Source organism: Paenibacillus sp. GCM10027629 (assembly GCF_042676425.1).
Classification (GTDB): Bacteria; Bacillota; Bacilli; order Paenibacillales; family Paenibacillaceae; genus Paenibacillus_K; species Paenibacillus_K terrigena.
This window is the reverse complement of sequence record NZ_JBHTGZ010000002.1, coordinates 1-165,705: the sequence shown is the minus strand read 5'-3', so window position 1 is coordinate 165,705 and position 165,705 is coordinate 1. Positions and strand designations below refer to the sequence as shown.

Genomic DNA, 165,705 nt, shown 5'->3' with positions numbered 1-165,705 from the left:
CGTTCATCAATGGAACGCAAGAAGCAATCTTCTACTACACAGCATCGGCGCAAAAAGTGACAGTGAAGTACCTTGAAAAAGGAACGGACAAAGAACTTGCGAAGCCTGAAGTTGAAGGAGGCGTAACAGGCAAAACGATTAAGCTAGATGCGAAAGAAGTTGCAGGCTACACGCCTGAAAAAGCAACAATCGACTACACGTTTACAAACGGAACGCAAGAAGCAATCTTCTACTACACAGCAGCAGTACAAAACGTAACGGTGAAGTACTTGCTTGAAGGCTCGAAAGAAGAAGTATCACCATCGACTACTGTACCAGGTGTAACCAACGGAACTGCGAAATTAGAAGCAGCAAAAGTTGAACTCTACACGGTTGTAGGCGAAAGCACGAAGGAATACAAATTCTCGGCTGAAGCGAACCAAGTATTTATTTTCTTCTACACCAAGGATGTTGTAGTGCCTACGCGGGCGCTAACACTTAATTACCTTGAAGAAGGAACGAACCACGTTGTAGCTGAGTCGAAAACGATCAATAATCCAGCAGATGGATCAGTATTTGAAGCCGTATATGCCCAAGGCTACACACCTGTAGTCGGAACCGACACATGGAAATACGAAGTCGTGAACGGCGATCAGCAAACGCACACGTTCTTCTACACCAAGAATAATGCACCGGCTGAGAAACGTACGGTTACCGTGAATTATGTGGATCGTGCAACAGAGCTTCCGTTACAAGAATCAACGCAGTATGAAGGTGAAGTAGGCAAGACACTTCATCTGGTGGCTGAACCGATTTCAGTATCTGATGCGGTATACACACCAGAGCTTTATAACTTCGACTATGAAGTTACCGCAGAAGAAAAACAAGAGCACACATTCTACTACAAATTAGGTGCTGTGGAAGATCTTCAGCAAGTTACCGTTCACCATGTGTACATGGATGGAGATAAGAAAGTCGAATTGGATGTTGAAGTTAAAAAAGGTAAAAATGGCGATAGCATCACCATCACACCAAAACAGATCGAGAAAGACGGGGTTGTATACAAACCTTCGCAGGAAGTATACACCTACACCTTCACAGACAAGGCAGAACAGACACTAGAAATCCTCTACGTCAAAGTCGAAACACCAGTAGAGAAAGAGTACAAAGTTACTGTGAAGTATCTCGAGCAAGGCACGAACAAGGAATTGGCAATTGCAGGAACCGCAAGTGGCAAGGCTGGAGTTACGACGAAGCTTACAGCTGCACCAGTTGCAGGATACACGCCGGTGAAGTCACAACAGGACTACACATTCAGTGATCAAGAGGGTCAATCGCTCACATTCTACTACACGAAGAACACGACGACACCTCCAGTAGATCCAGGTCCATCGACGCCAACGCCAACACCAACACCGTTGCCGCCTGTTCCATTGCCACCGGTACCACCATTGCCTCCAGTTCCACCGCAATTGGAAAAGGATAAGCATTTCAACTACATCAACGGCTATCCAGATGGCATGATCAAGCCTGAGAACCTGATCAGCCGTGAAGAAGTCGCAGCAATCTTCTACCGCTTGATGGATGATGCTACACGCAGCGATTACATGAAACAGATCAGCTCTTACAAAGATGTTGAGCAGAAGCGTTGGTCGAGCAAACATATCGCAACGATGGAGAATGCTGGTATCATCACAGGTTACAAGGATGGATCGTTCAAACCAGGTCAACAGATTACGAGAGCAGAATTCGCAGCCATCGCATCCCGTTTCGACAAATTGGATGAGAAGAAGAACGAAATGTTCACGGACATCAAAGGGCATTGGGCTGAGAAATACATTGTCTCTGCAGCGAACAAAGGCTGGATCAAAGGCTATGATGATAGCACATTCAAACCGAACCAGTACATTACTCGTGCAGAAGCCATGGCATTTATCAACAGCGTCTTGAACCGTAAAGTCAAGGTTAAAGACATCCATGAAGATGCGAAAATGTGGCCAGACAATTCGGTGAACAAATGGTATTACACCGATGTCATCGAAGCGACGAATCACCACGGTTACACAAGAAATGAGGATGACACCGAGACTTGGAATGAAATCAAGCCGAAACACGTGTATCCTGAATAAGTTCGTATTACAACACAAAAGCTCCTCTCTGATCGTCAGAGGGGAGCTTTTTCTATCTTATTGATTGAATAGCTTGTCCATAAAATCATAGGTTAGCGGAGCGTTCTTCTTCAACTCTTTACGCGTTGTATCATTGTAGAGATACAAGCTCGCGCTCTCTGCGAAATATTCTGCAGGATAAGCCGATACATAGCCATCGTGATAGTTGCTTGCTGCTTCTTTGGTGAAAATATCTTTGAAATCTTGCGAGTCGCTTGCGTTGTTAAACACAAAGCGGTCAACGGCATGCAATGTCTCATGGATTTCTAGGTTGTACGAGTTGTGGCCATGGCCTTTTTTGCTGTATCCGATGCGTACGACAACCACTTTCTCGCTAACACCCGGTACATCATCCCAAGTGAGTCCCGTTCCTTCCCACCCTCTTGGCGTTACCCCTTTAAGATAGTTCAATTCAGGTTCGTTGGTAATGATGTCGTTCGTTAATTTCACTTTAACGCCTTTGTCAGCAAGTGTTTTTAAGATTGGAGCTGGGATTTTCTCTAGGCGCTCCATCATCGCTTTTGCTTCTTTTACATTATAATCACCTGTTGGCAGTACGACCAATTGATCGGGTAGAGCGCCTTCAGCGTGTACGTTATTCGTAGGAAGTAGTGCAATAATCATCAGCATCATGAACGCAATAAGCACGAGTTTGGTTTGTTTCATCACGAACACTCCTTGGAAAGCCAACGTCACTCGTTCAAGTGCGTTAGACTTTGTAATGGTAACTGGCTGGCATGGCGAGTATTCCTCGCGGTAGCCCCTATAGCTTTGCGTCGCCATCTCTCGATGGGTTTGCCTTTGTCAATACGGAGTTGACATATGAAATTGTTGTACGTAAAAAACCCTTCTTACCGAAATAAGAAGGGTTAACAACGCGAATAACGTCGTACTTCTATGTCGGTAACTGGCTGGCATGGCGAATTTTCGCGTTAGCCCCTGTAGTTTTGCGTCACCATCTTTCGACGGCTTTGCCTTTATCATTTTTAATAGGAAATTAGTTCTATGAACCTATCACTATAGTAGTCTTGTTCTATCAATTAGTCAACAAAAAAATTCTCAGAATTTGGAGAAAACGGAGGTTTCGACATGTAATATGGAAGGGATTAGGAATGGAAAGTCGGATTTCGTGAAATGTCGCTATTATTTGCGGGAAATACGCTGTTTCTTTACTAGTCTAATAGAACTAGAGTAGAAAAGATTCATGCACGATTCCAGCCTACAATACGTACACTAACCTAGGGCGATGTCATCATAATGAGTTTGGAGGAGAAGCCGTGATACGTATTTCGGGGAGACCTTTACAAGAAGCCGGCAGTTTGCCGCTGACGCGGATGGAACAGAGCATTGTAAAGGCGAAGGAGAACAGCCCGGTAACCTACTACTATCCTTCGAAGGAAGCTTTGGTCTATGAAATGCAAATGAGGAGCAAAATCGTGAAGGCAGCCAATGACTTGAACGCAAGTTATGCCCGATTCGCGCCTTTCCGGGAATCGTTCAGTAATCCACGATATTGGATACGAACACCAAACGGTGGATTTCGATTAAGAGGAAATGTCCAACCCGCGGATGGGATTCGAGATATATTTGAACATGGGGAGTATTATGGGTTTGAATGTTCAACAGCGATCATGATTCTGTTCTATAAGGCCGTGCTGGATATGATCGGTGACGATGAATTTAACAAGTATTTTCAAAATCTTTATTTAAGAGACTGGCATGCCAGCAACTATCTTCCGCTAGTGATCACGGAAGACAAGAATGAAGCGTATCTTGGAGATGGGGTATATTTCGAAAACCCGGATTTTGATCCAAAAGGGCCGGAATGGCGGGGCGAGAATGCGATCGTGATGGGGCCGAACTTGTACTTTGGGCATGGCATTGGGCTCAAATCGGCAGAGGATATTCTGGCGGCTTTGAATGAGAAACGCAAGCCGAATAGCACGGTAGAGGCATTCCAAGCGGATTTGGTCGTACACCCGGACTTCGAATTCCTACGGAACTTATCTTCGGACGGTAACGCAGTTCAGGCGTTCTCACAGCAAGCGTGGAATCCGTTCGTTGCTCAGATCGGATCGCAGACGACGTATTACTATTAACACCATGCAGAATCATGAACGAATAAGAGAGGCCTCCAATCCTGAATTTCGGGTGATGGGGGTCTTTGGCACGGGTGGTAATGAACTTTGTTTAATTTGTCACGATGTTATCGGAATCGGAGTGAGATTAGGATTATCCAGTGCTTATGGTATAATGGGGCTTACTACAATAGCCATGCGGAGGCCGACGAAATATGCTAAGTTTTGAAGAAAAGCTCGCGATTGCCGATTCATTCCCTGAATTGGAGCGTAAAAATGTGTCGATGAAACGTGTCAATTACCACTACGAGGAAAGTATGTTCGATAAGAAAACGGTCGTCTATCACCTGCACCCGAACGGCAATGGGTTCGTCTATGCCGGATATCTGACCGGTTATGATGTTGACGATCGAGGTATGGTGAACATTCGCGATATGTCTGCGGAAGAAATTCGTACGATCATTGAAGCGTCCATCCGTTCCTTAACGTGGAAAGGGGTACGACGTGCAACTGGAAGTATAGAAGCATCAGATGCGACAACACCCGACACTGCACAGGAAGTGATCGAAGAACGCTGGACGAACGCGAAGAACCAGTCGTTGGAGCTCAAATTCGAAGACGAAGATCAGATGTGGTACATCTTCGCAGGCGAAGATCTCGATACGGTATTCGAATCGTATGAAGAAGCTGCAGAATATCTGACCGAAGAAGGATTCGTTCGCGCAGCGGATTAAGGAGCATGAATAACATGGAAGTGACACCTCAAACCGTCGCCCAATGGATGGTCGATGAGATTCAATTCAAAGGGACTTTGCACCAGAGCGATGCGATTGATTATGTACAGACACATTTCGGCGAGCAGTTCGTTTTTGTGAATGAGAATGGCAACGCTTCGCTTGAGAAAGAAGTGAAGAAAGCTTTCCGGAAGCTGCATAACGGCAGAGTCGCGTGGGATCGAGACGGATTCTTCTGGGCGTGGACATAGAAGCAATGATAAGGGGTTGTATCCTATATTGGTATAGGATACAACCCCTTTATTGTGCGAATTTATACGGTTGGACTGTCGGGATCGATCCCTTTTGTCTCTCGTCCCCAGAACAGGACGACGAATGCCCCGAGGAGAATGGCGACGAAGAAGACTGTGAAGATCGTTGTCATCGCCGTTTCGCGAGCGACGAGCATACCGACCAGATAAGGCCCAATCACCCCGCCGATCCGCCCGAAGGATGCGGCGAGTCCTACGCCCGTTGAGCGTACTTCCGTTGGGTATAGCTCTGGGGTATAGGCATACATACCGCCCCATGCGCCGAGATTGAAGAAGGAAAGGCAGATACCCGCAGCGATCAGCATGCCTTCGGACTCGGCCATTCCGAACCATATCGCACTGATCGCTGTTAGGACGAGATACGTCACGAGCACGAACTTCCGGCCAATCTTCTCAATGAAATACGCCGCTGTGAAATACCCGGGCAACTGTGCCAGTGTGATAATCAACACGTATTGGAAGCTTTTGACGAGACCATAACCTTTCATCACCATCACCGTTGGAAGCCAGAGGAACATGCCATAGTAAGAGAAGACAACCGTGAACCATAGAACCCATAGGGTGATGGTAGAACGGCGGTATTTCGACGACCAGACAGAAGCGACACGCTGACGAAAAGGCAAGGGTTTCTGTTGTACCGCCGCCATGTACCGAGGTGAATCTTGAATCGCCCGGCGAAGGTACAGGGCATAGAACGCGGGCAATGCGCTGATGACAAAGGCGATACGCCAGCCGTAATCCGGGATGACGAAATAGGCGATGAGCGCGGATAAGATCCAGCCGAAGGCCCAGAAGCTCTCTAGGAGCACGACGGCACGCCCTCGTTCCTTCTGTGGTACGGATTCGGAGACAAGTGTCGAAGCGACGGGCAGTTCTCCGCCCAGACCGAATCCCGCGATGAATCGCAAGATGCATAGTGCAACGAAGCTGGATACGAGTGCAGATAATCCGCTAGCTGCGGAGAAAATTAATAACGTCCAAATGAGGATGGACCTGCGGCCATAACGGTCTGCAAGAGATCCAGCCACGGCTGCGCCAGCAGCCATTCCAATGGAATTGATTGCGGCGACAAGGCCGATCTGTTGTGCGCCGAGATGCCAGTCGACGGCAATCGCGGCAATGATGAAGGAGACCATGCCGACATCCATGGCATCGAATAACCAGCTCAGGCCTGCGCTGAATAATAATTTACGCGTAGAGGGCTCGCGTAAGGCTGCTAATCTGTTCATGTACTGTGCTCCATTCCTAACTTTCTGCATTCTTTATACTTGAATATTACCAAAACAACCCACTACCATCCAAGCCCCCTCTGAAGAAAGATATTCGTTCGAGATCTCAAGCTGTCGTTGGGGTTAAACGCTTGGTCTGTCTTTCTAGATCCAACAGGCGCATCATTTGAGTCTGGATTTGCCGACTCTCTGGTGTTGCAAAGGTGGAGTAAGCTAAGTTGCGGATCTCTAAGGGATCCTCGGTCAAGTTATATAACTCGAACTCTTCGGGAGTGGGTGTTCCGCTGCTCGTTGCGTTCGGGTCAAAGTATCGGGAGTATTTCCATAGCCTCCTCCTCTTTGTCCCAACAGCATCTTCTGATTCAAACCACGTAATGATGGTCTCGATATGGTTGGGTTGGACAACAGAAGGATAAGGTCTGCCTAAGGCGCTGATCTGATGCTGCCCAAGCATGACATCATCATCGGTCATAAAGAATACCGAGTCTTCGGGTGGCACCGATTCCCCCAGCAGATAGGAGCTTAGATCGCGGCCCACGAAGGGGTGGACTTCCGTAAATTTAAGTTTAAGGCGTTCTTGGATCTCTGGTACATTGGCTTGCGCTAATCCTAGCATGGTTGGCAGCAGGTCGAGATGACTGGTCAATGCATCAAGTTGTTTTGGATTCGGGAAGAGCTTCTTGTTATAGATCACGAAAGGGACATGGAGAATCTCTTCATAGGCAGAATACCATTTCTGATGAAGATAACCGTGCGAGCCGAGCAAGTCTCCGTGATCGGATGTGAAGATAATAATCGTATTGTCGTAGAACGAGGAGTGCGTTAACGCTTCATACACTTTTTGCATTTGCTCATCGGCGTTTTTCTGCAATTGATAATAGAGTCTATAGTAGAAAGATGGATTTAGGATGGGCTGCAATGCTTGAGGATAGACAGTGCGATAGCTAGCTTGGCAGCGAGGCTTCGTGTGTAAAGATTCAAGGACGGTCGGTGGAGGCTCCACGTTAGGGACTGTTGGTTCCACATTGAAGCGAAACGCAGGGATATGCTCTGTTAGTGAACCGTATAGCACGATGTCATGCGGATTGACGAAGGAGGAGACGATGAGCCAAGGTGGACGTTCTTCTGCTGGATGGGTTTGTTGATCCAACGCTCGGATCAATTCGACAACTTCTGACGCATAGACGACATCTCGCCCACTGACACCATGAGCAGCTGAAGATCCGGAATTTCGTGGGTTTCGTCCATGCGGCTCCGGGCCGATCCAATCGGAAAACCCGTAGCTCTCCAGTCGGTCTGCCCGTCGATAGAGATCTTCTTTTTGACGATCAGGCACACCGTTGCTTGGATGATAGCTTGGAACATCTTGATGCGTCCCAGGGACCACGATGTCTTCGTAGGAGATATGCCATTTCCCTTTGTAATACGTCTGGTAGCCTGCTTCACGCATGTAATTCCCCATCGTGGGCACGGTATTGGAATTGAGCCAGAACATATCCGAATCGAAAGCGCTCTTAGCGATTCCATCCGTCTGAGTGACCCCATGCAGAGAAGGGTAATGGCCTGTAAACATAGTAGCTCGGCTAGGGCAGCATGCGGCGCTACCGATATAATGCCGATGCAGCTCCACGCCGTCGTTACGCAGTAGCTCCTGCGTAACGAGATTATTTTTGCGCCAGTTTCGTATGGCTTCACTCTCATAACGGGGAGGGTATCGCTGCTCATCAACGATAAAGACTAAGAAATTAGGCCGTTCACGCTTCATGGTCGGATTTTGCTGATGGTTCAACGCATTCAGCTCCTTCGTTATACGCTTATATCTTAAGCTATGCTCCTGCACGCTAAGATATGGAAAGTAATCGTTGCTATTATGTGCCAGAAGTGGTAAGATGGAAATGTATTGATATTTGACCTGAATTCACATATTGCAGAGGGTTATGATGGAAGGCGTGGATAACCTTGTACAATATGTGAATTTTTATTTATTAAAAACCAACGGTCAGGCCATATTAAAGAAGTGCTTCGAGAACTTACTTCCTGAGACCGATGGTTCAGGGCATTTATAAGCTTGATAATCCTGGATAGAAAGAGGGATGGACATGTATAATTCACGGAAAAAACCGATGGATGAGATTCCTGAGGAAGTAACAGCAGTTTGGTCATGCACCAATGAGAAATGCAAAGGTTGGATGCGAGATAATTTTGCATTTTCAACAGAGCCGACATGCCCCCAATGTCAATCCGTTATGGAGAAGGGCGAGAGAAAGCTAGCCGTATTGGTGAATACAAGCCCGCTGCAAACTAAATCATAAACCAATAACGTAAGAAATAAATGGAGCCGACCTGTAGGGTCGGCTTTTTTGTATAACAAAAGGGACAATATCGCACGTACGTCATCATTAGAACGGCGAGAGTTGTCCCTTTATCTTATATTTTATTTATAATTATTATAAATTAATATTGATTTTAATTATCATCTGTCATACAATGGTGTTATGATTCTTGAATGGTTGTGACTACTATCATATTACATAAAGGGAGGCGTTTTTATGACCAAATTAACAACGAATCAAGGTGTTCCGATTGGCAATAATCAGAGTTCCAGGACGGCGGGGCAGCATGGACCGACTTTATTGGAGGATTATCAGCTGCTCGAGAAGCTCGCTCATTTTGACCGTGAACGGGTGCCAGAGCGGGTCGTTCATGCACGTGGTGCAGGGGCGCATGGCGTTTTCAAATTGACGAACAGTATGAAACGCTACACCAAAGCGGCATTTTTGCAAAATGAAGGCCAAGAGACACCTGTATTCGTTCGTTTCTCGACGGTCATTCATGGACTGCACTCCCCTGAGACACTGCGTGACCCGCGTGGGTTCGCGATCAAATTCTATACCGAAGAAGGGAACTATGACTTCGTCGGGAATAACTTACCGATCTTCTTCATTCGCGATGCGATGAAGTTCCCGGATATGGTCCATTCCTTGAAGCCGGATCCTCGTAACAATCTACAGACACCGGACCGCTATTGGGATTTCATGTCGCTAAGTCCAGAATCGACGAATATGCTCGTGCATGTATTCACCGACGAAGGAATTCCGGCGAGTTACCGCCATATGCGCGGATCTAGCGTCCATGCCTATAAGTGGATCAACGCTTACGGCAATATGGTCTACACGAAGCTGCGCTGGGTGCCGAAGCAAGGGGTTAAGAACTTGTCTGCCGAGGAAGCTGCGGAGATTCAGAGCAAGGACTTCAATCATGCAAGTCGTGATCTCTATGAAGCGATTGAGCGTGGAGAGTTCCCGGAATGGGATTTATATGTGCAAGTGCTGGATCCTGCGGATCTGGATAACTTCGACTTCAATCCACTGGATCCGACGAAGGATTGGTTCGAGGAAGATATTCCATATCAGCTCGTGGGGACGATGACACTCAATAAGAACCCTGAGAATGTGTTCGCGGAGACTGAGCAAGTCGGATTCAACCCTGGTGTTGTTGTTCCAGGCATTGAGCCGTCGGAAGATAAGCTATTGCAAGGTCGATTGTTCTCCTATTCTGATACGCAGCGTTACCGGATTGGCACGAATTATTTGCAATTGCCGGTTAACTGTCCGTTCGCGCAGGTGAATAATAATCAGCGGGATGGAGCGATGGCGCACGGCCAGCAGAAGGATCATATTAACTATGAACCGAATCGCCACCAACATACGCCAAAAGAAGATCCAGCGTACAATGATGTTCCTTATCCGATCCAAGGCGAAGCGATGCGCAAAACAATTGAGAAGACGAATAACTTTGGTCAGGCCGGCCAAGTATGGAATCGGTTTTCGGCTGCGGAGCAGGATGCTCTCGTAAAGAACTTAACGGCTGACTTGTCTTCGGTTACGGACCAGACCAAGCTGCTCGCCATCTGTAACTTCTATCGTGCTGATGCAGAGCTTGGCAAGCGATTGGCTCAAGGGTTGAAGGTGGATCTGACACCGTATCTCCAGCATATGCAATCATAACGATAAAGACCTCCATTCGCGCCAATGATGGCGCGGGCGGAGGTCTTCTTATGTTTGTCTATGAAATTGGACACATTACGAAAATAAGTGTCTTAAATTTTAGACACTAGCGTGCCTATAGCCCGAACCGTTTCAATTTGTTATACAATGTAGCCCGCGAAATCCCGAGCAGCTTCGCCATTTCAAGCTTATTGCCGTTAACCTCCTCCAAGGCTTGCAGCAGGAGATTCCGTTCGAATGCATCCATGGTCTCCTGATAAGCGTGAACGCCGAGATGAACGTCCATGGCTTGGGAAGAGTCAATTGCAGAAGGTCGTGAGGCTTCTTGATATAGGGCACTCGGCAAATATTCCGATTTGATGATGCCATCCGTTGCGAAGATAACAAGCCGCTCGATCGTGTTTCGTAACTCGCGAATATTGCCAGGCCAGTCGTATTGCAGCAGACATTGAATGACCTCTGGCGGGAAATCTTGAATATGCCGCCCGTATACGAGGGAGAACTCATGCAGGAACGACTGGGTAAGTTCATAGATGTCTTCCTTGCGCTGCCGGAGCGGAGGAATCTCCATCGATAGGACGTTCAATCGATAATACAGATCCTCACGGAATTTCCCTTCCGCAATCATCTTCTTCAGATCTCGATTCGTCGCGGCAATGATCCGGCAATCAGCGCTGCGCATTTGCGTCCCGCCGATCGGAAAATACTTCTTCTCTTGCAGCACGCGCAGCAGCTTCACCTGCATTTCGAGCGGCATTTCCCCGATCTCATCTAGGAAGAGTGTTCCGCCGTTCGCGAGCGCGATTTGCCCCTTCTTGCCGCGTGGATCAGCGCCGGAGAAGGCGCCTTTCTCGTATCCGAATAGTTCACTCTCGAATAACGCCGGGGGGATCGCGCCACAGTTAATCGCGATGAAGGGGGCATTATGATCTTCACGGGAATCATGGATGGCCTTAGCGAATAGCTCTTTTCCTGTACCGCTCTCACCTTGTATGAGTACGGTCGCCTTCGTCTGGCTGACCTTCCGCATCGTGTCGATGCAGCTCTTGATCGTACGGCTTGTGCCTTTGATCGGCGAGAATGGATCGGACGATGGACTGAGCATCTCCATCTCACGCTGAAGATGATGCATCTTGCTCGACATATGGAGCAGCTCCTGATGAAGCCGGATTTGGGCGGTAATATCGGTCTCCGCAGCGACGGCACCGACAATCTCCCCGTCCAGCTTCACCGGATTTGCACTGATAAGCACGAACAAATCCTGGCGCGGTTGGTGCTGCATTTTATAGACAGACTCCCCGGTCTGAAGGGTCTTCAAGGATTGCAAGCGATCGACGGGAAAGAAGGCTGTCGCAGGCTTGCCGATAATATCTTGGCTCTGAATCGAGAAAATATGCTCTGCGCCTGCAGTCCACACAGCTACCTCTTGCGCCTCATTAATCAGCGTAATAGCCATGTCGGGATCAATCGTCGCAAGGGTCGTTCGATAATACGCGTCTAGAACACGATATGATTGCATGATGGCTTGCAATAAATCGACAGCCAACACATAACCGACAACCTTACCTTCCAATTCCACAAGGAGATATGCCGAGTGCGTAAATCGAGTCATGGCCTCTTCCAGTGGAGTATCTATCGGAAGCGCTTCCACGGGAATCCTAATAAAAGATTGTTCATATGAATCGTTGTTTAGCCCACGCTGTGCTTCAAGGTAGAAATATTGCGAGCCAACTTGGGTAAATACAGGTCCTTCGCCTTGGGTAGAGATATTTTCTATCGGCAGGGCCTCTATGCAATCTGTTGGCAGACATCTAAATTGGGTATTGATCAATTGTTCGAGACACGGCAGATGATGCTTCAAATCGGTTGACCTCCCATATATGAGAACAAAGATTCTAATATATGGATTATACCTGATCTTCCCTCGTTTAGTTGAACATATTTTTGAGAACCATCATCAGATTTGCGGGCTTCTCGGCCAGTCGGCGCGTATAATACGGATACCACATTACGCCATACGGAACATAGCAGCGTATTCGGTAACCCTCTTGGGCGAGCTTGGCTTGCTCACTCATGCGTAGACCGTATAGCATTTGGAACTCAAAAGACTCTTTGGAGATCCCATTTTGCTGCACATAGGTTTTGACCCAGTTGATCATGGTGTCGTCATGAGAGGCAACAGACGTATAGATGCCTTGATCGAGGTGCATTTGAATCATTTTCTTGAAGTTCGTAATGACATCCGAAGCGTTCTGGTAGGCAACGGTACTCGGCTCCTTGTAGGCCCCTTTAACGAGACGCAGGCGGATGCCCTCCTGAATCATCGCTTCGACATCATGCAGAGAACGATAGAGATACGCTTGAATGACGGTGCCGACATTCGTAAGCCCCTCGGCATGTAGGCGCCGAACGATATCAATCGTCGCTTGCGTGAACGGTGTATCTTCCATATCAATGCGGACAAAATTGTGATGCTTCGCAGCTTCTGCGACAACAGCGCGTATATTTGCGTAACAGGTCTCTGGGTCGAGCGCGAGCCCCATCTGCGTCGGCTTCAACGAGACATTGGAATCCACGCCGCGGTCTGCAATCCCCCGTACCAACCGCACATATTCTTCCCGATATCCCGCGGCTTCGTCCAAGTGACGAATGCCTTCTCCGAGGTGATCAAGGGTCGCCATAATCCCTTTTTGGTTCAGTGCCTCAATCTGCGTTAAGGCTTCAGCAAGCGTATCGCCTGCGATAAATTTACTCGCTAATTTCTTGCCGTATTTGAGCGACCAATGTTCAACGAGCCGATTGCCGGCAATCGTCAGTAGTGTTTTGCGATATAGTTCCGTACCGATGTCCATGGGTAGAATCCCCTCTCCAAATCATCATGTCATTGTAATGATGTAGCAATCATGAAAGAAGCAAGAAGGATGCCAAAACCGCATTTGATATAAAAATATTTCTTTTTTAAGCAAGTTGGCACGGTAATTGCTAATACATTGGGATACAGGACGGTATTTATATTTCTTGTTATTTTACTCAGGGAGGATGAAAAGGGTATGCGCGTAGAATTTAAAAATGAGGTATTTACAAATTTCAAAGATGAACAGAACAATCTGGCTTATGATAAGGCACTGCAACAAGTGGAGGGAGAGCTTGGGCGTTCCTATGACCTCGTTATTGGGGGCAACAAAGTAGCGACAGACCGCAAGTTGGCATCGGTTAATCCAGCTTCCACCGATCAAGTGATCGGGGTCGTATCGCAAGCGGATTGTGCGCTCGCGGAAGAAGCGATTCAGACGGCTGCCCGTGTATTCGAATCATGGAAGCATACCGATCCGAATGAGCGGGCGCGGTATCTCTACAAGGCCGCTGCGCTCATGCGCCGCCGCAAGCATGAATTCTCTGCATGGCTCACATTTGAGTCAGGCAAGACGCGTGCCGAAGCCGATGCGGATACCGCAGAGGCGATTGACTTTATGGAGTTCTATGCGCGTGAAATGCAGCGCCTCAGTGCGCCTCAGCCGCTTACCATTATTGAAGAAGAAGAGAATGAGCTCTATTATATTCCGCTCGGGGTCGGCATCGTCATTCCGCCGTGGAATTTCCCGCTTGCGATTATGGCGGGCATGACGACAGCAGCGCTCGTATCGGGAAATACCGTTGTATTGAAGCCGGCGAGTACGACACCTGTCATTGCAGCGAAATTCGTAGAGCTGCTCGAAGAGGTGGGCTTGCCTGCAGGTGTTGTGAACTATCTACCGGGACCAGGTGGCGAGGTGGGCGATTACTTGGTGGATCATCCGCTTACACGATTCATTAGCTTCACGGGTTCGCGTGACGTTGGACTTCGGATTAACGAACGCGCAGCGAAGACGGCACCAGGTCAGAAATGGATTAAACGCGTCATTGCGGAAATGGGCGGCAAAGATTCCATCGTGGTCGATAGCGATGCGGATCTGGATCTGGCTGCAGATGCCATTACAGCGTCTGCCTTTGGATTTTCCGGTCAGAAGTGTTCGGCGTGTTCTCGCGCAATTATTCATGCAGATGTATATGACGCGGTACTAGATAAAGTCGTTGAGCGTACGAAGCAGCTTGTGATGGGGAACCCAACTGACCGGATAACGAATGTCGGACCTGTCGTCGATGACAAGGCTTATCGCAAAATTCAAGAATATATCGAGATCGGCAAGCAAGAAGGGCGCCTTGTATGGGGTGGCAACACAGGGGATCCGCAAGGGTACTTCATCGAGCCGACGATTTTCGCGGATGTTGACACAACGGCACGAATCTCACAGGAGGAGATCTTCGGACCCGTGGTTGCGTTCACGAAGGCATCATCGTTTGATGAAGCGCTTCAATTCGCGAATAACACGGATTATGGATTAACGGGTGCGGTCATTTCGCGCAATCGGGCACATCTGGAGAAGGCACGCCGTGAGTTTTTCGTTGGGAATTTATATTTTAACCGCAAATGTACAGGGGCACTTGTAGGCACGCATCCATTCGGCGGCTTCAATATGTCGGGAACGGATTCGAAAGCTGGCGGACGGGATTATCTGCTCTTGTTCACGCAAGCGAAGATGGTATCAGAGAAGTTCTAAGAAGTTCATCAGCAAGAAATTCGATAGGGGGATGTTAAGGTGCTAGGCTATCAGTTGGTTCAAGATCAGCGTCTGAAATTAGCGATGACACCGGAGCTCCAGCAATCCATGCATATCCTTACCCTATCGGGTCAAGAGCTGATGCAGTATGTGCAGGAGCAAGTTATGCAGAATCCGGTGTTGGAACTGGAGGAACATAGGGGATCTGGGCATTCCCAGACCGTCAGGAGTACGCATGCCAGAAGGATGGCATACGATCCGTTATGGCATGCGCAGGCTGCTTCTGAATCCTTGGAGCAGTCTGTGCTTAGCCAATTACGGTTGCTCGAGCTAACGCCTGATGTTCGCCGAACGGCGGTCTACCTGACGGGCAACTTGAATGAAGATGGATATTTGGATATTGATTTAGCTGATGTGTGCTCTGTGTTGAATGTCTCGATCGGCCTCGCTGAGGAAGCACTACGGCAGGTGCAATCGGCAGAGCCTGCGGGGATAGGCGGGCGGGACCTTAGGGAATGCTTATTACTTCAGATTGATCGGGACTCGTCGTCTGCTCACGGTGCGAGGGAGATCGTGGCGCACTATCTCGAGGATTTAGCGCATGGCCAATGGGGGGCGATTGCATCAAGTCTTCGGATGTCGAAGGTACAGGTGAAGGCTGCTGCACAATATATTCAGCGTCTTCAGCCGCGTCCCGGCCAAACGATCGGGACGTCTATCGTGCCCTATGTGGTGCCGGATGCCATGGTGGAGCTGAAGACGGAAGGATATATGCTGCACATGCATCCTTTCAGTTCGCCTCGATTGGCCGTCAGTGAGCTCTATCGTGGATGGGCGGAGAACCAAGGATCAGCGGTAGTATCGGAAATATCCGATGCGTCTGCATTCTTGCAGGCTCGTATCAAATCGGCCGCGTGGGTCATCCGATGCGTGGCTCTGAGGCGGCAGACGCTGCAGCAAGTCATGCAAGCGATCTTGGAGGAGCAGATCGATTTCCTAACCGCAGGTGTGAAGGGGATTCGACCGATGACCCTAGCGGTCATTGCGAGCCGATTGGGCATTCACGAATCCACGGTCAGCCGTGCAGTGAACGGCAAACATCTACAGACACCGCACGGGGTGTATCCCTTGAAATATTTCTTCTCGTCAGGGCTGCCGACACAGGAGGGTATGGACACCTCTGCGCAGGCGGTTAAGGCTCGAATCAGAGCGATAATAGCCGAGGAGAACAAAGACCGCCCTCTTTCAGATCAACATATTGCGGATATACTCACGAAGGAGGGTATTCAGATCTCACGGCGTACCGTCGCGAAATATCGGGATGGGATGCAACTATTAGCTGCGGGATATCGGAAAACGAAAATGTAAGGTGGTTCTTTCTTGGTTGACGCGAGCCTCTCAGTCGCATAATAATGGGTGAAAGTACCAATGGATTGGGAGGATGTTGATGATGGATTTAGGACTTACCGGTAAATCCGTGTTCGTAGCAGCTGCGAGTAAAGGTCTCGGCCGAGCGAGCGCCTTGGAATTCGCCAGAGAAGGGGCGAACGTAACGATCGCAAGTCGCGATCTCGCGCAGCTCCAGCAGGCACATGATGAGATTCTCGCGCAGACAGGCAAACAGGTCTTAATGGTGCAGATGGATGTATTAAATGCAGAGGATGTAAGTCGTGCGATTCAGACAGCCGTGGACTCGCATGGCGGGTTAGATGTACTCGTTACCAATGCGGGAGGCCCGCCGGGAGGACGCTTCACAGACATGGATGATGCGAAATGGATGTACGGTTTCGAATTGAATCTCTTGAGCACCATTCGCATGATCCGCGAAGCACTCCCTCACTTGCAAGCTGCTGGCGGAGGGCGAATTGTGAATCTTGCTTCCACATCGGTGAAGCAGCCGATTGCAGGCCTCATCCTCTCGAATGTTTTCCGTGCCGGTGTACAAGCCTTAACGAAGACGCTGGCTTCCGAGTTCGCAAACGATAACATTCTGATTAATACCGTGGCGCCAGGACGTATTGCAACGGACCGGATCGCTGAGCTTGATGCGCTAATGGCAGCGAAGCTCGGATGTACGATGGAAGAAGTTCAGAACATGAACTTGAAAGATATTCCGCTGGGTCGTCTCGGTACGCCGGAGGAATTCGCGCGGATTGTAGCCTTCTATGGTTCTTTTGCGAATAGCTATGTGACAGGACAATCCCTGCTCGTCGACGGCGGCATGGTAAAGGCGATTTAGTATCCAGTCATGGGTACACAGAGAAATGGTTGAGTAGGATTAGCCTCCTGCTCAACCATTTTTCTCATTCTATGCCGTTAAATAATGAAAACGACCGCATCCCGGTTAAATACCGGGAAACGGTCGCAGCATTGCCTGTTTATCGTTGTTCTTTATGGATCTTTTCTCTATGATACGCCTCAACGCAGTCACGGCAGATACACGTCTTGCCTCGCAGCTCGGGTGTAATTCGCTCTCTTAACGCCATGGGCACCGATGTGTGGAAGCACCAGCAATCATCGGTTCCTGCTCGGTAGCCGCAGCGGTTGTCCTGCCCACAGAGCGGGCATAGATGGGGATCCACTTCGAATGCTTTATCATTCATAGGATGTTCCTCAGACTTATTTCGATTCTTGTTCATCAGCGTTCAGCGAAGATGCGTCAATCCACGTGGAGGACCAATGGACGATTTCATTGAAAATCGGTGCTAGGGCATGCCCCATCGTTGTTAATGAATATTCAATACGAACGGGTGTCTCCGGATAGACGGCACGATTTACGATTCCATCGATCTCTAACTCTTTGAGCCGCTCAGATAAGAGTCTTCCGCTAATATTCGGCAGGGATGCCTCGATTTCGCTAAATCGCTTCGGTCCCGACAGGAGTTGGAAGACAATGAAGGAAACCCATCGTTTACTTAATATTTCGACAGCCTTTTCGAATCGCGGGCACAATGTCGGTTGATTCATTCCTATATTCACCTCACGCCCTATATTATAACGTACTCTGCATAGGAACACATAATTAAATTAAGAAGTTAACTTATCGTAACTCAACTTTCGTAATGGGGAAAATCTGCACAAGGTTGAGTTGTCACTAATGTCATTTTCGATATTGCGTTGGAGAGATGCCGTAATACGCTGTAAAATGTCTCGTAAAATGATGGATTGTTGAATAGCCGAGCGTCTCTGCAATATGAGTAACGGATCGATTGCTCTCTAACAAGGCTGCGGCGGCGCGCTGCATTTTGATGCGATTGACATAGGCTTTGGGCGGCAAGCCCGTCATTTTGCGGAATAAATCATGGAACTGGCAGTAGTCTCGTGCTTGTGCCACTTCTTGTCATCGATTGACACACTTCTAACTAGTAACTATAATGGTTACAGGTAAGCAAATTATGTTAGAAGTACAGGAGGTTGGTTACGATGACCGTGAAAATCCAAGTATATTCGGACTTTGTCTGTCCGTTCTGTTATTTAGGGAAGAAACCGTTCGAGGAAGCCATTCAGGGTAAGGACGTGGAGGTGGAATGGATGCCGTTCGAGCTTCGTCCAAGTGGGTCGCAACCGATTGATCCATGGAATGAACCGAGCAAGCTGCAGGGCTGGAATTCTTTTATCTCGCCTATGGCGGAGAAATGGGGCGTAGATATGAAGCTGCCTCGCCTTTCGCCGCATCCCTATACGGGCCTGGCATTCGAAGGGTATCATTATGCGAAGGAACAGGGGAAAGGCAACGCCTATATGAACCGTGTATTCGCGGCATTCTATCAGGAAGAGTTAAATATCGGCGAGCTTGAGGTATTGACGGAGCTTGCGAGCAGTATCGGGCTTGATGCGGAAAACTTCCGCGCGGCACTTACAAGCGGGAAGTATAAGTCCGTTCAGGATGAGGCTCGTCGTCATGCCTATGAAGAGGCTGCGGTTACCGCGGTGCCGACATTTATTATCGGCGGCCAACGCATTCAAGGGGTTACGAACCGCGAGTCCTTCGAGCAAGTGTTGAACGAAGAGCTTGCGAAGGATCAAGGCGGACTCACGATCATTCCAGGACTGCAATGTGATGTCGATGGATCTTGTTATGATCCTTCTTAATCCATCTGAGGAAAAAGAACCTTCAATCTCACGTTTTGAACGTGGTTTGAAGGTTCTTTTGCATAGGATCGAATATTATTGGAGCATCTTCCGATGCACACTCTCTTGAATCATGTCATGAATTTCTTCGAGCTGGGCCTGATAAGCTTCTAAGGAAATACTCCCGTTTAAGAATCGTTGGTCGAGCTGTGACCTTAACTGAGCCACCTGAATATCAACGACTTGATCGACTTCCATTTTATTATCATTAGCGATATCTGCCAGTGATTGCCCGCTGTAGAGCGCATCGTAGATTTGCTCTTCTGATTCTACGCCTAGTGCTTGCAGAAGATCATCGGCGTCTGAGCTGCTCGTTAAACCGTCTGTTGCTAATTTGTATGTGCTAGCGCTTGCACTCGCTTCATTGCTCCAGATGCTGCTGCTGCACGCAATGACAAAGGCCATGAAGCTTATCATAATAATCTTTTTAGGGTCCATATTTGAATTCCTTTCTTATTCCAACCATTAGTAGGGGGTTTCGTTATTCTCTTGGTATGTTACGGCTAGGCTTTAGATAAGTTTCGTATTTGATACTTGTACTATAAATTAGTAACCTTAATGCCAGATGAAAAAGAGTTAAAAGTTCGATGAAGATATGTCAAAACAGCCGCTGCAGAACTTCACTGCGCGGCTATTTGGCGAGGATGCTTATTGCTTGCGATCCGCTCTTGCTTGCTTATCATCTCTGCTATCTGCCAGCTTATCGCCGAATTGATCCATTCGGGATGGAGATGCTGCTGGGCCGTTGTTCTTCGGTTTGCTGTTTCTGCCTGCCATGCTCATCACCTCCCTTGTGTTATCATCATCCATCAGGGATAGATTCATGCATTGTCTCAGAATACCCGAAGGCTCCGGTCGAAATATGTAGAAAAACTACCAAAAAGCTGAAAACAAAGCTATACAGCCAATGAAGAATTGTTTAGCTTAATAAATAATACAGTTAAATTTATCCATAGGGGGGATGATTGATGATGAAGAGGATTTCGACAAATGTTAAGCTGTTGATTATACTTGCTGTCGCAGTGACCGCGTTTGTCATACGACAGTATTTAGCAATTCCCGGCAATATTTTGCTATTGATCAGCTTTGCAGGACTAGCCTTCGTGGCTTGGGTTCCGAAGGGGACACATGATGATGCGGCCTACGCTGTTCAAGTGATCAAGACCAAGGATTTGAGGCAGAGTGAAGCGCTTCAGCAGTTCGGTGAACGCAGACCAGATCTATCCTATATCATTGAACAATTTCGGGGCGCTATTTCCGGTTTTCAAGCTTCTATCCACGAAATCACGAAGCTAACGACGGTTGTCATTGATACCGCGGGAGAGTCCGCTGAACAATCCAAGGCCATGACGGATGTGAATTTTGCGGTGTCCCAAGGGGCTCAGCAGCAAGCGGTGGATGCAGAGAGCGGTATGCATTCGACGACAGAGCTTGCAGCGCAGTTCGAGCAGGTATTACAGGCCATATCGATTATGGAAGATGGCGTGGATCGATTGCGTGAATTGAAGGATCATGGGAATGCGAATGTCCATAAGACCCTAGAATCCAGCAGTATGACGAGGGATGAATTAACGATTACGATTGAGCGTGTTGCGAAATTAATGGATCACGCGAAAGAAGTGCATCAGATCACAGATGCGATTACGGGCATCGCGTCTCAGACGAATTTGCTCTCGCTGAATGCTTCGATTGAGGCGGCGAGGGTCGGTACAGCGGGAAGTGGGTTCGCCGTGGTCGCAAGTGAAATACGGAAATTGTCGGATCAGAGCTTCGCATCCGCGGCGGAAATCGGCAGAATTATTCAGTCGATTACGACAGAGATTGCGTCGGTCGTCGAATCGATCCGCTCTGCATCCGACAAGTTCGAAATTCAGCAGCAGACTATCCAAGACGTTAGCGCGACATTTGATGAGATTACAACGAATGTGACCGATCTTGTCACATATCAGGATAAAATTATAGCGCACATGGCTGTATTGAATCATACGAAGAATCATATTGTCGATTCCATCACGAATATCGCCGCTGTGGCGCAGGAATCAGCAGCATCGACGGAGGAGGCTGCATCCCTGAGCATGCAGCAGAGTCAATCGAATGAAATTTTGTTCGACTTGGCGACATCTTTACAAAGCATTGTTGGTCGTATGGGGGAATCCGTTGAAGCGTATCAAGTGGACAATACGGAGCTTCGCTCGAAGCGGGTAGCCTTCGTCAGTAATCTGCCAGAGGGGCATCCATTTACGGTTCAGATGATCAATAATGCAAGGAAAACAGCAAGCAAATACGGATTGGATTTTGTCGTTCGTTACCAAGATGGCCATGGGGGCCGCACGCAAGAGGAAGTCATCCAAGATTTGGTTCAAGCAGGACTTGATTACTTAATTCTCATCCCAGCAGACCAATCTTCAATCTGGCCAGTAATCAATGCTTTACAGGAGCAGCAGATCCGAACGATCTGTGTCGATACCGACGTGCCTGACAGTCGGCGGACAAGCTTTATTGGTACGGATGATTATGAAGCAGGCTGTGAAATGGGGAGACTTATTGCCAAAGTCCTTCATGGGGAAGGGAACGTTGTGCTGAGTACCATTAACGATCGCCAAGAGAATTTGAAGCTTCGAATGCAAGGTATTCGCGATGAGCTTGCGAAATCACTGAATATTGCAATTGTAGGTGTCCAGAGCGGGTATCCTGTACATGACGAACGGCTTGCAGATTTCGAGCGTCTAGTGAAGAAGAGTGGCGGCTTCGATCTTGCAGCAGGTGTGGATGGAGATTTCGGAAAGATCATGGCTCTTTATACGCAGCGCCATCCTTCGGAGCATCAGAAATTCATTGGCTTCGATAATAATCCAGATAACATTGCTTATGTGAAGCAGGGGATTCTGGATGCGGTTATATCGCAGCGCCAGAACTTGTTTGGCGAGATGGCTGTTAAGAAATTCTACGATATGGATGCTGGTAAACATCCTGGAGAATCTGAGTTGATGGGCACCTATGTGATCAATAGAGCCAATGTAAATGTACTTAAGGGTTAGGCACTTATGCCGATTAATGCATTTCAAATACAATTGTTAACGTTCTGAGTCTATTTTGTGTCTAAACTTTGAAGGATTTTATTGCCATTGTGACAGAATTGTGATTAAATATAATTATCTCATTATTAAAACGCTTCCAATCTTCGGGCACAGCCTCTCGGCGATTGGCATGAGACGGTTGTGACAATCACGAGGAGGTTATTCACATGGCAAATAAATCCTTATCAGAGAAATCTATGGACATCTTGAAGGAGAAACGGAAGCGCTCGATGATCATCGCTATTTCGTTCTTTACCTTTGCCTTATTGGAAGGCTATATTGGAACGGTATTGACGGCAGCGAGCGGCGTGACAGCACAGATCTCGATGCTTGGTGTGATGGGCGTTATGTTAGCGCTTGGCCTTGTGTTTGAGTTTAGATCGATTATCATTCACAGAATCATTCAGCGTCGTGTAGGCCAAGAACAACAATAAGAAGATAATCAAGAGATGAACGATACGAGGACTTGAACTGGAAGGTGCACCGAATCATCGGCTGCCCCAGGGCAAGTCCTTTTTTGCTAGGAGCAGCAGCCTGCAGTCGACCCTAAGTCGATGCGGGTTGCTGCTCTATATTATTTTACGGGGATCTGGGATTTGACTCTGGAGAGAATGTCACTGATCTTTTGTTCATAGATAATGATTTTCTGTTGATGCGCGTTGATGTCGCGAATAATGGTGGTTAGCGAGGTTAGCGCATCGATCGATCGCTTCGCATCGGTAACCTTGACGGCATCGGTGAGGTTACGCGAAGCGGTAGGTATTTGTTTCTTGAGGGAGCTCAAAATACTCTTCTCCGCTCGGATTTGCACCTTGATCGGGTCCATATCCTTAAGCGTACTGCGGACTTTTTTCACCGTCTCAGCTGTCTTGCTCTTCCATGCCCGTAAGACCTCCTCTTTCGCTCGAATATCTGCGCGTGCCAGCTGAACAGCGGCCTTCATGCTATCCGCTTGAATACGGAGCAAGGCATTCAGCTCTTTGTTCTTCAGTGCTCTGGCGGCTTGAATCCGATCGTTCAAGGTAGTATACGATTGGAAGAGGGGCTGATATTTCGCTTTGGTCTGTGTGACGAGCTGTTCCAATCGACTTCGCTCGGATAAGCCGATCTGTTGAATTTGTTGGCGTAAGCTCGGCAACGTCTCTTCATTCTGGGTATGGAGCGATAGAATACGTTCGTTCCATTGATCCTCCGATTTCAGAAGCGCGGCTAAGTCGCCTTGTAAGCTGGATAGGCGTGCGGATTGCGTCTTGTCTGCAGCTTCATTCGTCTTGTTAAGTAGCGATTGGGTAGATACAGGTATGCTGTAGGAAGCGGCTTGGGCTGCAGCTGGGGCTATTGCAGCGGTTATTAAGGATAGTGTCGTGCATAAGGCGATCATTTTCTGTCTCATGGAAATGGATATCCTCCTTCATGGCAACCCGACAACAGACAACACAAAAAGCACCTGCGCGAGAACGGCTGCGTTGCAGCGATCTCACGAGGTGCTTCCTTCGTAAGTGTGGGTGTTATGATATTTTTCCAAATATACCCTAATTATGATAGAGAGTCAAGCTTATACCGGCATCATGAGCGTGGATATCGCGATTCGATTCCAGGCATTGATCGTAATAATCGCCATAATGATATCGGCAAGCTCCTTCTGACTGTAATGCTTCGCTGCTTCTTGATAGACATCATCCGGCACATGATTGTCGGTAATGACCGTAATGGCTTCGGTTAGTGCAAGTACACTACGCTCCTGCGGAGTGTAATAAGGTGCTTCGCGCCATGCGGAGAGCAGGTAAATGCGCTGTTCCGTCTCACCGATCTTGCGTGCGTCTTTGGTATGCATCTCGAGACAGAAAGCACAGCCGTTGATTTGGGAGGCGCGAATTTTAATAAGCTCTAATAATTTCTTATCGATCGTCGATGCGTGCAGGTATTGCTCCAATCCCAGCATCGCTTGGTAACCTTGCGGATTGACGACGTTCATTTGCATTCTTTGTTCCATGGGTGATCCCTCCATTTTGTATATGTTAAGCATGATTTGCTTCTCATAGATATAGACAAAATAGGATTCGCATTTGTGACATTAGAGAATATCGAAATGAGAAATTTTTTCTGGATTGCGAATGAGATAGATGGATTGTGCCTTCTGATTCGATGAATCTAGCTGGAAAGCAATAATGGAATAAATATTCTCGCCAATGTGAGTCAAGATACCATAATGGCCATTCACACGAATGAGGTGTTGCTGATAGGAAGCGTTTCTCTTGGTATGAATACCATGCAGAAAGGCGAATATTCGTTCTTGACCATAAATCGGGTTGATCGCAGCCCGGACACGTCCACCGCCATCGCTGAGCAGAATTGCATCTTCGGTTATCATTGTAACAAAGCTCTGAAAATCCCCGGTTCGTGATGCTTCGATAAAGCTCATTGCTAGACGTTCCGAGAGATCCGCCTTGGCTGCGGTATCGGTCAGTTCAGGCTGCAGCTTCTTCTGTGCCCGACTGAAAATCTGACGGCAATTGATCGCCGTCTTGTTTAGCAGCTCTCCGATCTCTTGATAGCTGTAATCGAGCGTCTCCCGCAGCATGAAGACCGCACGCTCCACAGGCGTAAGATGCTCCATCAGTACGAGTAGGGCATATGAGATATTTTCGCGCTGCATGAAGTTATCATCCGGGCGTTCCTCAATGCGCGACACCTGCGGCTCTGGCAGCCAAGGGCCGACATAGACTTCGCGCTGCTTGCGGGCGCTCCTCAGGAAGTTGATGCAACGATTGGTGACCATTTTGATGAGATAGGCTTTCTCATTCCGAATTTCGCTATCTGGAGATTGTGCATAGGCAATGAAGAGGTCTTGTACGATGTCCTCCGCTTCGGTAACCGATCCAAGCATCCGGTAGGCCATGGATTGAAGCAGGGGTTTATAAGTGGTGTACAACGTTTCAAGTTTCGGTTCCATACGATCTCCTTCGTACCTATTAGAATACCCCTATTGTAAATGATCTATGGTGGTCAGTTCCACAGCATGTAAATAAATCGTTCTTTTGCTTGGAAATGGTATATTTATGTTAAAATATTGGAATGCACGCCTAAACTATAATCGCCAGGAGATGAGAGAAGATATGACAGACTTATTCGCTGCCATTCAACATAGACGTAGTATCGGGAAAGTGAAACAGGATGCAGTGCCACAGGATCAAATCGAGCGATTGCTGGAAGCAGCTATCTGGGCACCAAACCATCGGCGTACTGAGCCATGGAAGTTCTTCGTCATGGAAGGAGAAGGTCGGCGCGTACTTGGACGAGCTTATGCAGATATAGCACTATCCCAAGTGAGTGGGCTGTCAGCGGAAGAAGAAGCCGAGCAGCGGAGTAACCATGAGAAGAAGGCCTTCCGTTCTCCAATCGTCATTGCCGTGGCGGTATCGCCTGCAGAGGATGCGAACGTAACGGAGATCGAAGAGTATGCAGCGGTACATGCGGCCGTACAGAATATGCTGCTCGCCGCACATGCCCTCGGACTTGGCGCGGTCTGGCGGACCGGAGACCCGATGTATCATCCGATTATGCAGGAAGCCTTCGGGCTAAGTGGGCGGGAACAGCTCGTAGGCATGATCTACTTGGGGTATCCTGATATGGAAGCGCCGCAGAGCAAGCGTATCCCAGCAGCAGAGAAGACCGTATGGCTTCGCTAAGCCATGATTTGTATAGCAAAGAGCACCTTATCATGTGATAGGGTGCTCTTTTGCTAGGTGTATGTGTAATAATGGTTACTTGGTCGTCTGAAGTCCTCTCAGAGCTTTAAGTATCAATTCATTGCATTTCTCGCGTTCATCGTAGAATAGGCCGTGCCCGCTCTTCTCGAAAGGCACGAGGACCGAGCCTGGAATGCCCTTGTGTGTCGCTAGTGCGAGCGTATAAGGGCAGATCTTGTCTTTGACGCCGTGCAGGAGCGTTGTCGGAACGAGGATCTTGTTAAGGTCTTGCCGTAAGTCTTCATCCCGTAGTGATTCTGCTACAGCTATGGTGCCGTGACTGGATGCTTGCAGTCCAAGTAGCTGGAACCAGCTGCGGAAACTCTCCGTGATCGGACTGAAGAAGAACTTCTGGCCGAAATCTTCGATCATCTGCGGGCGGTTAACCGTTGTCTGCTCGATCAGCGCATCGACATCATTGACCGTATTGCCATAAGGAAAGTCTGGCCGTTTCGTGAAGCTTGGCGAAGCGGCGCCGAGTAGAATAAGCTGTGCGACCTTGCGACCGGAATGACGTGCCATGTAGCGAATAGCGATTGCGCCGCCCACCGAGAAGCCGATGAGTCGAACGCGCTCCAGTTGGAGACCATCGATGACGGTACGCACATCATCGGATAGCCGGTCGTACGAATAACCGTACCAAGGTTTGTCGGATTGACCGAACCCGCGAATATCGATACTGATACAGCGATATCCATACTTCGGCAGCATGGATGTCTGATATTCGAACATCTGGTGGTTCACCGGCCACCCATGAATGAGAACGATGGGTTCGCCGGATCCGACATCTTCCACATATATTTTTACACGGGGCTCCACTTCGACAAAATAACCCAAATTCGATCCGCTCCTTCACACGAAGTGATTAAGGCAATTTCCAGTAACCTCATCTAAAATCGTATGAAATGGAGTAGCGTTCTTATGCCAATGTTTTGAGTTCAGCTCGTACACGGTCAATATGTTCTGCGTCCATGGTCTTGCCGACCGTGTTCAACATTAAGAAATACCGCAGGGTCTGTTCCCGCGTCATGTCTTTCACTTCAGCAAACACAATCGGGTAGTTCATGAAATGATTCTGCTCTCTGGAGGTAAGATCACTGTATTTCTTACCGTTCCATGCAAAACGGTCTTCATAGTAGGCCATCAGTGTCATCAAGCGCTGTTTGCCGTCTATAATTTCATAGCCCTGTCCCGATCGTACCCATGTCTTCGGATCCCGTTGAATCACGGAGAATTTGCCGATATCGACATTGCTGAATACGGAGTCAATTAGGCGAACCTTGTCCTCGAGCTCCCAGACATAATCCCGTTGGTAATCGGGGTCTAGATTCATGCCGAAATTGTATACGCGTTGGAGAAGTTCGGATAACATGCGGAATGTAAATCGAACATTCATGTCCGTATTGCGAATGATCGTGTCCGATGTCTCGGGGATCGGCTTCCGAACATCCAGCCAGCCATAATAGTTACGCGTATGCTCATGATGGACCGGATTTCCATAGTTCTTATCGATATACGTATAGTCGATGAGATAGATTTTGCCATCATGGAGCACCTCTGCAACAACAGCATCTTGCAGATTTCCGACGCGGACAGGGTCTCCTGGTCTGAATACATACGTGGGCTCCGAAGTATGCTTTAATTTCTCTTCGAGCTCTTCAAGCTTGCGTTGCAATTGCCCAGGCTTCATGATCATGTGTAAGCACCTCCAAAAGTTGGAATTTAATTGGCAGACTTATTTCAAATTGTAACAGTTATATGCGTGAAAAAGGGTAGGTAATTAATTACAAAACGAGAAAACCCTTGGTGCTATGCGGAATAAAGTGTGTTTTTAGATGGTCTAAAAACCATAAAATAGTGTCAATTTTGATAATAATTATCCAATAGAATCCAATTTTAGTTGAGTGTTTTTAGCGTAAAAAGGAGTCGATTTTCATTGTTATCGGGAACACAAAAAAGGCGCTTCTGAAGATCAATACATGTCTTCTGAAATCGCCTTTGGTACTGCCAGATAGATTTGAAAAATTATACCTTGTAACCCTCAAAATCGACTTGCTCGCCACCGATTCGTGCCTCATGGTGATTCGGGCCGTGGACAGTAAGCTGCAGCTCCTCGTTGTATCGTGTATGGTACTGGACTTGCAGGACCCCATCCGCTTCCGCTGCGAATACGGGTGCGTTCGCCTGCATCGCTTCGATAAAGAGCTCGAAGCTCTCCATCCCTAATTGCATGGCTTCCTCTACAGCTATCGCTTCAATGACGACGCCATTCCAGCGGCCTTCGCTTCTCACCGAAAGTCGGTCTTCCATTTCCTCATATTGATAAGGCTGCATGAGATGTACAGCGATATATACATTCTCTATAAGACCATAGAGCGCGGATGGCTCTGCCTGCCAGGTGCCCTTTGGTAGCACGCCGACAATGTAGTCGACAGGAGAGGTCTCTGGAATGGAATAGAGTGCCATGACCGTATTCCGATGGTAAAGGGTATGCGCATACTCGCTGTGATGTCTTGGATCTCTTGCATGATACCCGTCACCGGGATGGAAGAAATAAGCTTGATTGATACTATGTTCATTGACCAGTGGGATCGTAATATCCCAGCGCTGCTGCTCATTATCGAACTCGGTGTACCGCTCCCACATGCCACCAGCAGCATAGTGCTCCGTAATATAGGCATAGGAATGGAGATGGATAGGTCCCGTCGATTCCAATCGAGTGATGCGCTGCCTCACTTCCAACGGCTTAGACCGATCTAATGCGGTCTGGCGAGCATCGGCAGGCGCTTCGTAGAACAAGAAGCCGGCATATTCGGTGCGAGGCATGGCCTCAGAGAGTATGAAGTCACCGTATTGCACGTAATCGAGCAGCACGTTACCGTCGCGGGGGACGTCATGCCACCCGCCGCGGGCATGGGCGCCGACCCAGGTTCCCTTCAGGTAATATTGCGATCGTTGGCGCCACAGTGCATCAAGCAGATGGCTGATGTCTTGCCGGATGGAGTCGTTCTGCTCTAATGTGTAGGCGCAAGTATAGGCCTGAACCCAATGCCAGAACCACGGCAGGCTGCCGTACTCCCACATGCCAAGCGTGTGAATGCGGTCTAGCGTAAGCTTCAAGCTATCATGGCCGTCTTGAATGAGGGCTATATCTTGGAATTTATGACCGAATATGAGTTTGGCAGAAGTAAATTTGGCCTCATGATGGCCATACTGTTCCATCGGTTTGCGATAGAAGTTGCCCTGATAAATATGTAGAAATGCTGTAGCAAAAGCCGTGCGCAACAGATCGCTGAACGCAACTTGATATTGTGAATCGAAATAGACCATCAGGCTGCCCATAATCTCGACAGGTAAAGGGTGCGGTTTTGCTTCGCTTGGAACAGGGTCCAGGTTCAGCGGCCAGTGGCCGTAGGTAGGGCTGCTCGGATCCTGATCTTGCAGCTGAAGCACCTGCAGCAGAATGGATGTTGCAAGGGCTTTCATTTCATCCCGGTCAAAAGAGACAGGAATCGTTGAGTCGACCGCTGCAGCGAATAAATAGGAAGCATAGTAGAAATTATCGCGTATGTCGTGATGGAACCAGAGTCCGCTTGATAGAACCGGTTGCTGGCTTGCTAAGTTTGTAATGCGTGTGACGATCTCTCGTTGCCGGAAATGATAAGGAGTCATGAAGGATGCCTCTTCCTTTCAGGTTCGATAGTAGGATCTTCGTTATTCGGATTTCTCACGCTCTAAGCGACGCTCTTCGATGGTACGGTTGAAGCGTGCCAGACTTTCGCCGAATTGTCGGCATTCATCTTCGTTCCAGTCCTCGAGCAGCTTCGCGTAGAATTCCTCACGCGCCATCGCAAAGGCATGCAGCTCGCTACGCCCAAATTCGGTAATCTGCAGTAATTTGACACGTGCATCACTTGGGTCGGATAGGCGTTCTACGAATCCTTTCCCTTCGAGTGCAGCGGTCTGCCGGCTTGCGGTCGAGATGTCTAGATGTAGCGCATCTGCAAGCGATTTAATGGCAAGCGGGCCTTCATCCAGCAGTAGACGCAGCAATAAATACGAGGAGCGATCAATCTCTTTATGATTCAGATAAGCAATGCGGATCGCCTCTGCACGACGACCGAAAATAGCAATTTCACGTTCAATGATGCTGAATAGGTTTTCCATAAGCGTTGACTCCATTCAACTCGCAATTTTCATATAGTTTTAGCTTAATATTGAAAGATGCTATATGCAAGTTTTTTCAATTTAGAAAGGTTTATTTTCTCGGCAAAAAGCCCGTTAACCTCATTGACAGCCTACGTTGCTTCGCATATTCAAGACCGGTATCTCGGCTTCTATAAAAGCTTGCTGGAGAACCATCTGCCGCTGACTCCAGCTTTCGTCTTGTTGGATCGCGATGAGCGCGGACTTTTGATCGATGTCGAAATTCAGTAAAAAGGCTCTAATCCTATAAGCACGTCAGCAATTGGCTGGAGGGTTTTTTATTATCGCCTGATCGACTTATTTATACATTTGTAGGACCGGTGGTCAAATAATGCAAAATAATCCAACATCCCGAATTAGACGGCTTGTTCTTCGCATATTCAATTGACTTCATATTAAAAATGGTTGGTGATATTTTGTGTTCCTTGGTATAAAATGGGTCAATATAGATCGCATTTTATTCAATCGGGGGGTACGTGAGAATGAGGTTTAGCATAACTAGAAAAATAATCATCAGTTTTCTCATCGTAGCGATTTTGTTGGTGAGTTCAGGTGGATTTCTATTAATGAACTTGAGTCGCATGGACAAATCGTATACGACATTATTGCATCGAGACACCCAGATTTTGTCAAACGTTGAACGCATATCGAAATATACCGCACAGCATACGAGCAGCCTTCAACAGTTCCTGCTTACCAATGATGAACAGAATATTCAAGAAATGAAGCAAGCTAGCCAGGGTGAAATTCAACTTATCTACGGAACACTGCAGTTGATGGAGAAGGATGAGGATAAGCAGCTGATGAATCAATTGGTTGCTCTGAGTCGTGACTTCAATCTGAAGGCTGAGAACATCATTAATGAGGCAGCGACAGATCGGCAGGGAGCCGTAAAGAATGCGACGGTGAATTTGATTCCGGTAGGTCAGCAGATGGAGCGTATTACGAACCAGATTGCACAGAATCAAGATAAACTGTTGAAGCAGAGTATTGCGCAGAATTCATCGATGGTCGCTGATTTAAAGGTGTTAAGCTATGGTACGATCGGTCTTGCGCTTCTCCTCGCCATCATCATCGGATACATGTTGTCACGATTGATCAGCAGACCACTCGTGAAAATTTCGCAATCGGCGCAGAACATTGCAAATGGAGAGTTAACCGACCCCGATATTCAGGTTCGGAATCGCGACGAAATTGGCGACCTTGCACAATCCTTCAATCAGATGAGCCGTAATCTTCGTCATCTCCTTACCGAGATCTCTGAAGGTGCTGAGCATGTGGCTGCTTCTTCCCAGGAACTCGCGGCAGGCGCGGAGCAGACCAATTGTTCTACAGAGCAGATTGCAGTATCCATTACGCGTGTAGCGGAAGGTACGGATCACCAAGTACAGAATGTGGCTGTCTGTGTACAAGCCATGCAGGAATTGACGGTGGGTGCGCAGCAGATTTCCGACAATGCACAGCAAGTGGCTGATGCGGTCGTCGTGACGCGGGAGAAGTCGGAGGAAGGCAATCAGTCCATCCAAGCAGCGATTGCACAAATGCAATCGATTGAGCAGACGATTGATGGGTTATTCCAGATCATTGTTGAGCTCGGTGATCGTTCGAAACATATTAACAAGATGGTCGAGCTCATTACCAGTATCGCGAAGCAGACGAATTTGTTAGCTCTGAATGCAGCCATAGAGTCTGCGCGTGCAGGGGAACATGGCAAAGGGTTTGCTGTGGTTGCGCAAGAGATTCGGTTGCTCGCTGAGCAATCATCGCAATCGGCGATGCAGATTACGGAGCTGATCTCGAAGATTCAGAGTGATTCAGCATCGACGGTTCAATCGTGCCAAGTGGGACGTGAGGAGATTCAAGAGGGTATCCGAATTGTGAATCTCGCAGGGGAAGCCTTCGGCCATATTCAGACAGCGATTCTTCGGGTGTCCGATGAAATACAGCTTGCGTCGAGCAGTATTGAGCAGATGAATGTGAATACGGCCCAAGTTGTGAAGTCTATGGATGCCATTTCTGAGATGACAGAGCGTTCTGCATCGGAATCGCAGACGGTTACGGGGGCTGTGGAAGAGCAGCTGGCTTCAATGGAAGAGTTCGCCTCCTTCGTGGATTCGCTCTCGAAGAGAGCGGAGCAACTTCAGGCTCAGACGTCAAAGTTCACAATTTAGGACATTTGACCGATATATAATATGAGACAGACATGACGTTCGAACTGGCATGGAAAAGCTCGAATCGTTGTGTCTTTTTTTGTCGTTAATTGTAGAGATTTGTAAAACTTTAATGGATTATGCTGGAATGTTGTAGAAATTCCAGCTATAATTACTTGGAAAAATAGACCATAGACCATTGAACTGGAAGGAGAGAAAAGATGAGATTCAGCATTCGGAAGAAATTAATATGTAGTTTCCTGGCGGTGGTGGCCATCCTTATCATCTCAGGCATCATTCTTTTCAACAGCTTGACCAAGATGGATCATTCGTACCAGGACCTACTCGAACGGAGGGTTGAAATCCTGCTGGGCGCTTCGAATATATCTAAGAGCACGATTTCGCAGACTAGCGGACTACGCGATTATTTGCTCTCCGATACGGAAGAGTCTTTAACGCGATTTAAGCAGGTAAATGATCTGCAATTGAAGCAATTAGAAGCGCTCGGGAAGATGGTGAACCGGGAGGACGATAAGAAGACGATCGCCAAATTGGCGGAATTAAGTAAATCGTTCGCAGAGAAGTCCGATAAGGTCATCGCCTTATCCAAGACGGATATTGTTGCTGCGGTGAAGCAAGCGGCGAACAATGTCATTCCCATTGGCCGTGAGATGGAATATGAAGCGGATAAGCTGGCAAAGGCGCAGCAGCAGCTGCTTGACGAAGGCAGTAAGGAGAATTCAAAATATGCGAACGCTTTGAAGCTGATGAACCTGATCGTGATTGTGGTTACCTCGATTCTAGCTATTGTGATTGGATATGCGGTATCCGTTCTGATTAGTCGACCGCTAAGAAGGATCTCGCAATCGGCATCTCTGATCGCAGATGGTGATTTGACGGAGCCGGAATTAGTCATTAAGAATCGCGATGAAATTGGTGACCTCGCGATTTCCTTCAATCGTATGAAGAACAATCTGCATCAGCTGCTCAAAGAAATTCATGCAGGAGCTGAACACGTGGCTGCATCTTCGGAGGAGTTAAACGCGGGATCCGTGCAGACCAGTCAAGCGACCGTGCAAATTTCGTCATCGATTCAGCGTGTTGCAGAAGGAACAGAGCATCAGGTGCAGAGCGTATCCGAGTGTGTTCAAGCTGTCTACGAGATGTCGGAAGGCGTGAAGCAGATCAATGCGAATGCCCAAAGTGTATCTAGTGTGGTCATCGCAACGGCAGAGAAGTCTGTCGAAGGGAACACAGCGATTCAATCCGCAGTTCAGCAGATGCAGTCAATTAACCATACGATGGAAGGTCTATCTCGCGTCATCACAGGTCTAACGAATCGTTCCAAAGATATCGGAGAAATCGTACAGATCATCACGGAAATTGCGAGACAGACGAATTTGCTTGCACTTAATGCTGCCATTGAATCGGCAAGAGCAGGGGAGCACGGCAGAGGGTTTGCTGTGGTTGCGAATGAAGTGCGTAATCTAGCCGAGCAATCGGCACAATCGGCACAGCAGATTACCGAGCTTGTCACGGTGATCCAGAAAGAGTCGAAGACGACCCAACAATCCGTTGAGATTGGTAGAAAAGAAGTTGCAGAGGGAATCCGTACGGTTAACCAAGCCGGCGAAGCGTTCGAACATATTCATCATTCGATTAATCAAGTATCCGATGAAATTCAGAATGTATCCGCGAGTGTTCATCAAATGTCTGTGAACACGGAACAAGTGGTAGGCTCGATTAACTCAATCTCACAAGCGGCTGAAGTAGCGGTTGCAGAATCGCAGACGGTATCGGCAGCGACGCAAGAACAGCTAGCTTCGATGGAAGAGATCAGCACGTCGGCAGGCTCGCTGTCGACGATGGCAGAGCAATTGCAAGCCCAAGTTGGGAAATTCAAAATTTAGTAGACGGATAGATAATAACCCGGCCTGTTTCAAGGCCGGGTTATTTTGGCTTTCTGTGCTCCCCGCAAAGTACCTGAATCGCTTCGAAGTCAATGCACCACTTTATGGGGATTAAAATCATGTGGTGAAACGTATGGTAAAAGGAGGTAGAATGATAGTATCGTTATCGCCATGTGGAATACATAAGAAATCGATTCAATTTATATATGTTGAGGAGGATATCGTAATGACGCAGAACAGAGCAGTATTTGTTGGATCGTATGCGCCGAAGGAAGAAGAGGGTATTCATTTATTTCAATTCGATCAAGCAGAGGGTCGTCTGAAGCGTGTAGGTGGCGTTGCAGGTGTGGCGAATCCATCGTTCTTAACCGTAGATGCTGCTCGCAACCGCGTGTATGCTGTGAGTGAGACAGGTGATGGGGCTGTCGTGTCTTTGCGTTATGATCTGGAGCAGGGCACGATGGAAGAAGTGAACAGACAGTCTACCCTAGGGGCAGATCCTTGTTACGTCGTAGTGGATGCATCGGGAGACTATCTCTTGCTCGTGAACTATTCTTCGGGTAGCATTTGCGTCTATCCAATCACAGCAGAGGGCGCGATCGGCTCAATGTCTGACCAAGTACAGCATGTCGGAAATGGGGTTCGAGCAGATCGTCAAGAAACCCCGCATCCGCATTCCATTAAGCAGATACCAGGCACGTCATATTTCCTTGTAGCGGATCTTGGTCTGGATCAAGTGGTTACGTATGAATTAACGTCCGATGGCAAATTAATCGAGCGTTCGATCGCGCACGTTACACCAGGCTCTGGACCGCGTCATTTGGACTTCCATCCGGAGGCTCCTTATGTCTATGTCATCTATGAATTGACATCAGAAGTCGAAGTATTCGAGATAGACCGGGAGCAAGGCAAATTAACAGCTGTACAGAAGTTGTCGACGCTGGCTCCAGGCTTCCAAGGGGAGAGCTACTGCGCCGAAATTACTGTCTCCGCTTCGGGCAATGTTGTGTACGGATCGAACCGCGGGGAAGATAGTCTTGCCGTATTCACCGTTCAACACCCAGGAGAATTGAAGTATGCAGGTCTCGTTGCAACGGAAGGGAACATCCCTCGTCATTTCACGCTTGTGCCAGACGCGCCGTATATTCTGGCAGCGAATCAGAATTCGGATTCGATGCTCGTGATTCGATTGAATCCAGAAGGAATGCCCGAAGCAACAACGGATCGTGTAGAAGTGACCAAACCGGTCTGTCTGCAAGTTCTCTAATATTTCTCTACATAAAAACGCCCGTTATTCTTCCATTGGAGAAGAGACGGGCGTTTTGGTGTGTACGCGGTTTAGAATTGACAGGGTGAAGCTGGAAGATTATCATTTTATTATTGATATTAATTATCATTATCACTATTAGCGTTATCTCGAATCATATCGCTAGTGCTTCATCTGATGAAGGAGGATCTTCCATTGCACATCCCAACTGAAATTTTAGATAAATATATGATTACCCATCAGGACACATCTCCTGCGATCGCAGACTTCGAGATGCGTCAACTCACAGAACGCGAAGGTGCGCTGGCATTTCTAAACGCGTATGCCCCGGAGCTGAAGGCACTCTCACTGGATGTGGCGGCGACGTATTTCACGGCACAATTCGCCCGGATGTTCGCGGCTTTTCATTATGCGATCTGGCGCTACGGGATTCATCTCGACCTGTCGATGAACCTCATGAGCGTTCACATCGTAGCGCATCCGGACGGGTATATTACGCTGAAGTTTAATCTGAAATCGATTCAAGGGACGACGGTACCGCTTGCGAATCGATCACTTCTCGTCACGTCGCTAATGACCTCCTTTTACAGTGAGCAGGTTCGCCCGATTCTTCAACCCTTAGCCTCCGCGGCAGGGATTAGTGTTGGAGCGCTATGGGGGATCATTCCGACGTATTTCGAATATTATTACGAACAATGGCTGGAAGAGCCGATCGATGAAGTGCAGCGAATCCATCTGGCCGAAGATATGGATGTGCTGCATCATCAGCTGCCTCCGACAGTGTTCGGACGCGTGAAGAACCCATTCCAAGTGAAGTTTCGTTACATGGATAGTCCCTATGAACCGGGGGAAAAAATGCGGCTGAAGAGTGCATGCTGTCTGGCGTACAAGACGGAGGGCGGCACGTATTGCCTAAGCTGTCCTCGATTGTCTGAAGCGGATCGGGCACAGATGGTGGCAGCTTATCAGACGAAGCAAAAGTAAATGAACTGAAAGGTCAAGTCTGCCTATGCGCACTATTTTCGAGTATACTGGGAAAGTGTCTTTTTGTAGACCGCGAAGGTAACGCGTAGGAAAGAGGGAGACCGAATGATCAATCTAACCAATATCGAAATTCAAGATCTTGTTATTCATAAAGTAGGCAATAAATCGAAGGACGAAGGTGTCGTCATCGCGAAGGAGCTAACCGTCATTGATAATGACGAGCTTCGTGCTGCGCTATTGAAGTATTTTCTTGCTTCGTTTAAGTTCGATGCGACGTATCGGTTCCATCACGAGGCTGACTTGGCATTGAATGAAGTGTACACATTTGCGAACGCGATTTTCCAAGATAGTACGACATTTTATGACCAGTCGGTGCATATGTTAAGGCATTTGTACGAACAGTCTTCGCATCCGCAGATTAAGTCGGGTGAGCTGTACGTCGTGCATTTCAACAATATTCTCTACGATAATTTCAAAGTCGATGCCGCGGGCATTTTCAAATCCGAGCATAAGGATGAATTCCTCAAGATCGATGAGCGGGATTCGTCTGCATTTGAACTCCAATACGAGCAGGGCGTGAACATCAAAAAATTGGACAAGGGATGCATTATTTTCAATTACCAAGCATCTTCAGGGTTCCATGTGAGTCTGGTCGACTTATCGAATAAGGGGAGTCAGAACGAGGCAGTCTATTGGAGGGATGACTTCCTGCAGGTCAGGGATTTGGTGGACGAGCACTATATGACCGATCAGTATATCCGGATGTGCTCGGACTTCTATGACGATGTCGTCGCAACGACGAATGATCAGTTCGAGAAGAAAGAGAAGCTGGTCTTCTTGAACGAGACGATCCAGCATTTTGCGAGCAATGAGCAGTTCACGCAGGATGTGTTCTACGAGGAAGTCATTCGCGATCAGGGTTATATCGATATGTTCAAGACATATAAGGAAACGTACGAGGAGATGAGGGAGCTGCCGTCAATGACAGACTTCAACATCTCGCAGACGGCGCTTCGCAAGGTCAAACGCCAGTTCAAGAACGACATCAAGCTCGACACGAACATTGAGATCAAGGTCAACAATGAAAGCTTCGACTATCTGGAGAAAGGGTACGACGAAGAACGGAAAATGTACTTCTATAAAGTCTTTTTCAATAACGAAGCCTAGGCTAAATGTACTCACGAAGAATAATTTCATATGTAAAAACAAGTCGCTATATTTTTGTTTGCAACTAAATATATATCGTTGTATAATGGGAAACGGAATTCATGTAACTTATATCACATTCATACACAACTGGAGGAATATATGATGTCAACAACAACATCTGTAGATTTCATGCAAGTGGTGACGGATCGCCACTCCGTTAAAAAATATGATCCATCGTTCAAAATTTCCAAGGAAGAGCTTGTTGAGCTAATTGAGACAGCTACGAAAGCACCATCCGCTTGGAACTTGCAGCATTGGAAATTCGTTGTAATCGACGAGCAAGCACAGAAAGAGAAATTGCTTCCCATCGCTTATGGGCAAGAGCAAGTGGTTCAAGCTTCGGCTGTCATCGCAGTATTAGGCGACCTTGAAGCGAACAAAAATGCAGAGCCGATCTTCGGTGGTGCGGTTAAAGCAGGTCAATTGCCGCAAGCAGTGAAGGACTCGCTTGTTGGTCAAATCGAAGGCGCTTATAAGAGCCCGCAAGTGGCTCGCGATTCCGCGGTTCTTAATGCATCCCTTGCTGCTATGCAATTGATGCTTGCTGCAAAAGCAAAAGGCTACGATACTTGCCCAATGGGTGGTTACAATGCAACGCAATTCGCGGAGCAATTCAACGTACCTAGCCGTTACATTCCAATCATGTTGATCTCTGTCGGTAAAGCAGCGCAAGAAGGCCGTCCGAGCCACCGCTTCCCAGCACAAGAGACCATTGTCTGGAACCAATTCTAAGATTGAATCGAATAACACGAACCTTCCAAGGTTCGATATGAACGAATCCCTAGGTGCTTATGCGCCTAGGGATTTTTTGGTATATGGCTTCTCCATGGAAGGAGCGCGCTAAACGAGACGCTTATGTGACACACTGCCAGCGCAAGGATCGCCATGCCATGCGGAGTGCGGCGACGCCGAGCCAAATTGCTGCTATCCAACTGGTATAGACAATGATCGCCGTTTCTTGCTGTCCCACCCCAATCGCGATGAGTCCCCAGACGATCGGAAGCAGGTAGAACGGATCGTGATGACGGTAGGCTACCCACAGGGTGATGAACGAAGCGAGGACGAGCAGTATGACTGACCAAGTGAGCTGGGATAACCCCGCGATTTTCTGCTGCTCTCCGTAGGTATGGGTAAGGAAGACGGAGAGGTTCGTGAGCGATGCCACCGTCACCCAGCCAAGGTAGAGACTGAACGGAACGGAGAGCAGCCAATAGGCTGCTGCATCCCGGACGGGCGGTCCTGGTACTCGGGTTCGTGAATAGATGGCAATCAAGGAGATCAGTAGCCCCATCATGATGAAGAGGGTGGACTCGATATGTTGATAATGCCACAGCAGGAGCCATGCGGAATTCATGGCACAGCTTACGATGAACCATCCGCCGATCCGCTGTATCTCCGGTCGAGCCCGGCCAGCAGGCAGCAGCTGATAGATGACGAACAGCAAGAGTGCGGTGTAGATCCATCCCCAGATCATGAATGCGTAAGAAGCGGGTGTTAACCGGGAGGGGGACATCGCTGAGATTTCTCCCGACGTATACCCGCCTATCGGCAGCCTTTCTGCCAGTACATTGATGATCAATACCAGCGCGAATGCGATAACGTTCCCCACAGCGAATACGATTGTATTGCGCACAACATGTCCTCCCTTATATGGTATAAATTCTGCTTGTCTCATTCCATTCTACGTCTTGTCTTCCCACAATATGCGAACCTCTCAAAAGGATCAACCACACACTAACACATAGGAAAAACACATATTTACATAATCTTCATGTGTATTTGATGCCCCTTTGACACGAATCCCTTACAGTAAGGTTGTGAATTGGAGGGGTGTTTATGTCATTAAGTGCATTAGAACGCAAGGAATATATCGTGAACAAAATTCATCTGGAAGGCAAAATTCGCAGTGACGAGCTCGTGGATACGCTTCAGGTCTCATTCGAAACGGTACGTCGGACACTTGAGGAGCTCGAGAAGGAAAATAAGCTTAAACGGGTTTATGGCGGGGCGGTGAAGCTAACCTTGGGCCGGATGGAACCGGGCGTTGCACTACGTGAGCATTTATTTGCCCCCGAGAAAGAAAAGATCGGTCGTGCCTGTGCAGGGCTCGTGCAGGATTATGACGTGATATTTATCGATGATGGTACGACGACGCTGCAAATGATCCATTATTTAACCAATGTGAAGCATTTGAAGGTCATTACGAATGCACTGCCTGCACTGCAGCTGCTTCAGCAGTATAAGAATCGCGGCATGCTAGACGCTGAGATTTTGTTGCTTGGCGGGGTGGTGAACACGGAGCAGGATCGTGTGACAGGGGTATTGGCGGAGCAAATGATCGAGTATTTTCAGGCGAACAAAGCATTTATCTCCATTGACGGGATTCAACTGAAGAAGGGCATTACAGGATATGATGCAGAGCGCGGCTCCTTAATGCGGAAGTTCATCGAGCGGTCGGAACAGACGATTATCGTCACAGACCATTCGAAAATCGGAGAAGTGAAAATGTATAAAATCGCGGATTTGCGCGAAGTTGACATCGTTATCTGTGATATTGATCTACCCGAAGCATGGGCGAAGACGCTTGAGGAATACGATACGAGCTGGATCCGAGCGAAATAGGTAGCATGATCGATAAATAACACGAGATGGATGAGGGGAGCGATAGGGATGGATCAAAAGGATACACGAATGGGCGGCTATACGGCTGTAATCGCTGAGATGGGGGTTGAAGCGCTGCGGCCATGGGGCAGTCATATTGCTCAGATGGGGCGTGTGGAGGATGTGAACGAGGCGTCGCTTGGCATGGTGATGATGCGGGCGCAGGAATCGGTACAACATCAAGTATTCAATGCAGGGGAAATTTTGATTTCGGAAGCGACGCTGACGGTTGATGGCGTTGTTGGATATGGCGCAGTCATGGGGAATGCCCTGGATAAGGCGCGGATCATCGCAATGCTGGATGCGGTGCATCACAACATGGAGTTGAAATGGAATGATTTCCGGGAGCAGTTCCGCATCTGGGTCGCGAAGCAGGAGAAGGAGCTGCTGGAGCGCCGTCAGTCGGATTTCGCATTAATAGAGCGGACGAAGGTTGATTTTCAATTAATGGATACCGAAGAGGAGGAGGAAGCATGAGTGTGGGCGTGAAGTCAATGGAGCGTGTGCATGCAGTTCAGCAAGTGTATCGTCAGGTACTGGACGCCATGTCGAGACCTGGCAAAATTGTGCAGATTGAAGCACCGTCCTTCGTTCGTCGTGAAGCTGCGGATGCGTACATTGTTGCGCTAGGGATGATGTTGCTGGATCAATCGGTGTCCTATGAGGTCATTGGAGATATGTCGCTGGCAGAGCAGCTTCAGTTATATACCTTATCGCGCAGACAGGAACTGCAGGCGTGTGATTATGTGTTCCTCACCACCAGCGATGCTGCTGCACAGGCGAGTGTCGATATTGAGTCTTGCAAAAGAGGGACATTTACCTTCCCGGATGAGAGTGCAACGATCATCTGCCGCGTGCATGAGTTAGGCGCAGGTTCGGAAGGGCGTAAGGGAAGTGTGAAGCTTACGATGCAAGGTCCGGGCATTGCTGAGGAGCAGCAGCTATCGATTGATGGTCTTGCAGGAAGTCTAGTATCCGGATGGCAGGCTAGTAATGCCGAGTTCCCGTTAGGGATCGATTGGATCTTCGTCGATGAGATGGGACGCGTGGCTTGTGTGCCGCGCAGCACGAAATTCAGTTGGGAGGTGGCGTAGATGGCTTATGTAGCAGTCAAAGGCGGAAGCCATGCGATTCATGAAGCAGAGAAGCTGTTGAAGTACATCCCGTGGAAGGAAGGCGGAGCACCGCTTGAGGTGCAGCAGATTCGCAAAGGGATGCGGCTCGCTGTTGATCGTGTCATGTCTGAAGGTTCCTTATACGATCCCGATCTCGCTGCGCTCGCACTCAAGCAGGCTGAAGGGGATGTGCTGGAAGCCTCGTTCCTGCTGCGGGCATTCCGCTCGACGCTGGTGCGTAATTTCTATACGCTGCCGATTCAGACCGAGAATATGGATGTGATCCGTCGTATCTCGGCAACATTCAAGGAAGTACCCGGCGGACAGTATCTCGGCCCTACCCGGGACTATACGAAGCGGCTGCTGGATATGAGCCGGATGGATGAAGACCCATCCGAGATTTTGAAGTACGTAACGAATTATTTGTCCGAGAGCTTAACGGAGGCTGTGCAGGAAGAATTATCGGGGAACGGAGAGAGCGAGATGCCGGTTTTCCCACGTGTCATTGAGTTATTGCGTGCTGAAGGGTTGTTGGCTGCTGGAGAACCTCAAGACGAGGAGGAGGCGGTCATCGATGATATTACTCGACATGCGATCAGCTTCCCGTCTTCACGATCAGCAAGATTGCAGACGATGGCGCGTGGAGAGAGCGGGGCTCTGATGGCTTTTGCATATTCTAGCGTACGCGGTTATGGGGATGTCCATCCGACGATTGGAGAACTGCGCGTTGGGTATGTGCCTGTAGAGATTGAACATCCGTTCTATCCTGGCGAGACGATGACCATTGGTCGTGTGCTCGTCACCGAATCGGAGATGGTTGTACGTGTACACGCGGAGAATCACCGCGAAGCTGCGGGTCGTGCGCAATTCGCTGTTGGTTATGGATTATGCTTCGGTCATAACGAAGATAAGGCCATTTCGATGAGCATTCTGGATCAGACGATGCAGCAGCAAAATGCGGATTCGCCGGCACAAGACGAGGAATTCGTCCTGTATCATATCGACGGCATTGAATCTTCAGGCTTTATCTCTCATTTCAAATTACCACACTATGTCGATTTCCAAGCTGAACTTCAGCGCGTTCGTTCCATTAACGAGAAGGGTGATCGAAGCGCAGATGGAGAGATTGAACAAGAGAAGGAGGCGACGCCGCATGGAAGCCTATAATTACGCATTTCTTGATGAGCTGACGAAGCGGGAGCTCAGACGGAAGACCTTGAAAGCTGTTGCGATTCCAGGCTATCAAGTGCCGTTCGGTTCGCGTGAGATGCCGATTGCCCGCGGCTGGGGGACAGGTGGATTGCAAGTGACGTTGTCCGTCATCGGGCCTGAAGATACGGTCAAGGTCATTGACCAAGGCAGCGATGACAGCGTCAATGCGTGCAACTTGCGAGAATTGATCTGCCAAATGTGTGACGTCACTCCGACGACCGATTCGCTCGAAGCAAGTCTCATTCAGACGCGGCATCGCATTCCGGAAGAGAAGCTGCGCGAGGATCAAATTTTGATTTTCCAAGTGCCATTGCCGGAAGTGCTGCGAACCGTCGAGCCGAGTGAGCAGGAGACGCGCCGTATGCATGCGGAGCGGGATTACAGTAGAATGTGGCTTCATTTGTACGAGGACATTGTAAAGTATGGTGAGATTCGGATTTCCTATGATTATCCGGTCATGGTGAATGGTCATTATTTGTGCGATCCGTCGCCGATTCCAAGGTTCGATGTGCCGAAGCTGCACCAAGCCGACAACTTGTTTTTGTTCGGTGCGGGACGGGAAAAACGGATTTACGCGATTCCGCCATATACCGATGTCACGCCGCTTCAATTTGAGGATATTCCATTTGAGGTGGAGAAATTCGATCAGCCATGTGCGAAATGCGGCAGTACGCATACGTATTTGGAAGAGTCGTATGATGCGGTAACGGGAGCGAAGCAGGTTGCTTGCTCGGATACGAGCTATTGTGATAAACGCCAGCGGCAAGCGGCCGGCGAGTCTGTAGAGATCGGGGTGATCTGGGATGGAACCAATCCTGCAAATTTCGAATTTGAGTAAACAATACGGGGCAGGGTGCTCTTCATGTATAGAGCTTACAGGCCCGGAGCATCAGCGGAACGTCTGTCCGAGCTGTGGGACGGTCATTGCTTGCGCGGATATTCAGCTGGAGCTGTATCCCGGAGAAGTGTTAGGGATTATCGGGGAGAGCGGTTCAGGTAAAAGTACGTTGGTCAAAACATTATATTTCGACGAGGAACCTACATCAGGGGAATTTAATTTACAAGTTTATCAGGACGGGAAAGACAATCTGTTCGAGCTTAGCCGCCAGCAGAAGCGCTGGGTACGCAACCATTTGATGGGGATGGTGTATCAGAACCCGCATCTCGGTCTGCGGTTATCGCATTCCAGTGGCGGCAATATTGCCGAGAAATTGCTCATGGCGGAATGGCGCCATGTCGGCGAGATTCGGGAGCGGGCGAAGGATTTGCTCGGTCAGACCCAAATTCCGCTGGAACGGATGGATGATCAACCGAAATATTTCAGCGGCGGGATGCAGCAGCGGGTTCAGATCTCCAAGGCGTTAGCGAACAATCCGCCCCTCTTGCTGCTGGATGAAGTGACGACAGGGCTGGATGTATCCGTACAGGCACGAGTGCTCGATTTAATCCGGCAGATTCAGCGGGAGCTTGGGATCAGCATGATCGTCGTCTCCCATGATTTCGCGGTGATTCGCATGCTCACACAGCGTACTGTGGTGATGAAGAACGGACGCATTGTGGAGAAAGGTCTGACGGATCAAATCATGGAAGATCCGCAGCACCCATATACCCAGACTTTAATTAACTCCATGATCTAGGAGGCGAACCCCATGGACAACTTGCTCGAGATTCGCAATTTATATAAATCATTTACACTGCACGAATTCGATAAGAAACAAATTGCCGGCTGCAGCGATATTAACATGACGTTAAGGTCCGGTGAATTTATTGGGATTACAGGGAAGAGCGGAGCCGGGAAATCGACTATTCTGAAGTGCATTTATCGTACGTATATCCCGACGCAAGGCGAGATCTGGTACAACTCGTTGTCGTATGGCTTGGTGGATCTGGCGAAAGCGACTGAGCGGCAGGTTCTTGATATTAGGCATCAAGAGATCGGCTACGTCTCGCAATTTCTAAAACTCTTGCCACGAGTGACCGCATTCGAAGCGGTTATTGAGGTGCTGGTGATGAATGGGAAGTCGCAGGATGAAGCGGTGGACGAAGCGGCAGAGATGCTCAGACATTTTGAGCTTAGGGAATCGCTCTGGCATGCTTACCCGAATACGTTCAGCGGTGGAGAGAAGCTGCGCCTCAATCTCGCCCGCGCGATGGTGAAGCGTCCGCGTTTCTTACTTCTTGACGAACCGACGGCATCGCTTGATCACGTCTCGAAGGCTTTTGTTCGCGATAAGATTATGGAGCTTAAGGGAATGGGTACGAGTATGATCGGGATTTTTCATGATTTGGATTTTATGGAATCGGTCGTGGATAAGGAATTCAATATGGTGGGCGGACTGCTCGTCGGAGGTGTAGGTGCGGAATGTTGACAACGATCATAACGAATGCACAAATGATACTGCCAGATGACATTGTGAAGGGACACCTTGTCATTCAAGACGGCTTGATTAAGGAAGTGATTCGTGCAGATGCGTCGGAAGCGTTCGAGCCCCCTGCTGCTGTGGCGGGGGAGTCATGCGTCATCGTTGATGCGCAAGGGATGTACGTCATGCCGGGCATGATTGAGCTGCACTGTGATTCGATTGAGAAGGAGATTTCACCGCGTCCGAGCAGTATTTTCCCGCTGGAGCTCGCCATGGCGAGCTTGGAGAAGAAAATGGCGGGCTACGGGATTACGACACTATTCCATTCGATCTGCTCTTCTGATGGCACGACGGTACGCAATGATGAGATGGTTGCCCGTATTATTCGTTATGTAGGTCGTAAACGCCATGCCTCTTCGATGATCAGGCATCGGATTCATTATCGGTATGAGATCACGAATGTCGCGGGAATTCAGCAAGTCCATGATCTGATCTCGGAGCAACAGATTGATTTCTTGTCCCTGATGGATCATACCCCAGGGCAAGGTCAATACGGGAATTGGGAATCCTACCGCAAATATCTTGCAGCCTATGAGCAGATTACAGAAGATGAGGCAGAAGCTTTCTTGAATCAATTGGTAGAGTTCAAGCAGAATGTAGATTGGGATGCGCTTCAGAACCTGGCTGACTACGCCATTTCGCAAGGGGTCCAGATGGCTTCGCATGATGACGATACGACCGCGAAGGTGGATTACATGCATCGTCTCGGGGCTGTCATCAGTGAGTTCCCCGTGAAGCTGGAGGCTGCGAAATATGCGGCGGAACAAGGCATGTACGTCAGTATCGGCTCGCCGAACATCGTTCGCGGAGGTTCCCACAATAACAACATGAAGGCAATGGATGCGGTTGAAGCAGGGGCTGCGCATATCCTGTGCTCCGATTATTTCCCGGCTGCGCTGCTTCCGTCAGTATTCAAGATTGCAGAGACGACTGGCAATCTAGCAGAGGCTGTGAAGATGGTGACCTATTACCCGGCACAGTCACTTGGAATAGAGGATTCCTACGGTTCAATCGCAGTGGGTCGCACGGCAGATTTGCTGCTCGTAGAGGAAGCCGGCGGATATCCTGTTGTGCGTAAGACATGGGTGGGCGGTACCCTGGTTCATGAAGCGAATTATGCATGGGAGGCTGTGACTGATGATCGATTTGCATTGTCATACGAAAATCTCGGATAACTCCATGACGATCGAGGAAGTGATCGGGCTTGCGCGCAAGAATGGGGTAGAAGTGTTATCCATTAATGATCATGATACGACGGTGGGTCTTGCGCATGCGCAACGCGTTGGGCAGGAACAGGGTGTTCAGATTATTCCGGGTATCGAAATATCCGGGTATGACTTCGAACGAAGCCGCCGTGTGCATATTCTAGGCTTCCATGTGAAGCCGGGACATGCGGCGATCTCAGCGTTGTGCGATCCCTTAATTGCACGGCGTCAGAACGCATCTCGCAAGATGGTGGAGCAATTGATTGAAGCGGGATACGGCATCACGTGGGAGCAAGTCGAGCGTTATGCAGAGGGCGGTACAGGGGTCTACAAGCAGCATATTATGCATGCGCTGATCGATCAGGGGTATACGACTTCGATTTATGGCGAGCTGTACCGTACATTATTTGCTCGTGGTGGGCAGGGGACGGCGCCAGGCGCAGCCTATATTCCGCTAGTGTATCTCGATGCCCGCGATGCCGTTCATGCGATTCGTGAAGCAGGCGGCGTTCCAGTTCTTGCCCATCCGCATCAGTATGACAGCTGGGATATGCTCCCTGCACTCCTTGATGCTGGGCTTGCCGGCATCGAAGTGCGGCACCCGACACATGGTGAGGCCGAAGAGAAGAAGGCGATGGAGATTGCAGAGCGTTATGGCTTGATCCCGACGGGGGGCAGTGACTTTCATGGCTTCTACGGTGAGACCGATAAGTTCACCATTGGTAGCAAGAACCCAGGAATGCATAGCGTGGAACGTCTTGCAGCCTATGCTGGCGAATATTTATAAAACCTTAAAATGACGTTGATCTTGTCTTGATCATTACCCTTTATATTGAATATGTAAGCAAGAAGCAAATGCCGACATTCATTATGGGAACATAGAAAAGGGGATATCGAATCATGAAAAACTCGTTCAAATGGGCCATGACGCTCATGCTCTGTATCGGATTATTGTCAGGATGTGCCCAAGGTGGCGGTTCGACGACGGAGGTAGCTGCAGAGGGAGATAAACCAGCAGAGACAAAAGCAGCTGATTCTGGTGAATTAACCATCTACACAGCCATGGAAGATGATCAAATTCAAGCCTATTTGGCATCATACAAGGAGCAGTATCCGAATGTGAAGCTGAACATCGTACGTGACTCAACGGGCGTTATTACTTCGAAGTTGGTCGCCGAGAAAGATAATCCGCAAGCGGACGTGATCTGGGGCCTAGCTGCAACGAGCTTACTCGTGCTCGATCAGAAGGGAATGCTAGAAGGCTATTCACCAAAAGGCGTAGAGCGTGTAGCACCAGAGTTCAAGGATACAGCGAACCCGACCAAATGGGTAGGGATCGATGCATGGGAAACGGCGATTATTGCGAATACAGCTGAGCTAGAGAAGCGTAAACTACCGGTTCCGAAATCATACGCGGACTTGATCAAACCAGAATATAAAGGGCTCATCGTCATGCCGAATCCTTCTTCGTCCGGTACAGGATATTTGACAGTGAATGCGTTCTTGCAATTGATGGGTCCAGATGAAGCGTGGAAATACATGGATAAATTGAATGACAACATGTTGATGTATGTACATTCCGGTTCGAAGCCAGCGAAAATGGCAGGAACAGGTGAAGCTGTCATCGGATTGTCCTTCGGATACCGTGGTATTCAAGAGAAGCAAAAAGGTGCTCCAGTTGAAGTCGTATTCCCGTCTGAAGGTTCTGGCTGGGATCTAGAAGCCAATGCGCTTGTGAAGAAGGACAACATCAAGCCAGAAGCCCAAGCATTCCTGGACTGGGCGATCAGCGATGCGCCAATGAAAGAGTACAACAAGAACTATGCGATTCTGAGTATCAAGCAAGAAGGGGCATCCATTCCTGAAGGCTATGCGCAAGATCCGCTCAAGCAATTGATCAAGAACGACCTGATCAAAGCTGCTGTAGATCGTGACGGCATTCTTGCTGAGTGGGATAAGCGTTACGCAAGCAAATCCGAGCCAAAGAGCTAATATCGATAAATCCACAAAAAGCTCTCCCTAAGGGGGGAGCTTTTTGTGTTGAAAGATTGCATGAGAGGGTTTATTGGAGTCTTCTTATCTCACTCTCCTTTGTCTGCTGCATGTTTACTGAAGCTGAGGTTAGACTATAGTTATCTACGCAATGGGGTGAAACGATGTCGCCAGCGAAAATTTTACTCGTCGAAGATGAACCGAATGTCGCGCAGTTTATTCAGTTGGAACTTCGGCACGAGGGATATGAGGTAACGGTTGCTGCAGACGGAGAGCAGGCGCTTGCGTTGTTTCATCAGACGGACTGGAGCTTGATTCTCTTGGATTGGATGCTTCCGAAGCTGGATGGGCTCGAGGTCTGCCGCAGGATTCGCAGAACGAGTGAAGTTCCGATCATTTTACTAACAGCAAGAGATTACATCGGAGATAAAATTGCCGGATTAGATACAGGGGCAGATGACTACATAACCAAGCCTTTTGAAATCGAGGAGTTACTCGCGAGAGTACGCACCAACATACGGCGTAATCATCGAGAAATGAATCGATCCTCTACGGATGTGCTTCAAGTGGAAGATTTGGTCATCGATATTCGAAAACGTCAGGTTACGAGAGCAGAAGAACGAATCGAGCTCACGCAGCGGGAGTTCGAGCTGCTTCATTTCTTAATGCAGCATCAAGGTGAGGTTATCAGCCGAGAACGCTTATTGTCAGCGGTATGGGGTTACGATTTTGCGGGGGAGACCAATGTTGTGGATGTCTATATTCGATATCTTCGCAATAAAGTCGATCGCAAGCATATCCCCAAATTAATTCATACCATTCGAGGTGTTGGATATGTCATACGTCCTGGCTAAGGATGACAGATGATGAAGCAGATGAAAGAAGCAGTTAATACGTTAATGTTTCGCTTTACTGCTTGGTATGTGATGAGCCTTCTGGCGATTATTCTATTTATCGGTCTATGCATTATGGGAGCTGTAAGTTATTTTCTGGTCCAGGATACGAAGAATGAACTGATGGCTGTCGAACAAAAAATAACGAATGGTATCGAGGAAACGGTCGACGATTGGCAAGAGATGCTGGATGAGGTTCTCTATCCGGACCACGCGAATTACAATGTGGAGATCAAAAATTCCAAAGGGGTTACGGTAGCACATTCTCGGGGGTGGGAAGTGACTACGGATGGTCATGGTATAGAAACGGTCGAATTAACTTGGATTGGCCCCCTCCAATGGGATGCGACGCAGGGCTTGTTTTTCTACGACAATATCGTCCATCACAGTAATGGACATGCGATGACGATTCATATCCGGGTGCAGATGAACAATATTGTGCATTTACTAGGGGTTATTGTTAGAGTCTTAAGTATCACGGGAATTTTCAGTATGATCATCGGATCCTTGTTAATTTATCATCTTACACGGAGAAACATGCGTCCTTTATTTGCAATTATGCATGCCATGCGAGGAATGAGCGACGTCACGGATATGAAGCTGCGTATTCCTGTCCCGCATACCCCGAAGGAACTCTCAGACTTAGCGAAGACGATCAATTATTTGTTAGATCGACTCGAAGATCAATTCGAACGGGAGAAAAGCTTCGTCTCGAACGCTTCTCATGAGCTGCGAACCCCGCTTACGGCTTTTCGAGGTAATGTACAGCTGATTCAGCGCTGGGGCAAACAAAATCCACAGGTCTTGGAACAATCCATTCAAGCGCTCGATCAAGAAAGTAAACGCATGCAGCGTCTGATCAATCAATTATTAACGTTAGCGCGTACCGGCAATATTACAATGAAACAAGATAAAGTGAATTTAGGCAGAACGGTTCAAGGCGCAATCCGGCAATTATGGCGTCAAGATATGAACATATCCCTGAAGGAAACATTAGATCCATATGTATATGTACTGGGAGATGAGGAGCAGCTTCGGCAGGTGGCGATCATTCTCTTTGAGAATGCTATACGCTACACGCCTGCAGGAGGATCCATAGAAATTCGCGTCGGCAAAAGGAAAGAGGAAGTGTTCTTCGCCGTAGCGGATTCAGGGATCGGCATTCCAGAAGGGGATCAGGACAAAATTTTTGACCGGTTCTATCGGGTGGATAAAGCGCGCTCGAGAGAAACGGGAGGGACGGGATTGGGGTTATCCATTGCCAAAGAGTTGGTGCAGAAACATGGGGGCAAGATCACTGTGACCAGCACACTGGGGAGGGGAAGTACTTTTCGGGTTGCATTGCCTGTCTATGCAGCCAATGTTAAGGAGGAAGGTATTCACTAGCATACCCGTGCAAAAGGAGCCGCGAACGGCTCCCTTCGAGTATTGGCATTTACCACGATGCCAATTTAATCATTCTCGTTTTGGTGATTGTAGTTCCGGTGCTCGTGTCTGTGCTTCGTCTTTTTATACGGATGGGACGGAGACTGATTTGTAGGATCCGGTTTCGTTGTTGGTTTGACGTTGGTGCCTTGATCAGGACTTGTCGGATTGGTTGGATCCACGGCTTGTCCATTGTCAGGTAGTACGCGACGGATGGTGTTGATCCGAGATTCCCATGAGCTTAGGCTGGTAATTGTCACGCCAGGTTTGCCATACGTATGAAGTAGCTGCCCATTTCCGATATAGATAGCCACATGATGAATAGGGTTGTAGAAGAAGACGAGATCCCCTGGTTTCAATTGATCGCGTGATACATATGTCCCCACCCGGGATTGTTGTCTTGAATCACGCGGAAGGGAAATTCCATTTTGTTTGAAGACATACTGTGTGAATGAAGAGCAGTCAAACGTACTTGTTACGCCGGACTTCGAACCGAATTTATAGGGAACCCCCAAGAATTGTTTGCCTGTAGCAGCGATGTTATCCGCGATGGATGTAGATGCAGATACAGGTGCAGCTTGTGCAGCATGTGCAGCTTGAGGGGGGATCAGCATACCTCCAGTGAATAATAAGGAAAGACTAAGACTTGTGCCTAGAAGCAGCTTACCGAACTTTTGTGTAGGATTCATTGTTAATTTCCTCCTCGAAATGAAATGTTGTGGTGAAGCGTCTCGATCACCTGATACCAACATAACATACAAAAAATCCCCATCATTTACCTAACTATCGGACTGATTAGGGCCCACGTGGTTTTAAGAGAAATATGAGAACTCTATGAGAATATTCTCATGTTGTGTTCATTGACATGTAGGACACAGAATACACAATAAATCCCACCTCGCTTCGTAGGTTTGAAGCATAGGTGGGATTAAAATTCGATTACCTTTGAGCCGCATCCGAGGAGGAGCCGTTTACGATCATTGCTTTTTTTGATAAAATAATCTTGTAGCCGCTGCTTCATGCAGCGTCCTTGCTGATGTAGCTCAGGTGGTAGAGCAACGCACTCGTAATGCGTAGGTCGGTGGTTCGAGTCCTCTCATCAGCATACCTATAAACGCAGTAATGGCGCGGGTTCCGGGGTTTTGGGGATCCGCGCCATTTTCGTAAAAACACCGAACTTCTAACATTCTTCTAACCAGAAGATAAAATTAAAATTTTTGCACCATCCCTGCCGCTTGCTGCGTATGAGAAGTAAGCACCATCCAAGTAAACAGTCAGTGTGAATTATTTTATAAAATGGATACCATAAAAGGGAGATGTTGAAATGGGATTTTTGGACGGATTATTGGGTAACGCTTCAGCGGTCAGTGAGAAAGATGTACAAGAGGAGCTGCAGCCGATTTTATTCCCCGGCGAGACGGTGGATAAGGCCTACAAACTCATTCGCGATATGTTCGTATTCACCGACAAACGGTTGATTCTAATCGACAAGCAAGGCGTTACAGGGAAGAAGGTGGAGTACATGTCCCTTCCTTACAAGAGTATTGCACGGTTCAGCATTGAGACAGCGGGGACATTCGATCTGGATGCAGAGCTCAAAATTTGGATCTCCAGCGCTGTAGAACCAACTGTATCCAAGCAGTTCAAGAAAGACTCCAATGTCTATGATGTACAGCGCATCCTGGCTGAGAAAGTATTGAAATAACGAATGAATAAACAGTAATCCATCGCCTATGGCGGTGGATTTTTTCTTTTTTATGGGAAAAAATACAAAAGAACTATTGCACTGAGTGTATTAAGTGATATAATACACTACATACGATATAGAAACGAATGTTGAAACGCCGTGCTTTCGTCTTATGAATGTGTGGGTGAAGGAGGAAGTGACTTGAGTGTAGTTGAAGCAGGCGGCATACAGTTTGATCTGGATTTAAGCAAACCGTTGTATGAACAGGTGTTGCAGCAGATAAGAGGTTCAATCGCAAGAGGAGGAATTGCGTTGGGAGAGAAGATACCGTCAGTACGGGAATTGGCACAGACGTTGAAGATCAATCCGAATACGGTGATGCGTGCGTATCAGGAGCTTGAACGGGATGGATTAACGGAGACACGGCGCGGGCAAGGAACGTTCATTACCTCGAATAATGAAGTTGTTCAGGATATCCGTAACAACTTGGCGCTGGAAGCGACGAAGGAATTTCTCGAGAAGATGCACAGCATAGGTTTTACGCGGATCGATATACAAAGATTTTTGGATGAGGGGGACGAGTGACGAATGAAGACGGAAATGGCCATCACTGCGGAACATGTGACGAAGCGCTATGGTAACCACTGGGCGCTGAATGATTTCTCCATCGAATTGCCAGCTAATCGTGTCATCGGTGTGCTGGGCGCGAACGGTGCAGGGAAATCGACCTTCTTCCGAATGATCACGGGGATGACGCAGCCCGATCATGGGCAGGTCGAGGTGTTCGGGGCGAAGCCGGGCTTTGAGACGAATCGTCTCATCTCGTATTTGCCGGATCGTGCGCGCTGGTATAACTATCATAACGTGCAGCATGCGCTGGATTGGGCAGAATCGCTGCTGCCGGGCTTTGATCGCAGCCGAGCTGAAGGTATGCTCGAATTTATGAAGCTGCGCTCGGATATGGATGTTCACGGGATGTCTCGCGGACAGGAAGCAAGACTGATGCTCACGTTATGTCTTTGTCGCGATGTCCCTTTATTAATCTTAGATGAGCCTTTCTCAGGTATCGATTTAATCTCACGCGAGCGCATTATCGGCGCACTCATCGACAATATGAGTGATAGTCAGCAGACCGTGCTCATAAGCACACATGAGATCCAAGAGGCGGAGAGCTTGTTCGATTACGCTCTGTTCATGAACGATGGGCAGGTCATGCTGCACGGGGATGTCGAGGTGCTGCGTTCAGAGCGGGGTTCGATGGAGTCAATTTACCGAAGTCTATACGAGTAAGGGGAGAGAATGATAAATGGATCGCAATGCGTTTAGCTATTTAATAAAACATGAGTTGATGCGGCGTAAGCCGACGCGGGTGTGCCGCAAATGGGTTTCGATCTATGCTGCGATTGTATCGATCGCGATCATCTGCGCTTACGCTTTCCTACATGTACAGATCGCGTTCAAGCCGGAAGCGCTGTTGTTTATCATTTATGTATTTCCGTATTTTGCTTTTATGCAGGCCTATATGATGGTTAGCAGGGAGTTTAAAGAAGGAACGCACGGGTGGTGGCTGACGCTTCCCTATTCAAGAGGGATGCTTCTCCGTTCCAAATATGTCGCAGCGCTGATACGAATCATACAGTACGGGCTTATTGCCTTTGCCGCGACGTGGGTCATCACAATTCTGATCCAGATGGTTCAGGGGAATCTATCGGTAGATTCACTCTCCCAATTCACCACCCTGGAGTCCAAAACCTATCTCGCCATGTTTACGCTCGTTCCATTCATGATTGGCTTTGGTCTATTTGGTTCGATTCTACGCGGGACACAGTGGAGACCGCTATTACCGCTCGTCTGGGTGATTTATGGGTTGTCAGCGAACGCGATGTCATGGATTCCAGCGGTGGTATTGAATGATGATGGTAATTCTTTCTTTACGTTTATGCAGATGCCGATCACGGAAGCGGAAGGGCTGCTGTTCGTAGCTTTCCTAGCGCTGTCCTTTCTACTCGGCGGAGTTTTCTTGTGGGCTGCCGTGAAGCTCATGAATAGGCAATTAATCCAATAATAGATTAACGCAGCGAACCATATAGGAGGTTAATCAATATGAGTATAGCGATCGAAGTGAAAGGCTTGCAGAAGGGGTACGCAGGGAAGCTTGCCGTGCAAGATCTTCAATTTCAAGTACGTAAGGGGACATGTTTTGGGCTGCTCGGACCCAATGGGGCTGGGAAATCGACGACGATGAAGATTCTCTCCTGTATCACAACGGCAGATCGCGGCAGCGTAAATATACTCGGTTATGACACGGCAACACAGTCGCAAGAGGTTCGCAAAATCATCGGTTATGTCCCGCAAAATATTACGTTGTACGAGAAGCTGAGCGCCTATGATAATCTTCTTTTTTTCGGTGAGATGTACGGGGTGACGGGTAAGGCATTGAAACAACGCATTCAAGAAGTGCTGGAGCAAGTAGGGCTTGCAGATCGGGTGAATGATGCCGTGAGCACCTTCTCTGGCGGGATGATGCGGCGTATTAATATCGCAGCCGCGCTGCTGCATAAGCCGAAGTTCATGATTCTGGATGAGCCGACGGTGGGAATCGACCCGCAATCACGGAACCATATCTTCGATTTGATTCAGTCGCTCAAAGCCGAAGGCATGACGATCATTTACTCCACGCACTATATGGAGGAAGTCGAGGCATTATGCGAAGATGTCGCGATTATCGATCATGGAAAAGTCGTTGTGGCGGGCGCACTCAATGAGCTGCTCGCGCAGTATGGCGGCAGATCGGTTTATCTGGAGCTTGAGGGGGATGTCCAGCCGGATTTAACCCCGCTATCGCAGAAAATAACGAAGCAAGGCCGTGGATTCCGCATTGAAACGGATGCCGTGCTCGACACGATCCGTCGTACCGCAGAGCTCTGCCAGTTGAGAGGTTATCGGACATCGCAGCTTGAGGTGGTAAGGCCGTCGCTCGAGGCCGTGTTCCTGGAGCTAACAGGTACTTCGCTGCGTGACGCTTAAGGATACGAAGGGAGAGGTTAAGGATGATACGGACGATTGCGCGGAAAGAAATTAAATTGTTAATGAAAGAAAAAGGTACATTTTTCTGGTTACTCGGGATGCCCATTCTATTCATCGTGTTGTTCGCAACGGTATTCAGCAACGCAAGCTCTGCCACATTGCATGTTCAATATGTGGACCAAGACCAAAGCCAAGCGTCACAGCAATTTCTCAAGACGATTGGGGATACGAAGGCATTCCAGTTGACGCATGATACGACGCTGACGACTGAGCAGCAGATTGATAAGATTAAGGAAGGCAAATTGTCGGCGATGATCGTGTTCCCGAAAGGCTTCGGTGACAGCTTGAAGTCTGGGAATCAACAAGCACAGATTGTGCTCTATCACGATGGCATGAGCAGCAATATTATCGGCCCGATTGAAGCGGTGCTCCAGAATATTGCAGGCAAATATCAGGAAGAGAAAATTGCGAATGCGCTGACTGCAGCAGGGAAAAGCCAAGCGGAATTGAAGCAAGTGCTTACTCCGCCGATTAAAGTCGATGAGAAGCAAGAGGTAACGAGCGGTTCGATCAGTATGATTACGCAGGTTGTCCCAGGGTATACCGTGATGTTCGCGTTCTTCGTGATCACTTCGATGGTGCGCCGATTTATGAAGGATAAGGAATCGGGCATGATCTCACGTCTGAATAGTACGCCGATGCGCTATATGAGCTATTTAATCGGTATGTGGGTACCGTATATGCTTGTCGTGGTTGTACAATGTACGATTCTACTTGGGTTCGGGTATTTTGTGTACGGTTTGCATCTTGGAGATGCACTAGCTATCGCGATGATCGTCTTCGCGATTGCGATTTGTGGTACGGGGCTTGGACTTGCGATTTCCCTCATCGTAAAAAGTGAGAATCAAGGGATGGCGTTCACGCAGCTCATTACGATGGGTGGTGCGGTGCTCGGGGGCTTGTGGTTCCCAGCAGATATGCTGCCTGGATTCTTGCAGAATATAGGTAAAGTCATGCCGCAGTATTGGGCGCAGAAGGCGATGCAGAATGTGATGGTGCATGGTGCGCATATTCAGGATATTTTACCGAATCTCGGGGTGATGCTTCTCGTTGCGGTTGTCGGCTTAGCGCTTGCAACGCTGCGATTCCCTCGATTCATGAAGAGTGCTATAAGCTAATTGATCGTAAGGACAAGAGAAGAGAGGGCGATTGCCATACCTTCTCTTGTTTTTTTTGCGTTCGTTAGAGAAGCGCGATGACGAGTAATTCGTACAAGACTAGCGGTAATATGACATTTGAGTTCGGACGCGGATAGGGATAAGGGTATGGCTGTGTATAGGGATAAGGATAGTAAGCGCGTTGTTGGCTCTGGGTTTGTAAGTATAGATGCCCAGCGTCGACATCTACGATCGTACCTTCAAAAGTTCTGCCATCAATGGTCTCAATATGCACGGCATGGTTCTTGTATTGATGACAGAGAGGGAGCAGCTTCTCACGTACTTTCTGAAGCTGGCCTGCGAAGCTCTCATCTGCCTGATAGAGACGGTTCTGGTTGCGAGATTTGGTCGTGACAGGTTTCTTCTTACGCATCGGTTCTAGGTACCTCCTTGGTAATTCGTGTTGCAATAAGATATGCATTTGCCTAGGGAATGTGTTAATCTGAGGAGGTTATTCAGGGAATACGTGTAAGGGGAGGAGAAAGAGATGTTCGAAAAAGGTCATATCAGTGGAAATCCAGATAAAGATTACCCGGAGGCAATAAGGCAGCTAGCTGCATTGCTAGAAGGGGAGACAAGCGCCATCGCGAATCTATCCAATGCTTCGGCATTGCTGAGTGAATATATGGATCGAATCAATTGGGTAGGGTTCTATCTATACGAGGAAGCAACGAATCAGTTGGTGCTTGGCCCATTCCAAGGGCTGCCTGCCTGCGTACGCATTCCGCTCGGACGCGGTGTATGCGGGACGGCTGCGGGAGAACGGCGAACGATTGTCGTCGAAGATGTGCATAAGTTCCCGGGTCATATTGCGTGTGATGCGGCTTCGAGATCGGAGATTGTTATTCCTCTATTGATCGATGATCAATTGATTGGCGTGTTAGATATCGACAGCCCGTTGGAGAGCCGATTCAGTGAGGTGGATCGCACTTACTTGGAGCAATTCACAACGGAACTGCTCCGGCATTTGGGCGAATTGAAGCGATAATAGGTAAAGGTAATCATTAGGAGTTCGATTTGGAATTCCAGTGTTGTTCAATAAATTGGTCTCGACCGGAGAGAAGGCGATCTTCTCGGTAATGGTCGGGGCTTTTTTTATAATAATCTTGGTGATATTCTTCTGCGGGATAGAAGGTCTTCGCAGGCAGGATTTCGGTGACGATCGGCTTGTTGAAGCGTCCACTCGCGGCGATGACAGCCTTGGAGGCTTCAGCCTGTTCACGCTGCTCTTCTGAATGGTAGAAGATCGCTGCACGATAGGAAGGGCCGCGATCTTGGAATTGTCCTTCCGCATCGGTCGGGTCAATCTGCGGCCAGAATAACTCGAGCAGCTGAGCATAGCTGAATAGTGTGCTATCGAACGTTATTTGTACGACTTCATAATGCCCCGTCATTTGCGATTTGATTTCAGCGTATGTCGGATTCTCCGTATGGCCGCCGGAATAGCCAGAGACGACCTTCAGGATGCCAGGCAATTGGTCGAACGGCTTGACCATGCACCAGAAGCAGCCGCCGGCGAAGGTCGCGAGTTGAATGGAAGATGCATGATGTTGTTCCATGGGTAACCACCTTTAAACGAATTATGGGATACAGCGATAGATTAGGATTGAATAGGGTGACTAATATGTTGACGGAACATCAGTGGCGCCAGCATATCTTGCGGCTCACGTCGCTGTACAATCGAGAGCGCCCGTGTGAGCCTTCCTCCTTCAATCGGTAAGGCAACGAGCTCACCGCTGAGTAGTTCCTTCTCTATGGCGAGCTTGGATAATACAGATAGGCCAAGCCCAGAGAGCACGGCTTCTTTGACCCCTTGATTACTGCTTAGGATGAAGGAACGTTTCACTTGCACCCCGCGACGCTCGATGAATCGATCATGATAGGCTCTTGTCCCGGACCCGAGTTCACGGAATACCCAAGTCTGCTCCTGCAGCAGCTCTGTCGTTATCCGAGGGATACGTGATAAGGGGTGAGTCGAAGGTGCAATCACGAGCATCTCGTCCTCCATCCAATGGCTAATCTCAAGATCGTTCTGCTGCAATTCACCTTCGACGAGTCCAAGATCCAGCGTATTGGAACGTATGCCTTGGGTGATCCCTTCGGTATTTGCAATCGTGACTTGTACATCGACTTGCGGGTGATGCTGCACGAAGCTTGCGAGCAGCTTTGGAAGGACATATTCACCGATGGTGAAGCTGGCTCCGATTTTGAGTGTGCCGGTGACCGTGCCATGCATCAATTGAATTTGGGATTTGGCTTCCTCATAGAGGGATAGAATGACCTTCGCACGTTGATAGAGCACCTGTCCAGCTTCCGTTAATCGTACATATTTGGGGGAACGGTGCAGGAGCTTCGCCCCGAGCTCTCGTTCTAAATTGCGTATATGAAGACTAACGCCAGGCTGTGACAAGTTTAAAGTCTCTGCTGCGCGCGAGAAATTGCGATGTTCAATGACCGTGACGAAAATATGGAGCGAATCCGTAATCATGGTGCAGGTGGCCCTCCCTTGCATGAATATTCATTCCGGAGTCCGGTTAAACGTTGATCATGGTATTTTTCATCATAAACGTTATCCTTTATCCCCACAAGGTTTGTTACTTTCAGGTATATAATTTTAAAAAAGGGGTAACATGATATCTGTGCCTGATTTCGATAAAGGTTGACCCAGGGTGAAATGCTGGTGATGCAAGCGGATACGGGTAAGGAATTTTCGGAAAAGCCATATATATTCCATGCAGCGCTATTGCCTGATATCATAGTAATGAACGCGCTTTCGCTGAATTAGGGGAATTTTTGACGCATTGACATGGTCTGGAAAAGTTAATGGCACATAAGTGTTTGACTTTCCATGAAATAATATGGTACTATGAACAAGTAAATACGAATTAACAATGAAATGCTCCTGAAGATTTGAGATCTGGATTCACATATTCTAAAGGGTATTATGCGGTATGATTAATATACCTTTTCGAATATGTGAATTTTTATTTACCACCCGTAAATATAGGAGTAGCATGTTAATTATTTTGAGGAGGCTACACACATGCAACAAGGTACAGTTAAATGGTTCAACGCTGAGAAAGGTTTCGGCTTCATCGAAGTTGAAGGCGGCAACGATGTATTCGTACATTTCTCCGCAATCCAAGGCGACGGCTTCAAGACTCTTGAAGAAGGCCAAAAAGTTGAGTTCAACGTTGTTCAAGGCAACCGTGGACCACAAGCTGAGAACGTAACAAAATTGTAAGACTAATTTGTCTACAATAACGTCCCGAGTAATCGGGAGGTTCTCGAAAGCAGCTCACCCCTAGGGGTGAGCTGCTTTTTTGCTATTGTTACAGGTTTTGGGGTAGCGTTAGGAAACAAAACAAGGGTCCCCTCATGGAAGAGGGACCCTTGTTTGCTTAGGATTTATTTCGCAGCAGCTTGCTCTGCAGCTTCTGCCTGTGACTTAAATTGCTCCAGTAATTTCGCGAGGTTGGTCTTAATCGCCTCGCCATCCTTCTCCTCTACCGCTTTAGTCAAGTTCGTGAACAATTGATTTTCTTTCGTGCTTCCAGAGACGACTGCAGCCGAGGATGTAATCGGCGTTGCGATTACGAAATCCTTCCCTTGCTGGCCATTTCCTACGGGTGCAGGAACAACTTCTTTGATCATCACTTGCTTGGCATCTTTCATCGTTGATTCATCCAGCTTCATGACGGTAACCGAGTGGGATAGGTTGCCTACCTTGACGAAGTGCTTCGTTTGCTTGGCGAGCACGTCTTCCCATTCTTGTAGCGTATCAGGTGCATATTGCTTCACAAGACCAAGTAGATCAATGGCGGGTTTGGCCACAGCCGCGGTGCTCTGAACGTTCAAGTTCTTACCTGATTCGATGGGCTTCACATCAGGGCTTGCGGAAGCGGGCAGCGCTGCGATGGTGAACAGCATAGCGGATAATAAGGAACTAACGACGAAATTTTTTTTCATGGTACATACACTCCTTTAATGGTGGTTTGTTGTTTACAAGACCTATTGTAGGACGCAAATGTGGCAGGTCATGTCCGAAATGATGTAAAAAGAATGGCAACTCATATCTCCTTAAGCTTGGACTGCTATAATGGCACCATGATAAGAGGAGGTTCGGATGGATGAACAATTATCGCATCGCCGTCGTAGATGATGATCTAAATATAAGACAGTTAGTAGAGTCCTATTTGCAAAAAGAAAATATGGAAACCATTGGGCTTGGGACGGCTGAGGAGGCATGGATCCTCTGGGAGAACAATCCGCCAGATATGTGGGTGCTCGACATTATGCTGCCAGGCATGGATGGATACGAGCTGTGCCGCAAAATTCGAGCCGACGCGGAGGTGCCGATAATTATGGTCTCGGCGCGGGATGACGAGGTCGATAAAATTTTAGGCATTGAACTGGGGGGCGACGATTATATGGTGAAGCCCTTCAGCCCAAGAGAGCTTGTCGCTCGCGTGAAGCGTCAGCTGCAGCGCATGCAGAAGCTTCGAATGAAGGAAGAAGAGCCGCAGATGGATGAGGAGGTTGTCATTACGCTGGGTGAGCTCCGTCTCTTGCTGCATGATCGGCGAGCCGTCTGGCGCGGGGGAGAGATCGACCTTACGAGCAAGGAGTTCGATCTGCTCAAGCTGTTCGTGGAGCGCCCGAATCGTGCTTTTGCCAGAGACGAAATCCTACATCTGGTATGGGGGGACGACTATTTCGGCAGCGACCGCGCGGTAGACCATCTCATAAAGCGGCTGCGCAAGAAGATTGAAGACCTGCCGGTTGAAGCGGTATGGGGCCTCGGTTATCGGCTGAATGGAGGGGAATGTTAGGATGAAGCTGATTCATCAGATTAACTTAGCTTTTGGCATACTGCTTGTGCTCGTGTTCGGCGTCATTGCCGTTATTATTCATACGGTGTTGCTGGATCATTTCATGGGCAAGCAGCAGGAAGAGCTTCAGACCCTTAGCACAACTTTGTCGCGAACTATCATCCAGCAAGATACGCGTGCCGCCCCTTCGGCAAGCTTTAAAGTCAGGTATCTGCCAGCAGAGAGCGATATTGAGGCCATTATTCTGGACGGCCAGAGTCGGGTTGTCTCATCGACTCTGTCGCCGCAGACCTCAGCCATAGAGGTGGGAGTTTCATCGGTTGCGGCTGCTATGCCGATGGATGCTGAGATGCGCAAGATCGTTGAGGGCAAGGACAAGCGGTTCCTTACCAGTACAGCGGTAACGAGAGCAGGCGACCAGCTAACCTTGGTGTCTCCTGTCAGTAAAGTTCGAGAGATCGAGATGAAGCTATTCAGCCAGCTGCTCATTGTGCTGTGTACTGGGTTCATTGTGGTATTTCTCTTGGGCTTGTTCATGACAAAGCGGATCATTCATCCTCTGATGCGATTACGAGAGGAATTGAAGAAGGTGCGCAGCCGGAAGTATGCTGAGGTGGAGCTGGTGAAGGCAAGCGGCGAGATTGGTGCGGTGGCGGAGACAGTCTATGATCTAGCGCAGGAATTGGATCATTACCACCGTGTTCAGAAGCAATTCTTCCAGAACGCTTCGCATGAGCTCAAATCTCCCTTGATGTCGATTTCCGGTTATGCCGAGGGGATTCGGGATGGCGTATTCGAAGGCGAGAGTATGCGGCGCGGACTAGAGATCATTATGAGTGAAGGTAATCGGGTGAAGAAGCTTGTCACTGAAATGACGCTGCTAGCGAAGCTCGATAGTGAAGAGGATATCTTTCAATTTGAGGACGTTGCTGTGAAGGACATGCTGCTCGAGACGGAAGAACGTGTAAATCCGATGCTCTTGAAAAATGACTTACAGCTCCACATCCATTACCACATGGATGATCCGGAATCATTGCAAATTCGTGCGGATCAGGACAAGCTATTGCAAGCGCTGCTTAATGTGGTGACAAATTCGATTCGTCATGCGAAGGAGCAGATTCACATTCATGTACAGCAAAAAGGGAACCACGTACTCATCTCGGTACAAGATGATGGGGAAGGGATTCCAGAGCAGCTGCTTCCAACATTGTTTCACCGTTTTGTGAAAGGGAAGGGCGGCGAGTCCGGACTAGGTCTTGCCATTGCGAGAGCAATCGTTGAACGCTGCGGGGGGGAGATTACAGCGAAGAATCGGGATACGGGCGGGGCGATGCTGGATTTTGATTTCCCGACGTGTCGAGCGTGAGGCTCATCATAGAAGAGAGAGACCTGAGGTGAACTCAGGTCTCTTTGGTGTTAGCCTAGCGTTTGTTCTCTGCGGAACTCGCCGGGCGTGATGCCTTCAAGCTTCTTGAACACTTTGCTGAAATATTTCTCGTCTTGATATCCTACCATCTCAGCTACTTGCGCGATGCGAAGGTGTGGGTTGTGGAGCAGCTGTTTGGCTTTGTCGATTCGGAATCGGCTGAGGTAGTCCAGCAAGGTGACGCCGTATTCTTGCTTGAACTTCCGTGCGATATATTCGCGGCTTAAGAAGAACCTGGCTGCAATATCCTGAAGTGAGATTTCCTGCTGATAGTGGCGCTCTAAATATTTGGCAATGTCATGGATGAAGAAGTTGTCCTTGGTATGCTGCTGCGTCATGATTTTGCTCACCGCTTGGAGTCGATCTCGAACCTGCTGCTTCAGCAGCTCCAGAGACAAGTAGCCTTCTTCATTAAGCGGCAAGGGAGGGGATAGCTCGGAATCGGCTGTCGTCGTTTTCTCCTCCACGGGCAGGGCGTCGCCTTCCCCTTCGAGCCACTGCATTTGCATCCAGTCCCATTCTTTATCCCACTGGACGAGCTGCTCCGGCGTAATGAAGCTGAGTCCCTGGATGTCATTCAGCCATTGCGTGGTGACGTTCTCCATTTGCTCGCTGGCCCCGCTTAAGGCGGCGAGCCGAAGCTGTTCTTGTATCGCCGTTAATCGCAAGGGGCGAGCAGCCCCCTGAATCCCGTCCGGTTGGTAGGAATGCAGCAGCCTCGGCTCTAATAAGTTGCGCTTCCATAATGCGGAAGATGCTTCATGATAGGCGCGGGGAGCTTCCTCTGGAAACGTATTCGTGTCGCTCATGCCGAAATGAAAGCGACGGCGAAGCGTGCTGTAAATCCCATCATTGATTGCTTGCAAGAGAGGGGGAAAAGCGCGCTGTTCATCGCCGTAGAGAATGACGATTTCACCAGCACGATTCAATTGGCGGAATGCCACCCCCCGCTGCTGTAGAATCTCATTACAAATATTAATCAAAGAGAATAAGAGCAGTTGCAGTTGGTTCTGGAACTTAGAGCGCAGCTTATGATCCAAATGAGATACATCGAGAACTGCTACCGAACAGCGTGACTTCGGAAGAGGGAGTTGGAATTCTTCGCGAAGCTGGCCTAATATGGCGTCACGACGGCCCTCGCCCGTGATCAGATCGGTCAGGAGCTTATCCGCATAATGCGGCTTCATTTCATTCACTTCCATACGCTGTCTCGTGACGCGATCGCGTGCTTGTTCTTCCTGCTGCCAGCATTTCGCTGCCTGCGCTAAGGCTGCATTTAATGCAGTAGCTTGAACGGGCTTTAGAATATAGTCCATTCCGCCGCTGATCAGAGTATGCCGGACGAGATTGAAGTCATCGTATCCACTGATGACGACGACTTTGATCTGTGGGGCATGGGTGTGCAGCCAGGTTAACAGCTCGGTGCCGTCCTTGTGCGGCATCCGCATGTCCGTCAGTACAATTTGCGGTTTGTGTGCACTAATCATCGTGATGGCAGCTTCGCCATCGGAGGCTTGCAGCACCTCGGTAATCCCATGCTCTTCCCAATGGGCGAGCAGATTAATCGCATCGCGGACATGCTTCTCGTCATCCACGATAAGTACTTTCATCGTCATCGTTTACTCACTCTCCCAGATGTAATCTAAGGTGACTCGAACGCCGTGCGGCTCTAGGTTCTCAATCTTGAGCGAAGCTTGATCCTCTGAATAGAGCTGCAACCGCATCAATACGTTATGTAACCCAATCGAAGCACCTTCCTCCACGCGTTGCTCCTCACCTTCTTGATGGTGCGCTGTAAGTGATGCTTGCAGCACATGAAGCTCTTCTTCAGGAATCGATGTCCCGTTATTCTCAATTTCAATGATCAGACGCTTGGAGTTCGCTTCATCGATCCGGCTTCGAATCGACAATCGACCGGCTCCTAGACGCGGGTCCATGCCATGCTTGAAATAGTTCTCTACGAGCGGCTGCAGCGTCATCTTGGGGATGGCGGCGGACAGGCTGTTCGGTGCAAGCTCCCAAGTCGTATCGAATTGCTCATCGAAGCGTTCTTTTTGCAAATCCAGATACATTTTTAAGTGGTTGACTTCATCCTGTAATGTGACCTTGGCTTCATTACTGCGCATCTTGTAGCGCATCATCTCGGCTAAGGAAGTCAACAGCGTATAGATGCGCGGTACGTTATGTTGAAGGGCTAGGGTACCGATCGATTGCAGGGCATTGTACAGGAAATGAGGATCAATCTGTGCCTGCAGGGCACGAATCTGATTCGTCTGGTTCGCGAGCTCCAGCTTATATTTGCGTAAGATCAGGTTATTGATTGTATCCATCATCTGCCGGAATCGCCGCGACAGGGTGCCGATTTCGTCCTGACTCTTGACCTCGATGTTAATATTGAGCCTACCGGTCTGAATTTCGTTCATATAGCTTGCAAGCTGCTTAATGGGCCTCGTGATGCGGATCGAGATAACGAGGGTTCCGAGGATGACCGCCAGAAGCGCGAGCGCCGCAATAATTGCGTTGATCTTGATTAATTCTGTGGATCGCTGATATAGCGCTGCATGCGGGATCTGCTTAATCAAGGTCCAGTTGGCAAAAGGAACCTCGAGCCGCTCATAGATCTGCATGGCTTTATCCTTGTCGACATAGCCAGATTGATCCCCACGAGGGACGGCGAGCTTCTCACTCAATCCGAGTGATTTCAACGACTTGCCGATCTCGTCCTTATTCCCGCTATAGATAATATCTCCTTGGTCACTGACGAGATACAACTGCTCATCGCCTGCTTCATAGAGCTGATTACAGATCGCTGCGATCCCGTCCAGCTTCACATCAATCGCCAGTACAGCGAGCTGCGTGGTGGATGGAATTCGATTGATGGAACGATAGAAGGTGAACACTTCGCGATCGGTTTTCTCCAAGGGCGAAGGTGGAAAGCCATAGTTATGTACGCGGTGCGGGGGCTCTGTGCTCGTCGGTGCCTGCGTGGTCATGTATTTGGCAACCCCTTCATAAGGTGCTTCGCGAACCTCTCTTCTAGGCACGCTGCTCGTGATTAGCGTCGATTGATTGGTGATCCGGGAATGCAGATAGACCTGCTGTATATCCGGCAGGGAGCCTTGCAAATTTTGCATTGTGCTATAAATTTCGGCAATCGCCTGGTAGTCATCCAGACTTTTGGACAAATTACCAATGAAATGCGGGTCCGAATACACGATGATCGACGCACGATTGATATTGTTCAGATAGTTCACGAGATTGGTTTTTCCTTGGAAAATAAGCTTCGCATTCTCGCTAATCGACTGCTCTTTGATCGATTCCCGCGTATGGATCAGCGTAATGATGAGCGAGAGCACGAGCGGAATCGTCGTCACGACCAGCATGAATTGAATCAGGCGGGTGCGGATGCTATGTGATTTTAATTTCAATGAATGCCACCTCGATTTCATTAACGTTGATGTCGGCTTTTCAGCGTCGAGAAGGTTGCGTGAAGCCGAAGAAGGAAGCGCGGAGTGTAGGAGGAGCCTACATGAGCACTGGAGTTCGAAGGCTGAATGCAAGATTCGATGTCGAATATGCCTCCCTGATTATTCTTCGCGATGGAAAGCCGACCGGAGAAGGTCAATATTGTCTCCCTATTGGTTTAATATCGTACGTTCTTTTGGACGCACGATTCTCGCATACTAATTATAAGCAAAAAATGAAATATGCAAAGGGGAGATCGGGATGCATCAACATAAAAGAAATTCACAATGGACGCAGCAGCTCGTGTTCGTCGGTCCTGCGCTGATATTCTTCGCTCTCATTATCGTCGTTCCGTTCCTGCTGGGACTCTATTATTCCTTCACTGACTGGAATGGCGTTTCTGGCGAGGTGGCATGGGTCGGCCTCGACAATTATAAACAAATACTAACGAATGATACCGTATTTCGCGATTCGTTCTGGTTCACGGCGAAATTTACCGTACTTGGCGTGATTTTCACGAATGTGCTCGGATTTGCGCTGGCGTATTTTTTGACAAAAAAATTGAAAAGCCGTAATTTCCTTAGAACGGTATTCTTCATGCCGAACGTCATCGGCGGACTGCTGCTCGGATTCATCTGGCAGTTCATCTTCGTCAAAGGGTTCGCAGCAATCGGTGATGTAACGGGTATTTCGTTCTTCAATCTGCCTTGGCTCGGAACAGAGAATACGGCGTTCTGGGCAATCGTCATCGTCTTCGTATGGCAGACAGCTGGTTATCTGATGGTCATCTACATCTCGTCTCTGAACAATGTGCCGAAGGATATTCTGGAGGCGGCTGAGATTGACGGCGCGAGCAGAGGACAAGTGCTGCGGTCGATCATTATCCCGCTGATTATGCCTGCAGCGACGGTCTGTTTGTTCCTCGCGATTTCGTGGTCGTTCAAAATGTTCGACTTAAACTTGTCGCTCACCAAAGGCGGACCGTTCGGCTCCACGGAGTCGGTCGCCATGAACATTTATAACGAAGCCTTCTCGAAGAACCGATATGGTCTCGGTACGGCGAAAGCGATTATCTTCTTCATCATTGTTGCCGTCATCACGACGCTGCAAGTAAGATTGACGAAGAGTAAGGAGGTTGAAGCCTAATGGATATCACCAAGAATAATCGTATAAGCCTTGCCATCACAGAGATCATCATGCTGCTCGTGGCAATTTTGTTCCTTATTCCGTTCTACTTCTTGTTCGTCAACTCCGTCAAAAGCTTCGGCGACCTCCTCACCAATGCAGCGAGTCTGCCGAAGTCGATCGAATGGGGCAACTATGCCAGAGCTTTTGAGATTACGAATTTTCCGTCTGCGTTCTTGAACTCATTCGTCATTACGATCGTAAGTAATGTACTGCTCGTTCTCGTCAGCGCGATGGCAGCTTATCGGATGGTTCGTCAGAACACGGCATTCAACCGTATTCTGTTCGTGATATTCGTCGCGGCGATGGTCGTGCCGTTCCAATCCATCATGATTCCGCTGGTGAAGGTTACGAGCACCGTCGGTTTGATGAACAGTATTCCCGGACTGATTGTATGTTATTTGGGCTTTGGGATCCCGATGTCGGTGTTCCTGCTCCATGGCTTCGTGAAGTCGATTCCGCTAGAGATTGAAGAGGCGGCGACGGTCGATGGCACGAACGCATACGGCGTATTCTTCCGCATCGTATTACCGCTGATGAAGCCGATGTTAGTCACTGTCTTTATCTTGAATGCGCTCTGGATCTGGAACGACTACCTGCTACCGTCCCTCATCCTGCAATCGCCTGAGCTTCGCACGATTCCGATTGCAACGTTCGCGTTCTTCGGACAATATACGAAGCAGTGGGATTTAGCGCTGCCAGCGCTCGTCATGGGCGTGCTGCCGATCATCGTATTTTTCCTCATGATGCAGAAGTATATTATCGAAGGGATTACGCAAGGCGCGGTCAAAGGGTAAGCGAATGTCACTTCCGTCTACCTGATTGATCAATATTCTACGGTTAAACAAGGCGCGATTCCCTCTACAATGAGGATGTAAGATGATTTCAACGAACTTTGATGATAGATCATTAAGGGAGGCCATAATTTATGCAAAAGAAAACGAAACTTTCACTCGTTCTACTCCTGACATTGTCGATGGCGCTCGCAGCATGCGGCGGGAAATCCGAAGATAAAGGGGCAAGCGGTGCCACAACTAATGGCGGCACGGAGACGAAGACGATTAAGATTTTCCAATTCAAGGTTGAGATTGCAGAAGCATTGAACAAGCTTAAAGCGGAATACGAGAGCACGCATCCCGGCATTAAGCTGGACATTCAGACGGTAGGTGGCGGCTCCGACTATGGCGCAGCACTGAAAGCGAAGTTCGCTTCGGGCGACGAGCCGGATATTTTCAATAACCTTGGTTATCGCGAATTGGATACATGGATCAACAGCTTGGAGGATTTATCCGACCAACCTTGGGTAAAAGATGCGGTTGACGTGGCGAAGCAGCCGATGACGAAGGACGGTAAAATCTACGGTATGCCGATGAATCTGGAAGGCTACGGCTTCCTCTATAATAAAGATCTATTCGCAAAAGCGGGCATTACTGAGACACCTAAGACATTAACGCAGCTGGAAGATGCTGCGAAGAAATTACAAGCAGCCGGCATAACGCCATTCGCGAACGGCTATCAAGAAACTTGGATTCTCGGACTTCATAACCTGAATGTAGCCTTCGCCAATCAGCAGGATCCGGATGCATTCATCAAAGGCTTGAATGATGGCACAGCGAAAATCCCTGGCAACCCTGTCTTTGAAAACTGGGCGAAGCTCTTTGACCTCACCATCAAATACGGCAACAAGAACCCGCTGACAACGGACTACAACACGGAAATGACGATGTTCGCAAGCGGCGAAGCGGCGATGACGCAGCAAGGCAACTGGACGCAAGTTCAAATCAACGGCATTAATCCGAAGGCGAATGTTGGCATCCTGCCAATGCCGATCAGCGATGATGCTGCGGCGAACGACAAGATCTATGTCGGCGTACCGAACAACTGGGTTGTGAACAAGAACTCGAAAGTAAAACCGGAAGCGAAGGAATTCTTGAACTGGCTCGTGACGTCCGATGCGGGTAAACGGTATATTACTAAAGAATTCAAGTTCATCCCTGCGTTCAAGAACATTGACGCAACGAGCGAAGATCTTGGCCAGCTAGGCGCTGAAGTGGTGAAATATAGCCAAGAAGGCAAAGTGCTGAGCTGGAACTTCAGTAAATTCCCGGATGGCGGCATGAACGAATTCGGTAACGCGATGCAGGCGTACATTGCAGGAAAATCGGATAAAAACGGCTTGTTCGACGGACTTCAAAAAGCTTGGGAAGGCCTATCGAAGAAATAAGGCTATGTAGCACGAACCTACACAGCAATACATTTACAAAAGGGGAGGGCTCTGGTGAACAGGGCCCTTTGCCATGACATCATAGGGGGTAACGGTTATGGATGGAAGCGCAGCGATTAAACCGGATAAATACGGGCAGGTACATGAGCAAGCGTTATGGCAGCGGATTGGGGATTTTGAAGCGTTAGAGAAGGACGGCGAGACATATATTTGCCGAGGTGCGAAGGGGAGCGCGGCGATTGTATTCTTAAGCGATGATATGTTCCGGGTGAAAATATTCCACGGCGAGCAGGTGGATCTCTCCTCGACGGTCGCGGTATTGCCGCAATCGGGCCATGTGAGCGTAAGTATGGCTGAGCATGCAGAACAGGTTACTTTCCGTACGGCGTCGATCCAAGTGGTGCTGGATAAGAGCAACTTGAGCCTAGCTGTTGAAGATCTGGATGGACAGTTGATTATGCAGCAGCATCCAGTAGAGTGGAATGCACGCGGTGAAATGCATGCGTCCTATGCGATGCCGACGGAGTCACACTTCTACGGTCTCGGAGAGAAGACGAGCTTCCTTGATAAACGCGGGGAGAAATATACGAATTGGAATACCGACGTCTACGCACCGCATGTGCCGGAGATTGAAGCGCTCTATGAATCGATTCCACTGCTAATTCACATGGTGGAAGGTCGTAGTTACGGCTTATTCCTCGATAATCCGGGTCGGTCGGATTTCGATATGCGTTCACAAGAGACGTCGTTCAAGATCGGATGCTCGACGGGGGCGTACGATTTGTATTTCATTCATGGACCACAATTGAAAGATGTGGTGTCTCGTTATACGTCGCTCACAGGTCGCATGGACCTTCCGCCGAAATGGGCAATCGGGTATCATCAATCACGCTACAGCTATATGAATCAGCAGGAAGTGCTGGAGCTAGCGCAGACATTCCGCGCGAAGCAAATTCCATGTGATGTCATCTATCTGGATATTCACTATATGGACGAGTATCGGGTGTTCACATTCGACCCGGTACGATTCCCTGATCCGAAGGGGATGATGGAGGAGCTGCGCTCCATGGGCATTCGCATAGTGCCGATCGTCGATCCGGGCGTGAAGAAGGATGCGAAGTATAAGATTTATCAAGAAGGCGTCAGAGAGAATCATTTCGTGAAGAAGATGGAAGGAGATATCTATTTCGGTGAAGTATGGCCGGGAACGAGTGCCTTCCCTGATTTTACGGAAGATCGGACCGCTGCATGGTGGGGAGACAAGCATAAGTACTATACGGACCTTGGCATTCAAGGCATTTGGAATGATATGAACGAGCCAGCGATCTTCAATGAGAGCAAGACGATGGACCTCGATGCCATGCATGGTAACAACGGCAAACCGTTAACGCATGAAGAGCTGCACAACATCTACGGGATGTTGATGTCCAAAGCAACGTATGAAGGCTTGTGCGAACAGCTTGATGGACAGCGTCCATTCGTGTTAACACGTGCGGGTTATGCAGGCATTCAGCGTTATGCTGCCGTATGGACAGGCGATAACCGCAGCTTCTGGGAGCATATGGCGATGGCAATGCCGATGGTGATGAATATGGGCTTGTCCGGTATTCCGTTCGCGGGCCCTGATATTGGCGGCTTCGCGCATGATACTTCGAGCGAATTGCTCATTCGTTGGACGCAGATGGGTGCGTTCTTCCCGTATTGCCGGAATCACTCGGCGATTGGCACGGTTCGTCAAGAGCCATGGTCATTCGGCGAGAAGACGGAAGCGATACTGCGCGAATATATTGGGCTGCGCTACCGCTTCATGCCGCATCTGTATAATTTGTTCCACGATGCTGCGGTGAATGGGCTGCCGGTAATGCGTCCATTGCTGCTCGAATACCCGAATGATCCGAATGTGACGAATCTCAGCGATCAGTTCTTGATCGGTGAGGATCTGTTGATCGCTCCGGTATACCGTCCAGATACAACACATCGTGCAGTCTATTTGCCAGAGGGCACTTGGATTGATTATTGGACAGGCGAAGCGCATGCAGGTGGACGCCATATCCTAGCACACGCGCCGCTCGAGATCATGCCGATGTACGTGAAGGCGGGATCGATCATCGCGGAAGGGCTGCTCAAGCAGAGTGCGGATGATACGGCGAATGAGCAAGTGACGTTCCACGTGTATGGGGCGGTGGCTTCGGCGGATTTTGCGGCAGCGTATAAGCTCTATGAAGATGACGGGGTAAGCTTTGCCTATCAACAAGGGGCTCGCTCGGAGCTGGCTGTACAAGTTGCGGGTGGCAGCGAGTCGGTTACGGTAAGTTGGTCGTACAGCAGTCCGGGCGTGTTCAAGGCGAATCGCGATCAACTAGGCTTTACACTGCATCAGACGAGCTTCGTTCCGAAGGCCGTTGCAGGATTGGCGCAGTTGTCGCTTGATGCGATTGCTGCGGGTCAAGCGGGCTGGGCTTGGGATGAAGTGAAACGGGAGCTGCACATGCAGGTGGCCGATCGCGCTGAGGGCGGTCAGTTGGTGATTACAGTATAGATATTACGCCTGCGGCGTCCTTGATGAAGGGGCCGCGGGCCTTTTCTAGAATATACGTAAGTAATGGCCCTCTATGTTGGATTTTTGTAATGTGGAGGGCATTTTGTCGTGGTTATGTACGTTATCATGGATTGATGCAGGATAGAGGGCTGAAAATGCTTCGTTTGTGAGCAACATGCTCAAAGTTGATGTAAATATTCACTATAGTGGGTCATAGAGGTTAAAACCGGGCTTTTATAATGGATCAAATCCAGCATAGGTATATAGAGTTGCGCTGCTGATTCATTTCGCTTGTATGGATCGCTATAACAAAAAAGTCGCTATTATTACCGCATGAGAGACAAAAAAGGAGCCCTACAGCATCGCTGCAGGGCTTAAGTCTATATTTATTAAAAGGGGGTCATGTAGCTATAGTAACCGATGAACATTAAGGCTACATGAAAGGTATATTTCAGTTATGTTACAAATGCATGGACTCATTTACTCATCGTAATCGATTGCATTAAGACAGGGACTGGCTTGTTGGCTATGGATAGGTCATTGCAATAGATTTGAATAAATTGTAAATTTGAATTTTATATCATTCAATTTGGCCTCTTCTTTATTTTCTATCGGTATGTTAGTCCATTCATCTCATTACGGTGATCTATTGTTTCGTATATATATTTGTCTAAAAGGCGTCTTCCTGCAAGCGGGGGGGGCGCTTTTTGCCTCTTCATAAGTCCAAATATAAAAAATTTCCATAAATTAGTTGACAATTAATGGATACCGTCATACAATCTTTCTTGACCGATCAAAAAAGTTTGATCAAACAAAAAAATTAAACCTAACAATCGCTTAACGAGGTGAAATACAATGGATCAACCAAACAACCATGACGTCTACGAAATAACTTCTTATGTGCAGGCCAAAGTCTTCTCCAACAAGCTACGGATCAAAATTTTCTCGCTCTTCGATGATGAAGTAGCAAAGACGTCGAAGCAGATTGCCGATCAGATGGGGCTTCCCGCATCGAAGGTACATTATCATGTACGCGAGCTCGCGAAGGTGGGGCTGCTTGTCTTAACCGAGACGAAAGAGAAGGGCGGCGTAATCGAGAAGTATTACTTGCCTGTCGCGAAGCAAATTCACATTCGACTGATAGATGACGAGACGCGAGATGAAGGAGAGAAATCAGGCGAGTATCTGATCTCGAAGTCATATTTTCGCGATTATCAAGAAGAATTCTTGGAGGCGATCGAGCGCAAGGATGAACGGAAGAAGAGCAAGAAATCGGAAGGCGAGCATGGAACGTTCATGTCCGCAAGCACGCTGCGCCTGACGGAGGAGAAGCATAAACAGATGATCGCGGAGCTAAGACAATTCATGGAGAAGTGGAGTTCACTGGAAGACCCGGAAGGACCAGAAACGATGAACTCTCGACTGTTCTTATCGGCTTTTATTCAATCTAAATCTTAAAAGGCGGTGCTGCGATGCTTCAATTCCTGCGGGGGAACCCATTATTTCGTCGCTACTGGTTCGGAACTTGGTTCTCGGAGCTTGGAGACTGGATACGGAATATGGCGGTTATGTACCTTGTTTTGAATTTATCGAATAATTCACCGATTGCATTATCTTGGACGATGTTCGCGGAATATGTACCGATTTTCGTGCTGGGTCCGATCGTTGGTGTGATGGCGGATCGCTGGAATCGGAAGAAGACGATCGTCTGGGCCAATATGTGTCGTGCCTTGATGATGGGCGTATTCGCTCTGGCCTATATGGTGCATGCAATCTGGCTGCTCTATGTGGCGGCGTTCCTCTCTTCGATCTGTACCTTGTTCTTCCGCGCACCGGGTAGCTCATTCACGATGCAGTTCGTGCCAGAAGAGGATCGGAAGACGGCAGCAAGCCTTCGGCAATTATCCTTCAGCGTTATGCTCATGCTCGGCCCCGCGATTGGGACATCGCTCTATATGTTCTTAGGTCCGGGATGGGTGTTCCTGCTCGTGTTTACCTTATTCATGCTGAGTGCAGGTGTAACGTCGACGATTCGTACGGCCCCCCCGGAGGAGTGTCCAGGGACCGAGGCGAAGCAGGGTTTGCGTTCCGTGTGGGAGGACTTAACTAATGGCATGCGCTACGCGTTCCGCCATGCAACGGTTCGTCCAATTTTGTTCGGCGCGGTGTTCGTTGGTTTTGGCGCGGGGATGATTGATGTGTTGGAAATTTTCGTCGTGACGGATTTTCTGGGGCTGCCCGAGACGATGATGGCGGTGCTTGTATCCGTGCAAGGGATCAGTATGCTCGTTTGTACCTTGCTTGTTCAACGGATCAAGCTGCCATTCGATAAATTCGTCTCCTACGGTATGATCGTGATGGGCATAGGCCTAGGGTCGATGGTGGCGTATCCGAGCCTGATGGCAACGGCAGGGGCGCTGGTCGTGTTCAGTCTGGGGCAGATTGCGCTGAATATCGGGATGGCGACCTTAATGCAGACTAAAGTCGATTACGCCTACCAGGGGCGTGTGAACATGACATTCCAGACGACGTTGATCGGGCTTATGACCATTGCGCTCGTATCGACGGGCTGGTTGTATGCACTGCTGCCGCTTCGTCTGCTGGTTGCTTGCGGGGGATTGTTTATTGTTATCGGAGGGTGTATTTGTTACATGATGTTCCGGGGGAAAGTCGCAGCCGTATCTTCGATGGAGAAGGGACTGAAACCACAAGCATAAGAGACGGTTACTTGTTTCTTCTCACGAAGCTGTAAATGCTGAATCCAAGTCGCAGCACGCTTACGCCGATGAGAATCATAAGGAGAATGTTCATCGTATGGATATGATCACTGATCGTCGCGATTTGTTGATTAATCCCGTTAATGGAATTCGTCGTTGTGTCCTTAATGCTGTTAATTGCTGTTTTGAGTTCGTCGATGAAATCGGTAATACCCGTAAAACCCATGATGTGTTCAGCTCCTTGATGGTATAGATACATGTTATTATATGAAATATTCCCAGCCATAATCAAATGATGGAGCGTCTTCCTAGATAGGGGGGCGCTCTCGTTCTATGTTTTCGGGGTCATGTCACAACTCGGTAACAATAATAGCCCGATCGGGTGATATTCATCATATTCGAATTGCTATATGCTCAAATCTATACAAGAAATACATATTGGATTGAATAGATTTGGAGGCTAAATGATGAAAAAGAAATTAGCGGTACTTGCTATGTCTACCCTATTACTTGCAGCTGCTGCGGTGCCTGTCTCGGCGCATGATGGTTGGTCGCAGACGAACGCACCTGTGGTTGCAGCCGGAGAAGTCAGCTATGTGGATTTGATGCTCGGCAATCATACGAATGAACATGCCAGCTACCGAGTTGCGGGCAAATGGAGCACCGATACCACGAAGGTATATGTAACAACACCTGCGGGCAAGAAAGCAGACATTACATCCACGATCTTCTATACGGGTGAGGAAAAAGAAGACGCAAATGCTGGGATCAACAACGACTATATTACGAAGTTCTCTGCATCCGCACCGGGTGCATACATTATTTCGGCGGAAGGAGATAGCCTATTCAAAAATGGTGAAGTGTCCAGCCGTACCCTTCGGAGCGCGAAGTCATTCGTAGCGGTTGCGGATATTCCACTCGCTCAGCGGGTTCAGAGCTTGAAAGGATTTCAGGCGCATGTAACGCCAGACCGTGCAGAGCTGGTACCTGCATTCAACCCGGCTTCGGTGAAGCCGAACCAAGAGGTTCAAATCCAATTGTTCTTGAAGGACAAACCGCTCGCGAACACGGATGTCTCCATTATTCAGCGCAGCACTTCCGATTCGCAGAAGCTAAAGTCCGATAGCAACGGAATGATCACGTTCAAGACGGGTGCTGCCGACTATTATTTAGTACGTGCCAAGCCATCGACAGATGAGAAGGTGGAAGGTCAATACAGCAGCGTGAATTATGAAGCGACGATGACGTTCATCGTGCAGAATGGAGCGACTGCGGTTCCAGGCAAAGCAAGCGGCGTGCCTAGTGTCTATGTGAACGGCAAAGTCGTAGATGCACAAGGTATCACGGTGAAAAATGGCGTAACGATGGTGGATGCAGCGTTTGTTCGCGAGCAACTTCAGGCAGACTATAAAGGTACAGGTTCCGTCGGACTTCGCGCAGCTGCGGAAGCTTCTGGTGCGAAGGTCGAAGTATTGAATGCGGTGGGTGAATTGCGTGCCGCGGTATTAATCTACACGAAATAAAAGATAGGGGAGGGGCCGTCTGAATCTTGGCGGCTCTTTCGCAGTTATGGTGGTGAGGAATGACATGAAGAAATTCCATATCGGATGGCTCGTGTGTGTGATGGTCCTCTTCGTCTTGTTCCCGCAAGGAGTCGACGCACACGCACAGATTCAACGTTCGAGCCCGGCAGCGGAATCCGAGTTGTCTAGTGCGCCGCGAGAGATCCGTATCACGTATACGGAAAATATTAATGGCGATTTGAGTACGGCGACGCTCTGGACGGAATCGGGCGACTCTGTGTCTGTGAAGCTGTCGACCGAGAATGATAATGTCCTGATCTTAACGCCTTCATCGGATCTCGCAGATGGGGTGTATAAGGTCAAATGGCAAGTGCTCTCTGTGGATACACATGTGACAGAAGGATCGTTCCGTTTTGCTGTAGGAGCGAAGCTGGAGACCATTCGTCCGCATGACACCATCTCACTCGATGGGGATACGACGGATACGGGAAAATCCAGCACGGGTACGGGGGCTGCAGTGAAGCCTTCAACGGATACATCGCAATCCAAGGACAAGAAGGCGAAGCAACCGACTGCAAGTAATAAGGGAACTTCCGATAAATCGGTAGATGCAGCGGCTTCGAAGCCGAAGGATCAAGGTGCTGCATCTAAACCGATTACGGGAAAAGATGCGGGGGGATCCAGTGATCAGGCTGACACAGCGGGTCAAGTGAAAGATAAGGCGAAGTCGAATACGGCTAAAGAGGCTGTTGCGGTAGAAACTGGAGCATCCAATTCCGGTTCGGCGACCTCATCTCAGGCGGGTACAACAGATGGAACGACGGGTGGTGCTTCCTCTGCGGGGCAGGGCGGCGAGCTATCGAAGGATGAGGTGCCAGTAATCGAAGCTTCTACTGATGTAAAAGGAAGTGCGGATTCCGGGAGTACGCCCGTATTGCAGGACAACTCTGACTCTGATATGTCCGGGATGGATCATTCGCATTCTATGGATGGGATGGACATGGAGGATATGGAAGGCATGGGTGCTAGCGGCATCACCATCGATTGGAATAAGCTGCTCCGCGTGATAGAACTGTTCGTTATGGCGGCCATTGGGGGATTGTGGTATGTCCGATCCTTCTTGCTGCGTAAGGATGAGGTGCCTGCTGATGGTCTTGTGCATCGTATATTCTCGGCCAAGACGGAGCGGATCGTTTATCTCGTTGGGATCATCCTGTTCCTCGTGACGGGGATCAGTCATTTGCTACAGCTGGCGATACAACTGAACACAAGTGGAACATTAGATGCCGAAGCGTGGCGTAATACAGGCGTGCTGCTTCGCTCTACGCTGGTTGGAACGGTAGTCTGGGTGCGTCCGATTCTGCTCGCTGGGCTGATTGTTGGTTCGATCGTGTTGTCGAGAAGTGCTGCGGCTGTGCGAATCGGGGTGCAAGGCATTCTCCTAGCGGCTGTTGCGAACACGTTCCCGTTCACGGGGCATTCTTGGGCGGACGAATCGATCCGCCTCGTCACGGTTTCGTTTGATCTGCTCCATCTCGCAATGGCTGTTGTCTGGTTCGGGGGATTAGTAGCACTGGGCGTCATGACTTGGCGGCTGCCGAAGGATCGCGTGGATCTGGAGAAAATCCATCACGTGGTACGGCGGTTCTCCAATGTCGCATTGCCACTCATTGCGACGGTGGCGATTACGGGCCTCCTCTTAACGCTCATTCGGGTCACCTCTTGGAATGCGCTGTTCCATTCTGATTATGGGCAGACGTTAGTATGGAAGATTATCCTCTTTATCTTGGCTATGCTTCTCGCAGGGGTACAACGGCTGGTAGTCCTGCCGTATCTTCAGCGTCAGGCTGGTGAGACTGAGGGTCGTATGCTAACCCTCTGGAAATTTAGTATTCGTGCGGAATTGTGCATCGCGATGATCATTTTCATCGTTGCAGGGTTCCTGTCCACGACGGCGCCGCCGATGAGCTAACGAATTACACCTTCATGGAAACCATGGGGGTGTTTTTGGTTGTTGTTAGAACGTCGAGCGAGTGTAATTTGGAGTGGGAGCATGCGCTGTGCGAGGGGGATTTGCACAATTGCGCGTGAACCAAGGGATAAGAGGGAGATGTGAGTGCTCTATACTGGATTTTATGTAGGATAGCAGGCGAATTTGGACCATTTTGCTGTCTATCATGGATTGTCGCACGATAGGAGGCTCACAATGCCTCGATTACGTCAGATCTCCCACAAGTTAATGCAGAAATCCATGATAGGGCGCGAGGTGAGGCACTTTAGGCTAAAGTTAGTGCAGAAATCCAATATAGGGCGTGTGTTGAGCGGGTTGAAGTTGAGGGTTAGTAGGGTGGGGGTGTACGTGTAAGAAGATAGCGGCATAGCTGAAGTAACTTGTTCAACGCCGAGCATAATCTGTACACGTTTCCACATAAATTGGTTAGTAAGAAAATAACGGGGAACGTGAAGGAGGGACAGCCATGGCCTTGCAATCGGAGAAATTAGGATATGGTGCGGAGGAGAAGCTGTTGATCGTCAATGCGGATGATTTTGGCATGTGTCGTTCAGCAAATGCGGCCATTGAGAAACTGCTGCTGGCGGGAGATATCTCCTCGGCGACCGTGATGATCCCCTGCCCATGGGCAAAGCAAGCGGCGGCATTCTGCAAAAATAACCCGCAGCTCGATATCGGGGTGCATCTCACGTTCACGAGTGAATGGGAGGGGTATCGGTGGGGGCCGGTCTCTGGGCGGGATACGGTAACTTCCCTGCTCGATGAAGGATTGTTCTTCCCGAAAGACTGCGAGACATTTGAGAAACAAGCGAATAGAGAGGAAGTGCATCGCGAGATATACGCCCAGATTGAACATGCAATCGCATTAGGTATTCAGCCAACGCATCTGGATATTCATATGGGCAGCTTGTATGGGCTAGCGACAGGACGTGATTTTCTGGAAACGGTCATTGAGGCCTGTACTCACTACGGTCTACCGCTGCGACTTCCCTGCCGAATGATCGAGGATGCGTCGTTCCCGGAGGCATTGCTGCCGATGGCGACAGCTCGGATTCAACTCGCGGAGGAGCGGGGCGTCCAAATGATCGATGATCTCGTGTCATTACCTTATGCGGTGCAAGAAGGGGATACGTACATGAATGTCAGGCTGCAAATGGCGGACCTGCTCCGAAACATTCGGCCGGGCTTAACGGAGATCATCATTCATCCAGCCTTCGTGACCGATGAGCTTGAGGCGATCATGCCCTATGCGCAGAAACGAGGGATGGAGGCAAAGCTGTTCCGCGACGCCTTGATTCAGAAGACGATCCAGGAAGCGGGTATTCGTCTGATCTCGTGGCGTGACCTGATGGTATCACAGCGCAATTCGTAAAGGAGAGGTGCTTATGCACACAAATCGGCTCTCGATTCGTCCTATTCTCGCCTATTGCAGTGGTAATTTTCCTGTTAATCTGATTGCGCAAATGTTCGCGACATACGCCGTTTTCTATTATGTGGATCATCTCGGTGTACGACCTGCGCTCATTAGTATCGCAATGGTCTTCCATGGCATTGTATGTGCCGTAATGAACCCGATTTTCGGGCATCTATCCGATCGCACCTCATCACGATGGGGACGCAGAAAACCCTATATCCTCGCCGGGATCGTACCCGTTGCGCTCCTGTTTACTCTCATCTGGACACCGTTCGTAGAGGGTGCAGCGCTCTTCTGGTATTTCTTGATCATCGTGATGCTCTACGATATGGTATCCGTCATGCTCGTCTTAAACTGGACAGCATTGTTCCCGGAAATGTTCACTTCGCTTCGTGAACGTGCGACCGCGTCTTCATGGCGCCAGTTCTTCGGCATTATTGGTATGGTCGTCGGAGTTGCCATCCCGCCGCTTCTCTACACCCAGATGGGATGGGCGAGTATGGGCATTATGTTCGGCGTGATCGTCGCCGTCTTCTTCTTTATCTCCTGGCTTGGTTCGAAGGAGCGCCCTGATGTAAAAGTCGTTACGTTCTCGGTTGGTCAAGCGATTCGCTACACGGCGACGAATAAAGCGTTCGTCCGTTACGTCCTCGGTAGCTTCTGCGTGCAGTTCTGCTTCGCGCTGTTGCCCGCAGCCATTCCGTTCTTCACCAAATATGTGCTGCATGAAGCGGATACGATGAATACGATCATGCTCGGTACGATTTTCGCGGTGGCCATGATCTTGATCTATCCTTGGAGTCGTGGCATTGCGAAGTGGGGAACGCGATTCATTGCCCTTGCGACAACCGTATTGCTCATTGCTGCGCTTCTTCCATTTATGTGGGTTGGAAGTATACCGGGTGCGATTGCTACGGCAGCGGGATTCGGTGCGGTTCTCGCAGGTGTCATGGTCTTGCTCGATGTGATGCTGGCCGAGGTCATTGATGAAGATGAACGTCGTACGGGTGAACGTCGGGAAGGGATGTATTACGGGATGAATGGGTTTATTGTGCGGTGGGGCGTGTCCTTGCAAGCGGTCGTGATGGGGTTCGTCTTGGAGCGGAGCGGTTACAGTGCTGCGAGTGCGGTACAGCCGGACAGCGTTGCCGCCGGGATCCGCTGGATGCTTAGCGGAATCCCGATTCTAGCGCTGCTGATTGGACTGATCTTCTTCTATGCTTATCCGCTACGACACACGCGTGCGAATGGATCAAATCAATAGATTGAACAAAACCGGATCATTGTTAATTTCGTTATAGGTAATACCCTTCTTCTTCATGTTGGCGATTAAAGCGTCATAATCCTCGCGATGCTTCAGCTCGATGCCGACGAGTGCGGGACCGTTGTTCTTATCATTTTTCTTCGTGTATTCGAATCGCGTAATATCATCATTCGGACCTAATACATCATCGAGGAATTCACGTAATGCACCAGCCCGCTGCGGGAAATTAAGGACGAAATAATGCTTCAAGCCTTCGAAAATTAACGAGCGTTCTTTAATTTCCTGCATCCGGTCGATATCATTGTTACCGCCGCTGATTACACAGACGACCGTTTTCCCGCGAATTTCGTCTCGGTAGTAGTCGAGTGCTGCGATCGGCAGTGATCCTGCCGGTTCGACGACGATGGCGTTTTCGTTATAAAGATCGAGAATAGTCGTACAAGCTTTACCTTCAGGGACCAGAACGATGTCATCGATCAGATCTTTACATATATCAAAGGTGAGATTGCCGACACGTTTGACCGCAGCGCCATCTACGAATTTATCGATATTGTCTAAAGGCACAACTTCGCCCAGTCTTAGCGATTCCTGCATGGAAGCAGCCCCAAGCGGTTCGACGCCGATCATTTTGGTCGATGGACTGACGGCTTTCACATACGTACCGACCCCAGCAGCGAGTCCGCCGCCCCCAATGGTAACGAAGACGTAGTCGGCTGGCGTATCCAATTTCTCGAAAATCTCCATGCCTACCGTCCCGTTGCCCGCAATAATCTTCGGATCATCAAAAGGATGCACGAATTTCATGCCATGCTCCTCACAAGTCTTCATCGCCGCGTCATAAGCATCATCATAGGTATCTCCCGTTAGAATGACCTCAACGTAAGAACCTCCGAATCGCTTCACTTGCGTAATTTTCTGCCTTGGCGTCGTGCTTGGCATGAAGATCTTGCCCTGAATTTGCAGCGCATTACATGAGAATGCGACACCTTGCGCATGGTTGCCTGCACTGGCGCAGACGATGCCTTGCTGGAGCTCTAACTCGGACAAGTTCCGAATGAGATTATAAGCACCACGTAATTTGAACGAACGGACAATTTGAAGGTCCTCGCGTTTGATATAGACGTTACAACCATACTTTTCGGATAATTTGGCATCATGCTGCAGCGGTGTCCGTGTGATGACATTTTTCAGCATGTGATGCGCCAAGATGATATCTTCCATGGATACCGTCTTGACGGCGGAATCGTTCTGCACGGTGAATCCCTTCTTTCTGAATCTTAGAGTCTTCTATTCAACTATTGTAAGCGTTGTTTCTATGAATTACGAGTTCTGATTTAGGGCTGGCTCAGCTTCTGGTCGGTTGGTAAGAAGACGGTTAAGAGACCGAGCAGCGGCAGATAGGAAGTAAGCTGCATGATGTACGGGATTCCTGCCGTATCCGCTAGATTTCCCAGAAACGCCGTGCCAATCCCGCCAAGTCCGAACGAGATGCCGAAGAAAATGCCCGACACGAGACCGACCTTGCCTGGCAGCAGCTCATGCGCGTAGACAACAATAATCGAGAACGCGGAGGATAAGATCAATCCGACGAGAATGAGCAAGATGATCGATACCGTGAAATTCGCGTAAGGCAGCGCAAGGGAGAAAGGTGCTGTGCCGAGAATGGAGAACCAGATAATATTCCTCCGTCCGAATCGATCCGTCAGTGCCCCACCGATGAGAAGCCCGATGACATTCGAAATCAAGAAGACGAACAACACAATCTGCGCCATTTGCAGGCTCACATGGAAATGTTCCATTAAATAGAACGAGTAGTAATTCGTGATCGCCGCCGTATAGACGTTCTTTGAGAACAATAAGAGCATTAAGATGAAGATCGCAAATGCCGTTGCGTTCCGATTGAGTGGGTTCGCCTTGATGACTTTCGCATTTTGTTTGCGCTCAAGCTGTGCCGTATGTAGATATCCTGCATACCATCTGCCGACGAAGAATTGGACGACAATCGCGATAATCGAGGCAAAAGAGAACCAAATGGCTCCGAATTGACCGACTTTGGCGAAGATCAGGATCGTCATAATCGGTGCAAGGGCTTGCCCGGCGTTCCCGCCAAATTGGAAAATGGACTGCGCCATGCCTTTGCGTGGGCCGGCAGCTAGGAATGCAACCCTTGAGGATTCCGGATGGAAAATCGCAGAGCCGATTCCGATGAGAATAACGGCGAGCATGACCATCAAGAAATGGGACGCGAATGCGACGCTGATGACACCAGCAAGTGTAAATACGACGCCGATCGGAAGCAGGTATGGCATTGGTCTGCGGTCGGTGTACAAGCCAATGATGGGTTGAAGGACCGACGCCGTGCCGCTTAGTGCAAATCCGATGAGACCGATCTGGGTATAGCTGAGATCTAGCGATACTTTTAGGATCGGGTAAATCGAAGGAATGACCGCCTGGACGGTATCATTCAATAAATGGACGAAGCATACCGCGAATATAATCGGGAATACCGTCTGCGCAGCAGTCGCGCTCTTTGCATTTGTCACCCTGCGGATCACACCTTTCTTCCATGCTGTACATCCTCTGAAGGACGAGGGAGACGATACGTTCCGAGTGCTGGAAGAACCCTTCTTGATTCAGGCGTGGAGCCTTAGAATCCAAAGGGTTCGCCTACCTTAGCAATATAATAAACTGTATTGTAGGCCTGCCTGGGTAATGCTGTCAATGCAAGTTTTCGTCGAATGGACATTTTTACATTCTTGATAGAATTTGTCGGATGTTGACCCCTATTTTCCACTCGATTATACTTAAAAGAGCTATCAACATGTGAAGAGTAGGGAGAGACTGTGATGAACAAAGTCAAGAAACGGGTGCTGATGTCGATGTTACTCGCGCTATGTGTCGGCTTGACTGCTTGTAAATCGACAGAAATCGTTCAATCGGTACATGCCGATTCTGAGACGTCGGCAGAGGAGCAGCAGGGGAATACGGGAGAACAGCAGGAGAAACCTGACGGAGATAAGAACCAATCAACGCTTGCTAGTGAGTATGCGCTTAGCAGGACAGTTACCCAGCAGGGGGATAAAGAAGTAGTGACGAATCCGGAATCCATGGCAGTCGTTGTGAACAAACAACGATCCTTGCCCGATGGCTATGAACCGCCTGACTTGGTGGAGCCGAATGTGAAGTTTTCTTTTAATGAGAAAGTAGAGAAGCGTCTGATGCGCAAAGAAGCCGCTGAAGCGCTGGAGAAGCTGTTCGAAGACGGGAAGCAGGATGGGATTCATCTGTTTGCCGTATCGGGGTACCGCTCGTATAAACGCCAAGTGACTGTGTTTAACAGCAATGTGAAAAGAAACGGTCGTGAATACGCAGAGAAGGTAAGCGCGGTTCCTGGGAAAAGTGAACATCAGACAGGTCTTGCGATGGATGTATCTAGTGAGAGTGCAAGCTTTGGCCTTGAGCAGATGTTCGGGGATACGACCGAAGGCAAGTGGCTTGCAGAGCATGCTGCGGAGTACGGATTCATTATTCGTTATCTCGAAGGGAAAGAGGATGTTACCGGCTATGTCTATGAGCCTTGGCATATTCGTTATGTCGGCGTAGATCTGGCGAAGGAAATTGCGGCTGCAGGCGTGACGTTGGAACAATACCTTGATGATACGGGTTCGACGAAAGCGTAGAAGAATAGGCACAAATAATGGCTTTTTAAAATAACAAAAAAGACCCTGTGAACTTGGCGGTTCAGGGTCTTTTTTGCTTGGGTGATAAATATAGCTACTCGGTTACCTGAGCTAGTGAAGTCGATATATATTGAAGGGGTGTCGCCTCTTTACTTCATTTTGCGCAAAATGCCTTTGACGAGTTCCACGAATTTCGCTCTTACTTGGCTTGCGACTTCGATCACTTCTTCATGATTCAAAGGTTGATCGAGAATCCCGCAAGCCATATTCGTTAAGCAGGAAATACCGAGCACCTTCATATTGCCATGCACCGCAACGACTGCTTCAGGAACCGTTGACATCCCGACGGCATCGGCGCCAAGCGTACGAATCATACGAATTTCAGCAGGCGTCTCATACGCAGGACCGCTCCACCAAGCATAGACACCTTCTTGCAGGCTCATGTCTTGTTCCTTCGCTACCTCTACGGCAAGCGCACGCAATTCACGGTTGTAGACTTGAGAGACGTCAGGGAAACGTGTACCGAGCGCATCATTATTCGGTCCAATTAACGGATTGGTGCCCACGAGATTAATGTGATCGGTAATGAGCATCAAATCGCCAGGCTTAAATGACGTATTAACTGCTCCGCATGCATTGGTGATGAGAATATTCTCCACACCTAATGCTTTCATGACACGAACCGGGAATGTCACCTCATCGAGCGTAAAACCTTCGTAGTAGTGGAAGCGGCCTTTCATCGCTACAACGGTCTTGCCTTGAAGCTGTCCGATGACCAATTCATTCGCATGGCCTACAGCACCGGACTTTGCAAAGTATGGGATTTGGCTATATGGGATTTTGAAAGGGTTTTCAATCTCGTCAGCAAGTGTGCCTAAGCCGGACCCTAGAATCATACCGATCGTTGGACGATAATCCATCTGGTTGAGTATGAAATCGCGTGCTTCGTTAATTTGGTTCATGTTATGCATGAATCATTCCTCCTTGATGGCTATTCGGTTTGTATGGTTCAAGTGTATAGTATCTTCTCCCGAAAGTAAATGATTAAAAACCAATTTGATTAAAAGATATATTAAAATATCGATACAAAGTTCATAAAATTGTTCTATATGAGTTTCTTTATTCAAAAATATAGAAAAAGAAAGAGTTGTTTTGGAGAGAAAAACCATAAAATGATAAAAGGGGTGGTTCCTAGCCATTATTCAGCGTGGTTTTGTTGTATAATGAGGTGCATAGCCGATAAAATGAACTGTTCTGGAGGGCATTATGATAACGGAATTCGTTGGCGTGACATCGCCAAAGATGAAAAGCTTAAAACTTCTATATAGCCTGATCCGTAAGCTAGGTGCGGTAAGGATTAATATTCTGTCGGAAATGACAGGTTACAAGCACACGACATGTGCACGTCTGCTCGACGAGCTGGCGCAAGTAGGGCTTGTACAGGATAGCGGACTCGGCGAGTCGAGCGGGGGTCGAAAGCCGCTCATGTATGAGATCAATCCGAATGCTCATTATTTGATCGGCGTTGAGGTGACCAACTTATATACAACCGTGCTGCTACTAGATTTGAGTCTCGATATTCTAGGGTCGAAGAAGCTCAAGATGAACGAACAATGTACGGGTGAATATACGCTCAATTACGTAACCGGCTGCATTGATCAACTGCTTGCGGAACATCATATTCGTAGAGAGAAGCTTCTAGGCATTGGTGTAGGGGTTCTGGATCCGATCGACCCTGAGCGGGGAGCGATCCACCATCATCCGTTCAAGGCCGAGGGGTGGGATCTGAATATTGTAGAATATTTGACGAAGCAGAATAACACGCTTGTGCTGCTCGATAATGGGACCAATCTGGCGGCTCTAGGAGAGTACCGGAAGAATCACTGGAAGGATAGGGACAGTCTCGTGTTCGTCTCGAGCGATATGGGCATTCGCTGCGGCGTTATACAGAATGGCCGGATGGTGAATCATAAGCATGGCATGGAGGATGCTTTCGGTCATATCATTGTTGATATGCATGGACAGCGCTGCTCCTGCGGTTCCTATGGTTGTCTGCAAGCTTATAGCAGCCTGCCGGCTATTCGGGATGAAGTCATTCGTCAGATGAAACGGGGGAAATACTCCTCTCTTCAAGAGCAGGTCAACGATGTGGAGGAGATCGACTTTCACCACATTCTTGATGCATTGGAACAAGAAGATCCACTATGCCAGGAAGTCATCAAAGAAGCAGCGTATTATTTCGGTATCGGTCTCTCGAACCTCATCTTCCTCTTGCATCCAGATGTTGTGGTCTGCGGGGGAACACTTGTCCCGAAATCGCTCTTCTACGAAGTGGCGTCTGAAGCAGCCCTGAAGAGAATGGCGCAGTATCCGAACAGCCATATCGAGATTACGAAGGCGACAACGGACTACAATAGTGTGGCGCAAGGGGCTGGCTGCATGATCTTAGATTACTTCACGGAAGAAATTCTGCCATAATCGGCGGGGGAATCGAAAATATAACAAAAGCGGCTGAATGCGATTCAGCCGCTTTTTGTATGTTTGGCGTTTAGTAGGACGTGGATTGCTCGCCACGAAGAATTTTGACACCAGAGCTTGTCCCGATCCGATTGGCTCCAGCCTTCACCATGTTGTTCATGTCTTCTAGACTGCGTACGCCGCCCGAAGCCTTCACACCAACGTGCTCCCCAACCGTCTTGCGCATTAACGCCACATCTTCAATCGTCGCGCCTCCTGTAGAGAAACCTGTCGAAGTCTTGACGAAATCTGCGCCGGCCTTCACCGAAATTTCGCACGCCCGAACCTTCTCTTCTTCTGTCAGCAGACAAGTTTCGATAATAACCTTCACGAGAGCTTTACCTGCAGCGGCTTCAACAACCGCACGAATATCACGCTCGACCAATGCATCGTCCTGATCCTTCAGCGCCCCGATGTTAATGACCATATCCACTTCTCCTGCGCCCTTGCTAATCGCATCACGCACTTCGAATGCTTTCGTCTCGGGTGTATTCGCCCCAAGTGGGAATCCAATGACAGTACATACCTTAACGTCGGATCCTTCAAGTTCCTTCGCAGCAAGTTCAACCCACGTTGGATTGACGCATACCGAAGCGAAATTATATGTTCTAGCTTCCTCACATAGCGTAATAATCTCCTGTCTACGTGTGTCTGCTTTCAATACGGTGTGATCGATCATATGCTGCAACTTAACGTTACTCATCCAATATTCCTCCTCTTTGAAGTCAAAGATTTGCTTCAATAACACATGTGTTCCTTGATTAAGCGTTTAAGTGTTTATGATGCCCTCATGCATGACGTTTTGTCACTCAAATCTTAATGGATTTTGATGACATTGTAAATAGAATAAAATTCAATTTGAGAAAAAGTTGCGAATTTGAAGAACGAAGTAATGCAGAATAGGAGTATTATCTCATGGGAATAGCGTTTCATACATGACTTTTTGCAAATATAAAAATTTATCTGATCATTCGGATTGGAGAAACAGCAGGGAGCGACGTTTCATGGCTCGATGAGAAGGGACAACTGCATACCTGCCGAGCGCAGGACATTACGAATGCCAAGTCTTATCCTTATGGGATATTGAAAAACGGCTCGGACCGCCTCGTCGAAGAGGTCGGCTCGGGCCGTTTGTGGCTATAAGTGGATGTTAGCTCTTGCCTTTGCCGCTCTTGCGGTCTTTGGTGCGTGTCGTTGTATTCTGACGAGCATGTCCTTGTTGCTTAGCCATCTGCGGTTCTCCCCCCTCTCTATAAGGGTTAGTATGGGGAACCACATTTGATCTATGCGTCGTTCGTGTCGAAAAGTAGGTCGCGAACGGACATCGATTTGGAGGACTCTTCCGCTTCGATTTGGGTCACGCTGTAAGACTGCACTTCCTTACGGAGCGCGAACATTTTCTTGTCGAGATCGTCGGCGGCGAGCGCTACTTTCGTGAGCTCTTGCAGCACGTGAGGCGGTACTTCCTTCTCATATTTATAGAAAATAATATGCTCCATACTCGCCCAGAAATCCATCGCAAGGGTGCGGAGCTGAATTTCGACGCTAATCCAGCATGTATCTTCGAATAACACAAGCGGTACCTGCACGATGACATGCAGACTTTGATAACCGTTCGGCTTCGGATTCGCGATATAGTCTTTAATCTCGATAATGCTCAAGTCATCTCGTTGCTTGAGGTGATCTAGAATCATATAGATATCGTTCACGAAGGCACAGACGATTCGCATGCCTGCGACGTCGTAGATTTGGGTGATGGCGTTCTCGATCGTAACGCTGATGCCTTTACGCTCCAGCTTCTTAATAACGCTGTTGATGGATTTGATCCTCGTCTTCGTATGTTCAATCGGACAATAGCCATCACGCATTTTCCATTCGGCTTCGATGACCTTCATCTTATTCTCAAGCTCCTTGAGAGCCAGCTGGTACAAGGTTGGAACCTGGTTCCATTGTTCAATTTTACAGATCAGGTGATCCAGATTGCTCGGGATTTTCATCGCCTGGTTGTCTGATTGGGCGGGGTATAATTCCATCAGAGGATGCTCCTTTCCGGGTCATGCGCTATCCTGTTATGCTCTACTTCTAGTGTACTAAAAATAGAAGGCGAGCACCACCTGAAGAAGGATGGCTAATAATAGTAGTTCATTTGATCAAGATTAATGCGTGAAAAAAGGATAAAAGATAGGGTGGCCTGCCTAGGCCACGCTAGTCTCGGGCAGGCACCTGGCGTTCTCCAGGTGCCATGGGGCCCTTGCACAGCGGGCACGCCTTGCTCGCCGCTGCCGGGTCTGCTGCCTCGCGTGGATTCATACGCATCCACGCGGGGCAGCCCGCGTCCGTGCACAGCCATGCACGGACGCGCCGCACCGCCGCGCCTGCGGGAGCCGCGGCGGTGCGGGCCCCGTCCGCACGCGCTGTCGCTGTGCGCGCGAGCGGGGCGGCTGGGCGGCGCTCCGGCACGGCGCCGCCAAAGGCTGCGGCAAAAAAGCGGGACACGTCCGCTTTTTTGCCGCGGTAGTGCGCGGGGGAGCTGATGTACAGCTCCTCCTGCGCCCGGGTGACAGCGACGTACGCGAGACGTCGCTCTTCTTCTAGCGCGGCAGCGGCGGTAGACATGCCGCCTGCCGCTCCGCTTGTCGCAGCTGCGATCTCGCTGCGAGCAGCCATGGCTTCGACGTCATCGCCGCCACGGCCCTCACCTCGCCGCTCAGTCCGCAGCTTCATGCGCCGTATCGCTCGTTCACCGCGCTTCGGGTCGCCCTTCGGCTCTTCTGCTTCCTGCAGCGCAGAGCTGTGCGGCAGAATTCCTTCGGATGCGCCGATGAGATAGACGCATGGGAATTCAAGACCCTTCGAGCGGTGAATCGTCATGAGCGTGATGGCATCGGCATCTTTATTGTGCATCAGCTCGGTCATTTCCGTATGCTTCGTGGACATCTCGTCGACGAAGGCGATAAAGGCTTCCACCGTATCGAATCGCTTGGCTGCGGATTCCAGTTCATCTAACGTCTCCGTCAGTGTCTCCTTATGCTGCGTCCATTTATGCACATCATGCACTTCGACGTATTTCTCATAGAATTGACGGCGAATTTCTTGAATCGCGAAGATCGGTTTCATCGCTTTGAGTGATTTGATCAACCGAATACGCTCTTTCACGGCATCTCGCTGATAGCTCTTCAGCTCTGGCCAATCCTGCAGATGGATGAGCGGATATTTCTTCGGCTTCAGCTTATCCTGCCGCTGGATATATGCACTGCCAACTTCGCGTGAGACGTAAAGCGCCGCGACAGCGCTCTCGAGCGAGACCATATCCCGCGGGTTCAAAGCGAGCCGCAGATGGTCCATGACGGGTTTCACCAGCCACTGATCATAGAAGAGAGGCCCCGCGCCGTATTGCACGAACGGCATCTCGCTAAGGACCAGCTGCTCGAACATGGCGCGGCTGCTGCTCGCGGTACGATGGAGGATGGCAATCTCCCGATAGTCGAATTGCTCGGATGCGATCTGTTCCTGAATATGCCGCACGATGAGCTCTGCTTCTTCATCGGTGCCGCCTGGGCGCATATACTGCGGCTTAAAGTCGTCTTCGCGCCATTCTTTATGCTGTTCCCCGCTGACCTTCAAGGTTTTGACTTTCCGTTCTTTATTGTGGACGATGACGGCGTTGCCGAGCCCGACAATATTCGCGTTCGACCGATAGTTAATGTCGAGCGTGATTGTCTTCGTCTCTGGATATTCCAAATGGAAATTCAATATAAACGTATGCTCCGCGCCGTTGAACGTATAGATCGTCTGATCATCATCCCCGACGACCATCAAATTGCGGTTGCCTGCAACGATCATGCGCAGAAGCACATATTGCAGATGATTCGTATCCTGGAATTCATCGGCCATCACATATTGGAAGCGCCGCTGCAAGGAGGCGAGGAGTGAGGTATTCTCAAGCAGCAGTTGATGAGCGAAGACGAGGACATCATCGAAATCCATCTGATGGGTCTCTTTCTTCCAGGTCTCATACCGGAGCATCGCTGCCTTTAAGTCTCGTTCTTCGAGAGATTGCTCCGGCAGCTCATCGAGTAGGGCGCATTTCATCTTATAGGAAGAGAGTAGGGCGAGTACAGTCTCGGGCTCATAGGATTGGTGCAAGCCGAGCTCACGCAGGATGCGCTTCATGACGATCTGTTGGAACCGGGTCTCGCTTAATAAGCGCTGGGTATATCCATGATGCTTCAGAATCATCAAGAAGAAGGCATGGAAGGTCCGGGCTTGGACCTCATTCGCTGCACGAGGCGATATTCCTGGAAGCCGTGCAATCCGCGACTTCATCTCCGCTGCGGCTTTGCTCGTGAAAGTAACGAGTAAGATATTGCGAGGCGCCACCTTGCGCACCGCGATGAGATAGCCTGTCCGGCTGACCAGAACGGATGTCTTGCCAGAGCCGGCCCCTGCGATGGTCAATAACGGTCCGTCACCATGCCGAACGGCTTGAATTTGCGATTCATTTAACGTGATACCTCGCTCCTCCAGCGCACGAAAATAAAACGCGTCAGCCGCCGTATTCGGGACAGCTTCCGCGCTTGTTCTTCCATCCGTCCATGGCGCACGAGGTATTTTCGCTTCCGCGCGCGCGCCGAAAGGGCGATCTTTCATGATGATTTCCTGCATGTTGCATACCCTGCCTTCGCACATCGCCCGATGAAGAGCGATGATGTTGTTTCGTTTGATCCGACGGCACCGAGGCATTAGCACGGCGCCCGAAAACACGGTATTCATTATAACCGATCTGCGCGGGTAAGAACTAGCTTTTTCAAGAAACGCCGTCCTCCAAAATTTCCTTTGTGTCATCCTTCGATTTGGAGTTCGATACTTCCTCGCCATTATTAACCGCGACGAGCATGGGCTGAGGCTGGTACGTATCACGTGAAATGCGCTTCTTCTCGATCACTTTCCCGTTCTTCGTCAGCGTCCGGTAAGTTTCTACAATATATCCTTGCTTGCCCTCGGAGAGGACTTCACGTCCGCCGGCCGGCAGGCTGCTGTCGACGACATATTTGACCGGAGGTTCAAGGACTTTAACCGTACTGGAGCTGATATCGTAACGCGTATCTTTATCCATCGTACCGAAAAGTTTGATGGTCAGCTCTTTATTGACAACTTCTGCGCGAATAAGCAGGGTTTTGCCTGTCGTGTTCTTGAAGCGGAAGTTAATATTGCCTTCGGAGAAAGTCGCATCCTGCCCAATTGGCAAATAGCTTACAGGTAAAGAATGATTGCGCCGTTCGACAATTTGAAGCCCTGTACGTATGGCAGCGTTATAAAGGGTACTTGATACTTGACAGATCCCGCCCCCGATACCGGGAATGAGCTTCCCTTTGAAAATAACCGGGGCTTCACGAAAACCGAATTTCTTTTCTGTTGCCGCAATGATTTTGCCATAATCGAATACGTCACCTGGTTTGAGAATGGTATTGTTCAGCGTCTTGGCTGCGGCGGTAACATTGTACACCCGACCCTGTGCGCTCGTTGCGAAGCTTGTTGTGAACTCCATGATTTTGCGCTCGACACCCTCTGCCTTAAGTGCATCGAGTGTGATTTTGGCAGGCATCTCCTTGAGTGTGAATTGAACCGTAGCAACTTGTTTCGCCGCTGTCTCGCTTATAAATTCACGCGGAATTTGCTTCGCAATATCTTGTTTGGTTCGCTCCCAATCAATACGATTAGCCGACTGGTCTGGTATGTAGCTGACGACATCTTGCGGGCTGATAAGCCGTACGGCATTCACGGACTGTCCCATATATTTTTTCTCCCAAGCGGCATCATATTGCTTCATCAAGGCGGTGTCATCCCACTTGACGATGAGATTCCATTGTTTGGGCATCGAGTAGCGATATTGCACGCGGTCCCACAGATTTCCTTCGGTTAATTTCTTCATCTCTTGTAATAATCCCGATTCCTCGAACGTAACGCCGAGCTGCTTCATCGTGATAACCCGTTCGACAGCCTTCGGTGCATCGATTCTTAGTGTGATTTTCTTTTCATTAAGCTGCTCAATCTGCTGCTGATAAGCTGCGATCACTTCGTTCATTTTCATGTCGCCAACGTTCCAATTTGCGAGTGTTACGCCCTTCGGCAATGTGGATTGTGATGCATAACTGTGCAGCCAACCCCACGTGCCAACACCGACCAATACGATGAATGCTACTACGATGAATCCGATATGAATCCGTCTCATTTGCTGAACGCTCCTCTGAATTTATCTTGAAAAATCAACCCTTGTATCATGTATATGCGAGTTCGATTTTCAAGATGATTTTCATTCTGAACGATTTATGAAACACTCGAAACTTGTTGGAAATCACCTGGGAATAAAGGAATTTTGGGTAATGTGTCGAATATATTAAGGGCTAACTATGTTCCGGGAGTGATATTGTGATTGAAATGCAGGATATATGGAAGACGTATGCGGACGGAACACATGCCCTTCGTGGGGTTTCAGTTCGTATTGACCGAAATGAATTTGTGTATCTGGTAGGACCGTCTGGTGCTGGTAAATCGACATTTATGAAGCTTATTTATAGAGAAGAAGTTCCGACAAAGGGTCAAATTTCAGTGAACGGTTTTAATGTAGGCCGGCTGAAGCAGCGTAAGATTCCTTATGTACGCCGTAACATCGGCGTTGTATTCCAAGATTTTAGATTATTGCCGAATTTGACGGCATTCGAGAATATTGCGTTTGCCATGGAAGTGATTGAAGCCCCGCGCAAGCTGATTAAGCGTCGCGTGAGCGAAGTGCTGGATTTGGTCGGGTTGAAAAGTAAGGCGAACAGCCTTCCGGCCCAGCTCTCAGGTGGTGAGCAGCAGCGGATCTCGATTGCTCGCGCGATCGTGAATAATCCATCCGTGATTGTCGCGGATGAGCCGACGGGGAATTTAGACCCTGAGACATCGTGGGGCATTATGAACCTGCTGGAAGAGATTAATTTCCGCGGAACGACGATTATTATGGCAACGCATAACAAAGAGATTGTAAATACGATTCGTAAACGTGTTATCGCGATCGAAGGCGGCCAAATCGTGCGAGATCAAGTGCGAGGAGATTACGGCTATGACATTTAGAACAATACTTCGACACTTGCGGGAAGGCGCGAAGAATGTGATTCGCAATGGATGGATGTCCTTTGCTTCCATTAGCTCGATCGTCATTTCTCTATTTATATTAGGTGTATTCTTGGTCTTATCATTGAACATTAACGCGCTCGCTGGACAAGTCGAGAGTCAGGTTCAAATCCAAGTGTACTTGGAGCCGAACACGACAAAAGAGCAGCGGGAGCAACTACATACCGAAATCGGCAACATGAGTGAAGTCAGCAAGGTAGAGGTTGTCACGAAGGAAGAGGGCATGAAGATCTTCCGTGAAAATTTAGGTGAAGACGGTAAGGAACTGTTATCCGGATATACGGAGGATACGAATCCGCTGCCAGATACACTGGTTGTCGATGTCTTGGAGCCAACGACTATTCCGACTGTAGCGAAGAAAATTGAAGAGCTCAAGAAGACGACGACCGAGAAAGTCATTGCCAAAGTCAAATATGGCGAAGGTACTGTTGAGAAGATGTTCGCCGTGACGGACACGATCCGGAATGCAGGTCTCATCGTCGTGGCGGGTCTTGCGATTACGTCGATGTTCTTAATTTCGAATACGATCAAAGTGACCATCATTGCACGTCGTCGAGAGATCGGTATCATGAAGCTGGTGGGCGCAACGAACCACTTTATCCGTGTGCCATTTTTTATTGAGGGTGCCTTGATTGGATTTTTGGGTTCCGCGGTTACGATTGGGATTCTATTCACCGGTTATTATCGTCTAGTGAAGCTCACTCAGGTGGAGCTTGGGCTTATGCTGATTAAGCTGATGCCGCTGCAAGAGCTATGGTTATCGGTAGGTGGGGTTATCCTCGGATTAGGTGTCTTGATCGGGGTTTGGGGGTCCACCGTCTCCATCCGCAAATTCTTAAGAGTCTAGAATGGTAGTTCAAAATTCACCTTATTATCACGATGTTGAATCGAGAAGAGTGTTCGGCATCGAATCTTGCGTTCACCCTTGAAGTCCGGTACTCATTTAGGTTTCTCCTAAACTCCGTTCCTCCTTCTTCGGGTTCTCGCAACCTTCTCGGTGCTAACAAGTCGAATTTTGAACTCTTATTTATTATTTTAGTTTCATAATCGAAGAAGAACCTGAAAAGAACATGGAGGGGAAAGTCTTTTGAAGAAGAAACTGATGTTATTGCTTATCATGATGGGTCTTATCTTTACGACGGTGCCACCGATGCAGACCCATGCGGAGTCAGAGCTCGATAAAATTAATAAAGAAATCAAGAAATTACAACAGCAACAGCGTTCCGCGATGAAGAAACAGCAGCTCGCTGAGAAGAGTGTGAAGGAAGCGAAGTTTGCCAAAGAACGTACGGCTTCAGAAATCACGGTTATTATGGCGCAAATTAATGATGTTACCAAAGATATGATGAATACTTCTGAACAGATCGACCAGACGGAGGAAAAGCTCCGCCTGGCAGCGGTTGAACTTGAAGAAGCGACCGAACGTGTTCAGAGCCGTAGTGAGCTGCTGGATTCGCGCTTGCGTCTCATGTATACGAATGGATTTGTCTCCTATCTCGATGTACTGCTTGATTCGGCGAGCTTCTCGGATTTTCTAGATCGTATTGATATGCTGAAATCGGTTGTTGGTCAGGATAAAGATATCTTAGCTGACAACAAACGGGACAAGCTGCTGGTTATCGATAAGAAGAAGCAGGTTGAGGGCGATCTAAAGCAAGTTCGAGCGCTCTATACCAAAATGAACCTCACCAAGGAAGAGCTTGCAGGCAAAGAGAAGCAAAAAGAAGTGATGATCGCGAGCCTCAGCAAGAAGATTGAAGAGGGCGAAGAGATCAGCGATGAGCAAGAGAAATTCGTCATGGAGCTCGCGAAGAAGACAGCGGAGCTGCAAGAGAAGAAGAAAAAATTCAAGCCGAAATATAAAGGCGGCAAGCTGGGTATGCCAATTCAGACTTTCCGAATTTCATCCGGCTTCGGACCACGGACCCATCCTGTGACAGGGCAAAAGGGAAAAATGCATACAGGACTTGATTTCGCCGCGCCGAAAGGCACATCAATTTATGCTGCAGAAGCAGGGATCGTCATCGTTGCTCAGACGGTTAGTGGCTACGGGAACTGTGTCATCATTAACCACGGTAATGGAATATGGACGTTATACGGACATATCCGTAATGGCGGGATCGTCGTTGAGAAAGGCCAGGAAGTGAAGAAAGGCCAGAAAATAGCTGAAGTAGGCAGTACGGGGCAGTCGACAGGAAACCATTTGCATTTCGAAGTGCGGGTGAATGAAGTACCGAAGAATCCAGTCGGTTACTTGAATTTATAGACTGCAGGGTAGACTTTTCTCACGCTCGCCTGAAATATGCAAATAAAAGGTGCATGCTTGTCATATACTACCACGAGAATCTTGTGAAAAGATGGAAACCTCTCCTGTGGGAGTTGGTTATAAGGTGGTGATTCTTGTGAAATTTACAGGTCGGGCAGTGATCGCATTTGTTCTGCTCACCATGTTCGCAACGTGCCTAATTACGTTGACGGTGGTGGAGAATCCGATTTTGACAAGTGGTGATCGACAAGCGAGCACGACGAAGTTCTCTGGGTTTACGAACAATGAATTTAAGAAGTTGAACACAACACTGCAATTGATCGAAGGTCAATATTATAGTGATGTTGATCGGGAGAAGGTCATTGACGGCGCAGTGAATGGCATGATGGATGCGCTCAAAGACCCTTACTCCGTATATATGAATGAGCAATCCGCAGGGCAATTCGCATCGAGCTTGGAAGGGACCTACACGGGCATTGGTGCGGAAGTGACCATGGAGGATAACAAGGTAACGGTATTGTCACCGATCAAGGGTACTCCGGCAGAACGCGCAGGAATCTTACCGAAGGATGTATTCGTCTCGATTAATGGTGAGAAGCTGGACGGGCTGAAGCTAAGTGAAGCCATTGACCGCATTCGTGGTCCGAAAGGAACGAAGGCGAAGATCAAAGTCCGCCGTACGGGTGTTGATGCATTGCTCGAATTCGAGGTCATCCGGGAGGACATTAGTCTGGAGACGGTGCATGGGCAAATGTTAGACCAGAAGATCGGACTGATTGAAATTCGTCAGTTCTCGATGAATACGGGAAAACGATTCAAAGAGGAACTAACGAAGCTGGAACAAGGCGGCATGAAAGGGCTAATCATTGATGTGCGTAACAATCCTGGCGGCTTCGTTCCTGTTGTAACGGACATTGCAGAGAATTTCATTCCATCTGGACAGGTGATCTATCAGCAGGAGCGTCGGGATGAGAAGGTGACGAAGGCGTTGTCCCGTGGAAAAGGGACGAAGAAATATCCGATAATTACGTTAATTAATGAAGGCAGCGCGAGCGCCTCGGAGATTCTGGCTGGCGCGTTGCAAGATCATCAGTTAGCGAAGCTTGTGGGCGTATCGTCTTTTGGCAAAGGAACCATGCAGGTCACATACAAGGAAGAGTTCGATGACGGCAGCTTGCTCAAGATGACGTTCGCGAAGTGGCTCACTCCCAAAGGGACTTGGGTGCATAAGAGCGGCATTAAGCCGGATTTGGAAGTGAAGGAGCCGGATTATTATTTCGTCGCTCGGCTGTCGCAGAAGGAAGAACTGAAATACGATATGAATAATGAAGATGTGAAGAACCTGCAAGTGATGCTGGAGGGTCTTGCTTATCATCCGGGCCGTAAGGACGGTTATTTCGATCATAAGACTGAGCAGGCGGTGCGAGCGTTCCAGATGCAATCGGGCTTGCCGGAGACAGGTTATGTGGATGATGCGACAGCCCAGAAGCTCGAGGCTGGCATCAAGATACGTCTTCAAGATCCGAAGTACGATACACAATTGAACAAAGCGGTCGAAGTGCTCCGGAAGGAAATTCGTTAGTCCGCGTCGAATATGGAGAGAAGGCTTAGGATTTAGCCTTCTCTTTTTTGTGCCTTACTTACGAATGAATTGGGGGTTGAGGAATGGGAATTGTGATGGAGATTTTATGGAATATTGTTGAAGCGATCGTGCAAATGTTTTTACAGCCGTTTCTATATATAGCGATTATTCTGATTGTCTTCCAATATCGTCGTCAGGTGATGTTGGAACGTAAGCTGTTCTCTGTCAAAATGCACGCACTAGGGGATCAACTGATACGTACCTTACTTGGTGGATTACTTGCGGGGATTGGGATCTCACTCGTCTCGGCTTTCACAGGAATGACGCTGACGACGGAGGCAATCCTGCTCGTATGGTTCGTTGCACTGATTTTAATGCTATTCCGTGTCCGGTTCTTATGTCTTGCATATGCCGTGGGGGTACTTGGTGTGCTACAGTTTATTGCCGATCGGTTCCCGGATTGGGAGCTGACGGGGTTCACTGGATCGGTGCTTACGACGCTGCGATCACTCGACATACCGGCATTAGTGGCTTTGGTTGCATTGCTGCATTTGGCAGAAGCGATTCTGATTCGCTTGCAAGGGGCAAAGTTCGCGAGTCCGTTATTTGTGGAAGGGAAACGAGGGAAGCTCGTAGGGGGCTATCAAATGCAAAGTTATTGGCCTGTCCCCTTGTTTCTGATGATTCCGGCACAGACGGTTGGTTCGGTACTTCCTTGGACGCCATTCTTCGGTGGGGAAGCGTGGACGAATGGTTGGATGCTCATGGCGTTTCCTGTCGTGATCGGTTTCAGCGAATGGACACAATCCCGATTGCCGCAGGTGAAGGTCAAACAGAGCTCGTTCTGGTTAATGGTATATAGTATTGTTTTGCTAGGGCTCGCATTCGCTGCGGGGCTATGGAGTCCGCTCATGCTCGTCGCAGCCTTGTTCGCGATCGCTATGCATGAATGGATCTATTGGTACAGCACGAAGGAAGAGGCCGAGCGCAGCCCATTATATGTTCATGATGATCGAGGATTGCACGTCTTGGCGGTTATCCCAGGGACGCCTGCACAGGAGCTTGGGATTGAACCGGGCGAGATTGTACATAAAGTGAACGGGGTTGCAGTGCGTACGAAGGAAGAGCTGCACCAAGCGCTTCGCACCAACCCCGCATTTTGTAAGCTGGAAGTGATTAACCTCACTGGAGAGATTAAGTTCTTGCAGCGGGCGATATTCGCAGGGGAACACCATCAGCTCGGCGTTATTCTCGCCCCGGATCAGGATGCTTCTTATTATGTGGGCAAAGGGCCAGCTTCGATCTTCACGATCGTGCGGATGAAGCTAGCAGGCGTTCATTCGAGAATGAAGATGTAATAAGCTACAGCTAAGGTTGTTAGATCATTGATGTTATATGTAAATGTAGGATCGTTCGTACTGCATAAATCCAAGAGTGCCGATTCGATGAGCTGGATTTTAGCGGGATGCCATGAACCACCATAACGGACGAGATAGTCAATCGCTTGGATGGCACTCATACCTGCTAAATGATGGTACGTAGAGGCCCATTTCACCAAATCGGTCGGTGGAGAGGTAACGATTCGATACTCCCCCCAGCCGACGCGCACACCATTGGATAACTTGAGTATCAGTGTGGTGGCATGGTCAGGCTCCTCCAATTGGAAGATTTCGATTTGTCTCAGTTGGCTTGATAGTTGATTTTTCATCGAAACTGTGTGTGTTGCGTTCATGTTCATACGAAGCATCTCCTTAACGATATATATGATCGACAAAAAGAAGCCCACGAAATAGAGGATTCCTCTGTTCGTGGGCTTCTTGCGTACCGCTCGATTGGGCAATGAGCAGCACGAAGAGAACGCGCAATACGATGCGAGACCTCTCTCAATGGATCGCTTACGAGGTTAGCTGTCGGATTCGGGTCTGAGAGATGACCCTACGGCTTACAGCCGATTCACCCCAAGAAGCTAGATTAGCTTCATAGTTGGTTCCCCCGCTTCTCTCATCATGAGAATTCAGCGATTAATCAATTGGCTGTATCATACGCCTGTGTGAGATTTTTGTAAAATGGTGGGAATCACCGTATTTTGAAGTTTGAGAAGCTGTAGATTGAAGTAAGCGCTATATTCATAGGTTCTCGAAGGCTAGATTGTTTTACGATCCGTTTCTATCAATTTTGTCATAAAAATGCCATGTTTGATCGAATATTGTAAGAAATATAGGTTTTTTTTCACTGTACAGTTTTGGAAAGCTTTGGGATAATAAGGAGATTAGTATAATTGTTACATAGTGGAAGGGGAAAAAGAAATGAGAGCGAAGACGTGGAAAAAGTGGTTAGGCGTCACGCTAGTCGCGATGATGGTCGTGCTTGCAGGCTGTCAATCGATCGGCGGAGTGAATATTGTCAAAGTTGTTGAGAACAGTCTCAACGTGAAGTCTAGTGAATCCAGCCAAAACTTGTCTGTGGAGTTAATCCCTCGTAAAGACGGCGCATTAACAGCTGAGGACAAGAAGATTATTGATCTTGTAAATGGCTTTAAATTGGACATTGACCATGCGGTAGCACAAGATCCATCACATATGTCATTAGCAGGGAAGATTACATATGGCGGGAAGGCTGTACCATTCAAACTTGGCATGGAAGACACGAATGTAACCGTGTGGATTGAAGGGATTAAGAAACCGGTCGTTGTCTCTCTAGCCAATGAAGAGTTGGAAGGCGAGCTGGTTGCTGAAATCGAGAAATCGCAAGATGTGTTCCGCGGAGCTGTTCAGAAGCTAGGTGCATACCTCGTGAAGCAAGCGCCTGTACCGAACACCGTATCGGTATCTTCCGTAACATATACAGTATACGGGGAGAGCCTGAATCTGCAGAAGCTCCATATCGAGATTAATGGTGACGAAGTCATCGGTCTCGTGAAGACATTATTAACGAATATGGTCAAAGATGATGCGGGATTACGCGAGATTACAACCGCATTATACGATGCGTTCTATCCAATTGTTGAAAGTCAAATGGGAATTTACGCTGATCAAGGCGCAGAAGATAACTTCTTTTCTTCCATAGCGAAGGACAAGGAAGTTGGTTCATTGGTACTCTACAAGTTCGTGAAGAACGGAATTGATGAAATACTGAAGGATTTCGATGCGCACGCAGAAGAGCTTATGAAGCAAGATGAAGTGAAGCAAGTGCTTAGCAAAGAATCCGGCTTGAAGCTGGACCTCTACGTGGATAGCGAAAATCAAGTCCGTAAACAGAACTTAGAGCTTACGGTTGCTCTTCCAGATATCGAAGACATTCCGGTTCAGAAGGTTATTGTACGTGCTGCGGCTGAGTCGTGGAATATCAATAAAGCCGTGAAGCTGGATGCTATCGACACAACGAATGGTGTAGAGAAGCTGGATGGATATGCGCTTTCGGGCAAAGGCTTCTTGGCGAATTTCGATAAGAGCTCGGCTGCTTTCGGAATTCTGAAGAATGACCTAGGTCTTGGCAAAACCGACTTCTCCGTATTCGAAGAAGATAGCTATGGAAGTGATGACTACTATCCAGGCTGGTGGACACTCGACGGCGTTGGTATGGTGCCACTCAGCGTCATTGCAGATGGGTTTGAGGCAGAAGTGAAGTGGGATGCAGCTACGAAACAAATCGTTGTCTATGATGCACTGAACGATATTACCGTAGAGCTTAAGATCGGATCGACAACGGCTTATGTGAACGGTGAAGCGAAGACGATGTCTCAACCGGTATTGGTTGATGATTATGATGCATCGAACGTGCCACTGCGATTCATCGTCGAAGCGCTTGGTGGTCAATTGAAATGGAATCCGGATTACTACGAATTCTATGTCACAAGCAAATAAGTTTTTATAGCAAAAGGGCTGTCCTCTGCATCACGCTAAGTGATCTGAGGGCAGCCTTTTTTTGAATAGAATCTCCCGTCGAATGGGAAAGGAAGAGTACCGATTATCCAGAAAAGACAGACTTAGTCCGATACTCGGTTGGCGACATGTTATAGTGCTGCCGAAAGACTTTGCCGAAATAGCTGGGACTCTCGAACCCGCATTGTACCCCAACCTCATGGATCGGAAGGTCTGATTGGCGAAGTAGAGTAACTGCGGCATCCAGACGTCGGCGGCGTAAGTATTCGAAGGGGGAGCAGTGCTCGATTTTCTGGAAAATGCGGCATAGATGATGTCGACTTACCTGACTGCTCGCGGCGATTTCTTCGAGTGCAATAGGCTGAGCGTAATGGGTGTCCATGAACTGTTTGGCAAGGAGGATCACCGGACTATCCTGCGCGTTTGTGGTCGCATGGGATCGGGACCGAAGCAAGGTCAACATCCATTCATAGACAAGTACAGACAGTATATAAGGATCGCGGATTTGCTCCGTTACGATACGATGATAGAGTTTCCAGTAAGCGCGAATGGGTTCAGCATGCTCATCGAGTGTCACAACCGGGCCTTCTTTAGCAATAATGCGATCCCAAATTCGCTGTGCATCTTCGCCCCGGGCATTGAGCCAAATGAACTTCCACGGCTGCTCAGATGCGGAATCGTAATAGTAACGATGCGGACTGGGCACTTGAACGAGAAAGGCAGTGCCTTCGGGCAGCCAGTATGTCGTTCCGTCGATCTCTACACGTCCCTCGCCTGACAGCGTATATTGAAAAATGATATGACCGCGGTCCGGACGTTCGTTGCCTTGAAAGGAATAGCTGGCTGAATCGACCTCCTGACAACCTAAGGAATCCAGTGTCATAAAAGGTGCGTCTTCCGCTGCTTGAAAGCCGATGTTGAACGGATTCAATCCGAGAACCTCCTTCAATTCAAAGATCAATCTCGTTATAGTATAGGGCAATATGTTCAGATTGTCGCTGCAATCTATCGCTGATAAGATGGAGTCAATTTAGGAAAATGCATAGAAAGTAGGGGCAGCGATGGCGACAAACCAGTTAACGATTGATGTTGAGCACGGGGAATATTGGTGGGGAGGCCGTGTATCGGATGGGCAGCAGATGCCTTATGGGATGATAGATATCCAAGTGGATTTATCAACAGATTTGCATGGTAATCAGGCTTGTCCTTTGCTCTTATCGAGCAAAGGGCGATATATCTGGTCGGAGGAGCCATTTCGGTTTCGATTCCATGGCGGCAAATTAGAAGTAAATAGTGACTTGGGAGATTTGAAGCTTCACGAAGGGCTACAGGATGTGCGAGGAGCTTATCGCCATGCATCGGCAACCTATTTTCCATCGTCTGGAGAGGCACCAGAGCCGCTCTTGTTTACGGCACCGCAATATAATCTATGGATTGAGCTCTTGTATGAGCCGACACAAGAAGGCGTTCTTCAATATGCTAGAGATGTGCTCGCGAATGGAATGGCGCCAGGCGTAATCATGATTGATGATAATTGGCACGAGCCTTATGGTGCCTGGACATTCCACAGTGGTCGATTCCCGAATCCGCGCGCCATGGTGGATGAGCTGCATGAAATGGGCTTCAAAGTGATGTTATGGGTATGCCCATTCGTGAGCGCAGATTCGATGACCTTCCGTGAAGTCGAGCCCAAAGGCTATCTCTTGAAAGATAAAACGGGTAATACTGCATTTAGGCGGTGGTGGAACGGTGTGAGCGCTGTGCTCGATTGTACGAATGAGGATGCTGTAGCATGGCTTCATGCGAAGCTGGATCATCTTCAGACGACCTTTGGGATTGACGGATTTAAGCTGGATGCAGGGGATTTGCCATTCTATGATGTATCGGATCAGAGTGCAGTACAGTCAAGCCGCAATGGGCATTGTGAAGCTTGGGCGAAGGTAGGTCTACGCTACCCGCTGAATGAGTATCGTGCCTGTTGGAAGCTCGCTGGGCAGCCCTTGGTACAACGCTTGAAGGATAAAGGGCATGAATGGGGCTATAGTGGTCTAGCATCGCTCATTCCGGATGGCATTGCGCAGGGTATGCTTGGTTATGCCTTCATCTGTCCGGATATGATTGGCGGCGGTGAATATATGAGCTTCACGACGCAATCGGATCGATTGGATGCAGAATTGATCGTGCGTTATGCACAGTGCTCGGCACTGTTCCCGATGATGCAGTTCTCTGCTGCGCCTTGGCGTATCTTGGATGCAGAGCATCTCGCATACTGTGTTGAAGCGGCACAGCTGCATACCCAGCTCGGGGAGGAAATCTGGCAAATCGCGCAAGATTCTGCAGCAAGCGGAGAGCCGATGTTAAGAGCGATGGCCTATGAATTCCCGGAAGAAGGACTCGAAGAAATAAAGGATCAATTTATGCTCGGAAGTCAGATTCTAGCTGCGCCAGTTACGACCAAAGGAACGCGATCGCGTACTGTCGTATTTCCTTCTGGAACATGGCTTGGGGATGACGGGAGTGTCATTATAGGCCCATCGAGACATGAGATTGATGTACCATTAAGCCGGCTGCCGTGGTACCGCAGACAAGTGTAGTGACCATTAATTTATTAGCAAACACGACAAGAGCCCCCTGGATCAGGAGAAGGGCTCTTAGTTAATTTGGAATCGTTTCTCGATTCGTTTACCGCCGAGCCACAGAACAGCAAGTCCAATGATTAAGGCGAGGATACGCCACGGCTCAGCAATGAAGCCTTGCCAATCATGTCCGACGAAAGATATCATGAAGATCATGACGGCTTTGCCAAGTGCAACGGAAGCTAGGAAAATAGCGAGTGGAACACGACTCATGCCAGAGGCTATATTAATGAAAAATGAAGGTGTGAACGGAAAACAATATAGTATAAATAGGGGGGTAAACCCTCTTCGTTCCACCCAGTTGAAGAAATGCTCCGCTTTGGGATACTTGCGTGACAGATAGTCGTTGAATCGCCCGCCGTAGCGTCTTGCTAACAAGAAGAGGATCAGCGCCCCAAGCACGGAACCGATCCAAGAATAGAGAAAACCAAGTCCTAGACCATAAGCTGATGCGTTGCCTACCACGATAATAAAGAGTGGGAGGAACGGCAAGAAGGCTTCTGCAAATGGCAGCAGGATGCCTGGCAGCGGGCCGAGCGACGAGTACTTATCTAGAAGTCCTTCAATTTGATTCATATCAAGCTGGGATAAATAGTGATAGGTATGCTCAAACCAAATAGCCATTTGCTCTCCTTTCAAAATGCGATTACGATGTCATCGGCAGCTGATGCAGATTCTTTGCTTTTTGTCGAAGATCTCCTGAATAGACTAGCTCCAAGCTCTCACAGTTTTGCAGATCTTCCGGTGTAATCTGAGCGATTGATTTATTCACGATAGGAACCCCATGCTTTTGCAGCATATAGGCAACGAATTGCGAGCAGAAGAACGCGTTTTTCCGCTCAATGGATATATTAAAGACCACACCGAAGAGGCCCAGGAAATTATATTTATACTTGTGCTGATGATACTCCATATGACGAATTTGCAAACGCATGCGCTCGTAAGTCTCTTCACTAACCGTACAGCAGTAAAGTTCGCATTCGGTTCTGCGCGTTACGGCTCGAACGAGATTTCCGAATACCTCTTCTTTAACGAAACCGCTGCTGAGGGGGTTTAATGAATTTTTACGACCAAAACTATAGACTTCTTTCATTTCCTCATCGAGCACGATCGAAGCATGATTCAGCTTTGCTCTCGTATACAACCCGATCAATTTCGAGAACCACGTTCCCGTATCTGTTAGAAGAATATAGACTTTCCTACTCAAATCAGTTCACCAACCTGTTTAATAATACCTTTATTGTAGATCAGGTAAGATTTGGTGAAAACGTGCGGACGTCGGGATTCCTCCTAGACTCGGGACGGGGGATGTTGGAAATTATACCAAAAAGCTGCTCATTCGTCATGTTTGTTTGACGTTAGAGCAGCCTTCTTCAGTTTATGCTTACCACAATAGAGATAACATCTATAAGTGGTCGCTCATCTTAGTATGTAATTCGAGTTTCTCTCACTGCTGTTGTATCTTGCGAAGTATGATCATTTCGACGCGGCGATTTTTCTGGCGGTTGCTGGCTGAATCATTTGGCGCAACAGGACGGGTATCCCCATACCCCGCAATCTGGAATTTCGCTGCATCCATCTGCTCTTGATCCATGAAATAACGAAGGACAGACAACGCGCGTCCGGCGGATAGCTCCCAATTGTCCTTGAATACCCCACCGGGTTGAATACGTAGATCATCTGTATGTCCTTCAATGCTTATGGTGGTATCGAGCTGGTTGAATAAACTGGCGAGCTTGTGCAGCATCGGTATAGATACTTCCTTTATATCGGCTTTGCCAAGATCGAACAAGAACTGGTCGTTTAATCGAATGGAAATCCCTTGTTCTGTATCGGAGATCGAGATTTGATCACCTAATTGATTGTCTTGCACGTAAGATGTGATGACGGATTTGAACGTCTGCAGCTCTTGTTCCTGCTTGCGGAATTGCAGTTCTCTCTCGGTCATCGGTGCCGTACTTGGTTCGGCGGTAACGGCCTTAGATGCGGGCTGCTGTATCGTATTGTTCGTGCCTGGCTGCTGCATGACTCCTTTGCCCTGCTCTAGAACTCCATTGGGATCGTGAAAAGTCGCATGCAGATCCTGGGAGAGGGAGTTGTACTTATCAGGGTCAATCTGGCTGACCGAGAACATGATGACGAAGAAAATCATGAGCAGCGTAATTAAATCCGCATAGGTAATGAGCCACCGTTCATGTCCTTTGGGTGCGGCGGATTTTCGGCGTCTACTCCTGTATCTCATGTCCGACCGCCTTCTTCTTCAGCTGCATGAGTGTCACGGACGGATCGTCGGTCAGGAGGAGCGCGTCCAGCTTTTTACGGATAACATGCGGTGGTTCCCCGGCTTGAATCGCTAGAATCCCATGCATCATAAACTCCATATGTTGGATCTCATCCATGCTTCGCGTATTAATCTTGCTGGCAATGGGCAAATAGATGAGATTCGCACTAACTACCCCATAGAGGGTTGCGGTAAACGCGATTGCGATCGACGGCCCGAGCATACCTGGATCCGTTAAGTTGCCCAAGACGTGAATCATCCCCATGACTGTTCCGATAATCCCCATGGTGGGCGCATAGCCGCCAGCGGCTTCGAATATTTTGGCGTACCCTTCATGCCGCTGTTCAGCGACATCCATCTGAAGCTCCAAGATTTGTCGAATCAAAGCGGGGTCTGTTCCATCCATCACCATCATTAATCCTTCGCGCATAAAATCGTCCGGATGGGCAGAGACGTGCTTCTCAATCGCGAGCATCCCGTGACGTCTTGTGATCAACGCATATTCCGTGAACTCGTCCATCTTTTCGTAAGGATCATGCTGCGGCTTCGTAAAGGCGAATTGGAGTGCCTTCGGAATCATACGCAAACGAGACATCGGGAAGCTGACAGCAACAGCTGCGAAGGTGCCGCCAAATACGATAAGCGCAGCTGTTGCCTTGAACAGACCGTTTAGTTGACCGCCTTCCAAAAGAAATCCGCTAATCAGAGCGGCTAGGCCGGCTAGTAAGCCGAAGATTGTGGTCATATCCATGAAACATTACACTCCCGAACTGGATTTAGAATTTGCAACAACTAACAGAAAAAGGTATAATGAACGGGAACAAATATTCCTATCTGTCCAAAATGGAGCAACATCTTCCTGATGTTTTTATCGGGAAGTTCGAATATATAGTTTAGCACCTGCTGCGTTAGGCGTGCAGGTAAATATTTTACATGTGTGGGTGATGAGAGTCCAATGAGTGATATTGTCGTAAGTTCTAGTAAGTTCCAGCTTGAATCTGAATTTTCGCCGCAAGGGGATCAACCGCATGCGATAGCGGAATTAGTGGAAGGGATTCATAACGGGAAGAAATATCAGACGCTGCTCGGTGCGACGGGTACAGGGAAGACATTTACGATTGCACAGACGATTGCTCAAGTGAACCGGCCGACCTTAGTCATTGCACACAACAAGACGCTGGCAGCGCAGCTGTGCAGTGAGTTCAAGGAATTCTTCCCGAATAATGCGGTGTCCTATTTCGTCAGTTATTACGATTACTTCCAACCGGAGGCGTACATTCCGTCCACGGATACGTACATCGAGAAGGATTCCAGCATCAATGAAGAAATCGATAAACTGCGCCACTCCGCGACATCTTCATTGTTCGAGCGTCGAGATGTCATTATTATCGCGAGTGTGTCGTGTATCTATGGTTTAGGATCACCAATGGAATATAAGAGCATGGTATTGTCTCTTCGAACTGGCATGGAGAAGCCACGGAATCAGATTCTTTCGAAGCTTGTCGAGATTCAATATCAGCGCAATGATCTGAATTTCGTGCGGGGGACCTTCCGGGTTCGCGGCGATGTTGTGGAGATTTTCCCAGCATCGAAGGGCGAGCACGCTGTTCGTATTGAGCTGTTCGGTGATGAGATTGAACGGATTACAGAGATCGATGTCTTGACCGGTGAATTGATCGGTGAACGTGAACATGTGTCGATCTTCCCGGCATCTCACTTCGTAACCCAAGAAGAGACGATGAAGCGCGCGCTTGTAAATATTGAGCGTGAGCTGGAAGAACGGTTAGAAGTATTGCGTTCCAATGGCAAGCTGCTGGAAGCACAGCGGCTTGAGCAGCGTACGCGATACGACATTGAGATGATGCAAGAAGTCGGGTTCTGTTCAGGGATTGAGAACTATTCAGGCCCGCTGACGTTCCGTGAGCCTGGCGCAACACCCTATACGCTGATGGATTACTTCCCGGACGATTTCTTGATCGTGATCGACGAGTCTCACGTGACATTGCCGCAGATTCGGGCGATGTACAATGGTGACCGTGCACGGAAGACGGTACTGGTCGAGCATGGATTCCGGCTGCCGTCCGCACTTGATAACCGTCCGCTGCAGTTCGAGGAGTTCGAGCAAAAGGCTGGACAGTGTGTCTATGTATCCGCGACTCCGGGTCCGTATGAGCTGGAACATTGTCCCGAGATGGTACAGCAGATCATTCGTCCGACAGGACTGTTGGATCCTATCATTGAGATTCGCCCAACGAAAGGGCAGATTGATGATCTGATTGGGGAGATCCGTGATCGGATCGCGAAGGATGAGCGTGTACTCGTAACGACACTCACGAAGAAGATGTCAGAGGATCTGACAGACTACTTCAAGGAAATTGGCATCAAGGTGCGTTACCTTCACTCCGATATTAAGACATTAGAGCGTATGTCGATCCTGCGGGATCTCCGTCTAGGTACGTTCCACGTCTTGATCGGTATCAACTTGCTGCGGGAAGGTCTCGACTTGCCGGAAGTATCGCTCGTCGCGATTCTGGATGCGGATAAGGAAGGCTTCCTGCGCGCTGAGCGCTCATTAATCCAGACGATAGGCCGTGCTGCACGGAACTCGGAAGGTCGGGTACTGATGTATGCGGACAAAATGACGGATTCAATGAACAAGGCGATTTCGGAGACGGAACGTCGTCGTACTATTCAGATTGCCTACAACGAGAAGCACGGCATCACGCCGCAGACGATCAAGAAGAAGGTGCGCGAAGTCATCGAGGCGACGAAGGTTGCGGAGCAGAAGGCTGATTATCTCACAGGCGCTGCCGCGAAGATGTCGAAGAAAGACCGCGGTTCGATGATCGAACGCCTCGAGGCCGAGATGAAAGAAGCAGCGAAGAACTTACAGTTCGAACGCGCCGCGGAGCTGCGTGACGCGTTGATGGAATTGAAGTCGCAGGACTAAGATCCAGCGGAATCGATTGAATCTATAAGTCTATGAGCATGCTTAGGTGGGCATGATGGAGATAGATGGACAGTTATGATTGATTGAGATATAAATGATTTTTGTGTAGCAAAGTCACGTTAACATAAAGCGTGTCCGAAATCAGGGGTTAGCAAGGGGCTAACCCCTGATTTCGGACGAAAGCGCTCCACCCTCGTAGCCTCTAGATAACGCTTTGGCAGTTCTCTAGACAAACTTTCGGGTGTCCAGAGGGCAAGCCCTCTGGGGTCCCCCTTTCAAAGGGGGATTTAGGGGGATGAAGAAGGTAGAGGGTTCACAAAAGGGTGTAAAAAGTCCCCGAGAGGGGATTTAGGGGATGAAAGATTCCTTTAGGAGAAGTAAGGGAGACATTTAGGAGGGTTTCGATTGGCTAGTGATAACATAGTAATCAAAGGCGCACGCGCGCATAATTTGAAAAATATTGATGTGACCATTCCGCGCGACCGCTTCGTTGTATTAACAGGCCTGAGTGGGTCCGGGAAATCGTCGCTTGCATTCGATACGATTTATGCGGAAGGACAACGTCGCTATGTCGAGTCATTGTCTGCATATGCACGACAATTCCTAGGTCAGATGGAGAAGCCGGATGTCGATTCGATTGACGGTTTGTCTCCTGCGATCTCGATTGACCAGAAGACGACAAGCCGAAACCCGCGTTCAACGGTCGGTACCGTTACCGAAATATACGATTACTTGCGTCTATTGTTCGCGAGAATCGGACGACCGCATTGTCCGGAGCATGGCATTGAGATTACCTCGCAGACGGTCGAGCAAATGGTGGACCGGATCATGCAATATCCGGAGCGGACGAAGCTGCAGATTCTGGCGCCGATTGTATCAGGGCGTAAAGGCGAGCATACGAAGCTGTTAGCCGATGTACAGAAGCAAGGCTTCGTACGGGTTCGTGTCAATGGCGAAATTCGTGATTTGAGTGAGACCATTGAACTAGAGAAGAATAAGAAGCACAATATCGAAGTCGTCGTCGACCGGATTGTGATTAAAGAAGATATTCAGACACGCTTGGCGGATTCGATTGAAACGGCATTGAAGTTATCGAACGGGCAGCTGCTTGTCGATATTATCGATCAAGAAGAGCTGATGTTCAGCTCGAATCTTGCTTGTCCGATCTGTGGATTCAGTATGGATGAGCTTGCACCACGGATGTTCTCCTTCAACAGCCCGTTTGGGGCTTGTCCGGATTGTGATGGACTCGGTCTTAAGATGATCGTAGACCCTGACTTGCTCGTGACGAATCCCGAAGCGACGATTGAAGATGGAGCCTTCGAGGCATGGGCGGGAAGTACATCGAACTATTATCCGCAATTCTTGAAATCGGTCTGCGAACACTATGGTATTCAGACGGATGTTCCGGTATCAACACTTGAGAAGGAACAGATTGCGAAGCTGTTGTACGGCACCGGCAAAGAGAAGGTTCGCTTCAAATATGAGAATGATTTCGGGCATAAGAAGGAAGCTTTCGTACCGTTCGAAGGGATTGTCCACAATCTAGAGCGCCGCTACCGTGACACAGGATCCGAAGGGATTCGTGAATATATCGAAGCGTATATGAGTGCGAAGCCATGTGGCACGTGTAAAGGAGATCGCTTGAAGAAAGAGAGTCTTGCGGTCACGATCAATGACAAGAACATGGCGTATGTGACGGCATTATCGATTGGTGATGCGGAACAATTCTTCAACAGACTTGTCTTGACGGAGAAGGAAAAGAAGATTGCTCAGTTGATCTTGAAAGAGATTAATGCAAGGCTCGGCTTCTTGGTCAATGTGGGGCTCCAATATCTGACGATGAGTCGTGCAGCGGGAACGTTGTCCGGTGGTGAGGCGCAGCGGATTCGACTTGCGACACAAATCGGTTCGAGTCTGATGGGCGTTCTCTATATTCTGGACGAGCCAAGTATCGGCTTGCATCAACGGGATAATGATCGTTTGATTAAAGCACTCGAACATATGCGAGACCTGGGGAACACGCTCATCGTCGTTGAACATGACGAGGATACGATGTTGGCTGCGGACTATATTATCGATATGGGACCAGGGGCTGGGATTCATGGGGGTGCTGTGGTGTCCGAAGGAACTCCGACACAGATCATGGCGGATGAGAACTCGCTAACGGGTCAATATTTGAGCGGTCGTAAGTTTATTCCGGTGCCGCTTGAACGTCGTAAGAACGATGGTCGTTGGCTTGAGATCAAAGGGGCGAAGGAGAACAACCTGCGCAACGTGAATGTGAAAATACCTCTCGGTGTATTCACGGCGGTGACGGGGGTATCAGGTTCGGGGAAATCGACGCTGGTTAATGAAATTCTGTATAAAACCTTGGCGCGTGATCTGAACCGTGCGAAGGTACGTCCAGGTCAGTATAAAGAGATGAAGGGTATCGAGCAGATCGAACGTGTTATCGATATTGACCAATCACCAATCGGACGGACGCCGCGTTCCAACCCAGCGACCTATACTGGCGTATTCGATGATATTCGTGATGTGTTCGCATCAACGAATGAAGCGAAGATTCGCGGTTACAAGAAAGGCCGCTTCAGCTTCAACGTCAAGGGCGGCCGCTGTGAGGCTTGCCGTGGCGATGGTATCATTAAGATTGAGATGCACTTCTTGCCGGATGTCTACGTGCCTTGTGAAGTCTGCAAAGGTAAACGTTATAACCGTGAGACGTTAGAAGTGAAATATAAAGGCAGCAGCATCGCTGATGTATTGCAAATGACGGTGGAAGATTCGGTAGAGTTCTTCAAGAATATTCCGAAGATTCATCGCAAGCTGCAGACCTTGCTGGATGTCGGTTTGGGTTATGTCAATCTAGGCCAACCTGCAACGACATTGTCAGGTGGGGAAGCGCAGCGTGTGAAGCTGGCAGCAGAGCTCTATCGCCGCAGCACAGGTAAGATGATGTATATTCTGGATGAGCCGACGACAGGTCTGCATGTCCATGATATCGACCGCCTGCTCAAGGTCCTTCATCGTCTGGTTGATTCCGGAGAGACGGTTCTTGTGATCGAGCACAACCTGGATGTGATCAAGACAGCGGATTACTTGATCGACCTCGGACCAGAGGGCGGAAGTGGCGGTGGAACGATCATCGCAACAGGCACGCCTGAGCAAGTGGTTCAGACGGAGATCTCTTACACCGGGAAATATCTGAAGCCAATTCTGGAACGCGACCGTGTTCGTACAGAGGAGCAGCTGGAGACAGCATCGGTGTAACATCATTCATCATGTCTATATATATAGCAATAGCCGTGTCCTCGATAGGACACGGCTATTTTTTGGTGTGAACGATGGAAGGTAGCGTTTGAGCAAAAAAATGATGGACCCGCTCAATGGTGGACGAGATCCATCATCTCTATGATTAAGACGCTAAGATTTCAGTAAGCTTCTCTTGGAATGCTGGAACCCCGACACGGTTCACATATTGATGGAAGGTCTCTTCCGCCTCACGGTTTTCCTTATAGAACAAGATGAGCTGCGATAAGACAGCACCGACATCATCCCCTTTAACGCGGCCCTTAAGCACTTGGTTGAACTTCGGTGCATGCGGGTCAAGCGTGCCGCCAACCGCGATATCAAAGGCATCGATCATACCATCCGGTGTCTTTACAAGAGCACCTTGGAGGCCGATATCCGCGATATGCTTCTGACCGCAAGCATTTGGGCATCCGATGAAGTGGATGCGAACTTTCTCATCGAGTTCGACATTCTCATCCAAATACTGCGCTACTGTACGTGCACGTTCCTTCGTCTCGACGACAGCAAGGTTGCAGAATTCGTTGCCTGTGCAGGAAACCGTACGGCTCATGAAGTGTTTAGGGAATGGCGTCAAGCGCTGCAACACTTGGGCTTTCAGTGCTTCCTCGACTTTGTCATCAGGTACTCCGCTGATGAGGATATTCTGCGACATCGTTGTGCGCAGCTTGCCTTCACCGAATTGATCTGCCACGTCTGCGAGCTGGATCAATTCATCCGAGTTCAAGCGCCCGACAGGAACGTTCAGACCAATGTAGTTCAGGCCTGCTTGCTTCTGTGGGTGAACACCGTCATAGTAAGCGGCTTGCCAGCCAACAAGCTTATCTTCGCCGCGGGAAGGCAATTCACCGACAAGCTCGGTGAGCTTCTCTTTGAACTTCTCAGGACCCCAGTCTGCGACAAGGAATTTGAGTCGCGCATGGTGGCGCTTCTCGCGATATCCGTAATCCCGGAAGATCGTCGTGACGCCAATCGCTACGTTCAAAGCTTCCTCAGGGCGGACGAAGATATCTAACTTTTGCGCCAAATGAGGCTTCGCAGATAATCCACCGCCGACCATGACGTGGAATCCGATGACTTCTTCACCGTCAATGACTTTCGTAGCCGGCACATAAGCCAAATCATTGATTTCCCCGTGTGCATTATTATAAATATTGCCTGAAATCGACATTTTATATTTACGAGGCAGGTTCGAGAAATCACGGTTCATTAAGAAGTAATCGTTGATCTGTTCGACCAGATCGACCGTATCTATCAGTTCATCGCGGTCAATCCCTGCAAGCGGGTTACCAACAATCGTCCGCGGGCAATCGCCGCAAGCTTCGTAGGAGTAGAGTCCGACTTCTTCCAGGCGTCTGAAAATATCCGGTAACGACTCAACGGTCAGCCAGTGGTATTGAATCGCTTGACGTGTGGTCACATCGATCAAGCCGCGTCCGTACAATTGGCCGATCTCGGCAATTGCGCGGGCTTGAGCTGTCGTGAGGATCCCGCCGTTAATCCGAATACGCATCATGAAAAATCCATTTTTCGGTTTCTGTTGGTAGACACCCGCCCATTTGAAGCGGTCCATATCTTCGGGTGTAATGGAATCATAGCCTTCTAACGCATATTTCTCGATGATCGTACGAATGACATCAAGGCCATCCTTCTCGAGTTTGACAAATTCGAACTTATTTAACTTTGACGGATCCGCCGTCCACAACGGTTCATATGCCATTCTGAAGCCCCCTGAGTTTAATTCCGATTAAAACGGTATGAAATATAGATTTATCGTAACATATTTCCAGTTTGGCGTAAATTCATTATGATCAATTCGATGTATAAGGAATTATTATAAATAGATTGAAAATTCATTATGACAAATGTGACTAGTTTCATTGCAAAATGGGATATAATAGGTGACAAGTTTGTTAAAGTTCATGTTTTTTGCTTGCATATGTTGGCGGTGGGCGCTAACATAGACGAAGATAGGTAAATTGTGAGAATTTTCAAGGGGGTCCCGGCATGTTGTTAGCTGAAGCTGCAGAAGCTGCGAAGAAATTCGAGTGGTTCGATATCATCATGGTTGTCGCCACGCTTATACTCGTAGTGGCTCTTGTGCGTCTATTGAGCGAACGTGTGAAGAATAAATTTGCTATCGCATTCACGACTGTAAGCCTTATTGTGTTCTTGGTTGCAGACGTTGCGATGGTAAAAACAAGTTGGTTAGCTTAACGTAATCATGAAGGGACCCTCTGACGACTGTCAGAGGGTCTTTTGCGTTCACCATAAGATTTGATTAATCGCGAACCTCGACAATGAGCTCGATTTCCACCGGGGTATGGAAGGGTAGATCGCTCGTGCCAATCGCAGAACGCGCATGGCGTCCGCTCTCGCCGAACACATCGATAAGCAGGTTTGAAGCACCGTTAATGACATAAGGTTGATCGGCAAAGCCTGGCGCACTGTTGACGAATGCGAGCATTTTAACAACTTTGACAACGCGGTCGAGGTCACCCAAATGCGCACGAAGGGCAGCAAGGCAGTTAATGATCACTTGACGTGCCGCTTCTTGGCCTTGTTCGATCGTTAGTTCACTACCCAGCTTACCTTCAAACATCAATACACCGTTAATGCGGCAGTCATGGCCGGAAGTGTAGACGAGGTTGCCCGTTTGGTTGCAAGGCAGGTAAGCGAACTTCGGTTCACCGACTTCGGGTAATGAAATGCCGAGTTCTTGCAGACGTTGTTCAATTTTGGACATGATAAGATCCTCCTGAATATGAAGCCTGATGCGGCTTACGAAGATTTTTTAGGACTATATAAAAGGGTGTAACAACGAATCAATGATTACAGCAGTGCTGAGCCGGAATAAATGCCCCTTCACGAGCTCTGGTATGGCGTCCTTGCGAGAGCGTTGGTTCACCACGTACGATAACCTCCGAGATGCCTGTCGGATACTGTCGTGGATCTTGGTAGGTCGCTGTATCGGTAATGGTCGCCGGATCGAAGACGACGAGGTCTGCGATATAACCTGGTACAATTAAGCCGCGTTTGCCGAGCTTGAAGCGTTGGACCGGGAAAGATGTCATTTTGCGGACAGCCTGCTCGAGCGTTAACGTCTTCTCTTCACGTACATACTTGGCGAAAATGCGTGGGAAGGAACCGTATAGCCTCGGATGCGGCTTGCCCGACTCACAGGTCAGGCTGTCGGAAGCGATCAGTGACTTGTCGTAACGAATGACTTCCTTGACGTCTGTATCGGACATATGGAAGTAGACGATCGAGATCTGTCCGCCTTCTTCGAGCAGCAAATCCATCACGCAATCCACCGGATGCTGCCCGCGGAGTTCGCTAATCTCCTCGATGTGTTTGCCCTCGAGTGGACGATTCGCATCCGTCTGTACCGCAGAGAGGTAGACGCTATGCCATCCTGTCGAATAGACGAGGTTATCCCAATCTTGCTGCTCGCTACCTAATTCTTCGCGAACACGACGTCGGATTGCTGGATCACGGAACGCTTCGAGCGTCCGCTCAATGCCCCCTTCGAGCACCCAAGGCGGGAGTACCGTCGTTAACATCGTCGATCCTGCGTTATACGGATAGACATCCACGGTGACATCCATGCCACGACCACGTGCAGCTTCAATCAGCTCAAGCGCTTCGAGGATTTTGCCCCAATTGGCCCGGCCTGCCGCTTTCAAATGGCTAATATGCAGCGATACGCCCGTCTTCTCCGCAATCCAGATCACTTCTTCAATGGAGGGAAGCAGGTTGTTGCCTTCACCGCGGATATGGGTGGAGAACAGACCGTTATACTTCGGTAGGACGCTGCACAGCTCAGCGATTTCTTCGCGGGAGGTATAGCTGCCAGGTGCATAGAGCAATCCGATCGAGAAACCGATGGCTCCCGCACGAAGTCCTTCCTCTAATAGCTGCTTCATTCGATCCAGCTCCTCACGCGTTGCTGGACGTTTCGCGAATCCCATGACCGCAATCCGCAGCGCGCCGTGCGCGACGTAGGTCGCGATATTTTCCGATGGACTCGACTTTGCTAGGGTCTCCATATATTGTTCGACCGTCTTCCAAGGCCAGTTCCACTTGGTCTTCCCGAGGATTGGTTCGACATAGGTCTGGAGCAGACTTGCCGTCTCAGGGAAGAAAGGTGCCGGCGCCAGCCCGCAGTTGCCGACGACTTCGGTCGTTACCCCTTGCTGCAGCTTAATCTCGCTATACGGATGATCGAGGATCATTAGATCCGAATGGCAATGACCATCAATAAATCCCGGTGCGATGACTTGACCGTGCACATCGATCGTGCGGTGGGCTTCCTGCTCAAGCTGCCCCACTTGAACGATCTGTCCTTGCTTAATCCCTACATCTCCAGCGAGCCATGGGTTTCCTGTTCCATCAACAATTTTGCCGTTTTTTAAAATGAGATCGAGCATCGCGCTGCACTCCTTTTTAAAAATAGAAGAGTTTAACTGTTATTAGGATCAACAGTTCTTAAGAACGAGGTGCTATTCCAACATGCCTCGGCTTTGAACAGGCATCGCTGTCCATTCGCCTTGGTCATTCCAAATGACTTGATTATGTAAATTCACCGTGCTGCAAATATGGTTCGGGATGATCTGAAGCTGATCGCCGACCTGCCAAGGACAATCTGCGGGAACCCGGAGCATGCCATGCTCCTCGCTGAGACGTTCGAGAACGGCCTCTGGTGCACCGATCACATGGCCAAAGCCCACAAGATGCAAGGGAGCCGTACCCGGCTGTACATCCGTCGCGAACGTTTTGCTGCCGCCATCGATGACCACGAGTTCTGGACTTGGACGGCTAACGACCGTGACCAGAACGCTGCCTGCACAATCGTTGATAGCGCATACACCAAAGGCCGCTTGCATCCGATCTTGATACACATACGTGCCAGGACGAACTTCCGTAATGCCTGGAACTGTGGCTGCGTATGCGGCTGTCGGCGTTGATCCGACACTGATATCTTCTATCGAGAGACCCGCGTCACGCATCGCTGTCGCAATCCGCACCATCCATTCGCCTTCATCGCGACCGGCACGTTCCAAGTCCAGCGTGGCTGCACCGTCCATAAGTGCACCGCGGAAGGTGAAAATCCCCGTGAGTCGAAGATGGTCGAAGGCCGCAATTTTCTGCGCCAAGGCGACAGCGTGATCCGCGTTCACCCCCGTGCGGCGAAGTCCGGTATCAATCTCAAGCCGCACTTCAAGCGTAGTACCAGATATTGCTGCTTGGTCATTAAGACGGTGCGCGCCTTCGAGACTATCGACAGCGACAATGAGATGGATCGAACGGCTAAGCTGGATGGCACGGGCAATTTTGGACGGCGTAACGAGGGGGTAGGCAATGAAGATGTCCGTAATGCCACCCGCAGCCATCACTTCGGCTTCCGATACTTTGGCGACGGTAATCCCGCTTGCGCCTGCTGCGAGCTGGGCATGGGCGACAGACGGCATCTTATGCGTCTTAGCATGCGGACGAAGCTTCACGCCGTGCGACTGGATGGTCTGTGCCATCCGGTCGATATTTTGACGTACTTTGGCCGCATCGATCACAATACAAGGTGTTTCCAAATGTGTGGACATGGCGATTCTCCTTATTCAAATATAAGAGGTTGTTCAATAGACCTTGAAGGAAACTCACCACTTTGTAGGGTTCTATTCGTTTGTTTTCGATTCTTCTAAATAGCTATATAGCGTATATTTCGAGATATTCAAATAACTGCAGATTTTCTCTCCCGCTTTCTTAATGAGAAAGGCGCCCTTCTGGTCGAGCAGCTGGATGAGACGCATCTTGTCTTCCTTGGTCATCGCCGCGACAGGTCTGCCGACGTGCTCCTGTGCCTCTTGAATCAATTGATCGAGTAGATCGGAGACATTGGAGACGAAGCTCTCCCTTACCTCTGGCTGGAGCCCGCTAGCCGTTAAGGATTGCAGCGTTTTCTCCGCCATCATGAGATCGGTAATATCATAGTTGATGCAGAGCGAACCGATGACGGTGCCCTCGCTGTTCCTCATATAGAGTGAAGTAGAGCGCAGGATTCGCCCATCCTTCGTCTGGGTGACGTAGTTGATCTTATTGCCGCTGTCGGACTGTCCGCGCAGCAGCTCGAGCCCTAGGTTCGTGCCCGGATCGCCGACTTTGCGTCCTGTGACATGACCATTTTCAATCGCGACGATTGTGCTGTCATATGGCCTTGTGAGATCATGCAGCACCACCTCGCAGTTGTCTCCGAATTGGGCGGCAATCCCGCGGACGAGCGAGGTGAGGAATTCAAATTCAGCTTGAACTTGTTCCATGATGTGAAATCACTTCCGTTCTTATATAGAGTGGATATGGTTCACATGATAGCACAGGAATGACCAGAATCAAACAAAAAGTTTGTTAGCCTAAAATAAAGTTATGTCGAAGTGTTAAGGATATTTTAATAGGTCATATTAGAGAGGGGGCAAGCGTAGGATGGTAGAGGTCTTAAATTGAAATAAATGGAAGGATGTGCTACAACTGAGATACGTCTTTTTTCCAAAAGATGCATCCATCTGCTCTTCGATTTCGTATGATAACGGAGGGTACAGTTTGAGTCTTTCCAAAATATAAGAATTTTCAGTTTAACAAATAAACTGTTCTTATATTTCTCGCTTAAACGCTTCCCGTCTATTCAAGGACGACGAAGTAGTTTATGTTTGGGTTGAGAAAAAAGAGTATAATCACAAGAATGCGAGGATACGAGATTCATCATGTATCTATAGGTATGAAAGTGGAGAAGGAGGCCAAGTGATGTTAGGAATGAAGAGCGGAAATCGCGCGCGGGTACGTCGAATGGTGTGTGGGAGTGCGATTGCCCTCATGGTGTTCGGGAATGCAGCAGGTGCGCTAGCGGCAGGCCAAACTGGCGATGCAGCGCTAGAAGCGAAAGTGGTGAATGGACAAGTCTATGTGAAGGCGAGCTCTCTCGTAAGTCAATTAGGTGGGCAAGGTGTCTATGATGCGAAGAGTCAAACCTATCAATATAAAGCGGGAAATTCAGTCCCTTCTATTGTTAAGAAATTATCTCCATCAGTCGTCGCGATTATTGGGAAAGTGTCCGAAGGCGAGGGTGATACGTCAGATCGTTATAATCTTGCGCATGGGACAGGTGTGGTGTTGAAGAAAGATGGATGGATCGTAACGAATGCGCATGTAGTTAGCGGCTTGAAGCATGCGGTGGTCGTGACGTCGGACGGCAAGTCCTACACGATTGCGAAGCAGTTCGTCGATGAGGTTAGCGATATTGCCATCATTCAAATTAACGCGAAAAATCTAACCCCGGCGGTATTTGCTCCTTCCACGGCCAGCGTTGAGGTAGGGGAGTCAGTTGTGGCCCTTGGGACGCCGATATCGTTTTCTTTCCGGAACTCGGCAACGGTAGGGGTGATCAGCGGCTTGAATCGCAGTGTGGATTCGATCTACAAGCTGATTCAGACGGATGCAGCGATTAATCCGGGGAACAGCGGCGGCCCGCTCGTGAACATGAAGGGTGAGGTCGTTGGCATTAACTCGTTGAAGTATTCAGCAGTTGGTGTGGAGAATATGGGGTTCTCGATTCCGACGAATACGGTGCAATATATCGTGAATCAGTTGATGCAATACGGTAAGGTTAAGCGTCCGACCCTTGGTTTTGACATGGAGGAGAGTTGGTCCGCGATTGTCGGTCTGCCGACGAATGAACCGCTCACGGTGACACGGGTCGATTCTGATGCAGCGGTGAAAGCGGGGATCAAAGCTGGAGATGTGCTCTATTCAATCAACGGCAAGCAAGTGACGACAATGCTCGATATTAATGAATTGTTCAAGGGGTACATGCCAGGCCAGTCCGTGAAGCTAATGATGCAATCCGGCGGCGATCTGGTCGAACGTAAGCTTCAATTAACAGAGCAGAGCTAGAAGTGAGAGGGGAAGCAGTAATGGGGAAAAAATTAAGCGGTTGGTTGATATGTCTCGCCTTGGTATTCACGATGGTGATGCCGGGCGTTGCGATGGCAAGTGAAGGAAATAGTGTGGAACTAAAGTTCAAGCTGGGTAGTACGAACGCAACATTAAACGGCCAGCGAATCAGTATTGCCAAGCCTTATATGGAGAAGGGTGCGACGATGGTGCCGCTCTCGCTCATTACGAAGGCATTCCAAGTGGAATTTTCGTTCGAAAATAATAAGAAAATTACGATCACTTCCGGGGAGCATACCATCCAATTCGTGATTGGCAGTACGAATGCGACAGTAGATGGACGTACGGTCCAGACGGGAGCAGCACCGAAGCTGGTCGGTGGCGTGGTCATGGTGCCGATGCGTGTCGTGACGGATGCGCTGGGAGCGAGCGTGAAGGTGGAAGCGGATCGTACGATCGTTATTACAGCTAATCTGGATGCGAGTGCGGGATCTGGAGCAATTGGCGGCATTGATAGCGACGCAGGCAAGACGATGATTGGCGACAGCTACTACATGTGGTCGATGCGCTACCCGACGGGACTCGTGAAGCAATTCCAGAGCGAAGCGGATGATTATGTTTCTTTTACCGATGAGAAAGGGACGTACCTGCTTGCTGTATCTGTCACGAAGGTCGATGAGCCGATGGCGGATGAGGATCTATTGAAGCAATTGACGAACGCGGCGCTATCGGAGAATGGATTGGTTGTCGATAAGAAGACGGTCAAAAGTGGAGCAACACCATATGCGCAAGTGGTCTCCAAAGGTGAGGATGGCGTGTTTAGCGCGATTCGGGGGTATTTTGCGAACGATACCTATTATGAGCTGTACTACAGCGACGGCTTAGCGAAAAATTATAAAGATCTGGCAAAACATAATGATCTGCTTAATTCGTTCCGACCAGCATATGACAAAGGAAATGCGAAATTGAAAGATTTGTCTACTGTTGTGGGTGGCATGCGAAAAGCTGTTAACAGTGACTATGGCGTAACGGTCACCGTCCCGGCATCGTGGAGTTTATACCCGGAGGATTTGATTTTCGGGAATGATGACGGTTCTGCGCAGTTAACGTTCGATATTTCGTCGGCAGCTTCGGGTCTCAAAGTGGATGCATGGGCAGGGCAGATGGATCAATATTTCAAGGATGTGTTCGTGCCGGATGCATGGAAGCTGCTCACGACCGAGTCGATTAAGGTGGACGGACAAGAGGGTGTCCTTAAGAAATATCAGTATACAACTGGGGAAGATACATATGTGCAGTCGGAAATTTTCCTGATTTCAGGTTCTTACAAGTATTTGATTCAATATGATTACGATTCGAAAAACACATCGGCTGACAGCTTGTTCGGGGCGTTGGTGAAGGGGATTAAGCTCAATACGAAGGAGCTCAGCAGCAACTTCGGCTTCCTGGAGGATGCACGGGCGTATGTAGATCGTAGTCTCACGTCGGTGAAATCGTCTAAGAAAAACGGCTATTCCTTAACGATTCCGAATTACTGGATGCGTATCGAAAGTGAGTATGGAGCAGATCCGGGAAAAATGCAGTATCAGCTCCCAGGTGGTTCGTTCGAAGTGTCGGTGAATCCGACGGATCGTACGCTTAGCGAAGAGGTTGAGGCGTATAAGTACGTCTATGAGCAGCAGCGTATTCTGTATAAGAATTACACGGTAACGAGCACGGAGTCAACGACGCTGGCGGGTCAACCGGCCTATAAGATCGTGCTGGACGGCAAAGATGCGCATCACGAGCAATATGTTATCGTGAAGAATGGCAAAGTGTACTCGTTGTTATCAACGATCATGAAGGCGAATCGCACGGACGTGAATGAGAAGGCGATTCAGAGCGTGTTCCAGTCGTTGAAATGGGTGAATTAAAGAAGGTAGGGCAGGTACATTGTGGTGAATGAATGTGCTCGCCTAGGAAGGCCGCAGCTCCCGGAGGGGGTTGCGGTTTTATTTTGGTGCGGGATGTGGATGAGGACGTTCATTGATAGGTCGTGGTCGCCGGGTACGAGTTCAGCGCGAGGGTTGTGCGTCAGTCTGCGCTAACGAATCGTAGTAGGCTTATTTAGGAGAAAATCGACTATTTTTACGGCTAAGGAATCGTAAGAGTGTTAATGTGCTCAAAAATGGTCGTTGGAGGAGGAATTGGAGGGAATAGCGATTGTTGGATTCGTTACAGTTTCGAAATGACCATAATGAGGCAAATAAGAGTTTCTGGATTCGTTAGTGGTAGGGTAGAGGACGGGGTGTAAGGTAATTTATATCCAATTGGATAATTCCTTGGAATTCATATAGATTATTAGGCCGAAACTTTGGTAAACTAGAGAGTAGAGCTTTTTTTCAAAGATTAGTCATCCGCGGATGATAGGAATAGAGGGGTAAATGTAATGAGTCAGACAACGCTCACACGGGCGGATATTGAACTGCTAGCACCTGCAGGGGATTGGGATTGCATGCGTGCGGCGGTGGCAAATGGTGCGGACGCGATTTTCTTCGGCGTGGAGAAATTTAATGCGCGTGCGCGGGCGAACAATTTTCAGATGGATGAATTGTCAGAGATTATGGCGTTTCTGCATAGTTATGGGGTTAAAGGGTTCTTGACGTTCAATATCCTTGTATTCGAGGAAGAGCTGCCTGAGGCGAAGGTGTTGATTGATGCGTGTATTGATGCTGGGGTTGATGCAGTAATCGTGCAGGATCTCGGACTCGTTAAAATGATTCGCGAGATCTCGCCGGACTTCCCGATTCACGGTTCGACGCAGATGACGATTACGTCGCCAGAGGCGGTTGAGTTCACGAAGCCTTGGGATATGGAGCGGGTCGTATTGGGCCGCGAAAATAACCTGAAGCAAATCAAAATGATCGGTGATCAAGCGAAGCTTCCAATGGAAGTATTCGTGCATGGTGCGCTCTGCGTGTCGTATTCCGGACAATGTCTTACATCCGAGATGTGGGGAGGCCGTTCGGCGAACCGCGGGGAATGTGCGCAAGCCTGCCGCTTGCCGTACGATCTGATGGTGGATGGCGAGCAGAAGCCGATGGGCGACGTGGCGTATTTGCTCTCGCCGAAAGATCTTGCTGCAATTGATATCGTGCCAGAGCTGATTGAAGCGGGTGTGACGTCGTTCAAAATCGAAGGGCGCCTGAAGAGCCCTGAGTATGTCGCGAACGTGGTGAGCAAGTATCGGAAGGCGATTGATCAGTATTTTGCGGGCGATCGTTCGGGTCCGTCGAAGGAAGAGATTCGGGAATTGCAACAGAGCTTCTCACGCGGCTTTACGCATGGATTCTTGGAAGGTACGAATAACAAGAAGTTAGTGGAGGGAACGTTCCCGAAATCGCGGGGTGTGTACCTTGGGCGTGTCGAGAAGATTCTTCGCGACGGTGTCGTCTGTAAGATCGAAGCGCCATTGAAACGTGGAGACGGGATCGTGTTCGATGCTGGAGATCCAACGAAGAAGGAAGAGGGTGGACGCGTCTATGACGTGCGTCGCCAAGGCGTGAAACTGGAAGGCGAAGCGGCGGAAGGCTGGATCATCGATATCGTGCCGGGGCGAAATGACGTGAACCTGCAGAAGGTTAATGTAGGTGACCGGATTTGGAAGACGAGCGATCCGGCGCTGGACAAGCGTCTTCGTCAGACGTTCGAGACGGAGAAGCCGTATCGGGTGTTCCCGGTGCACGTGCGTGCTGAGGGTCGCGTTGGCGAGCCGCTTCGCACGTGGTGGACGGACGTCCAGAAAGGCGTGACCGTGCAGGTCGATTCGGAGCTCATGCTCGAAGAGGCGCTCAAGCGTCCGATGGACGCGGCGTTGCTGGAGGAACAACTGGGCCGTCTCGGCGGCACGTTGTTCCAGCTGGAGGCGATGGACGCGCACCTGGAGGGCGCGGTCATCTTGCCGATGCGCGAGCTGAACGCGCTGCGCCGCTCTGCGGTGGAGCAGCTCGCAGGCGAGCGACCGAAGCCGCCGGTGTACGTGAAACGGGCGGTTGAGGTGTACGGGGATGCGAAGGGGCGCGAAGCTGGTTCGCTGCAGTCGAAGCTTACGGTGTTGTGCCGCACGCTAGAACAAGTACAGGCAGCGGCTGCGAGTGATGTCGGCATGATCTATGCTGACTTCGAGTTCATCAAGCAGTTCCCGGCAGCGGTGGAAGCGGCTCGTGAAGCCGGTAAGCAGATTGCGCTTGTGACACCGCGCATCCATATGCCGAACGAGAACGGCTACCATCGCAACATCTTGAAGCTGCAGCCGGATGCGATCCTTGTGCGCAATACGGGCGCGTTGTACTTCTACATGCGCGCTCGTGCGGAGTTCGAGGCAATGCGCAGCGGCATGAACGTGAACGCAGCGGTGGGCGGTGATACCTTGCACGCAGGATCTGCAGCCGGACCGTCGAACATTTCGACGGGCAGCCTTGCGGATACATTTGCGAAGATGGAGAAGTTCCCGCGTCTGATCGGTGATTTCTCACTCAACATCGCGAATCACAAAGCAGCGGATTTATTCGTCGAAGCAGGTTGTGACCTAGTTACGCCTTCATACGATTTGAACATTCAACAAATGGTCGACCTCCTAGGTCGTGCAGATACATCGAAGATGGAAGTCGTTATCCACCAGCATCTCCCGATGTTCCATACCGAGCACTGCGTGTACTGTACCTTCATGAGTGAAGGCACAGACTACACGAACTGCGGCCGTCCTTGCGAAGAGCATCGCGCCTCCTTGCAAGACCGTATCGGGATGTCTCATCCGGTACGAGTAGATGAAGGCTGCCGTAACACAGTCTACAACGCTATCGAGCAATCGGGTGCGGAGTACATTCAGAACTTCTTGGAGCTTGGCGTGTCACATTACCGGGTTGAATTCCTAGAAGAGACGGCTGACCAAGTCCATGAGGTCATCGATCTATACAAACGCGCGCTGCAAGGTAAGATCAGCGGCACGAAGGTCTGGAAGACGTTGAAGGCGACGAACCAGTTAGGTGTAACACGGGGGCAGTTGGTGAAGTAGGGTATAAAAATTAGGAGTCTCAACGCTCATGATGCGTTGAGACTCTTTTATCATATTAATGCTTTGAAGTTTCGCTATCTATGAATTCCTGTATAATATGGAGAATAAGTAGATAGGCTTCAACTAAAGGAGGTCCATGCATGAAAATTCGTAAAGCAATTATCCCTGCTGCCGGGCTAGGGACTCGGTTTTTACCGGCTACAAAAGCGATGCCGAAGGAAATGCTTCCGATCGTAGATACGCCAACCATTCAGTACATCGTTGAAGAAGCGGTAGCCTCTGGCATTGAAGATATTATCATTGTTACAGGTAAGGGCAAGCGTGCGATTGAAGACCATTTCGATAACTCCTTTGAACTTGAACATACACTAATGGAAAAAGGCAAAATGGCGTTGTTAGATGAAGTTCAGAAATCTTCCAAGATGGCGGATATCCATTACATAAGGCAGAAAGAACCTAAGGGCCTCGGACATGCCGTTTGGTGTGCCCGTAAATTCATAGGGAATGAACCTTTTGCTGTGCTTCTGGGAGACGATATCGTACAGTCCGATGAACCTTGTCTGAAGCAAATGATCGAAGTCTTTAATCAGCACCATGCTTCGGTTGTAGGTGTTCAACCTGTTCCGCATGCGGAAGTATCGCGTTACGGTATTGTAGATGGATTAGCCATAGATGAACGTTTGTACCAAGCGAGAGGATTCGTGGAGAAGCCGCCTGTAGAACAAGCTCCTTCGGATTTAGCCATTATGGGTCGGTATATTCTGACTCCTGCAATCTTCGACATCCTTGATCAGCAAGATGTAGGTGCAGGGGGAGAGATTCAACTGACGGATGCCATTGCTAGATTGAATCAACAGGAGCAGGTCTTGGCGTATCATTTCCTAGGTAAACGTCATGATGTTGGGGAGAAGTTGGGGTTTATTAAGACGACGATAGAGTATGCGTTGCAGAAGGACGAGTTACGGGACGATTTGAAGGAGTTTATGAGAGGGATATTGAATACGGAATAATAACAAACGCCTTGGCAAGGTATTAATACCTTGCTCAAGGCGTTTTGTTTATTCCTATTTTGCACTTGCTACGATTGTATCAATTATTTCTTTCTCACTGGCATCCATTGCTACAAGCGCGTCATATACAGCTTGGTCTGTTGTGCCTTGCTTCTGAAGGGATGCTAGATACAAGCGAGCCATGTCCTTGTTTGCTGCATCATTATAATCTGTTGTTAGTAGTGGCTTAATAAATGAAGCGGCCTTCGTATAGTCGCCTTGATTGAAATAGATTTGAGCAATATCCAAGTTGATTGCTGGTGTAATATCGAAAGGTCGGCCTTGAAGCTGCTCTTTTGGTAAAGACGCAAGGACCTTCTTTTGATCAAGAATTTTTTGATAAGCTGTTAATGCTGCATCGTAGCTCTCCAAATCAATATTTAAATGAATCGCTTTTTCGTAGAGGGACATGTTCCAAGGGAAGTTCGTTAACTGCTCCTCAACAAGCTTAAGTAAGTTTTTCTTATCACCTAGCAGCTCGTATTGTTTCATTTGCAAACTTATTAATTGGAAATTATAAGGTTCTTTTGCTAATGTTTTAACTAATAGGTTCTGAGCTTCATCGTAGAACTGTTGATTCTGGTTTTGGCTATACACGGATTGAAGTAATTGAACTTTTAGTTGAGCATAGTCAGGGTTCTCACGTAGTCCTAGTGCTTTATTAATCGGTGCGACAATTTCATTGTAGTCTTTACTTGTCTGCTGTTGAACCATGTCGAGCGATTTCATGAAGCTTGTATTTGCGCTTAGCGACATTTGAGCAAAGATAAACATGACAATGGCAAGCACTGAGATCAGTGAAGGATATGCCCATTTCATGGCCGGAATCTTTTTCAGCTTCTTGGATTCTTTAGGATGTATATTTGATAGCATAGCTCCAAGGCATAAGAATAATAGTACACCTACATACACGTAACTGATATCAAAGTCTATAATACTATGAATGAGAAGCGCAATCGCAATAATGAAATAGTAGAAATGCGAATCTCGGCTTGCTTCATCGCTCTTAATATAATTTCTAATATACGTGTAGAAGAATAGAATCAATAAACCAATAAGTACGATGAAACCTACAATTCCAACCTCAACGATATTTTGGAAGAAGAAGCTATGTGCCTGACGGCTTATATAAGGGTTATGCTGATACTTCTCATAAATGGAATACCAAGCGCCACCGCCTGCACCGAATACAGGATAGTCAGCTACAAGTTTCATTGCGTCTTTATAAAAAGTTCCGCGCTCAAGCACACTGTGCTGTTGGAAGTTAATATTCTCGAGACGGATTTTCACGTTCTCAGGGAGTAGGTTTTTCGCACTTGTGCCAATGAAAATGAATACCATCACGCCACCTAAAATAACTGCGGCTGCCGGCATAATAAGCGATGATGCTTTACGTTGCCCAAAGTTGCTAAGTTTTTGTTGCAGCCATGGTGTTACAAAGTGTTGTAGTAATGTTGCGATTATCGCGATAAGGATTGAAACCCCGAGAGTTAGCATCCATCCTTTTAAGGATTCAGATCCATTAAACTGCTCGTTTACAGTAATACCAATCGTTGTTACCTTATTTAATATGACCATCGAAGCTATGAACGCGAGCGCTACGTGGACGGTATACATAATTTGTCGATAAGGTTTAAGACACAGAATGACAATCAAGAACACGACTGGTAGGATTACGTATGCTGCACGGGACAATGTTAAGAAGAAGGATAGAATAATAGGCACAAGCATAAATGCATGAATCGCTGAGCCATACCACTTCCGACTTTTAACGAGAAGGAACGCAGCTGCAAATAGAATTGCGATCAAAAATGCCGCATATGTATTCGCATATTGGAAAAATGATGTGAGACGCAAACCGTTTGAATCCGTCATGACTGCATCAAGGTATGTTCCTGTCGGCGATTTAAGAGGGATTAGCCACCCGAATACGTCTGCGATAAATTTACTATTGCCAAACCAATGGAATAGTCCGAAAAATACAGTAAAATATGTCGAAACTAGCAATGTGTTACGAATAATCGAATTACTGCGTGTATTTCGTGTAAAATAAAGTCCGACGTTAAAAATTACAGCGTAGATTAAATAAATGTAAACCATATTTAACGCTTGATAATGTGAAGCTGCTGGAATTAATGCGATTAGGTAGGTCAATGGTAATGCAAAAATCAAAAGTGCGTACCAATCTTTCATGTCTTTTGGCTTCCAGTTTTTAAATAGGTAGATGCCCAAGACTAGCATTATAATAGATACCCAGCGCATTGCCTCATATAGTGGTCTTTCAAAGGGGACTTGCTGTCCATTAAATAGTGCAGCCCAAAGTGGGGACCAGAGTAAGAAGAAGACGAATACACCCATTAAAATCCAATAGATTAGAGGATTCTCTTGCTGCTGCAGTCCAATAATGCTTTTTGGAGTGCTGCTCTTCTTCCCATAAGTAGGATTTGACATTTTTCTACAATCTCCTTTTCCGTTCCGAAATAACGACATCATTTTACCATATCTGTAGGGTGGAAGGGAAATGTGTATGATTACTTGTGAAGCGATTACTGAATTATTAATGTGGGAGTTATATGTAAGATATCATTCTTGATGCAAAAAAATCTCATGAAGCTGCAAAAGAATACTAGAAGGTGAATTAAACCATTTAACATGAGTTTAGCGACAGACATAATTAATATTTTTAGGTAGAGACATGATTTTACAATAGGAATCATGTGTATGCACTAATGTGAATAACTGATAAAAATGTTACTCTAATCTGTAGTTTTTATGGTGGAAAGTCAAATAAGCAATGGGAAAAATTAAGTAGTCTTCATAAGGCTATAGCGACAGTCATGATTTCTTGACAAAAACAAGGTTTTTTTGATATTACTCGACCTTTTGGATTGTTTTCCGTATACTTGTTTAGAAGAAGGTATCAATTACAATATGCGTAAACCTGATATTATTTGATAAATTCAGAAAGTTAATTGCAGGATAGAATAAGTGTATAAATATTATAGAAAAAGTTAAAGGCGAATTCATGAAGTGATGCTAGTAAAAGGTGAGGAGACACAGCTCTTTAGTTAATGGAGAAATATTAAATATATCTTTTTTCAGGAATATATAGATCATTTTTTTGGTGATGATACATGTAAACTTCTAAATTATTGAAAAATAAGCTTTGTGTTTTTTCGTTTGGAAGATGTCTTGATATGTACTCTAATGAATTTCGATAATGTGTGGGGGTTTATAAATGTTAAGTAAAATAATAGGAAATAACCATAAATACAGGTTCCTTCTCTCGCAATTGGTAGGAAGGGATTTTAAAACGAAATATAGAAGATCTGTTTTAGGGGTATTATGGAGCCTTTTAAATCCTCTTTTGATTATGGTAGTGCAATACATGGTATTTTCTACGTTGTTCCGTTTTGATATACCTAATTATGCCGTGTATTTGTTGAGTGGTATAGTAATGTTTAACTTTATGTCAGAGGCGACTTCTCAATCTATGACTTGTATTATACAAAATGCTTCATTAATCAATAAAGTTTATGTACCTAAATATATATATCCATTTTCTCGTGTATTGTCGAGCGGTGTGAATTTTTTATTTTCTTTGCTTGCATTGTATACAGTTATTATTGCTACAGGTATGCGTATTACGTATCATCATATCGCATTGGTTTATGGAATAGGTTGCATATTTATTTTTATTTGCGGGCTCTCACTTTTGCTTGCTTCAATGATGGTCTTTTTTCGAGACACACAGTTTTTATATAGTATCATATTGACAATTTGGACTTATATGACCCCTATTTTTTATCCTGAAAGTATTTTGCCTAGTGCGATAATGTCTATAATGAAGTTTAATCCAATGTATCATTTTATAAGATTTATTCGCGTTATAATATTAAATGGCGGTTTTCCTGATCCTAAAGCATGGGTGCTTTGTGCCATATTCGCAATTGGATCGCTATTAATCGGAACATTTGTATTTAATCGAACTCAAAATAAATTTATTCTTTATCTATAAAGAGAGGGATTAGCTTGATAAAAGTAGATAACGTATCTATGAAGTTCCGTATGGCAAACGACCATGTAACAAGCCTTAAGGAATTTTTAGTGAAAAAGATAGCAGGAAAATTAGAATATAAAGAGTTTGTTGCTTTAAAAGGTGTGTCATTTTCTATTGAAAAGGGCGATGTCATAGGGATTATTGGCAACAATGGTGCAGGGAAAAGTACTCTTTTGAAAATAATTTCGGGAATATTACATCCTACATCAGGGAAGGTTGAGATTAGTGGGAATATAGCCCCGATGCTCGAATTGGGCGCAGGTTTTGACGTCGACTTAACCGCTAGAGAGAATGTCTTTTTAAATGGCGCTGTATTAGGTTATTCGAAGGAATATTTGACAAAACGCTATGATGAAATAGTAGAATTTTCGGAATTACACGATTTTATGGATACCCCTATTCGTAATTTTTCTTCGGGGATGATTATGCGGCTAGCATTTTCTATTGCAACTCTTGTGGATCCAGATATCTTGATTGTTGATGAGATTCTATCTGTGGGCGATGCAAAATTCCAGAAAAAAAGTGCAAAAAGAATGCGGGAGCTTATGAGTGGGGGAACCACTGTTATACTGGTTTCGCATAGTATTGAACAGATTAGAGAAATGTGTACTAAGGTTGTTTGGCTGGATCATGGTGTTGTGCAAATGGTCGGAAACACTCGTGATGTCTGTAGTGCATATATGAAGTTCAACAGACAAGAGCCATTGTTGGATGAACAAAAGCATCCAATAAATAAAAACGAGATTTTTGAATGGAAAAAAACATTATATACACCAACAATAATTGAAAAAATCGGCGATGAATATTTTATAGTGGATTGTTGGCATCACCGCGTAATTTATAATGATAACTTAAATGATCCCATAGAGAAATGGAGTACCTTGTCAGATAATTTAGGAGATCCACACTCAATCGCAAGTGATGGCACAGTATATTTAATAGAAGATACAGAGAACAATGAGATAAAAGTATTTCGAAGAGACGGTAAGAATTTTAGATTAACACAAATGATAGAACGAATCGGACAGCGGCCTAACAGAATAGTATACGATGAAGAGAATAAACTTTTTTACGGGATTTCCGCGATGTCACAGCATATATTTGTGCTGAAGAACAGTGGTCATGAAGTTACTACAGAGAAAGTCATAAGATTGGGCTATTTATTAGAAAATTCCTATATTAGAGCGATCTGTTTGATTGATGGAGAACTTTACTTTGTTTCGGGTCCAGGTAAGATTATTGTGGCCAATTATAGAAATTCATCTTTCGACAAGATTAGAGAGTACAAGGTTCCGTTTGAATTGTGTGGTATGAATGATATAACAAAAATCGGCTCGTACTATTATATTAGTGTATATCAAAATGGAGCAAACAAGATTGCTCCTAGGCTTGTTAGAGTTAAGGATTTGAATGATTTAATAAGTTCTAATTATGAAGATGTATACAATGACTTGAATGTGATAGGCGTTCCTTATAATTTCACTCACATTGAAGGAAGGACGTTCTTAACTGAGATCGATTCCTATTCAGCAATCAAATCGTTTAAGTTAGTAGATGATGAAATTTGTGATATTCAGCTACATTATGACGCAGGTACACCTCAACTATCATCCTTACAAAGAAAGCATGGAAATTTAAAATGACAAACCCGTTGAAAGGGATTGTGAGAGATTGGAGGGGATTGTGTGGCGAAACTCAACTTGAAATATTCTAAGAATGAGACGGGATATTCTGATGGAGCAATGGTTGAAGATGAAATACTTGAACTCGTTCGGGATAACGGAGATGTCAATATAACAGAATTGCATAATGTTAGCTGGCCAGTATTTTACCATCTTTCTAATTTGAGAGAGAATATTCTGAACTGGTATCCATTTAAGAAGGATTGCACAATATTGGAGGTGGGTTCAGGTTGTGGTGCAATTACGGGTCTACTTTGCGAAAAGGCTAAGTATGTTGCTTCTATTGAACTAACGGAGAAACGAGCAACTATAAATTATGAACGTCATAAAGATCATGATAATTTAGAAATTTTTGTAGGTAATCTTGGCAATGTGAGATTGGATCAAAAATTTGACTATGTAGTAGTAAATGGTGTACTAGAGTACGCCGGGGGATTCGTTTCAGGAGAAAAACCTTATGAAGAGTTTATAAATATGCTCTCTGAGTACCTCGCTGAAGATGGGGCTATTTTAATTGCGATTGAAAATAGACTTGGACTAAAGTATTTTTCCGGTGCAAAGGAAGATCATTTAGGAGAATTGTTTGTTGGATTGAATACTTATCCAGGAAACGATAAAGTTAGAACGTTTTCTAAAAGTGAAATCACTACTTTAATTGATAATTGCGACCTAACGATTGAGAAATTTTATTATCCATATCCTGATTATAAATTCCCTGAAGTTATCTATTCGGATCTTGGATTTAATAAAGTTCCGCTTTCATATGACGTGCACAGTTACGATACAGACCGCTATATGTTTTTTGATGAAATACAAATGCAAAATCTTTTGGCCAAAGAGAAAGCAGGGGCTTCATTTGCAAACTCTTTTTTAATTGATGTTCGCAAGAAAAATAGGGTGTTAGAACAAAATGAAGAAGATATACTATATGTAAAAATCAATGCTAATAGAGACGATGCATTTAAGATATGCACTATAATTTATAGCCAAGATGAGAAATTAAAAGTAAAGAAACGAGCTCTCTCAGTGGAGGCTATTGGTCATTTGCAACAAATGGGTCGTTTTTATCAGCAGCGCAATCAAGTGAATCACAGCATGTTCTTATTACCTACTCAAATGGTAGGCGATGATTTGGTATGTGATTATTTGGAGTTTCCAACAATGGAAACGGTGTTGTTAAATAAAGAAGCTACAGGGGATAAAGCGAGTTATTTCTCGATACTTCATAAATTTTATTCTATGCTGACCTCTTTTAGCCCACTTGAAATTGATTCATATTCTAAAGGATTTCACGACATATTCGGACCAGGGAAGTTTGAAAAGGAGCTAGAATTTACATCACTAAGCAATGTAGATGTCCTATTTGACAATGTTTTTTATAAGGATAACGAACTGGTTATTTTTGATTATGAATGGTTTATTAACTGTAGTGTGCCTGTAAAGTTTGTTTTTTGGCGCTCTGTCAAAGAGTTTTATGCAAAACATAAATTCTCTAAATCTCTTGTTTCTGAAACAGAGATTTATAATATATACGATATTACGGAAGATATGGTGACGACATTTTATAAGTGGGAAGGGTGTTTTTCTGCTAATTATGTGAAAATGTTGGATAAATCAGCATATCGGAAAAATTTAATTTCTTTGTCTAATGTTCAAACGATATTTAATGCAGATAACCAAACAGCAAATCTGTATGTGGATACTGGAAGGGGATTTAATGATCAAGAGAAATGTCAACAAATATACGATTGCAGTTCAGAGGAGATTATCCTCGAATTTGACATTCAGCAATTTACTAATGTGAAAAGTATACGTTTCGATCCAATTGAGGGTCATCTGTGTAATTGTAAAATAGTTTCTGCCGAAATCGATGGTATAAAGCTCGAACTGGCAGCGTATAACGCATTTCCTTTTAATTCGAAGGGAGATCTATTCATAACAACAGACCCAATTTACTTAGTTCAGGGAAATTCAGTGAGAGGAGAAAAATTGAAGATTCATTTTTCAATACAAATGGTTAAGAAAGATCAAATTTATGATCAAGTTCTGGAGGGAATAGAGTCTGAGCTAGCCAGTAGAGCTGCTATTGATGCGGCGTATAATCAACAGCTCTCAAAAATTACAAGTGAATACAGAAAAGTTACAAGAGAGAATACGAAGATTACTAATGAGTATACGAAAATCACAAACGAATACACAGAATTGGCTAATGATCTACAAAGCACCCAAAATGAAAGTAAACGTCTTAATTCTGAATTGTCCTCATTAAAGCAGGAATACCAGTTCCTTTTATCCCAAAAGGATAATTTATTTAATGATTACCAAGCAGTGTTAAATTCAACAAGTTGGAAGTTTACCAAGCCAATTCGATATATATTAGATAACTTAAAAGTTGGTAAAAAAAAATGAGGAATACGATTAGAGAATATTACAAGCTTGTGAAGAAAACCGAGCAAAACATTAAAAGCAATGGGTGGAAGAAGACAATAAAAAAGATTTTTTTTAAAGGGAAAGATAGTTTTGCAAATGTTAAAGAATCAGGGAGAATAGCTGAAATGGTTCAAACAAGTGATATTTGGATTGATATAGAGAATTGGATTGACCGTACGCCTCACAGCTTTATTGATATATTTCATGTGCCAATGGGGTGGAATACTCCACTATTCCAACGATTTCAACACTTATCTATACAGGCAGGGAATGTAGGGGGAATATCGTTTTACGGTGCTCATCCATTAGTAGATAAAGATATTGAAATATGTGAATTTGTAACTCCTACTCTTTGTATTATTAATCTTGATAATTATGAAGTAAAGAAGAAGTTATTTGAGATTCTGGATAGAAAGTCTGGTCTAAAAATTATTCGCCTACAGTCTATTGATTTAGCAACTACTATAGATGAACTAAAAGCATTTCAAGAAAAAGGTTATGCAATTCTTTATGAGTATATTGATGAACTTACACCTCAAATAACAGGCAATATTCCGAAGTTTGTTTTCGATAGACACGATTATGTCTTGAAAAATGAAGATATATCTATTATTGCCACTGCAGATAAATTGTTTGAACAGGTTAAACCATACCGTACACGGAATATGGATATGATTACGAATGGTGTTGACTATGAACATTGGAATCTAGATCGAAATTTATTAGAATGTCCACAGGATATTCAGGATATTATTAATGAAAATAAAATAATTATCGGTTATCATGGTGCTCTTGCACAATGGATTGATTATGATCTTCTAAAACAGATAGCTGAAGATGAGCGATTTATATTATTAATAATCGGATATGAGCATGATGATTGCATGAAAGAAAGTGGACTCTTAGCATATAAAAATGTGAAATATATCGGATCAAAGCCATATAGTGAACTGAGTCGATACGCGGCATTTTATGATATTGCTATATTGCCTTTCCTTGTAAATGACATTACTAAGTCTGTTTCTCCTGTTAAGATTTTTGAGTATATGGCACAACAGAAACCTATAATTTCGTACGCATTACCAGAGTGTCTAAAATACGAATCTTGTTTAATCGCTCATAATCAACAGGAATTTATTAACAATATTAATAATGCGATAGAATTAAGGTTTGATGAAGATTATTGTAATGTTTTGAAGCAAGAGGCTTTGGAAAACACTTGGCAAGCTATTACTAAGAAGACAATTGATTTGGTCGAAATAGATTATAATAACCAGTTAAGGCGGATAAAAGAGATGGATGGATCTGATCTTCCAACTGAAAAAACTACTGAAGTGCTAACTGTATCAACACCACCGCAGGAAAAAGTATTTTACCGTGCGCTAAAGAAGATATTTTGGAAAATTCCAATTATGCCTGCGAAAACAAAAGAAAGGTTTTTGTTTAATGTGAAAAAGACTTTAAAGCCATCACTATTATCTTATGCGCCAGGTGAACATGCTGTACCTGTAAATACTGGAGATGATCTAGTCTTATCGTCCGCTCCACAGACAGAACATAATTCGAACCAACAAAAATATATAGAGCAAATATTAAGTATACCAGCTCAAGATGTATCAAACTATGTTCCAATTACGGAGACTCCCTACGACCGTCAAAATGGTGATAATAAAATAATTGCATATTACCTTACGCAATTTCATCCTGATCCACACAATGAACAATGGTGGGGTAAGGGAGTTACGGAGTGGAATAATGTTTGCCGTGCCGTTCCTCAGTTCGTGGACCATTATCAACCACGTTTACCAGGTGAGCTGGGTTTTTATGATTTGCGAATAAAAGAAAATATGATGAGGCAAATCGAATTAGCACAGATGTATGGGATCTATGGTTTCTCCTTCTATTACTACTGGTTTAACGGAGAACGCTTGCTTGAAAAGCCAATCGAGATGTTCCTTTCTGATGAAAGCCTCGACTTCCCGTTCTCTCTTTGCTGGGCTAATGAAAATTGGACAAAGCGTTTTGATGGAACCAATTCCGACATTTTGATGGAACAACCTAAAAGCGTGGAAAGCTACAAAAATGTGATTCATGACATGGTCCGATTTTTAAAAGATAAGCGTTATATTACAATACAAGGTAAAAAATTAATAACGGTATATAGACCTGCATTAATGCCTGAACCTACAGAAGTACTTCAATATTGGCGTGAATATTGTCATGTGCAGGGAATCGGTGATTTGTACATCGTGGCTGTAAAAGAAAATATGGTTGAACTGGATTTGCTCGGCATTGGTTATGATGCTATTTCTGAGTTCCATCCAGGAACTGTTTATACAAATTGTAAAAATATTACGCATGATATTGATTATGTTCGTAGTGATTTCTCTGGTGAGGTCTTTGATTATCAGGATTTAGTAGAGAATCAAAAGTATTTTAAATACAATTTACCGAAGCTTTATCGTGCTGTAATGCCAATGTGGGATAACACTGCACGTAGAAATAATAAAGGTATGATATTCCAAGGCGCTACCCCTACATTGTATAAACAATGGCTCATAGATGTAATATCGGAAGGTAAAAATAGATCGGATCTAGATGATCAGATGGTCTTTATTAATGCGTGGAATGAATGGGGAGAAGGGGCATATCTAGAACCCGATAAAAAGTATGGATATGCGTATTTGCAGGCTACTAAAGAGGCAGTGGAAGAATCAAGATAAAGAATGATGTATAGAAGGCACTTGTACACGTGTGCGTATTAAGAAGCAACAATGGTTTATTCAGGATAGACAACTGCAAATCTGCTTAATAGTAGCTAGTTGCTAGTGAATCAAATTTGGGAATGGAGGGATGATTGATGATGCGTCTAAATAATCATCCCTCCGATTTTGATGAGTGTGCACTAATTATTAATGATGAAAGACTTATTGAGCGTGGGGAAATAATTCGCGAAAAAGGTACAAATCGTTCAAAATTTTTCAGAGGACAAGTTGATAAATATTCCTGGGTAGATATTGGATCGTCATATCTTCCTAGTGAATTAACTGCGGCTTTTTTGTTTGCGCAATTAGAAAGTGCCGATGAAATAAATTCCTATCGATTAGATTGTTGGAATACTTATTACAAACAGCTAAGACCATTAGAAGATGCTAGGAAAGTAAGCCTTCCTTATATTTGTGATAATACTAACCATAATGCACATATGTTTTACTTGAAAACTGCAAATTTAGATGAAAGAACTCAACTCGGCTGATTGATTTTTTGAAACAGAAAGGAATTCATACAGTTTTCCATTATGTTCCTTTACATTCTTCTATAGCAGGACTTGAATATGGTCAAATGATAGGAGAAGAAGATAAGTATACCACTATGGAAAGCGAACGTTTAGTTCGACTTCCTCTATACTACAACATTTCTATTGGTGAACTAACTGTGTAGTTATTGAGGGTATATACGAGTTTTATTTGAAAGGAGATTTACTATGAAAGGTATAATACTAGCGGGCGGTACTGGCTCACGTCTCTATCCATTGACAAAAGTTACCAATAAACATCTTCTTCCAGTAGGGAAATATCCTATGATTTTCCATTCCATTTACAAACTTAAGCAAGCCGATATAACTGACATTCTCATTGTCACGGGGAAAGATCATATGGGAGATGTAGTTAACTTACTTGGCAGCGGTAGAGAAATGGGACTTTCCTTTACCTATAAAGTTCAGGATGAAGCTGGAGGTATTGCTCAAGCGCTTGACCTTGCTGAACATTTTGTTGGGGAAGATCAAACGGTTGTTATTTTGGGGGATAATGTATTCGAAGATGACATTTCACCATATATTAATAATTTTAATGAACAGAAAATTGGCGCTAAAATTCTTCTTCAAGAAGTTCATGATCCTAAGCGCTACGGTGTAGCAGAACTGGACGGAGATAAAATAGTTTCTATCGAAGAAAAACCACAGACCCCCAAAAGCAATTATGCTGTAACTGGCATCTATATGTTCGACAGTTCTGTATTTGATATTGTGAAAACATTGAAACCATCCGGTCGTGGTGAGCTAGAAATTACAGACGTAAATAATGCGTATATCGCTCGCGGTGAGCTTACTTACGATGTGCTTCAGGGATGGTGGACGGATGCTGGGACGCATGTCTCTTGGGCAAAAGCCAATGAGTTAGCACAAAATATTACGTTTTCCGAAGAGTTCGGAAAATTGAAATTGTAGAGGTGTGCCATGAAAGTAATCGATACGAAATTACAAGGCGTCCGAATCATTGAACCTTCGGTCCATGGGGACCATCGCGGTTTTTTTATGGAAAGTTACAACAGTGCGAAGTTTCGTGAATATAATATGGATTGTGTTTTTGTGCAAGACAACCATTCCTTATCTGTCGAGAAGGGCGTTATTCGCGGACTGCATTATCAATTAAATCCAAAAGCACAGACAAAGTTAGTTCGTGCAGTGGCTGGTGCAATTTATGATGTTGTGGTAGACATTCGACGCAATTCACCCACTTTTGGCCAATGGATCGGTGTTCATTTGAGCGCAGAGAACAAGCGCCAATTGCTTGTGCCTCAAGGTTTCGCTCATGGATTCTGTACGACAGAACCCAATACAGAGGTCCTCTATAAAGTAGATGAACTTTACTCCTCTGAACATGATCGGGGTATTCTATGGAATGATCCTGCGCTAGGCATTGATTGGCCAACGGATCAACCGATTCTATCAGATAAAGACACGAAACATCCGTTATTACGCGATGCAGACATCAATTTTGAGTGAGGGGGAGCCAGTGTTGAAGTTATTGGTTACAGGCGGTGCCGGGTTTATCGGAAGTAACTTTGTAATTTACATGGTGAATAAGTATCCAGAGTATCAGATTATCAATCTAGATGCTCTAACGTATGCAGGGAACTTAGAAAACTTGAAGAGTATTGAGAATCAACCGAATTATACTTTTGTAAAAGGCGATATCGCTGATGCTAAAAAAGTAGATGAGATATTTCAGCAAGGCGTTGATATTGTAGTTAACTTTGCAGCGGAATCCCATGTGGATCGCAGTATTTTGGATCCAGGCATTTTCGTACAAACGAATGTCATGGGTACCCAGGTATTGCTCGAGGCAGCACGTAAATATAATGTTCAAAAATATGTTCAAATCTCAACGGATGAAGTGTACGGAACACTTGGTGATACAGGCATGTTCTCGGAAACCACACCGCTGGCACCGAATAGTCCATATTCGGCAAGTAAAACAGGTGGAGATCTGCTTGTTCGTGCATATCATGAGACATACGGGATGAATGTAAATATCACGCGATGTTCGAATAACTATGGTCCTTATCATTTTCCAGAGAAATTAATTCCGTTAATGATCTCAAATGCTCTAAATGATAAGCAGCTTCCTGTATATGGAGACGGATTAAATGTCCGTGACTGGCTGTATGTTGAAGATCATTGCAGTGCGATCGATCTGGTCATTCATAACGGTAAAAGCGGTGAAGTATACAACGTTGGTGGTAACAATGAATGGACGAATATCCAAATTGTCGAGACGATTCTTGAAGCACTAGATAAACCTAAATCACTGATTACTTATGTAGCAGATCGTCTGGGTCATGACCGCCGGTATGCCATTGATGCGACGAAAATTCGTACAGAATTGGGATGGCAGCCGAAGTATCATTTTGAGACGGGAATTAAAAAGACGATTCAATGGTACTTGGACAATAAGGACTGGTGGACGCGAATTCAATCAGGAGCTTATCAAGAATATTATGCGAAGCAATATGGCGAGAGCCTAGGTGAGTAACATGAAGATCATTGTAACGGGTGCAAATGGTCAGTTGGGTCAGGATGTAGTTCGAATTTTCGCGGAAATGGGGCACGATGTGCTCGCCTGTTCCCGCCAAGAGTTAGATATTACGAATCAACTGCAATGCGAGTCTGTCATTTTTGCTCATCAACCTAATGCCATCATTCATTGCGCAGCATATACAGCTGTTGATGCAGCAGAGACGGATGAAGATGGAGCATATCTTGTAAATGCTGTCGGAAGCCGTAATATCGCAGTAGCCGCCGAAAAGGTCGGAGCTAAAGTATGCTATATTAGCACGGATTACGTGTTTGATGGCAATTCAACAGTGGCTTACCGTGAATATGATAATACGGACCCTCAGACAGTTTACGGGAAATCCAAACGAGCAGGGGAGCATCTTGTTCAAACGCTCTCTTCGAAATACTATATTGTGCGTACTTCTTGGGTATATGGAGCTCACGGTAACAACTTTGTGAAAACAATGTTGAAGTTGGGAGCTGAAAAACCATCTCTTCAAGTGGTTCATGATCAAGTAGGATCACCTACGTATACAGACGATCTAGCTCATTTCCTTGAGGAACTTATTCAGACGGAGTATTATGGTATTTATCATGCTTCGAACACAGATTCCTGCTCATGGTATGAGTTCGCACAAGCAATATTTGAGGAGGCGGGCTTGAAGGCAGAATTATTGCCGTGCACAACAGAGCAATTCCCGCGCCCAGCACGAAGACCTAGCAACTCTGTTATGGAGCATTTGTCTATCCGAACGAACGGACTTCGAGATTTACGCCCATGGCGTGATGCGTTGAAGGAATTCATCGAAGTTAACAAAAATAAGATAATATAGTTATTTATACGAAAGATTGCTGGGGATATTTCCCCAGTAGTCTTTTCTTTTTGAGAAAATGATAAAACTAGGATTCTCTGTATATATATCTTATAATCGTACAAAGAAGATCATTCCTTACATCTTCTTAATGATCAAAGTATGAAGGTGACGTATGGAAAAGGTTCAAGTACTAATGTCAACATATAATGGAGAAGCCTTTATAGAGGAGCAAATACAAAGCATTCTTCAACAAAGTTATTCTGAAGTCTCAATTTTGATTAGAGATGACGGATCCAAGGATAATACGGTGTCGGTAATTAACAGACTAATTGAAAGAAATCCAGGTAAGATTGTACTCATTAAGGGTGAGAACTTAGGAGTAGTACAAAGCTTTTTTGAGTTACTTCAATTTTCTGATGATACTGCTTCTTACTATTGTTTTTGTGATCAGGACGATGTATGGATGTCAGATAAAATAGAAAGAGCCATAGGAGGATTGCGATCATGTGCTGCTGCGGGGATGTTCTTTACCTCAACTATGCTTGTAGATCAAGAATTAAATGAAATCAAAATATGGCCTAGCCCACATGAACGAGAGCCGTCCTTTTATAACTCATTAGTTCAAAATATAGCTGTTGGAGCAACGATGGTAATGAACAAAGCAGCTCGCAATCTGCTCATTTCCAAGTCACCTAATACCAATAATCTTTTAATGCACGACTGGTGGGTATACACATGTATTTCCGCTTTTGGCGAAGTAATCTACGACTCCAAACCAACGATGTATTATCGTCAGCATGGGAATAATGTCGTCGGAGGCAATACAACAGCGATCCACAAATGGCAAAAGAAATGGGAAAGTTTTCGCAAACACTCAGGGGATAAGATTTTAAAAAGACAAGCCGTAGAGTTCGCAAGACAATACGGTGATCAACTTGATGCTGAGAAACGAAACCAACTTCAATTATTCATTCAGCCAAGAACATCTTTAAAACAGAGATTGAACTATCTTCACAAATCAAAGTTATATCGTCAGTCGTGGGCTGAAAACCAATTATTTAAATTCCTTGTGCTAATAGATTATATTTAAAATCATCCAAAACAAGACTAATTCCGACATCTAACAACTACCCTTTAAGTCAATTCTTTATCAAGACTTTAACGGGTTAACCCTGTTAACTCCGAACTCTAGTCTTTTTCTATGCTATAATAAGTCTATCAACTCTCGAGATGGAGATCATTAATGGACTTAAGTATTATCATCCTCAACTACAATACACGACAATTAACACTAGATTGCCTGCAATCGGTCTACGCTTCGACAACATCATATCGATACGAAGTGATACTAATCGACAATAACTCATCCGACGATTCGGTTGAGCAATTGCAACGCCATTACCCTGAAACGCATCTCATCGTGAATGAAGAGAATGTCGGCTTCTCCCGTGCGAACAATCAAGGTATGCGTGTGGCGCAAGGCCGATATATATTACTACTAAACTCCGATACGATCGTCGAGCCGGACACGTTCGAGCTCATGCTCCAGTTCATGTACAGTCACCCTGAAGTCGGAGCTTCTGGCTGCAAAGTGGTGCTCCCGGATGGTTCATTGGATAAGGCATGCCGGCGCGGCTTTCCTACGCCTTCAGCGTCATTCTATTACGCATTTGGCTTCTCACGGATGTTCCCGAACAATCCGCGCTTCAATCAATACCAACTTGGCTATCTCAGTCCCGATGAATCCTATCCCATAGATTGCCTCGTCGGCGCCTTCATGCTCGTACGCAGAGAAGCGATTGATCAGGTGGGTATGCTGGATGAGGAGTTTTTCATGTACGGAGAAGATATTGATTGGTGCTACCGGATCAAACAAGCAGGGTGGCAGAACTACTACTACTCGCGCACATTCATTACGCACTATAAGGGTGCAAGCAGTCGGCGCAAACCATTCAAGATCATCTACGAGTTTCATCGTGCCATGTACTTGTTTCATCGCAAGCATTACCGCCAACATTACTCGATTCTGACCAATGGACTCGTTTACGCAGGTATATTGGTGAAATTTTCGACATCACTCATCAAAAATAAAATGTTACGATAGAATCAAACGAATTCCTATCTTCTTGAATTAATTGAGGTGACAGCATGCTGCGTAAGAACCAGCGATTTCTGACGCAACTTTATATTATAGCTGACTTTGTAATGATCCAGATCATCTTTCTATTCGCCTATTGGATGAAGTTCCTGAGCGGACTAATGGAGCACGAATCTCCGCTCCCACTGTCGGAATACTCCAAATGGAGCCTCATCTACGGCGGCATCGCCGTCGTCATCGGTATGATGAGCAGCTTCTACTCACCGAAGCGTAAGAAGCGATTCGCCGACGACTTCTGGCGCGTCATTCAGGTGCATCTGATCAGCTTATTTGTGCTCCTAAGTCTATTGTTCTACTTTAAAGCCGTACATATCTCGCGTGAATATCTTGCGGTTTATATGATCGGTAACGTGCTTGCGATCCTTTTCTACCGTTTTGCAGTCAAAAAAGGACTCCGCCACTTCCGTGAGAAAGGTTTTAATAAACAATTTGTGCTTATCCTAGGCGCGGGTACACTGGGCAAAAGATTTTACAAGAACCTGAAGCAGCATCCTGAAATGGGCTATGAAGTCTTTGGCTTCCTGGATGACCAACAAGAAATCGACGAGCAATTCGCTCTCAAATATAAGCCAATTCTCGGGACCATCGACGACCTCGAACAGATCATTGAGCAGCGACTGATCGATGAAGTGATCATCGCACTTCCACTCGAGGCGCACCACCGATTCCCGCATATTATTAATGTGTGTGAAAAAGCCGGCGTCCGAACACTCATCATTCCCGATTTCTTCGACTACTTACCAGCACGGCCAACGTTTGATAATTTCGCAGGTATGCCGCTTATCAACGTGCGGGATATCCCGCTCGATCTCATGAGCAACCGCATCTTAAAGCGCGCTTTTGATATTGCTTTTGCACTTTTTGCTATCCTACTAACATCACCAGTTCTGCTCTTTGCTGCAATCGGCATCAAATTAACATCACCAGGCCCGATTATCTTCAAGCAAGAGCGTGTAGGCCTCAATCGCCGCAACTTCATGATGTTCAAGTTCAGATCGATGCGCGTTCAATCGCAAGGGACCTCTGATACGAAGTGGACGACCGAGAACGATCCACGGAAGACGAAGTTCGGTTCGTTCCTCCGCAAAACAAGTCTCGACGAGCTGCCGCAATTCTTCAACGTACTGCTCGGACATATGAGCATTGTTGGCCCGAGGCCAGAGCGACCTTTCTTTGTTGATCAATTCAAGGAAGAAATTCCGAAATACATGGTCAAGCACCATGTCCGCCCTGGCATTACAGGTTGGGCGCAGAGCAACGGCCTGCGCGGGGATACATCGATCGAAGAGCGCATTCGCTATGATATCTTTTATATTGAGAATTGGTCCATTCTCTTCGATGTGAAGATCATCTGGAAGACAGTAATCAATGGTTTTATCAATAAGAACGCGTATTAACGCACCTTAAACTCCCGATACTAGTGACATCTAGTAGAGGGGGTTTTTCTATGACAATGCATCCGCATGACTCATCTGACACTTATGACGAAGAAGAGAGCAGGAACCCCGGCCGTGGCTGGCTCATCGGCGGTGGATTAAGCATCCTGCTATGGATTCTAATCATCCTGGCCATACGACAACTCTTTTAATCAGACTCCGACTAAATTCCTAACAATTTCATAGTTCTGAATATTGAATATTCGGAATATTACTATTGAATCCGAGGGTCATTTCCTTTAGTATTAGCTTATTATCAAATGGTGAGAGGGGAATTTTGGCTAGATGAATCAGAAGTCAATTTTTAATTTCAGCACACTCGTTGTGGTCGCGATCGGGATCGGCGCAGCGTTGTATGGCTTTTTAGGATTTTTTGGTTTTACAGTAGGTCCAGCGACATGGATTAAGCCCGCGGTTGCGTTCTTGACGATCTTTGGCGCATTGTTCGGTCCCGTGATTGGTTTCTTAATCGGATTTATCGGCCACGTCATTACGGATTTGATGTCAGGTGGGGGCGTCTGGTGGGGTTGGGCGCTTGGATCGGGACTCATCGGTTTATTCAGTGGATTCGTATATTTGAGCAAAGGTTTCAATGTAAAAGCAGGCGCTTACGCGAAGAAACATCTATACCAAATCATAATATTCGGTGTGCTTGGATGTCTCGTAGGGATGGGGGAAGCGACAATTTTCGACGTTCTCTTCATGGGTGAGCCATTAGACAAAATGCTCGTTCAATTCTGGGGCGCATTCCTATCGAACATCGTCGTTGTTGCCGTCCTGGGTCTACCGATCATCCTTGCCATCTTACGTGTGAATAAGAAGAGCACGAACTTAACCATCGAGAAATAGGAGTACAGCATGATATCCTTCCAACAATTCAGCTTTCAATATCAGAAGTTAACCGAGCCGACGCTGCGGAACATCAATCTTGAGATCCAGCCTGGTGAGAAAATATTAATTGCCGGCCCAAGCGGCTCTGGCAAGTCGACATTAGCCCATTGTATCAATGGGCTGATTCCTTTTACGTACGAAGGCAAGATCGAAGGCACGATGACGATCAACGGAGAGCCCACAACAGGCAAGAGTATTTTCGAGATCAGCAAAACCGTTGGTACCATTCTTCAGGATCTGGATGGACAGTTCATCGGTCTATCGGTCGGCGAGGACGTTGCCTTTTCCTTTGAAAATGATGGCGTATCGCGCAAACAGATGCGCGAGGAAGTGGAGCGTGCACTCACGACCGTCAATATGCTTCCATTTATAGATCAAAGCCCACATGATCTCTCCGGTGGACAGAAACAGCGCGTGTCACTAGCGGGCATTCTCTCAACGCAAGCCGATATTCTACTCTTTGATGAGCCGCTCGCGAATTTGGATCCAGCCAGCGGCAAGCAAGCCATGCAGATGATTGACGACATTCATAAGCAGACGGGCAAGACGATTATCATCATCGAGCATCGAATTGAAGATGTTCTCGAGCAGCCTATCGATCGTATCGTGGTTATGAGCGAAGGTGAGATTCAAGCGATCGGAACGCCGGATGAGATTCTAGCCTCTGATGTTCTTCGCAAGCATGGACTACGTGAACCTCTCTACATTGAGGCGCTGAAATATGCCGGATGCGAGCTCTCTACAGCCGATAAATTAACGCAGTTAAATAACATGAAATTACCGAAGTTCGAGCATGCACTCGAGGCATGGTACGAATCCGCCGCTGCTTCAACAGAAGTCCAGAACCGCGAACCGCTACTAGACGTTCAGAATCTTCGCTTTGCTTATGATGGAGCACATGAGGTCATTCGTGGTGTTTCTTTCCAAGTTCATGAAGGGGAGATCGTATCACTGCTCGGTAATAATGGTGCGGGCAAATCGACCCTGAGCCATCTGATCATGGGGATTGTTCGTCAGACATCCGGCGAGATCCGGCTGCAAGGCGAGGACATTCGTCCCTGGAACATACGGCAGCGCGGTGAGAAGATTGGCTATGTGATGCAGAACCCGAATCAAATGATCACACAGCATATGATCTGGGATGAAGTTGCACTTGGACTAACGGTTCGTGGAGTAGCCAAAGAGATCGTGGATCAGAAGGTGGAGCACGTGCTGCGCATTTGCGGTCTTTATCCGTATCGCAACTGGCCGATCTCTGCGCTGAGCTATGGTCAGAAGAAGAGGGTTACGATTGCAGCAGTTCTAGCGATGGAGCCGAAGCTGATTATTTTGGACGAGCCGACGGCGGGTCAGGACTATAAGCACTACACCGAATTTATGGAGTTTATTTCGAAATTGTCGCAGACGGGACTTTCGTTCATTTTCATCACCCATGATATGCATTTGGCCTTGGAATACACAGATCGTGCAGTCGTTCTATCGGGTGGCGAAGTCATTGCGAGTGATCGCGTGGCGAGTGTGCTGACGAACGCCGAGGTGATTGAAAGGGCGAATTTGAAAGAAACCTCGCTCTCCATGTTGTCGCGAATGATCGGACTGCCTTCAGCAGAAGGATTCGTGCAGCATTTTATTAATTATGAAAAAAAGGTGAAGCACCATGAGTAAGATGGGAACGTTATATGCTCCCGGGGATTCCATTTTCCACCGTATGGATGGCAGTATCAAAATGTTATTGTTCGCCGCATGGACGATCACGACATTTCTTTTTCTAGATTTGCGCGTTTTTATCGTAATGCTCTTCATCGGGACCATTCTATTATTATCCGCGAAAATACCATTCCGGCAGATTCGGATTCTGCTCTGGGTGATGATCGTCTTTAACGTATTTAACACGGCCTTTATTATTCTCATTACGCCGACGTATGGCTCAGAGCTGACTGGAACGAATACACCGGTCTTGAATATTGGCTACAATACGATTAATCTAGAGACGTTGTTCTATGTATTGACGCTCACGGCCAAATATTTGACGCTGCTCCCTGTGAGCTTGCTCTTTATTTTCACCACACATCCGAGTAAGTTCGCGAGCAGTCTGAATCGGATCGGCGTTCCTTATAAAATCGCCTACGCCGTCAATATTGCATTCCGTTATATTCCGGATATTCAATCGGAGTTCCGGGGGATCACGAATTCGATGCAAATGCGCGGGATCGGGTTTCGTAAGGGAGATGCACCATTCACACAGCGGGTGAAAAATGTGACGTCGATTGCCATTCCGATGTTATACTCGTCACTCCAGCGTATTGAGGTTGTCTCTAATGCCATGGAGTTACGTGGATTCGGCAAACATAAACGCCGTACATGGTACGCCATGGAGGATCTGCGTGCCATGGATTACACCGTAGGCGCATTGTGCATATTGGTAACTGCCAGTGCGATCTGGCTGAAGATTGGTGTGCTCAGTGGATTCTGGTATCCATTTTAAAGTAATCATAGACCGCAACCTTCTCGAGGTGAGCGGTCTATTTCTTTGTTCCCTGCGAGCCCCATCCTATGCTATAATTTAGAGAACATACATTCGTGAATAACTTTATGTAATAGTCCCCAGTAAATTGACACCACCCCCTATGTCCTTTAGACTTATTCTGTTAAGCTATTTTCATAAAATAGATGGAGGAACTCCCGTGGAACAACGATTCATGCCGTGGAGGCACATGTTTAAATTGGATCCAGATCGAAGCATTAGTGATGAAGCGCTGGACAAGATCTGCATGTCTGGAACAGACGCGATTCTGGTAGGAGGCTCGTCCGGTGTGACGTTCGATAATACGGTAGATTTACTCTCGCGAATCCGGCAATACGAGGTCCCTTGCGTACTCGAAGTATCCAATCCGGATGCGGCGGTGCCGGGGTTCGACCATTATTTAATACCGATGGTACTCAACACGAGCAACCCCGATTGGTTGATCGGACATCAGCAGCGTGCCGTGCGTGAGTTCGGCAGCATGCTGCCGTGGGAGATTGTTTTCGCTGAAGGATATATTGTCTTGAATGGCGATGCGACGGCTGCCAAAGTATCGGAGGCCAATGCGAATCTAGCAACATCCGACGTTATCGCCTATGCGCAAGTGGCTGATCGCTTGATGCGGTTGCCTTTCATTTATATCGAATATAGCGGCATGTTCGGCGATATGGAGCTCGTTCGAAGCGTACGACAGAAGCTTCATCAAGCACAACTTATTTATGGCGGTGGGATTACGAATCTCGATCAAGCCCGTCAGGCGGCAGCATCCGCTGATACCATTGTTGTTGGCAATATTTTATATGATCAATTGGAACAAGCCTTGCTTACTGTGCAAGCGGTAAGAGAGATACAGGAATAGAAGATAGGGAGGGAGCATGTACTTATGCATGAATCCATGAATATATATGATGCGGTTGCCCGCCTGAATCCAGAGCAGCGCAAAGCCGTTGAAGCAACCGAAGGCCCACTCCTCATTATGGCCGGCGCAGGGAGTGGTAAGACACGTGTGCTAACGCACCGAATCGCATACTTAATTGCTACGCGTAAAGCGCCACCTTGGGCAATTCTAGCGATTACCTTTACGAACAAAGCAGCGCGGGAGATGCAGGAACGGGTATCGAAGCTCGTGGGTCCCGATGGGCGCGACATCTGGGTATCGACGTTCCACTCGATGTGTGTTCGTATTTTGCGCAAAGATATTGAACGGATCGGCTTCACCTCGAATTTCTCCATCTTGGATTCGACGGACCAGCTATCGGTCATTCGCAATTGCATGAAGGAATTGAATGTCGACACGAAGAAATTCGAGCCGAAGGCCGTTCAAGCGATGATGAGTACTGCGAAGAATGAGCTGATCACACCGCAGCAGTATGAGCAGAAGATCGGCGATTATTTCGAAGGCATCGTTGCCAAAGTATACACCATGTATCAGAAAAGACTCCGTACGAACAACGCGCTAGACTTCGACGATCTGATCATGACGACCATTCAATTGTTCAAAGAAGTTCCAGAAGTACTAGATTTCTATCAGAAAAAATTCAAATATATTCACGTTGATGAGTATCAGGATACGAACCGTGCACAGTATATGCTCTGTAAAATGTTCGCGGATGCGCATCATAATATTTGCGTCGTCGGGGATAGTGACCAGTCGATCTATCGTTGGCGCGGGGCGGACATTTCGAATATCTTGAACTTTGAAGAAGATTATCCGAATGCCCAGTCCATTCTTCTCGAACAGAATTACCGTTCTACAGCGAACATTTTGAACGCGGCGAATGAAGTCATCGGCAACAATACGGGCCGCAAGCCGAAGAAGCTCTGGACCAGTCAAGGCGAAGGCGCGAAGATCACGCATTACCAAGCGGATTCCGAGCATGACGAAGGCTATTTTATTACACGTGAAATTAAGAAGAACTATGATCAAGGCCAACAATATCAGAACCATGCGATTCTCTATCGGACCAATGCGCAGTCCCGGGTTATCGAGGAAATTCTTATTAAATCCGATATTCCGTATCAAATCGTCGGCGGCACAAAGTTCTACGATCGCAAAGAGATCAAGGACATTCTCGCCTACCTGCGACTTATTTCGAACCCGAGCGATGATATCAGCTTGAATCGGATCATTAACGTTCCGAAGCGGGGGATCGGGGATACGACGCTGGCGAAGCTTGATGTGGCTGCTGCATCACGGGACATGTCCATCTATGACACGATCGATAACATGGATGATGTCGATATTGCGGTACGTACCAAGGGTACATTACGGGATTTCCGTACGATGATCGAACAGTTAAATCGCATGCAAGAGTTCCTTTCTGTGACCGAGTTAACAGAGAAAGTGCTCGAAATGACCGAGTACAAGCTGGAACTGCAGCGTGAGAACACCCTAGAATCTCGGGCACGTATGGAAAATATCGACGAGTTCCTGTCTGTAACGCAAGAATTCGAGAAGAATAATGAAGATAAGTCCCTGGTCGCCTTTCTAACCGACTTGGCGCTTATTGCAGATATTGATTCACTCGGTGATGATGAAGAGGAAGAAGTCAAGGATGCTGTCGTCCTCATGACGATGCACAGTGCCAAAGGCTTGGAGTTCCCAACGGTCTTTATTATCGGACTTGAGGAAGGGGTATTCCCGCATAGCCGTGCATTTAGTGATAACGAGGAGCTGGAAGAGGAACGCCGTCTTGCTTATGTAGGGATCACACGCGCAGAGAAGCAGCTCTTTTTAACCAGCGCGCGAATGCGTACACTATTTGGACGTACAACGAGCAATGCACCATCCCGTTTCTTGAATGAAATCCCAGACGAACTCAAAGAATCGAATGCTTCCTCCTCATCGAGAGATCGATTTGGTCGAGATGTATCTACCTTCGGATCAGGATTGGGAAGCCGAGGCGGAAGTGGGTTCGGAAATCGGTCCGGGCTAGGCGGCAGCGGAGCGAGTGCAGGCGGATTTGGTCAACGCAGCGGCGGTGTCACAAGCACGAGCGGACGCGTGACGGTCACTTCCTCCATGGATGCTGCGAAGGCGACGGCAAGTGCTGCATCAGGTGGAGCAGGCGGCGGAGCGCAGAGCTTCCAGACGGGTGATAAAGTCGCGCATGGCAAATGGGGAACAGGTGTCATCGTGGCGATCAAAGGAACAGGGAATGATATGGAGCTGCAGATTGCGTTCCCGGCACCGGTAGGCGTGAAGCGTCTACTTGCAGGGTTTGCTCCAATTACGAAAGTATAAACATGTTAGTTACGTAGAAAGGTGGAAGATGCGAGCGTGGTGGATCGTACAGGGATGAATGAAGTTCAAGGGAGTACAGGAGCACTCAGTCAGGAGACGACAGCGCGGATGTCGGAGTTAATTACGCAGCTGAGCCGATACAACTATGAGTACTATACATTAGACCAGCCTACCGTGAGCGACAAGAAATACGATGCGCTATATGATCAGCTTGTTGCGATGGAGCGGGAGACAGGTGTGATTTTCCCAGAATCCCCAACACAGCGCGTAGGTGGAGAACTCCTCAAAGGGTTCTCGGAGCATCGCCATCTGGCAAGACTGTGGAGTCTCGACAAAGCGCAGAATGTCGAAGATGTTCGCACGTGGAATGCGCGGGTCATGAAGCTTGTGAACGATTATAATACAAAAAATCCTGACACTCCACTGCCTGAGCCTTCTTATGTGCTGGAGCTGAAGTTTGACGGTCTTACCTTGAACCTGACCTATACGGACGGTAAGCTCGTGCAAGCCTCCACACGTGGGAATGGGGAAGTCGGTGAGGGCATTCTTGCACAAGTGAAGACCATTCGCTCCGTGCCGCTCACTATTCCTTATCGAGACGGAACTATTGAAGTTCAGGGCGAAGGCATCATGAATTTATCTGTGCTTCACAAGTATAACGAGACCGCGGCAGAGCCGCTCAAGAACGCACGTAATGCAGCAGCAGGTGCACTCAGGAACTTGAATCCGAAGACGACAGCTGAACGCAAACTGAACGCCTTCTTCTATAATGTGGGCTACTCCGATGCGATTCAGTTCTACAATCATCAAGAGATGGTCGGATTCTTGCATGAGAATCACTTCAAAGTTAATCCTTACGTCACCTATTTCGACACGATCGAGGGGACGATTGAGGAGCTTGCCAATATTGTGGAGCAGCGTGAGCAACTGGACTATCTGATTGATGGAGCGGTTATTAAGCTTACAGATATGCGTACGCGCGAGGTGCTTGGTTATACAGATAAATTCCCGCGTTGGGCGGTTGCCTTCAAGTTCGAGGCGGAAGAGACGACAACCGTGCTAGAGTCGGTATCCTGGGAAGTCGGTCGTACGGGGAAAATAACGCCAGTTGCCCGCGTTGAGGCGGTGGAACTCGCTGGGGTAACGGTGCAGAATTGTACGCTAAATAATATTGGTGACATTGAGCGCAAGAACCTCAAGTACGCACTCGGATCACGCGTCTTTATCCGACGTTCGAACGATGTCATCCCAGAGATTCTAGGTAAAGCAACAGAGGAGAACGACGGGGAAGAAATCGTCTTCCCAACGACATGTCCTGCATGCGGATCGGAGCTTGAGCAGCGCGGCGCGCATCTATTCTGTAACAATCGACTTGGCTGCAAGCCGCAGCTGATCGGACGGATTACGCACTTCGCATCACGTGATGCGATGGATATCGAGGCATTCAGCGTCATGACAGCGGAACAGCTCTATGACGAGGTCGACGTTCGTGATCCAGCAGATCTCTACAGTCTGACGTTTGATCAATTGATCGGCTTGGATCGGTTTGGCGAGAAGAAAGCGAATAAGCTGCTTGAAGCGTTAGAGAAGAGCAAACAATGTGATCTATCGTCCTTCTTGTTCGCCCTAGGTATTCCGAATACCGGTAAGACGACTACCAAGGCACTTGCCGATCACTTCGGCAGCTTGGATAAGTTGATGGCTGCTACAGCGGAAGAGCTAATCACGCTTCAAGACGTTGGCGCCATCGTTGCAGATAGTATCGTATCCTTCTTCGCGGATCCACGTATGCAAGAGAGCATTCGTAAGATGCTCGAGCTTGGGGTATCGCCAGCTGCAGCGCCGAGCTCTTCGGAACCGAAGCGGGAGACCGTATTTACAGGCAAAACCGTCGTACTAACCGGAACGCTTCCTACCCTCAGCCGTGATGAAGCTGCGAAGAAGCTGGAAGCTGTCGGCGCGAAAGTGACTGGCAGCGTCTCGAAGAAGACCGACTTTGTCATTGCCGGCGAGAGTGCGGGCAGCAAGCTGACGAAGGCGCAGCAGCTCGGCATTCGCATCATCGACAGCGAAGAAGAATTACTGCAATTGCTGGGAGAGTAGAACGTCTAAGTTCTACATCATCATCGCCAGCGATTCATTACCGTAACATTTAAAAGAGCCCTCGGAACATCCAGCGCATCGATCATTCGCATGCCTGGATAACCCCGAGGGCTTTCGTATTTTCGTTACATTACATTATTTTTCTTAACACCATCGCCCCGTATGCAGCAAGTGGGAACTTTAAGCTCTTACCTGTTGACGTGTAACGTACACCTGTCACCTCATCCTGCCATTCTCCTGCAGGCAGCTTGATAGTCATAGAACGGGCACGCTTGTCCACATTCATGAGAATTGCGAATGTAGAATCTGCATCCTGACGTTCATAAGCAATGCGCGAATCGCCTTCCTTCGCATAGAGGAAGCGGAAATCTCCGCTGCGGAGTGCGCTATATTGGTGGCGCAGCGCAATTGTCTGCTGATAGAAGCTAAGTAAGTCCATATCGTATTCTGCTTCATCCCAAGGCATACATTTCCGGCAATTCGGATCATGGGAGCCCGTCAAGCCAATCTCGTCGCCATAATAGATACACGGCGTACCGAGGAACGTAAGCTGGAAGAGGGCAGCGAGCTTCATTTTCCGAACATCGCCCTTACATAATGTTAATAAGCGTTCCGTGTCATGGCTGTCGAGCAAGTTGAATGTAACTTCATTCGCTTGATGCGGGTAACGGAACAACTGCCCGTACATTTTGCCGGCGAACTGTGCTCCGTCCGTGCTCTCGTTCACGAAGAAGTCGAGTACAGCGCCCGTGAACGGATAGTTCATCAGCGCATCGAATTGGTCGCCTTGCAGCCACATCATGCCTTCGTGGAACAATTCACCTAAAATATAAGCTTCAGGATTAACGCTCTTAACAACCTTACGGAATTCACGCCAGAAGGCATGGTCAACCTCATTGGCTACATCAAGGCGCCAGCCATCAATACCAACTTCGTCAATCCAGTATTTTGCGACATCGAGCAAATACTTCTTCACTTCCGGGTGCTCTGTGTTGAGCTTCGGCATTTTCGGTTCGAAAGCGAACGTCTCATACGTCGGGACGCCTTCCACAACCGTTAATGGATATTCCCGTACGTAGAACCAGTCTGCATAAGGGGAATCAGCCCCTTTTTCCACTACGTCAAGGAATGGAGCGAAAGTTCGTCCGCTGTGGTTAAATACCGCATCGAGCAATACGCGAATCCCGCGAGCATGGCATTGCTGCACCAATTCCTTCAGTGTCTCATTCGTACCGAAGTGCGGATCCACCTTCATGTAATCCTGTGTATCATACTTATGGTTCGTCGTTGCTTCAAAGACCGGCGTGAAGTAGATCGCATTCACACCTAGCTTTTGAATATATTCCAGATGATCGATGACACCTTGCAGATCCCCACCGAAGAAATTACTTGGTGTCGGTTTACCGCCCCAAGGCTCCACACCTTCAGGATCATTGGAAGGATCACCGTTCGCGAACCGTTCCGGGAAGATTTGATAGAAGACCGCATCCTTCACCCAGGCAGGGGGAGCGAACACATCCACCGGATTCAAGAAAGGAAATTCGAAGTTGCCCAAATGGCCTGTTGGAGTTTGCGTGCCAAGTGAACGTTCTGTCAGCCAGATTATTTCTTTTCCTTGATGCAACTTGAAGCCATAGCTGAGGCGGCGATATTTCGGCTGCACTTCGGCCTGCCAGTAATCGAATAATTCATCGTGTCCTACAATACGCATGTCCTTCGTCATCATTTGATCCCAAGGCAAATATTTGTCACCATAGACGACTTCAGCGCGTTCCACATCATTTCGTTTGGTGCGAATACGTAAATGGATTGTTGTCTCATCGTATGCGTACGCCCAGTTCTGTTTGGGACGGTGGTAAATCGCTTCGAGTAACATGAATAGATCAATCTCCTTTATCAATTCATCTTATATAACGCAAATAAGCTGTCGCGCCGATTTTGTTCGGCGCGAAGCTTACTTCACCAACAATTATTTCAGTATAACGGTACTATACGGTGGCAGTTCAAGCGAAGTACCCTCCAACACGGCGCCTTCTTTGCTTTTCAGAGCCAACGTCTTATAGACATCATCTTGCAGCACGACCTTCTGAACCTCTTTGGATAGATTATGAACGACGAGCACTTTAGCCTGTGTAGTCAAACGTTGATATGCAAGAACACTCGCATTTTCGAATTTGTAGGAAGCAATTCCGCCATCATGAAGTGCAGGTTCAGCGTTCCGCCACTGAATCAGCTTTTTATAGTGATTGTACAATGACGCGTTATCCTTCTCTTGCTCAGCAACGCCTTGCTTCATCTCTTTATTATAGACGAGAGGCTCCCACGAGGTCTGTCCCTTTGTACCACCCGCAGTCGCAGCGGACCACACCATCGGTTCTCGAATTTGCTCATCCGGTTTCATTCCGAGCATGCCGATTTCTTCGCCATAATAGAGGAACGGATTGCCTGGCAGCGTGAGTAGGATCGAGGCTGCCATCTTGGCATGATCCGGATTGCCCTTTACTTCAGACATCGTTCGATTCATATCATGGTTCGTTAAGAATGGTGCATCGACGAATTTTCCATCAGAGTTTTTGGCATAGAAGCCATAAATTCGTTCCAGGTTAAAAGCAATATCCGTCGCTTTCTCCGAGTTTACTGTGGATAGAATCGTCTTCGACAGATCGAAGTTGAAGCAAGAGTCTAATGCTTGCGCTAGGAAAGGACCAATCTTCGCAGTGGAATCCCATACTTCACCCACAAGATAGGCTCCAGGATGAACTTCCTCGATTCCTTTACGGAATTCTTGCCACCACGTTTGATTCTTCTCCTTTGTCGCAGGAAGATTTCCTTGCGATTTGAAATCTTCATAGATATGCTTCGCAGCATCGAGGCGGAAGCCATCCACGCCTTGCTTCAGCCAGAATTGCCCGACTTTAATCATCTCTTTGCGTACGTCAGCATGATCGAAATTTAAATCCGGCATCCCTTCCCAGAAGATTCCGAGATAGTGATCGTCCCCAGACTTATGCCAAGGCTGCGCACCGGTTGCTCCATCCGAGGCCAACGTCTGATCGGGTTTTGACCAGGTGTACCAATCACGATAGGGGCTGTTCTTGTCAGAGGCGGCAGCTTTGAACCAAGGATGCTCGCTACTCGTATGATTGACAACCAGATCCATAATGACCTTGATACCGCGTTTATGCGCTTCATCTAACAATTTTTTGAAATCATCCATCGTGCCATACTGCGATTGAATGCCGTAATAATCAGTTACATCATAGCCATGATAGCTAGGGGAGGGGTTGATCGGCATCAACCAGATGCCGCCAATCCCGAGGTCTTTCAAGTAATCCAGCTTGGCTGTCACACCATTCAGATCCCCGATCCCATCCCCATTCGTATCATAGAAGCTTCGAACGAAAATCTCATAATAGACCGTTGAAGGCTGCTCATCGATATCGGCAGCAGCTGTCTGCACGGAAGTTGTCTTAACCGTTGCAGCTTCTTTTCCAGCATCCTCAGCAGCTTTTCCCGATCCACTATCACTCGTACAACCTGACGCAACCACCAACATGAGGATGAATACAGCCATACCACTTCGAATCCACCATCTCGACCGAATCAATCGATGTTTTTTCACTGGATTCATCATCCTTTACTTGCCCCTGATGTTAAGCCTTCCACCAAGAAGCGCTGCGTAAATGCGAATAGAATTGTGATCGGTACAGCGACCAGAACGGCCCCGGCAGCGAAGAGCGTAAATGCCGTACTCGAGTAAGAATCGACGAGGTTGAATAAACCAACTGCAAGTGTCCATTGATCACGGGAACGTAGAATCAACCCTGCGAAAATAAAGTCCATCCAAGCCCCTGTGAATGTCATCAAGGAAATATACGTAATGATCGGTTTCGATAGTGGCAGAATGATCTTCATAAATACTTGCCAGTGATTCGCACCGTCAATGGTAGCAGCTTCTTCCAAGCTTCTCGGGATCGTATCGAAGAATCCTTTTGCAACGAATAGTCCAAGAGCGGCTCCTGCAGAATACACAATGATTAGAGCCCAAGGTGTATCGAGCAAGTTCAGCTGTACGAGGAATATATAAATCGCCATCATACTCATAAATCCAGGGAACATCCCTAGGACGAGCACGGTGGATAAGAGCGTCTTGCGCCCCTTGAACCGAAATCTAGACACGGCATAAGCCGTTAAGAGTTGAATTAATGTACCGATAATCATACTCATTGTAGCGATTTTAAGCGTGTTCCAATACCATTTCACATAAGGAACCTGCTTGCCCGCGATATTCTCGGGATGGAACAAATCCGAATAATGCTTCAGCGTGAATTGCTTTGGAAAGAATGTATCACTGAATAGCGAATCGCCCGCTCTGAACGAGGACATGATCGTCCACAATGCCGGATAGACGGAGGCAATCCCGATCAGGATTAACAATAGATAACTGAAAAATAAGCGTACCGATCGTTTCGTTTTCATTGGATCATATCCTCCTCTCGGTATGATCTTGTTCTTGTATAACTGAAGATAGACACCGATGCAATGATCAAGAAGATCAGAATACCTACGGCGGATGCAACATTGTATTTATTGTTTTCGAGCGTAAGCTTGTAAAGCCAAGTTACGAGTAGGTCGGTTTTCCCCGCCATATTGTAATCGATGGATGACGGTCCGCCCTTGGTTAACAAGAAAATAACATTAAAGTTATTAATATTGCCGGCGAACTGCGTGATCAGAATCGGAGCCGTTGAGAAGAGAACGAACGGCATCGTAATGTTACGGAATTTAATCCATGGTGTGGCACCGTCCACTTCGGCAGCTTCATAGAGATCTTTTGGAATGGAAGTTAGAATCCCCATAACAAGAACCATCGTGACGGGAATCCCGATCCACATATTAACGACAATGACGGATACTTTGGCCCAGAACGGATCACTTAGCCATGGAAGTCCATCAAGTCCGAGGAAACGGAAATATTGGTTAATCGGTCCGAATTTATCATTTAACATGTTGCGCATGACGAGCAGCGAGACGAATTGTGGAATGGCATAAGGGATAATGAACAGTGTTCTCCATAATCCTTTGAGCTTAATGCCTTGTTGGTTAATGAGCAGTGCAACCAGAATTCCGCCAAAATAACACGTCACTGTCGCCAAGACGGCCCAGATAATTGTCCAAGTTAGTACGCCGAAGAACGTATCGCTCCAGACGTTTAAAGTGAATAAGTCTTTGAAGGTCTGTAGACCGACCCAATCCACTAAGTTTTTAGGCGGGAGATGTTCAGGTGCAGAATAGTTGGTGAAAGCCATGAAAATCATAAACAAAATTGGCATAATGGTAAAGAAAAGGACGCCAACAATTGGAATGGCTAAGATCAACCATGGGAAATTGTTATGCACACCATGTCTGATCGAATCGATAAATGTTTTGGTTGGGAGCCCTTGCTCTCGCAAGCGTCCATTCGCAACCGCATCACGGACATTCATAACATAGATGAAGACGTAGAGTAGAACCACCATCATGGATAGTAGCCCATAAATCATCATGAAGATCGAATGATCTCCAGGTACGTTTTTATAAATTTTACCGACTTTAACGAGATGTTGACCTTGATCGCCAAGGGTGAAGAAGCCGACAATATGGTTGCTTAGTACGGTTGTAATTAAGGTAATGCCAGTGATATGAGCGAGTAAGAATAACACGCCCTTGGTCCATTGACGATTATACAGCTGTCCCAATCCCATACTGAGAACAGATAACCAACCAGCTGTTCTAGCATATCGATTCAATGTGATCAATCCCTTCCATGAGCAGTGTCACCCGCCGATGGACGGCGGGTGATGAGTTAGACCGATATGAGTGTGTCAAGCTAAGCAATTATTTGCTGGATGCGATACTGTCTTGCATTTTCTTAACCATGTCGTCTAAGGCAACTTTCGGATCTACACCATCGTTCCAGATCGAAGTGAAGGTTGCTTCGTGCACGCTCCAGAAAGCATTCATTTGTTGAATCTTAGGCATTGGTACAGAGTTCTCGAACTGTTTCAAGAATACCGAAGCGAATGGATCGTTTTTGATCTTATCGTTTTCAGCTGCTTTTTTGTTCGATGGCAAGTTGCCGAGTAATTCGAAGTCTTTAATTTGGAATTCTTCCGATGTGATCAAATGAGCGAACAGCTTCGCTGCGTTTGGATATTTCGTGTTTGCATTAACCAAGAATGCTTTAACGCCGGAGAATGGTTTCATTGGGCTGCCGTTTGGAAGTGTTGGGTACTCCATCACGCCAAGGTTCTTAACAGCTTCTTTCAGGGAAATCGTATCCCATGGACCGCTAACGTTCATTGCCAATTTACCTTCGGTGAACAAGCTTTTCTTGATGTCGGATGTGATATCAGCTGTTTTAAGCGGTAGAACGGAATTTTTCAAGGATTGGTAGAACTTCATTGCTTCTACGCCGCCTTCGTTGTTCAGACCGATATCGGATGGATCGGAACCGTCTTTACCAAATACATAAGCGCCATATCCGCCGAGGAATCCGAAGTTCCAGTAACCGTTCCCGTTTTCCCACATGTAAGCATATTTTTGTTTTTTCGGATCATTGAACGTTTTTGCGAACTTGATTACATCGTCCCAAGTTTTTGGTGCCTCAGGAACAAGATCCTTGTTGTAGAATACCGCTGTTGTCTCAACGGAGTTTGGATATCCGTATAGGATGTTATCAATCGTGAGAGCTTCGATCGCTTTATCGCTGTTATTTGCTTTTGTTTCTTCTTCATGATAATCGTTCGGCAAAATAATACCGGATTGCACAGCACTTCCGATGCGGTCATGAACCGCTAAGAATACGTCAGCGCCTACGCCTGCCGGACCGTCTGTTGTCATACGTTCAATCGATTTATCAGGTCCAACCTCTTGGAATTCTACATCGATGCCGTATTTTTCTTTGAATGCTTTAGCTGCTTCGTCGACGAGCGCTTTCTCTGTACCACTGCTCCATACTACTAATTTTGCGCCAGGCTCTGGCAAGAATTCTTCTTCTGTTGTTGCAGCCTCTTCCGTCTTTGTGGTAGGTTGTTGCGTGCTTTCCGTTGTGGACTCCTTCGCTTTCCCGCCGCATGCTGAGATAGCGAGTACCATCGTCAAAGTCAACATGAGAACCAACATTTTTTTCATTGTGAGTACCCCTCCAATTGGTATGATACATATCTAGTTCTTATGAAAAGCGTTTTTGTGCAAACGTTTGTACAAAATGCGAAAAAAAATAGCGGTTTGATCCGTTTGTACGACGCCTGAAAACGCTTTTATATGCCCTATCATACACAACACCTGAAATTTGGTAAACCGTTTGCATAATCGTTTTTGCTTGGAAAATAGGGGGTTAACTTCTTAAATCTTTGATTTCCTTCGATTTTCTAACTCATTTATGAATTAGGAGAGAATGTCATTTTAGCTTGGATGTGAGTTCATTCTGTTTACATGCACGTTAATTTGCGCTAACATTATGCATAGATTAATTCAAACGATTGCACAAAGTGGAGGGCATTATGGCAGTTACTATCAAAGATGTTGCCAAGAAAGCTGGCGTTTCTCCTTCAACTGTATCTCGCGTCTTGTCGAATCATCCCCGAATCAGTAAAGAGACGGCGTTGAAAGTGAAAGGTATTATGAATGAGATGGGCTATCATTCGAATATGATGGCCCGTAGTCTTGTCTCGAATAAAACATATACATTAGGCATGATTCTGCCGCGTCCTGCTGAGGAACTGTTCCAGAATCATTTCTTTGCAGAGAACATACGTGGGATTACAACACAAGCTTCTCGGAATGGGTACGATGTATTGATGACAACGGGTTCTAGCGAGAGTGACGAAATGGAAGCGATTACGCGTTTGGTGAAGGGCCGCAGGGTGGACGGCATCATCTTGCTTCAATCTCGCAAATTCGATCCGATCATTGCCTTCTTGCAAGAGCAGCAGTTTCCGTTTGTACTCATTGGACGGTTTGAAGATGATCCAACGGTGCTCTGTGTCGATAATGATAATATTCAAGCTGCATTTGACGCAACCAGTCATTTAATTGCGCAAGGACATACTCGGATCGGGTTCGTCAGCGGACCGCCGTCATTATCGGTTTCTCAAGATCGTCTTCAAGGCTACAAACATGCGCTAATTGAAAACCAACTGGACATGAAGCCGGAGTGGATCGTCGAAGGGGAATTCCTGCAGGAGAGCGGTTATCGGGCGATGTCATTTTTCATGAGCTTGCCTGAACGTCCAACAGCACTTGTCGTGATTGATGATGTGGTCTCTTTCGGTATTATGCGCGGCCTAACGGAGCTGGGGTACAGTGTACCTGAAGATTTGAATATCATTGGATTTAATAACATCTCGCTTACCGAATTATCGACACCGCCGCTATCAAGTATTGATATCGGTATCTACCAACTGGGTTATATGGCTTCACAACTATTAATTAAGCGAATCCAGGGAGAGACCATAGCCCAAGCGAGAACAATCGTTCCGCATCGACTGATGATTCGCGAATCTTCCCTCTATACGAAATCGAAAAGGAGTTGAATAGGTTGACGACACATTTGGAACGTAAACCTTATCTTGTTGATTCTGTTATTGGAAATTCTAAATTTCTTGCTTCTCTAACTCGGACTGGACGTTTGGTACGCTTATGGTGGCCGAACGTCGGGTTTCCGCAGCACGTGGATATGATCCGCACAGGTATTCGAATGGAGGGTGCGCAGACATCGTGGTTCGATAGCGCTGAGCAAGAGCACGGCTGGCAGCATGAAGCAGCTTATGTACCGCGTACGAACCTATTTCGCGTGAATGCGAAGCACAATCAATGCCCAATCGAGGTGGAAAAGGTCTCATTTGCCGTTCCGGGCCAAGATTTACTCGTATTCCATTATCAATTCACGAACCAAAGTGAGCAGCCAGCAACTTTTCACTTCGTTCATTATACGTCCATGACAGTATCGGAAAGTCCTTATTATCATACGACGCAGTTCGATGTGGAAGCGGATGCGCTCGTTCATTTCAGGCATCGTTATTTTTTTATGGCTTCGAGTGCAAACGTATGCACAAAGTTCCAAGCTGCGAACGCTTGGGATAACGCGAACCATGGAGCTCTTGATGGAAGCCGGATTCAAATGGCGCCGGATGGTGCGATGGAATGGACTTTTACGGATATCGCGCCAGGCGAGACCGTGTCTCTTCCAGTTTATATCACAGCGGGTCACACGTTAGATGAAGCAAAAAGTGTCATGCATCAAGCGAAGGGACGCGCCGTAGAAGCTTGGACAGCAGAAACGGCTCAATATTGGAGCGATTTCCTGAAATCCGCTAAACCTTGCCCGATGGAGGATGAGCGAATTACTGCACTCTACGAGCGATCACTGCTTGCGATGAAGCTGATGACGGACGAAGAGACAGGCAGCATTATCGCTGCACCTGAATTCGATGAGCATTTCGCACAGTGTGGTGGGTATGCCTACTGTTGGGGTAGAGATGCGGCCTTCATTACGACGGCGCTCGACCGTGCGGGATTAACCGATTTATCAGATCGCTTCTACTTATGGACGCTAACTGCACAAGATCCGGATGGTGCATGGCAGCAGCGTCATTATCATGATGGTGCATTGGCGCCTTCTTGGGGCATTCAACTAGATGAAGGGGCATCTATTCTATGGGGGATGTACCAACATTTATTGTTCCTTTCGGAGCAGGAGCAAACACGTTTCCTTCATCAAATATGGCCAGCGGTCGAAGCGGGGGCGAATTTCTTAACGAAGCAAATCGATGCCGAGACTGGACTGCCACGTGCAAGCCGGGATTTGTGGGAAGAGCGGGATGGCCAGCATACGTATTCCGCAGCAGCGGTTTATGCTGGACTTGATGCAGCGGCATCTTTGGCTGAATTAGCAGGAAATGCTGAATTGTCGAACGCTTGGCGTAATGCTGCACAAGGCATTGCCCAGTCCATTACCGACCGCTGTTGGAATGCATCTCAAAGCGTCTTTTACCGCGGGTTGAAGCTTGAGGTAAATGAAGCTGCTTATCGTCAAGCGCAGGAACAAGGAATTCCGACTGCCATTCAGGCGCGTGAAAAAGGTTACCCAGTCTACCAATTGGAGTACGACCCAATCGTCGATGTAAGTTTACTCGGTATCTCCGTTCCATTTGGCGTCGTGTCGGCATCGCATCCCTATGCGGTACAGACTGCGGATACGATTGAACGTGCATTGACATCTCCGAGCGTTGGTGGAATTAAGCGCTATGAGAATGATCAGTATATAGGAGGCAACCCTTGGATTCTTACGACGCTATGGCTTGCGCAATACCGTGTGATGAATGGGCAGAAAGAAGCTGCAATGGAATTGCTGCAATGGGCTGTGGATCATCAGACGGAGATGGGATTACTGCCAGAGCAAGTGGATCGTCATACGGGCGACACGGCTTGGGTTGTTCCCTTGACATGGTCACATGCGATGTTTATTTTGGCGGTACACATGCTCTCTGAGACGGAATAATGATTAATCTCTCTATATATAGAAGATAACAGGAAATAGCATCAAGGATATCACTGAATTTGATTCATGATTCCTTGGTGCTTTTTTATGAGGTATTATAAGGTAAAATATTAATTTTGAAAAAAAGCTTGCATCTTCGTGTCGAATCATGGTATATTACTTCTTGCCGCTTCGGACAATAACTTTTCTGAAGATAATAAGAAAAAAATGTTGACAAGCGTCGAAATAAATGGTATTATGAAATTCCTGTTCGACACAACATGATAACTTACAACATGATAAAGAACAGATAAGTTCCTTGAAAACTAAACAAATGGATCGCTTAAATTTTTAAAAGAGAACATTGTTCTCGTAAGCAAGTCAGTTTCAAAATGAGCAAGTCAAACACTTTATTGGAGAGTTTGATCCTGGCTCAGGA

General features: G+C 47.5%; 138 protein-coding genes, 1 tRNA gene, 1 pseudogene and 3 riboswitches. Of the genes and pseudogenes, 90 read left to right on the top strand and 50 right to left on the bottom strand.

Annotated elements, in window-relative coordinates; genetic code table 11:
• A partial coding sequence (locus ACFQZR_RS01080) for an S-layer homology domain-containing protein (protein ID WP_379342014.1) occupies nucleotides 1–2,108 on the top strand: 2,108 nt, incomplete at its 5' end.
• Between the two features lie 57 nt (nucleotides 2,109–2,165).
• Here ACFQZR_RS01080 and ACFQZR_RS01075 read toward each other — a convergent pair.
• Entirely contained in the window at nucleotides 2,166–2,813 is a 648-nt protein-coding gene (locus ACFQZR_RS01075; RefSeq protein WP_379342012.1) for an anthrax toxin lethal factor-related metalloendopeptidase, read from the bottom strand.
• 54 nt (nucleotides 2,814–2,867) lie between these two features.
• Nucleotides 2,868–2,957, bottom strand: a riboswitch (cyclic di-GMP riboswitch).
• Nucleotides 2,958–3,046: 89 nt separating this feature from the next.
• A riboswitch (cyclic di-GMP riboswitch) is annotated at nucleotides 3,047–3,133 on the bottom strand.
• Nucleotides 3,134–3,424: 291 nt separating this feature from the next.
• On the opposite strand from ACFQZR_RS01075, the gene ACFQZR_RS01070 reads away from it, so the two are divergent.
• The 3 genes from ACFQZR_RS01070 (at nucleotide 3,425) to ACFQZR_RS01060 (ending at nucleotide 5,210) form a co-directional block, all read left to right on the top strand.
• Nucleotides 3,425–4,246 (top strand): protein-glutamine gamma-glutamyltransferase, encoded by an 822-nt coding sequence (locus ACFQZR_RS01070; protein ID WP_379342010.1) that lies wholly within the window; start codon nucleotides 3,425–3,427, stop codon nucleotides 4,244–4,246.
• A 194-nt stretch (nucleotides 4,247–4,440) separates the two neighbouring features.
• On the top strand, nucleotides 4,441–4,959 hold the full coding sequence (locus tag ACFQZR_RS01065; RefSeq protein ID WP_379342008.1) for a hypothetical protein: 519 nt from the start codon (nucleotides 4,441–4,443) through the stop codon (nucleotides 4,957–4,959).
• Between the two features lie 14 nt (nucleotides 4,960–4,973).
• Nucleotides 4,974–5,210: a DUF6953 family protein gene (locus ACFQZR_RS01060; protein WP_379342038.1), complete on the top strand. Its 237-nt coding sequence runs from the start codon at nucleotides 4,974–4,976 to the stop codon at nucleotides 5,208–5,210.
• Between the two features lie 62 nt (nucleotides 5,211–5,272).
• On the opposite strand, the gene ACFQZR_RS01055 is transcribed toward ACFQZR_RS01060, so the two are convergent.
• Entirely contained in the window at nucleotides 5,273–6,499 is a 1,227-nt protein-coding gene (locus ACFQZR_RS01055; RefSeq protein ID WP_379342006.1) for an MFS transporter, read from the bottom strand.
• A 106-nt stretch (nucleotides 6,500–6,605) separates the two neighbouring features.
• Nucleotides 6,606–8,264, bottom strand: a complete 1,659-nt coding sequence (locus ACFQZR_RS01050; RefSeq protein WP_379342036.1) for a sulfatase family protein — start codon at nucleotides 8,262–8,264, stop codon at nucleotides 6,606–6,608.
• A 334-nt stretch (nucleotides 8,265–8,598) separates the two neighbouring features.
• On the opposite strand from ACFQZR_RS01050, the gene ACFQZR_RS01045 reads away from it, so the two are divergent.
• Nucleotides 8,599–8,811: a cold-shock protein gene (locus tag ACFQZR_RS01045; RefSeq protein WP_018758803.1), complete on the top strand. Its 213-nt coding sequence runs from the start codon at nucleotides 8,599–8,601 to the stop codon at nucleotides 8,809–8,811.
• A gap of 237 nt (nucleotides 8,812–9,048) precedes the next feature.
• A complete protein-coding gene (locus ACFQZR_RS01040; RefSeq protein WP_379342004.1) occupies nucleotides 9,049–10,506 on the top strand; it encodes a catalase in 1,458 nt (485 codons plus the stop codon).
• Nucleotides 10,507–10,621: 115 nt separating this feature from the next.
• Here ACFQZR_RS01040 and ACFQZR_RS01035 read toward each other — a convergent pair whose 3' ends face one another.
• Together ACFQZR_RS01035 and ACFQZR_RS01030 are read right to left on the bottom strand one after the other, a co-directional pair.
• A complete protein-coding gene (locus tag ACFQZR_RS01035) occupies nucleotides 10,622–12,367 on the bottom strand; it encodes a sigma 54-interacting transcriptional regulator (RefSeq protein WP_379342002.1) in 1,746 nt (581 codons plus the stop codon).
• A gap of 67 nt (nucleotides 12,368–12,434) precedes the next feature.
• Nucleotides 12,435–13,358, bottom strand: a complete 924-nt coding sequence (locus ACFQZR_RS01030; RefSeq protein WP_379342000.1) for a proline dehydrogenase family protein — start codon at nucleotides 13,356–13,358, stop codon at nucleotides 12,435–12,437.
• A 198-nt stretch (nucleotides 13,359–13,556) separates the two neighbouring features.
• Here ACFQZR_RS01030 and pruA point away from each other — a divergent pair, with 198 nt between their 5' ends.
• The 3 genes from pruA (at nucleotide 13,557) to ACFQZR_RS01015 (ending at nucleotide 17,343) form a co-directional block, all read left to right on the top strand.
• Nucleotides 13,557–15,104: an L-glutamate gamma-semialdehyde dehydrogenase gene (gene pruA / locus ACFQZR_RS01025; RefSeq protein WP_379341998.1), complete on the top strand. Its 1,548-nt coding sequence runs from the start codon at nucleotides 13,557–13,559 to the stop codon at nucleotides 15,102–15,104.
• Nucleotides 15,105–15,143: 39 nt separating this feature from the next.
• The gene (gene rpoN, locus ACFQZR_RS01020; RefSeq protein WP_379341996.1) at nucleotides 15,144–16,472 is read left to right on the top strand and encodes an RNA polymerase factor sigma-54; all 1,329 of its coding nucleotides are present in this window, start codon (nucleotides 15,144–15,146) and stop codon (nucleotides 16,470–16,472) included.
• Nucleotides 16,473–16,554: 82 nt separating this feature from the next.
• A complete protein-coding gene (locus tag ACFQZR_RS01015) occupies nucleotides 16,555–17,343 on the top strand; it encodes an SDR family oxidoreductase (RefSeq protein WP_379342034.1) in 789 nt (262 codons plus the stop codon).
• Between the two features lie 139 nt (nucleotides 17,344–17,482).
• Here the strand turns inward: ACFQZR_RS01015 and ACFQZR_RS01010 are convergent, their stop codons facing one another.
• The 3 genes from ACFQZR_RS01010 to ACFQZR_RS01000 all read right to left on the bottom strand — a co-directional run bounded on the left by ACFQZR_RS01010 (nucleotide 17,483) and on the right by ACFQZR_RS01000 (nucleotide 18,438).
• Nucleotides 17,483–17,707 (bottom strand): cysteine-rich CWC family protein, encoded by a 225-nt coding sequence (locus tag ACFQZR_RS01010; protein ID WP_379342032.1) that lies wholly within the window; start codon nucleotides 17,705–17,707, stop codon nucleotides 17,483–17,485.
• A gap of 16 nt (nucleotides 17,708–17,723) precedes the next feature.
• Nucleotides 17,724–18,071, bottom strand: a complete 348-nt coding sequence (gene catR / locus ACFQZR_RS01005) for a catDE operon transcriptional regulator CatR (RefSeq protein WP_314586454.1) — start codon at nucleotides 18,069–18,071, stop codon at nucleotides 17,724–17,726.
• A 133-nt stretch (nucleotides 18,072–18,204) separates the two neighbouring features.
• Nucleotides 18,205–18,438, bottom strand: a complete 234-nt coding sequence (locus ACFQZR_RS01000; protein WP_379341993.1) for a helix-turn-helix transcriptional regulator — start codon at nucleotides 18,436–18,438, stop codon at nucleotides 18,205–18,207.
• 89 nt (nucleotides 18,439–18,527) lie between these two features.
• Here ACFQZR_RS01000 and ACFQZR_RS00995 point away from each other — a divergent pair, with 89 nt between their 5' ends.
• Nucleotides 18,528–19,196, top strand: a complete 669-nt coding sequence (locus ACFQZR_RS00995) for a DsbA family oxidoreductase (RefSeq protein ID WP_379341991.1) — start codon at nucleotides 18,528–18,530, stop codon at nucleotides 19,194–19,196.
• A 75-nt stretch (nucleotides 19,197–19,271) separates the two neighbouring features.
• Here ACFQZR_RS00995 and ACFQZR_RS00990 read toward each other — a convergent pair whose 3' ends face one another.
• Both ACFQZR_RS00990 and ACFQZR_RS00985 read right to left on the bottom strand, forming a co-directional pair.
• Nucleotides 19,272–19,652, bottom strand: coding sequence for a hypothetical protein (locus tag ACFQZR_RS00990; protein ID WP_156826243.1), 381 nt, complete (start codon nucleotides 19,650–19,652; stop codon nucleotides 19,272–19,274).
• A 231-nt stretch (nucleotides 19,653–19,883) separates the two neighbouring features.
• A complete protein-coding gene (locus tag ACFQZR_RS00985; protein WP_379341989.1) occupies nucleotides 19,884–20,012 on the bottom strand; it encodes a hypothetical protein in 129 nt (42 codons plus the stop codon).
• Between the two features lie 191 nt (nucleotides 20,013–20,203).
• On the opposite strand from ACFQZR_RS00985, the gene ACFQZR_RS00980 reads away from it, so the two are divergent.
• Nucleotides 20,204–22,273, top strand: a complete 2,070-nt coding sequence (locus tag ACFQZR_RS00980; protein WP_379341987.1) for a substrate-binding domain-containing protein — start codon at nucleotides 20,204–20,206, stop codon at nucleotides 22,271–22,273.
• Nucleotides 22,274–22,479: 206 nt separating this feature from the next.
• On the top strand, nucleotides 22,480–22,746 hold the full coding sequence (locus ACFQZR_RS00975; RefSeq protein WP_379341985.1) for a hypothetical protein: 267 nt from the start codon (nucleotides 22,480–22,482) through the stop codon (nucleotides 22,744–22,746).
• Nucleotides 22,747–22,886: 140 nt separating this feature from the next.
• Here the strand turns inward: ACFQZR_RS00975 and ACFQZR_RS00970 are convergent, their stop codons facing one another.
• The 3 genes from ACFQZR_RS00970 to ACFQZR_RS00960 all read right to left on the bottom strand — a co-directional run bounded on the left by ACFQZR_RS00970 (nucleotide 22,887) and on the right by ACFQZR_RS00960 (nucleotide 25,265).
• Nucleotides 22,887–23,705 carry a hypothetical protein gene (locus ACFQZR_RS00970; protein ID WP_379341983.1) on the bottom strand — a complete coding sequence of 273 codons (819 nt, stop codon included), beginning with the start codon at nucleotides 23,703–23,705 and terminating at the stop codon, nucleotides 22,887–22,889.
• Nucleotides 23,706–23,867: 162 nt separating this feature from the next.
• Nucleotides 23,868–24,305, bottom strand: coding sequence for a carboxymuconolactone decarboxylase family protein (locus ACFQZR_RS00965; protein WP_379341981.1), 438 nt, complete (start codon nucleotides 24,303–24,305; stop codon nucleotides 23,868–23,870).
• Between the two features lie 81 nt (nucleotides 24,306–24,386).
• A complete protein-coding gene (locus ACFQZR_RS00960; protein WP_379341979.1) occupies nucleotides 24,387–25,265 on the bottom strand; it encodes an RNA polymerase sigma-70 factor in 879 nt (292 codons plus the stop codon).
• A 163-nt stretch (nucleotides 25,266–25,428) separates the two neighbouring features.
• On the opposite strand from ACFQZR_RS00960, the gene ACFQZR_RS00955 reads away from it, so the two are divergent.
• Entirely contained in the window at nucleotides 25,429–26,001 is a 573-nt protein-coding gene (locus tag ACFQZR_RS00955) for a nitroreductase family protein (RefSeq protein WP_379341977.1), read from the top strand.
• Nucleotides 26,002–26,076: 75 nt separating this feature from the next.
• On the opposite strand, the gene ACFQZR_RS00950 is transcribed toward ACFQZR_RS00955, so the two are convergent.
• From ACFQZR_RS00950 to ACFQZR_RS00935, 4 genes are all read right to left on the bottom strand, one after another.
• Complete coding sequence (locus ACFQZR_RS00950) at nucleotides 26,077–26,898, bottom strand: alpha/beta fold hydrolase (protein ID WP_379341974.1); 822 nt, start codon at nucleotides 26,896–26,898, stop codon at nucleotides 26,077–26,079.
• Between the two features lie 82 nt (nucleotides 26,899–26,980).
• On the bottom strand, nucleotides 26,981–27,757 hold the full coding sequence (locus tag ACFQZR_RS00945; RefSeq protein WP_379341972.1) for a DUF262 domain-containing protein: 777 nt from the start codon (nucleotides 27,755–27,757) through the stop codon (nucleotides 26,981–26,983).
• 329 nt (nucleotides 27,758–28,086) lie between these two features.
• Nucleotides 28,087–29,733: a hypothetical protein gene (locus ACFQZR_RS00940; protein WP_379341970.1), complete on the bottom strand. Its 1,647-nt coding sequence runs from the start codon at nucleotides 29,731–29,733 to the stop codon at nucleotides 28,087–28,089.
• Between the two features lie 42 nt (nucleotides 29,734–29,775).
• Nucleotides 29,776–30,228 (bottom strand): MarR family winged helix-turn-helix transcriptional regulator, encoded by a 453-nt coding sequence (locus tag ACFQZR_RS00935; RefSeq protein WP_379341968.1) that lies wholly within the window; start codon nucleotides 30,226–30,228, stop codon nucleotides 29,776–29,778.
• A 123-nt stretch (nucleotides 30,229–30,351) separates the two neighbouring features.
• On the opposite strand from ACFQZR_RS00935, the gene ACFQZR_RS00930 reads away from it, so the two are divergent.
• The 7 genes from ACFQZR_RS00930 to ACFQZR_RS00900 all read left to right on the top strand — a co-directional run bounded on the left by ACFQZR_RS00930 (nucleotide 30,352) and on the right by ACFQZR_RS00900 (nucleotide 38,519).
• Nucleotides 30,352–30,498: a hypothetical protein gene (locus tag ACFQZR_RS00930; RefSeq protein ID WP_379341966.1), complete on the top strand. Its 147-nt coding sequence runs from the start codon at nucleotides 30,352–30,354 to the stop codon at nucleotides 30,496–30,498.
• Nucleotides 30,499–30,749: 251 nt separating this feature from the next.
• A complete protein-coding gene (locus tag ACFQZR_RS00925) occupies nucleotides 30,750–32,438 on the top strand; it encodes a methyl-accepting chemotaxis protein (protein ID WP_379341964.1) in 1,689 nt (562 codons plus the stop codon).
• 200 nt (nucleotides 32,439–32,638) lie between these two features.
• A complete protein-coding gene (locus ACFQZR_RS00920) occupies nucleotides 32,639–34,327 on the top strand; it encodes a methyl-accepting chemotaxis protein (protein WP_379341962.1) in 1,689 nt (562 codons plus the stop codon).
• A 226-nt stretch (nucleotides 34,328–34,553) separates the two neighbouring features.
• Nucleotides 34,554–35,594 (top strand): lactonase family protein, encoded by a 1,041-nt coding sequence (locus tag ACFQZR_RS00915; protein ID WP_379341960.1) that lies wholly within the window; start codon nucleotides 34,554–34,556, stop codon nucleotides 35,592–35,594.
• 195 nt (nucleotides 35,595–35,789) lie between these two features.
• The gene (locus tag ACFQZR_RS00910; RefSeq protein ID WP_379341958.1) at nucleotides 35,790–36,578 is read left to right on the top strand and encodes a (2Fe-2S)-binding protein; all 789 of its coding nucleotides are present in this window, start codon (nucleotides 35,790–35,792) and stop codon (nucleotides 36,576–36,578) included.
• 105 nt (nucleotides 36,579–36,683) lie between these two features.
• On the top strand, nucleotides 36,684–37,745 hold the full coding sequence (locus ACFQZR_RS00905; protein WP_379341956.1) for a nucleoid-associated protein: 1,062 nt from the start codon (nucleotides 36,684–36,686) through the stop codon (nucleotides 37,743–37,745).
• Nucleotides 37,746–37,889: 144 nt separating this feature from the next.
• The gene (locus ACFQZR_RS00900) at nucleotides 37,890–38,519 is read left to right on the top strand and encodes a nitroreductase family protein (protein WP_018758776.1); all 630 of its coding nucleotides are present in this window, start codon (nucleotides 37,890–37,892) and stop codon (nucleotides 38,517–38,519) included.
• A gap of 121 nt (nucleotides 38,520–38,640) precedes the next feature.
• On the opposite strand, the gene ACFQZR_RS00895 is transcribed toward ACFQZR_RS00900, so the two are convergent.
• The gene (locus ACFQZR_RS00895; RefSeq protein ID WP_379341954.1) at nucleotides 38,641–39,420 is read right to left on the bottom strand and encodes a hypothetical protein; all 780 of its coding nucleotides are present in this window, start codon (nucleotides 39,418–39,420) and stop codon (nucleotides 38,641–38,643) included.
• A gap of 203 nt (nucleotides 39,421–39,623) precedes the next feature.
• Here ACFQZR_RS00895 and ACFQZR_RS00890 point away from each other — a divergent pair, with 203 nt between their 5' ends.
• The 12 genes from ACFQZR_RS00890 (at nucleotide 39,624) to ACFQZR_RS00835 (ending at nucleotide 50,674) form a co-directional block, all read left to right on the top strand.
• Complete coding sequence (locus ACFQZR_RS00890; RefSeq protein ID WP_379341952.1) at nucleotides 39,624–40,409, top strand: DeoR/GlpR family DNA-binding transcription regulator; 786 nt, start codon at nucleotides 39,624–39,626, stop codon at nucleotides 40,407–40,409.
• Nucleotides 40,410–40,457: 48 nt separating this feature from the next.
• Nucleotides 40,458–40,925: a phosphonate C-P lyase system protein PhnG gene (gene phnG / locus ACFQZR_RS00885; protein WP_379341950.1), complete on the top strand. Its 468-nt coding sequence runs from the start codon at nucleotides 40,458–40,460 to the stop codon at nucleotides 40,923–40,925.
• Nucleotides 40,922–41,542, top strand: a complete 621-nt coding sequence (phnH, locus tag ACFQZR_RS00880) for a phosphonate C-P lyase system protein PhnH (protein WP_379341948.1) — start codon at nucleotides 40,922–40,924, stop codon at nucleotides 41,540–41,542. The genes phnG and phnH overlap by 4 nt, the downstream gene beginning before the upstream one ends.
• Nucleotides 41,543–42,730 carry a carbon-phosphorus lyase complex subunit PhnI gene (locus ACFQZR_RS00875; RefSeq protein ID WP_379341946.1) on the top strand — a complete coding sequence of 396 codons (1,188 nt, stop codon included), beginning with the start codon at nucleotides 41,543–41,545 and terminating at the stop codon, nucleotides 42,728–42,730. It begins immediately after the preceding gene.
• The gene (locus ACFQZR_RS00870) at nucleotides 42,717–43,613 is read left to right on the top strand and encodes an alpha-D-ribose 1-methylphosphonate 5-phosphate C-P-lyase PhnJ (protein ID WP_379341944.1); all 897 of its coding nucleotides are present in this window, start codon (nucleotides 42,717–42,719) and stop codon (nucleotides 43,611–43,613) included. Before ACFQZR_RS00875 ends, ACFQZR_RS00870 begins: the two co-directional genes overlap by 14 nt.
• A complete protein-coding gene (locus tag ACFQZR_RS00865; RefSeq protein WP_379341942.1) occupies nucleotides 43,579–44,412 on the top strand; it encodes an ATP-binding cassette domain-containing protein in 834 nt (277 codons plus the stop codon). Before ACFQZR_RS00870 ends, ACFQZR_RS00865 begins: the two co-directional genes overlap by 35 nt.
• 12 nt (nucleotides 44,413–44,424) lie before the next feature.
• Complete coding sequence (locus ACFQZR_RS00860; protein WP_314586414.1) at nucleotides 44,425–45,144, top strand: phosphonate C-P lyase system protein PhnL; 720 nt, start codon at nucleotides 44,425–44,427, stop codon at nucleotides 45,142–45,144.
• Entirely contained in the window at nucleotides 45,138–46,373 is a 1,236-nt protein-coding gene (phnM, locus tag ACFQZR_RS00855) for a phosphonate metabolism protein PhnM (protein WP_379341938.1), read from the top strand. Before ACFQZR_RS00860 ends, phnM begins: the two co-directional genes overlap by 7 nt.
• On the top strand, nucleotides 46,336–47,190 hold the full coding sequence (locus ACFQZR_RS00850; protein ID WP_379341936.1) for a PHP domain-containing protein: 855 nt from the start codon (nucleotides 46,336–46,338) through the stop codon (nucleotides 47,188–47,190). The genes phnM and ACFQZR_RS00850 overlap by 38 nt, the downstream gene beginning before the upstream one ends.
• Nucleotides 47,191–47,303: 113 nt before the next feature.
• Nucleotides 47,304–48,395, top strand: a complete 1,092-nt coding sequence (locus ACFQZR_RS00845) for a putative 2-aminoethylphosphonate ABC transporter substrate-binding protein (protein ID WP_379341934.1) — start codon at nucleotides 47,304–47,306, stop codon at nucleotides 48,393–48,395.
• 164 nt (nucleotides 48,396–48,559) lie between these two features.
• Nucleotides 48,560–49,249 (top strand): response regulator transcription factor, encoded by a 690-nt coding sequence (locus tag ACFQZR_RS00840; protein WP_379341932.1) that lies wholly within the window; start codon nucleotides 48,560–48,562, stop codon nucleotides 49,247–49,249.
• Between the two features lie 9 nt (nucleotides 49,250–49,258).
• The gene (locus tag ACFQZR_RS00835) at nucleotides 49,259–50,674 is read left to right on the top strand and encodes a sensor histidine kinase (protein WP_379341930.1); all 1,416 of its coding nucleotides are present in this window, start codon (nucleotides 49,259–49,261) and stop codon (nucleotides 50,672–50,674) included.
• A 239-nt stretch (nucleotides 50,675–50,913) separates the two neighbouring features.
• On the opposite strand, the pseudogene ACFQZR_RS00830 reads toward ACFQZR_RS00835, so the two are convergent.
• Nucleotides 50,914–51,402, bottom strand: a pseudogene (locus tag ACFQZR_RS00830) (C40 family peptidase); the annotation flags it as partial.
• A 343-nt stretch (nucleotides 51,403–51,745) separates the two neighbouring features.
• On the opposite strand from ACFQZR_RS00830, the gene ACFQZR_RS00825 reads away from it, so the two are divergent.
• The 7 genes from ACFQZR_RS00825 to ACFQZR_RS00795 all read left to right on the top strand — a co-directional run bounded on the left by ACFQZR_RS00825 (nucleotide 51,746) and on the right by ACFQZR_RS00795 (nucleotide 56,605).
• Nucleotides 51,746–51,818: transfer RNA gene (locus ACFQZR_RS00825), tRNA-Thr, on the top strand.
• 219 nt (nucleotides 51,819–52,037) lie between these two features.
• Nucleotides 52,038–52,418 carry a PH domain-containing protein gene (locus tag ACFQZR_RS00820; RefSeq protein ID WP_314586405.1) on the top strand — a complete coding sequence of 127 codons (381 nt, stop codon included), beginning with the start codon at nucleotides 52,038–52,040 and terminating at the stop codon, nucleotides 52,416–52,418.
• A gap of 183 nt (nucleotides 52,419–52,601) precedes the next feature.
• A complete protein-coding gene (locus ACFQZR_RS00815; protein WP_314586403.1) occupies nucleotides 52,602–52,985 on the top strand; it encodes a GntR family transcriptional regulator in 384 nt (127 codons plus the stop codon).
• A gap of 3 nt (nucleotides 52,986–52,988) precedes the next feature.
• Entirely contained in the window at nucleotides 52,989–53,690 is a 702-nt protein-coding gene (locus tag ACFQZR_RS00810) for an ABC transporter ATP-binding protein (RefSeq protein ID WP_379341927.1), read from the top strand.
• Between the two features lie 16 nt (nucleotides 53,691–53,706).
• Entirely contained in the window at nucleotides 53,707–54,465 is a 759-nt protein-coding gene (locus ACFQZR_RS00805) for an ABC-2 transporter permease (RefSeq protein ID WP_379341925.1), read from the top strand.
• Nucleotides 54,466–54,503: 38 nt separating this feature from the next.
• Entirely contained in the window at nucleotides 54,504–55,427 is a 924-nt protein-coding gene (locus ACFQZR_RS00800) for an ABC transporter ATP-binding protein (RefSeq protein WP_379341923.1), read from the top strand.
• 23 nt (nucleotides 55,428–55,450) lie between these two features.
• Nucleotides 55,451–56,605: an ABC transporter permease gene (locus tag ACFQZR_RS00795; RefSeq protein WP_379341921.1), complete on the top strand. Its 1,155-nt coding sequence runs from the start codon at nucleotides 55,451–55,453 to the stop codon at nucleotides 56,603–56,605.
• A 64-nt stretch (nucleotides 56,606–56,669) separates the two neighbouring features.
• On the opposite strand, the gene ACFQZR_RS00790 is transcribed toward ACFQZR_RS00795, so the two are convergent.
• Nucleotides 56,670–57,017, bottom strand: a complete 348-nt coding sequence (locus tag ACFQZR_RS00790) for an acetyl-CoA acetyltransferase (RefSeq protein ID WP_379341919.1) — start codon at nucleotides 57,015–57,017, stop codon at nucleotides 56,670–56,672.
• A 114-nt stretch (nucleotides 57,018–57,131) separates the two neighbouring features.
• Here ACFQZR_RS00790 and ACFQZR_RS00785 point away from each other — a divergent pair, with 114 nt between their 5' ends.
• A complete protein-coding gene (locus ACFQZR_RS00785; RefSeq protein ID WP_018758754.1) occupies nucleotides 57,132–57,632 on the top strand; it encodes a GAF domain-containing protein in 501 nt (166 codons plus the stop codon).
• A 16-nt stretch (nucleotides 57,633–57,648) separates the two neighbouring features.
• Here ACFQZR_RS00785 and msrA read toward each other — a convergent pair whose 3' ends face one another.
• Both msrA and ACFQZR_RS00775 read right to left on the bottom strand, forming a co-directional pair.
• On the bottom strand, nucleotides 57,649–58,203 hold the full coding sequence (msrA, locus tag ACFQZR_RS00780; RefSeq protein WP_379341917.1) for a peptide-methionine (S)-S-oxide reductase MsrA: 555 nt from the start codon (nucleotides 58,201–58,203) through the stop codon (nucleotides 57,649–57,651).
• A 41-nt stretch (nucleotides 58,204–58,244) separates the two neighbouring features.
• The gene (locus ACFQZR_RS00775; protein ID WP_379341915.1) at nucleotides 58,245–59,132 is read right to left on the bottom strand and encodes a LysR family transcriptional regulator; all 888 of its coding nucleotides are present in this window, start codon (nucleotides 59,130–59,132) and stop codon (nucleotides 58,245–58,247) included.
• Between the two features lie 555 nt (nucleotides 59,133–59,687).
• On the opposite strand from ACFQZR_RS00775, the gene ACFQZR_RS00770 reads away from it, so the two are divergent.
• Entirely contained in the window at nucleotides 59,688–59,888 is a 201-nt protein-coding gene (locus ACFQZR_RS00770; protein ID WP_018758750.1) for a cold-shock protein, read from the top strand.
• A 164-nt stretch (nucleotides 59,889–60,052) separates the two neighbouring features.
• Here the strand turns inward: ACFQZR_RS00770 and ACFQZR_RS00765 are convergent, their stop codons facing one another.
• Nucleotides 60,053–60,613 carry a hypothetical protein gene (locus ACFQZR_RS00765; RefSeq protein ID WP_379341912.1) on the bottom strand — a complete coding sequence of 187 codons (561 nt, stop codon included), beginning with the start codon at nucleotides 60,611–60,613 and terminating at the stop codon, nucleotides 60,053–60,055.
• Nucleotides 60,614–60,774: 161 nt separating this feature from the next.
• Here ACFQZR_RS00765 and ACFQZR_RS00760 point away from each other — a divergent pair, with 161 nt between their 5' ends.
• Both ACFQZR_RS00760 and ACFQZR_RS00755 read left to right on the top strand, forming a co-directional pair.
• Nucleotides 60,775–61,476 (top strand): response regulator transcription factor, encoded by a 702-nt coding sequence (locus tag ACFQZR_RS00760; RefSeq protein ID WP_379341910.1) that lies wholly within the window; start codon nucleotides 60,775–60,777, stop codon nucleotides 61,474–61,476.
• Between the two features lies 1 nt (nucleotide 61,477).
• Nucleotides 61,478–62,842, top strand: coding sequence for a sensor histidine kinase (locus ACFQZR_RS00755; RefSeq protein ID WP_379341908.1), 1,365 nt, complete (start codon nucleotides 61,478–61,480; stop codon nucleotides 62,840–62,842).
• Nucleotides 62,843–62,892: 50 nt separating this feature from the next.
• Here the strand turns inward: ACFQZR_RS00755 and ACFQZR_RS00750 are convergent, their stop codons facing one another.
• Both ACFQZR_RS00750 and ACFQZR_RS00745 read right to left on the bottom strand, forming a co-directional pair.
• Nucleotides 62,893–64,512, bottom strand: coding sequence for a response regulator transcription factor (locus tag ACFQZR_RS00750; RefSeq protein ID WP_379342029.1), 1,620 nt, complete (start codon nucleotides 64,510–64,512; stop codon nucleotides 62,893–62,895).
• Between the two features lie 9 nt (nucleotides 64,513–64,521).
• On the bottom strand, nucleotides 64,522–66,330 hold the full coding sequence (locus tag ACFQZR_RS00745; RefSeq protein ID WP_379341906.1) for a cache domain-containing sensor histidine kinase: 1,809 nt from the start codon (nucleotides 66,328–66,330) through the stop codon (nucleotides 64,522–64,524).
• A 298-nt stretch (nucleotides 66,331–66,628) separates the two neighbouring features.
• On the opposite strand from ACFQZR_RS00745, the gene ACFQZR_RS00740 reads away from it, so the two are divergent.
• The 6 genes from ACFQZR_RS00740 to ACFQZR_RS00715 all read left to right on the top strand — a co-directional run bounded on the left by ACFQZR_RS00740 (nucleotide 66,629) and on the right by ACFQZR_RS00715 (nucleotide 75,032).
• Nucleotides 66,629–67,513 carry a carbohydrate ABC transporter permease gene (locus ACFQZR_RS00740; RefSeq protein ID WP_314586382.1) on the top strand — a complete coding sequence of 295 codons (885 nt, stop codon included), beginning with the start codon at nucleotides 66,629–66,631 and terminating at the stop codon, nucleotides 67,511–67,513.
• Nucleotides 67,513–68,349 carry a carbohydrate ABC transporter permease gene (locus ACFQZR_RS00735; RefSeq protein ID WP_018758741.1) on the top strand — a complete coding sequence of 279 codons (837 nt, stop codon included), beginning with the start codon at nucleotides 67,513–67,515 and terminating at the stop codon, nucleotides 68,347–68,349. Before ACFQZR_RS00740 ends, ACFQZR_RS00735 begins: the two co-directional genes overlap by 1 nt.
• Nucleotides 68,350–68,480: 131 nt before the next feature.
• Entirely contained in the window at nucleotides 68,481–69,776 is a 1,296-nt protein-coding gene (locus ACFQZR_RS00730) for an ABC transporter substrate-binding protein (RefSeq protein ID WP_379341903.1), read from the top strand.
• Nucleotides 69,777–69,873: 97 nt separating this feature from the next.
• Nucleotides 69,874–72,315, top strand: coding sequence for a glycoside hydrolase family 31 protein (locus tag ACFQZR_RS00725; protein WP_379341901.1), 2,442 nt, complete (start codon nucleotides 69,874–69,876; stop codon nucleotides 72,313–72,315).
• A gap of 855 nt (nucleotides 72,316–73,170) precedes the next feature.
• Nucleotides 73,171–73,773 carry an ArsR/SmtB family transcription factor gene (locus ACFQZR_RS00720; RefSeq protein ID WP_379341899.1) on the top strand — a complete coding sequence of 201 codons (603 nt, stop codon included), beginning with the start codon at nucleotides 73,171–73,173 and terminating at the stop codon, nucleotides 73,771–73,773.
• A gap of 14 nt (nucleotides 73,774–73,787) precedes the next feature.
• Nucleotides 73,788–75,032: an MFS transporter gene (locus tag ACFQZR_RS00715; RefSeq protein WP_379341897.1), complete on the top strand. Its 1,245-nt coding sequence runs from the start codon at nucleotides 73,788–73,790 to the stop codon at nucleotides 75,030–75,032.
• Nucleotides 75,033–75,039: 7 nt separating this feature from the next.
• On the opposite strand, the gene ACFQZR_RS00710 is transcribed toward ACFQZR_RS00715, so the two are convergent.
• Entirely contained in the window at nucleotides 75,040–75,258 is a 219-nt protein-coding gene (locus ACFQZR_RS00710; protein WP_018758736.1) for a hypothetical protein, read from the bottom strand.
• 238 nt (nucleotides 75,259–75,496) lie between these two features.
• On the opposite strand from ACFQZR_RS00710, the gene ACFQZR_RS00705 reads away from it, so the two are divergent.
• The 4 genes from ACFQZR_RS00705 to ACFQZR_RS00690 all read left to right on the top strand — a co-directional run bounded on the left by ACFQZR_RS00705 (nucleotide 75,497) and on the right by ACFQZR_RS00690 (nucleotide 81,244).
• Complete coding sequence (locus ACFQZR_RS00705; RefSeq protein ID WP_379341894.1) at nucleotides 75,497–76,555, top strand: DUF4198 domain-containing protein; 1,059 nt, start codon at nucleotides 75,497–75,499, stop codon at nucleotides 76,553–76,555.
• A 64-nt stretch (nucleotides 76,556–76,619) separates the two neighbouring features.
• Nucleotides 76,620–78,527 carry a copper resistance protein CopC gene (locus tag ACFQZR_RS00700; RefSeq protein WP_379341892.1) on the top strand — a complete coding sequence of 636 codons (1,908 nt, stop codon included), beginning with the start codon at nucleotides 76,620–76,622 and terminating at the stop codon, nucleotides 78,525–78,527.
• Nucleotides 78,528–79,032: 505 nt separating this feature from the next.
• Nucleotides 79,033–79,938 (top strand): polysaccharide deacetylase family protein, encoded by a 906-nt coding sequence (locus ACFQZR_RS00695; RefSeq protein ID WP_379341889.1) that lies wholly within the window; start codon nucleotides 79,033–79,035, stop codon nucleotides 79,936–79,938.
• Nucleotides 79,939–79,951: 13 nt separating this feature from the next.
• Nucleotides 79,952–81,244 (top strand): MFS transporter, encoded by a 1,293-nt coding sequence (locus ACFQZR_RS00690; RefSeq protein WP_379341887.1) that lies wholly within the window; start codon nucleotides 79,952–79,954, stop codon nucleotides 81,242–81,244.
• Here ACFQZR_RS00690 and ilvA read toward each other — a convergent pair.
• Together ilvA and ACFQZR_RS00680 are read right to left on the bottom strand one after the other, a co-directional pair.
• Nucleotides 81,233–82,465, bottom strand: coding sequence for a threonine ammonia-lyase IlvA (gene ilvA, locus ACFQZR_RS00685; protein WP_040675745.1), 1,233 nt, complete (start codon nucleotides 82,463–82,465; stop codon nucleotides 81,233–81,235). The two genes, ACFQZR_RS00690 and ilvA, sit on opposite strands and share 12 nt — an antisense overlap.
• Before the next feature lie 113 nt (nucleotides 82,466–82,578).
• Nucleotides 82,579–83,787 (bottom strand): MFS transporter, encoded by a 1,209-nt coding sequence (locus ACFQZR_RS00680; protein ID WP_379341885.1) that lies wholly within the window; start codon nucleotides 83,785–83,787, stop codon nucleotides 82,579–82,581.
• A 303-nt stretch (nucleotides 83,788–84,090) separates the two neighbouring features.
• Between ACFQZR_RS00680 and ACFQZR_RS00675 the strand changes: the two genes are divergently transcribed.
• A complete protein-coding gene (locus ACFQZR_RS00675) occupies nucleotides 84,091–84,924 on the top strand; it encodes a M15 family metallopeptidase (protein WP_379341883.1) in 834 nt (277 codons plus the stop codon).
• A 149-nt stretch (nucleotides 84,925–85,073) separates the two neighbouring features.
• On the opposite strand, the gene ACFQZR_RS00670 is transcribed toward ACFQZR_RS00675, so the two are convergent.
• Nucleotides 85,074–85,895, bottom strand: a complete 822-nt coding sequence (locus ACFQZR_RS00670) for a purine-nucleoside phosphorylase (RefSeq protein WP_379341881.1) — start codon at nucleotides 85,893–85,895, stop codon at nucleotides 85,074–85,076.
• A gap of 295 nt (nucleotides 85,896–86,190) precedes the next feature.
• On the opposite strand from ACFQZR_RS00670, the gene ACFQZR_RS00665 reads away from it, so the two are divergent.
• A complete protein-coding gene (locus ACFQZR_RS00665; protein WP_379341879.1) occupies nucleotides 86,191–87,402 on the top strand; it encodes an ROK family protein in 1,212 nt (403 codons plus the stop codon).
• A 70-nt stretch (nucleotides 87,403–87,472) separates the two neighbouring features.
• Here ACFQZR_RS00665 and deoC read toward each other — a convergent pair whose 3' ends face one another.
• From deoC to ACFQZR_RS00645, 4 genes are all read right to left on the bottom strand, one after another.
• Entirely contained in the window at nucleotides 87,473–88,120 is a 648-nt protein-coding gene (gene deoC / locus ACFQZR_RS00660) for a deoxyribose-phosphate aldolase (protein WP_379342026.1), read from the bottom strand.
• Between the two features lie 604 nt (nucleotides 88,121–88,724).
• On the bottom strand, nucleotides 88,725–89,438 hold the full coding sequence (locus ACFQZR_RS00655; protein ID WP_379342024.1) for a GTP pyrophosphokinase: 714 nt from the start codon (nucleotides 89,436–89,438) through the stop codon (nucleotides 88,725–88,727).
• A 208-nt stretch (nucleotides 89,439–89,646) separates the two neighbouring features.
• Nucleotides 89,647–92,091, bottom strand: coding sequence for a UvrD-helicase domain-containing protein (locus ACFQZR_RS00650; RefSeq protein ID WP_379341877.1), 2,445 nt, complete (start codon nucleotides 92,089–92,091; stop codon nucleotides 89,647–89,649).
• Between the two features lie 157 nt (nucleotides 92,092–92,248).
• Nucleotides 92,249–93,673 carry a VanW family protein gene (locus ACFQZR_RS00645; protein WP_379341875.1) on the bottom strand — a complete coding sequence of 475 codons (1,425 nt, stop codon included), beginning with the start codon at nucleotides 93,671–93,673 and terminating at the stop codon, nucleotides 92,249–92,251.
• A 197-nt stretch (nucleotides 93,674–93,870) separates the two neighbouring features.
• Between ACFQZR_RS00645 and ftsE the strand changes: the two genes are divergently transcribed.
• The 5 genes from ftsE (at nucleotide 93,871) to ACFQZR_RS00620 (ending at nucleotide 99,823) form a co-directional block, all read left to right on the top strand.
• A complete protein-coding gene (ftsE, locus tag ACFQZR_RS00640; RefSeq protein ID WP_018758722.1) occupies nucleotides 93,871–94,557 on the top strand; it encodes a cell division ATP-binding protein FtsE in 687 nt (228 codons plus the stop codon).
• Nucleotides 94,547–95,464 carry a permease-like cell division protein FtsX gene (gene ftsX / locus ACFQZR_RS00635; RefSeq protein WP_379341873.1) on the top strand — a complete coding sequence of 306 codons (918 nt, stop codon included), beginning with the start codon at nucleotides 94,547–94,549 and terminating at the stop codon, nucleotides 95,462–95,464. Before ftsE ends, ftsX begins: the two co-directional genes overlap by 11 nt.
• Nucleotides 95,465–95,704: 240 nt before the next feature.
• The gene (locus ACFQZR_RS00630) at nucleotides 95,705–96,883 is read left to right on the top strand and encodes a murein hydrolase activator EnvC family protein (protein ID WP_379341870.1); all 1,179 of its coding nucleotides are present in this window, start codon (nucleotides 95,705–95,707) and stop codon (nucleotides 96,881–96,883) included.
• Nucleotides 96,884–97,019: 136 nt separating this feature from the next.
• On the top strand, nucleotides 97,020–98,465 hold the full coding sequence (locus tag ACFQZR_RS00625) for a S41 family peptidase (RefSeq protein WP_379341868.1): 1,446 nt from the start codon (nucleotides 97,020–97,022) through the stop codon (nucleotides 98,463–98,465).
• A gap of 83 nt (nucleotides 98,466–98,548) precedes the next feature.
• Nucleotides 98,549–99,823 (top strand): PDZ domain-containing protein, encoded by a 1,275-nt coding sequence (locus ACFQZR_RS00620; protein ID WP_379341866.1) that lies wholly within the window; start codon nucleotides 98,549–98,551, stop codon nucleotides 99,821–99,823.
• Here the strand turns inward: ACFQZR_RS00620 and ACFQZR_RS00615 are convergent.
• A complete protein-coding gene (locus ACFQZR_RS00615; protein WP_379341865.1) occupies nucleotides 99,802–100,203 on the bottom strand; it encodes a hypothetical protein in 402 nt (133 codons plus the stop codon). The genes ACFQZR_RS00620 and ACFQZR_RS00615 overlap by 22 nt on opposite strands.
• Nucleotides 100,204–100,342: 139 nt before the next feature.
• Nucleotides 100,343–100,495: riboswitch (cyclic di-AMP (ydaO/yuaA leader) on the bottom strand.
• Between the two features lie 276 nt (nucleotides 100,496–100,771).
• Between ACFQZR_RS00615 and ACFQZR_RS00610 the strand changes: the two genes are divergently transcribed.
• Complete coding sequence (locus ACFQZR_RS00610) at nucleotides 100,772–102,328, top strand: copper amine oxidase N-terminal domain-containing protein (RefSeq protein WP_379341863.1); 1,557 nt, start codon at nucleotides 100,772–100,774, stop codon at nucleotides 102,326–102,328.
• Nucleotides 102,329–102,431: 103 nt separating this feature from the next.
• Here ACFQZR_RS00610 and ACFQZR_RS00605 read toward each other — a convergent pair whose 3' ends face one another.
• Entirely contained in the window at nucleotides 102,432–103,277 is an 846-nt protein-coding gene (locus ACFQZR_RS00605; protein ID WP_379341861.1) for a helix-turn-helix transcriptional regulator, read from the bottom strand.
• A gap of 130 nt (nucleotides 103,278–103,407) precedes the next feature.
• Here ACFQZR_RS00605 and ACFQZR_RS00600 point away from each other — a divergent pair, with 130 nt between their 5' ends.
• Nucleotides 103,408–104,940: a glycoside hydrolase family 31 protein gene (locus tag ACFQZR_RS00600; RefSeq protein WP_379341859.1), complete on the top strand. Its 1,533-nt coding sequence runs from the start codon at nucleotides 103,408–103,410 to the stop codon at nucleotides 104,938–104,940.
• A gap of 57 nt (nucleotides 104,941–104,997) precedes the next feature.
• On the opposite strand, the gene ACFQZR_RS00595 is transcribed toward ACFQZR_RS00600, so the two are convergent.
• From ACFQZR_RS00595 to ACFQZR_RS00580, 4 genes are all read right to left on the bottom strand, one after another.
• The gene (locus tag ACFQZR_RS00595) at nucleotides 104,998–105,606 is read right to left on the bottom strand and encodes a TVP38/TMEM64 family protein (protein ID WP_379341857.1); all 609 of its coding nucleotides are present in this window, start codon (nucleotides 105,604–105,606) and stop codon (nucleotides 104,998–105,000) included.
• A gap of 22 nt (nucleotides 105,607–105,628) precedes the next feature.
• Nucleotides 105,629–106,189, bottom strand: coding sequence for a hypothetical protein (locus ACFQZR_RS00590; protein ID WP_379341855.1), 561 nt, complete (start codon nucleotides 106,187–106,189; stop codon nucleotides 105,629–105,631).
• 240 nt (nucleotides 106,190–106,429) lie between these two features.
• On the bottom strand, nucleotides 106,430–107,224 hold the full coding sequence (locus tag ACFQZR_RS00585; protein WP_379341853.1) for a flagellar motor protein MotB: 795 nt from the start codon (nucleotides 107,222–107,224) through the stop codon (nucleotides 106,430–106,432).
• Nucleotides 107,208–108,014 (bottom strand): flagellar motor protein, encoded by an 807-nt coding sequence (locus ACFQZR_RS00580; protein ID WP_379341851.1) that lies wholly within the window; start codon nucleotides 108,012–108,014, stop codon nucleotides 107,208–107,210. Before ACFQZR_RS00580 ends, ACFQZR_RS00585 begins: the two co-directional genes overlap by 17 nt.
• Nucleotides 108,015–108,218: 204 nt before the next feature.
• Here ACFQZR_RS00580 and uvrB point away from each other — a divergent pair, with 204 nt between their 5' ends.
• Nucleotides 108,219–110,213, top strand: coding sequence for an excinuclease ABC subunit UvrB (gene uvrB, locus ACFQZR_RS00575; protein ID WP_379341849.1), 1,995 nt, complete (start codon nucleotides 108,219–108,221; stop codon nucleotides 110,211–110,213).
• Nucleotides 110,214–110,618: 405 nt separating this feature from the next.
• Nucleotides 110,619–113,483, top strand: a complete 2,865-nt coding sequence (gene uvrA / locus ACFQZR_RS00570; protein ID WP_379341846.1) for an excinuclease ABC subunit UvrA — start codon at nucleotides 110,619–110,621, stop codon at nucleotides 113,481–113,483.
• 145 nt (nucleotides 113,484–113,628) lie between these two features.
• Here uvrA and ACFQZR_RS00565 read toward each other — a convergent pair whose 3' ends face one another.
• Nucleotides 113,629–115,242: a nitrite/sulfite reductase gene (locus ACFQZR_RS00565; RefSeq protein ID WP_379341844.1), complete on the bottom strand. Its 1,614-nt coding sequence runs from the start codon at nucleotides 115,240–115,242 to the stop codon at nucleotides 113,629–113,631.
• A gap of 287 nt (nucleotides 115,243–115,529) precedes the next feature.
• Between ACFQZR_RS00565 and ACFQZR_RS00560 the strand changes: the two genes are divergently transcribed.
• Entirely contained in the window at nucleotides 115,530–115,739 is a 210-nt protein-coding gene (locus tag ACFQZR_RS00560) for a hypothetical protein (protein WP_379341842.1), read from the top strand.
• 64 nt (nucleotides 115,740–115,803) lie between these two features.
• Here ACFQZR_RS00560 and ACFQZR_RS00555 read toward each other — a convergent pair whose 3' ends face one another.
• From ACFQZR_RS00555 to ACFQZR_RS00540, 4 genes are all read right to left on the bottom strand, one after another.
• On the bottom strand, nucleotides 115,804–116,268 hold the full coding sequence (locus ACFQZR_RS00555; protein ID WP_379341840.1) for a RidA family protein: 465 nt from the start codon (nucleotides 116,266–116,268) through the stop codon (nucleotides 115,804–115,806).
• A gap of 79 nt (nucleotides 116,269–116,347) precedes the next feature.
• Nucleotides 116,348–117,952: an N-acyl-D-amino-acid deacylase family protein gene (locus ACFQZR_RS00550; RefSeq protein ID WP_379341838.1), complete on the bottom strand. Its 1,605-nt coding sequence runs from the start codon at nucleotides 117,950–117,952 to the stop codon at nucleotides 116,348–116,350.
• A gap of 72 nt (nucleotides 117,953–118,024) precedes the next feature.
• Nucleotides 118,025–119,122, bottom strand: a complete 1,098-nt coding sequence (locus ACFQZR_RS00545; protein WP_379341836.1) for an alanine racemase — start codon at nucleotides 119,120–119,122, stop codon at nucleotides 118,025–118,027.
• Between the two features lie 72 nt (nucleotides 119,123–119,194).
• Complete coding sequence (locus ACFQZR_RS00540) at nucleotides 119,195–119,836, bottom strand: helix-turn-helix transcriptional regulator (RefSeq protein WP_379341834.1); 642 nt, start codon at nucleotides 119,834–119,836, stop codon at nucleotides 119,195–119,197.
• A 478-nt stretch (nucleotides 119,837–120,314) separates the two neighbouring features.
• On the opposite strand from ACFQZR_RS00540, the gene ACFQZR_RS00535 reads away from it, so the two are divergent.
• From ACFQZR_RS00535 to galU, 4 genes are all read left to right on the top strand, one after another.
• Nucleotides 120,315–121,460 carry a S1C family serine protease gene (locus tag ACFQZR_RS00535; RefSeq protein ID WP_379341831.1) on the top strand — a complete coding sequence of 382 codons (1,146 nt, stop codon included), beginning with the start codon at nucleotides 120,315–120,317 and terminating at the stop codon, nucleotides 121,458–121,460.
• A gap of 20 nt (nucleotides 121,461–121,480) precedes the next feature.
• On the top strand, nucleotides 121,481–123,373 hold the full coding sequence (locus ACFQZR_RS00530; RefSeq protein ID WP_379341829.1) for a copper amine oxidase N-terminal domain-containing protein: 1,893 nt from the start codon (nucleotides 121,481–121,483) through the stop codon (nucleotides 123,371–123,373).
• 515 nt (nucleotides 123,374–123,888) lie between these two features.
• Nucleotides 123,889–126,513: a U32 family peptidase gene (locus ACFQZR_RS00525; RefSeq protein ID WP_379341827.1), complete on the top strand. Its 2,625-nt coding sequence runs from the start codon at nucleotides 123,889–123,891 to the stop codon at nucleotides 126,511–126,513.
• A gap of 140 nt (nucleotides 126,514–126,653) precedes the next feature.
• Nucleotides 126,654–127,523, top strand: a complete 870-nt coding sequence (gene galU, locus ACFQZR_RS00520; protein ID WP_379341825.1) for a UTP--glucose-1-phosphate uridylyltransferase GalU — start codon at nucleotides 126,654–126,656, stop codon at nucleotides 127,521–127,523.
• A gap of 54 nt (nucleotides 127,524–127,577) precedes the next feature.
• Here galU and ACFQZR_RS00515 read toward each other — a convergent pair whose 3' ends face one another.
• Nucleotides 127,578–130,013 (bottom strand): O-antigen ligase family protein, encoded by a 2,436-nt coding sequence (locus ACFQZR_RS00515; protein WP_379341823.1) that lies wholly within the window; start codon nucleotides 130,011–130,013, stop codon nucleotides 127,578–127,580.
• 787 nt (nucleotides 130,014–130,800) lie between these two features.
• Here ACFQZR_RS00515 and ACFQZR_RS00510 point away from each other — a divergent pair.
• From ACFQZR_RS00510 to ligA, 19 genes are all read left to right on the top strand, one after another.
• Entirely contained in the window at nucleotides 130,801–131,580 is a 780-nt protein-coding gene (locus ACFQZR_RS00510; protein ID WP_379341821.1) for an ABC transporter permease, read from the top strand.
• Nucleotides 131,581–131,618: 38 nt separating this feature from the next.
• On the top strand, nucleotides 131,619–133,265 hold the full coding sequence (locus ACFQZR_RS00505) for an ATP-binding cassette domain-containing protein (RefSeq protein WP_379341819.1): 1,647 nt from the start codon (nucleotides 131,619–131,621) through the stop codon (nucleotides 133,263–133,265).
• 42 nt (nucleotides 133,266–133,307) lie between these two features.
• Complete coding sequence (locus ACFQZR_RS00500; protein WP_379341817.1) at nucleotides 133,308–135,713, top strand: methyltransferase domain-containing protein; 2,406 nt, start codon at nucleotides 133,308–133,310, stop codon at nucleotides 135,711–135,713.
• Nucleotides 135,714–135,742: 29 nt separating this feature from the next.
• Nucleotides 135,743–138,457 (top strand): glycoside hydrolase family 99-like domain-containing protein, encoded by a 2,715-nt coding sequence (locus ACFQZR_RS00495; RefSeq protein WP_379341815.1) that lies wholly within the window; start codon nucleotides 135,743–135,745, stop codon nucleotides 138,455–138,457.
• Between the two features lie 137 nt (nucleotides 138,458–138,594).
• Nucleotides 138,595–138,990 carry a DegT/DnrJ/EryC1/StrS family aminotransferase gene (locus ACFQZR_RS00490; RefSeq protein ID WP_379341813.1) on the top strand — a complete coding sequence of 132 codons (396 nt, stop codon included), beginning with the start codon at nucleotides 138,595–138,597 and terminating at the stop codon, nucleotides 138,988–138,990.
• Between the two features lie 228 nt (nucleotides 138,991–139,218).
• Nucleotides 139,219–139,962 (top strand): sugar phosphate nucleotidyltransferase, encoded by a 744-nt coding sequence (locus tag ACFQZR_RS00485; RefSeq protein ID WP_379341811.1) that lies wholly within the window; start codon nucleotides 139,219–139,221, stop codon nucleotides 139,960–139,962.
• A 9-nt stretch (nucleotides 139,963–139,971) separates the two neighbouring features.
• Entirely contained in the window at nucleotides 139,972–140,520 is a 549-nt protein-coding gene (gene rfbC, locus ACFQZR_RS00480) for a dTDP-4-dehydrorhamnose 3,5-epimerase (protein WP_379341809.1), read from the top strand.
• Nucleotides 140,521–140,533: 13 nt separating this feature from the next.
• Nucleotides 140,534–141,550: a dTDP-glucose 4,6-dehydratase gene (gene rfbB, locus ACFQZR_RS00475; protein ID WP_379341807.1), complete on the top strand. Its 1,017-nt coding sequence runs from the start codon at nucleotides 140,534–140,536 to the stop codon at nucleotides 141,548–141,550.
• A 1-nt stretch (nucleotide 141,551) separates the two neighbouring features.
• A complete protein-coding gene (rfbD, locus tag ACFQZR_RS00470) occupies nucleotides 141,552–142,406 on the top strand; it encodes a dTDP-4-dehydrorhamnose reductase (RefSeq protein ID WP_379341805.1) in 855 nt (284 codons plus the stop codon).
• Nucleotides 142,407–142,560: 154 nt separating this feature from the next.
• Complete coding sequence (locus ACFQZR_RS00465; protein ID WP_379341803.1) at nucleotides 142,561–143,478, top strand: glycosyltransferase family 2 protein; 918 nt, start codon at nucleotides 142,561–142,563, stop codon at nucleotides 143,476–143,478.
• 153 nt (nucleotides 143,479–143,631) lie between these two features.
• On the top strand, nucleotides 143,632–144,492 hold the full coding sequence (locus ACFQZR_RS00460; protein ID WP_379341801.1) for a glycosyltransferase family 2 protein: 861 nt from the start codon (nucleotides 143,632–143,634) through the stop codon (nucleotides 144,490–144,492).
• Nucleotides 144,493–144,536: 44 nt separating this feature from the next.
• Complete coding sequence (locus ACFQZR_RS00455) at nucleotides 144,537–145,943, top strand: undecaprenyl-phosphate glucose phosphotransferase (RefSeq protein ID WP_379341795.1); 1,407 nt, start codon at nucleotides 144,537–144,539, stop codon at nucleotides 145,941–145,943.
• Nucleotides 145,944–145,993: 50 nt separating this feature from the next.
• Nucleotides 145,994–146,134, top strand: a complete 141-nt coding sequence (locus tag ACFQZR_RS00450) for a hypothetical protein (RefSeq protein WP_379341793.1) — start codon at nucleotides 145,994–145,996, stop codon at nucleotides 146,132–146,134.
• A 148-nt stretch (nucleotides 146,135–146,282) separates the two neighbouring features.
• Complete coding sequence (locus tag ACFQZR_RS00445; protein WP_379342022.1) at nucleotides 146,283–146,831, top strand: ECF-type riboflavin transporter substrate-binding protein; 549 nt, start codon at nucleotides 146,283–146,285, stop codon at nucleotides 146,829–146,831.
• 9 nt (nucleotides 146,832–146,840) lie between these two features.
• The gene (locus ACFQZR_RS00440) at nucleotides 146,841–148,538 is read left to right on the top strand and encodes an ABC transporter ATP-binding protein (protein WP_379341791.1); all 1,698 of its coding nucleotides are present in this window, start codon (nucleotides 146,841–146,843) and stop codon (nucleotides 148,536–148,538) included.
• Nucleotides 148,531–149,358 (top strand): energy-coupling factor transporter transmembrane component T family protein, encoded by an 828-nt coding sequence (locus ACFQZR_RS00435; RefSeq protein ID WP_379341789.1) that lies wholly within the window; start codon nucleotides 148,531–148,533, stop codon nucleotides 149,356–149,358. The genes ACFQZR_RS00440 and ACFQZR_RS00435 overlap by 8 nt, the downstream gene beginning before the upstream one ends.
• A 199-nt stretch (nucleotides 149,359–149,557) precedes the next feature.
• Nucleotides 149,558–150,256 carry a heptaprenylglyceryl phosphate synthase gene (gene pcrB / locus ACFQZR_RS00430; RefSeq protein WP_483874906.1) on the top strand — a complete coding sequence of 233 codons (699 nt, stop codon included), beginning with the start codon at nucleotides 149,558–149,560 and terminating at the stop codon, nucleotides 150,254–150,256.
• A 24-nt stretch (nucleotides 150,257–150,280) separates the two neighbouring features.
• Complete coding sequence (pcrA, locus tag ACFQZR_RS00425) at nucleotides 150,281–152,641, top strand: DNA helicase PcrA (protein ID WP_379341787.1); 2,361 nt, start codon at nucleotides 150,281–150,283, stop codon at nucleotides 152,639–152,641.
• A 108-nt stretch (nucleotides 152,642–152,749) separates the two neighbouring features.
• Entirely contained in the window at nucleotides 152,750–154,744 is a 1,995-nt protein-coding gene (gene ligA / locus ACFQZR_RS00420; RefSeq protein WP_379342018.1) for an NAD-dependent DNA ligase LigA, read from the top strand.
• A 130-nt stretch (nucleotides 154,745–154,874) separates the two neighbouring features.
• On the opposite strand, the gene ACFQZR_RS00415 is transcribed toward ligA, so the two are convergent.
• From ACFQZR_RS00415 to ACFQZR_RS00395, 5 genes are all read right to left on the bottom strand, one after another.
• Nucleotides 154,875–156,620: an alpha-glycosidase gene (locus ACFQZR_RS00415; RefSeq protein WP_379341785.1), complete on the bottom strand. Its 1,746-nt coding sequence runs from the start codon at nucleotides 156,618–156,620 to the stop codon at nucleotides 154,875–154,877.
• A 93-nt stretch (nucleotides 156,621–156,713) separates the two neighbouring features.
• Complete coding sequence (locus tag ACFQZR_RS00410) at nucleotides 156,714–158,375, bottom strand: alpha-amylase family glycosyl hydrolase (protein ID WP_379342016.1); 1,662 nt, start codon at nucleotides 158,373–158,375, stop codon at nucleotides 156,714–156,716.
• Nucleotides 158,375–159,223, bottom strand: a complete 849-nt coding sequence (locus ACFQZR_RS00405; RefSeq protein ID WP_379341783.1) for a sugar ABC transporter permease — start codon at nucleotides 159,221–159,223, stop codon at nucleotides 158,375–158,377. The genes ACFQZR_RS00410 and ACFQZR_RS00405 overlap by 1 nt, the downstream gene beginning before the upstream one ends.
• Entirely contained in the window at nucleotides 159,220–160,533 is a 1,314-nt protein-coding gene (locus ACFQZR_RS00400) for a carbohydrate ABC transporter permease (RefSeq protein WP_379341780.1), read from the bottom strand. Before ACFQZR_RS00400 ends, ACFQZR_RS00405 begins: the two co-directional genes overlap by 4 nt.
• An 88-nt stretch (nucleotides 160,534–160,621) precedes the next feature.
• Nucleotides 160,622–161,917, bottom strand: coding sequence for a sugar ABC transporter substrate-binding protein (locus ACFQZR_RS00395; RefSeq protein WP_379341778.1), 1,296 nt, complete (start codon nucleotides 161,915–161,917; stop codon nucleotides 160,622–160,624).
• Between the two features lie 371 nt (nucleotides 161,918–162,288).
• On the opposite strand from ACFQZR_RS00395, the gene ACFQZR_RS00390 reads away from it, so the two are divergent.
• Together ACFQZR_RS00390 and ACFQZR_RS00385 are read left to right on the top strand one after the other, a co-directional pair.
• Entirely contained in the window at nucleotides 162,289–163,320 is a 1,032-nt protein-coding gene (locus ACFQZR_RS00390) for a LacI family DNA-binding transcriptional regulator (RefSeq protein WP_379341776.1), read from the top strand.
• A 5-nt stretch (nucleotides 163,321–163,325) separates the two neighbouring features.
• The gene (locus ACFQZR_RS00385; RefSeq protein WP_379341774.1) at nucleotides 163,326–165,287 is read left to right on the top strand and encodes a glycoside hydrolase family 15 protein; all 1,962 of its coding nucleotides are present in this window, start codon (nucleotides 163,326–163,328) and stop codon (nucleotides 165,285–165,287) included.
• Nucleotides 165,288–165,705 lie beyond the last annotated feature (418 nt).

Excerpts from the sequence above, each read along its gene's own strand:
- ACFQZR_RS00395 (WP_379341778.1), bottom strand. The coding sequence starts at position 161,917 with ATGAAAAAAATGTTGGTTCTCATGTTGACTTTGACGATGGTACTCGCT.
- ACFQZR_RS00920 (WP_379341962.1), top strand. The coding sequence starts at position 32,639 with ATGAGATTCAGCATTCGGAAGAAATTAATATGTAGTTTCCTGGCGGTG.
- ACFQZR_RS00820 (WP_314586405.1), top strand. The coding sequence starts at position 52,038 with ATGGGATTTTTGGACGGATTATTGGGTAACGCTTCAGCGGTCAGTGAG.
- ACFQZR_RS00610 (WP_379341863.1), top strand. The coding sequence starts at position 100,772 with ATGAGAGCGAAGACGTGGAAAAAGTGGTTAGGCGTCACGCTAGTCGCG.
- ACFQZR_RS00945 (WP_379341972.1), bottom strand. The coding sequence starts at position 27,757 with ATGATCATGAAGCCTGGGCAATTGCAACGCAAGCTTGAAGAGCTCGAA.
- ACFQZR_RS00675 (WP_379341883.1), top strand. The coding sequence starts at position 84,091 with ATGAACAAAGTCAAGAAACGGGTGCTGATGTCGATGTTACTCGCGCTA.
- ACFQZR_RS00540 (WP_379341834.1), bottom strand. The coding sequence starts at position 119,836 with ATGGAACAAGTTCAAGCTGAATTTGAATTCCTCACCTCGCTCGTCCGC.
- ACFQZR_RS00705 (WP_379341894.1), top strand. The coding sequence starts at position 75,497 with ATGATGAAAAAGAAATTAGCGGTACTTGCTATGTCTACCCTATTACTT.
- ACFQZR_RS00935 (WP_379341968.1), bottom strand. The coding sequence starts at position 30,228 with ATGGAAAACCTATTCAGCATCATTGAACGTGAAATTGCTATTTTCGGT.
- ACFQZR_RS00580 (WP_379341851.1), bottom strand. The coding sequence starts at position 108,014 with ATGGATATGACCACAATCTTCGGCTTACTAGCCGGCCTAGCCGCTCTG.
- ACFQZR_RS00585 (WP_379341853.1), bottom strand. The coding sequence starts at position 107,224 with ATGAGATACAGGAGTAGACGCCGAAAATCCGCCGCACCCAAAGGACAT.
- ACFQZR_RS00775 (WP_379341915.1), bottom strand. The coding sequence starts at position 59,132 with ATGATTACGGATTCGCTCCATATTTTCGTCACGGTCATTGAACATCGC.
- pruA (WP_379341998.1), top strand. The coding sequence starts at position 13,557 with ATGCGCGTAGAATTTAAAAATGAGGTATTTACAAATTTCAAAGATGAA.
- ACFQZR_RS00615 (WP_379341865.1), bottom strand. The coding sequence starts at position 100,203 with ATGAACATGAACGCAACACACACAGTTTCGATGAAAAATCAACTATCA.
- uvrB (WP_379341849.1), top strand. The coding sequence starts at position 108,219 with ATGAGTGATATTGTCGTAAGTTCTAGTAAGTTCCAGCTTGAATCTGAA.
- ACFQZR_RS00725 (WP_379341901.1), top strand. The coding sequence starts at position 69,874 with ATGGATGGAAGCGCAGCGATTAAACCGGATAAATACGGGCAGGTACAT.
- ACFQZR_RS00785 (WP_018758754.1), top strand. The coding sequence starts at position 57,132 with ATGTTCGAAAAAGGTCATATCAGTGGAAATCCAGATAAAGATTACCCG.
- ACFQZR_RS00490 (WP_379341813.1), top strand. The coding sequence starts at position 138,595 with ATGATGCGTCTAAATAATCATCCCTCCGATTTTGATGAGTGTGCACTA.
- ACFQZR_RS01045 (WP_018758803.1), top strand. The coding sequence starts at position 8,599 with ATGTATAATTCACGGAAAAAACCGATGGATGAGATTCCTGAGGAAGTA.
- ACFQZR_RS00860 (WP_314586414.1), top strand. The coding sequence starts at position 44,425 with ATGGACAACTTGCTCGAGATTCGCAATTTATATAAATCATTTACACTG.
- ACFQZR_RS00700 (WP_379341892.1), top strand. The coding sequence starts at position 76,620 with ATGAAGAAATTCCATATCGGATGGCTCGTGTGTGTGATGGTCCTCTTC.
- ilvA (WP_040675745.1), bottom strand. The coding sequence starts at position 82,465 with ATGGAAGATATCATCTTGGCGCATCACATGCTGAAAAATGTCATCACA.
- ACFQZR_RS01050 (WP_379342036.1), bottom strand. The coding sequence starts at position 8,264 with ATGAAGCGTGAACGGCCTAATTTCTTAGTCTTTATCGTTGATGAGCAG.
- ACFQZR_RS00835 (WP_379341930.1), top strand. The coding sequence starts at position 49,259 with ATGATGAAGCAGATGAAAGAAGCAGTTAATACGTTAATGTTTCGCTTT.
- phnM (WP_379341938.1), top strand. The coding sequence starts at position 45,138 with ATGTTGACAACGATCATAACGAATGCACAAATGATACTGCCAGATGAC.
- ACFQZR_RS00650 (WP_379341877.1), bottom strand. The coding sequence starts at position 92,091 with ATGAAAGATCGCCCTTTCGGCGCGCGCGCGGAAGCGAAAATACCTCGT.
- ligA (WP_379342018.1), top strand. The coding sequence starts at position 152,750 with ATGTCGGAGTTAATTACGCAGCTGAGCCGATACAACTATGAGTACTAT.
- ACFQZR_RS00645 (WP_379341875.1), bottom strand. The coding sequence starts at position 93,673 with ATGAGACGGATTCATATCGGATTCATCGTAGTAGCATTCATCGTATTG.
- ACFQZR_RS00550 (WP_379341838.1), bottom strand. The coding sequence starts at position 117,952 with ATGCTCGATCTCATTTTAAAAAACGGCAAAATTGTTGATGGAACAGGA.
- deoC (WP_379342026.1), bottom strand. The coding sequence starts at position 88,120 with ATGATCGATCACACCGTATTGAAAGCAGACACACGTAGACAGGAGATT.
- ACFQZR_RS00410 (WP_379342016.1), bottom strand. The coding sequence starts at position 158,375 with ATGAATCCAGTGAAAAAACATCGATTGATTCGGTCGAGATGGTGGATT.
- phnG (WP_379341950.1), top strand. The coding sequence starts at position 40,458 with ATGGATCAAAAGGATACACGAATGGGCGGCTATACGGCTGTAATCGCT.
- msrA (WP_379341917.1), bottom strand. The coding sequence starts at position 58,203 with ATGGAACAACATCATGCATCTTCCATTCAACTCGCGACCTTCGCCGGC.
- ACFQZR_RS00450 (WP_379341793.1), top strand. The coding sequence starts at position 145,994 with ATGACAATGCATCCGCATGACTCATCTGACACTTATGACGAAGAAGAG.
- ACFQZR_RS00850 (WP_379341936.1), top strand. The coding sequence starts at position 46,336 with ATGATCGATTTGCATTGTCATACGAAAATCTCGGATAACTCCATGACG.
- ACFQZR_RS00405 (WP_379341783.1), bottom strand. The coding sequence starts at position 159,223 with ATGAAAACGAAACGATCGGTACGCTTATTTTTCAGTTATCTATTGTTA.
- ACFQZR_RS00435 (WP_379341789.1), top strand. The coding sequence starts at position 148,531 with ATGAGTAAGATGGGAACGTTATATGCTCCCGGGGATTCCATTTTCCAC.
- ACFQZR_RS00985 (WP_379341989.1), bottom strand. The coding sequence starts at position 20,012 with ATGGCAGGCAGAAACAGCAAACCGAAGAACAACGGCCCAGCAGCATCT.
- ACFQZR_RS00555 (WP_379341840.1), bottom strand. The coding sequence starts at position 116,268 with ATGTCCAAAATTGAACAACGTCTGCAAGAACTCGGCATTTCATTACCC.
- ACFQZR_RS00965 (WP_379341981.1), bottom strand. The coding sequence starts at position 24,305 with ATGGAACAAAGAATGCAAATGAACGTCGTCAATCCGCAAGGTTACCAA.
- ACFQZR_RS00735 (WP_018758741.1), top strand. The coding sequence starts at position 67,513 with ATGGATATCACCAAGAATAATCGTATAAGCCTTGCCATCACAGAGATC.
- ACFQZR_RS00525 (WP_379341827.1), top strand. The coding sequence starts at position 123,889 with ATGAGTCAGACAACGCTCACACGGGCGGATATTGAACTGCTAGCACCT.
- ACFQZR_RS00505 (WP_379341819.1), top strand. The coding sequence starts at position 131,619 with ATGAAGTTCCGTATGGCAAACGACCATGTAACAAGCCTTAAGGAATTT.
- ACFQZR_RS00620 (WP_379341866.1), top strand. The coding sequence starts at position 98,549 with ATGGGAATTGTGATGGAGATTTTATGGAATATTGTTGAAGCGATCGTG.
- ACFQZR_RS00870 (WP_379341944.1), top strand. The coding sequence starts at position 42,717 with ATGGAAGCCTATAATTACGCATTTCTTGATGAGCTGACGAAGCGGGAG.
- ACFQZR_RS01060 (WP_379342038.1), top strand. The coding sequence starts at position 4,974 with ATGGAAGTGACACCTCAAACCGTCGCCCAATGGATGGTCGATGAGATT.
- ACFQZR_RS00770 (WP_018758750.1), top strand. The coding sequence starts at position 59,688 with ATGCAACAAGGTACAGTTAAATGGTTCAACGCTGAGAAAGGTTTCGGC.
- ACFQZR_RS01015 (WP_379342034.1), top strand. The coding sequence starts at position 16,555 with ATGGATTTAGGACTTACCGGTAAATCCGTGTTCGTAGCAGCTGCGAGT.
- galU (WP_379341825.1), top strand. The coding sequence starts at position 126,654 with ATGAAAATTCGTAAAGCAATTATCCCTGCTGCCGGGCTAGGGACTCGG.
- ACFQZR_RS00715 (WP_379341897.1), top strand. The coding sequence starts at position 73,788 with ATGCTTCAATTCCTGCGGGGGAACCCATTATTTCGTCGCTACTGGTTC.
- ACFQZR_RS00760 (WP_379341910.1), top strand. The coding sequence starts at position 60,775 with ATGAACAATTATCGCATCGCCGTCGTAGATGATGATCTAAATATAAGA.
- ACFQZR_RS01010 (WP_379342032.1), bottom strand. The coding sequence starts at position 17,707 with ATGAATGATAAAGCATTCGAAGTGGATCCCCATCTATGCCCGCTCTGT.
- ACFQZR_RS00465 (WP_379341803.1), top strand. The coding sequence starts at position 142,561 with ATGGAAAAGGTTCAAGTACTAATGTCAACATATAATGGAGAAGCCTTT.
- ACFQZR_RS00530 (WP_379341829.1), top strand. The coding sequence starts at position 121,481 with ATGGGGAAAAAATTAAGCGGTTGGTTGATATGTCTCGCCTTGGTATTC.
- ACFQZR_RS00510 (WP_379341821.1), top strand. The coding sequence starts at position 130,801 with ATGTTAAGTAAAATAATAGGAAATAACCATAAATACAGGTTCCTTCTC.
- ACFQZR_RS00845 (WP_379341934.1), top strand. The coding sequence starts at position 47,304 with ATGAAAAACTCGTTCAAATGGGCCATGACGCTCATGCTCTGTATCGGA.
- ACFQZR_RS00720 (WP_379341899.1), top strand. The coding sequence starts at position 73,171 with ATGGATCAACCAAACAACCATGACGTCTACGAAATAACTTCTTATGTG.
- ACFQZR_RS00440 (WP_379341791.1), top strand. The coding sequence starts at position 146,841 with ATGATATCCTTCCAACAATTCAGCTTTCAATATCAGAAGTTAACCGAG.
- phnH (WP_379341948.1), top strand. The coding sequence starts at position 40,922 with ATGAGTGTGGGCGTGAAGTCAATGGAGCGTGTGCATGCAGTTCAGCAA.
- ACFQZR_RS00840 (WP_379341932.1), top strand. The coding sequence starts at position 48,560 with ATGTCGCCAGCGAAAATTTTACTCGTCGAAGATGAACCGAATGTCGCG.
- ACFQZR_RS01075 (WP_379342012.1), bottom strand. The coding sequence starts at position 2,813 with ATGAAACAAACCAAACTCGTGCTTATTGCGTTCATGATGCTGATGATT.
- ACFQZR_RS00975 (WP_379341985.1), top strand. The coding sequence starts at position 22,480 with ATGGCAAATAAATCCTTATCAGAGAAATCTATGGACATCTTGAAGGAG.
- ftsX (WP_379341873.1), top strand. The coding sequence starts at position 94,547 with ATGACATTTAGAACAATACTTCGACACTTGCGGGAAGGCGCGAAGAAT.
- ACFQZR_RS00560 (WP_379341842.1), top strand. The coding sequence starts at position 115,530 with ATGTTGTTAGCTGAAGCTGCAGAAGCTGCGAAGAAATTCGAGTGGTTC.
- rfbC (WP_379341809.1), top strand. The coding sequence starts at position 139,972 with ATGAAAGTAATCGATACGAAATTACAAGGCGTCCGAATCATTGAACCT.
- ACFQZR_RS00730 (WP_379341903.1), top strand. The coding sequence starts at position 68,481 with ATGCAAAAGAAAACGAAACTTTCACTCGTTCTACTCCTGACATTGTCG.
- ACFQZR_RS00565 (WP_379341844.1), bottom strand. The coding sequence starts at position 115,242 with ATGGCATATGAACCGTTGTGGACGGCGGATCCGTCAAAGTTAAATAAG.
- ACFQZR_RS01040 (WP_379342004.1), top strand. The coding sequence starts at position 9,049 with ATGACCAAATTAACAACGAATCAAGGTGTTCCGATTGGCAATAATCAG.
- ACFQZR_RS00805 (WP_379341925.1), top strand. The coding sequence starts at position 53,707 with ATGGATCGCAATGCGTTTAGCTATTTAATAAAACATGAGTTGATGCGG.
- ACFQZR_RS00995 (WP_379341991.1), top strand. The coding sequence starts at position 18,528 with ATGACCGTGAAAATCCAAGTATATTCGGACTTTGTCTGTCCGTTCTGT.
- ACFQZR_RS00710 (WP_018758736.1), bottom strand. The coding sequence starts at position 75,258 with ATGGGTTTTACGGGTATTACCGATTTCATCGACGAACTCAAAACAGCA.
- rfbD (WP_379341805.1), top strand. The coding sequence starts at position 141,552 with ATGAAGATCATTGTAACGGGTGCAAATGGTCAGTTGGGTCAGGATGTA.
- ACFQZR_RS00545 (WP_379341836.1), bottom strand. The coding sequence starts at position 119,122 with ATGTCCACACATTTGGAAACACCTTGTATTGTGATCGATGCGGCCAAA.
- ACFQZR_RS00600 (WP_379341859.1), top strand. The coding sequence starts at position 103,408 with ATGGCGACAAACCAGTTAACGATTGATGTTGAGCACGGGGAATATTGG.
- ACFQZR_RS00905 (WP_379341956.1), top strand. The coding sequence starts at position 36,684 with ATGATCAATCTAACCAATATCGAAATTCAAGATCTTGTTATTCATAAA.
- ACFQZR_RS00535 (WP_379341831.1), top strand. The coding sequence starts at position 120,315 with ATGTTAGGAATGAAGAGCGGAAATCGCGCGCGGGTACGTCGAATGGTG.
- ACFQZR_RS00795 (WP_379341921.1), top strand. The coding sequence starts at position 55,451 with ATGATACGGACGATTGCGCGGAAAGAAATTAAATTGTTAATGAAAGAA.
- ACFQZR_RS00990 (WP_156826243.1), bottom strand. The coding sequence starts at position 19,652 with ATGATAAGCTTCATGGCCTTTGTCATTGCGTGCAGCAGCAGCATCTGG.
- ACFQZR_RS00665 (WP_379341879.1), top strand. The coding sequence starts at position 86,191 with ATGATAACGGAATTCGTTGGCGTGACATCGCCAAAGATGAAAAGCTTA.
- ACFQZR_RS00960 (WP_379341979.1), bottom strand. The coding sequence starts at position 25,265 with ATGGAACCGAAACTTGAAACGTTGTACACCACTTATAAACCCCTGCTT.
- catR (WP_314586454.1), bottom strand. The coding sequence starts at position 18,071 with ATGAATCAACCGACATTGTGCCCGCGATTCGAAAAGGCTGTCGAAATA.
- ACFQZR_RS00800 (WP_379341923.1), top strand. The coding sequence starts at position 54,504 with ATGAGTATAGCGATCGAAGTGAAAGGCTTGCAGAAGGGGTACGCAGGG.
- ACFQZR_RS00790 (WP_379341919.1), bottom strand. The coding sequence starts at position 57,017 with ATGCGTAAGAAGAAACCTGTCACGACCAAATCTCGCAACCAGAACCGT.
- ACFQZR_RS00485 (WP_379341811.1), top strand. The coding sequence starts at position 139,219 with ATGAAAGGTATAATACTAGCGGGCGGTACTGGCTCACGTCTCTATCCA.
- ACFQZR_RS00595 (WP_379341857.1), bottom strand. The coding sequence starts at position 105,606 with ATGGCTATTTGGTTTGAGCATACCTATCACTATTTATCCCAGCTTGAT.
- ACFQZR_RS00655 (WP_379342024.1), bottom strand. The coding sequence starts at position 89,438 with ATGAAAATCCCGAGCAATCTGGATCACCTGATCTGTAAAATTGAACAA.
- ACFQZR_RS00695 (WP_379341889.1), top strand. The coding sequence starts at position 79,033 with ATGGCCTTGCAATCGGAGAAATTAGGATATGGTGCGGAGGAGAAGCTG.
- ACFQZR_RS00515 (WP_379341823.1), bottom strand. The coding sequence starts at position 130,013 with ATGTCAAATCCTACTTATGGGAAGAAGAGCAGCACTCCAAAAAGCATT.
- ACFQZR_RS00980 (WP_379341987.1), top strand. The coding sequence starts at position 20,204 with ATGATGAAGAGGATTTCGACAAATGTTAAGCTGTTGATTATACTTGCT.
- ACFQZR_RS00755 (WP_379341908.1), top strand. The coding sequence starts at position 61,478 with ATGAAGCTGATTCATCAGATTAACTTAGCTTTTGGCATACTGCTTGTG.
- ACFQZR_RS00875 (WP_379341946.1), top strand. The coding sequence starts at position 41,543 with ATGGCTTATGTAGCAGTCAAAGGCGGAAGCCATGCGATTCATGAAGCA.
- ACFQZR_RS00390 (WP_379341776.1), top strand. The coding sequence starts at position 162,289 with ATGGCAGTTACTATCAAAGATGTTGCCAAGAAAGCTGGCGTTTCTCCT.
- ACFQZR_RS00915 (WP_379341960.1), top strand. The coding sequence starts at position 34,554 with ATGACGCAGAACAGAGCAGTATTTGTTGGATCGTATGCGCCGAAGGAA.
- ACFQZR_RS00940 (WP_379341970.1), bottom strand. The coding sequence starts at position 29,733 with ATGACTCCTTATCATTTCCGGCAACGAGAGATCGTCACACGCATTACA.
- ACFQZR_RS00670 (WP_379341881.1), bottom strand. The coding sequence starts at position 85,895 with ATGCATAACATGAACCAAATTAACGAAGCACGCGATTTCATACTCAAC.
- ACFQZR_RS01055 (WP_379342006.1), bottom strand. The coding sequence starts at position 6,499 with ATGAACAGATTAGCAGCCTTACGCGAGCCCTCTACGCGTAAATTATTA.
- ACFQZR_RS00460 (WP_379341801.1), top strand. The coding sequence starts at position 143,632 with ATGGACTTAAGTATTATCATCCTCAACTACAATACACGACAATTAACA.
- ACFQZR_RS00955 (WP_379341977.1), top strand. The coding sequence starts at position 25,429 with ATGACAGACTTATTCGCTGCCATTCAACATAGACGTAGTATCGGGAAA.
- ACFQZR_RS00865 (WP_379341942.1), top strand. The coding sequence starts at position 43,579 with ATGGAACCAATCCTGCAAATTTCGAATTTGAGTAAACAATACGGGGCA.
- ACFQZR_RS00765 (WP_379341912.1), bottom strand. The coding sequence starts at position 60,613 with ATGAAAAAAAATTTCGTCGTTAGTTCCTTATTATCCGCTATGCTGTTC.
- ACFQZR_RS00900 (WP_018758776.1), top strand. The coding sequence starts at position 37,890 with ATGTCAACAACAACATCTGTAGATTTCATGCAAGTGGTGACGGATCGC.
- ACFQZR_RS00750 (WP_379342029.1), bottom strand. The coding sequence starts at position 64,512 with ATGAAAGTACTTATCGTGGATGACGAGAAGCATGTCCGCGATGCGATT.
- ACFQZR_RS01065 (WP_379342008.1), top strand. The coding sequence starts at position 4,441 with ATGCTAAGTTTTGAAGAAAAGCTCGCGATTGCCGATTCATTCCCTGAA.
- ACFQZR_RS00810 (WP_379341927.1), top strand. The coding sequence starts at position 52,989 with ATGAAGACGGAAATGGCCATCACTGCGGAACATGTGACGAAGCGCTAT.
- ACFQZR_RS00890 (WP_379341952.1), top strand. The coding sequence starts at position 39,624 with ATGTCATTAAGTGCATTAGAACGCAAGGAATATATCGTGAACAAAATT.
- ACFQZR_RS01030 (WP_379342000.1), bottom strand. The coding sequence starts at position 13,358 with ATGGACATCGGTACGGAACTATATCGCAAAACACTACTGACGATTGCC.
- pcrA (WP_379341787.1), top strand. The coding sequence starts at position 150,281 with ATGCATGAATCCATGAATATATATGATGCGGTTGCCCGCCTGAATCCA.
- ACFQZR_RS00455 (WP_379341795.1), top strand. The coding sequence starts at position 144,537 with ATGCTGCGTAAGAACCAGCGATTTCTGACGCAACTTTATATTATAGCT.
- ACFQZR_RS00740 (WP_314586382.1), top strand. The coding sequence starts at position 66,629 with ATGCATCAACATAAAAGAAATTCACAATGGACGCAGCAGCTCGTGTTC.
- ACFQZR_RS00415 (WP_379341785.1), bottom strand. The coding sequence starts at position 156,620 with ATGTTACTCGAAGCGATTTACCACCGTCCCAAACAGAACTGGGCGTAC.
- ACFQZR_RS00970 (WP_379341983.1), bottom strand. The coding sequence starts at position 23,705 with ATGAGACAGAAAATGATCGCCTTATGCACGACACTATCCTTAATAACC.
- ACFQZR_RS00925 (WP_379341964.1), top strand. The coding sequence starts at position 30,750 with ATGAGGTTTAGCATAACTAGAAAAATAATCATCAGTTTTCTCATCGTA.
- ACFQZR_RS00690 (WP_379341887.1), top strand. The coding sequence starts at position 79,952 with ATGCACACAAATCGGCTCTCGATTCGTCCTATTCTCGCCTATTGCAGT.